Genomic DNA, 230,686 nt, shown 5'->3' with positions numbered 1-230,686 from the left:
TGCGTTGGCGGCCGCTGCTGTGGACGCTCCCCGCGGCGGGAACGTCCGCCGCGCGTCGTGTACTCGCGTCACGTGAAGCGCAGCCGGCCAGCAGGCCTTATGCGTTGTCGTTGCTCGGCCCTTCCGGCGGCCTCTCGGGCGCGTCCCACCCGCCGGGAGGCTCTTCGATTCCCAGCGCGGCGAGGAGATCGCGCGCGACCTCCGAAATGTCGTCGGGGACCTCGGGCCCCGGCTCCCAGGCCGACAGCAGCGCGCGCAGCCTCCGGGCGGGCGCGGCGAATCTCTGTTGATCGAGCTCCGTTCCGAAGGCGGACAGGAGCCGGTCCAGGTGCTCGACCATGTGCTCTCGCGACGGCCACGACGTCGCCTCGGCCCACGAGCGCGGCGAGCGCGCCGGCGATGTTCACGGCGCCCGCGACCGCCTGGGCCAGCTGGGCCGCCTTCCTCGATGCACCGCTGTAGCGCCACGGCGCGGCCGCGGCCTTCGCTGCGGGCGGCGGCTCCGCTTCGTCCGTGTCGCGGTCGATCGCCCGGACCTGGTAGCCGTCGTCGTTCTCCCAGCCGCACGGGGGCTCCCTTACGCCGAGGGAGAGCATGAATTGCCGTGCCGCCTCGTAGACCGCCTGCGGGATCTCCTCGCCTTCTCTCCAGTTGAGCGTCGCCACCCGGAGCTCGCACGCGCTCCTCCGGGTCGAGCTGAGCATAGGCTTCCTCGTCCAGCTGCTGCTCCTCCGGGCTGCCGCCTGCGCCGTCGTCGACAGGGCTGCTGCCGCCCGCGCCGTCGTCGACGGAGCTGCTGCCGCCCGCGCCTCCTTCGGGGGCGCTTTCCCCGTTGCTGGAGCTATGCCCATCCCCATCCCCCGGGCCCACCCGGATGACGCATCCGGGAACCACCGCATACCCGGCCAGCCCCACGAGCACGGCTGAGGCGGCGTCGGCGGCTGAGGCGTAAGCGCCCGGCCAAGGGCATCGTGACCGTCCGCGTGGCGTCGGTTACCTGTTCCCATCGCGACGAAGGAGGAAGCGATGGCGACGAGAATGGAGTGGGCCGAGCGGGTGGGTCGATGGGAGCGGAGCGGGCTGAGTGCCGAGAAGTTCGCGCGCCGCGAGGGCTACAAGCCCAAGCAGCTGTACTGGTGGCGCTGGAAGCTGCGGGCTGATGGGCCCGCGCAGCCGGCGCCGTCGTCGCTGGCGGAAACGCCGCGCTTCCTGCCGGTACACGTGGTGACCGACGCATCGCCGGTCGCGTCGGAGCCGATCGAGATCGCGCTGCCCAACGGGCGGGTGGTCCGCGTTCGGCCGGGCTTCGACCCGGCCACGCTCGAGCGCGTGCTGGCGCTCGCTGCCGAGGAGGTGCCGTGCTGACGCTGCCGCCGTCGGTGCGCGTGTACGTCGCGGCCGAGCCTACCGACCTGCGCAAGAGCTTTGATGGCCTGTCGGTACTGGTCGCTCAGTGCTTCGGAGCCGATCCGCTCTGCGGCCATCTGTTCGTGTTCAGGAATCGGCGAGGCGACCAGGTGCGAGTCTTATTCTGGGACCGCACTGGCTACGTGATTGTGGCGAAGAAACTCGCCCGCGGCCGATTCCACCTTGCCCGCGACCTGCCCAAGGGAGCGACCCACATCGAGGTCGAGGCGGCCGAGCTGTCGCTGATGCTCGAAGGCATCGACCTGTCGCAGGCCGTACGGCGCAAGCGCTGGAGGCCCGGCGTGAGAAATTTCGACGCGTCGAAGCAACGCTTGATGGATGCGCGCGGGATAGATATCCAACGCGCCACGTGAGCAGTCCCCCTCCGTCCCAAGCACAGCTCCCCGCCGATCTGGCCGATGTGCGACGCAAGCTCGAGCAGCTCGCGGCCGACGGGCAGGTCGCGGCGCTCATCGAGCTGGTACTCGGGCTTCTGCTCCAGCTGCGCGACAAGAACACCGCGCTGTCGGCGAGGCTCGCGAGCGCGCTGCGTGAGCTGTACGGCCGCAAGAGCCAGAAGGTCTCTACCGAGCAGCTGATGCTGCTGTTCGCCGAGCTCGGCGCCCAGACGCCGCAGGGGGGCGGTGACTGCGCGCCCTCGTCAGACCCTAGCGCGGAGGCTCCTGAGCAGCCGGGGCAGGGGCTGGTGCCGCAACCTCCTGAGCCGCCGAAGCCGCCGCGAGGACGGCGTGGGCGCGCGCCGCTTCCCGCACACCTGCCGCGCGAGACGCGCGTTGTGCCCGTCGCCGAAGCCGAGCGGAAGTGCCCGCAGTGCGGCGCGGACAAAAAGTGCATCGGTCACCGTACGAGCGAAGTTCTCGAGTTCGTCCCTGCACAGTTCCGGGTCATCGAGGAGCAGAGGGAGAAGCTCGCCTGTCCGCGCTGTCCCGAGCAGGGGGTGACGACGGCGGACAGCGAGAAGGTGATGGATCGGGGTCGCCCGGGGCCGGGGCTGCTCGCGAGCATCATCGTCGAGAAGTTCGAGGACGCGATGCCGCTGTATCGGCAAGCGCAGCAGTATGCCCGCTTCGGCGTGTCGCTGTCGCCGTCGACGCTGGGTGAGTGGTCGGCGTTCGCACTCGATGTGCTCGCCTCGGTGGCCAAGAGGATCCAGGAGCGCGTGCTGGGCGCATGCTACCTGCGCGCCGATGACACCGGGATGCGCGTGCTGGATCAGGATCATCCAGCGGGGGTGAAGCGAGGGCACATCTGGGCCTTTGTCGGGGCTGGGCTCGTCGCCTTCCTGTACGCACCGGACTGGAGGGCGAAGCATCCGGCTGCCCAGCTGCAGGGCTTCACCGGCTACCTGCAGGGCGATGGTTATGCAGGGTACGGCGCGATGTTGCGCGGAGACGACGGTGGCGAGGTGATCGTGCCCGAGGAGCGCCGGCTCGGCTGTGGAATGCACATCCGCGCGAAGTTCGAGAAGGCGGCGAAGGGCGGCGACGAGCGAGCCGCTGTGGCGCTTGCGTACTTCAAGGCCATCTACCGCATCGAAGCTGCCTGCAAAGCTGAGGCGCTGTCCGCGGAGGCACGCCTGACGCGCCGGCAGGCGCTGTCGCTCCCCGTGCTCGAGGAGCTCTATAAGTGGATTCACGATCTGCACCTGCGGCTCGTGCCAAGTACGCCGCTATACGTCGCGACGCTGTACGCCATCAACCAGGAGGCAGCGTGGCGGCGCTGCTTCACGGATGGGCGCTTCGAGATCGACAACGGTGAAGTCGAACGGCGAATAAGATGTGTGGCGCTCGGAAGGAAAAACTACTTGTTCGCGGGCTCGGACAAGGGAGCTGAACGCCTCGCCGTCGGCTACACCGTATTTGGCTCGTGCCGGATGCACGGAGTCAACCCGCTCGCCTGGGCGACGGAGGTGATCGGCAAGCTGCAGGCGGGCTGGCCGCGCGAACGGCTGGACGAGCTGCTGCCCGACGCGTGGGCGCGAGCGTCGCTCGCGGCTCCGGCCGCCGGCGACGCCGACGCGTCCTGAACGACGCGGACCTCAATCCTCGCCGCCGGGGGTCCGGGGGGAAAGCTTCTCGCCGGCCCTCTCGTGTCCGCCCGCGTCTGCCCGGACCATCGGTAGGCGCCGCCCCGCGCCCAGCATCGTCGACCCCGGTGAGAGCCGCAAGGGGCCGCGCCCATGGCGATGGCTGGGCGCTTACGCTGAGGCGGCCTCGGCGGCGGCGCGGGCGGATCGAGCATCGCGATCTTCGCCCATCCGGGCGAGCGGCTACCACGATCCGGTGACCTCGGCGTTCATCGGGGCGACCCGCCTCGTCCGCCGCGCGCGAGATCCCCGCCGCCTGCTTCGAGCGGCGCGCCGCCGAGGGCGACGCCTCGCTCGAGAACGGCAGCCCGTCATGCCGAGGCCGGCGCCACGCAAGGCGGCGCGAACCGGGCGCGCCGGGCGAAACCGGCGGCGCCGCGCGGCGCCGCGCGGCGTAGGAGGGGTAGGTGCGCTACCCTCGACAGGCCAGGTGGATGATGAATTGGCTCCGCGCGATTCGTCTTCTCTTCAGCGCTCTCGCTCGTCGCGTGCGCCGCCTTGATCGCGTGCTGGCGCGCGGATAACCCGGGGCAGACGAGCAAGGTGATCCTGGGGTCCAAGGAGGCTGTGACGATGTCGGACAGAAGCTATCGCAAACCGTCGGATGAGGAGCCAGCGTGGTGTAGACAATATTACACAGCCGAGCGAGCTCATGTGCGGGGCGTCAATCCAGGTCTCTTGATCGTGACCTTGGGCGTACCTGTATAATTCGCGTGGAGGGCGACCGCGAGGGCCGGGCGCTACGCGAATTTTTGAGCGTCATCGGGATCATTCGTGGGCATCAGATACTCGATTGGCATCGCTACACATTCCAGTCTGCCTGTGCTAGCGACTGTTCTGCCGATGCCTGGATTGAACCGGGTCGGTGTTAACAAACTTGAGAGGAAGGTAGCCATGATCATCAAAGAGACGATCCAAGGAATGCTGGACGGCTTGCCGGACCCCGTTCCGAACTTGCTTACCCATGACCAAGCGGCGCTCGTGCAGAGCTGCGTGATCTCGCTCAAGGAAGTGGCCCAGCAACGGCGCTGGAGAATGGTAATGAGACTGACGTCCGCGAACACGACCCTTGGCCATAAGACCATGCTGGAGTACCTCGAATCCGCCGATGACCTTCACTGCATGGCCTCCGCGGCACAGGATCTGCAGCTGTACAAGGACCAGCTCATGATCGGCTGATCACTCGCCGCGAGCCGCTCCTCCGTCGCCACACGAGGATGCTCAATCCGAGCAGCGTTGTGGCTTCGCACGGAAATTCGAGCTCGTCCCCGCTCGGCGAAACTGCTAATGTGCCGGCGGATGCGCGGGGAGCTGACGGCCAGAATGGACGAAGACGCTCCTGATTACGAGCTGTGTCAGACTCGGAATGTCGTTGGCCGATCTTTGACAGGCTTCAGGGTTCGTGTGGGGCGATCCCAAGGCATTCATCGAGGCTCACGGATCACCGTCGGAGCCATCCGACGTGCCTTCGAAACGATGCTCGCGGACTCGCGCGACAGTCTCGGCATGTCTTCCGGCCCCTTCCAATACGGTTGAATCCAGATGCGCTTCCGTTCGATAAGCCCCGGTCCGTGTACCTGATTGCGCCAGTGTCCACGCACCAATATATTGTATTCGAGGCAACGCCCCTATCGCCGCGCAAGTACGCTCCAATCGCACTTATCCATGCATCGAAGGATGCCGCGTTCACTTCACAGCCTGCGGGGCTGGCCCAACGTATGGCGTTCAGCTGCTGGAGGCAGAGCGAAGCCGAAGGCTGAGCGACAAGCCAGTCAGTTGAAACGCCTTGCTGGGCACCATCAGTCGCTCTGTGCTGTCAGTTCGATCTTGTTGCCGTCAGGATCGCGGAGCAGGGCTCGAGGCGGCCAGGCGTTGCTGTCGAACTTGGCGACGAAGTCACCGAGAGCGCGCGCGGCTCCAACGGCTCCATCGAGGTGGGGCACGACAAAGCCCAGTCGGATGGGCGTGCCCGGCGTCGTGTCCGCCGGGTAAAGCTCCAGAACCGTTTCGCCCAGTAGAGTGGAATAGTGAGGCGGTCCTGAACCGTGCTGCTCAGGGTTGAATGAGAGGCCAAGGGCTTCATAGAACTGCTTCGAAAGTTCGAGATTCGCGCACCGGAGAACGACCAGGGTCAGACCAAGCACCGGACGTTTCCTGGCAGCCACCGTTTGCCAGACGCGTTCGATGTCGAGATTCGCTCGAAATTCCGGGCATGCCCGATACTGGAGGTCCGGCTCCTCTCGCTTCTCAAGGAAGCCGAGAACAGTCAACCGATCGAGCAAGACGATCAACTCGTTCCCGAGCGGATTGTTGGACCAGTACACCCACTTGGCGTCGCGCATCGCCGACTGGTCGGGCATGAGCCCGACACTGCACGCAAGCACATGCATTGCGACGTCGACGTCGGTCCAATCTGAAAGGATGGCTGCCAGCGTCGTCCCGCTCATGTCTGCCCAACTATCAGTCGATTGGTCAACCGAAGCCGCCGGACCAGGTCTGTCTAGATCGTCGCCGTTTGTGACCTCCCCTCACGGAAAGTCTCACGGATCGGCGCTGCGCCGCAAGGCCCAGATGCTCTCCAGCGCCATAGGGCAGATCCGTCCGACACCGGCGACAACCGCCGTCTTTCCTGGGGGCCGGGGGCGCCTGGAAGGGGCGCGGCGGACGCGCTGCCGGAGGCGCCGTGCCGCGTCGCGCCTGAGTGACACGGCGCGGCCGCCTCATCGTGAGGTTGCCGGACACATCCCGGTCCGTTCACACGCTTGGACCGAAGGGGCCGTCGAGGGGGCTGCGGACGGCCAGGCCGCCGCGGTTCAGCACGTGGGTGGAGATCCTCGTCGTGCTCACGTCGCGGCGGCCGAAGAGCTCCTGGAGGCGGTTCTGACCTGGAGAGGAAGCAGAGCGCGCGCCCTCCCCTGTCTCACCACGCTGGCGAGCGCCCCTGATGTCGCATGACGTCCGCCGTAAGGCCTCTCGCCTTCGCGCGACATCGCGCCTCTCCGCTCGCCGCATGGGCCTTGGCCAGCGCCGTTCGTTCTGGCAGTCTCTGGTGGTCTCCTCGAGGCGGTGTCTTCACCGGCGACGCGCCCGCTCGCGCAGCAAGGGCGGCGACTCCCGTCAGGCTCCGCGGGCTCGCAGGAGGCGAGAGCTGGGGGGCATGCGAACGAACATCGTCATCGAGAGTGCGATACGCCGTACCGCCGTGCTGCTCGCGATCTCCGCGCTCGGCGCGTGCAGCGCCGAGACGCCGCCTTACGAGGGGCTGCCGCTGCGCGACGCGCTGAGCGCCGCGCCGGAGGTGCTCGCGGCCTTGCCCGAGGAGGCCCTCCACGACGTCGCGGTGCGGCTGGAGGAGGCGCACCGCGCGCAGGAAGAGGAGACGGCGATCCCCGGCGCCGAGATCGCGAGCGTCCCGGCGCTGGTCCGCAGCGCGGACGCGGCGCGGGAGGAGCTCGGGGAGGACGCGATCGTCCTCGGCGCGCTGGAGCCGTCCACGGAAGGGTTCGTGCTCCGCTCCCTCGCGGCGGAGCGCGGGTCCGAGGGGCCGCTCGCCCGGCCCGTCCTCGCGGGGCAGCCGGCGTCGCCGGAGACCGCGGGGCTCGAGGACGCGGCGCTCGACGGCCGGGCCGGCGAGATCGTGGCGGATCTCGCGCGGCGCGCGGGCGCGCGCGACCTCATCCGCGTCACCGGGCTGCCGGCGGGCGTGGTCGCCCAGGATCGCGCGGTGTACGTCAACGCCGCGTGGCTTGTCGCGCTGAGCGCCCTCTCGCCCTCGGACGCGCCCCCGCCCTCCGGCCCCCCGGGCGGCGCCGTCGCGCTGCCCGATCTCCCCCGGATCGAGCCGAAGTCGGTGCGCGCCAACCCGTATCACCTCCCCGGCTCGATCGCCGAATGCGCCGCCGGCGTGCGGGACGTGTGCACCTGCGCCGTGGCCGGGTCCTGCGAGCACGAGCGCACCGACCCGCAGTTCGCCGACGCGCAGGCGGAGTGCGCGTGGGTCAACGCCGACGCGCTGAACGCCGAGGCGCTCTGCGTGCTCGCGCTGATGAGCATCGAGGGGGTGAAGGAGTGCGTCCTCTCCGCGGGCAGCGGCGCATGCGCCGCGCTGCCGATCGCGGGCCGCGACGGCGCGCTCACCTTCGCCGCGGACGCGGGCTGCATGGCCGTGCTCGATCGCTGTCTCCAGTACGGCAAGCCGACCGCGTCGTCCGGGATCCCGACCAGCGCGCCGAGCGGCTCGACCGGCTCCAGCGACTGCGGCAGCTGCGGCGGCGGCTGCTCGGGCTGCAACGAGGACGTCGCCGGCTGCAACGAGAACTGCAGCGATTGCAACCAGAACTGCAGCGATTGCAACGAGAACTGCAGCGATTGCAACCAGGACTGCAGGAACGCCAAGGACGGGGATCCGTCGACGACCTGCCGCGTGAGCGCCGGCCGGCGCGACCTGGAAGGAGGTCGCCCGGGCGCGCCAGGGCCCCTGGGCCCTGCGTTCTGGCTGCTCGTGCCCGCGGGCTACATGCTGCTGCGCATCCGGAGGCGGGCGTGAGCGGGGCGGTGATGCTCTGGCTGGAGCGCCACGGCCTGCCGCCGTGGCTCTCGCCGACCTACGCGGTGATGGTCGCGGTCGCGGGGCTCCTCGGGTCGATGGCGTTCTTCTGGCTTGTGCGCCGGGACCGGGGCGACGTCGGGGTCGAGGGCCGCGCGCTCCTCGGCGGCTACGTCGCCGCGCTCCTCGGCGGCTACGTGTTCGAGGCGCTGCGCGCCGCGCCCGAGGCGCTCGCGCGGGGCTCGTGGGGCCCGGTGCTCCATGCCGGACGGGCCGCGTACGGAGGCCTCATCGCGGGCGTGCTCGTCGCCGGCGTGGTCCTGCTCCGCCGCGGCGCGCCCGTGCTCCCGTTCCTCGACCGGCTCGTGCCCGGGCTCGGGATCACCTACGCCTGCGTGCGCACGGGGTGCTTCCTCGCGGGGTGCGACTACGGCCGCGTCACGGCGGGCGCGCTGGGCGTCCGGTTTCCCGCCGGCAGCCCCGCGGCGGCGGACCACGCTGCGGCCGGCTGGGTGCCCCTGGGAGCGCCGAGCCTGCCCGTGCACGCCACGCAGCTCTACGAGGCGGCGCTCGGGGTGCTGGCGAGCGCGATCGCCGCCCTCTGGCTCGTCCGGGGGCACCGGGACGGCCGGGCGTTCGGGACCTGGCTCGCGCTCTACGCCGCCGGCCGGTTCTTCATCGAGCTCCTCCGCGGGGACGCCGGGCGCGGCGTGTACGGGGGGCTCAGCACCGGCCAGCTCGTCTCGCTGGCGCTCTTGCTGGGCCTCGCGGCGGCCGTCCTGCGCGCGCGCCGGGCCCGCGGCCCGCGCGGCGCTGTCGCCGCGGCCCCCGCGCTGATCGCGCTCGCGTCGCTGAGCCTCGCCGCGGGCGAGGCCGCGGCCCAGCCGGCGCCCCCCACGTCGCCCGCGGCAGCGAAGCCCACGGCCGCGAGCTCGGCACCGCCTGCCCCGACCCCACCGCCGGCACAGGCGCCCTACCCGTACCCGCCGCCACCGGCAGGCGGGTATCCGGCGCCCTACCCGTACCCGCCTCCCCCGCCAGGCGGGTATCCCGCGCCCTATCCGTACCCGCCGCCACCGGCAGGCGGATATCCGGCGCCCTATCCGTACCCGCCTCCCCCGCCAGGCGGGTATCCGGCGCCCTATCCGCATGCGCCGCCCCCGCCAGGTCGGTATCCGGCGCCCTACCCGTACCCGCCTCCCCCGCCAGGCGGGTATCCCGCGCCCTACCCGTACCCGCCGCCCCCGGCGGGCGGATATCCCGCGTCTCCCCCGCCCTCGCCTGCGGCCGCCACACAGCCGCCTGGGCGCTCGCCGGAGGCGCCCCCGGAGCCCGCCGCCGAGCAGCCCGCGACAGGCCACCAGGCGGAGGCCAACGCGCGCCGGATGGCGCTCTCGCTCGGGATCTCCGGCTACTTCGTCCCGGGTCGCTTCGCGGTCAAGGACGGGATGTCCGTGGATCTCGACGTCGTCGCGCGCCTCCCCTTGAGCGAGACGCGCCGCTTCGAGATCGGCGTCGAGCTCCGGAGCATCTCGACGACCGACGTCCACCAGATTGCGGTCGGCGTCCCGCTCCGGCTCGTGATGGGCGTCGGCTCGCATATCGAGATGTCGGTCGGGATCACGCCGGGCTATCACCGCATCTTCTTCGACTCACCCTACTTCGAGAGCGTCGGCGCCTTTGGCGGCCGCTTCGCGTGGGGGATACAGTTCCCGATCACGCCGCACCTGTTCGTCGGCCTCTCTCCGGTGAACTTCCTCTTGCTCGCGTCGGGCGACGTGGATGCGCTCGTGGCCTACGAGCCCGGGCTCTGGGTCGGCGCCGGACTGCTGTGATGGATGTCGCCGGCGCTTCCGGCAGCGGCTCGAGGTGAGCTGAGCACGCCCGCTGTCACGGCCGGGAGGCGCCTGCCTCCGGCTCGTCCTCGTCGCCGAACAGGAGCCCGACGCGGAGCTCCAGCGCCTCGAACGGCTCCGCGCGCACCGGCGCGCCCGCGCCGGCGCTCAGGGTGAACATGAAGGCGGGAAGGCGGGAAGAAAACCCTAATGATCTTCCTGACTTACCGACCTCATGAGATACCTCTCTGGGCACGTGACTGCACCCCCCAGGCTCGCCCCCCGTTACCCCGGCTCCACCGCGATCTCGTCGAACCGCTCCGCCACCGGATGCCGGCTCCCCGGTTCCCGCGCCGTCCCCGGCCGGATCAGCTGCACCGTGCGCACCCCTGCCGCCGCCGCCGCGTCGAGCTCGGCCACCACGTCGGACAGGAACAGCACCTCTCCCGGGCGCAGCCCGAGCGCCTCCGCGATCCGCTGGTAAGCGCCCGCCTCCCGCTTCGGCCCGGTCGTCGTGTCGAAGAACGCCGTGAAGAGGCCTGTCAGATCCCCCGAGGTCGTGTGCCGGAACAGGAGCTCCTGCGCCTCGACCGACCCGGAGCTGAACACGGCGAGCGTCACCCCGAGGTCCCGCCATCGCCGCAGCGCCGGCTCCACGTCCGCGTACACGTGGCTCCGGAGCCCCCCCGACTCGTAGGCGCGGCGCCAGATCTTCCCCTGCAGCGCCTTCAGCGTGGTCTCCTTGCGATCCTCGTCGATCCACGCGAGCAGCGCCGCCGCGAGCTCGCCGTCGCTCACCGCCTGCTCGCCCGCGCCCCGCTCGCGCGCCACCGCGCTCCGGGCGGCCTCGACCTCCGGGCTCCCGGCGTGGGCCGAGACGTACGCGGCCAGATCCCGGCGCGCCACCGGGAACAGCGTCTCGTGGACGAAGCGCACGTCGGTCGTGGTCCCCTCGATGTCGACGAGCACCGCGCGCGCAGGGATCGCCGCCACGCTCACGCGTCCAGCCGCGGGAAGCGCGACGCGATGTCCGACCCGGTGTGCTCGGCGACCCACCCCCTCGGGTCCGAGAACCACCGGATGCAGGTGAACGAGGGCGCCGGCCCCATGTCGAACCAGTGCCGCGTCCCGGCCGGAACGCTGATGAGATCGCCCTTCTCGACGAGGAACGAGAGCACGCGCTCCCCCTGGTGGATGCAGAACAGCCCTCGCCCCTCGACGAAGAAGCGCGCCTCGTCCTCGGAATGGATGTGCTCGTCCAGGAACTTCCGCCGGATCTCCGCGTGATCCGGGGTGCTCGGCGAGACCGAGATCACGTCCGCCGTCACGAACCCGCACGCCTCGGAGAGCTCCTTCACCGGGCCGGCGTACGCCTCGAGCACCTGCTCCGGCGCCGCCGAAGGCGGCAGCGGGCGCTCGGCGGCCCAGCGATCGAAGCGGATCTGCGACGCGGCGGCGACGCGGGCGATGTCCTCGAACGTCGTGTGCTCCTCGGCCCTCGTGGGATCGTTCTCCCGGTAAACCCGCAGCAGGCTCATGAGATCCTCCCTTCCAGAAGCGCACAGTCGAGCATGAACTCCAGCGCCTCGATATGCTGGATCGTGTCGGCGATGTCCGAGCCCCACGTGTAGAGCCCGTGGCCGGCGATGAGGTAGCCGTGCACCGGCGGGTGCGCCGACATGAACGCCTCGACGTCCTCGGCCAGCTTCTGGATGTCCTGCGTGTTGACGAAGACGGGGAGGAGCACCGCGCGGTCGTGCGTCGCCACCCCGGAGAGCGCCTTCGCCACCTCGTAGCCCGCGAGGGTCACGTACCCCTCGTGCGCGCACCGGCGCGAGAGCACCGTCGCGGCCCGCGAGTGGGTGTGCGCGACGGCGCCGATCGCGCTGGAGCGCCGGTAGAGCTGGCAGTGCAGCGCCGTCTCGGCCGACGGGCGGCCCGCGGACGGTCCGGTCAGGCGGCCTTCCGCGTTGACGACCACGATGTCCGACTGGCCGAGCGCGCCCTTGGGCCGCCCGGACGCCGTGATCGCGAAGGTGTCCTCGCTGAGCCGGGCGGAAAAATTGCCGCTCGTGGCCGGCGTCCAGCCGCGCTCGTAGCACCAGCGGGACAGCTCGATGAGCCCGGCGGCGACCGAGGAGAACGAGGCAAACGACATCCCGCGCACGCTCACCGCGCGACCATACCAAAGCGAGCGCTGTCAATCAACGCGCCCCCCGGTCGCGCGCGCCGCGGAGCAGGCCGGCCCAGAACCCGAGCCCGTGCGCGGCGTGCAACGTGGGGAAGATGGCGCAGAGCCAGGGGAAATCGCGGGGCGAGGCGCGCAGCGCGACCCGGAGCGACGCCGCCATCACGAGCGCGGCATACCCGAGCGACGCGAGCGCGAGCGCGGGGCGGACGGACGGCAGGAGCGCGGACGCGAGCGCGAGCAGCGCGAGGGCCGTCACGAGGAAGAACGGCAGCGTCGGCCGGAGCGACAGGAGCCTCCGGCGGCGGAGCAGCGTGCGGGCGCGCCCCTTGCCGTAGGCGAAATACTGCCGCGCGAGCGCCGGGAGGGACGACCGCGGATAGTAGTACGCGACGATCTCCCGGGACAGATAGACCGCGCCGCCGGCCTCGATGATGCGCTGGTTGAGCTCGGCGTCCTCGTTGGTGATCGCGGCCGGGTCGTAGAGGCCGGCGATCTCGAACGCCTCGCGCCGGAAGGCCCCGTTGAACACGGACTCGACGAATCCCTCGCGCGACGGGTCGCGGTAGGCCGAGCCGCCCACGCCGAGGGGGCTCGAGAGCGCAGCGCAGAGCGCCCGCTGAAAGCCGTTCCGGTGGCGCGGCCGCGCCGCGCCGCCCGCGTTGAGCGCGCCGGTCCTCCGGAGCGCGGCGACCGACGCGGCCACGTAGTCGCCGGCGTAGTCGGCGTGCGCGTCCATCCGGACGATCACGTCGCCTCGCGATCGGCGAATACCGAGGTTCATCGCCGCGGCCTGGATCCGGGCGGGGTTGTGGAGGAGCGTCACGCGCGGGTCCTCCGCCGCGACGCGGGCGACGATCTCGCGCGTCCTGTCGCTCGAGCCGCCGTCGACGACGAAGATCTCGAGAAGATCGGGTGGATAACGCTGCTTCAGGGCACAGCGGAGGACGTCCTCGATGTAGCGCTCCTCGTTGTAACAGGGAATGATGATGCTGCACCGCGGCCGCTCGGCGAGCGGGCGCAGCGAGAGGCGCCCGCAGAGGGGCGCGCCCGCCGACCGATCCATGAACTCCCCCGCATCTCTCTCGGGTCGAACCGACCCGCCGCTTTCCTGCGCGAGACGCGGATACAAGCGCGGGGCCAGGCGGTGTGGCGGGGTCGACCGGTGCAAACTGCACTGCGCGCGAGGGCCGGGATCGCGGGTGAGCAGGCCGCTGGGCTCGGGCTGCACACCGGCGGGCGAGGTCATGCCGAGCTGCCCCGCCGCCCGAAGAGCGAAGAGGCCCTGTTCGTCGCGCGCGGCGGGGACGGACGGATATCCGATCTCCACACCGGCGGGACCGCCGGCGCCGGAGGAGGACGATGAAACGCGCGGGCCGGCTCGACCTGAACCGTCAGCCTCTTTCGAGCCCGGAGGTGCTAGCTTGAAACGTCGTAGTTGAGATTCTGGCCGAGCCAGCGCTCGACCTCCGCGACGGTCATGCCCTTGCGCACGTGGTAGTCGACCACCTGGTCGCGGTCGATCTTTCCCAGGCTGAAGTACCGGGCCTGCGGGTGCGCGAAATACAGGCCGCTCACGCTGGAGCCGGGCCACATCGCGAACGACTCGGTGATCTGGATGCCGGTGTTCTTCTCGACGTCGAGCAGCCGCCAGAGCGTGCCCTTCTCGGTGTGATCCGGGCACGCAGGGTACCCCGCCGCGGGCCGGATGCCGCGGTATTTCTCCTCGATGAGCTCGCTCTTGGTCAGGTCCTCCTGCCGGCCATAGCCCCACTCGTCGCGCACCCGCTTGTGAAGGCACTCGGCGAACGCCTCGGCCAGGCGATCCGCGATCGCCTCGGCCATGATGGCGTTGTAGTCGTCGTAGCTCGCCCTGAACCGTTCGCACAGCGCCTTCAGGCCGATCCCGGAGGTCACCGCGAAGCCGGCGATGTGGTCCGGGAGGCCGGTCTCCCTGGGCGCGATGAAATCCACGAGCGACCGGTTCGGCTCGCCGTTCTCCTTCGCCGTCTGCTGGCGCAGGAAGTGGAGCCGATCGAGCACCGCCTTGCGCGTCCCGTCCGCGTACACCTCCACGTCGTCGCCCACGGCGCTCGCGGCGAAGAAGCCATACACGCCGCGCGCCGTCAGCAGCTTCTCCTCGATGATCCTGTCGAGCAGCGCGTTCGCCTCGGAGAAGAGCTGGCGCGCTTGCTCGCCGTATTTGGCGTGCTCCAGGATCCGCGGATAGACGCCCTTCAGCTCCCACGTGTGGAAGAACGGCGTCCAGTCGATGTACTCGCGCAAGGTGGCGAGCGGGAAGTCCTCGAGCACGCGCACGCCGGTGAACTCGGGCACCGGCAGGTCCTCGGCGCGCCACTCGATCCGCGTCCGGTTCGCGCGCGCGGCCTCGATGGGGACGAGCTTGTGCTTCGGCGCCCTGTGAATCTGCCGGAGCCTCTCGTACTCGGCGCGGTGCTGGGCGACGAACGCCGGCTTGCCCTCCTCGCTCAGGAGGCTCGTCGTGACGGGCACGGCGCGGCTCGCGTCGACCACATGCACGACCGGCTCGCTGTAATGCGGGGCCACCTTCACGGCGGTGTGCGCCTTGCTGGTCGTCGCCCCGCCGATCAAGAGCGGCAGCTTGAAGTTCTGCCGCTCCATCTCGCGGGCGACGTGGATCATCTCGTCGAGCGACGGCGTGATCAGCCCGCTCAGGCCGATCAGATCCGCCTTCTCCTGCCGGGCGCGCTCGAGGATCTTCTCGCACGGGACCATGACGCCCATGTCGATCACCTCGTAATTGTTACAAGCGAGCACGACGCCCACGATGTTCTTGCCGATGTCGTGGACATCGCCCTTCACCGTGGCGAGGACGATCTTTCCCTGCGCCTTCACGTCCTGTCCAGCGGCGGCCATCGCCGCCTTCTCCGCCTCCATGAACGGCGTGAGGTACGCGACGGCCTTCTTCATCACGCGCGCCGATTTCACCACCTGCGGCAGGAACATCTTGCCGGCGCCGAAGAGATCTCCGACGACGCCCATTCCATCCATCAGCGGGCCCTCGATCACGGAGAGCGGGCGGCCGAGCTTGGCGCGCGCGTCCTCGGTGTCGACATCGATGTACGTGTCGATGCCCTTGACCAGCGCGTACGACAGCCGCTCCTCGACGGTGCCTTTGCGCCACTCCTCTTCTTTCTTCTCGGTCGCGGCGGCGCCGGCGCTCCTGGCCTTCAGCGCTTCGCCGAAATCGACAAGCCGCTCCGTGGCGTCCGGGCGCCGGTTGAGCAGGACGTCCTCGACGAGCTCGCGGAGCTCCGGGTCGATCTCCTCGTACACCTCGAGCATGCCCGCGTTGACGATGCCCATGTCCATGCCGGCCTGGATGGCATGGTAGAGGAACGCCGAGTGCATGGCCTCGCGCACCCGGTTGTTGCCGCGAAAGCTGAACGAGATGTTCGACACGCCGCCGCTGACCTTGGCGTGCGGCAGGTTCCCCTTGATCCAGCGGGTGGCCTCGATGAAGTCGACGGCGTAGTTGTTGTGCTCCTCCATGCCGGTGGCGACCGTGAGGATGTTCGGATCGAAGATGATGTCCTCGGGCGGAAACCCCACCTCGTCGACGAGGATGTCATACGCGCGCTTGCAGATCCGGATCTTGTCCTCGTAGGTGGCGGCCTGCCCCTGCTCGTCGAAGGCCATGACCACGACGGCGGCGCCGTACTTGAGGACGGTCCTCGCGTTCTCGCGGAACTTCGCCTCACCCTCCTTGAGGGAGATGGAGTTCACGATGCCCTTGCCTTGCATGCACCTGAGGCCTGCCTCGATGACCTCCCATTTCGACGAGTCCACCATGAACGGGACCTTCGCCACCTCGGGCTCGCTGGCCAGGAGCAGCAAGAAGCGCGTCATCGCGGAGACGCCGTCGATCATGCCCTCGTCCATGCAGATATCGATGACGTTGGCGCCGTTCTCGACCTGCTGGCGCGCCACGCTCACCGCTTCTTCGAACTTCCCTTCCTTGATGAGCTTGGCGAACTTCGGCGACCCGGAGACGTTCGTGCGCTCGCCCAGGATCATGTAAACGCCGGGCTGCTGCGTGAACGGCTGCGAGCCGGACAGGCGCAGGGGGAGCGGCGGGCCGGACGAGGGCGCGCCGCCGGGCGGGGTGTCAGGGAGGACAGCCTCGGGGGTGAGGGCGCGCGGGGGCTTGCCGGCGAGCGCCTTGGCGATGGCCGCGATGTGCTCGGGCGTATTGCCGCAGCAGCCGCCGGCGATGTTGAGGAGGCCCGCCTCCGCGAAGCCGCTGATGTGGCGCGCCATGTCCGGCGGCTCCAGATCGAAGCCCGTGGGCGAGAGCGGGTTGGGCAGGCCGGCGTTCGGGTAGCAGGAGATCGCGGCGCTGGACTTCTCCGAGAGCTCGGACAGGAACGGATACATCAGGTCCGGGCCGAGCGAGCAGTTCAGCCCGACGGCGAGCGGGTTCACGTGCTTCACCGCGGTCCAGAACGCCTCGACCGTCTGCGCCGAGATCATCGTCTCTCCGCCGCGCCCGACCGCCGCCGAGATCATCACCGGCAAGGTCTTGCCGTCCTTGTCGAACACCTCGCGAATGGCGACGAGCGCGGCCTTCGCGTTGAGCGAGTCGAAGATGGTCTCGACGAGCAGCACGTCGGAGCCGCCGGCGATCAAGGCGCGGATCTGGTGGACGTACGCCGCTTTCACCTGATCGAACGTCATGACGCGGAAACCGGCGTCGTCGGCGTCCGGGGAGTTGGACAGGGAGACGGTGAGCGGGCCGATGGCGCCCGCGACGAACCGCTGCCGCCCGTCGGCGTTCGCCACGCGATCCGCCCATTCGCGGCACTGCCGCGCGGACTGTTCGTTGATCTCCCAGGCGAGGTCGTTGAGGAACGGGTCGTCGATGATCCCCTGATAGAAGGCGGGATCTTTCCGCCCGCCGTGCTCCCGCGGGTCGTCCACGAAGAACTCGCTCTGGGTGATGCTCGTCGCGCCGAAGGTGTTCGTCTCGATGATGTCGGCGCCGGCCTCGAGGAACCGCCGGTGGATATCGCAGATCATCTCCGGCTGCGTGAGCGTGAAGAGATCGCCGTTGTTCAGCAGGTCTTTCTTCGAATCCGCGAATCGCTTGCCCCGGATGTCCGCCTCCTTCATCCCGTAGGTGCGGATGGTCGTCCCCATCGCCCCGTCGATGATGGCGATGCGGCGCTGGAGGAGCTTCTGGAGTGGATGAAGGGGAGGCGTGGGGTTGTTGGACATCATGATCAGCCTCGCTTGGCGCTCTTGGAGGGACCCGGGGTCGGCTTGTCGGCGATGGCGAGCACGACCTGAAAATGTGGCTTCTTCGCCTCGCGGCAGGCGACGTCGGACACGACGACATCGAGCCTCGCGCGGGTGAGCATGGCGCGGAGGTCGGAGGGCGAGAAGCCGGGGTGGCGCTCGCCGTAGGGCGCGGTGACCTCCCGCTGCTGGTGCGCGTCGAGCGAGAGGATCACCAGCCGTCCGCCTGGGCGGAGCACGCGGGCGCACTCTTCGAGCGCCCGCGGCGGCTGCTCGGCGTAGGTCAGCGTGTGAAACACGAGGACCGAGTCGAAGGAGGCCTTTTGGAACGGCAGATCGTGGACATCGGCCACCTGGACGCGGACGTGGGGCTGGGTCGAGAACCGCTCCTTCGCGGCCTCGATCATCCGGCTGCTCGAGTCGATGCAGGTGAGCGAGCGGCAGTAAGGTGCGAGCGAGCCGGCCGCCGCGCCGTCGCCCGAGCCGACGTCGAGGACGTCGCCGAGGCGGAGCAACGCGGCGATGCCGACCGCGAGCGACTGCCACGTGCGGCCCGGGGAGTAGTGCCTCTCCATCTCGCCGGCGAAGGACTCCGGGAGGCCGCCGCGCCGCTCGGCGTCGAGCTCGAGGAGGCGCCGCTGGTCGCCTTCCAGGGTCGGGTCGGCCGATTTCGTGGCCTCATCGAGGAGGGCCTTCGCGGTCCCGGGCAGGGTATCGACCGCGAGCGCATAGAACGACTGCGGCCCCTGGCGCCTGTCGCGGACGAACCCTGCCTCGCGGAGCCGCCCGAGGTGCGTCGAGACGCGCGACTGCGCGATGCCCGTCACGCGAACCAGATCCGTCACCCGCAGCTCGCGCTCGCGGAGGAGCACGCACAGCCGTATCCGGCTCTCGTCCCCGAGAAGGTTCAGCGTCTCGATGTACTCGGAAAGACCCATGTATCCCTGTATCTAGATGCGCGAATGTGATAGAACCCCCGACTGTCGGAGTCAAGCGCGCCGGCACCCGAGGAGCACCGAACGCTGGCCGCCGAGCGGAGCCCGGGACACGGGCAGGACGATTCCGCGGGGCCACGGCTCCGTGGCACGAATTTTCTTGTATAACGCCATGGCGTCTGTTATAACGGACGAATGCATCCTTTCCTCGTCGCCATGCGGACGCTCGGTGCCCGCCCGGGGACCCCAGGCGCGTGCTGCCGAACGAGCACCTGTCGTTCTTGCTGTAGTTAGCCGCATGCGCCGCGGCGCGAGCTGCGGCGAGGAGAACAGCGAGGCCGCGTGGCGCGTCCACGCTGCCGTTCGTCGTGACGGCCGAGCCACGCGGCTCATCACCGTCAGAGTCCGCGCTTCTCGTGGCGCGCCCGGCTGAGCTTTTGCCAGTGCGCGAACCGAGGCGTCCCTTCGGGAGGACGGCGGAACCTCGCTTTCGACGACGTTCGACTCCGGCATGCGGCGCTTCCAGCACTCCCCAAGGAGACAGGTATGAAGCGGTTCTTCGAACGTCACCGATGGATTGGTTCGGCGCTCGCGAGCGGGCCCTGGTTGTTCGCCACGCTACTCGGCCCGATCGGCTGCGAGAGCGACGACGACTCGGGCAGCGGTGGCAGCAACGGTCAGACCGGCAGCTCGAGCGGCGGGTCGGGCGGTTCCACGAGCAGCACCGGCAACGCCACGGGCGGCGCCGGCGGCGGTGGCAGCTCCGGCGAAGCTGGCGCGGCGGGCGAAGGCACCGGCGGTGCAGCGGGCTCGGGCGGCGCTGCCGGGGCCGGAGGTGCTGCGGGCTCGGGCGGCGCGGGCGGGGCCGGAGGTGCTGCGGGCTCGGGCGGTGCGGGCGGGGGCGGTGCGGGCGGGGGCGCTACGGGCGGGGGCGGTGCGGGCGCCGAGTTGCCCAACATCGTCACGATCGTGGCCGACGATCTGGGCTTCTCGGACCTCGGCGCGTTCGGCGGCGAGATCAGCACCCCGAACCTCGATACACTCGCCGCCGAAGGCCGCATCCTCACCGGGCACCGCTCCGGATCGCTGTGCGCGCCGACCCGCGCGATGCTGGTCTCCGGCACCTATAGCCACTCCGTCGGGCTGGGCCGCATGGGCGGGGGTAGTGGACCGCAAGCAGGGCAGCCCGGCTACGAGGGCCACCTGACCAGCAACGCGCTGTCCGTGGCCGAGCTCCTGAACGACGCCGGTTACCATACATACATCGCCGGCAAGTGGCACCTCGGCGACGAGGAGGATCAGAGTCCGGCGGCGCGCGGCTTCGAGAAATCGTACGTCCTGCTCGGCGGCGTGGCCACGTTCTTCAACGAGTACGCCGACCCACCGACGACCGCGCAGACTCGGCTCTATCGCGAGGACGGTGTGTACACGCAGCCGCCGCGCGGCTCCTACGCGACCGAGCTCTACACGGACAAGCTCATCCAGTACATCGAGAGCAACCGCGCCGACGGCAAGCCGTTCTTCGCGTTCGCGACGTACACCACGCCGCACTGGCCGCTTCAGGCTCCGCCCGAGTACATCGACAGGTACCGCGGCCGCTACGACGCGGGCTACGACGCCATCCGCGAGCAGCGCCTCGAGCGGCTCAAGAGCCGCGGCGTCATCCCCGAATCGTTCACGCCGAACCCCCGCTTGCCGAGCGGCGGCAGCAACCCGAAGACCTGGGAAGAGCTGGCGCCGGAGGAGAGGATCTACGAAGCGCGGCGCATGGAGATCTACGCCGCCATGGTCGAGAACCTCGACGCCAACATCGGCAGGTTGATCCAGTACCTCAAGCGGGTCGGCGAGTACGAGAACACCTTCATCTTCTTCCAGTCCGACAACGGCGCGGAAGGCGGCAATCGCGAGGGCTTCGCCGCCAGCGACCCGAGCCGCTCCGGGCCGGTGGTGAACACGCTCGAGAACCTCGGTCGACCGGGTTCGTACATCGGCGTCGGGCCCCGCTGGGCCGAGGTGAGCGCCACGCCGTTCCGGCTGTGGAAGAGCTACACGACCGAAGGCGGCATCGCCGTTCCGGCCATCGCACGGCTACCGGGACAGCACCAGGCCAAGCCGCAGTTCGACGGGACCACGCACGTGATCGATTTTCTGCCGACCGTGCTCGAGCTGGCCGGTGTGCCCGATCCGGGGAGCACCTACAAGGACAGGGCGGTCGAGCCGATCAGCGGGCACTCGATCCTGCCGGCGCTCGAAGATCGGACGACCAGCGTGCGCGCGCCCGGTGAGAGGTTGATCTGGGAGCATGGCAATCACCGCTACGTGATCCGCGACAGCTGGAAGCTGCTGTGGCTCAGCGCGCCTCATGGCCCGACGCCGCGCGCCTGGGCGCTGTACGATCTGGCCACCGACCGCGGCGAGATCAACGACGTGTCCGCCGCTCATCCGGAGGTGGCGGCCGAGCTCGCCGCCGCATGGACGCAGTACGCGACCGACCGCGGAGTCATCCTCACCGAGTAACCGCGCACCCCGCCGCGCGCGAGACCCGGGCGTCTCTGCACGACCCGAGTCTCGCGGCGGTGCTTGCCTCCGCTCCGCTCATGGCCGATTCCCGACTCGTTCGTTGGTGGCCCCTCGCCGTCCTGACCCTGGCGCTCGCCGCGGTCGTGGTCTGGCGCGCGCCCACGAGCGCATCCTCCCTCACGCCAGCCGACGCCTCCACGGCGAGCGCTCCGGGGGCGAAACCCGGGGCGGCGCACGGCGACGCCGCGGAGGCCTCGTCGGGTACCGCAAAGCGGGTGAGCCCGGCGGAGGACTCGCCAGAGCGCGCAGCGGCCGGCTTCGTCGGCAGCGACCGCTGCGCGCCGTGCCACGCCGAAGAGCACGCCGCGTGGCAGGGCTCGCAGCACGCGCGGGCCATGCAGCACGCGAGCACCGCCACCGTGCTCGGGAACTTCGGGGGGGCGCGCCTGCGTTACGCTGGGCTGGTCCACCGCTTCGATCACCAGGACGGGAAATACTGGATCACCACGGACGGCCCCGATGGCCAGCTGCACCGCTACGAGGTGTTGTACACCTTCGGCGTCGAACCGCTCCAGCAGTACCTCGTTGCCGGCCCGGGCGGACGCTTGCAGGTGCTGCCGTTTGCGTGGGACTCGCGCCCTCAAGCACGCGGTGGGCAGCGCTGGTACCACCTGCACGAGCGCGACAGCGTTCGCGCCGGCGACGTGCTGCACTGGACCGCCGCCAGCCAGAACTGGAATCACATGTGCGCCGAGTGCCACTCGACGCACGTCACGAAAGGGTACGACGCGGCCGCGGATCACTTCACCACCACCTGGTCCGAGATCAGCGTCGGGTGCGAAGGCTGCCACGGCGGCGGCGCGCGCCACCTCGACTGGACCCAGGCTCGGACGCCGGACCCCTCGAAGGGCCTCGACGTGCGCTTCGACGAGCGTCAGGGCGCCACGTGGACACGGCTGCCCAGCGGCACCGCGCAGCGCGGCAAGAGCCCCTCGAGCGGCACCGAAAGTGCCACGTGCGCGTTCTGCCACAGCCGCCGGGAGACCCTCTCGCAGCCGCTCCGGCACGGCGCCCCGCTGCTCGACAGCGTCGCGCTCGAGCTGCTGACCGCGCCCTCCTACACGCCCGACGGCGTGATGAGCGACGAAGTCTTCACCTACGGCTCGTTCCAGCAGAGCAAGATGGCGCACGCCGGCGTGACGTGCAGCGATTGCCACGAGCCGCACGCCGGCCGTCTGCGCGCCGAGGGCAACGGCCTGTGCGCGTCCTGCCACGAGCCGGCGCGCTTCGATGTCCCCGAGCATCACCACCACGCCGCGAACGGCAGCGCCACGCCCAGCGGGCCCGCCGCTCCGCGCTGCGTCGATTGCCACATGCCGGCGCGCACGTACATGGGCGTCGACGTCCGTCACGATCACGGCTTCCGGGTGCCTCGGCCGGATCTCTCGGTCCGCCTCGGGATCCCGAACACATGCACCGACTGCCACGCGCAAAAGCCCGCGAGCTGGGCCGCCGACGCCGTACGAGCCTGGCTCGGCCGCCCCGCGCAGAGCTACCAGACAACCGCCGAGGTCTTCGCTCTCGCGCGTACCGCGCCCGGCGATCCGGCCGTCGCCGCCGAGCTCCAGCGGCTCGCGACCGACCGCGAAAACCCCGCCATCGCGCGCGCCACCGCGCTCGCCTCGCTGCGCGCCGCCCCGACGGCCGCGTCGTTCGCCGTTCTCCGCTCGGCGCTCGCCGATCCCGACCCGCTGCTACGGCGCGCTGCGCTCAGCGCATTGGAGAGCCACGACCCTCGTCGCACCGCGGCCGTCGCCGCGCCGCTCCTCGCCGATCCCGTGCGCGGTGTGCGCGTCGAAGCCGCGCGCGTGCTCGCGGGCGTCGACCTCGGCGCCTTGCCCGAGCGCGCCGCGCAGGATCTGGACGGAGCGTTGCGCGAGTACATCGCCACGCAAACCCTCCACGCCGATCGAGCCGAAGCCCAGAACAACCTGGGCCTCATCTTCACCCGCACGGGCAAGCCGCGCGACGCCGAGCAGGCCTACCTCGCCGCGCTTCGCATCGAGCCCGGCTACGTCCCCACCTACGTGAACCTCGCCGACCTCTATCGCGAGCTCGGTCGCGACGCGGACGGCGTCGCGCTGCTTCGGCGCGGCATCACCCGCCTCCCCGAGCAGGCCGAGATGCTCCATTCGCTGGGCCTCGCCCTGGTCCGGCAAGGCCACCAGGACCAGGCGCTCGAGCCGCTGAAACGGGCCGCCGAGCTCGCGCCCGAGCAGGCTCGCTTCCAGACCGTCTACCAAGCCGCGCTGACCGCCTTGCGGTCATCCACCCCGGCGGCTCACGCCCAGCCTCCTCGCGGGCGGCCATGAGCGCCTGGTCGCTCGCCTGCGCGGCGTGCGGCCGCTGCTGCCGCTCCGCGCCGCACTTCAGCGCCCGCGGCGCACGACCCGCGCGATCTTGCGCGACAGCACGTCCGGCGCCACCGGATACCGCGCCACGTCGGCGGCGCCCGCCGCGACGAGCGCGTTCATCCTGTCCGAGGAGAGCCCCGCCGCGCACACGACCGCGCGCACGCCGGGCGCCGCGCGGCCGAGCGCCTCGAGCAGCGCGCACGCGGCGTCCACGTCGGCGCCGGCGTCGATCACCGCCACGCCGAGCCCCGACGCGACAAGCGCGGCGGCGTCGGGCACCTCGGCCAGGTGGATGCCCTGCGCGTCGAGCCCGATCTCGCACGCCTCGCTCAGCCCCTGGCCCGCCGGCGCGAGCCGGAGCAGCGCGACGGCGTGCTCCGGGACCGGCGCGAGCCGCGCTGTCTCGCCGTCCGGCCAGGGCTGCGCGCGCTCGCCCCGCCCCCCGAGCGGCACGTCCGCCTTGCGCTCGGGCAGCCGCCGCGCCTCCGCCTCCCGCGACATCGCCTCATCGAGCCGCGCCCGCGCCGCCGCGGCGCTCGCCGGGCGCCGCTCCGGCAGCTTCGACAGGAGGTCCAGCCGGAGCCGCTCCAGGAGCGGCGGGACCGGCGGTGCCCCGGGCGGACGGATCAGCGGCGGCGGGATCGAGAACATGTGCATCGCCATGAGCTCCACCGCAGGGAGACCGCAGAACGGCGGCGTGCCTTGCAACAGTGACGTAAGAATACAGCCACACGCGTACAGATCGGAGCTCGGGCCCACGACGAGCGAGCGGCACTGCTCGGGGCTCATGTACTCCGGCGTGCCCGCGACCATGTCGCTCGAGGTGAGCGTCGGGCCGGCGTCGAGCGGATCGTCGAGGTGCGCCAGGCCGAAATCGACGACCTTGGCGACGAGCTCGCCGTCCTGCTCCGCGAGCAGCACGTTCTCCGGCTTGAGGTCGCGGTGCACGATGCCGGACGCGTGCGCGGCGCCCACGCCCTCGAGGATGCCCGCGAAGATGGCCGCCGCCTCGGCGAGGCCCAGCAGCTCGCGCGGCGCCCGGAGCCGCGCGGCGAGCGACTGCCCCTTGAGCAGCTCCATCACGAGGTAGATCAGCTCGTCGCCGTCGTCCTCGTCGCCGCCGAGGTCGAGCACCTTGACCACGTTCCGGTGCACGAGCCTGGAGGCGGCGCGCGCCTCGCGGAGGAACCGCCGCCGGCTCTCCGGGAGCATCGCGATGTGCGGGTGCATCGTCTTCACCGCGACCGGGACGCCGAGCAGGATGTGCTCCGCCTCGTAGACCTCCCCCATCCCGCCCGCGCCGAGCAGCCGCACGAGGTTGTACTTGCCGCCAAGGACCCGCCCGACGACCGCCCGCTGCGACGGGCCCGCTTCAGGTACGTCCGAGGGGAGCGTCTCCGCGCCCGCCAGGCGGCCGGTGGTCTGGTGAGGATCGGGCGCCGGCCGGGTGCCCAGCCCCCGCCCGCCCTTCAGCACGGTGCGGCCGGCGTCCCCATCCGGCGGCCGGCGCGCGCCGTCGTCGGCGCTCACGGCGAGGCCTCGCGGAAGCCCACCGCGATCTGCGCCGTCACGGGGCCCTCGCCCGCCTCGCGCCAGGGGCTCACCCGCACCGAGAGCGCCCCGAACAGCGCGCCGCCCGCCTCGGCGCCCGCCGACAGGCCGGCGAACCCGTCGTTCGCCGCGTCGTCCCGCTGGACGAGGTGCAGATCCAGCGCGCTGTGCAGCCGGAGCCACGGCGCGGCGTCGGCCGCCACGCCCGCCAGCAGAAAGCCCTGCGCCGCCGACGGGGTCAGCTCACCGCCGCCCGCCGCGCCGCCGTCGCCGCTCGCGGCGCGGAGGCGCGCGCCGAGGTCGACAACCCACGTCAGCCGGCCCGCGGCGCCGCCGAGCGCGATCCCGGGCTCGACGCGGACAGGCGGGCTCCCGTCAGCCAGGGGCACGCCGAGGCGGAGCGTGGGGCCGAGCTCGAGCTCCGAGCGCCCGAGGCGCAAGGCGCGGTAGCGCGCGCCGATCCAGCCGGCGCTGCCCACCCCCTCGCCGTCGCCGGCGGGGTTCGATCGCAGCGAGATATCGAACCCCAGCGGTCCGACGGCGCCGCTCGCGCGCACCTGCCCCGCAGCGACCCAGCCGTCCCCGGAGCGCACCGCGGCCGCGCCGACGGCGACCACGGCGGGCGGCGTGGGCCCGAGCCAGAGCACGTCCGCCGCCACGGACACCGGCAGGAGCGGGAGGTACGCGCCCAGCACGGGCGCGGCCGGGGGCGCCGGCGACGCCCGCAGCGGCGCTCGCGCCGGCCCCGGCGCGGCGGGCAGCTCGGCGTCGCTCGTGCCGAGCACACCGCCGCGGCCGTCCGCCACGTCGATCCGGACGCGCAGCGGCTCGCCAGGGCGCATCGCCTCCCGGGGCAGCGGGATCCGCGCGACAAGCGCGCCGCCGCGCTCGCCGCCGGTCAGCGCGGCGGAGCGCACCCCGCCCGGCAGGTGGGCGAAGATCCGCGGCGCCACCCGCTGCGCGACGTCGATCCCAGCGAACCCTTCGAGCTCCACCCGCGCCTCGAGCGCCTGCCCGTCCGCCGTCGCCACGCGCGCAGCCCGGACCGCCGCGCCCACCTTCGTGTACCGGACCGGGAGCGACGTCACCGCCGCGGGCGCGGCGCTGCCCCGCTCGCGCAGCCGGAGCTCGCGCGGGGCGCGCTGGAGGAGGTCGATGCGCTCGGGGATCGGGCCGAACGGCCCGCCGTCGAGCGAGAGCTCGAGCGCGGGGGTCGGCGTGAGCTCGAGGACCCCGTACGGGCTCGCGGTGATCTCCCGCGCCGCCGGGACGACGCCGCCCGAGACCCGCGCGGCGACGAGGTGGAACGTGCGCACCGCGCCCACCCCCAGGTACTCCTCCCGATCGATGACCCGGACCCGGAGGAAATAGGCGCCGGCCGGCATCTTCTCCGCGCGGAAGGACACGACGTCGGGCTTCACCTCCTCGCGGACGATGAGGTCGTTGAGCTCCGGGTCGCGCGCGACCTCGACGCGGTAGCCGGCCGCCCCGGGCGCGGGCTGCCACGACGCCGACAGGACGCCGAGCCCCCCCGGCGCGAGCGCGACAGGCGCGGCGTCCGCGGTCGCCCACGCCGGCGGCGGCGGCAGCGGGCGCGGGCGCGCGGGCGGCGACCGGTCCGCGAACCGGGTGCCATGATCCTTCGGGACCACGACGGAGCTGCCGCCCGAGCTGACGCCCGCCTTGCCGTCGAACACAGCGACCGTCGTGCGCTCCCCGCGCCGCTGCACCACGGTGTCCCGCGACGAGGCGCTCACCCGGCCGCCCCCGCCCGTGGCGACCTCGACCGACTGGCCGCGCAGCGCGGCGAGCGCGGCCTTCACCTCGCCGTCCGCGAGCTCGACGGCCGCCGGCGGCGTCTTCGATACCCGGGTTCGGCTCGCCGTACCGTAGATGACGACGAGCGTATTGGGCGCGAGCAGCACCCGAGTCCGATCCACGAACTCGATATCTGCCCGCCCCTCATCCAGCGTGTTGACGCTCGAGTTCGTGAGGAGCGGCATCCCCGGCGTCGCGGGCGACCAGCCTTCGCCCGCCGGGCGCGCGCGCACGTCCGGGTGCATCGACCGGATCTTCGCGTCGGGGATCGACGTCACCTCGGCGGGGAGGACGAGCGTGAGCCCCTCCGCGAGCGTCGTGCCCGGGCCGCACGCGACGCGGTTATATCGCTGGATCAGCCCAACGTGCCTGGACGAGCCGTAGAGGACATCTGCGATGTGATCGCACGTCTCTCCTCCCTGCACGCCCCATTGGATGACCGCCTCTGGATATCCGGGCGTCGGCTCTGCGGCGCTCGACGCGCCGACGTGGCCAACGTGGCTGGCGCAGCCGAGGAGCACCGCGACAGCGACGGACTGGCCATTTGACGGTGCCACGCCCGCGGCACGCTACCGGATCGAGATCGGCGTTGCAAGAGACCAGGCAATGGGATACGAGCTGACCGATGGCGTATTGGTCGGCGCGCGTCATCGCGCCCCTCCTGGCCTCCCCGCTCCTCGTCGCCGCCGCCTCGGTTTCCATGCCGGCCGCGGCGCAGGAGGCCACCGCGCTCGACAGGCTCGCTCCCGCGCCCGCGGGCGACGGGTTGTCCACCGTCCCTTCTGCCGGCGTATCCGGCGAGCTCCGGCCGGCGGTCGGACTGCTACTTTCCTATTCATATCAACCGCTCAGCCTGCGCGGGACGGCGCCTGCAGGCGCTGTGACGTGGGTGGACCGGCAGGCGATCCTCCACGCGCTCGCCAGCGTCGAGCTCCTGCGCCGGGTCAAGCTCGACCTCGACGTGCCGTTCGTGCTGGACCAGGGCGGCGCGTCCGGCGCGCTCGGGGACATCCGCGTCACGGCGCCCGCCGGCGGCGCCGCCGTCGCCGATCTCCAGGTCGGCGGCAGGGTGACGCTCCTGCCCCAGGAGGGGCTCCGGCCGGCGGCGGCGCTCGGGCTCTCCGTCTGGCTGCCGACCGGCGACGCGTCGGCGTTCGCCGGCGCGGGCGCCGTGCGCTACGCGCCGCGGGTGATCGTGGGGGCGGAGCACCCGGGCTTCCTCTGGGCGGCCTCGGCGGGGGGCCGGTTCCAGCCGGCCTCGGCGGACAGCCTGACGGGCAGCGAGGTCTTCTTCACCGCGGGCGCCGGCGTCCGCAAAGGCCCGCTGCAGCTCGGCTCGGAGCTCTCCGTGTGGGCCGCCGCCGGCGAGGCGTCGGCGCTCCGGGTCCCGGGCCGCGCGGGGGCGGAGCTCCTGCTCACCGCGCGCTGGTCGCTGGGCCCGCTCACGCTGGACGCGGGCGCCGGCCCCGGCTTCGGGCGGCTGCCCGGCACGCCGAAGGCGCGCTTCTTCGCGGCGCTCGGCATCGCCGCCGACGTCCTGCCGGCGGCGTCGGCCCCCGCCGCCTCTCGGGCCCCCGCGGCCGCGCCTGCGGGGGCGGGCGGCGGCCGGGGCGCCGCGCGGGCGCCGGCTCCGGTCGCCGATCTCGACGGGGACTCGGTCCCCGACGCGGAGGACGCGTGCCCCCGGGTCATCGGCGAAGCGCGCCCGCCGGCCGCGGCCGCCGGCGCGCGGACGGCGTTCCGGCGCGGCTGCCCGCCGGACCGGGACCGAGACGGGATCTACGACGTCGACGATCGCTGCCCGGACGTGCCGGGCGTGAGCAGCGCCGCCGCGGACGGCGCCCCCGCGAGCGCGGGGTCGCGGCCCACGTCGAAGCACGGCTGCCCCGCGGACACGGACGGCGACGGCATCCCCAACGCGACGGACGCCTGCCCCTACGAGCGCGGCAAGCCGAGCGAGGACCGCGCGACGCACGGCTGCCCGTTCGCTGTGCGCATCGAGGGCTCGCAGATCGTCATCCTCCAGCAGGTCCAGTTCCCGACCGGCAGGGCCGAGATCGAGCCGGAGAGCTTCGAGCTGCTCTCCGAGGTCGCGGCGGTCCTCGAGGAGCACCCCGAGATCGCCCGGGTCGCGGTCGACGGCCACACGGACAACCAGGGCAACGCTCAGGCGAACCTGAAGCTCTCGCAGCGCCGCGCGCTCGCCGTTGTCGCGTGGCTCACGGCGCACGGCATCGACGCCCGCCGCCTCGAGGCGCGCGGCTTCGGCGCGCGCCGGCCCATCGCCGACAACCGCGCCCCCGACGGCCGGGCCAGGAACCGCCGGGTGGAGTTCCAGATCCGCAAGCGCACGGACGAGGGCGCGGCCGGCTGGAAGGACGGCCCGCTTGAGTGACCTGACGCGCGACGCGGCCGGCGCGTGGCCCTCGCCGCCACCGGCCGCGGGGGACGATGGCCGCATCACCCGGCGGCGCGCCGAGGCCTCCGCGTGAGGGCGCTCTCGCTCAAGACGAAGGCGATCACGCTGTTCGCGGGGGTCGCGCTCGTCCCCGTGGCCGTCGCCGTGACGCTCCTCGCCGACGTGAACCGGCGCGCCGTGCGGACGTCCGAGGAGAGCTTGCAGGCGGCGGTCCTCTCCGAGGTGGCCTCGGCCTCGATCCAGCACGTCCGGGACGTCGAGAGCGACGCGGTCGCGGCGGCGGCCATCTTCGGCCATGCCGCGGGCGGCGCGATCCGGGACGAGGACGCTGTCGCGTCGGTGCGCGCCCTCGTCGCGACGCGCGCCCTGATCGACGCGGTGCGGCTGGAGGTGCCCGACGCGGGGATCAGCACCGTGATCCGCAAGGCGTCGTCCGGCGCGGACGTCCCCGCGGCGCCGGCTGCGCTGCGCCGGCTCGCGGACGAGCGCGGCGTCGGCTTCGGCGTGGTCGGGCCGGCCCGCGGCCTCCTCGTGGCCCGCGTGCGGTCCTCCGGCGGCGCGGGCGCAGACCCGGCCGGCGCGCCGCCGCCTCCCCCGAGCGGCCCTGCCGGCTACGTGGTCGCGGAGGTGGCGCTCGACGCGCTCGGCCGCGATCTTGCGGCGATCGCCGAGCGCCGCTTCGGCGGCCGCGAGGTGAGCCTGCTCATCGCGGGCCACGACCGCCGGGCGATCGCGGCGTTCGGGGTGCCGGGCGCCGCGCCGGGCAGCGACGTCTCGGCCTTGCCGCTCTGGGGCAAGCTCCCGCCGGGCGCGGTGTGGACCGACAAGATCAGCGTGCTCAGCCCGCACGACGAGGGGGGCCAGCGGATGATCGGCGCCATCGAGACGCTGCCCGACCTCGGCTGGGCGGTCGCGATCTGGCGTCCGGAGCCGGTGGCCTTTGCCGCGCTCGACGAGATGCGGCGCCGCGGCCTCGCGGTCGCCGCGGGGGCGCTCTTCCTCGCGCTCGTCCTCGCGGTCTTCACCGCCCGCCATGTCACGGGCCCGATCCTCCACCTCGTCGCGCAGGCGCGGCTCATCGGCGCCCGGCGCTGGCGCGAGATCGCGCTCGGCGAGGGGCTGCGCGGGCGGCGCGACGAGATCGGCGAGCTCGCGGCCTCGCTCGGCCGCATGGCCGAGGATCTCGAGCAGGGCGAGGCGGACATCGCCCGGGAGGCGAAGCTCCGCGGCGATCTCGGCCGGTTCATGGACAGGGCCGTCGTCGACGCGATCGTGCGGGGCGAGCACCCGCTCGCGCTCGGCGGCAAGCGCGCGGCCGTGTCGGTGCTCTTCGCCGACGTTGTCGGCTTCACGCCGCTCGCCGAGTCGCGCGACCCCGAGCGCATGGTCGCGCTCCTCAACGAGCTCTTCTCGATGCTCACCGAGATCGTGTTCCGGCACGGGGGCACGGTCGACAAGTTCATCGGCGACTGCGTCATGGCCGTCTGGGGCGCCCCGCTCGCGCAGGCGGATCACGCGCGCCGCGCGCTCGCGGCGGCGGAGGACATGATGCGCTTCCTCGAGACGGCGAACGAGGAGTGGCGCGAGAAATACGACATCGAGGTCCGCCTCGCCGTCGGCGTGAACTCCGGCGAGGCGATCGTCGGCAACATCGGCTCCGACAAGCGCATGGAGTACACGGTGATCGGCGACGTGGTGAACGTGGCCTCGCGGCTCGAGGCGATCGCGGCGCCGAACCAGGTGCTTGTCTCCGAGGCGACAAGGGCCCTCGCCGGCGACGCCTTCCCCCTGCGCGCGCTGGGCGAGCGCAACCTCACGGGGCGCCAGACGACGACGGCCGTCTATGCGCTCGATCCGGACTGAAGGACCGGGCTCGATCCCCCACGATCCGCCGATCGGCAGCTCGACCGTGAGCGTCGCGCCCTGCCCCGGCGCGCGGATCCGCGTCCTCGGGTCGACCCGGGAGAAGGAGCGCTGCGGCGCGGGCGATCAGTCGTTCACCGCGTGGATGATGCCGTCGAAGAACTCGGCGCAGCCGATGCTGTCGAGCATCCGGGCCCAGCCGATGTCGTCGAACGGCTGCGGCAGGCCGTGGTTGGTCAGGAGGACGCCGATGATCTCCAGATCCGGGTCGACCCACATGAACGTGCCGGCGCCGCCCGCCTTGCCGTAGGAGCGCGGCGACAGCCGCATGCCGCCGTTCGAGAAGCGCCTCGTCCAGAGCTCCCAGCCGAGGCCCTTCGGGGTGTAGAGTAGGTTGTTGATGGGCGAGGTGTCGGTCGCCGCCGCCGTCACCTGGGGCGTGTTGTTCTTCGTCATCTTGCGGACCAGATCGGGCCGCAGGACATCGGCGCCGCCGTAGGCGCCGCCGTTCAGGATCATCTGGCAGAACACGGCGATGTCCCTCGCCGTGGAGAAGACGCCGTCGCAGCCGGTGACGCCGCCCAGCGCGAAATCCTGCTCGTCCTGCACGTCGCCGCGGACGACACAGTCGCGGATGCTCGAGTACCCCGTGGCCGCGATGCGCTCGACGAGCGCCGGGGGCGGGCAGTACATCGTGTCGTTCATGCCGAGAGGACCCCAGATGCACCCGCCCGCGACGGTATCGAGATCTTCCCCCGCGGCGGCCTCGATCATGCAACCGAGGAGGCGGTACGTGAGATCGCTGTAAAGCACCGACGTACCCGTCGGGTACTCGAGCGGTGTCTCGGCCATGAGCGACCACACGGCCTCGGCGTTCGGCTCGTCGAGGAACTGATTGTCCATCGGCAGACCGGCCGAGTAACGGAGCATGTCATGGACGGTGACGGCCCCCTTTCCGTTGGCGGCGAACTCCGGCAGGTAGCTGGCCACCGGGTCGGTCAGCCGGATCACGCCCTCCTGCACGAGCGCGAGCGCCGACGCGGCCGTCGAGAGCACCTTGGTCATCGATTGCAGGTCGAAGATCGTGTCGAGCGTCACCGGCTCGTCGGCGCCGGCGACCTTGCTGCCGAAGGCCCGGTGACCCACGATGACTCCGCGCCGCGCGATCAGCGCCGTGGCGCCCGGGAACAGGGCGTCGTTGACCCGGCGCTGGATCCGGGCGAAGACGTCCTCCAGCCGTTCGGAGCTCATGCTCACGTCCTCGGGCCGCCCCGCGGTGAGGGTCGTGCAGGTGCTGCCTCTCCACGGGCTCGAGGCGAGCGCGGGCGCCGCGGCGGCCACCGCGGCGACCTGGGTCATCCCTTGCAAGAACTGCCTGCGGTTGAACGCTCGTCGTTGTTCGGTCATGGCGCTTCCCAACCTTGCTTTCATGAGAACGAATGATTCCACGGTGGCGCCCCGGCAGGGCCCGGAGCGTATTCAACGTGGGCGTCTGACGCGAGGAATCGCAACTTGCACGCCAGCGCTGTCTGCTTTCTCTCCTTCGAGCCCGATCGCCGACAAGATCGAAGTTCTCGCTGCCTCTTCAGCCCCGCGGCTGCGCGCGTCACCTCCAATTGAGTTGGCACGGCGGGAATCGAAGCGCAATCGATTGCGGGAAGACGCAAGCAGATGCGCGCTCCCCTCGACATCCAGGACGACCCCGGACGGGCGTGGACGAATGCACGGCACGTTTCCGACCGCGCTTCGAGGCGGGGTGCCCGGACACGGACACGGCATTCGAGCGTCGCTCCTCCGGCGCTGCCGCGCCGCTCGACGGCCCGTCCGGGAGGCTCGATCGACGCGGACGGCACCTCTCGCGGTGCGCCACACGACATCTGACGGCCAGCGCGAGAGGAGACCTCCGCGCGCGCTCGGTCGAGGGCAGCCCCGCGATCTACCCGCTACCCCGTCCGCCGCGCTCATCGCCGGTTCCGATTTGTCTCGTGTCAAACAGCCCTCGCAGGTCGACTGGATCGATTGGAGAGCAACATCACCGATTCGCTGCCATAGCAAGATATCGACGGTGCTGCCCTGTCGCGAAGCCGCCGCGCGCCGCGCTGCCCTCAACTCCCTTCGCCCCTCAGGACGGGCGGGCGGCCCACCCGCGCCGAGCCCCCGGCTCCGCGCGCCAGCGGTGCGCCCGGACCGAGCCGCACCAGCGACCGCCGGCGCTCCGCTGTCGCGTCTGCATGCCCCAGCATGCAACTGCATGCTCCAGCATGCAACTGCATGCTCCAGCATGCAACAGAGCTCCCGCGGAGATACGACCGCAGAGGATTCTTTCCGCATTGCAACCGGAGCGTCGCGTCCATGCTGAAGCGCGCCGGAGCGGATGGCGGTCATCCATTGCGGGTGCTCCTCGGCGCGCTCGATCGACGCGCTGCCCGCGGGACCTCCCCGAGCGATCTCGAGTTTTCCCCACGATCCCCGGCTCCGGCTGCCGCTCACAGCGGAGGTCGAGGCGACCGCTGAGCCCGCCCATCGCGCGACAATGGCAGAAGCGCGCTACGACGAGAGAGCCCACGCGGCTCCGCGTGCGATGTTGTATCTTGTCTCAATGTCACAGCCCCGGTGAGGCACCTTTGTCGCCCGGACAACGGAGCCATTGAACTCTTCCATGGTTGTGCTGTCCTGACCTCGGCTCTGACGTTGGCACCAACCGTGTATAAGCTCCAATGCGAGGGCCGACTGGCTCTTCCAGGGGGCGAGTGAGCTCCGGGACGGCATGAGCGAACATTGATTTGCAGCGCGCAGGGCGCTTCGCAGCAGCGCGCCGCGCGGGAGGGGCTTCGTCATCGGAGCCCGCTCGATACAACATGGCTGCACCGAAACCGGCGCGAGAGCGCCGGCTGACGACCCTAGGTCGAGATCGATCGAAGCGGATGCGCCCCCGACGGGGCCGCCCGAGCGCGCGATCGATCGATGGGACTCGTGACTGGCTCATGACGAACCGGTGTTCTGCGCTCGTCCAACGTTCAAAGCAAACCACGAACCTGTTACCCGAGGATAAGCAAACATGAAGTCGATCAAGTCTCGCGTTCTGTCCAGCGTTGGCGCTGCTCTCGTTGCTCTCAGCCTGTCGACCACCGCGCTGGCGTCGTGGTCCACCCCGGCTCCCGCCGACGTGCCGGACTACACGAGCGTGACCAGCGCCGTCGGTCTCATCACCGCCCAGATCACGGACATCATCGCGCTGGTCGGCGTGAACGCCGAGGACATCAAGGTCGTATATCTCGAGGACATCCTCTCGGGCGACGATCTCGTGGACGTGAACAACACGCTGAACAACCTGCTCGTGAAGCTTCAGCTCGTCAGCCTTCAGAACTCGCTGAACGGGATCGACATCCTCAACAACGTGAAGATCGGCGACATCCTCAGCGACAACGACGTCGACCTCAAGGATGTCGTCGCCGTCAAGGTCTTCGACGACGGCAAGGTCCTCGTCTTCAGCAAGTAGGACGACGGCATCGACGGCGCGGAGCGCCGGCATCACGAGATCGAAGCCCGGGAGGCCCGCTGCCTCCCGGGCTTTGCTCGGTCAAAGTGACCGACCACCAGGTCATCTTGACCGGCCAGCGCGGCGCTCCATCCCGCGCGGCCGCCGTGAAATCCGGCGATCGCCGCCTGGCCTCCGGGGTGCTCTCGGATGCGCCCGTGGTCCGCTCGCCCGCGGCAGCCCTCGAGGGGGGCTGCCCGGCCGAGGGGCCCGGGAGGCAACTGCGATGCATCATCGGATGGACGTGCTCTCACCCGAGTTCCGAGCGAATCCGTATCCCTGCTACGCCGAGCTGCGCCGCGCGGCGCCGGTCTGCCAGGTCGAGCCCGGCGGGATGTGGGCCGTGAGCCGGTACGAGGACGTGCTCTTCGTCCTCAAGAACCCTGAGCTCTTCTCGTCGCACGGCTTCAAGGCGGCGTGGCAGCCGCCCTGGTTGGGTTACAACCCGCTCGCCAGCTCGATGCTCGCCCTCGACCCGCCGGCGCACACGCGCCTGCGCGGGCTCATCCACCGGGCGTTCGGGGCGCGCACCGTGGCCCGGCTCGCGCCGCAGGTCCGCGCCGTCGCCGAGGAGCTCGCGGGCGGCCTCGCCGGAGAGCTCGACTTCATCGACGCGTTCGCGATGCCGCTGCCGGCCTTCGTCATCGGCGAGGTGCTCGGGCTCGACCACGGGCTCCGCGGGCACTTCAAGCGATGGGCCGACGACATCCTCTCGGTCACGCCCGGGCCGGAGCCCCCCGCCCACGCCGAGCGCATCCGGACGACGATCGCGGAGCTGACGGGGTATCTGAGGGACGTCGTCGCGGCGCGCCGCCGCGCCCCGGCGGACGACACCGTGAGCGACCTGATCCGCGCCGAGGCCGACGGACAGGCGCTGACGGACACCGAGATCGTCGACTTCCTCGTCCTCCTCTTGCTGGGCGGGCTGGAGACGACAACCCACCTGCTCGGCAATGCGCTCCTCTTCCTCGCCGATCACCCGGACATGATACGACGCCTGCGCGCCGCGCCGGACCTCGTCCCGCTCTTCCTCGAGGAGGTGCTCCGGTACGATGGTCCGAGCCAGTCCGTCCCCCGGCTGACCACCCGGGAGGTCGAGCTCGCCGGGGCGACCCTGCCGCCCGGGGCGCTGGTGCTCGCGCTCGTCGCCTCGGCCAACCGGGACGAGCGGCAGTACCCCGAGCCGGACCGGTTCGATCTGCACCGCGGCTCCCACGGCGGGCTCCAGTTCGGACACGGCATTCACTTCTGCATCGGCGCGGCGCTGGCGCGCATGGAGGCCCGCGCGGCGCTCGAAGCGCTTGTCGCGCGCTTCCCCCGGGTCGAGCGCGGCCCCGGCGAGATCGTCTACAATCGCACGCTCACCGTGCGCGGCCCGGTCGCCCTGCCGCTGCGGTTCATCGCCGGGCCGGCGTGAGGCGCGCGGACGAGGGTGACTGAGGCGCGCCACCCGCTCTCGACGGTCGCGGCAAGTCGCGGCAAGTCGCGGCAAGTCGCGGCAAGTCGCGGCAAGTCGCGGCAAGAAGCCTCTCGCGCCTGCTCATCTTGACAGAGGGCGCGCTCGCGCTATCCTCGGCACACCGGTCAGGAACAGGATCCGTCATTCCACCGACCGCCGAGTCATGACGGGCCGCGCAAGCGCCAGGCGACGATAGACTCAAGGATGTCTCCGAGCCTCCCTGGCCGGGGATGATGAGGTCGCGCCATGCGAAAGGCGGAAATCGACGCTCTGGTGCGCGCGCACCGGGGCCGTGCCCGTCCCGTCGCGTTCTTTCACGTGCTTCGCCAGCCGGCGCTCGATCCGGACGATCATGCCTTCTTGTCCGAGCACATCGAGGAGCTCGGGACATCCGATCTCCTGCGCTGGAGGGCGCGGTGCGAGAGCGGCTTCAGCGGGCCGGTGATCCAGCAGCTCGCCCGGCTCGCGATCCGGGATCCCGCGCATTTCCAGCACGAGGTGCTGGGCGTGCCGCGCCTCACGCTCGACGAGGAGGAGTGGATCGAGCTCTCGGATCTCGTGCGCGGCAAGGTCCCGGCGGGGATCTACGAGCGCGTGCTCGCGCGCTGCAAGCGCGAGCCTGTGCAGTGGGCCTCGGGGTTCGTCTTCTCGCCCAGGGTCTACCGGGGGCTGCCGCCGCTCCTCGACGGCGACGAGCTCGACGGCCTCGGCGCGGAGCGCCCCGCGCTGCGCGATCTGCCGGTCGCGAAGATCCTCGCAGCGCGGCGGGCGGGGGTGCTGTCGCTCGACGACGGCGCGCTGGCCGCCCTGGCGATGGAGCGCGCGCGCGGCTCGGACGAGGACTGGAGCGTCGATATCCCCCATTTCCCCGCGGTGCTGCGGGACGCGATCCTCGAGAAGGCGCGGCGGACGCCGCGGGGGGCAGAGCGGGCGAACCTGCTCGGCTGGCTGGAGGTGCACGGCGTGGCGAGGGCCGCGCTGATGGATATCGCGCTCGGGGCGATCCGGGCGGGGGGCGACGCGTATCCCCTGCTCCCGTGGCTCGCGCGCCAGCTGACGACGCGGGCCGCCTGGGACAAGCACGGTCTGGAGACGCTCTCTGCGCTGATGTCGAGGCGCGCCTTCTCGGAGATAGGCGAGCTCGTGACGTTCGCGTGGAGCGACGCCGGCCAGGGCGGCAAGGAGGTCTCGCGCGGCTTCCTGGAGGCGATCCAGGTCGCCTTCGCGCTGGTCCTCCTCGGGATGGCGCGGGAGGCGCTCGCGGCCGGCCGAAAGGCAGGCGCGACGGCGGCGCTCTCGGCGCTCGCGTGCCTCGACCCGCCGTCGCGCGTGAGCCGCGCGGTCCACGAGCTCCGGCGGGTCCCGGGCGCGAGCGAGGATCAGGATGTCGTCGAGCTCATCACGGTGAATGAGCGCCTCGTGAAGCACAGCGACGCACGCGACGCCTCGCTGGAGGGGTTCGTGGCCGCCCTCCACGCGATCGCCGACGCGTCCTGCTGAGCGCCGCCGGCGCCGCGCCGCTCGGGGCGGCGGCCGTGGCAACAGAGCGGCTCGCGGCCGGCGGCCCGTGACGTAGCGCGGAGGGCGGGCGCCTGGGCGCGGCGCGCCGGCGAGCCGCGCGCGCCGCGCTCGATGCGGCGATTCGTGAGGGGGAGCGGCCGCCGCTCTCCCTTCCAGCGCGGGGGCCGACCTCCGCCTCGCTTCCATCGCGAGGGCGGGCGGTCGCGCTCCTTTGCCATGCGGCGGCGGGCTGTGGCCTTCGCTTCCAGCGCGACGGCCGCCTGTCGCCTTCGCTTCCAATGCGGGGACCGGCCTTGCCTCCCCTCGAACGTCGACTCTGGAGGAGCACGCCGATGGCGTTCATCAACTATGCGAGCCGGGAGATCTACTGCAAGATCGTCTATTACGGGCCCGGGCTTTGTGGGAAGACGACGAACCTTCAATACGTGTACGACCGGACCGTGCCGAACGCCAAGGGGCGGCTCATCTCGCTCAAGACCGAGAGCGATCGCACGCTGTTCTTCGATTTTCTGCCGCTCGATCTCGGGGGCCTGTCGGGCTTCCGGACGCGCCTTCAGCTCTACACGGTGCCGGGCCAGATCTTCTACAGGGCGAGCAGGAAGCTGATCCTGAAGGGGCTGGATGGCGTCGTGTTCGTGGCGGACTCGCAGCGCGCCCGGCTCGACGCCAACCTCGAGTCGATGACCGACCTGTGGGACAACCTCGCCGAGGAGGGCCGCTCGCCCGGGCGGCTGCCGTTCGTGATCCAGTACAACAAGCGGGATCTCGACGGCATCGCCGATATCGCGGAGCTCCGCGGGCTCCTCAACCCGGGCGGAGCGCCCGAGTTCGAGGCCACGGCGGCGAGCGGCCGCGGGGTCTTCGACACCCTGAGGGCGATCGCGAAGCTCGCCCTCAAGGAGATGAATCGCGGGCGCCGCTGAGGCGCACCGGCAGGGACCGGCAGGAACCGGCAGGGAGACCGGCAGGGAGACCGGCAGGGAGACCGGCAGGGAGACCAGCACGCCGCGCGCCCTGCGGGAGCGCTCGGCCGCGATTTTCTCTTGACGATTTCCCAGGTAGCTGAAACCGTGATGCGCATTGTTGGGCGAGCCGTCAACAGCAGCGCTCAGCGGGCCCGTTGCCCCCCTGACCGAGCGCGTTCCTTCGAGCTTTGCGGGAGGCGCAGGCGGCCCTCGTCGACGCAACCGACCACTCCGTCAGGAGATCCTCCAGATGAAATCCGAACGCGCGCTCCAGCGCGCAAGCTCTGCCATCGTTCTCACGTCCATCGCCCTCTCCTCGACGGGGTGCTTCTCGCTGCTCACCGCCGCAGCCGCGTCCGACGACGCCAAGGCGCGGGAAGCGCAGGAAGCGCAGAAGGAGAAGAAGGAAGCTCCCCCGATCCCCGCGCCCGGCAAGATTCACGACGAGACGCTCGCGCAGCAGCTCGTGGACAAGATGACGTCCAAGGGGACCATCACGGCCGCCAAGGTGATCTTCTCCGACGACGAGTGGCGGATCGAGCGCAACGAGAACAGCGGTATCGTGACGGGCCGCGTGGCGAACGCCACCGTGATCTACAAGAAGAAAGACGGCAAGTGCACCCAGGACCCGTCGATGCTGCGCCAGGAGTTCGTCGGCAACGAGTTCGTCGGCCCCGGCGAGTGGGCCCTGATGATGACCGACAAGTACGAGATCCCCTGTGAGAAGGGCGGCCTGTAGCGAGGTGCTCGGACGAGCGTGGTCCGCGCTCCCGGCAGCGGCGCGGGCCGCGTGGTGAGCACCCCGCTCAACATCGATTGCACCTCGAGCTGCTCGGCCGCGTTCCCGACGCGCAGCGAGGTGTCCCTCCTGGCCTCGTCGACGGGCCACGACGTCGTGTTCACCGGCTGCGACAGCGTCCTCGGCGACGCCTGCTTCGTCACCGTGATGGGCGCGAAGACGGTGACGGTGAAGTTCGTGCCGAACAATTCGGACGGCTGCTACGACTCGTGCCTCGACCTCTGCCAGGAGGACGGCCAGCTCACGCCGAGTCAGTGCGCGCAGTCATGTAACGCCGAGTGCCTGTAGCCGCGGCTGGCTTCCTCGCCCGCTCGGCGGGCGCCCGGCCCCGTGCGTCGCGTCCGCCGTGCGGACGCGACGCTTCGCCTGGACTCTGCGTGGCGCGAGGCGCGAGGCGCGAGAGAGAAAGCCTGCACGCGCGCGGGAAATACAGTACACCCCCCGGATGGTAGAGACGTGCGGGATCTGCGGCGGCGACGGTCGGATCGCCAACTCGTTTGGAAACACGACCACGTGCCCGAGCTGCCACGGCTCCGGCCGTCGGTCCGACGAGGGAGGCCTCCGCGACGTCACCAAGACGAAGGCCTCGCACCACCGCCCGACGAACGTGGCCGCCGTCGTCGAGAAGCAGACGTGGCCCGCGACCTTCGAAGGCGGCCAGCTCGCGAACGAGGTGAAGGCCTGCGCGACCGTCTCCAACGACACGAAGGCGAAGCTGACGCGCGAGATCATCGAGCACGAGGGCAGCCACGGCAAGTGCACGCAAACCTTCATCAAGAAGATCCGCAAGCAGATCCGCCCGCCGACGCCCTGACCCCCGGCGCAGATCGCGGGTGCGGGTGCAGGTCGAGCCCCCGCTGACGTCAGGCGTCGCGCAGGCCGCCGGCAGCCAGGCGCGCCGGCGGCGCTCGCAGGGGCACCTACTGGACATTTGTCCACATGCTGTGGATTTCTTGTGGGTCGCCCGCGCCTCCATGTCGCCTCGGACCGTGGGCTGCCCGCTGCCCGGTCCGGCTCTCCGGGAAGAATCCACGGATCCGGAGCAGACCCGGCAGCGCCACGGATGTGGGTGGGCGAGCACGGCCGCTCGTTTGCGCGAGAGCTGCAAAGAGCGTCAAAAGTATGTCGGGAGTTCGCTGGTGACGTAGGTCTCGTGGACACCCGCTGTCATCGAGATGCTGCGGGTGGATCACGCATTCTCGTGCGCCGCAAAAACTCCGATTTACCGAGAAGCGCACAGCTTTTTTGAATTCTGGTGACTGGATCCGAGCTGCTCGAGCAACCTGGAGATTGTTCCTTGATCCTCGGTCGCCGGGACCTTCTGTCCAATGAACCGACGGCCCCGGAGAACGAGGACCTTTCGCGGATCGCCTCGTGCGCCGCGTGCTTTGAAAGGATTTTTCCATGCGAGCTTGCATATCGGCAGCAACGGCCACCGCCCTCGTGCTCCTCGGAGCGTGCGTCGTGGAAGACGCGTACGGGCCTGAAGGAGAGATCGAGCAACAAGAGGCCTGGGATCAGCCGCTGACGGGCGACGGGCTGACCGCAACGCTGACGTATGGATCGGACTGGGGGACCGGGTACTGCGCCGACGTCAAGATCCAGAACACGGGAACGACCGCGACGGCGACCTGGCAGGTCGCCACCCACATGAACGGGTCGTCCGTGGCGAACGCCTGGAACGCCGCCACGCGCATGAGCGGGTCGCAGCTGATCGCGACGCCCGCGGACCACAACGCGAGCCTGGCCCCGGGTGCATCGACGAGCTTCGGCTTCTGCGCCACGGCGAGCGGCCCCACGCAGCGCGCAGCGCTCGCGAGCGTGACGGCGGGCGGGTCCGGCAGCAGCGCCAGCAGCAGCAGCGCCAGCAGCAGCAGCAGCGCCAGCAGTGGCGCCGGCGGCAGCGGCGGCGCCAGCAGCAGCAGCGCCAGCAGTGGCGCCGGCGGCAGCGGCGGCGCCAGCAGCAGCAGCAGCGCCAGCAGCGGCGCCGGCGGCAGCGGCGGCAGCGGCGGCGGTGGCTCCGGCGGCGCCGCCCCGAGCGGCCACTACCAGATGGAGGACCTCGATCGCGGCGTGGTCGCCATCAAGGTGTCCAGCGGCGTCTACGTCGGGTGGAGGATGTTCGGTTACGAATACGACCCGACGACCCCGAGCGCGATATCGTACGACGTTTACCGGAACGGCACACGCATCGCGAACGTCACGAACAGCACCAATTACCTCGACACCGCCGGCGCCACCTCATCGACCTATGCCATCAAGGCCGTGGTGGGCGGCGCCGCGCAGGCAGCCTCGCCCGCCGTCGTCACCTGGGGCCAGAACTACCTCCGCATCCCGCTCGAGAAGCCCGCGAACGGAACGACGCCATCGAGGTGCGACAACGCGGGCGAGAGCTACTCGTACTCCGCGAACGACGCGAGCACTGGAGACGTCGACGGCGACGGACAGTACGAGATCCTCCTGAAGTGGGATCCCTCGAACGCCAAGGACAACTCCCAGGCCGGCTGCACCGGGCCCGTCTACCTCGACGCCTACAAGCTCGACGGGCGGCGGCTGTGGCGCATCGACCTCGGGAGGAACATCCGGGCTGGCGCCCACTACACGCAGTTCGTGGTGTACGACTTCGACGGCGACGGGAGCGCGGAGGTCGCGGTGAAGACCGCTCCAGGCACGCGCGACGGGACGGGCGCAACGCTGCGCCGAGGGCCCGCCGCCTCCGACGACGACGCGGCGGACTACAGGAACGCCGCGGGATACGTGCTCAGCGGCCCCGAGTACCTGACCGTGTTCGCCGGAAACAACGGCGCGGAGCTCGCGACCGTCGCCTTCGACGTCCCCCGCGGGACGGTCTCCTCGTGGGGAGACTCGTACGGCAACCGGGTCGACCGGTTCCTCGCGAGCGCCGCCTTCGTGAGCGACCTCGGGAGAGGACAGGACGCGAGCGGCAGGCCGGCGATCCTGATGGCCCGCGGCTACTACACGCGAGCCACGATCACCGCCTGGAGCTTCCGCGACGGGAGCCTCAGCCAGATCTGGAAGGCCGACAGCAACGCGAACACCGCCTACACGGGCCAAGGTGCCCACTCGATGGTGGTGGCCGACGTCGACGCCGACGGCGCGCAGGAGGTGATCTACGGGGCCTCCACGATCGACAGCAACGGCACCCGGAAGTGCTCGACCGCGCTCGGACACGGCGACGCGCTGCACGTCAGCGACTTCGTCCTCTCTCGTCCGGGGCTCGAGGTGTTCATGCCCCACGAGGACGGCAGCAAGCCGACCTTCGACCTCCACGACGCGAACTCCTGCGCGATCCTCAAGCAGGGGCCGGTCACGGGAGCCGACACGGGGCGCGGCGTGGCGGGCGACGTGCTCGCGAGCAACCCCGGCGCCGAGATGTGGACCAACTCCACGGGAGGGCTCCTGTCCGCCACGAGCGGGTCGAACGTCGGGAGCCAGCCTGCTTCGGCCAACTTCCTGATCTGGTGGGACGCGGACGAGCTGCGCGAGCTGCAGAACAACACGTCGATCACCAAGTACGGCGGAGGCTCGCTGCTCAGCTGCAGCCAGTGCGCCTCGAACAACGGCACGAAGTCGACGCCGGCGCTCACGGCCGACCTGCTCGGCGACTGGCGGGAAGAGATCGTGTGGCGCGAGTCGGACAGCTCGGCGCTGCGGCTGTACGCCACGACGAACGTGACGGCGCGGCGGATCTACACGCTGATGCACGACCCGCAATACCGCATGCAGATCACCTCGGAGCAGACCGCCTACAACCAGCCGCCTCACCCGAGCTTCCACATCGGCGGCGGCATGGCGGCGCCCCCCAGGCCCGATATCCACGTCCGGTGACGCGGACCGCGGCGGACGCACAGGACGCCGGGAGGTCAATCCCGGTACTGCGCGAGCAGCAGGCCGGCGTCCGCGGCGCCGTCGGCGACGAAGCCCGCCATGGCGCGGGCGCCGGTCTCGTTGAAATGGGTGCCGTCGACCGACCCGTCCGCCCGGACGAGGAAGAAGTCCTCGCCCGCCGCCACGCACCCGATCGAGTTCAGATGGGCGAGCGTCTTCTCGTTGAGATCGATGACCGGCACGTCCAGCTCGGCCCCGAGCTCCCGCATCGCCTGCGCATATGCACCGACGCCGTTGCCGAAATTGTGGCTGTCGCCGGTGCACGATCGCCGCGGGGGCGGGGTGACAAGCACCGGGTTGGCGGCCTGCGCCTGCGCGCCCGTGATGTACTGCGTGAGGTAAGATTTGAAGTCCGTCGCGGGGTCGAGGTAGTACGGAATCGTGGCGCCGTCGTGCTCGTACGTCGCGGTCTTGTTGCTGTCGTTGGTGCCGAACTGCACAAGCAAGTAGTCGCCGCTCTGGATGTCCTCGAGGAGCTCGGTCAGGCGGTCCTCGTCGATGAACCGGCGCGCGGTCCGGCCGCCGATGGCCCGGTTCTCGACGTGCACCCGCGCGTCGAAGAACTCTCCCAGCATCTGACCCCAGCCCGCCTGATGAATGGAGCTGTTCACGTACGTCTGAACGGTCGAGTCGCCGGCGATATACACCGAGATGTCCGGCAGCGCGGCGCTCCCGCCGCCGCCATCGGAGCCGCCTGAGGCGCTCGTGGATCCGCCGGCTGCGCCGCCGCCGCCGCCGTCGGCCGAGCCACCGTCGCCTGAGCCACCTCCGCCCGCGCCGCCCACCCCCGTGACGCCGGCGCCTGGTTCGCCGCCCGCGCTGCTGCTGCTGCTGCTGCTGCTGCTGCTCTGCGCGGAGGGCCGGTCATCGGTGTCTGCTGGGCCGCAGCCGCCGGACGCGAGGGCGGTGACGAGAGAGGGAAGCGCGAGGGTCAGGAAGATGGGGTGAATTCGCATGACGGGCTCCTGCTGAAAAATAACCTACGAACGAGCATGCATTGGGCGCGCCGTCAGAGCTCGATGCCGACGAGCACACCTGGCCGGAGCCGGTGACGCGCAAGGACGGTCTCGGTCCCCTGCTCGAGCGACAGCTCGTAGCGGACGCGCGCGGGGTCGAGCTCGACGAAGAGCTCCGTGAACAGCCGGAGATCCCGGCTCAGCGGCAGCTTGACCACCGAGCCGGCCACCAGCACGAGCGCGTTCGAGGCGCTCGCGTCCGAGGGGACGAACGCCGACGGCCCCGCGCTGCCCGGCCTCGGCGCCGCGTCCACATGATCGATGCCCGCGCCGAGCCGCACGCCGACCTCGAGCGGCGTCACGCCCGTGGCAAGGGAGTAAAGCCAGCAGGCGTCCGCCCGGAGCGCGATCGTGCGGAGATCGAGGCCGATGCGCGGCTCCTCGTAACGGCGCTCGAACTGGTACTGGAAGCGCGTGTCGAGGGCGAGCCGGTGCTTCCCCCAGCTCCCGCCGAGCGCCACGCGCACGCCGGGGCCGTGCGTCAGGCCGACCTCGGCCGAGTGGGTTGTCACGCCGTAGAAAGCCCCGAGCTCCAGCGCCCGCCGGCGCGCCGGCGCCGCCGCGGGGACCGGCGCGCCGGCGGGCACCTCAGGGGGCGTCGTCTGGCGGAGGATAAGCGCGCGCGCCTGCTCCCGATCGAGCGAAGCGCGCGCGTCCACGCGCAGCGACCGCAGCGACAGCTCCACGACCTGCGCCACGGACTCGCGGTCGAGCTCGTCGAAGCCGCCCGAGAGCTCGATCGAGCGCACCAGGAAGCGATCGGCCACGGGATCCGTGAAGTAGAGCGCGGCGCGGCGCGGGTCGCTCACGTCGATCCAGCACGAGAGGGCCACGCCGGAGGAGGCCCGCGTCGCGAAGAGCGCCGCCGGATCGAACCGCGGCGCGGTCCGGAAGCGGACCGTGAACGCGGAGCGCGCCTCGGATTCGAGCGCCGTCCGGATCGCGCCGAGGTTGTCCGCTGCGCCCGTGAGCACGATCTCCACCACCGGCGCTCCGGACACCGGTGCTCCGGACACCGGCGCTCCGGACACCGGCGCTCCGGGCGACCCGGACGGCGCCGCTGCCGTCCCGTCGCTCGCCAGGGCGCGCGCCGCGGAGAGCGCGATGGCCGCGGCGACCGCGAGCCTGACCGTCGCCCGCTTCGTGATCACCCTCCGAGCTCGGCGAGGCGGCGACGGGCGTGCTCGACGTACGGCGAGCCCGGGTGCTCCCGGAGCAGGCGCCGCCAGCTCTGGGCCTCCTCGGCGGGGCGGCCGAGCGCCCGCAAGGCGCGCCCGCGGCCGTAGAGCGCCTCGACCGCCAGCGGCCGCGAGCCGGCCACGCCGAGGTACCGGTCGAACTGCGCGAGCGCCGCGGCGGACGAGCCGGTGTTGAGGAGCAGGCTGCCCATCGACACGAGGGAGAGCGTGGCCTCGGGCGACGTCGCGAAGCGCTTCTGGAGCGAGCGATAGAGCTCGATGGCGCGCCGGGAGCTCCCGGCGCGCCGCGCGTCGTTGGCCTCCCGGAAGAGCTGCTCCGCCGTCGAGGCGGAGGAGGACGACGCTGCCGCGCTCGGCCCGCGCGAGGCGTCGCGCGGCCTCGGCGCAGGCGCCGCGCGCTCCGACAGCGCCGCTCCGGAGGGCGCCGGCGCGCTCGACGCCGCCGGCAGCGCCGCTCCGGAGGGCGCCGGCTCGCCGGCGGGCAGAACGGCCTGGGGGAGCGCGACCGCGCGCGGGCGGGACATCACCGCGCGCACCGAGGGCTCCAGCAGGCGGGCGATCGGCCCTGACGCCGTCTCCGGGTTCCGACGGACGAGCGCCGTGGCCGCGGCGGCCACGCCGCAGGCGAGGACGGCCGCCGCGGCGTAGAGCCAGACGCTGCGCCGCCATCCGGCCCCGCGCCGCCCCGCGAGACCGCCCTCGAGGTGCGCACCGTCGTCTCCGCGCCGGACATCGTTGTCGGGTCGCACGGCCGCGCTCGCGGGCCACACCGGCGCGCCGTCGCGCCCCGCGGCCGCGCTCGCGGGCCACACCGGCGCGCCGTCGCGCCGCAGGTCGATCGCCACCCCGCCGATCGCGGCGTTCGCGATCCGCGCGAGGAGCTCCGCGTCCCCGGGCTCCGCCGCGCCGGCGGCATCGAAATCCTGCGCGAGCTCCCAGGTGATCCGGCATGACTCGCAGGAGCCGAGGTGGGCGTCGAAGGCGAGCCGGTCGGGCTCGGTCGCGGCGCCGCGGCGCACCCGGATGAGGAGCTCGTTCCGGCAGTCCACGCTCATGATTCCCTCCCCCGGAAGAGCTCGGCCAGCTTCGCGTTGTTGGCGAACGCGCGCTTCAGCGCCTCCTTGCCGAGCCGGAGACGGCTCCAGACCGTGTTCGGAGAGACGCGGGCCAGCGCCGCGATCTCGTCGACCGTGTGGCCGAGCACGAAGTGAAGGGCGAGCGCCTCTGCCGTCGACTCCGGCATCCTGTCGAGCACCTCGAGCACCATCTCACGCCGCCGGTTGGAGACCGTCTCGGCGAACGGCGACGCGCCGCGCTCGTCCGGCGCGATCTCGATCGGCGCGTCCGGCTCGTCGAAGCGCGCGCGCATGCGGAGGCGCCGGCGCGCGCCGAGCGCGGTCATCACGGCGATGCGGTTCGCGAAATGGAGCACGGTACACTCCGCGCGGAAGGAGGGCAGCGCCTGGAGCAGCGCGAGCACGGCTTCCTGGGTTACATCCTCGACGTCAGGGTGATGAGGGCCGAGCACCTTCCTCACGCTCCGCAGCATGGCCCCGCCGAGCTCGGTGATGAGCGTGCGGATGGCCGCGGGGTCGCGCGCCGCCGCGGCCCGAGCGAGCCCGAGCAGGTCGTCCGCCCTCGGAGGTGCTCCCTCCGGCGGCGCGGGGAGATCGGTTGCGGGCTTTCGCACGTTGACGACGATGCACGAGGGCAGAAGTCTGGGTCAAGGCACACTTGGATGCGTTCTATGGACAGCGGCCTCGCCGCCCCGCGTCGACGACGCGAAACGCGCGAGATCGCATGTCAGGGCCCTCCGGAGCGCGGCCAACCGTCGCTGTCCCACACGAGCTCCGAGATCCGCAGCGTGGGGGCGCCGTTCGCCTGGGCATCGTAGGCGTGATAGATGTTGTAGGCCCGATCGTCGGCGAACAGGACGGCGTTGTGCCCGGGCCCTCGCCACCGGTTGCCGCCTTCCACGAGGAGGGTGCCGCCGCCGGACATCATCGCTCTGCCCTCCTTGTCCACGTACGGGCCGGTGATGCTCGTCGAACGCCCCACGGCCATCTTGTACGTGCTGTCGGTACCGCGGCAGCAGCTGTCGAACGAGACGAACAGGTAATAGAAGCCGCAGCGCCGGACGATGAACGGCGCCTCGATCGCCCCTCCGGCGTCGGGGCGCGAGGCGAGGGCGTGCAGCTCCGCGTCGGCCCGCTCCCCCGACGAGGTGAGCTTCACCATCTTGATGCCGGTCCAGAAGCTCCCGAACGAGAGCCACGGCGTCCCCGCCTCGTCGATCACGACGTTGGGGTCGATCGCGTTCCAGTCGTCTCGCCTCCCGTCGTTCGAACAAATGGTGGCGCCGCGGTCCGTCCAGGGCTCTCTGGCGTCGAGCGACGCCTTTGTCGCGTGCCCGATGCACGACTTGTTGCTGCCGAACGTGGAGGCGGAATAGTACAGATGATAGGTGTCCCCGAAGCGGGAGATATCGGGCGCCCACAGATCCTTCACGCCCTGCACCTTGGCTTCCAGCCAGGCGGGCTTCGTGTCGAACACCCGACCGGCATCCTCCCAGTCGATGAGGTTCGAGGAGATCTTCATGGGGATCCTGTCCCCCGTCTGGAACAGGTAGGTCCGGTCGCCCGCCTGGATGGCCACCGGGTCGTGGGTCCCGAGGTTCCCGGACAGGCGCAGCGCCTCGGGCGGGCTCGCCGGGTCGTGGAGCGCTTCTGCGCACCGGTCGCCGGCCCCGCCGGTCCCCCCCGCGCCGCCGGTCGCCCCCGCGCCCCCGGTCCCCCCCGCGCCCCCGGTCCCCCCCGCGCCGCCGGTCCCCCCCGCGCCGCCGGCCCCTCCCGCGCCCCCGCCGCCGATGCCGGCCGTCGCGCCGGCATCGCCTCCCGCGCCGCTGCTCGCCGCGGTGGTGGAAGCGGTCGTGGTGGTGGTGGTGGCGCCGGTGGTGCCGCTGTCCTGCCCCCCTGAGCCGGAGCCCGATCCCGGAGTCTCCGAGCCGCAATGGAGCGAGGCGGCGACGCTGATCAGGCCCCACGCGCGCGCAGACACCCGTCGTAACCGCATCCGGCGAAGCATGAAGCGCATCTGAAACTCCTGAAGCTCTCTTGGCGGAGCGTTCGTCGGTGTACTGCCCGTGGGGTCAGCGCACGCACCTCGCGTGCTCCCCCGGGACCAAGCGTCTCGCAGCAACACCGCACGCTCTACCAGAGCGCCGGTGAGGCTGGCTCCCTGTCCTGTCCTCGAACGTCATCGGGAGCCTGTCGTTCCTCGTTTCCCACGTGGATCGGAGCGCTCGCAATCAATCACGGATTGCGCGAATTTCTCGTGGCCGGCTCAGATCATTCTCTTGTAGCGGTAAATTTATGTGAGGAAAGGATATCACGGCTCCACGCGGTCGTGCGCCTGTGCCGTGGAGGGGTCGCCTGTGCGGGCGTCTCCTCCAGCGCCGCCCGCGTGCGCCGCGCTGGGCTCCGGGGCCATCTCCGCGATGCGCGGGGCCTGAGCCTGCGGGGTTACGGCGCGACGCGGTGGGCTTCGTAGATGTCGGCCACGCGGGTCCGTGTCGACGCGAAGAACAGGACGGAGCCGTCCGGTGAGAGGTGCGGATCGGTCTCGCGCTCCCCGGGGAGGTTCACCGGCTCCTCGAGCGGCGTTGCCTCCTCGAACGCCGCTTCGGCGCTCGCGCGTCGTGCCCAGAACAGGTCTCCCCCTCCCGCGCGGCTCGCTCGGAACAGGATCTGCTTGCCGTCGTCGAACAGGAACGGGCCGCCCTCGTCGCCTGGGCCGTCCAGCCCGGCGAGCGGGACGAGCGCGCTCCAGTCGTCCTCCGGGCGTTCGCGCGATGCGATCGCGAGGTACGTCTCCGCGTCCGCGGGCGTGACGCCGGCCACGACGTGGAGCCCTGGGGGATCGACGTGAGCGCCCATCACCGTGGCGCCCTCGACGGCGAGGGCGTCCACGTGCACCGGCGCTCCCCACGGGTCGTCCCGGCTGGCGCGCTCGGCGAGCCAGGTGCCCTGCGGCTCGCGCCTGCTGTAGAACCAGATCCGGAGCCCATCCCCGGAGACGCAGGGGGTATCCTCGATGCTCTCGGCCAGGTTGATGTTCTCCACGACGTGCGGCGCGTCCCAGGGCGAGCCCACCCCTGCCCGCCGCGACGTCCAGATGTCCCGGTTCCCGTCGCGATCGGACATGAAATAGATCTCGAGCAGATCGTCCGTGAGGGTCGGGTCCTCTTCCCTTTCGCTGCTGTTGATCTCCGTCACCGCCGTCGGCGCCTCGAACCTCGGCCGCTCCGGCGCGCCCGCGCCGCCCTGTCCGAGCACGCCGACGACGACGTGCTGGTCCTCGCACCCCGCCCCGCCGAGCGCGAGCCAGATGCTCCCTGCCCTCGCGATCCCCTGGAGCCAGCTCATCTCTCTCCGCCCACGAGCAGGACTCCGTTCTCCCACGCGCGCTCCCCCCGCTCGACAACGGAAGGCGCCCCCCTCGCGCCTCACCCGAGCCCCGCCTCGCTGGGCGGCCCAGCGGCCTTGTCGTCCGCCGTCAGAAGGGGCACATGGGGGAACCACAGCGCCACGACGAAGCCGATCAGGCCCATGGCCGCGATGATCCAGAACACCGTCGTGAGCCCCGACGTGAGCGCCTCCCCGAGGTGCTGCAGAATCAGCGGATCGAGCTCCTGCGCCCCCTCCGCCGTGAGCATCCTGCTCGCGGCGTCCGCGGGGATCGACGGGTCCGTCGCGAGCTGGGCCGTGAGCACGCCGCCCATGACGCCCACCGCCACCACGCCGCCGAGCAGCCGGGAGAACATCGTGCTCGCCGTGGCGATCCCGCGCTGATCCCACGCGACGCTGCTCTGCACCGCGATGAGCAGCGCGACGTTGGACAGCCCCATGCCCACGCCGAAGACGAGCGTCGTCGCGCGGAGCATCAGCGGCGTGTCGTGCGCCCCGCCGATCGCGAGCGCGAGCCCCGCCGCCGCCGTCACGCCGAGGCCGACCCGGATGAGCGGGCGGAACCCGACGCGGGGGATGAGCCGCCCGCCGATCGCGCTCGCGACCGGCCAGCCGATCAGCATCGGGGCGATGGCGCTCCCGGCGTCCGTGGGGGTGCCGCGGAGCACCCCCTGCACGAAGAGCGGCACGAACGTGATCGTGCCCATCATCGCCCCGCCCAGGATCGCGCCGGCCACGTTGGAGATGAGCATCACCGGGCGCCGGAAGAGCGGCAGCGGGAGCATCGGCTCCGGCGCCCGGCGCTCGACGGCGAGGAACGCGGCGAACAGCGCCACCGCCGCGATCGAGGCGAACACCGTCACCTCCCCGCCGAGCCTCCCCGTCGCGAGGAGCAGCGCGACAACGCCCGCGGACAGGAGCCCGGCGCCGAGGAAGTCGAGCTCGTGAGGCCGCCTGTCGATCCGCTCGTGGAACGCGCTCGCCACGAGCGCGATGGACGCGATGCCGAACGGGATGTTGATGTAGAAGACCCAGCGCCAGGAGAAGTAGTGCACGATGAGCCCGCCCACCATGGGACCGATGATGCCGAACAGCCCCCAAGCGGCCCCGAAGACGCCCTGGATGCGCGCGCGCTCGTTGAGATCGAAGATGTCGCCCGAGATGGTCATCGCCATCGGCTGCATGGCCCCGGCGCCGGCCCCCTGGAGGGCGCGGAAGGCGATGAGCTGCGGCATCGACTGCGCCGCGCCGCTCGCGATCGAGCCGATCAGGAACACGACGATGCCGAAGAGCATGACCGGCTTGCGGCCGTAGATGTCCGAGAGCTTGCCGCAGATCGGCACCAGCACCGACGAGGTGAGCAGGTAGGCGGTGGTGACCCATGCGTACTGGTGAATGCCGCCGAGATCGCCGATCACCGTGGGCATCGCGGTGGCCACCACCGTCGATTCGAGGGCGGCCATGGCGAGCGACAGGATCAGCCCGACGACGGTGAGGGCGCGGTGGGTCTTGCGTTCTGAAGCCATGCAGGTGGCGGAAGATGTGGTGTGGACGAGCCGGCGCGGCAAGCGTGACGCCGCGCGGCGCCGCTCGTCGGGGCGCAGGGCGCGGAGGGCGCGCGTCGATCCGCGCAGCGCCCGCCCGCCCGCCTACCTGCGCCCTTGCGCCTGCATCCCCAGCGCTCGCCGCATCGCGGCCGTGATCTTCTGGCGGACCTCCCCGTAGCCGGCCCACGGGTCCGCCGGGAGCGCAGCCAGGCGCTCGGGCAGGTTCCTGAGCGTGAATCGGTCCGAGCGCATCTCGGGACCGAGCTCCTCCCAGGAGAGCGGCGCAGACACCGGCGCCCCCGGCCGGGCGCGCGTCGAGTACGCGGCCACCGACGTCGCGCCCCGCGTGTTGCGCAGGTAGTCGATGAAGATCTTCCCCTTCCGCTGCGCCTTCGAGACCGCGATCGTGAACCCCTTCGGGTCGCGCCGCGCGATGTCCCCCGCCAGCGCCTTCGTGAACGCGAGGCACTCGTCCCACCCGCTCGACGGCGCGAGCGGCACCACGATGTGGAGCCCCTTCCCGCCCGTCGTCTTCACGAAGCTCAGGAGGCCGAGCTCGGCCAGGCGCTCTTTGAGCAGGAGGGCAGCCGCGATCACGCGCTCCCAGGCCACCGAGGGATCCGGGTCGAGATCGAACACCACCCGATCCGGCCTCTCCAGCCGCGATGTCGTCGAGTTCCACGTGTGGATCTCCAGGATCCCCATCTGCGCGAGCGACACAAGCGCTTCGGCCGAGTCCGCGACGAGGTACTCGCCCGTCTTCGTCTTCTCCTGGATCGTCACGCGCCGGAGCGCGGACGTCCCCCGCACCTGCGCGTGCTTCACGTAGACGCACTCGCTCTCCGCGCCCTCGAGGCAGCGCACAAGCGTGAGCGGCCTGTCCTTCACGAGCGGCACCATCCAGTCGGCGACCGACTCGTAATAGAGGGCAAGCTCGCGCTTCGTGATCCCCTGCGCCGGATACAGCACCCTGTCCGGGTGCGACAGGCGCACCCCGGCGACCGAGGCGCCCTCGCTCTCCTCCGCGTCCCGCGCCGGGCGCGCGCGCGCCCCGGCCTTCTTCCTCGGCGCCGCGCGCTCGCTCGCCCTCGGCGCCGCCGCCTTCCTCTTCTTCCCCTTCTCCCCTGCCGGCGCGCTGCCGCACGCCGCGCGGACCCAGCCCGGACCGCGGCCGGGCACATAGGGCGCGTCCCTCCGCTTGGACACGATCCCCTTCAGCGACAGCTGGCACCCTTTCTCGACGACCTCCTCCCACGACCCCTCGACGTGATCGCTGTAGCGCAGCGCGCCCCCGCTCCTGCTCGATGAGCGGAGCAGCCGCTGCAAGGCCTGCTTCCGCGCCGAGAGGGGGGACGCCATGAGATCGTGGCCCTCCAGGTACAGGAGATCGAAGACGAAGTAGACGATCTCGCCCTCCCGGGGAGCGGCCTTCGCGCTGGACGGCGGCGGGGCCGTGGTGCCGTCGCGCAGGAGCACCGCCACCTCGCCGTCGAGCAGCGCGCTCTTCAGCCCGAGCCCCGCGATCGCCGCGGCGATGGGCTCGAAGCGGCCCTTCGGCTCCTTCCCCTTCTCGTCCACGAGCCGCACGCGCCCGTCCTCTACCCAGGCCATGATCCGTCGGCCGTCGACCTGGATCTCGTGCAGCCACCCCTCGCCCTCCGGCACCCCCCTCGGCTTCCGCTTCGTCTTGCTCGCCGGGAGCCGCTCGGGCAGCTGCGGCCGCACCTTCTGCGGCATCGCCGCCTCGCGCGCCCCCTCCACCCGCCCCGCGACGCGCGCCCAGCCGCCCTCGCCCTCCGCCCCTCGCCCGCCTGCCGCCGCCTGCGCCGTCCTGTGTTCCTTCTCCGCCCGGTTCGAGCGCCACACCCGGTCCCTGGCGGCGGCGATCTCGTCGAGCTGCCTCCCGGTCGCCACGCTCTCGGGCCGGGCCTCCACGACGCTGTACTCCTTCGTGGCGCGGGCCTCCGCGTCGTTCTCCTTGATGAGCAGCCAGCGCCTCCCCTCGTCGTCGTCCCGCCCGCGGGTCCTCACGAGGGTGAAGCCGCCGCGGAGCTTCTCGCCCCGCAGGACGAACTTCAGCTTTCCGGCGTGATAGCCCCTGTGGGGGTCCTCGAGCGGCACCCACGTGCCGCGGTCCCACAGGAGCACTGTCCCGCCCCCGTACTGTCCTCTCGGGATGATGCCCTCGAAATCGCCGTACTCGAGCGGGTGATCCTCGGTGTGCATGGCGAGCCGCTTGACCTCGGGATCGAGGCTCGGCCCCTTCGGCACAGACCAGCTCTTGAGGACGCCCTCGAGCTCGAGCCGGAAGTCGTAATGCAGGTGCGAGGCGGCGTGCTTCTGGAGGATGAAGGTCCGCTCCTCGGCATCGGCGGGCGCGGCAGCGACCTCGTGTCCCCGCGGCTCGGGCGTGAGGGAGAAGTCACGTTTGCGCCAGTACTCGCGCAGTCCCATGCGCTAGGGTTAGCAGAGGGCTGCGCCTGCTGCAGCCGAGCCGCTGAGGACGCCCGGACCGGGTTCCCGCCCACGTCCTCGGGCCACGAATTCGCGCGGGTGACGGAGAAAATGAATCGCATGTCCGGAATGGAAGTCCCCTCGAAGGAGGGTAGGCTGATGGCGACCCTCGAGCGCCTGCTCGATCTCCCCGCGGCCGACCTCCGGCAATCGCTGAACCAGGCGAGTGAGCTCCTTTGCAGCGCGCTCGACGCCGACAAGATCGACGTCTTCCTCTTCGAGCCGAGCAGGAAGACGCTGCGCGCCCTGGGGACGAGCAACACGCCCCTGGGCCGGCTCCAGCAAGCGCTCGGCCTCGACGTCCAGGCCGTGGCCAACGGCGGCTCGATCGCCGGCGTCTTCACGACCGGCGAGCCCTACATCACCGGGCACGCGGACCGGGAGCCCGGCGAGGTCCCCGGTGTGATCCACGAGCTCGGGGTCCGGTCGCACATCGCGGTCCCGCTCGTCGTCGAGGGCGAGCGGCGGGGGGTCGTCTCCGCGCAGTCCCCGCGGCCGGAGTTCTTCACCGAGGGAGATCTCCGCTTCCTGGGCACGGTCTCGCGCTGGATCGGCGCGCTGACGCACCGGGCGGAGCTCGTCGAGCAGGTCACCACGGCTGCGGTCGCGCAGGGCCGGCGCCAGGCCGCCGAGGAGCTGATCACCGTGCTGGCGCACGACCTGCGGAACTACCTTGGGCCGCTCATGAGCCGCCTCGATCTGCTCCACGGGCGCGCGGAGCTCGACGCCCGGGACGACGATCTGCGCGACCTCGGCCGGGCGAGCGACTCGGTCGTTCGGCTCAGCCAGCTCATCTCGGACCTGCTGGACGTCGGACGCCTCGAGCAAGGGCTCTTCGAGATCGTGCCGGCGGCGGTGGATCTGGTCGCCCTGGCGCAGGAGATCGCCCGGACGCTCGGGTCCCCCGGCGTCGAGATCCGCGTCGAGGGCCCGCCGGAGCTCGTCGTCGTGGCGGACAAGGCGCGCGTCCGGCAGGCGCTCGACAACCTCGTCAGCAACGCGGTCAAGCACTCGCCCAGGGGGAAGTGGGTCCTCATCAAGCTCAGCAGCGACCTGCGCTCGGGAACGGAGCACGCCCACATCGACGTGATCGACCACGGCGCCGGCGTGCCGCCGGAGCTCCTCCCCAGGATCTTCGACCGCTTCGTCACCGGCGCGAAGGCGTCGGGGATCGGCCTCGGGCTCTACCTGGCCAGCAGGATCGCCGCCGCCCACGGCGCCACGTTGACCGTGAACTCCCCTCCGGGCGACGGCGCGACGTTCCGGCTAAGCTTGCCTGTGAGCGGACCCCCTGATCATGCGAGAGGTGCGTGACCGGGGTGTGAGCCAGACACCGCTCAGGCTGCCCAGCGCTGCGCGAGCTTCCGCGATCACCTTGCAACCCCGGGCGCGCTCCGCATACAGTCCAGCGACTAGCGAATGGCAGACGACGGGCTGGGGGAAACCGGGCGGCTCAGGGCAGAGATCGCGGCGCTGCAGGCGCGTATCCAGGAGCTGGAGGGCGCGCTGGCGGAGCGGTCCTGCGGCCCCGTGGCCGAGGGAGCAGCGCGGCGCGACGCGGCGAGCGCGGACGCTCACGCCGCGCTCGCCGCGCTCGCGTGGGTGCACACGCCGGAGCCAGCGCGGATCCACTGGCGCCCCGATGGCACGGTGACGCGCTGGAGCGATGGTGCCGAGCGCGTCTTCGGCTGGAGCGAGGCCGAGGCCGTCGGTCGCACGCTCCGGGACCTCGTGGCCGCGGATCCCGTGTCCCCCGACGCCGTGCGCGCGCTCCTGCTCGACTGGGCGGAGAACCGGTTCGCCTCGGTCACGCGCGAGGGCAGGACGAAAGACGGGCAGGCGCGCCTCTGCCGGTGGACCCACGGGGTGCTGCGCGACGACCACGGCGCCGCGCGTGAGATCGCGGCGATCGTCGAGGACGCCAGCGACGCGCCGTGGAGCGAGCACACGCTGCTCGGGCGGCTTCAGCTGCTCCTTCAGCTGGTGGACCACTCGCGCAACTCCATCTTCGTCAAGGACATCGACGGGCGCTATATCTTCGCCAACCGCGCTCACGCGGAGGTCTATCAGAGGCACATCGTCGATGTCATCGGCAAGAGGGAACACGAGTTGAGCCTCCTGGCCCCCGAGGCCGTCGATGAGCTCGTGGCGCGAGAGCACGAGGTGCTCGCCGGGCGGAAGGCGATGCAGTACGACGAGGTCCTGAGGTTCGGCGACACGAGCATTCACTTCTCGACGGTCAAATTCCCCATCCTCGACGGGCGAGGCGAGCCGATCGGCCTCGGCGGCATCGTCACGAACACCACGTCGCTGAGGCACGCGGAGGCCGACCGGGCCGCGCTTCAGGAGAAGATCATCGTCGCCCAGCAGGCCGCCCTCCGGGAGCTGTCCACCCCGCTCATCCCGATCGCCGACCGGGTGGTGGCGATGACGCTGGTAGGGACGATCGACACCGCGCGCGCAGCGCAGATCATGGAGACGCTGCTCGCCGGCATCAGCCATCACGGCGCCCACACGGCGATCCTGGACGTCACCGGCGTGCGCGAGGTCGACACGCACGTCGCGGACGCGCTGACGCGGACGGCGCACGCCGGCCAGCTGCTCGGCACCCGCGTGGTGCTCACCGGCGTTCGCCCGGAGGTGGCGCAGACGCTTGTCACGCTCGGCGTGGACCTGTCCGGCATCACCACGCTGGGCACTCTGCAAAGCGGCATCGCATACGCCCTCCGCCACACGGAGCGCTCGCGACAAGGTCGCTGAGTCCGTCAGGAAGAGCAGGAGCTCCTCCGGCGGCGTCGGCGCGGCAGGCCTGCGCCGCGACGCGTCGGTGTGGCTGGGGTCGATGACGCGAGCATGAGGCTCGAAGGCGCGGTCCTGCCGCGCCACCAGCTCCGTTCCCCACCAGCCGCGGACCTCGCGCTCGCCGACGATCGCCGCGCGCCAGTTTGTGATTGACGCCGGACATGTGAACGCTCACATTGGGCGCTGCGGATATTCTTGTGCCCTGCCCTGGATAGGCCGTCATGCGCACCGGGCCCTGCGCCCTCATGCGCGTTCACCTTGACGGTCGCGCCATGGCTCCAGACGAGGCGCACGCAGGGGGAAAAGGAGCAGCAGTTGGGCTCGGCTGGGATGACATCAGGGCGCACGCCAAGGCGGAACGCCTGGCAACCACCTGTCTGCCAGTTTCGCCATCGTCGGCCTGTAGTGCTAACCAGGTTTTCTCCTCTGCGGAAGGCTGTCTATCCCTCCTGATCTTGAATGAGCCGATCACGCGTCCTTCTGAGCTCCACTCCGATGGGCAGTTCGCTCCCGCGCCGCCGCGTGGAGGGCAGATTCGTGAAGTCGGCTCGACCCCCACTCCAAGGAGCCTCTATGAAATCAATCGGTCTCTTTCTCAATGTGAGCGCCATCAGTGTGCTCATCGTCGCATGTTCGAGCGATGACGGCGGATCTGGCACGGCCTCTGGCTCGACCTCGGGCGGAGCGTCGGCCGGCACTGGGAGCGCCTCGGGCGGAATGTCTTCGGGGGGTACCCAGACCACAGGCGGAGCTGGCTCGGGCGGAGCTGGCTCGGGCGGAGCTGGCTCGGGCGGAGCTGGTTCGGGGGGTGTGCCGAACGGAACCGGGGGCGGCACGACGAGCGGCTCGGGCAGCGGCGGTGATGGCACGGGTGGCTGGCCCGAAGGAGCCATTCCCATGGGGAACGCGCCTGTGCCGAGCGCGGGGTGCGGCAAGGCAACCACGTTGACGACCAAGGAGTATACGATCTCAAGTTCGGGCCAAAATCGCGTGTACTACGTCGATATGCCCAGCAACTACGACATGAACAAGCCCTACCGGCTGTTCTACACCTCACACTGGATCGGCAGCCGCTGGCAAGACGTCGAGGGGCAAGACTTCTACTTTCTCAAACCGCAGATGGAGGCCGACGGAGAGCAAGCCATCTTCGTGGCCCCCTCCTCGGACGGCGCAACGTGGCAAGAGAAGGACCACGCGCTGTTCGACGACATCATGGCGCTCATGAATGAAAGTGTCTGCTACGACACGACCCGCGTGTTCGCGACCGGCTTCAGCTTCGGAGGGATGATCACCTATTCGCTGTCGACGAACCATCAAGCGGAGATCCGCGCGGCCGTGGGCATCGCCCCGGCCAACTACAACATCTGGTTGCCTGAAAAGACACGTAAGCCCATTGCTTGGATGCACACGACGGGCATGAGCGACGGGACTTGCCCCTGGGTGAACAACGAGGGTCAAAAGAGGGGGGCCAAGTTCATTGCCCTCGAAAAAGCCGAAGACAACGGCTGCACGATCCCGAACGACATCCCGACCTCAAACGGCGCGTACAGCTGCTACGATTTCCAGGATTGCGATCCGGAACATCCGACGCGGGTGTGCACCTTCGGCGGCGGGCACACGAACATCGACGGCAATCCGAACTGGATTCCCATCGAGTCGTGGAACTTCTTCAAGCAGTTCTGACCGACGTCCTCGCCGCGGACGGGCCGCTCGCCCGCGCGTAGCGCCGCGCTCGGGGCGTCTCGCGCGCGATCTTCACCGAGCGGCTCGTTCGCGCCCGGGAGGCCGACGCGAGCTTGTCGTTCGCGGCGGACCGAGATATCGTGTCGTTCATGACCTCTCTTCAAGTCTGCCGCTCTGCAGCCACGTCTTGGTTCAATCTCACGACCCCCTTGTTGATGCTCGTTGCGCTGGGGTGCTCCTCGGAGAGCAACACGAGCGGGAACGCCGGAGGCAGCAGCGGAGGCACGAACACGAGCGGCGCCGGCGCGGGCGGCGCCGGCACGGGCGGCGCCGGCACGGGCGGCGCCGGCACGGGCGGCGCCGGCACGGGCGGTGCCGGTACGGGCGGCGCCGGCACGGGGGGAACCGGGGGCTCCGGCGGGACCGGCGGATCGGCGACGCCGGTGGATGCCGCAGCCATGGTCCCCGACATGGGCATCGGAGCCAACATCGGCAACACGCTGGAGAACACCACCGAGTGGGAGACGGGCTGGGGCCAGCCGCTGATCACGCAGGCGTTCATCAACGGCATGGCCAGCCATGGCATCAAGACGGTGCGCGTGCCCGTGGCCTGGGACACCTACGCCGTCAACGGCACGATCGACGCTGCAAAGATGGCCCGAGTCAAGGAGGTGGTGGGCTGGATCGAGACCGCCGGCATGTACTCGATCGTGAACATCCACTGGGACGGGGGCTGGATCTACAACGAGGAGAGCGCCGACAAGTACAAGCTCACCGACGACGTCGAGACCAGGTTCGCGTCCTACTGGACCCAGATCGCCACGGCCTTCAGCGGCGTCGGTCACAAGCTGATCTTCGAGGGGATGAACGAGGAGGGAAACTACTGGGTCAACGGCGTTCATGACGGGGGGACGCCGGACTACGCCGCCCTGAACGAGATGAACCAGCTCTTCGTCACCACCGTGCGCGAGCAGGGCGGCTACAACGCGAGCCGCGCCCTGCTCATCGCCGGCTTCGTGACGGACATCGACAGGACCTGTGTGAGCGATTTCAAGGTGCCGGCCGATCCGGCCGGCACGAAGAGCCTCTTCCTCTCGATCCACTACTACACGCCCTACACCTTCTGCGGCCTCGACACGGTGGAGACCTGGGGCTCTCCCAGGACGACGTGGGGCACGGATCCCGAGAAGGCGGAGCTGAAGAGCCTGTTCGACAAGCTCGGCGCGTTCAGCGCTCAGCGGAGCATCCCGGTCATCCTCGGCGAGTTCTCCGTCACGCCGGGCCAGAACTACCCCCGTGAGCCGGCGTCGCGGAGGCTGTGGATGCAGTCGGTGGTGGAGGCGGCGCAGTCTCACGGCATCGTTCCTGTGCTGTGGGACACGGGGTCGGAGATCAAGCGAACGGACGGCTCTTTCTCGACGGAGTGGCAGGCCGTCATGGACGCCGTCGACCGTTAGCACGACCTCGCGCTCGCCGACGATCGCCGCGCGCCAGTTTTTGATTGACGCCGCCCATGTGAACGCTCACACTTGGCGCTCCGGATATTCTTGCGCCTTGCCCTGGATAGGCCGTCATGCGCAGCGGGCCCTGCGTCCTCATGCGCGTTCACCTCGACGGTCGCGCCATGGCTCCAGACGAGGCGCACGCAGGGGGAAAAGAGCAGCAGTCGGGCTCGGCCTGGGATGACATCAGGGCGCGCTCCGAGTGCGGAGCGCCTGGCAACCACCTATCTGCCAATTTCGCCGCCGTCGGGCTGAAGCGAGCGTTTCGCGCTGGCGTGACGTGACCAGAGAGGCCTCGTGTACAACGAAAAGAAAGCCGTCAGGCGCTTCAATGTCTTCTGCTTGCTCTCGAGCGTCGCGCTGCTGGCGTGCAGCGAAGGTAGCGGCGACGCGGCACAGGCTGCCGGTACGGGCAGCTCGAGCGTGTCAGCCACCAGCGGGGCGTCGACCAGCGTAACCGCTGGGTCAGGCGGCGCTGCCAGTGGCAGTGGCGGCGCCGACATCAGCGACGGTGGAATGGGCGGGGCAGGCGCAGGCGCAGGCGCAGGCGCGGGCGGAGCAGGTGACGGCGGCGATGCAGCGGGCGGGGCCGGTGGTTCGCCGCTCCCGCCGATCACGGATTATTCTGCCGAGGGTCCGTTCGCGACGACTGTGGAGCGGGACTCGGGGCCCAGCGGAAACCACACGATCTTCAGGCCTGAACGCCTGGGTGAGGACGGTTTCTTGCACGCGCCGATCATCTTTGGGCCCGGGATCAATACGCAGGTGACCAGCTACACGGCTCTCCTGACGAACTTCGCTTCTCACGGCTTCGTGGTGGTTGGAGCCAATCTCCTCACGGGCGGCCCCAACGCCCCGAGCAATCGCGAGGCCATGCTGGAGGGGCTCGACTGGATCATCGAGCAAAACAGCGAGGCGGGCAGCGTCTACCAGGGCAAGATCGACGTGAAGCATGCCGTTTCCATGGGCTACTCGGTCGGCGGTACCGCCGCCGTGGAGCTCGGCGGTCATGAGGCCGTGGCCACCGTCGTCTCGATCCACGGCCACATCGCGACAGCGGCCCTGCACGGGCCCATGCTGCAGACCAGCGGAACGCAGGACACGATCGGGCTGCCAATGCAGCAAAAGACCTACGACATGTCCCAGACCCAGACGTTCCTGGCGACGGTGATGGGCGCGGATCACGGGTACATCACGCGCGACGTGGGAGGCGTCCAGCGGCCAGCGATCGTGGCCTGGCTCCGTTACTGGATCTACAACGACGCCGGTGGGAAGCACTATTTCTACGGCGATGATTGCGTGATGTGCACCTCACCCTGGGTGAATCCCCAGCGCAAGAGCTGGGAATGACCTCGCGTCACGTCGGATGTCAACCGAGGAGAGCACCCATGTCGTCCAGTGTTGGTCCTGTGGGCTACGATCGCATTCACCATCACTCGCGCTGGCTGCGACCGATCTGGGGCGGCTTGGGCCTCTGCGCCGCTCTCAGCCTGGGCTGTAGCGACAGCGGCCACGCTGGCGCATCAGCCGCCGGTGAAGCCTCCGCGAGCGGCTCCGGCGGTGGCACGGCTTCCGGTGGCACGAGCAGCGGCGATGCAGCCGGTGGCGGCGGAGCGACCGCGGGCGCGGGTGGAGCGGGCTCGGACGGAACGGGAACGGGCGGCGCGGGCGGCGCGGGCGGCGCAGGCGGCGCCGGCACAGCCGGGACCGGCGGCAGCGGAGGTGGAGACGGCAGTGACGTGATGAAGTCGGCCGGCTGCGGCAAGATGCGCACGCTTCAGAACGGCGCTGGCGCCGTGCTGAGCGGCGGGAAGAGCCGCACGTACGCCCTGCGCGTTCCCGACGATTACGATAACAGCCACCCGTACCGGCTCATTCTCTCCTTCCACGGGGCTACGGGCGACAGCAGCCAGGTTGCTCCCTCGTACTTCGGGCTCTGGTCGCTCTCCGAAGGGAGCACCATCTTCATCGCGCCCGACGCTGTAGGCGGGTTCTGGTCAGCCGACGACGATGTGATCTTCGTCGACGACATCCTCGAGCAGGTCACAGACGATCTCTGCATCGACACCTCGCGCATCGAGCTCGAAGGCTTCAGCCAGGGCGGCGCCATGGCGTGGACGCTGGCCTGCGCGCGTCCGAACGTCTACCGCGCCGCGGTGGTCCACTCCGGCGGCGGTGTCGCCCGGCCCGCGAGCTGTCAGCCGGTCGCCTTCATGTCTTCGCTCGGTCAGCAGGAGAGCGGCGGAGCCGGACAAACCTCCAACAGCGATTTCTTCGCCAAGCAAAATGGATGCACGGTGGAGACCTTGGCCAAGGCGCCCAGAGGTGGCCACGCCTGCTCAGACTACAAGGGCTGCTCGGCGGGTCACCCCACCCGCTGGTGTGATTACGACGGCGGTCATACTCCATCGCCGAACGACGCCGGGCAGAACATGTCGTGGATGCCCCAGGAAGTCTGGGCTTTCCTGAGCCAGTTCTAGAGCGGTTTTCACCGAATAGAATATTCTATCGAGATAGCGAAGCACATGGGCATCGCGCTCCGACTGCTCGTTCCCATGCCCGCGAGACAGAGCGATGCTGGCTTGCGTACCAGGTTGGCGCTGGTGTAGTATCTCTGCCCGATGGACCCATTCCAAAGTCACGTCCTCGGGCTCGCATCGCTCTCGTTAGCGCTGCTCGCTGCGCCGCCTGCGCGCGGGGCATCGCTACAGAAGGTCAACCAGAGCGAATGGGGGGTGGACGGCCTCCCCAGCTACGTCAACTCGTACATTTACGTGCCTGACACGCTGGCGACCAAGCCTCCCATCGTGGTCGCTCCCCATCATTGCCAGGGGACTGGCCCGGGGACGTTCAGCGAGATGTCGAGCCTGGTTTCTATAGCGAACACCAGCGGCTTCATCATGATCTTCCCGGAGGCCACCGGGCAGAACTGCTGGGACGCGGGATCGACGAGATCGCTCAAGCACGACGGTGGTGGCGACACGGAAGCCATCGTCCAGATGGTGAGACACACGCTCGCGAAGTACGACGGCGATGCGGGCCGCGTGTACTCGGTTGGCGGGTCATCGGGCGGCATCATGACCGAGGCGCTGCTCGGTGTGTACCCCGACGTGTTCATGGCCGGCGTGTCGCTGATGGGCGTCCCGTGTGGCTGCTGGGCCGAGGGCTACAACGACGTCACCGGGACGGGGAACAATGCCCAGTGGAGCGGGCCCTGCGGGGGCGGCAACGTCACGAAGACCGGGCAGCAGTGGGGAGACCTCGTTCGTTCGTACTATCCCGGTTACACCGGCCATCGCCCGCGCCTGCAGCATTGGCATGGCACCGCCGACACGATCCTCAGCTACAAGAACATGGCTGAAGACGTGAAAGAGTGGACGAACCTCCTGGGTTTGAACGAAACCCCGAATGAGACCGACGCTCCGAGGACCGGAACCACGCGCCAGTCCTGGAAGAGCTCTTGCGGCTACACGGTCTACGAGACCTTTTCGATGGACGGCGTCGGGCATGCTGTGCCGTTCGACGGCCCCGCCGTCGCCGCCTATTTCGGCCTCGACAAGGCCGGTGGTCAGGATCCAGAGACGGCGGCTTGTCCCGGTGCTCTTCCCGGTGGTGACGACACCGGTGGTGCGGGTGGCGCGGCCGGAACCGGTGGTGCCGGAGGCGCGGTCGGCGCCGGAGGCGCGGGTGGCGCGGCCGGAGCCGGAGGTGCGGGCGGGGTGATGGAAAGTGGCGCTGGCGGCAGCGTAGGCAGCGGCGGCGCGATGGGCACCGGGTCCGGGGGTGCGAACGGGCAAGGCGCCAGCTCGGGAACTGGCGGCTCGACGGGAGGAGAGAGCTCGAACTCCGGCTGCAGCTGCGCCCTGGGCAACGACGCGAGAGACTCTGGCGCCCAAGCGGGGCTCCTCCTCGCGGCGCTGGGATTGCTGCTCGGTCGCCCGAAGCGCCGCCCGCGCTGAGCGTCTGGAACGCCGCTGGAGGGTCCGGTCCAGCTCCTCGGCCGCTCAGGCCTCCAGCACTTCCCGGACCCGGGTCTCGAACTCCGTCCAGTGGGACCGCACTGACTCGACGAGGTGTTCGCGGTAGGGAACGAGATCGTTCCAGTATTCGCCTGTCGCGGGCTCGTAGCGGTACGCGGGCCACCAAGCGCTGGAGGCGAGCTTGTGCTTCTTGAGGACGCCGGCCTCTCCGAAGGCCGCACGAAGCTTCCTCGACAGCTCCTTGCCGCCGTCGATGTCGAAATCCACCCATACGCCTGTGAACGCGCAAGCAGGAGAGGTCGTGAAGTTCAAACGTCTCGACTTGTTCCACTCCAGGCCGATCCCGACCCTGGGGACGCGCTCGCCTTCGCGCGACACGAACCATCCTGGCAAGACAAGCAGGATCTTCGGCCAGTCTTCGTCTTCCTCCATGAATTTGTAAACCTCCACGTCTGGAGAGAGCTCGTAGGCAAGCTCGACGATCCCATCTGCGCACGAGCATAGAAACGCGTGCGCGATGTCGGCGGCGGACTCGCGGAGGGCGGCCAACTCCTCGATGAGCGCCTGATGCCGGAGGTAGAATACGGCACGCGGATCGTCGATGCGGTTCATTGGAACTCCCTCTCCAGGGTGGCGAGATAGTTGGAGGCGGCCTCGCGCCCATGCGCCGTCGCGTCCTTGCCCGGCGCCGAGGCGAGCGCGTCGCGGAGCATCGCCGCGATATCGGCGTAGCTCATCGGCTTGAACGCCTCCCGCGCGCCGCCCGTGGCCGTCACGGGCGCTCGTCCGGATGGCGACAGGAAGATGAACAGCGCACCTGGGTCTCGACAGAAACTCTCGTAAAGGCGATCGCATTGCTGGGGCTGTTCACGGGCATCGACCTTGTTCGCGATCACGAGGTAGAGCCCAGGCCCAGCGACGACGACATCGGCGCGGGCGTCGCCCCGGCTCACCTCGAGCGCGGGCCGGGCGCGGTCCAGCTCGGCCGGCGGATCGGCTGTGCAGCGGCGGAGCAACGCCTCGAGGAAGCCAGCGCCGAAGCCATGTCGACCCTGGGGATCGAGCAGCCATGCCAGCAGCGTGGCGTGATACAGCTCCTGCCGGCTCTGCCCGAGGATGCTCAGGAGGTCGTCCGGTCCGCCTATCCAGTGGCCATCTCTCAGGAGCGCCTCTCGCTCGGCGCGGATCTCGGCGAGCTTTGCATCCCACACGGCAACCTGCGCCACGTGGTTCTCCTGCTCCCTTGCCACGATGGCGCGCGATTCCGCGTCGAGGCCGGCGACCCGGGGCTCGTCTGCATCAGGCGCTGACACGAAGATTGTCATCTGCCTCGCTCCTCCTTCCTGTGCTCTCCACGAGCCGCGGACCGCCCAATGTACAGGTGGCCCTGGCGGGTGGCGGCCGGTCGGCCCGCGGTGCGATCAGGTTACGCCCGCGCAGGATCAGCAGTCAACGCCGAGCGCTTCGCGTAACGCCGCACGGACGCTGGAGCCAGAGCGAGGGGGGTCAACCCATGGCGGCTGCCGGCCTACCCCGACGGCTGTCACTTCGCCCGCGGGCTGCGCGGCGGCCTCCCGCGCGTCACCTCGGGCAGCGTGGCGCAGCGCAGCAGGACGCCGGGCTCGACGGCGGGCGCGTCGGCGAGCCGGACCAGGTTTCTCTGGCGGGACGGTCCCGCGGGGGCGAACCGTCGCGATCCGTCGCATCCCCGGGGATCTGGCGAGAGCGTGACGATGGATCGCACTCCCTCGGACAGCATGGGCCCAACACGGGCCCAGCGGTCAAGCCCTGGGCCTGGGGAGGACTGGCTTCCTCACGAGGCCGGTGCGTATCTAAGGTATGGACCCACGCGAGCTCGGGCTACGGGCCGAGCCCGCTCGGCGCGAGCGCCCCTCGGGCCCGGTTGAGCGCGAAGCCGAAGTTGCCGCGCGGCCGGAGCAGCTCTTGAGCCGGAGGGCGTTCCTTGGTAGGATGGGAGCGTGTGTTTTCGGCGGAGGTGAGCAGCGTTGCGATGACCAGCCTCCCCGCCGATCCCTTCACCTGGCGCCGCGTCGAACTGCTCCAGCGCATCCTCGACACCCTGCCCGATCCCCTTTTTGTCAAGGACCGGGCGCATCGCTGGGTCGCCGTCAACGAGGGGTATTGTAAGCTCGTCGGGTACCCGCCGGAGGAGCTCATCGGCAAGGACGACAGGGGGTTCTGGCCCGCCGAGCAGGTCGACGTCTTCTGGGAGCACGACGATCTCGTCGTGAACACGGGCGAGCCCGACGAGAACCAGGAGGTGGTCACCGGCGGCGACCGCGTCGAGCGGACGATGTGGACACGCAAGTACCCCATGCGCGACGACGCCGGGCAGGTGGTCGGGCTCTGCGGCATCATCACGGACATCACGAACATGAAGGGCAAGCTCGTCGCGGCCGAGCGGCTCGAGGCTGAAAATCGCGCGCAGCTCGGGATCATCGAGGCGCAGCGCACGCTGCTCGAAAAGCTCGCGGTGCCGGTCGTGCGCATCTGGCAGGGCGTCTTGCTCCTGCCGCTCGTCGGCGCGCTGAACCAGGAGCGGGCCGCGCAGGTCACCGAGAGCGTCCTCGCCGCGATAGGCGACGCTTCCGCGCGCTTCGTGATCATCGACGTGACGGGCGTCCCGCTCGTCGACACCATGGCCGCCGAGGCCCTGCTGCGCACCGTGCAAGCCGCGGCATTGCTCGGCTGCGAGAGCGTGCTCGTCGGCATGGGCCCCGCCGCGGCGCAGACCCTGGTCGGGCTCGACGTCGACCTCGGCCGCATCACGACGCGCGGCAGCCTCGAGCGCGGGCTCGAGTATGCGCTCGGCCGCCTGTCCTACCGGATCGTCGCAGCGAGAAAGGTGGCCACCTCCGGGGAGCGGTGACATTGCGGGATTTCCGGCGCACGGAGCTAGGCGGCGCCGCGGACCATGGCGGCGCTCTTCGCGCCGGCGCGAAGCCCGATGTCCTTCATGATGCGGGCCGCGAGGCCGGGCGCGATCCGCTGGAGCACGAGCAGGCTGCGGTTGGACGCGCCCGCGAGGAAGCTGCGCCTGTCCCGGCGGAGCGTCTCGACGAGCTGCTCGGCCACCCACTCGGGCGCGAAGACCTGCGGCCCCTCGAGTGGCCAGTCGTTGCCGGCGGCGGTGCTCGTGTGCGGCGGAGCAAACACGGTCACCCGGACGCCGCGCCCCTCGAGCTCGCCGCGCAGCGACTCGGAGAAGGCGACGACCGCCGCCTTCGCCGCGGAGTACGCGGCGGCGGCCGGCATCGGCACCCACGCCACCGTCGAGGCGATGTTCACGACGGTGCCCGAGCCCTGCGCCAGCATCGCCGGCAGGACAGCCCGCGTGACACGCTCCATCCCGAACACGTGGACGTCGAACATCGCGCGCGTGAACGCCCCGTCCGTCGACTCCCAGAGAGACATCTTGCCGCCGTTGCCAGCGTTGTTGATGACGACATCGATACGGCCGAACCGCTCCAGGATCGACGCCACCGCCGCCCCGACCGAGGCGTCGGACGTGACGTCCATCTCGACGGCCATCGCCCTCCCTCCCTCGCGGACGATGCTGTCGGCCTCCGCCGACAGCCTGGCCATCGACCGCGCGGCGAGGACCACGAGGGCGCCCTCGCGGGCGAGCGCCCTCGCGCCCGCGAGCCCGATGCCCAGGGAAGCGCCCGTCACGATGATCACTTTGTCTTTCGGTTCCATCTCTTCTGCCCTCCTCGTTCCGCCGACAGCTCGCAGCGGGCGCGCTCGATCCACCGGAGCTCCGCGTCGCACCACGCGATCCCGTGCTCGATGCTCAGGCGCCATATGTCTTGCTCGCGCGCCGATCGCGCGAGCGCGAAGATCCGCTCGTCCTCGAGCCTCTCCTCGTAATCGACCCTCGTCGCCTCGATCTCGCGGGCGTACCTCGCCAGGAGCTCGTCGAGCTTCTTCGGCGGCACCTGCGCCGCGAACACGAGCTTGAGCAGGAGCGGGTGCCGCAGCAGGAGCGGCTCGAGCGGCTCCTCGAGCCACGCCTTGAGCGCTGCCCGGCCGGGCTCCGTGAGAGCGTACACCTTCCGGTCCGGCTTGCCGTCCCCGGGCATCGTCGTGGCCTCGACGAGCCCCTCGCGCTCCAGCGCGTGCAGCTCCCGGTAAATCTGGCTCTGGGTCACGGACCAGAACGACCGCACCGACCCGTCGAACCGCTGTTTCAGCGTGTAGCCGCTCGTCGGCTCGAGCGAGAGGAAGCCCAGGATGGCGCCGCGGAGAGACATGACACCCGAATCATAAGACACACGTGGCATATATGCAATGTGATTTATCAGCGCGGGCGCCGCGCGACGCCGCGCGACCCCTCGACGCCGCGCGCCGTGGCGGCCGCCACGGGCTCGGCTACACCGCGCGGATGCTCCGCCGACTCCTCGCCTGGCTCGACCGCGCGCTCTCGCCCCGCGCGCCCGCGTCGTCACCCGACATCGACGTCGACACCGTCGCCGGCGTCGAGCCGCCGGAGGCCGAGCCGCCCGGAGCGCCCGGCGGCGACGACGTCGTGGTCATGCCGATCGAGGACGCGATCGACCTGCACACGTTCGCCCCGCGCGACGTCGCCTCGGTGGTCGAGGAGTACCTCCACGAGGCGCAGCGGCGCGGCTTCCGCGAGGTGCGGATCATCCACGGCCGCGGCAAGGGCGTGCAGCGCCGCGTCGTGCAGGGCGTCCTCTCGCGCCACCCCGCCGTCGACGGCTTCCGCGACGCCCCGGCCTCGCGCGGCGGGTGGGGCGCGACCGTCGTGTGGCTCAAGGCCGCGGGCGGCGACGTCCCGCCGTGAGGCGTCAGCAAGGCCACCTGGAACGACCGCGGGCTCCCGCGTAAGATGGCGCGCATGTCGCGTCCCCCCGCCACGCCCGACGACCCCGGCCCGACCAGCCTCGCGGCCGCCACCGAGCCCCGCATGAAGGCCGAGGTGGTGGCGGTGCCCCGCATCGAGCTGTGCGTCGAGCGCGAGGGGGGCAAGCCCGCGAGCCGGTCGATGGTGCTCGACGGCGACTTCATCCGCATCGGCTCCCACCAGAGCAACGATCTCGTCCTCGCCGACCGCGCCGTCTCGCGCTTCCACTGCATCCTCGAGCGCGTGAAGTCGACGTTCCGGCTGACGGACGTCGGCTCGCTCAACGGGACCACCATCGCCGGCGTCCGCGTGCGGGACGCCGACGCCCTCCTGCCGGAGTGCCGCATCGAGCTCGGCGAGTCGGTCGTGCGCATCCGCGACGCCGACGCCGTCGCCGAGACCGAGCTCGCGCGCGCCGTCAGCTTCGGCGCGCTCCAGGGCGTGTCGGTCCCCATGCGGCGCCTGTTCCACATCCTCGATCGCGTGGCGAAGAGCGCGCCCGACGTGCTCATCGAGGGCGAGAACGGCACGGGCAAGGAGGTCATCGCCACCGAGCTCGTCCAGCGCGGCGCCCGCGCCGACAAGCCGCTCGTCATCGTCGATTGCGGCGCCATCTCGCCGAGCCTCATCGAGAGCGAGCTGTTCGGCCACGTGCGCGGCTCGTTCACGGGCGCCTCGCGCGACCGCGCCGGCGCCTTCGAGGAGGCCGACGGCGGCACCGTCTTCCTCGACGAGATCGGCGAGCTGCCGCTGGAGATGCAGCCGAAGCTGCTCCGCGCCCTCGCCTCGCGCGAGGTGCGCAGGCTCGGCGAGAGCCGGGTGCGCAAGGTCGATATCCGGGTGATCGCCGCCACGAACCGGCGCCTCGAGCGCGAGGTGAACAGCGGTCGATTCCGCGAGGACCTCTATTACCGCCTCTCGGTGCTCACCGTGCGCGTCCCGCCGCTCCGGGAGCGCAAGGAGGACATCGGCCTCCTCGTCCACAGCTTCCTGAACGAGCTCGGCGCCGCCGACAAGGTGGGCCTCTTTTCGCCCGAGGTCATCGAGGAGATGAAGCGCTACGACTGGCCCGGCAACGTGCGGGAGCTGAGAAACTACGTCGAGCGCCGCGTCGTGCTCGGCGAGGGCGCCGCCATGGGGGCGACCGCGCCGTCCGAGCGCAGCTCCACGCCGCCGGGCTCCAGGTCGCCAGGCTCCGCGTCTCCGGACGCCGCGCGCGAGGCGCCGGCCGCGAACCTCGAGATGCCCTTCAAGGAGGCGAAGGAGGCCATCATCGACAGGTTCGAGCGGGACTACCTCGCCGCGCTGCTCGAGTGGTCGAACGGCAACGTGAGCCGCGCCGCGCGCAAGGCGGGGCTCGACCGGATGTACCTCCACCGCCTCCTCCAGCGCCACGGGCTCCGCCGCGCCGCCGCCCTCGACTGAGAAGTGTCGCGCCTCACCGATCGGGGCGAGCCCGCGGCCGCCCCCCGCGATAGGACAGGGCGCCGCCGCCCCGCCCATGTCACAGTCGCGGCGAAATGGCGCGATCCGTTCGTGTGCGCAACCTCGCAAAATCTCTGAATATTTCTGAAACAGAGCTGCTCGTCTGGCTCGCAGATCAAGCGCCTGCGGCCGACATCCGGCATCCGGCGGACTTCCTCCCCCCGGAGACGGTCGAGCGGGCACAACAGGCGCTCGCCCGGCCTCCGCCGCCGGCGCCTGCGCCGGAGCCGGTCGAGCGCCGCTGCGCCGAGTGCGCGAGGCTCCCCGCGAAGGCGGGGCTCCGCATGGTCGAGGCCGGCGCCGACGCAGTTTGCGACATGTGCGGCAGCTCTGCGAACAAGCGGGCGGCGCTCACGATGATCGGGGCGTTCCATGCGCGGGGGCTCCGGAGGTTGCTCGTGGTCGGCGGGGGGCCGGGCACGGCCGAGGACCTGCGGCAGCTGCTCGCCGGCGAGGTCGACATCCGCATCGTGGACGGCGAGGGCCACCGCAACGCGACGAAGGCCGACGCCGATCTCCGCTGGGCCGACGTTGTCGCGGTCTGGAGCTCGACGATCCTCTCGCACAAGGTGTCGAAGCTCTACACCGACCAGCGCGCCGCGTTCCGAGACAAGCTCGTCACCGTGCCGAGGCGCGGGGTGGCCGCGCTCTGCATGGCGGTGACCGAGAAGGTGGGTAGTGGTCCTGTCTGACCACGCTCCCGATCCCGTGCGACAAGGCGCGGGGCGCGAGCGCCGCGGCTCCCTCTATCCGGCCCCTGCCTCGCCGGTCCCGCCCTCGTCGGGCCAGCTGCTCTTGTGGTCGGCGCTCGACTCGGGGTCCAGCGGCTTGCTCCCGTCGAGCACGCCAGGGATCGCCTCGTTGGGCGATCCGCCCCCGCGCGGCGTATCGACGGGCTCCGGCGCCGCGTCGCCCTCGTCGACGTCCTGGCCGCGCGCCGCCTGCTCGCGCGCGCCCGAGGCGCCCTCGCCCTGCGGCGGCGCCGCCGGGCGCGCGGGCGCTCCGCCCTGCCCCGCTGCGCTCGGGTCGCCCACGGTCCCCTCCGAAATACCGCCGTAGCCGGGCGGGCTCGCGGCGGGACTTTCGGGACTTCGTCCTTGCATCGGGCGCTCGTCTTGAGCCATGGCGTGTCTCCTTCGATGACGAGGTGGAGCAATGGACATGCCACTTCGAGGCGGAGACGGGCGTGGCGTCGCTCGACCGGCTATCACCCCGGGCGGCTGTGGAGCCGCACGCGACGGCGGGTGCGCCGCGCGTGGGGCACCCAGCCGCGGAAGTGCCAGCGCGCGGACATGGCGAGCCCGCGGATCCACTCGTCGGCGCCGTAGGCCACCCAGACGCCGACGAGCCCCCAGCCGAGGTAGACGCCGAGCAGCCAGGACAGCCCGACGGCCACGGCGAACATCGAGAAGACGCCGAACGCGACCGGGAAGCGCGCGTCGCCGGCGGCGCGGAGGCCGTTGATGACGACAAGGTTGATCGTGCGGCCCGGCTCGACAAGGAGGGTGAGCCAGAGCAGCTTGGAGCCGGTGGCGATCACCTCCGGATCGCGCGTGAACAGGCCGAGCAGGTGGGGGCCGATCAGCGCGATCGCGAGCACCAGGGCCACGCACACGCAGAACCCGACCGCCAGGCCGCCGCGCACCTGGCGATCGGCGCCGTGCAGCTCGCCGGCGCCGATGTGGTGCCCGACCACGATCTCGGTCCCGAAGCCGAGCGCCAGGCCGAACAGGAGCAGGAAGTGCACGATCTGCATCGTGTACGTATGCGTGGTGAGCGCCGTCTGCCCCATGTCGGCGACCATGGCGAGGATGATCATGAAGCTGATGCGATAGACCACGTTCTCGCCCGCCCCCGGGAGGCCGATGTGCAGCATCTCGCGGAGGCGATCGGGGCGGATGCGCCAGAAGTCCTCGAAGGTCGCGCGGATCCGGAGGCGCGCGATCCACAGCTGCCGGTGCATCCAGAAGGAGCAAGCGCGCGCGATCACCGCGGCGAGCGCGAGGCCGTTCATGCCGAGCCCCGGCCACCCGGCGACACCGAACATGAGCGGCAGGCTGAGCGAAAGCTGGATGACGTACATGACGACGATGAGGCGCAGCGTGTCGCGGGTGTACGTGTGCGCGCGCAGCACCGAGCCCATCGAGAAATTCACCGCGTCGAACGCCAGCATCACGCCGACCGCGATCAGATAAGGCTGCGCGATCGGGAACAGGGAGGGCGGCAGGCGCATCAGCTCGAGCAGGGGTCGCGCGCCGATCGCGATGACGGCGCAGCTGAAGACCCCGAGCCACAGGTTGGCCGCGAGCGACGCCCGCGCGACCTGCTCGGCGCCGGCGCGGTCGCGCGCGCCGAGGTACTGAGTGACCACCACGCTCGCGCCGACGCTGACGAAGCGAAAGGTGATCATGAAGGTCAACATGATCTGGTTGGACAGCCCGTACGCCGCCGCGGCCTCATCCGAGAGGCGGCTGACCAGCCACACGCCGAACACCCCGACGAGCATGTGCAGCAGGTGCTCGCTGAAGATGGGCCAGGTGATCTCGAGCAGGCGGGGGCGAGGAAGAGAAGGAACCGGAAGGACTGATTGCAAAGCGCCGCATCCTACTCTGCCGGGGTGCATCTCGCCATGGCGGAACACGGCCGGATGGGCGCCGGCCCCGGCGCAGACCGCCGCGCCGGCAACGAGGACGCGGCGCGGTCATCGGGTCGTCGCGCCGCAGCCGCGTGGCGCTGTGGTCCACGGGACGGCGGCTGGGGCCGCTGTCGCCCCTCTCCTCACGATCCGCTCGGGTCGGGTCGCAGCGGCTGAGCGGCGGTCGAGGCGCCGGACGGCTCGGCGCCGCGCTCTCGCGGCGACGTGAGGAGAGACGAGATCGAGGCGAGACGGCAAAACGTCTCCGCGCTCGCCTCCTTGCAGGGTTGTCCCTTCCCGGCTCCCCCTCGCCTCGATTACCCTCGGAATGGGCAGAGCGGGGCACCCTCGCGCCTCCGCGCCCGGAGGTGTCGAATGGTGAAATTGCATAGCAGCGCCGGATGGCTCCTGGCCGCGGCGGCCATGGCGCCGGCCACGATTGCCGGGTGCTCGTGCGGCGATCCCGTCGGGACGAGCGCGAGCACGTCCGGCGGCGGCGGCGGCGGCGGCGGCGCCGACCAGGGCGCAGGGGGCGGCTTCGGGGGGACCCCATTCCTGGCGGGGAGCGGCGGCTCCGCCGTCGGGAGCGGCGGGTGCGAGGGGCTCGAATGCCAGCAGGTCGCCTGTCCGGCCGGCGGCAAGACCACCGTGAGCGGCATCGTGTACGAGCCCGCGGGCAAACTCCCGCTGTACAACGTGATCGTTTATGTCCCGAACAGGGAGCTCGATCCGATCACCGACGGGGCGAGCTGCGATCAGTGCAACGTGACGCTCTCGGGAGATCCGATCGCGACCGCGCTGACGGACACGAAGGGGCGGTTCGTGCTGGAGGACGTGCCGGTCGGCGAAAACATCCCGCTGGTCGTCCAGCTCGGCAAATGGCGACGCCAGCTCACGCTGCCGAGGGTCGAGGCGTGCGTCGACAACCCGACCGTGGACAGGGAGGTCCGGTTGCCGCGCAGCAAGTCGGAGGGCCACCTCCCGAAGATCGCGCTGACGACCGGCGGCATGGACGTGCTGGAGTGCCTCCTCTACAAGATGGGTATCGATGCATCGGAGTTCACGCCGGAGACGGGCGACGGGCGGGTGAACCTGTTCGTCGGGCGCGCCATCGAGGGCGACAGCGCGACGAGCCGGTACCGCGACGGGCTGAACGACGGCGCGGCCTTCTCCCCTGCGCGGGAGTTCTGGCGCTCGCTCGACAACCTGCAGCGGTACGACATGGTGATCCTGTCGTGCGAAGGGTCGGCGTTCGTGGCCGACAAGCCGGAGACGGCGCGGCGGGCGATGTTCGACTACGCCTCCGCCGGAGGTCGGGTGTTCGCGTCGCACTGGCACAACACCTGGCTGCGGCTCGGGCCGGAGCGGTTCCCGGACACGGCAGAATGGGACGAGGAGAGCGACCCCGACGACGGGCTCCCCGTGCTGGTGGACACCACATTCCCGAAGGGCATGGCGCTCCGGGACTGGCTCGTCACCGTGGAGGCGTCGGCCGTGCCCGGACAGATCGAGATCAACGATCCGCAGCACTGGGTCAGCTCGGTGAACGAGGAGATCGCGACGCGGTGGCTCTACAACGACGCCGACCCGGAGTTCGACGCGCGCGCGGGGGTGAAGTACTTCACGTTCAACACGCCGATCGGCTCCCCGGAAGAACAGCAGTGCGGCCGGTTCGTGTACACGGACATCCACGTGGCGGCGAGCGACATCGCCGGGGCGCCGTTCCCGAGCGGGTGCGAGGACCGCGACGGGGAGATCCATGGGCTGACGGCCCAGGAGAAGGCGCTGCTCTTCATGCTGTTCGACCTGTCGGCCTGCATCACGCCGGACGACGAGCCGCCGCCCGTGCCCGTACCGAGGTGACGGCTCTCTTGACGCCCTGCGCATGGATGGGCGGTTGACCAGGGTGGTCGTCCGACCACCGAGGGGGGCGCCGTAGCCTGCGTGGATCCACGCGGGGAAGACAGCTCGCGCAGGCCACAGACGAGGGGCGGCAGCGACCGGGCCGCGGATCCAGCGGACTGGCATGCATCTTGCGGAAATTTCAATTGCTTGCACACCGCAGCTCAGGCACATCGGCGCCCGTGAAGGCCTCGCCTCACGCGCTCGCGGGTGGCTTACGGTGGCCCGCCCTCGAGGGTTGCGCGCGGCAGCATTGTGCCTTGGATCACATCATCAGACTAAGTCTTTACTATTTACTTTTATCGCGCAGAGGGCTTGCCATGGCGCTGGACTGCCCTTTTAATGCCGCGCCATACGGTGACTTCCCTTGGAGGACATGATGAAGAGCGTTTCGCTTCGCGGTGTGCTTGGCAGGTCGAAGTGGTCATTCGGTCTTGCAGCGGTTGCGTTGCAAGCAGCCGTGCTGGTCGGCTGCGGTGACGCGTCGACAAACGACGGCGCGGGCGGCGCGGGCGGCGCCGGCGGCGGTGACGCGACGACGGGAACCTCGGGGACCTCGGCGACCTCCGGGACGACCTCGGGGACCTCGGCGACCTCCGGGACCTCGGCGACCTCGGCGACCTCCGGGACCTCGGCGAGCTCGACCACGACGGGGACCGGGGTGACCTCGTCGACGACGAGCACGGGCTCCGGGGTGGTGCCCACGGACGGAACGCCGGTCGAGCGTCACGGCCAGCTCAAGGTGAAGGACGGCAACATCGTCGGTGAGCACGGCGTCCCGGTCCAGCTCAAAGGCATGAGCCTGTTCTGGAGCCAGTGGAGCAACTACTACAACGCGAGCGTCGTCAACTCGGTCGCAGACAACTGGAACGCGACCGTCATCCGCGCGGCGATGGGCATCGAGGGGCGAGAGGGCTACCTCGCGAACATGGGACCCGAGAAGGCGAAGGCGAAGGTCATCGCCGATGCGGCCATCGCGAAGGGCGTCTACGTGATCCTCGACTGGCACGATCACAACGCGCAAGACCACCTGGAGCAGGCGAGGAGCTACTTCCGCGAGGTGGCGCAGACCTACAAGAACGTGCCCAACGTGATCTTCGAGGTCTTCAACGAGCCGCTCAACACGAACAACTGGGGCACCGTGAAGGCGTACGCCGAGACGGTGATCGCCGACATCCGCGGCCAGGGCGCCAACAACCTCATCATCGTCGGCTCGCCGAACTGGTCGCAGGACGCGGACATCGCCGCGGACAACCCCATCAACGACCCGAACGTGGCGTACACCCTTCACTTCTACGCCACGACGCACAGGGAAGCGCTGCGGGAAAAGGCTCAGCGCGCGATCGACAAGGGGCTGGCGCTGTTCGTGACCGAGTGGGGGACCTGCGCCGCCGACGGCAACGGCGCGCTCGATTTCGCGCAGGCGGGGACCTGGCTCGACTTCCTGGACAAGCACAACATCGGCTGGGCCAACTGGTCGCTGGGCGACAAGGACGAGGCGTGCTCCGCGCTCAAGCCCAGCGCCAACACCATGGGCAACTGGACCGACAACGACCTCACCGAGTCGGGCAAGTGGGTGAAGGCGAAGATCGCCGAGTGATCCGCGCGCGGTCCCCGGGCGCTCGCCCTCGACAGCGAGACGCAGGCGCCCGAGGACGGCTCCGCTTCTCCGGTGAGCCCGCAGCCGCGCCTGCCGAGCGCGAGCTCGCCGCGCCGATCACCCGCGCTCTCGTTTGCTCTCCACGGACAGGGGCTGCCCGGCACAGAAGGGGCACTGGTCGCCCGAGCTCCAGTCGTCGTCCTCGAGGCCGAGCGCCCGGAGCTGCTCGAGCTCCCACGCGCGCGCCTCGGGCGAAAGCGAGGCGGAACAGGTGGACTTGTGATCTCTCGGGCGACTCGACATGGACGGTCCCGTTCGGTTGTGCTCCGGAGAGCGATTCCTGGATTTATCGCGCGCCGCCGTGCGACGCCCGCGAAATCGGCCGAGCCACGACGAGTCTGTCCATCGTTGAGGCGAGCGGGAAAGATCTCTGGAGGACGGTCGATCGGCGAACATCGGCGAACCGACAGCTCGGCCCGGAAGCCCGGAGCTGCACTGTCGCCGGTCCGGGCTCAGCCCCACGGGCGCCCCCCGTGGAGGGAGCCGGCGCCCTTCAGCGAGGCGCCCCCGCGCGCAGCCGCTCCGCCACCTCGCGGCGTCGCAGCTTGCCGCTCGTCGTCTTGGGCAGCTCGCCCGGCGGGAGCAGGACGACCTGGTCGATGGTGACGCCGTTCGCCCGCAGCGCCTCGCGCACGCGCTCGGTGAGGCCGGCGTGCTCGGCGACCTCGACGCGCGTCTCGGCGACCACATAGACCGCCTCGGTCTGGCGCTCCTCGAGGAAAATCCCCACCGCGACCACGCACCCGGCCCGGATGCCGTCGACCCGGGACGCGATCTCCTCGATCACGGCGGGGATCATCGTGTGCCCGCCCTTGATGATCACCTCCTTCTTCCGGCCGGTGACGAACAGCGTTCCGCGATCGACGAACCCGAGATCGCCCGTGCGCAGCCAACCGCCCACGAGCGCCTCGGCCGTCGCCTCGGGGTCGTTGAAATACCCCTCCATCACGGTCTCCGAGCGCACCTCGATCTCCCCCACCGTGCGCTCCGGGACGGGGCTCTGCCCGGCGTCCACGATCCGGAGCTCGGTGCGCGGGATCGGCCTGCCGAGGCCGACGAGCTCCAGCGACAGAGGTCCCGGCGCGGCCTCCTCGACCCGGCCCTCGCGCTCGAGCAGGCCGCGATCCACCGTGAGGAAGCGCGGCGCGCCGAGCAGCTCGGGGAAGGTCACGGCGACCGTCGCCTCGGCCAGCCCGTAGACAGGGAAGAACGCCTCGAGGCGGAAGCCGCAGGGCGCGAACGCGTCGGCGAAGCGGCGGAGCAAGGCGGGGGAGATCGGCTCGGCGCCGACCATCGCGCACCGCCACGCGCCGAGGTCGAGCCCCGCCTCGACGGCGCGACGGGCGAGCCCGATGCAGATGGAATAGGCGCTCGGCGGCCCCAGCGAGATGGCGCCCCGGAGGCTCGACATCTCCGAGAGCCACGAGAACGGCCGCGTCCGGAACTCGAGCGGCGAGAGCATGTGCACGGGAAAGTCGTTGAAGAGCGGGAAGAGCAGCCCGCCGACCAGCCCCATGTCGTGGTGGAGCGGCAGCCACGAGACGCCCCCCGCCCCCTCGCCGCGCATCGGGAGGCGCTGGCTCATCGCGTCGAGGTGCAGCATGAGCCGCTCGTGCGGGATGACCACGCCGCGCGGGTGCCCGGTGCTGCCGCTCGTGAGCTGGATGAGCGCCGGGCCGGGCGCGCGCTCCGGATCCGGCAGCGAGGCGGCGAGCGGCGCGTCGAGCAGCGGCTCGGCGGCGAGCTGCAGGAGGTCGTCCGCGCCGCCCTCGCCCTGCGCGAAGCCGAGCAGCGCGGACGAGACAACGAGCGCGCGGGCGCCGACGCGGGCGGCCGTCCGCCGGAGCTCGCCGAGGAACGCCGCGACGTCGGTGAGCCGGTAAGGCACCCCGACCTGGATCGGCACCGCGCCGAGCACCCAGACGCCGAAGAGGCACGGCACCGCCACCTCGACGTCCGTCACGAGCAGGAGCACGCGGTCGCCCGGGCGAACCCCCGCGGCGAGCAGGCCCGAGGCCGCCGCGCACGCGCGGCGCCAGTACTCCGCCCACGACCAGCCGACGAACTCGCCCTGCTGCTTGTGATAGAAGCCGAACCGTTCCGGCGTCGCCTCGGCCCGCGCCCTGAGCAGGCCGGCGACCGTCCGCGCAGCGAGCGCGCGGCTCACGGCGCGCGCCCCGGCTCGGGAGAGGGCGCGACGCCGAGGCGCTCGCGGCCGCCGGCCTTCGTCGCCACGATCATGTACTCGAGCGCGGTGCGCCGCGCGAACGAGAGCCGGCCCACGGTCATGTACGTCTGGAGCAGCCGCGAGAAGCCGGGCGCGCGCGCGTCGATCCGGGCGCGGTTCGAGCGCACGTTGTCGATCCAGCGGGCGACCGTGTGCACGTACGAGCTCGTGAGATCCTCGACGCGCCGGACATCGAGGCCGGCCTGCTCGATCATCCCGAGCTCCTCGGCGAGCGAGATCAGGCGGCAATAGCCGAGCGCCTGGACGAAGATGTACTGCGTGGCAGCGCTCTCCCGGTCGCCGCGGGCGCGCGCCGGGAAATAGCAGTCGGAGATGAGCAGCCTGCCGCCCGGGCGCAGCGCGGCGGCGATCTTCTTGTGGATCCGCTCGCGGTTGTGCATGTGCACGATGCTGCCCACGAAGAGCACGGCGTCGAGCGACTCGGGCTCGAGGTCGACGTCCTCGATATGGGCGAGGTCGATGCGGACCCGCGCGGCGACGCCCGCCCGGTCGGCGCGGCCGAGCGCCTCCTGCCGCTGCTTGTCGCTCAGCGTGACGCCCTGGAAGCTCCCGCCGGTGTGCTCGGCAAGATAGATGAGGTTCGAGCCCCAGCCGCACCCCACGTCGAGGACGCGCTCGCCGGGGTGGATGTCGAGCTCGCGGCGGACCCAGTCGTACTTCCGCTCCTGCGCCGTCTCGAGGCTCTCCCCGGGATCGAGGAAGATGCCCGTCGCATAGGCCAGGCGGCTGTCGAGGACCATGGAGAAGATCTCCGGGTCGTTCTGGTAATGGGCGGCGACCTCCCGCCGCTCGTGCTCCCGCTGCTCCTCGGGCGTCCGGGAGGCGGCCTCGCGCTCGGCGCGCGTGCGCGGCGCGATCACGGCGCCCCTCCCCGGCCGCCCCGCGCCGCGAGCTGCGCCTCGACGAAGGCGATCACGTCACCGACCGTGCTGATCTGCGCCTGTTCGGGCGCCGCGAAATCGGGCGCCACGATCTGGAATCGCTCCTCCAATGCGACGTTGACCTCGATGAGCGCCAGCGAATCCACGCCGAGGCCGTTCTCGAGAGACAGGTCGGGAGTCACGGCATCGACGCTCATCCCACATCGCTCTGCAATGATGGTGCGGACCTCGCGGGCGATCTCCGGATCTCCCCCGCCCGCCACCTGCGGCTGCTTCTGTAGCGCCGCCTCGCTCTTCTTCATCGCGCTCTCCAGTTCAGGTTTCGGCGCGCGCGACCTTCAGCGCGCCGGCGCGAGAGGTACTCCATGCCAGCGCCGGTCACGGCCGTAATGGGCAGTACCATGACTGTCATTCGCCGTCCATGCAGGACGAGCTCGCTCGCCCGCAGGCCCGGCGCGAGCGGCTCAATCGCCGAAATCGCCGTCGATCCCGCCGCCGTCATCGAGCCCGCCGCCGTCATCGCCCCACGGTTCGCCGCCTTCCGGCCCGTCGCCCTCGTCGCCGGCACCCGGGTCGTCGCCGCCGCGCTCGGCGTTGTTCAAGAGGCCAGGATCCGCGGCGGCCTCCTGCGCCGTGCCGAGCGGCGTGCCCGCCGGGCTCACGAAGAGCACGTGGGGAGGCGACATCATGTGCATAAACGAGGAGATGAGCATCACGTCCAGCATCATGCCGAGCGGGCTGGGAGGGTAGTAGGCCACGAACGGGTCGTAGGCGGGGTGCGTGGGGTTGGCCGGTTGCCCTCCGGCAGCCGCGCCGTCGCCCTGGGGCGCGTGCACGACGCGCGCCTCGGCGTGCCGCTGCTCGACGCGCGCCTCCGGAATCGACGCCTTCAAGGCGCCCTCGAGCCGCCCGACGAAGGACTCGAACTGCATCCGCGCCGTCTCGAACAGCGCCGGATCCTTCGCGAGGGGCTCGACGCGGCGGCGATAGTCCTCCGCGGACTCGCCGGCGCGCGGCTCGAGATCCCGCACGCGCCCGCCGACGGACACGATCCCCGCCGGCTCGTCCTCGGCGTGCTCGGTGCGGGCGCGCGTCTCGATGACGAGGTGCAGCCCCGCCTCCTCGTGCTCGGCGGCGAATTTGAGCTCGCTGAAGCCGCGCCCGAACACGGCGGAGTGCTCGGACAGCGCAAGCACGAGATCGGGGAGATCGTCCGGCTTCCCGTCGGTGTCCTGGAAGATGACGGTATCGTCGATGACCAGCGAGAGGGCGTTGCCGATCCCGAGCTGGACGAGCGCCCGCCGCACCTGGTCGATCACGGCGGTGGCCTCCAGCTCGACGCGCATGCGATCCGTGTCGAGGTCCACCCTGGCGCCGAAGCCGCGCTTCAGCTTCTCCCACAGGGTGGGGTCGCGCTGGATGAGGCTGCCCTTGAGCGAAACGTGGATCTGTCCGATGAGCCGCATGCGCGCTACTTAGCACCGGAGCACCGCCGGAGGGCCGCCGACGCAGCAGGCGGCGGCGATAACGCGCCGGCCGGCCGCGCTTTGCAGAGGCGGCCCGAGGCGGCGCAGGGGCGAGGACGTCCCTGGGTCAGCTGGCCAGACCCCCGACGGGCCGGCCTAGCCGAACGTGAAGCGCTGCGCGACGCGCTTGTACGCCTGCTCGACGACGCGGCGGGCGTGGTGAATGGCATTGGACTGGGGGAACTGCAGCGAGGGAGGCTCGCTGTCGTCCGCGCTGGGCGCCTCGGGCGCCGCGTCCGCGAGCCGGCGCGCGAGGGCGCCCACGGTGTCGACCTCGAAATCCTTCGAGTTCTCCTCGAGGAAGCGGCAGAGCCCGCGGAGCCGCTCCATGTTGAGCCGGTTCAGGTAGCCGCGGCGCGCCTCCGCCGAGTCGAGGAAGTAGAACTCGAACGAGTGGGTCACAAGCGTGACCTCCTTGACCCCGAGCGCGCGGTAGCGGAGGAGACAGTGCTTGATCTCGTCGAGCGTCACCGCCGTGATCTGAAGGTGCCTGAAGCGCTTCGTCGGCTCGATGAAGTTCGTGACCGGCAGCTCGTACACCCCCCGCTCGGGCGTCTCGAAGAGGCCGAGCCGCGCGCCGGGATACTGCATCTTGCAGTTCTTGTTGAAGTAACAGGGGTTGTAGTTGCTGCTCAGCACGAGCCCCGCCAGCTTCATCGCGCGCCAGGTGTCGTTGCTCGCGCCGAAGTTGCCGGCGCGGTAGCCGAGCAGCTCGCTCGCCGGGATGCCCGCGCGCACGAGCAGGTCGCGCCCCTCGAGCAGCAGCCGCGCCTGCTCCTCGACCGGATAGTCGGCGATGTCGTCCGAGACGCGGGCCTCGCCCCGGGTGTGCCAGTCGGCGCGCCGCTGCACGGGGTGCACGTGCAGCTGCACGTCATGGCCCCGGCTGTGCAGCGCCTGGCACACGTTCTTGAGCCCGTCCATCCCGAAGCTGTACGAGCCGATCGCCTCGACGAAGAACGTCCCGCGCTGACCGCACGCCTCGAGCTCGCGCATGATGAGCTCGATGCCGAGCGGCTCGCGCTGGTTGACGAAGCGGCCCCAGATGCGGAGGTCGTAGCCCATCGCGGGAGATTTGCTGTCGCCCGTGATGCGCTCTTCGGCGCACTCCACGTCCACGGTAATGTATACCCGCGTCCTCCCGTCAGCCATCGCCTGCTCCTCCCTCACCACGCTTCTGAAGCACCATCGTGATCGTCGGGGCCACGAAGCCCACGTGCATCCCGAGCGGGCCGAGCAGCCGGTTCGCCGCGGAGAAGGCCCTGAGCCGCGGCCCGGACATGCCCATCTTGGCCTTCAGGTCGACGATCAACCGGCCCCGATCCTGCTGCGAGATATCCGCATAATCGCCGAACCCGCGCCGGAGCTGCCAGGGAAATACGCTGTAGAGCGACTTGCCCGGGAACAGCGGGTGCAGCGGGCGAGGCACGTAGTTCATCAGGACGCGGCGGCTGTGGAGCTCGACCGGCCAGAGGCGGTTGCTCGTGCCCAGGATGACGATGAACCCCCACGGCCCGACCACCCGGTCGATCTCGCGCTGGACGACGGGCAGGAGCCCGGGCGGGACGTACTCGAGCACGCTGTTGCAGGAGACGAGCTCGAACTCCCCGTTCGCGAACGGAAGCGAGGTCGTGTCGGGGACGTGAAGGACGCGCACCCTGTCCGACACGCCGTGGCGCTCGGCGTTCAGCTGGGTCAGCTCGACGTACATGGGGTCGACATCGATCGCCGTCACGTCCGCGCCCAGGGTCGCGAGGACGATCGCGGTCGCGCCCATGTGGCAGCCGAACTCGAGCACCTTCTTGCCGCGGACCGAGGTGAAGAGATCGTCGTAGGCGTGGCGGCTGTGCCGCCACTCCCAGTCGACATACCCCCCGACGAAGGTGTCGTCCGGATCCCAGCCGTGGCGCTGGACGCACTCGCGGAAGCGGCGGTCGGCGTCTGCGTCCCGGACAGCTGGCGGCGAGATGACGTTCGGGCTGGGATCGCTCATCGGGGAAGGATCAAGCGTCGGGCGTTGCCCCGGACCGCATGGGCGCCCTGTAGATGGCGACCAGGTAGGGGGAAAACCAGGGGTTCGTCTCGCCCGGGACCACCCGGCGCGCGAGCGCCTGGAGCGGCGGCACGAGCTTCCAGATGACACGCCGCGCAAGGAGCGGCGCCTCGTCGTCCAGCCAGAAATCGAAGTGGCCGCCTGTGTAACGGGCCTGGACGATCTCGGCGCCGTTGCGGCGGGCAGCGGCCTCGAGGAACGGCAGGTTCATGATGCGGGTGTTGTGGCCGTTCAGGTTCTTGCGATCGAACAGCCAGTGGAGCGCCCTCTGCCCGCCGGCAAAGTTCGGCATGGCCACGACCACGGTGCCGCCCGGCTTCACCATCTCGAAGTGCCGATCCACGACCGACCCCGCGTCATCGAAGTGCTCGATGAACCCGAAGGAAGCCACGATATCGAACTTTTCCTCGGGCTTCCAGGAGAAGAAGTCCCCCTTCTCGATCTTGCCGACCTTGACGCCGCGCTTCGTGAGCTCGTCTGCGACGACGGCCGGGTCGCAGGCGTAGTCGAGGCCGTGGGCCGTGAACCCGAGGCGCCCGCAGAAATCGGCGAGGATGCGGCCCGGCGCACACCCGATCTCGAGGAACGACAAACCTTCTCCGCGCGGCAGGAAGGGAGCGATGTCGTCGTAGAGCTCGCAGCCGCCGCCCATGTCCTCGGCCCCGGCGTAGCCCTTCCAATGGTTCTCCCAGTAATCCTGTGACGTGAGCTTCAACGTCGCCTCCTCGTTGCCATGACGGAAGGGACGGCTCCACGCCGAGCCTCCTCGGAGGACCGCATTGGACCCGCCGCGGTGCGGAGGATCCAATGCGACCCGTGTGCCATCCAGCTGCGCGAATCCTAGAAGACCGGGAGGCCCGCGCGCAAGCCGGCCTTCCGCCTTCTTCCCGCGCCGCCGTCCATCGGGCTACCCGGGCCGGCTGGGTGGCCAGCCGGGCCGCGCGGTCGCGTGCCCCTCGACGCTCCGCCCCGCGGGCCGCGCTCGCGCCGCCGGCGCTAGGAGGCAGCCCCCTTCTGCAGGCGCTCGCGGAGCAGGACCTCGAGCGCGGCGAGCGCCTTCGCGAAGCCGTCGATGCCCTCGCTGAGCTTGTCGTTCGCCATCCGGTCGGCGCTGTGCATCGCGCGGAACGTCGCCTCATCCATCGTGATCTTCTCGATGTGCTGGGCGCGCGCCGCGTCCGGGTCGAGCTTCCTCGGCAGCTCGCCGCGCGCGGAGGCGAGCTCGGCGAGCAGCTTGGGCGAGATCGTCAGGAGATCGCAGCCGGCGAGCTCCTTGATCTCGTCGAGGTTGCGGAAGCTCGCGCCCATCACCTCGGTCTTGTAGCCGTGCTTCTTGTAGTAGTTGTAGATCTTCGTGACCGAGACGACCCCGGGGTCCTCGGCGGGCGCGTAGCTCGCGCGGCCCGTGTCCTTCAGGTACCAGTCGAGGATGCGCCCGACGAACGGCGAGATGAGCGTCACGCCCGCCTCGGCGCACGCGATCGCCTGGTGCAGCCCGAAGAGCAGCGTGAGGTTGCAGTGGATGCCCTCCTTCTCGAGGACCTCCGCCGCGCGGATGCCCTCCCACGTCGAGGCGATCTTGATGAGGACGCGCTCGCGCGAGACGCCGGCCTCCTCGTAGAGGCGCACGATGCGCCGGCCCTTCTCGAGGGTCGCCTGGGTGTCGTACGAGAGGCGCGCGTCGACCTCGGTCGAGACGCGGCCGGGGATGATCTTCAGGATGCGCAAGCCGAAATCGACGGCGAGCCGGTCGAAGGCGAGGCTCACGGCGTCGCCCGGCTCCTTGCCCTGGCCCGCCTCCTTCTGTGCCCAGGCGAGCGCGCCGCTCACGATGTCGGCGTACTCGGACATCTGGGCGGCCGCGGTGATGAGCGACGGGTTCGTCGTCGCGTCTTGCGGGCGGAACTTCTCGATCGAGTTGATGTCGCCGGTGTCGGCGACGACGACGGTGTACGCCTTGAGGCGCTCCAGCAGGTTCTGGTCCATGGCGCCATTGTACGAGCAGCCAGGCAGGACGCTTCAACGCTTTCGTGGCCTTCGTGCGGGGGCCCTGCCCTGCCGCTGGATGCACGGCCGGCGGTGGCTTATGGACAGCGCCCCGTGGAGCCGCCCCCCAACGCCGTCGTGCAGCCGCCCCCCAACGCCGTCGCGCAGGGCGTCCTGTCCGCGTATGACGATCGCCTGGCCGTCCTGCGCGCCGAGGCCGGCGCGCTCGAGCGCCGGTCGAGGACGTTCTCGCTGCTGCGCGGGGTCTCGTTCGTGGCCGCGGCCGTGGCCGGGGGGTACGCGCTCTTCGGCGACGTGCCGCGGTGGGTCGCGTACGCCGCCGGGGCGGTGACCGCGGTGTTCCTCGGGCTGCTCGTGGCGCACGCGCGCCTCGTCACCCGGATGACGGAGCTCGAGCAGCGCATCGGCCTCTACGTGCGCGGCAAGCGGCGCGTCGCCGGCGATTTCGCCGATTTCCCCGAGCGGGGCGACCGCTTCGGCGCGGCGGACCACGATTACGCGGGCGATCTCGACGTGTTCGGGCAGGCGTCGCTGTTCCAGCTGCTCGACGTGGCCCAGACCGGCGAGGGCGAGGCCACGCTCGCGGCCTGGCTCACGGAGCCCTCTCCCGCGGCCGGCGTGGCGGCGCGGCAGGAGGCGGTGCGCGAGCTCGCCGGCCTCGGCGCGTTCCGGGAGGATCTCGCCGTGGTGGGCCTCCAGGCGGGGGCGCGCGGTCGCGAGGCCGGGCCGCTGATTGCGTGGGCCGAGGCGCCCCCGTCGCTGCTCGGCGCCGAGGCGCGCGCCGGCGGCCTGCCGACGAGCGCGCTCCTGACCGCGGCGAAGGTGCTCGTGCCGCTGACGCTCGCGCTGCTCGCGGCGCCGCAGCTCATCCCGGCGGAAGAGCTCGGGCTGCTCCGCCACGCCTGGGTCCTGCCGTTCGCGGCCCAGCTCCTCGTGCTGCTCCTCTTGCGGCCCGCGATCGAGCCGATCCTCACCGCGGCGTCGTCGCGCGAGGCGCCGTTCGCGCGGTACCGGCCGCTCCTCGCGCGCATCGAGCAGCAGGCGTTCTCGTCGGCGCTCCTGAGCGAGCTCAAGGCGGAGCTCGCCGGCCCCTCGGGGGCGCTCGCCTCGCGCGAGATGACCGCGCTCGAGACGCGGGTGGGCTACTCGGACCTGCGTCACAGCGGGCTCATCCATCTCGTCGCCGACATCTTCCTGCTCTGGGACGTGTGGTGCGCGCTCGCCCTGGAGCGGTGGAAGCTGCGCGCGGGCCGGCACGTCAAGGCGTGGATGCGGACGCTCGGACAGGTCGAGGCGCTCGCGAGCCTCGCGACGTTCGCGCACGAGAACCCCGACTACGCCTACCCCGAGGTGAAGGACGGCGAGCCGCGCTTCACGGCGACGGGGCTCGGCCACCCGCTCCTGCCGCGCGACCGCCGGGTGACGAACGACGTCTCGCTCGAGGGCGCGGGCGCCGCGCTGCTCGTGACGGGCTCGAACATGTCGGGCAAGAGCACGCTGCTGCGCGCGGTCGGGGTGAACGCCGTGCTCGCCCTCGCGGGCGCGCCGGTCTGCGCGTCGTCGCTGTCGCTGTGGCCGGTCCGCGTCCGGACGAGCATGCGGATCAAGGACTCGCTCGAGCAAGGCGTCTCGCACTTCTACGCCGAGCTGACCCGCCTGAAGCGCGTCGTCGACGGCGTGAACGGCGGCGAGCCGGTGCTGTTCCTGCTCGACGAGATCCTCCACGGAACGAACGCGCGCGAGCGCCAGATCGGCGCCAGGGCGGTCGTGAGGCACATCGTGGAGCGGGGGGCCATCGGCGCGGTGTCGTCCCACGACATGGGGATCTCCGTGCTGGAGCAGGAGACCGCGGGCCGCGTGCGCAACATGCACTTCGAGGAGCTCGTGGTCGATGACCGGATGACCTTCGACTACAAGCTGAAGCCCGGCGTCGTGACGAGCGCGAACGCGCTGCGGCTCATGAAGATCGTGGGGATCGATCTCGACTTCTCGGAGGGCGAGCGCGCGCCGACGACGGCCGCCGCGCCGGCGACGGCCGCCGCGCCGGAGATGGCGGCGGCGCGGGAATAAGCGCGGCGCGCGGCCGCGTTGGGGGCGCCATGCTCTTTCCGCCTTCCTCCTGCCTCGCGCGGCGCGTCGTCGCGGCCGCGCGTCCCCTCCTCGGCTGCGCTCTCCCGGCGCTCCTCGCGGCGGCGAGCGCCTGCGCCACGGCGCCGCCTCCGCCAGCGCCACCTCCGCCGCCACCGCCGGGCAGCGAAGCGACGCCGCCGCCCGCCGCCCCGGGGCAGGGCGCGCCGGCGGCCGCGCCGGAGGCGGACGCAGCCGCCGCGGCGCCCGCGGCGAGGACCGAGGTCGACGAGGGCGGGGCGGCGCTCCTCCGCGCGGAGGGCGTGGACGGCGCGTTCGTCCTCTTCGACGCCGCGCGGGGCGTCACCCGCGTCGTGAACCCGGATCGCGCGGCGGCGCGGTACGTCCCCGCCTCGACCTTCAAGATCCCGAACACGCTCATCGGCCTGGAGACCGGGGTCATCCCGGATGAGCGCTTCTCGCTGCGGTGGGACGGCGTGAAGCGCAGCATCCCCGACTGGAACCGCGATCACGATCTCGCGTCGGCGATGAAGCACTCGGTCGTCTGGTTCTACCAGGAGGTCGCGCGCCGGATCGGGCCCGAGCGCATGCAGGCGCACCTCGACGCGTTCGGCTACGGCAACCGCGACATCTCGGGCGGCATCGACAGGTTCTGGCTGACCGGAGGGCTCCGCATCTCGCCGCACGAGCAGATCGACTTCCTGCGGCGGCTCCACGCCGGCTCGTTGCCCTGCTCGGCGAGGAGCCTGGACATCGTGAAGCGGCTCATCGTGCTGGAGCAGACGCCGACGTACACGCTGCGCGGCAAGACGGGGATGGAGGTCGACGAGCGATCGAGCACCGGCTGGCTTGTCGGTTACGTCGAGCGCGGGGCGGACACCTACGTCTACGCGACCGTGCTCCTCGGCAAGGGCAGCGACAGCAAGCGGATCATGCCGCTACGTCGCAGCCTGACCCGTGCCCTGCTCAAGCGGCACGGCGCGCTCCCCGAGGACGCCTGACGCGGGCGGCGCGCCAGAGGCCGCTGGCCCGGGCGCGCCCGCTGGCCTCGCGAGCACCTCCCGCGCGAACGCGGCGACCCGCTCGGCGAAGCGGCGCGGGTCGTCGACGTGCGGGCAGTGGCCGACGCCTTCGGGCTCCTCGATCTCCGCGTGCGGCGGGAGGTGCCGCCGGTAGTACTCGAGGTTGCCGCCCGGCATGAGGCGGTCCGAGCGGCCCCAGATCAGCAGGATCGGCATCGACAGGGACCGCAGCTGCTCGGGCGTGAACGCGTGGTCGCACCGGGTCGAGCTCGTGAAGGAGACGATGGTCTCGCGCGAGAACATCCGCACGACGTCGCCGGCGACCAGCGGCGTGAACCACGGCACGCGGTGGTAGAGGCGCGCGAAGAACGCGTGCGCGTCGGCCCGCGACCGCAGCTTGAACGTGCCGAGCAGCTGCGCGAGCTCGTCCTGCTCCATGCAGGCGCCGGCCGGCGACGCGAGCACCAGCGCGCGCACGCGGTCCGGGGAGCTCAGGGCGTAGCTCACCGCGACCGCGCCGCCGAGGGAGTTGCCGACGACGAGGGCCGGCTCGTCGAGCTCGCGGTCGAGCAGCTCGTTCATGGCGGTGGTGAGGCACTCCGGCGTGAACGCCGACGCGGGCGTCGCGCTCCACCCGTGCCCCGGCGCCTCCGCGGCGATGACGCGGCGGGCGCGCCGCCGCAGGCGCTGGAGCACCGGCGCGTACGGGAGCGCCGAGGAGCCGATGCCGTGGAGCAGGACCACGGTCGGGAGCGGGCCCGTGCCCGGAGCATCGTAGAGGTGCAGCCGGCAGACCGACGTGTCGACCCAGCGGCTCTGCACCCCGGATCGGTTCAGCGCCCTCTTGGCGAGTCGCTCGGCGAGCGGGAGGATGCCCATACGCCGGGAATAGCAGATCGGGAGGGTTCCCGCGCGGACGGAGGCGCGGGCGGGCGCGCGAGGCGGAGCCGCCCGCTCGCCGGCGGACGGCGGACAGCGCGCGGCTAGGCCGAGGGCGCGCCCGATTTCCGTTGAGCTCCATGGAGATCCGCGCAACATCTCCGCCGTGCGATCGCTGCTCCTCGCCGCCGCCCTCTCCCTTGTCGCGTGCTCGCGCCCCGAGCCGCCGACGCTCAGGCCCGAGGTCGCTGCGGTGACCGCCGTCACCGCCCAGGGCATCGATCTCCGGGTCCAGATCCAGGCGTACAACCCGAACAGCATCGATCTCACGACGCGCTCGATGAAGGCGACCGTGCTGCTCGACGGCAAGATCGACGTCGGCACGGTCACCGTGCCCACGCCGCTCAAGCTGGCCGCGAAGAAGTGGACGCGGATCGAGGCGCCGCTCTCGGTGAAGTGGCAGGATTTCACCAGCATCGCCACGCTGGCGGCGCAGGGCCGGGGTGTGCCGTATCAGGTGAACGGCACCGTCGCGATCGGCGGGGAGACGCTCAACGTGGACTTACCGTTCCGCCTCGCGGGGACGATCACGCAGGAGCAGCTCGTCACGGTGATCGGGAATTCGCTGCCGGGCCTGCCCCTCCCCGGACTGCGCTGAGGAGGGAGCCCGTCGGCGCGTACGCGGACCTCACGTGAGCGGTCCGAAGCGCTTCTCGTAGGCCACGAGCTTGTCCGCGAGCGCCTGCGCCCGCTCCTCCGCCGCGCGGGCTTGCTCCTCCGCCGCGCGGGCTTGCTCCTCCGCCGCGCGGGCTTGCTCCTCCGCCGCGCGGGCTTGCTCCTCCGCCGTGGGGAGCACACGCCCCTCGGGGCCGAGCCACCGGAGCCATCTCGCTTTGCTTCCCAGGTACAGGCCGTCCCGCACCCCGAGGCGCAGCCCGAGCTGCTGACTGACCAGCTCGCCGTCCGCGCTCGAGACCATGGTCCGGTAGCTGCGAGAGCTGATGTCGAGCGCGTACCCCTCGAGCGCGTTCTTCATCGGATCGAACAGGAAGTACTCCGGCACGCGCAGCAACTTCGCATAGACGCGCATCTTCTCGCCGCGGTCGACCGACTCCGTGCTCTCGGACAGGAGCTCGATCACCACGTCCGGTGTCCTGCCGTTCTCTTGCCACACGACCCAGGACTTCCTGTCCCGGCGCATCGTGTCGAGCACCACGAAGACGTCCGGCCCGCGGAAGTCGTTCTTCAGGGTCTGGAGCTCGCTGAAGTAGATCGCCATGTTGCCGCTGACGTAGACGTCGTCGCGATCCCTCCAGAAGAGGTCCAGCGACTCGATCAGCAGCAGCATCTGCTTGCGGTGGCGATCGCTCTCCATGGGCTCACCGTCGTCATGGGGGAGCTCGTCCTCTCCGGGCGGCGGGATCGGGACGAGCGAGGTCTCGCTGGCGTACGGCATGGGCTTCCTCGGCGCGATCCTACCAGCTTCCCAGGGGGCCGCTGCCGCGAAGGCCGACGGCGCCCTCGCGCGCGGACTCGCCGCCATCGGCCGCGCTCGGCTCGCGCCGGCCAGGACGCCGTCCTGCGGACGCCCGGCGCGGGCTGTTGTCTCGAGCCCGCAAAGCTTGCAGAATCGGCGCGGAGGAGGCGTCCGTGCCCGTCGACGAGGCCATCGATCCACAGTGCTCGCCGCGCGCTCGCGGTCGCTCGATGAGCCCGTGCTCGCCGCCGGGTAGCGCAGCCCCATGTCCGGCGGCCTGATCTTCCACGACGGCGGCGGCGGGTCCGTCGCGCGCTGCGGGCGCTGCGGCGCCGAGGCGGCGGGGCCGTGCGCGCGCTGCCACGCGCCCGTGTGCGGCGACTGCTGCGTGCTCACCGAGGGCGGCGCGCGCGTCTGGGCGATCTGCCTCGCGTGCGAGGATCGCGGCGGTCGCTCGCTCCGCCGGGGCTGGGCGACGGTCCTCGGGTGGATCGCGCTGCCGATCGCGGCGCTCGCGCTGCTCGTCGGCTTGCTCGAGTGGCTGCGCAGGTGATGGAGAGAGCGGAGGCGTCATGTTCAGCGTGAAGCAGATCGAAGGTGCGATCCCCACCGTGGAGCTCGCCGACAGCGGCGCCTCGAGCCGCGCCGTGCTCGCGCCGTCGCGCGGTGGGATCCTGGCGGAGCTGACCCTCGGCGGGCGCGAGCTGCTCTACCTCGATCGCGCCACCTTCGAGGATCGCAGCGCCAACGTGCGCGGCGGCAACCCCGTGCTCTTCCCTTCCCCGGGCAAGCTCGCCGGCGACGCCTGGTCGTCCTCCGGCGCGCACGGCCAGATGCGGCAGCACGGCTTCGCCCGCACCCTGCCCTGGTCGCTCGACGACCACGGGACCGCCGCGCCCGGCGGCGCCTACGCCCGGCTCGCGCTGCGCTCCAGCGAGGCGACGCGCGCGCAATACCCCTGGGATTTCCGCGCCGAGCTCACTTACACGCTGCGCGGCACGGCGCTCCGGATCGATGTCCGCGTGACCAACGAGAGCGACGAGGGCGCGCCGCCGATGCCCTTCGGGGTCGGGTTCCACCCCTACTTCGCCGTCTCCCAGGCCGACAAGCCCGGGGCCTCGATCGAGACGCGGGCGACGCGCGCGTTCGACAACACAACGAAGCAGGAAGCGCCCTTCTCCGGCCTCGACCTGACCCGGCCCGAGGTCGATCTCCACCTGCTCGACCACGGCTCGACCGAGAGCGCGCTGTCGATCGAGGGCCCCCCGGCCGCGCGCATCGCGGTCCGCGGATCGCCCGAGTTCACCCACTGGGTCGTGTGGACCCTGCAAGGCAAGGACTTCGTCTGCCTCGAACCCTGGACCTGCCCCGGCGACGCCCTCAACACCGGAGAGCGCCTGATCCACCTGCCGTCGCGGCAGACGCAGGCGCTGTGGATCGAGCTCTCCACCTGAGGCGCCCGCGGCCGCGCCTCCTCCGCAACCCCTCCTCGCGACGTTCGTGAAGGGCCGGCGGCCCGAGCGGCGTCCGCTCCGCTGGGCTCGGTGGCTTCGCGGTTGACGGCGGGACGGAAACGTCATGGAATTCGGGCATGACTTCAGCAGCTCACCTTACCGCACATCGTACCCTTCTTGCTCGCTGCCGAGCGCTGCTCGGGCGGCGGTCGCGCTTCCTGCTTTCCGCCTTGCCTGCCGCCGCGCTGGCCGTGACCGTCACGACGGGCGCCTCGGCGGCGCCGGTCTGGACCGGAGACTTCGAGACGGGCGACCTGTCCCAGTGGACAACGTCGCTGAACGGCGAGCGCATCTCGGTGGTGACGTCGCCTGTCCTGCAGGGCACGCGGGCCGGGCAGATCCAGCTCACCAACGACGCCGTGTGGCCCAACAACGGCATCAAGCGCGTCGAGCTGAACCACAAGCCCGCGGCCGGGCGCACGGCCGAGGGCGACGATACGTATTTCGCCTGGAGCTTCTATCTCCCCGAGGCGCTCGCGGCGGACCCGCCGACGCAGATCGGGTACTGGGAGTCGGACCAGACCTACAATCAGGTGATGTCGTTCGAGGTCGTGGGACAGAAGATCAGCTTCGCCACCCGCAAGCCCGCGAACAAGGTGCACTGGGAGGCGGCTTCCGCGGTCACGCCCGGCGTGTGGCACCGCATCGCGATGCACATCAAGTGGTCGACGAACGCGAGCCAGGGCTCCGTCGACGTGTGGTTCGACGGCGAGCAGGTCGTCACCGGGGGCCAGGCGCAGACCCTCGCCGACGGCAACGCGCACTTCACGCAGATCGGCCTGCTGCGCAACCCGGCCGAGTTCACGGACAGCCCCATCATCGTCCTCGATGACGCCGTGGAGGGGGACACCCTCGAGGACGTCCGCCCCGCGCTGCCCTCCTCGGGAGAAGGCGGCGCCGGGGGCGCGGGCGGCGGGGGGACGGGCGGGAACGAGAGCGCGGGCGGCGCGGGCGGCGCGGGCGGCGCGACGAGCAGCAGCGGCGCAGGCGCGGGCGGCGGCGCCGCGAGCGGCTCCGTCACGTCGACCTCCGCGGGCGCGACCTCCGGTGCCGGCGCCACCGGCACCGGCGCGGGGACCGGCGGCTCGGACGAGGGCGCGGACGAGGAGGGCGACGACGGTGGCTGCAGCTGCCGCGCTGCCGGCTCGCCGGCGGCCCCCGCGCCGCTGGCCGTCGCCGGGCTCGTCGTCGCGCTCGCGTTCGCGCGGCGGCGCGACCGGCGCTGAGCCGGCGCGAGCGGCGCCGCGCGGGCCACGAGCTCGGCCGCGCCTCACAAAATTGATTTTAGAATCAATTTTATTTATTCACACATTGACATTGTTGACCCACGGACGATACTAACCTCGTCCCGTGGCAAGATTTGTCGTTCGATGCCCGAGCTGCGACGGCGAGCTGCGCGCGACGCGGCTCGGCTGCCAGGCCTGTGGAACCAACCTGGACGGTCAGTTCGAGATCCCGGCGCTGCTCCAGCTGTCGCCGGACGATCTCGCCTTCGTGACCGCCTTCGTGCGCTCGTCGGGGAGCCTGAAGGCGATGTCTCAGCTCCTTCAGATCAGCTACCCGACGGTGCGCAACCGGCTCGACGAGATCATCGGCAAGCTGGGAGCGCTGGAGCAGGGCGTTCAGAAGCGCCGGCACGAGATCCTGGATGCGCTCGAGAACGGGCGGCTCTCCGCGAAGGAGGCGGAGGAGGCGCTGAGAAAGGTGGGACTATGATGATGACCACGCCCGACGAGCGGGTGCGCGCGCTCGTACGCGACAACGTGATCAAGCCTGCGGAGGGCGAACGGCTGCTGGCGACGATGGCCCCGCGGCCTCCCCGGAGCGGATGGCGGCTCGCGCTGGATCCGTTCGAGCGCTTCGGCGGAGAAGCCGCGGCCGTGGCAGGGCTCGCGGTCGCCGCGCTGAGCGTCGCCGTCACGCGGCTCGGCGTTCGCTTCGACGGCTTCCTCGATCTGCACACGGCGCCTCAGGTCATCCCGTACACGACGGCGCTCCTGGAGCAGGTCGTCGTGTGGCCCCTGCCCGCCCTGCTCTTCTGGGCGTACGCGCGGCTCCTGCGGTGCCGCGTGCGGATCGTCGATTTCCTCGGCGTGATCGGGCTCTCGCGCGCGCCGCTCGCGCTCGCGGCGATCGCGCTCGGCCTGCTCGCCCCGGAGCCGCCGGCGGGCGCGCCCAGGCTCACGCCCGAGCTGGCCGTGTCCGCCGTCCTGGCCACGCTGTGCCTCGTGTGGTTCCTGGCGCTCCTGACCCAGGGCTTCAAGAACGCCTCCGGGCTGCGGGGCGCTCGGCTGATTGCAGGGCTCATCGGCCTCGTGCTCGTCTCGGAGATCGTCTCGAAGGTCGCGCTCGCGCACCTCGGCTGACTCCATCCATCTCGTGGCGCGCCGCCCGGTTCACGCGGCGCGCGCCCAGCGATGCTCGCTCGGCCGCGAGGGCGCACCGGTGCGCCCGGGCGGCGCGGCTCTCCCCCTTGCTTCTCGGAGGATCGTCATGTCACTGCGCTCGAATCTCCCGGTCCCGGCGCGCTGCGCCGTGTTCGTTCTCTCGTGTGCGGCCGCGCTCGCGGGGTCGCCCTTCGGCGCAGGCTGCGGAGCCGGAGAGGGCGAGTCGTCTCCCGGCGGAGACGGCGCGCTCCCGGGCGCGACAGACCCGGCGCCGAACGAGCCAAACGAGCCGAACGAGCCGAACGAGCCAAACGAGCCAGACGAGCCGGCGTGTCCGGAGGCGACCAGCGTCGACCTCCTGGTGGAGAATGCGCGCGGCACGCTGTCGGGCACGCTCGAGGTGCCGGCCGGGTGCGGGCCTTCCCCCTCGGTGGTGATCCTCCCTGGCTCCGGGCCGACGGATCGGGACGGCAACCAGGCCGCCGGGGGCGTCCTTTCGGACACGTACAAGCTCCTCGCGGAAGGCCTCCGGGACAGGGGCATCGCGTCGATCCGCTACGACAAGGCCGGGATCGGCGGGAGCGTCTCCGCCGCGCCCCGCACCGAGCAGGAGATGCGCTTCGAGATGGGCGCCGACGACGCGGGCCTGTGGGTGAAAGCGCTCCGCGACGACGGGCGGTTCGCGACGGTCACGGTCGTGGGGCACAGCGAGGGCTCGTTGCTCGGAATGCTCGTCGCCCAGGCGGCCGAGATCGACGGCTACGTCTCGATCGCCGGCGCGGGCCGGCCCATCGGCGATGTGTTGCGCGCTCAGCTCGCCGGCCTGCCGGACGAGGATCGCGACAAGGCGTACGCGATCCTCGACCGGCTCGAGGAGGGCGAGCTCGTGGAGGATGTCCCGCAAACGGAGCTGTTCCTGAGCCTGTTTCGCCCGAGCGTGCAGCCGTACATCATCTCCTGGATGAAGCTCGACCCCGCGGTGGAGCTCAAGGCCGTGACCGCGCCGGTCCTCCTGCTGCAAGGGACGACCGATATCCAGGTCCAGGTGCAGGACGCCGAGCGGCTCGCCGGCGCGCGGCCGGACGCGGAGCTCGTCCTCATCGAGGGGATGAGCCACACGCTCAAGGAAGCGACGCTCTCGAACGCGTCGCAGAACGCGGCGTACACCGATCCGAGCCTGCCCGTCGTCCCGCGCGTGCTCGATGAGCTCGAAGCGTTCCTGCCGGCGGAGTGACGCGGCGGGCCCGATCGAGCCGCCTGGATCGATCTCGGCGACGTACCTCGCGTTCGGCGAGTCGCACCGCCGCGAGAGGCCGCGCGCATCCTGCCCCTCGCGTGTCTAGCGCGCGGTCCCGCCGCGCTACGGTGGCAATTCCTCGAACTGAGGGAGGGCATCGGTGATCTGGTGCCAATCCGCCTTCGAGCCGGTGTAGATGTGATGATCGGGCCGCCGCGTCGGTGCGCCGGAGAGCGTGCCGAGCTGCACGTGGGCGAACGTATTCCCACGGATCGTGTCGTACATGGGCGAGAAACATTGCTTGCAGAGGCAGCGAGCTCCCTCCTCGGACTCGTCGACCTTCAAGAAATGCTCGCGCCCCGCCGTGATGCGGACCTTGTCGATCTCGATCCCGCCGATGGCGGCGCAGGCGGCGCCGGTACGCCGCCGGCACCTCGAGCAATGGCAATAGAAGGCGTAGCCGAACGCATCGTCGACCTCGAAGCGCACGAGGCCGCAATAACAGCTGCCCATCAACATGGCCCCTCGACCTCCCTCGACCGCCGCTCCAGGAGGCGCCGCTCCGGCTCCTGCGTCGTGAGCTCGAGCGCGCGCCGGTCCGTCGTCGAGATCTTGCCGGCCCGAACCTTGACCAGCACGGCGCTGTCGAGGGACTGGAGCGCCTCCGCGGCCACCAGACGACCGCTGGCGGCCAGCTCCTCGTCGTACGCGATCGAGCGAGCATCCAGCGTGCGCTTCTCCTCGTCGCTCAACGAGCTCAGCGCTTCAGGCGTGAAATGTACGAGGCAGACGTACTTCATATGACCTCCGGTTCTGGACTGTGGCTGTCTTTGTGGAACGTGGGTGGTCCAGCCCTTGGTTGCCCGGCGCGCCCTCGGATCGACACCGATCGTGCGAGCGCTGATCTTTTTTGTACCACGGGCCGCCGCTCCTGAGCACGGCGCCCGCGGCCGGCGGCCTCTGCGGGTCGATCCCGACCTCGCCGTCCACGCGTCCACAGCAGCCCGCACCGCGGCCGCCTTCGCGCCGGACGGCTCCCGCGTCCGTGCTGCTCGATCCGCGGCTCGAGCTCGACTTGGCGGCCTCTGCGGAGCCCAGCGTGGCAGGCAGCGGGTGAGCGGCCCGGCGCGCGGCTTGCAATTGCAAAGGAGCGCGCATGAGATAATTCGATATCACTGCGTGTTTGAGCCCATCACGCGCGGTGATTTCATGTGCGAGATACGCGCGGACGACTACAATGCCGTCGCGCGGCCGGGATAACCCGGCGAGCACAGCCGTGATCAAGAGATCACCGGCAGGGAATGACGAACTTACACCAAGAAGCGGCGGAGCTCGTGGGCGTCTTTTGATTCACTTATCCATCTTGAGCAGAACCCCGCGAATCCGCCGAGCTGACATGGAGAACCTTAATGCGCACCAATCGCTTACTTGGCTACATCTCTGCTTCGTTGGCATGCAGCCTGCTCGCCTGCAGCGCTGGACCTCGCAACGATGAGAATAGCGATTCTTTGAGCTCCGGACTGGTGAGCCCGGACGGCACGATGACGGCGGAGATCACGGTGCCGTCGGACTGGGGAAACGGGTACTGCGCGAGCGTGACGATAAGGAACACGGGCAGCAGCGGGACGACCGCCTGGGGCCTGGTCATCGGGCTCAACGGCTCCACGTTGAACCACGCGTGGAACGCGCGCATCACCGAGTCGAACGGGCAGATGAACGCCGTCAATGAGGGCTACAACGGAACGCTGGCGGTGGGCGCCTCGACGATGTGGGGGTTCTGCGCGAGCGGCACCGGGAGGCCCACGATCGTATCGGTCGACGGCAGCGGAGGCCCGGACGCCAGCACGAGCACGTCGGCGAGCAGCAGCGCTGGGTCGGGCGGCGCCACGGGGACCGGCGGCAGCGGTGGCGAGGGCGGCGGGAGCACCACCGTGGGCACCGGCGGCGAGGGTGGCGGCACCACGGCGGGCGCAGGCGGCGAGGGCGGCGGCACCACCACCGCGGGCACCGGGGGAGAAGGCGGCGGCACCACCACCGCGGGCACCGGAGGCGAAGGCGGCGGCACCACCACCGCGGGCGCAGGCGGCGAGGGCGGCGGCACCACCACCGCGGGCGCAGGCGGCGAGGGCGGCGGCACCACCGCCACCACCACCACCGGCACCGGCGCAGGCGGCGCGCCTCCGCTCGATCCAAACTGCGGCCCGGACTCCGCGACCTTCGCCGATGTGGCGCCGATCCTGGAGAGGAGCTGCTCGAACCAGTTCTGTCACGGGAGCCCCACGTCGCCGTCCGCCGGGCTCGACCTCCGCACGATGGTGGCGGTCGGCTCGCTCGTCGATCAGGACGCCGCCTCCTGCTCCCGCGAGCAGGCGCTGGTCGTGCCGTTCATGCCGAGCAGCAGCTATCTCATGAACAAGCTGAAGGATGTCGGCCTGTGCGACCCTGACGAGAGCAAGATGCCCCCGGGCTCGTCGCTGCCCGACGCCGAGATCAAGACGATCAACGACTGGATCTGCGCGGGCGCTCCCACCGACTGAGCTCTGCTCAGCCCAGGACAGCCCGCAGCGCACCCCATCGGTCGCGAGCGCAGCCGCGCGCGCCTGCTCGACTGGCGCGCACGCCGCCCGGAAACAACGGAAAGACGAGGCGTCGCGTGCTCCTCGGCTGACGCGGATTAACCTGGGCGCGAATTCATGCGCGCCCTCGTCCTGAAAGCCACGAAGAGCCCGCTCGTGCTGGAAGATCGGCCCGCCCCGCGGCCAGGGCCCGGTGAGGTGCTGCTCCGCGTGCGCGCCTGCGCCGTGTGCCGCACCGATCTGCACGTGGTCGACGGCGAGCTGCCGGAGGCCAGGCTGCCGCTCGTGCCAGGGCACCAGATCGTCGGCGAGGTCATCGAGGAGGTGCCCTCGCCCGGCGAAGCGCCGCGGTTCGCGCCGGGCGCGCGCGTGGGCGTGCCCTGGCTCGGGTGGACCTGCGGCGCGTGCGCGCATTGCCGCGCAGGGCGGGAAAACCTCTGCGATCGGGCGCGCTTCACCGGATACCAGATCGACGGCGGCTATGCGGAGCTCGCTGTCGCGAACGCGCGCTTCTGCTTCCCTGTCCCCACGGGCCTCCAGGACCTCGCGGCCGCGCCGCTGCTCTGCGCCGGGCTCATCGGCTACAGGACGCTGCGCATGGCGGCAGACGCGGAGCGGATCGGGATCTACGGGTTCGGCGCCGCCGCCCACCTTGTGGCGCAGGTGGCCCGCTTCGAGGGGCGGCGCATCTTCGGCTTCGTCCGGCCGGGCGACGACGCGGCGCGAGCGTTCGCGCTGGCGATGGGGGCCGAATGGGCGGGCTCTTCCGCCGACGCGCCGCCCGAGGAGCTCGACGCGGCGCTGATCTTCGCCCCGGCCGGCGAGCTCGTGCCGGCCGCGCTGCGCGCCGTGCGCAAGGGCGGCACCGTGGTGTGCGGCGGAATCCACATGAGCGATATCCCCTCCTTCCCCTATTCGATCCTGTGGGGCGAGCGGGTGCTGCGCTCGGTGGCGAACCTGACACGCAAGGACGGCGAGGAGTTCCTCGCGCTCGCGCCGAGAGTCCCGCTGCGGACGGAGGTGAACGTCTACCCGCTGGAGGCGGCCAACGAAGCGCTCGACGATCTGCGGAACGGCCGCTTTTCCGGGGCAGCGGTGCTCGTGCCGTCGTGAATGCGGAGGAGCCGGCGGGCGGGGACCGCCCCGCGCCGCGCTTCGCATCGTCGTACGACGAGATCTTTCACGTAAACTGTCGAGCTCTTCGCGCAGCCCAGCAACTCTTCCCTGGCCGGATTTCTGGCGGGCGGAGCTACGGGACCTGCGTCGCCCGGGCGATGATCTCCTTGACCACCAGCAGCATCTGGTTCGTCTCGGCGTGCTGCGCCCCCTCGGCGAAGTACGCCTGGAGCCTCTCCGAGCCCGCCCGGATCCGGTCGCTCTCCTCGCGAACCACGACGCGGAAGACCGGCCGCTCGACGGTGCCCGTGAGGTCGACGCTCCCGTCGGTGGGCAGCGCGTCGCTCCGGTAGATCGCGATCCGCTCGTCCCCGAACAGCTCACGGAGGCCCGCGAGCTGCTCGGCGCTGAGCTCTCCGCGGAGCGACGTCTGCCCCGCGTGGCCCTCGAATGTGCCGCTCAGCTCGATCCAGAGGACGGTCTCCTCGCCTGCGCCGCGGTACATTTCGAGCTGAGCCCAGGGCGCCGGCGGGATATCGGAGCCCGGATGACCAGCGCACCCGGCGACGCACAGCGCGCCCCACAGGAGGCCGGCGAGCGCCGCCCTCCTAGCACGTGATGATCTTGCTACCATTGCTCGTGATGTTGAAGCAGGGGTCGACGTCGAGCATCGTGTTCAGGATCCGGTTCGCCTCGTCGCGCGCGAAGGCCTTCATCGTCGACGAGCTGTGCTGCGCGTCGGCCTCGAAAGCATACCACCAGAGCCAGAGGACCTGGTAGCCGGCCGCGCCTCTTCCGCTGGGCGACCCGATCCCCGAGCACCCGTCCATGTACTTCTCGTCGCACGACGCGCTCTTCGCGGGACACGCGTTGCTGCCATCGTTGCCGCTGTGACCGCACCAGTCCGCGTGCCGCGCCTCGTGGACCAGCGTCCCGGCGCGCTCCACGACGTTCTCGTCGTAGAAGAACGGGATGTAGAGAGTCGTGTAGTTGTCGATGATCGGCCCCCAGGTCGTGGACGCTCGCTTCGACCCGTCCCCGCACCGCGCGTCCAGCTCGTCGAACTCGCGAATCGTGTAGTTGCCGGCCCATCGCAGGAAGTTGCCGCTGAAATCGTTCGTCTTGATCGCCTCGTTCGGCGACGCGTAGTTGACGAGCTGGATCGCCTGGAATGTGCGCGCCAGCGGCCTCCTCCGGTCGCACGCGGCCTCCCAGCCGAAGCCGTTATCCCAGTCCCCCTTGTCGAAGTCGTACGCATCCCAGTAGAAGTCGATCCACGGCTGCGTGCACCAGAAGCCCTGCATCACCCCGGGGTCGGTCGACCTGACCGTGTCGCAGGTGTCGGCGCGGGCCTCGGAGGCGAGACCAAGGAGCAAGCAAGACGCAAGAATGGCGCTGATCGTGTTTCTCATGGTCAATCCCCTCATCGAGCGGTGGACGGCGTGTCGGTCCGAGGCGTCACCTTGAATTTCCGATCCCCGGGCTTGTCCGGCTGCGCCGGTCGACCGAGGTTCGGGTTGTAATCTTTTGCATCGGCGAGGTCCTCGGCGAGCGCCCTCCGCGCATCGACAAGCTTGATCCCGCCGACGTCGATCCCGAGCGCGTAGAGGCTCGCCGCCGCCGGGGTGCGCAGGAGGTCGCCGGCGGAGTGAATGGCCTTCAGCTCGTCCGCGGCGTGGAGGCGCTCGAGCCCGACGATCGCACGCAGGCGAACGCGGTATTCATCCGCGAAGAGGTGCTCGTCCTTGCCGGGCTCGGGGAGCGGGCTCGTGGCGATGGCGTTCAGCGGGTCGATGCCGTCGCGGAAGCCGAGCAGGCCGAGGAGATGAGCCGCCCGCCAGCGCATCTCGCCAGGCCTCGCCGGCACCGTGGGGTCCGGCGAAGCGGACACCGACCACTCTTTATAGACGCCCACGACCACCGGGACGACCGCCGGGCCCACGGCCACGAGCTCCCGGAGCGACGCGTCGAACTCGGCGTCATTGTCGAACTCCCCCATCAGCGCGAGCTGCTTGTTCACCATCGCCAGGATGCAGTCCTTGCCGCATTCGATGGCTTGCGAATCGACCGCCGTGTCCTCCGGCGCGTCCCTCTCGGCGGGCGCGGCGCAGCCCGCGGACAGGGCGACGCAGAGGAGTATCATCGAATTTTTTATGGAGACCGACGACATGCTTCACCTCGGATTGTGTTCGTGCGAGGGCGACCCTCGCCCCCTCGACCGCACGCTCGGCCGCAGCGCCTCGGCGCCGTCAGCTCTGCGCGCTGGTTTCACGCGCGTGAGATGAGGATGCTGGGCAGGCGCTCTTCCCATCCCTCGACTCGAGATGGGAATCGTTCGACAGCGCCAGCGCGCTCCTCCGTCTCTCAATCCCTCAGTAGCAATCCTCGATCCACGCGCTCCGAGCACGGCGGGGCGGCCGGGCGAGGCGTCGCCGGCGGCCGCGATCGCCACGGAATGACCTGAAGCTCGCGGCGATCGCCCGCGGAGCGAGCGCCGGATCGAGCACGCCCAGACGTCGGCTGGAATGCCAGAGACGCCGGGTCGGAGGCCGTGGCCTGGAGGTCGCGGCCACCAGGTGGAGGCTCACCCCACCAGAGGACCGGGGGAGGCAGCGCGCGAGGGGAAGGCCGGGGGGGCTCGTGAGGCGCCGACGGCGCCGGAGAAGGACGTCCGCCGCGGCGACTACACCCGCGCCGTCTCCTCGAGCTCCTTCCCGCGCGTCTCCGGCAGGAGCCACAGGATGAGCGCCAGCGCGATCACCGGGAAGATCGCCGTCGCGGACACCGCCTGCCCCCAGCCCATCTGCTCCGCGGCGACGCCCACGCCGATGGGAGAGAGGATGTAACCGATCCGGCCGAGCAGGTTGTTGGACCAGGCGAGCGCGTCGGCCCGGAGGTGCGTCGGAAAGAGCTCGGAGTTGTACGCGTTCAGCACGGGCAGCACGCCGCTCGCGCCGAAGATGGCGAAGACCAGCGCGACCGTGAGCCCGGCGCGCGAGCCCAGCGAGTAGGCGCCGAGCACGCCGGCCGCCGCCAGCACATAGATGATCACCGCGCCCGCGCGGCGGCCCATCACGTCGAGCAGCTTGCCCGAGGCGAAGATGAGCGGCATCGAGACCACCGCGGCGAACGTGATGCTGGCGCCCACCTCGGCGTCGCTGAAGCCGCGCTCCCGGATCGCGAACGTCTTCCAGAACGTCACCGCGTTCTGCGTGCAAACGTACGTCAGCCCCCAGATGAGGGCGAGCTGCAGCATCCGCCCGCGGTGCGGTGAGCGCCAGATGCGCATGAACGGCTGCGCGCCCTCCCCCTCCCGCGCGGCCGCCGCCTGCTCGAACCGCGCCGTCTCCCGCAGGCCGCGCCGGGCCACCGCCATGACGAGGAGCGGGATCCCGCCGACGAAATAGACGCTGCGCCAGCCGTACGAGGTCGAGAGGAGCAGCGGCACGACCCCGGCGCACACGATGGATCCCAGGCTCGAGAAGGCCTGGATGACGCCGATCACCATGCCGCGCCGGTCGCTCGGGTACTCCTCGGCGGCGTACACCATGCTGACCGCCCACTCGCCGATGAGGAAGATGCGCGCGAGGAGCTGGAGGACGGCAAAGACATAGACGTTCGGCGCAAACCCCGTGAGCACGGAGAAGAGCGTGTAGCCCAGGATCGTGATCGTGAGCACCCGCCGCCGGCCCCACTGGTCCGCCTTGCGCACGAGCAGATACGCGATCATCGTCCCCGAGTTGATGACCCCGATGAGGAGCCCCTCGTGGCGGGCCGCGAGGCCCATCTCGGCGCCGATGTTCGGCAAGATCTGCGTGAGCGCCAGGTAGTCGTAGCCCTCGAAGAACGAGGCCACGCTGAGGAACCAGAACAGCCTCCGCTGGTACGGCGTGAACGGCGTCTTCGGCTGCGGGGCTGCGGTCGTCATATCACCTGTTCCCTCCGAGCGGGCGCTCGTAGACGCGATAACGCCGGTAGATGGCGCACCCGGCCGACTCCACGATATGCCGCATCGGGGCGTTGTCCTCGTGGATCAACGAGGCCTCGAGCCGCTCGTACCCGGCCGCCCGCAGGCCGTCCACCACGCGCTGCACGAGGAGCGCGTGGAGGCCCGTCGACCGGAACGCAGGCACGACGCCGATCAGCTTGAAGCTGGCCGTCCGGACGCGGCGGAGCGCCCAGGCGACGCGCGCCCACCCGAGCGGCAGGAGCCGCCCGCGCGCCGCCGCGAACGCCTCGTTCAGCTCGGGGAGGCACACGGCGAACGCCGCGGGCTCGCCGCGCACCGTCGCGATCTGCACGAGGCGCGGGCCCGCCAGCAGCACGAACGCGCGACCCAGGCTCACGAGCTCGGCGCGCGACATCGGGACGACCTCCGGCACGCCGCGGTACGCTTCGGTGAAGACGGCGTGGGCGATCTCCATGTCGCGCGAGATGCGGTGAACCGCCGCGCTGCGCACCTCGAGGCCAGGGAGGCTCACCGACGCGGCCTTCCGGCGCAGGGCCTCGGGGAGCTCCCGGGGGCGGCCCGCGGCGTCGACGAGCGGGGTGTCGTAGGCGAGCATGTCATAGCGCTTCGAGAACCCCTCGGCCTCGACGAGCTCGCGGTAATACGGCGGATGATGGCCCGCGAGCATCGGCGGCCGGGAGCCATACCCCTCGACGAGGAGCCCGATGTCCTCCACCCGCGTCACGTTGCGCGGGCCCCGCAGCGAGGTCGCGCCGAGCGCCCGCGCGCGCTCGCTCACCGCGTCGAAGAGCGCCCGCGCCGCCTCGGGATCGCGCTCGCACTCGAAGAAGCCGAAGAACGCCGTGCGCTCGCCGCCGTGGCGGTCGTGGCGCCCGTCGACGAGGAGCGAGAGCGTCCCGACCGTCTCGCGCCCGCGCCGCGCGCGGAACAGACGGAGGCTCGCCTCGCGGAAGAAGGGGTTTCTCGGGTCGAGCCGCCGCAAGACGAGCGGGCGGAGGGGCGGCACGTAGCCCGGATCGGCCGCGTGGAGGCGCAGCGGCAGGTCGAGGATCTCGGTGAGATCCGCGCGGCTCCTCGCCTCCTCGATGGTGATCGACATCGAGGCGCTCAGTACCCCGCGAGCCGCTTGAACCGGAAATACAGCGGCGTGGGGCTGTTCTCGTGCTTCTCCTTGAGCGGGCCGCACATGAGCGGCAGGTACATCACGCGCCGCTGGCTCGCGTCGCCCGTGGCCGTGGCCTGCGCGACCCGGTGCCAGATGCGGCCGTCGTGGATCGTGAGGTCGCCCGCCTCGGCCTCGAGCGCGTACTCGTCCGGGTCGGGCCGGTGGTCGAGGAAATACGCCTTGCGGGTGAGCATCTCGAAGAGGCCCTGGCCATGCGACGACGGGATCAGCCGCACGCCGCCCTTCGAGACGGGCGAGTCGTCGAGATAGAAGCCGACGTTCAGGTAGCGGCGCGGCTTCTCGAGATAGAACACGTCACGCAGGCTGTCCGTGTGCCAGCCGAGGCGCTGGTACGTCGACCCCTCCTCGTGACGATAATGGTTGATGACGAGCCCGTCGCGCTCCCGCTCGGCGATCCGGTAGCCGGGCCCGGCGACGTCGAGGATCGCGCCGAACCGCGGGTCGCGCAGGAACGCGCGGAGGCGCTCGCCGAAGAGCGACGCGAACACCATGCGCTGGATGGTGCGCGACCCGTCCTTCCGGGTGCCAAGAATGAGCGGGACGCCGTTGATGTGCGTCCTCCCCTCCGCCATGAGCCGGCGATCGATGGCCTCCACCTCCTCGACGAGCGAGCGCACCGTGTCGCGGCCGGCGAAGCCCCGGAAGCGGATGAACCCGTGGGTGTCGAGGAAATCCCGCTGCTCGGCCGTGAACGCGCCGCCCAGCGTGAAGTCCGGCAGCCGGATACGGCGGTTGGCCGGAGGCAGGTCGGCGGCGGGCTGCGGGGCGTGCACAGAAGCGTTTCCTTCCGGGGTCACTGGCCCGGCTCCACTAGCGCAGCCGGGCCGCGGCGGGAACAGCCGCCGCCGGGAGCCCCCGCCGGCGCGGGATCTGCACCTCGGCGCACGGTTTGCAACCTCGGACGCGGTTTCGGCGCCGCGCTCCCGGCACACGGCCCTCGTGCCGAGTCCGCACGGCGCCCGCCGCGCCGCCCGGCGGTCGATCCTCGCCCTGCCGGCGCTCGGTGGCACCTGCCTTGCAATCCGGCGGCGCGACCGATGACCCATCAGGCGGAGCCCGTGACCGAAGGGCAACAGCAAGGCGAGCCACCGGAGCCCCAGGTCCGCGAGAGAGCGCGCCGCACGCGCGCCTTCACCTGGGCCTTGCCGCTCGCGCTCTGCGTCGCGCTCGGCGCGGCGACCGGGCTCGGCGGCTACACGTTCATCTACGCAAAGGGCGCCTCGTACCTGCAGAACGACCCGGCGGCGTGCGCCAACTGCCATATCATGAACGAGCAGTTCGCCGGGTGGCAGCGCTCGAGCCACCGCGCCGTGGCAGTCTGCAACGATTGTCACGCGCCCCACACGTTCCTGGGCAAGTATGCCACGAAGGCGTCGAACGGGTTCTGGCACTCCTTCGGCTTCACCACGGGTCGCTTCCCGGACCCGATCCGGATCAAGCCCAGCAATCTGCGCATCACGGAGGAGGCCTGTCGCGGGTGTCACGGAGACATCGTGCACGCGATCGACAGCGAGCACCGCGGCGCGCCCCGGCTCTCGTGCGTGCGCTGCCATGAATCGGTGGGCCACCTGCACTGAGGTGCGCCCGCCGCGCGAGGGATGGAGACGATGACGGAGCCGAAGGACGAAGGATCCACGACAAAGCGCCCGCCGCAGCCGGCGCTCCGGCGCTACCTGCCGCTCATCACGATCGGCGCGGCGGTCGCGACCGCCGGGCTCGCGGCGCTGCTCGTGAACATCTTCGAGCACAAGCAGGAGGCGAAGAGCCCATTCTATCGCGTCGTCGAGCTTGACGACACGATGGACGACCCGGCGATCTGGGGGAAGAACTTCCCCATCCAGTACGACGGCTACCGGCGCACGGTCGACCAGAAGCGCACGCGCTTCGGCGGGAGCGAGGCCGTGCCGCGCACGCCGACAGAGGCCGATCCGCGCAGCGTGGTCGCGCAGTCGAAGCTCGAGGAGGACGGGCGGCTGAAGACGATGTGGGCCGGTTACGCCTTCTCGCGCGACTTCCGCGAGGAGCGCGGCCACGCCTACATGCTCGAGGACCAGGTGTACACCGAGCGGCAGGCCGCGACGAAGCAGCCGGGCACCTGCATCCATTGCCACGCGTCCGTGTACGTGCCGTACAAGAAGCTCGGCGGCGGCGACCTCATGCGCGGGTGGGAGGCGATGAACCAGATGCCGTTCCCCGAGGCGCGCAAGCTCGTGACGCACCCGGTCTCGTGCATCGATTGCCACGATCCGGAGTCGATGCAGCTCAGGGTGACGCGGCCCGGGTTCCTCGAGGGCATCCGCGCGCTCAAGGCGTCGATGGGCGAGAAGGACTACGACGTCAACACGATGGCCACGCGCCAGGAGATGCGCTCATACGTCTGCGGCCAGTGCCACGTGGAGTATCACTTCAAGGGCCCGGAGAAGCGCCTCGTCTACCCGTGGGCGAAGGGCATCAAGGTCGACGAGATCTATGCCTATTACGAGGAGACGGGCTTCTCGGACTGGACGCACGCCGAGTCGGGCGCGAAGGTGCTGAAGGCGCAGCACCCCGAGTTCGAGATGTGGAATCAGGGCGTCCACGCCCGCTCCGGCGTGGCCTGCGCGGACTGCCACATGCCGTACCAGCGGGTGGGGGCGGCGAAGGTGACCGATCACCACATCCAGAGCCCGCTCCTCAACATCAACCGCGCGTGCCAGACGTGCCACAAGTGGCCCGAGGACGAGCTCCGGCAGCGCGTGGAGACGATCCAGGAGCGCCACTTCGAGACGCGCAACCGGGCGATGGACGCCGTGACCGCGCTGATCGGCGATATCCGCCGCGCGAAGGAGGCGGGCATGGCGGACGAGGCGCTCGCGGACGCGCGCGCGGCGCAGCGGAAGTGCCAGTTCTTCGTCGACTTCGCCGAGGCCGAGAACTCGTCCGGCTTCCACGCGCCCCAGGAGGCGATGCGCATCCTCGCGTCCGCCATCGACACCTGCCGCCGCGGCCAGCTCGCGCTGCGCGACGGCGCCCCGCCCGGAGCGGCCGGGGCGATCGCGGCGCCGGCGGGCGCTGCGGCGGACGCGGGATCGGCGACGCCGAGCGACCCCGCTGCGGCGGACGCCGGGGGTCGCTGAGCCCTCGTCCCACGAGACACGAGCTCTCGCGGGTGCGCTCGCGCGCGGAATGCGGAATGGAGAGAGGACGAAGAGAGCCTCCCCGCCGAGCGGGCTCTTCCCAAGACATCCTCCGGGCCGGCGAGCTGGGCCTTGATTCCGTAGCTCCAGCGGAGCACTTGTGTCCCTCCATGCATCTGAAGCGGCTCGATTCAAATGACCGTCTCGTCACGAGATAGTGCTTGGATCCTTCAGTTCAGATCCGTACGGTGGCGGCGGAAGGGGAAGACATGATGGCGACATGCCGCAATCGTTCGAGCGCCGCCGCTCGATGTGCCGTCTTTGCGCTGCTCTCGACGTCGTGCGCGTCCGGAGACGCGGGCGCGCCGGCTGCTGAAGTGATCCACGTCTCGCACGTGGGCAAGGATACGGTGAGCACGTTCCTCAACCGGCTCGCGACCGAGGCTGGCCAGGTCGTCGTGACCCGCGCCGCCGTCGACGACGCCTGGCAGAGCGTCGCGCTGAAGGAAGAGCACGATTCGTCTCTGCACGTCGTCGAAGGGCCGCTGCCCGCCGCGGCGCTCCCGGGAGAACGCGCGCGCGTCGGCGGGCTCGCCGTCGTCGCCATCCCCACAGGCCGCGAGCCCCACGACTGGCTCGGCTCGCACCGATACCACGCAGAGCCGATCGCGGAGACCGAAGTGGTCCTGCCGCCCACGCGCCGCCGGCAGGCAGCCCCCGCCCCGGCCGGGGGGCGCGCGGCGTTCGCTGGCGACGCCGCCGACATCCACATCGACGCCGAGTTCCTCGAGGCGCGCCTCAAGGAGCTCTCCGGCGCCGCGCCCGTGACCCTCGGCGGCCGCTCGGTCGTCCTCCGCGAGCGCGGCTCCGAGAGCGGGCGCTCCATGGCCCGAACCTGGCTGCGCCAGCAGTACGAGGCGCTGGGGTTCACCGTGCAAGAGCACCGCTATCGAAGCGGCTGGAGCCAGGGGGTCAACGTGACGGCGGACAAGCCCGGCGCCGATCCTTCACGCGTCCTCATCCTCTCGGCCCACTACGACTCGGTCAACAACGCCGGCGCCGACGACGACGGCTCCGGCGTCGTGTCGTCGCTCGCCATCGCCCACGCGCTGAAGGACGCGCGCCTGAGCATCGGGCTCCGCGTCGTCGCCTTCGATCAGGAAGAGAACGGCCTCCTCGGCTCGAAGGCCTATGCGCGCATGCTCGACCAGAACGGGCAGCTGGAGCAGGTCGTCGGCGTCCTGGATCTCGAGATGACCGGATACGACTCCAACGACGATGGGCACTATCACGTCATCCATTGCAACGAGAACACGTCGTCCGAGCTGGCCGCCCAGGTCGAGGCGGCCGCGACGCGCGGCGGGCTCGGCCTGACCCGGACGGACGCCTGCACCAACCGCAGCGATCACGCGGCGTTCTGGCGCTACGGAGCGCCGGCCGTGGCCGTGTCACAGGACTTCTTCGGCGACGACGGGAACCCCTGCTACCACAAGCGCTGCGACACGGTCGATCAGCTCAACTGGGACTACATGCGGCGGCTGACCCAGGCCGTCGGCCTCGTCGCGGCCGATCTGCTGATCGAGTAGCATGAGACCGCCGCGCAGCGAGGCTCATCCCCGATGGGCCCGTGACGCGCGAGCGCCCCACGGCAGGCAAAATAAACAGAGCGCCCGCTCGACGGCAGGGGGGGGATAGCCATCACGGGCGCTCTGCTCTGTCCACATTAGCAGGATGCGGGCCAGGGTGTTCCTGGCGCATTTCGCGGGATCGTCCCCATGGGAACCGCTCGCTGTCTTTCAATCCTGAGATCGGTGCTTGCAAACGTGGCAGGTCGGCAGCTCCCCGGTGAGGGCGTTGCCAGCGCTAGGGGGCAGGTGCCGCGGCGGCGGCGCCCGGCCGGCTCGCGTACAGCGCGAGGTGCTCGTAGGCGATGGTCGCGGCGGCCAGCGCCGTGATGCCCGCGGTGTCGTAGGCCGGCGCGACCTCGACGACGTCCGCGCCGACGACATCCACGCCCGCTATCCCACGCAGGATCTCGATGGCGGTCGCGGTGCTGAGACCGCCGCAAACGGGGGTGCCCGTGCCCGGCGCAAAGCAGGGATCCAGGCAGTCCACGTCGAACGTCACATAGACCCTGCGCCCCTGGACCACCTCCAGGATGCGCTGGGCCACGGCCGCGGCGCCGTTCCGGTGGACCCAGGGCGCGTCGAGGATCTGGAATCCATGCGGTTCCGGATTGTAGGTGCGGATCCCGATCTGCACCGAATGGGCCGGATCGACGATGCCTTCCCGGGCGGCGTGGAAGAACATCGTGCCGTGATCGATCCTCTCCGCGTCGTCACCGACGCTCCACGTATCCGAGTGGGCGTCGAAGTGGATCAGCGAGAGCGTGCCGTGCTGCTTGTGCAGCGCCCTCAGCACGGGCAGCGTGACGAAGTGGTCGCCGCCGATCGACAGCGGCGCGGCCCCGCCGCGGAGGATCCCCGCGATGTGCGCCTCGATCGCGGCAGGGACCTCCATCGGCCTGCCGAAATCCCACTGGCAGTCGCCGTAATCGACGATCGCCAGCCGATCGAGCGGGCTGACCTTGCAGCCGTACGGGGGGCCCCAGGCGAGCATGGCGGACGCCTCCCGCACGGCGCGCGGGCCGAAGCGCGCGCCGGAGCGCTGTGTGGTCGCCGTGTCGAGCGGCAGCCCCGTCACCGCGACGTCCACCCCCGCCAGATCGCGCGAGTACTTCCGGCGCAGGAACGACAGCGCGCCCGCATAGAACGGCTCGTACGCGACGCCGGTGAGGCCCTCGGTCGTGAACGCATGATCGCCGCGCGCGCTATCCTCCATCTCGACTTGCTCCCATCCCCCGGATGAACCGACGCCGAGAGATACCATGCTCCACGCGGCGGGATCCGGGAACCTCGCCGGCGCCGGCCGGCAGCGGCGCGGCGCGGCGCGCCCGGACCTGCCCTCTCCGCCTGCTCGTCTTCATGTCCGCGTCAACCGGTGGATCGCGGCGGCGAGCGACTGGAAGATGGCGATGCCGTGCAGCTCGATCCCGAGGCTGACCATGCGCTGCGCCATCGCGGGCCCCACGCCGACGAGGCTCACGCGGGCTCCGAGCAGCCGCGTCGCCTGCGCCGTCTGCACCAGGGCCGCCGCGGTCGCCTCGTCGACGAGCGGCACGCCGGTCACGTCGAGCAGCACCCACCGGGCCCCCTCGCGCGCGACGCCCGAGAGCACGGCCTCCAGGATCTGCTGCGCCCTCGCCCCGTCGATCGCGCCGATCAGCGAGATGAGCAGCACCCCGGGCAAGAGCGGGATGACCGGGCAGCCGAGCTCCCGCACCGTGCTCGCGAGCGCGCGCTCGCGCTCGTAGGCGGCGGCCAGCATGTCGCGCTCCGCCTGCAGCGCGGTCTCCATGTCATGACGCTCGAAGGCCGCGACGAGGAGCGACACCCACATGGTCAGCGGCCGGAGGTTGTCGGCGAAGCTCTCGGTGTGCAGCCCGCCGAGCACCAGCATCCCCCAGTCGCGCTGCGCGCTCACGATCGGGACCATCACGAGGTAGCCGCTCGGCTCGTCCGGCAAGGCGGCATCGAACAGATCGAGCGGCGGAAAGGCGTTTGACGGGCACCGGCGGCCCACGAGCGCGGCCACGTCCGGATCGGTGGTATGCACGCTGTCGATGACGAGCTCGGGCCCACCCGGGCCCGGATCGCGCGCCCAGACCGCGACGCACCCGAAGCGCACGCTCGTGTGCCGCAGCCACCCGAGGCGATCGTCGCTCCAGCTCCGCCTGGACGCGAGCAGGCCGCTCATGTCCATGTTGGCGCGGACCAGCCGCTCGAGGCTCCTCACCCCGCGCCGCTCCCACGCCGCGAGCGCCCGCTGCTGCGCGAGGCGCACGCGGTCGAGGAACGCCTCCGTCCGGCGCGCCGCGTCCGGCCCCGGCGCGCTCGCGAGCTGCTGCGCGGCGGTCAGATGGATCTGCTCCACGACGTCGAGGAGCACCTCGATCCGGCTGTCGCTGTGCGCGACAGCGACGCCGAAGGCGCGCTCGAGCGCCCCCACCTCCGGCAGCTCCGCCCCGGCGAGCACGGCGCCGAGGTGTCGCGCGATGAGCTCGGCCCCGGGCCAGACAAGGGGCGCCTCTCCGGGCCGCGAGAGCGACGGCCCCTCGACAAGTCGGCTCATCCGGCGGGCCAGGTCGCGCTGCCAGTCGCCCCGCTCCCCCCCGAGCTCCGGCGAGGACGGCCGGGCCTCCCATGCAGGGCTGCCGCACGAGCGCCGCCGCACGAGCTCGGCGGGGACGCGCGTCACGAGCTGCTCGGGAGCGCGGCCGGCGATGGCATCCGCGAGCCGCTCGACGGCCGTCCTCCCGAGCAGCTCCGGGCTCTGCCGCATCGTCGTGAGCGGAGGATCGCAGTACTGGGCGGCGCAGATGTCGTCGAACCCCACCACGGCGATGTCCTCGGGCACGCGGTAGCCGCGCGCCCGGATCGCCTTGACGGCGCCGATCGCCATCTCGTCGTTGCCCGCCACGATCGCGTCGCAGAACCTGCCGTCGCGCTCGAGGAACGCCCCGAGGCGCCGCTCGGTGTACCTGTTCGTGCAGTCGTCGAAGCTGGAGAGCAGGTTGAGGCCGGCGTCGAGCCCGCGCGCGCGGAGCGCCTCATCGAACGCCGCGCCCCGCTCGATGAAGTCGCCGGAGGACGACTTGCCGATGTAGGCGATCCGGCGGTGGCCGAGGCCGACGAGGTGATCGATCATGCCGTGGATCGAGTCGTGGTTCTCGGCCCGCACGACCGGACAGCGCGCGTCGAGCGCAGGCGCGCAGAAGATCACGGCCGGCGCCCCGCCGGCCAGGAGCTCCTCCAGGCCGTCGATTGTGTACATCGTGATCCAGCCGGCGATCTGGCGGAGGCCCACCCCGCGCTCGACGATGGACCGGGGCGACCCCTGGCTCAGGAGGAGCTGATAGCCGCGCTCGCGCGCGGCGCGGTGCATGCCAGCGAGCGCCATGGCATCGAAGGAGTTGTCCAGGAAGACCGAGGCGACCCCGATGACCTTCGAGGTGCGCTGACCGACATGCCTCGTGCTCATCCGCTTCGTGCCCTCCCCCCCATCACGCCGGCGAGCCTACCACCCCCATCGACGACACGTCCGGGAACATCCGTCAGCCAGAGCGCCCCGTCAGGTGGCTTATCGCCGCGGCCAGCGACGGGAAGATGGATATGCCCTTCAGCTCGATCCCGAGGGCGATCATGCGCTGCGCCATCGCGGGTCCCACGCCGACGAGGCACACGCGCGCTCCGAGCAGCCGCGTCGCCTGCGCCGTCTGCACCAGCGACCCCGCGGTCGCCGCGTCGACGAGCGGCACCCCGGTCACGTCGAGCACCACCCACCGGGCCCCCTCGCGCGAAACGCCCGCGAGCACCGCCTCCAGGATCTGCTGCGCCCTCGACGCGTCGATCGCGCCTATCAGCGAGATCAGGAGCACCCCGGGCAGGAGCGGGATGACTGGACAGCCGAGCTCCCGCACCGTGCTCGACAGGGCGCGCTCCCGCTCGTAGGCGGCGACCAGCGTGTCGCGCTCCGCCTGCAGCGCGGTCTCCAGCTCGTAACGCTCGAACGCCGCCGTGAGCAGCAGGGTCCACATGCTCACCGGCTGGAGGTTGTCCGCGAAGCTCTCGGTGTTCAGCCCGCCGAGCACCAGCGTCCCCCAGTCGCGCCGCCCGTTCACGATCGGGATCAGCACGAGGTAGCCGTTCGGCTCGTCCGGCGAGGCGGCCTCGAACAGCTCGGGCGGCGGGAAGACGCCGGCCGGAACCCGCTGCCCCGCGAGCGCCTGATGGCCCGGCCCGACGGCGCGCAGGCTGTCGATGACGAGCTCGGGCCCGCCCGGGCCAGGATGCGCCGCCGGGAGCGCCAGGCACGCCACGCGCATCGAGGTATGTCGCAGCCACCCCAGGCGATCCTCGAGCCATGCCTGCTTCGACGCGAGGAGCATGCTCGTCTCCATGTTGACGCGGACCAGCCGCTCGAGGCTCTGCACGCTGCGGCGCTCCCACGCCGCGAGCGCCCGCTGCTGGGCGAGGCGCGCCCGATCGAGGAAGGTCGCCACCCGGAGCGCGGCGTCCGGCCCCGGAGCCAGGGCGAGCTGCCGCGCGGCGGCCCGCTCGATCCGCTTCACGACCGCGAGGAGGACCTCGATCCTGTCGCTGTACGCGACCGCGGCGCCGAACGCGCGCTCGAGCGCCGTCACGTCCGGCGGCTCCGCCCCGGTCAGCGCCGCGTCGAGGCTCCGCACGACCCCCTCGACCTCCGGCCAGACGAGGGGGGCCTCTTCGAGCGGCGACGGCATCCCCCCCGCGAGCACGTCGTTCAGCTGCCGGCAGAGGTCTCGCCGCCAGTCGCCGGTGGGCCCGACCGGCTCCGCGTGCAGCGCGGCCTCCCACGCAGCGCCGCCGCCGCACGAGCGCCGCAGCACGAGCTCGGCGGGGATGCGGGTCACGAGCCGATCCGGAGCACGGCCCTCGAGCAGATCGGCGAGCCGCTGCACGGCCATGCTCCCGAGGAGCTCGGGGTTCTGCCGCATCGTGGTCAGCGGCGGATCGCAGTGCTGCGCGGCGGTGATATCGTCGAAACCCACCACCGCGATGTCCTCGGGCACGCGGTAGCCGTGCGCCTGGATCGCGGTGATGGCGCCTATCGCCATCTCGTCGTTTCCCGCCACAAGCGCGGTGCAGAACTTGCCGTCGCGCTCGAGGACCCCCCGCAAGCGCTGCTCGGTGTAGAAGATTGTGCACTCGTGGAAGTCGGAGAGCAGGTTGAGATCGGTGTCGAGCCCGCGCGCGCGGAGCGCCTCATCGAACGCCGCGCCCCGCTCGATGAAGTCGTCGGATGACGACTTGCCGATGTAGGCGATCCGGCGGTGGCCGAGGCCGACGAGGTGATCGACCATCCGGTGGATCGAATCGTGGTTCTCGGCCCGCACGACAGGACAGCGCGAGCCGAGCGCAGGCGCGCAGAAGATCACTGCCGGCCTTCCGTCGGAGATCAGCTCCTCCAGGCCGTCAATGGTGTACATCGCGATCCACCCGGCCACCCGGTCGAGGCCCACCCCGCGCTCGATCACGGCTCGGGGCGGCCCGTACATCAGGAGGAGCTCGTAGCCGCGCTCGCGCGCGGCGCGGTGCATGCCAGCGAATGCCACGGCGTTGAAGGAGTTGTCGATGAAGACCGCCGCGACCCCGATCACATTCCGTGTGTGCTGGTCGACATGCCTCTTGCTCATCCCGGTCGTGTCCTCCCCCGTATCCCACGGGCGAGCCTATCACCGACCTTGACGAAGCAACTGGAGAACTTCGGCGCCAGGCACGGACCGCTCGATCCGGCGCGATGCCCCCCGGTGCGCGCATGTAATTCATCCTGCACGGCCACGCCAGCACGGTCGATTTCACCGAGGCTCCGGCGCGACGCCGGGGGCGCGCGCCGACCGTGGCGCGTTGGCTTGTGGGGAGCCCCACGCAGAGCGCGAGGCCGGCGGAGGGGCTCATCAGTGCGCGGCGATCTCGCCGGGCAGGGCGCGCCGGCCGTCCGCGCGAGCGCCTCCGTCAAGGCGGCTGAGCGCGGGTGGGGTCGGGCGCCTCAGCGAAGGCCGGCGACAGGGAGATCCGGGGCGATGCAGCCGCACCCGCACTCGCCGGAGAAGAGCGTCTCCGGCCGCGAGCAGGCGAAGTCGAGGAGCATGCACTCCATCGGATCTTTGGAGACATAGCGCACGTCCGGATCGCCCGGGTCCGGGCAAGCCTCCGGCTCGGGGCTGATGCAGCCGCACCCGCACTCGTTGTAGAAGAGCGTCTGTTCCTCCGCGCAGTAGAAGTCGATGAGGTGGCACTCCTCGATATCGTGCGACACGTAGCGGACGCTCGGATCGCTCGCGTCCGGGCAAGCGGCCGGCTCGGGGGCGATGCAGCCGCACCCGCACTCATTGTAGAAGAGCGTCTCCGACGGCGAGCAATCGAATTCGACGGCGGCGCACTCTCTTGGATCGTGAGAGACGTAGCGGACGCCCGGGTCGCTCGGATCCGGGCAGGCCGGCGCAGGGCCGATACAGCCGCACCCGCACTCGACGGAGAACGGCTTCTGCTCTGGCCCACAGGCGAAATCAACGCCGGGGCACTCCGGCTCGCGAGACACGTAATGAACGTCGGGATCCTGCGGATCCGGGCAGCTCCCGCCGCCGCCCGGCGAGGGGCCGCACCCGAGCTGTCCGACGATCGAAGAGGCCGCAAGGAACAACAAGGCATAAACTCGCATGTTCGTCTCCATTTCTTTCTTCGAGAGAGTTGATCCGTGAAGATGCACCTCCCCCTCGGGGCCCACCTCGGGCCCCCGGGGAGGAGCAGAGAGCTCGGGCCGGTTCAGGGAGCGTCGCGGGCAAAGAGCGTCACCGCCCGCCGCGAGACCTCCGGAGAAGAGACCTCGACAAGCAGCACCTCCTCGCGCGCGACGTCCTCGACCGGCTGAAACCCGACGCGGACCTCGGCGGCCTCCCCGGCCTCGAGGATCACGGGCGCCGTCGCTCCCTCCAGGAGGAACCCGGGCGCCGGCGCGCGCAGCGCGATCGCGTCGATCCCGAGCGGCGCGGCGCAGGTGTGCACGAGCCGGAGGGTGCGGCTCACCGCCGCGCCGACGGCGGCCGCGGGCAAGGCGAGCTCCGGCTCGACCTGGAAGCAGTCGGCGAGCCGGCGGGGCGCGCGCTCGAGGACGCCGCTCTCGACGACGAGATCCGCCGGCTCGGAGCGGGCCGCGCCGCGCCGCGCCTGGACGCGCAGCTCGTCCCCTCGGACGGCGTCGATCTGAAGCGCGAAGCTCCCGTCGTCCGCGACCGGCGCGACCACCGGCGGCCCGGCGCCGTCGAGGTTCACCGCCCAGACGAGCTCGGCGTCCTTCACGCTCCCGGGCCCGCCGGCGAGATCCAGGCGCAGCGGCGCGCCGTCGCACCCGTCGCAGAGCGCGCCGACGAGGTCCCCGGCGAGCGCCGGCGCGGAGGGCGGCTCCGGGATGGGGTTCACCCCGCACCCGGCGACACAGGCAACGAGAAGAGCCGCGAGACAGCGCATCAGGCCTCCATCCGGTCGAACGCGGCTCATCGGCTCAACATCCTGTGCAGCGTCCTGTTCAACGGCCGTGCCAGCGCGACCGCGCCGTGAATCGCGGGAATCCTGGCCCTTGATTGTACCATTCTGTACCATCCTGTACCGATGGTACATGACCGCCTTGCGCCAGGTGCCGTGGTCGACGGCCGCTACGACGTCGTGCGCGCGCTCGGGCGAGGCGGGCTCGGCTCGGTGGTCGAGGCGCGCGATCGGCTCTTCGATCGCGACGTCGCGCTGAAGTCGCTGCGCTTCGACTCCGCGGGCGCGGCCGAGGCGTTCCGGCGGGAGTTCTCGCTGCTCTCGGCCTGCGCGCACCCGCGCCTCCCGCGCGCGTACGACTTCGCCCGGACGACGTGCGGCGGCGCGCCGCTCACGTACACAACGGCGGAGCTCATCCGGGGCCGGACGCTGGACGAGCACGCCCGGGGACGGGCCTTCGGCGCGGCCCTGCCCGTCCTGCTCGACGCGCTCGACGCGCTCGGATGGCTTCACGGCGCGGGCATCGTCCACGGCGACTTCAAGCCCGAGAACGTCCTCGTGCGGGACGACGGCGCGGGCGTGCTCATCGACCTCAGCGCGGCCCGGCGGATGCGCGCCGAGGCGGGGGACCTCTCGGGCACGGCGCGGTACTTCGCGCCCGAGCTCCTCCGGGGGGCCCCGCCGAGCGCGCGCTCGGATCTCTTCGCGGTGGGGCGGACGCTCGAGGCCCTGTTCCCGCTCCTCTCCGGGACGCCGCCCGCCGCCCTGCGCCGCCTCGCCGGGCGGCTCACCGCGGAGGAGCCGGCCAGCCGGCCCTCCGGCGTCGAGGAGGTCCTGGAGGCCCTCTCCGCCGGCGGCGTGCCGCGGCGCGCGCCCGCCGTCGTGAGCGAGCCGGGCGAGATCGTGGGCCGGGAGCGCGAGGTCGAGGCGTTCGGCGCGGCGCTCGCGACGCTGCTCCGCGACGAGCGCGGGCCGCGCGCCGTGGTGATCACGGGCGAGGAGGGCGCCGGCAAGTCGCGGCTGTTCCGCGAGCTGAAGTGGCGCGCGCAGCTCAGCGTGCCCGTCTTCGAGGGCGCGCCCCGCGGCGAGGATCCGCTCCGCGCGCTGCTGCTCCGCGCGCTCGGCCGCGCCTCGCTCCCGGCCGGCGTCGACGCGCTGCTCAACGCCCGCGGCGAGCTCGCGGGGGCCGGGCGGGAGCGAGGCGTTCCACAGGGTGGAATAATTACGTCCACATTAAACAGATTCAACAAGCCGAACGCGCCGCCCTTGGCGCCGCACCGGCCGTTCGTGCTCGCCATCGACGACGCCGATCGCCTGGGCGCGCCCGACCGGGCGCTGCTCGAGGCGCTCGTGCGGTCGGCCGAGCCGACCGACGCCCTCCTCTGGCTCGTCGCCTCCGCCGAGCGGCTCGACATGGGCGGCGGCGCGGTCGTCGAGCTCCCGCTCGGCCCGCTCGGCGAGGCGGCGGTCCGGGTGTGGACGGCGCCCCTGGCCACGGCGGCGCGCGTGTCGGATCTCCTGCGGGTGAGCGGCGGCCGCCCGCGCGCGCTCAAGGAGATCTGCGCCGCCCTGGGGCAGCACAGCCTGAGCGAGGCGGAGCTCGATCGGTGCGTGACCACGACGGGCACGCCCGAGCTCTGGCGCCGGCGCGTCGACGCCCTCGCCCCCGAGGAGGCGCGCGCCCTCGCGGCCCTCGCGGTCGCCGACCCGCTCGGGCCCGAGGCCGCGGCCGCGCTCGGCGTGGGGCGCGCGGCGCTCGACGCGCTCGAGGCCGCGGGGCTCGCGCGGCTCGACGGCGAGGGGTTCCGCCTCGGCCAGCCCGGGCAGGCGCGGGCGCTGCTGCCCTGGCTCGACGCGGGCGCCGTGCGCGAGGTCGCGCGGGCGATGGCGGGCCACCTCGCCGGCGAAGGCGAGGCGGCGCTCGCCCCGGCGCTCCGCAGCCAGCGCGCCGCGGACCGGGCGAGGGCGCTCGTCCTGGCCGGCGATCACGAGGCGGCGCGGCGGGCGCTCGCCGCGTCCGAGCCGGTGTTCGAGTGGGCGCCGCGCGCCTGGGTGCGCGCGGCGGACGCCGCCTGCGAGGTCCTGCCGGCGCCGCGGACGCTCGTGGCCGCCGCGTCCGCGATCGAGGCGGCCGGCGACCCGAGGCGCGCGCTCTCGCTGCTCGCGCGGGCGAGGCGCGCGCGGCCGGCGGCCGACGTCGGCGCCGAGCTCTCGTACCGGGCGGCGCGCTGCTACGAGAAGCTCGGCAAGGTCGAGCGGGCGCTCGGGCAGCTCGGGCGCGCGCGGGCGCTCTCACCCGGGCCGCCGGGCGGGCGGCTCGCGAGCCTGTCGGCGCGCTGCCTGCTGCGCCTCGGCCGCTACGACGAGGCCCGGCGCGAGGCGCGCGAGGCGCTCGCGGCGGGCGACGCGCTCGCGGCGGGCGACGCGCTCGCGGCGGGCGAGACCGACGGCGCCCTCGCGGCGGGCCTCGCCGACGCCTCGTCCGCCGCCGAGCTCGCCGAGACGCTGGGCCTCGCGCTCGGGTACCTGGGCGACCAGGAGGGCGCGCTCCGGAGCCTCGCGCGCGCCGTCGCGCTGCGGCCCGCGTCGGACTCGCCCCGCGCCCGCGCCCGCACGCTCAGCTACCACGCGCTCCACGCCTACCGCGCCGGGGACGCCGCCCTCGCGGCGCGCGGGTTCCAGGAGGCGCTCGACCTGGCCGAGGCGGAGGGCCTCGGCGACCTGCTCGCGACCGCCGCGCTGAACCTGGGGACGGCGCGGCACCAGCTCGGCGACTGGGGCGCGGCGCTGCGCTGCTACGAGCGCGGGCTGCGGGCGGCGATCGCCTTCGCCAAGGAGCGGACCGAGGCGACCCTGCGCTTCAACCTCGCCAAGATCCACGCGGACGTCGGCCTCCTCGAGCGGGCCGAGCTCGGCGTGGCGCGCCTGCGCGCGCCGCGCGCGCCCGAGAGCGCGAAGGTCCCCGAGGAGATCGCCGTGGCGGCGCTCGGGCTCGCCGCCGAGATCGCCGCCGCGCGCGGCGCGCTCGGCGAGGCGGCGCGGCTGCTCGATCAGGCCCGCGCCGGTCACGCGGCGCGCGGATCGAAGCGCGAGGCGTGCGAGGCGACGATCCACGCCGCCGAGGTCGCGCTCGCGGCGCAGGACAGGGCCGCGGCGGGCGACCGGCTGGCCGAGGCCGCGACGCTGCTCCGGGAGACCGACGCGGCGGACCTCGCGCTGCGCCACGCGACGGCGGGCGCGGAGCTCGCGCTGGCCCTCGGCGACACGGACGCGGCCCTGAAGGAGGTGCAGCGGGGCGCGGGCCTCGTGGCGCGGGTAGCGCAGCTCGAGCTCCACGCGAAGCACGAGGAGGTGTCCGCCGACGTGCTCCGCCGCAGGTCGGCGGCGGCGCTGGCCGAGCGGCACCGCACGGCCGCGATCGAGTGCTGGGAGCGCATCGGGAGCACGCTCCCGGCGGAGCTCGCCGAGGCCTTCTGGCGGCACCCCCGGCGGGCCGCGCTCCGCGGCGGGCCCGCGCAGGTGGCGAGCGCAGGCAGCGCCCGCATGGAGCTCGTGCTGAAGCTCCTCGAGGTCAACCGGCGCCTGAGCTCGACGCTCGACGCGGAGGAGGTGCTCCGCCTCGCCATGGACGCGGCCATCGAGCTGACCGGCGCCGAGCGGGGGTTCGTGATCCTCGCGTCGCCTTCGCGCTCTTCCTCGACGGAGGACCCAGGGAAGACCAGGCTCGAGGTCGCCGTCGCGCGGAACCTCGACCGCGAGCGCGTCGGCAAGAGCCAGCTCAAGTTCAGCCACGGGATCGCCAAGCGGGTGGTCGAGCGCGGGGAGGCCGTGCTCACGGTCGACGCGCTGGCCGACGAGCGGTTCCACGGCAACGCGTCGGTGCACGCCCTGCGGCTCCGGTCGATCGTGTGCGTGCCGATCCGCGCGCACGGCGCGGTGCTCGGCGCCGTCTACCTCGACAACCGGTTCCAGCGCGGCAAGTTCGCGGAGGGCGACGCGGATCTGCTCGGCGCCTTCGCGGACCAGATCGCTGTCGCGCTGCACAACGGCAGGCTGATGGCCGAGCTCAGGGACCGCACCCGGGCCCTGGAGGAGGAGCAGCGCCGGGTCGCGGAGCTCATGCGCTCGCAGGCCGACGAGATCGAGCGGCTCTCGCACGAGCTCGAGCGGACCCGCGCGGACGCGCGCCGCGACTTCCCGGAGATCGCGGGGAGGAGCGCCCCGATGCGCGCCGTGCTCGCGCTCTGCGAGCGCGTGGCGGAGAGCGACGTGACGGTGACGGTGACGGGCGAGAGCGGCACGGGCAAGGAGCTCGTCGCGCGCGCCATCCACGCGGGCGGGCCCCGGCGGGAGGGGCCGTTCGTGGCGGTGAGCTGCGCCGCGCTGCCCGAGGCGCTGCTCGAGTCGGAGCTCTTCGGCCACGTGAAGGGCGCCTTCACCGGCGCCGTCCGGGATCACGGCGGCCTGTTCCCGTCGGCGCGGGGCGGCACGCTGTTCCTCGACGAGCTCGGGGAGATGCCGGTCGGCGTGCAGGCGAAGCTGCTCCGCGCGCTCCAGGAGCGCTCGATCCGCCCGGTGGGGTCGGACCGGAGCGTCTCCGTCGCCGACGTGCGGGTCGTCTGCGCGACGAACCGGGATCTGCGGGAGGAGGTCGCCCGGGGGCGCTTTCGCGAGGATCTCTACTACCGGGTCAGCGTCATCGAGATCCGCTTGCCGCCGCTCCGCGAGCGGCCGGACGACATCCCGGCGATCGCGCAGGCGATCGTCGAGAAGCTCGCGGCGCGCCAGGGCCGCCCGGCCTTCCGGCTGTCGCGGGGCGCGCTCCGGCGGCTCATGGCGTACGGCTGGCCCGGCAACGTGAGGCAGCTCGAGAACGTCCTCTCGCGCGCGTGCGTGCTCGCGCCGGGCCCCGAGATCGGCCCGGCCGACCTCCAGCTGCCGGCGGCGGCGGCGCCCGCGCCGCGATCCCGGTCGCGCGCGGACTACCGGGGCGCCGAGGCGGAGCGGATCCGCGCCGCGCTCGATCTCGCCCGCTGGAACGTGTGCGAGGTGTCGCGGAGCCTCGGGATCCCGAGGATGACCCTCTACCGGAAGCTCGCGCGCTACGGGCTGCTGCGGAAGGCGTGAGCGTCAGCCGTGCCGCGGGACGGCGCCGCGGGCTCAGCTCACGGGCACGCGGTCTCGTCGCTCGCGGTGCCGCACTCGAGCGGGCCGGACGCAATGGCCTCGAACTGGTTGTTCGTGCACCACGCCGCCGTGTCGCACTCTCCGCTGCCCTTGATCGCTGTCCCCTCGCTGTGCCGGAACACGCTGTTCGTGATCCGGGCCGTCGGCGGCACCCAGAGCAAGGTCGGCTCGTTCGAGCCCGAGCAGCCCTGACCGTTGCCGCCATACTCGATGATGGCGTGATCGAGGATCGGCGTGAGCTCGCTCGCGCTGCTGTAGATCAGGCATCCCCAGTCCCCGGCCTGCGGCTCCGGATGAGCGGACGTGATCACCACGGGCTCTTCCTCCGTGCCGGCGAGGTTCAGCGTGGCGGAGAACGCCTCGATGCTGCCGCCGGTGAGCTCGATCCGCGTCCCCGCCTCGATGGTGACCTCGCTGTCCGGGTTGATCTGGAGGCCCCCCGTGCGGAACGGCACGGCCTGCTTGCGCCAGGTGCCGTCCGCCTCCAGGGAGAACGTGCTGTCGATCTCGATGAAGTCGTCCGCGTCAGAGAACGTGTTCGGCGCCCCGAGACTCAGCACCTGCCGGAGCGCCACGTTGATCGACGCCTTGCCGTTGCCGGAGAACGTGTTCTGCTCGAACGCGCGCACGCCGGCGTCAGGCCCGATGAGGATGCCGTGATGCTGGCTGTCCTCGACCGTGACCTGCGCGATCCTGCGCACCGGCGCCATGACCACGAGGGCCGCCTCGGGGTTCGCTCCCGTCGCCGCGCAGGGCTGACCGCCGTGCGCGAACGTCGCGTATTCGAGCTCGGAAGCCGCTGCCCCGGCGCCCAGGTAGACGCACTGCCAGTCGCCCGGCGCGGGCGAGTCCGCTTCCGACTTGAAGACGATCGGGTCGTCCTCGGTGCCCCTGGCGACCAGGGTCGAGCCGCTCTCGTTGCCCAGCGACAGGTACCCCGACGGCCCGACCAGGACCGTCGTTCCGGGGGCAATGGTCAGCGTTGCGCCCCCCACCGTGGTGCGATCGAGGCGCACGCACCCGGGGCCGACGGCCGTGTCCGCGTCGATGCTCTCGGGCAGGAGCTCACACTCGCCGCCACCGCCACCGCCGCCGACACCGGTCGTGGTGCCCGTCGCGGACGTGCCGCCAGCCCCCGCCGACATCGTGTCCTCACCGGGTGAGCCGCAGGCGACCAGCGCAGCGGCGACAGAGGAAGAAATCAGAACCAGAAGGCGTGTTCGCATCGGTCAACTCCAGGTTGCTCTCTCTTGTGGCGAGGAGAGGATGAGTGGATGGTTAGCTCGAAGGGTACGGCAAGTAGAACTCTCGACTCTGTCGCCTCCGCCGGTCCTCGGGCCGGAAAGCGCGGGCGTGCAGCGCTTCATGGGCGCACGTTAGCACACGAGCTCGACCGCCATGCCACCGCCCTCCCTGCAGGCCTGTCATCGGCGGCGGCGCCCTCGACCTTGGCGACGGTGCTAATCCCAGGCGCGCACCACCATGAGCCCGAGGCTCGACCGCTTCCCGGCGGCGACGATCCGGCCGTCGCGCTGGACGGCGACGGTGTAGAGGTAATTGGCGTCCGGATGGTCGTCCAGCACGAGGGCGCCCGAGGCGCCGAACCCGGCGTCCGTCGTGCCGTCCGGCAGGAGCCGGAGGATCTTGGCGGTCAGGCCCGAGGCCGACGTACCCCCCGAGGCCGCGCCGAGGATCTTGCCGTCTGCCTGGAGGGCGACGCCATGGCCTCGCATGTACTGGGTCTCTCCCGTGCTCGCGGTCACCATGCCGCTCGCGCCAAACGTGGAGTCCGCCGAGCCATCCGCGTTGAAGCGCCCGAACGCGTACAGGTTCACGCCGTCGAGCGCGTACCCCACGATAACCGGCTTGCCGTCCCTCCCGAGGGCGAGATCGCTGTCGGTGTACGGCGTGGCGCTGAGGTAGGCGACGCCGCCGGTCCCGAAGCCCGGATCGAAGCTCCCGTCGCGATCGAGCCGCGCCGCGAGGAGGCTCGGGCCGGCGGTCCTCTCCCGCCCTCCGGCCACGATGTGGTCGCCCTCGCCGAGGGCGACCGCGTGCAGCGGACGCTCCTCCATGGAGACGACGCCGAGGCCGCCGAAGCTCGGGTCGAGGTCACCCGTGGAAGAGAACCTCACGACGATACCGCTGTTGCCGGGGCCGACGCCGACAGCGATGATCGCGCCGGTGCCCTGGACGGCGACGTCGAAGCCCCGGGAGCTGCTGATCGATTGAGGCCCGAGCGCCGCGACCCCGCTCGCCCCGAAGGCCTGATCGATCCCGCCGCTCGCGTTGAACCGGACGACCGAGAGCTGGTCGTTGCGCGTCCCCACCGCGAGGATGCGCCCGTCCGGCTGCAGGGCCAGCGACGCGACCGTCCCCTCCCGGCCGACGACGAGGCCCCCGGCGCCGAACTCGGGATCGAGCGCGCCGCTCGGCAGGAAACGCGCGAGCCCCCAGGTGTCTCCGTCGATGCCGGCGACGAGGATCTTGTCGTCCTCCTGGACGACGACGGCGCGCGCCTCGTGGGGCGTGCCGCTTGTGGCGATCCCGTCGCCGTCGAACGACTGATCGAGCGTCCCCGGCGGGTCGGCGACGAGCAGCGAGACAGGCAGCAGGCGGTCCTCCTGACCGGACGCGCTGGCCCGGAGCGACGGCGCGGCGCCGCCCACGAGCGCGAGCGGCTCCGCGGCCAGCGTGAGCACGCCGGTGGTCCCGTCGCCCGGGACCACGACCGGGCTCGCCGTGACCCCGCTCGGCAGAGCCGACAGCGAGAGCTCGACGTCGCCCGCGAAGCCGCTCGAGCGCGTGACCGTGACCGTGAGCTCCGCCGAGCCGCCGCGCACAACGCGCGCCGCCGCCGGGTCGAGCGCGATCGAGAAGCCCGCCTGGGGCGTCCCGCCGCCGCTGCCGTGCGCGGGCCCGCCGCCGCCGCCGCCCTCGCCCGACGCGGCGCCGCCGTCACCGCCGGCGCCGTGGCCGCCGGCGCCGCCGGCGCCGTCGAGCGAGACCTCGTGAATGCCGAGGATTCCCTGGCAGCCAAGCGCAAGGCAGGCTGCGGCCGCCCCCACGAGGCAGGCCGCGCGCGCGAGCCGGGCTCGCCGGGTCAGCGCGCTCCTCTGCGCGACCGGCGTGAGCAGGAGGATCATGGCGGCAGGCTATCACGGCGCATGTACTGTACATCCGTTCATTCCTCTGCTAGCCGACAGGCATGCGCTCCCGCAAGGCCGCCGCCGTCGTCGTCGAAGAGCTACCGCCCGACGAGGACCCCGTCGACGCGATCCCCCCCGACGACACCGCGGCGCACGAGGCGTTCTCCGCCGCAGGAGAGCCGCTCTCGCTCGATCGGATCTGCATCGACTGCGGCAGCGGCGGCGGCGCGCACGACAGCTGCGCTCACCGCGAGCGCGCCCGCTTCCACGCGCCGCCGCGCGCCGCGCTCGAGCTCGTCGCGCGCCTGCGCCGGGCCGCCGCCGAGCACCGGGCCGCCGCCCGCGCCCTCCGCGCCCTGGTCACCGCCGAGCACGCGCGCGGCCGCGCCGAGCTGGAGCGGGCCGAGCCGGAGCCGGTCGAGCCCTCGGTGCCCGAGGCGGCGCCGGAGCCGGACGAGCCCCTGCCGGCGCTCTGCCCGCGCTGCTCCGAGCGGACCGAGGCAGCGCCGGCCGAGCCGGACGCCGGGACGCCGCCGCGCCGGCCGAAGCGCAAGGGGCGGGTGCCCCTCGAGCAGCAGGCATTCCCGTTCACGGGCGACCCCGAGCAACGCTCGCCGCACGGCGCGTGACGCTCGCCGCACGGCGCGTGACGCTCGCCGCACGGCGCGTGACGCTCGCCGCACGGCGCGTGACGCTCGCCGCACGGCGCGTGACGCTCGCCGCACGGCGCGTGACGCTCGCCGCACGGCGCGTGAGCCCCGGCCGCGCCTCCGCCGTACCTCCCGCCGTAACCGCCGCCGAGCGGCATGACGCACGCGTGCGTTCCGTGCTAAGTGTACCTGTTTATGACGGCGGCGCGGCGGAATGCCGGTGCTGGGGACAACCGAGGGTTCTGCCACCATGTCGCTCGATAGAGCCATCGGCCTCATGTGCCACGACATCTGGGGCACGTATTTCTGCGAGGTGCTCGGCGGTATCCAGTCGGCCGCAGGGCGCTCCGGATATCGCGTGATCGCCGTCAAGTCGTCGCCGCGAGACGTTCACAGGCTGAAGCTCGCGCGGGCCCCGATCGACGGGTGGATCGCCCTGATCGATCCGACGGACATCGAGCTCTTCCTCGACGATGGCCGGCCGGTCGTGACCCTCAGCGCGCGCTCCAGGGACGGGCGCTGCCCGTACGTCCTGCCCGACAACCACGGCGGCGCCCTGGCGGCCGTGCGTCACCTGATCGAGCACGGGCACAGGCGGATCGTCTTCGCGGGCAACATGGCGCACGAGGATATCCGGCAGCGCTTCCAGGCCTACCGGGACGCGCTCGACGAGCGCGGGATTCCGTTCGATCCCGCCCTCGTCTTCGAGCTCCCGAACAACGAGCGGGTGAGCGGGCGGTTCGCCGCGCAACGCCTCGTCGGATCGGGCGTGCCCTGCACCGCGATGTTCATGGCCACCGACCAGGGGGCGCTCGGGGCCATCGACGCGCTCTCCGAGGCGGGCGTCCGCGTCCCCGAGGACCTCGCCCTCGTCGGGTTCGACGACATCGAGGCGGCCAGGTACGCCTCGCCGCCGCTGACCACGGTCCGCCAGCGGTTCGACTGGATCGGCAGGACGGCCGCCCAGCTGCTCCTCGATCTCCTCGCTGGACGGGATGTCCCGAGCGCGGGGCACATCGCGCCGACGCTCCTTGTCGTGCGCCGCTCGTGCGGCTGCTCGCCCGCCCCGGAGCAGCGCGAGGCGCCCGCGTCGGCCGAGGGCGCCGCGGACCCGGCCGACACGCTCGCTCGGGAGCTGGTCGATCTCGCCACCTTCTCGTCGGCGCTCGACCGGAGCGCGCCGCCGGCGGATACCTGGCCTGGCGTGACGGACGTGGTCCTCGGGCTCGAGGCGGCCGCCCAGGGGAGGCCTGGCCCCCCTCCGGCGGCGCTGGAGCGGGCATGGCGGGAGGCCGCGGAGCAGATGCCCCATATCGACCTGCTCCTGGCGATGATCGACCGGCTGGAGCAAGCGGGCCAGGCGATGCTCCGCGGCGCCGGGGACGCCGCCGCGAAGCGGCGCGTCACGGGGTACATCAGGAGGGCTCGCCACGACATGATGGAAGGCCGGGTGGCGATCGAGGCGACCCGCGCCGATTACCTGAACAGCCTCCTCGACATCAACCTCGTTGTCCGGGAGACGCTCCTGGAGCACGCCGACAACGGCGGGAGCAAGCTGAGCTGGCTCTCCGCCGTGCAGATGAGCTGGGGCTGCCTCGCCGTGTGGGAAGAGCCCGGGGACGCCGGTCCGAGGCTGCGGATCGTCGAGAGCTCCTGCCCCGGCATGCCGATCGCCTCGCCGGCGGCGGACACGCGCATTGCTGCGGCGGAGTTCCCGCGCGGCGACTGGCTACCTGCCGCCGTCCAGGTCGACGGCGACCACGTCATCCGGCTCATCCCGCTCCGCAGCCAGGGCGAGGATCGCGGCGTCCTGGCCATCTGCGCTCCGGTGAGCAGCCCGCTCGGGCTGGATCACCGGGACATGGACATGTGGGTGGCGATGCTCACCGCGACATTCGAGCGCGCGTCGCTGATCGAGTCGCTGATCGAGCAGGAGAAGCAGACGCGCGCCGCCTACGAGCGCGAGCGCGCCCTCGCCGACGCCGTGCGCCGGCTCGGGTGCCCGGTCATCCCGCTCGACAAGGGGGTGCTGCTCGTGCCGCTCGTCGGGGCCATCGATCTGGAGCGCGCGAGCCACGTGCTCGAGGTGGTGCTCGCGGAGCTCAGCCGCCAGGAAGCCGAGGTGTTGCTGATGGATATCACCGGCGTGCCCTTCGCCGACATGCAGGTCGCAGCGTCGCTGAGAAAGACGACCCGCGCCGCCCTCCTGCTCGGCGCCGAGGTCATCGTCGTGGGGATGCGGCCGCAGGTCGCGCAGGAGTTCACCCAGCTCGGCATCGACCTCGAGGGGATGACGCTTTATCCGACCGTCGCCAGCGCGCTCTCGGCGCTGCGCCGCAGGCGACAGCCGATCACCGGACCCCGGGCGCCCCGTGCCTGAGCCGCCGCCCGGCAGCGCCCGGCGCTCCCCGGAGCGGCCGCCTGCGCGGCGGACCGGCGCTGACCTCGCCGTGCGTGGGTCCACATTGTCGTTGACCTGATCGCGCCGGGTAGAGGAGGCTGCGCCCCGGAGGAGCAAGCCATGTCGAACCTTGTACGTCTGTCCGCCGCGACAGCGCTCGCGGCCGTCGCGATGCACGTCGGCGTGCTCGTCACAAGCACCAGCGGGTGCGCAGGCGAGGAGTGCGACGAGGATCCTATCGAGTGCAGCATCACCGATGAGTGCGTTTCCTGGGTCGTCCGGTGCGACAGTGGGTTTGAAGCGCGCGCTGGGCAGTGTACCGCCGATGGCTGTTGCCGACGTGGCATCGACGTGTGCTTGGCAGTGTGCGACTCGGTCGATCAGAAAGTCGCGAGCTGCTCGCACGTCCGATGAGCTCACCCCGCGGTCGGGATCCGAACGGCCGGCGCGCGCTCGGCTCCTCTACGACGCGTCCACGTCTGGCTCCGCCGCCCCTGCCCCGCGAGCCGGCGCGCCGCGCTCGCCTTCGCCGGGTGCGCGGCGCGGCGCGCGCGGCTTGCTCCGACTGACGCCCACCCGCCGCACGAACGAGAGGAACTGCCCGAGCGTGGGCGAGGCGTCGTCGGCGCGCCACGCGACGAGGAGGACCGTCGACGGCGCGCCCACGATCGGCCGCAGCGCGAGCCCGCCGCGTCGGATATTTTTGATGGATTCCGGCAGGATAGAGACGCCGAAGCCCGCCGCCACGAGGCTCAGGATGTCGAGGTGCAGCGCCTCCTGCACGATGCGCGGAGAGAAGCCCGCCTCGCGGCAGAGCCCCATCACCAGGTCGAAGAAGGCCGACCCGCGCTGGCGCGGGAACACGACGAACGGCTCGTGCGACAGGAGCTCGAGCGGGATGCGCTTGCGCCCCGCGAGCGGGTGATCCGCCGGCAGGGCGACCAGGAGCGGCTCGCGCCGGACGCACTCGGAGGCGAGCCGGGCGTCGTTGAGCGGCGCCCTCACGAACCCGACGTCGATGCGCCCGTCCTTGAGCGCGTCGATCTGCTCCTGCGGCGGCATCTCGCGCAGCGCGAGCTCCACCGACGGGAAGTCCGCGCGAAAGGCGCGGACCAGCTCGGTGATGCCGCTGTAGGCGAGCGATGACAGGTACCCGACCACGAGGCGCCCGGTCTCGCCGACGCTCGCGCGCCTGGCCTCGTGCACCGCGAGCTCGAGCGCGTCGAAGACCCGCCGGACGTGGGCGAGGAAGACCGCGCCCGCCGGCGTCAGCTCGACCCGCCGCCGCGAGCGATCGAAGAGCGAGAACCCGAGCTCGGCCTCGAGATCCTGGATCTGCCGGCTCAGCGGGGGCTGGGCGATGCCGAGCCGCTGCGCCGCGCGGCCGAAATGCCGCTCCTCGGCGACGGCCGTGAAGTACCGGAGGTGGCGCAGATCCATACCTTGAAGGTATCGTGTGATACGAAATAATAGATTGGACGAACGTCAGGGGCACCCTAAATGCGAGGCCTGCCCTCCGGGCGCCGCCCCGGCCGGGGCGCTCCGGCGGGGGACGGGAAATGGCCCATGTGGCTCGTCCGGATCGCGCTGCAACGCACGTACACGTTCATCGTGATGTCGATGCTCATCGTCATCCTGGGCGTGTTCACCATCACCCGGATGCCGACGGACATCTTCCCCGACATCGACATCCCGGTCCTGTCCGTCATTTTCAACTACGGCGGCCTCCCCCCCGAGGAGATGGAGAAGCGCATCGTCAACAACTACGAGCGCTTCCTGACGACCACGGTCAACGACATCGACCACATCGAGAGCCAGTCGCTCACCGGCATCGCGATCATCAAGATCTTCCTCCAGCCGGGCGCCAGCATCGAGGCCGCGACCGCGCAGGTCACGGCGGTCTCGCAGACCGCCATCCGCATGATGCCGCCCGGCATCAGCCCGCCGCTCATCATCCGTTACAGCGCCTCCAGCGTGCCCATCCTCCAGGCCGCGCTCGAGAGCGATTCGCTGAGCGAGCAGCAGCTCTTCGATTACGCGGTCAACTTCATCCGCGCCGACATCGCCACGATCCGGGGCACGCAGATCCCCTGGCCCTACGGCGGCAAGCAGCGCCAGATCATGGTCGACATCGACCCGCAGCGCCTCTTCGCCTGGGGGCTGTCGCCGCGCGACGTGAACGCCGCGCTCGGGCTGCAGAACGTCATCCTGCCCTCCGGCACGGCGAAGATGGGGGAGAACGAGTACCCCGTCCTCATGAACAGCAGCCCCGAGGCCTTCGAGGACCTCGGCAAGCTGCCGCTCAGGACCGTCAACGGGACGACCGTGTACCTCCGCGACGTCGCGAGCGTCCGCGACGGGAACGCGCCGCAGACGAACATGGTGCACGTGGAGGGCAAGCGCAGCGTGCTCCTGAGCATCCTCAAGAACGGGAGCGCGAGCACGCTCGACGTCACCTCGCGCATCCACGCGATGCTGCCGGCCACGCTGGAGAAGCTCCCGAAGGAGCTCAAGGTCTCGCTGCTCTTCGATCAGTCGGTATTCGTGCGCGCGGCGGTCGACGGGGTCGTGCACGAGGCGCTCATCGCCGCGGGGCTCACCGCGCTCATGATCCTGCTGTTCCTCGGGAGCTGGCGCAGCACGCTCATCGTCATCCTCAGCATCCCGCTCTCGATCCTCGTCTCGATCATCGCCCTCAACGCCCTGGGCCACACGCTCAACGTGATGACGCTCGGCGGGATGGCGCTCGCGGTCGGCATCCTCGTCGACGACGCGACCGTGTCCATCGAGAACATCCACCGCCACCTGGGGCAGCGGAAGCCGTTCATCCGGGCCATCGTCGACGGGGCGCAGGAGATCGCCCTCCCGGCGCTCGTCTCGACGCTCTGCATCTGCATCGTCTTCGTGCCGGTGGTCTTCATCACTGGCGCCGCGAAGTCGCTCTTCGTGCCGATGGCCATGGCGGTCGTCTTCGCCATGCTCATGTCGTACTTCCTGTCGCGGACGCTCGTCCCGACCCTCGTGCGCCTGCTGCTCGAGCGCGAGGCGGCGGAGCACGCCCATGGCCCGGAGGGGACGGCGAACGCCGATCCCCGACCCACGTCAAAGACGGCGAACGCCGATCCCCGACCCACGTCAAAGACGGCGAACGCCGATCCCCGACCCACGTCGAGACCGAAGAGCCTCTTCGGGCGCGCCTTCGCCGCGTTCAACCGCGCCTTCGACCGGCTGCGGGGGGCGTACGGCGGGTGGCTCGCGTGGGCGCTCGCGCACCGCGCCGGGTTCGTCGGGGCGTTCCTTGTGTTCGTCGCCGCCTCGATCGCGCTGATCCCGCTCCTCGGCCGCGACTTCTTCCCGACCGTCGACGCCGGGCTCATCAAGCTCCACGTGCGCGGCGCGCCGGGCACCCGCCTCGAGGAGAGCGAGCGGCGCTTCGCCCAGATCCAGGAGACCATCCGCGAGGTGATCCCGCCGGGCGAGATCCGCACGATGCTCGACAACCTCGGGATCCCGGCGAGCGGCATCAACCTGTCGCTGAGCGAGGGCGCGCAGATCTCGTCGGCCGACGGGCAGATCTTCATCGCGCTCGAGGAGCACCACAAGCCGACCGCCGATTACGTCCGGAAGCTCCGCGCGAAGCTCAACGCGACGTACCCCGAGTCGACGTTCTTCTTCCTCGCCCCCGACATCTCGACGCAGGTGCTGAACTTCGGCCTCGCGGCGCCGCTCAACGTCCAGGTCGTGGGCCCGATCGGCAAGGAGGACGAGACCTACGCGGTCGCGCTGCGGATCGCCGACCGCATGCAGAAGATCCCCGGCGCGGTCGACGTCCACATGGCGCAGGTGCCGGCGAGGCCGCAGCTCCGCATCGACGTCGACCGCACGATGGCCGACCAGATGGGGCTCACCCAGCGCGACGTGGCGAGCGACGTCCTTGTCTCGCTCTCGTCGAGCGGGCAGACGTCGCCGACCTACTGGCTCGACAAGCGCGGCGTGCAGTACCTCGTCGCCGTGCAGACGCCCCAGTACGCGCTCAGGTCCATCGACGACGTGAACGCGACGCCGCTGTCGACCGGCGACGGCCGCCCCCAGCTCCTGTCGAACGTCGCGTCGCTGTCGCGCACGACAGGGCCGGCGAACATCACCCACTACAACGTCGCGAGGACGTTCGACGTCCAGGCGAACGTCGACGGCACCGACCTCGGCTCGGTCGCGGGCGCGGTCGCGCGCGTCGTCGACGAGCTCAGGCCCGAGATGCCGCGCGGGACCAAGGTGACCCTCAAGGGGCAGGCGGAGAGCATGGACTCCTCGTTCACCGGGCTCGGCTACGGGCTCCTCTTCGCGGTCGTGCTCGTTTACCTGCTGATGGTCGTGAACTTCCAGTCGTGGCTCGACCCGCTCATCATCCTGATGGCGCTCCCGGGCGCGGTGGCGGGCATCGCGTGGATGCTCTTCGTGACGCACACGACGCTGAGCGTGCCCGCGCTCATGGGGTCGATCATGTGCGTCGGCGTCGCCACGGCCAACAGCATCCTCGTCGTGACGTTCGCGAACGAGCAGCGCAAGCTGGGCCGCGACGCGGGCACCGCGGCGCTCGCCGCGGGCATGACGCGCCTGCGGCCGGTGCTCATGACCGCGCTCGCGATGATCTTCGGCATGCTGCCCATGTCGCTCGGCCTCGGCGAGGGCGGCGAGCAGAACGCCCCGCTGGGCCGCGCGGTCATCGGCGGCCTGCTCGTCGCGACGCTGAGCACGCTCTTCTTCGTGCCGGTGATGTACAGCCTCCTCCGGAACAAGGCCCCGGCCCGAGACCTGCTCGCAGAGGACCTATGAGCCCCCCCGACCCCGCTCTTGCCCCCGCTCCGCCCCCGGGCCTTCCCGCCGACGATCTCGGCTTCGATCTGCCGCCGCCCGCCGCGATGACGCGGACGCGCGGCGTCGCCCTCGGCGTGGGCCTCGTCGTCGTGCTCGGGGCCGCGTTCGCCGCGGCCTACCTGCCCCGCCGGAGCGCCCGCGCGGCGCTCGAGGAGGGCGTGCGGGCCACCGAGGGCGCCGCCCCGCGCGTCGTGGTCGTCGCGCCGCAGCCTGTGTCGAGCGACCGGGCGCTCGCCCTGCCGGGGAGCATCCAGCCCCTCGAGGAGACGGTCGTCTACCCGCGCGTGAGCGGCTACGTGCGGAGGTGGACCGTGGACCTCGGCGACAGGGTCGAGGAGGGGCAGGTCCTCGCCGAGATCGACACGCCCGAGCTCGATCAGGAGCTCGCGCAGGCCCGCGCGCAGCTCGTTCAGGCGAGCGCCGGCCTCGTGCAGGCGCAGGCGAGCCGCGACCTGTCGCGGTCGAGCATGAAGCGCTACGAGCAGCTCGTCCCCGCGGGCGTCGCGCCGCAGGAGGAGCTCGAGGAGCGGCAGGGGCAGGCGCACGTCGCCGAGGCGGGCGTCACCGTGGCGCAGGCGGCGATCACCGCGCAGAAGGCGAGCATCCAGCGCCTCCTGGATCTCAAGAAGTTCGCGAAGATCGCCGCGCCGTTCGCGGGGACGGTCACCTCGCGGACGATCGAGCGCGGGGCGCTGGTCACGGCGGGCAACGGGACGCCGCTCTTCCGGATCTCCGCGACCGATCCGGTGCGCGTCTTCGTGGGCGTCCCGCAGGACGTGGCGCCCAGCGTGCGGGTCGACGCGCCCGCGAAGGTGACGGTGCGCGAGTTCGCGGCGCAGCCGTTCCAGGGCACGATCGCGCGCACGGCCGGCGCGCTCGACGCGGCGACGCGGACGATGAACACGGAGGTGCGGGTGCCGAACCCTGACGGGCGGCTCCTCGCGGGCATGTACGCCGAGGTCGCGCTGACCTTGTCCACGCCGCACCGCGTGCTCGAGATCCCGGCGACGGCGCTCTACAACGACGCCAAGGGGCTCCGCGTGGCCGTCGTGGAGGCCGGGGGCAAGATCCGCTTCGTGCCCATCACCGTCGGGCGCGACACGGGCGCGACGATCCACGTGTCGACCGGGCTCGACGGGAGCGAGCGCATCGTGAAGCTCGCGAGCGCGGAGCTGACCGACGGAATGGCGGTCGAGGTCGTGCCGTGACGCCCCGGGAGGGCCTCGCCGGGGCTTGCGCCGTCACTGGACCTGCGTTGCCGCGAACGGGTTGAGCTCGTTCGTGAACAGGTCCTCGGCCTTGATCTGGCCCGCTTTCAGCTCGCCGTCCTTCACCAGCCAGTCGATCCAGACCTGGTATTCCTTCGCCGACAGGAGCCCGCCTTTGCCGGCGACACCCATGCTTGTCCAGTACTTGACAAGCGACGCGTCCTCGTTGCGGCCCCGCCGCGCGATGATGCGCTCCAGGCGGGCCACCACCTCCTCGCGCGGGGTGGTCCGGGCCCACTCGATGGCGCGCGCCGCCGCCTCGACGAGCTTGCGGGCGCTGTTCGGGCTCTCCCTTAGGAAGCGCCTTGTCAGCACGTAGCTGCCGGCGGTGAACTCCCCGAACAGCTCGTGATCCGAGAACAGCGCCCGGAGGCCGCCGCGCTCGAGCGCCTTGTCGCGCAGGATGTCGCCGAGGACCGAGACGTCGACCTGCCCCTGCCGGAGCGCCTGCTCCGCGCTCACGGGCGGCAGCACCACCAGCGTGATCTGCGCGATCTCGTCGCTCGTCAGGCCGTGACGCGACAGGTACTCCTTCAGCATGAGCTCGTGGTGCGCGCCCAGCGTGTTCATGGCGACCTTCTTGCCGAGCAGATCCCGCGGCCCCCGGATGGCGCTGTCCTCGGCCACGTAGAAGCCGCTCCACCGCTTCGCGTCGACCCCGTAGCCGCCCACCACCGCCCGGAGCGGCGCGCCGGCGGCGATCAGCTTGATCACGGCGCCGTTGAAGGCCTGCCCGAAATCTGTGTCTCCGGTGACCACCGTCTGGATGTCCTGCGGCCCGCTGATCGTGTTGCCGACATAGCTCAGCTGGATCGGGGCGAGGTACCCGAGGTCCTCCGCCAGCTCGGGCAGCGTGACCACGCCGGAGAACCCCTGATAGCGCAGCTCGAGCACCTCGTGGTCGCCGGCGCCCCCGTCGCCCTTGCCCCGGCCGCCGCCGGGCTCGACCTTCGAGCAGGCGGCGAGCGCGAGCGCGAGCGCGGCGCAGAGCGCCGCCGCGAACGCGCGACGGGTGGCGGAGAGCGGAGCTGGGCTGTCGAGTTCACTCATGATGCAGGGCCTCTGTGCGCCGTGCGTCGGCGCTTGGTCTGGCTCATCTCTCTTCTGCCGGGGCCCCCTCGACGGCGCGGCGACGCGCGCCTCTACTCGGCGGCCGCGGGCTCGGGGGACGCGGGGTGCACCGCCGCCACCGCGCTCGACGTCCTGCGCGCCAGGGCGAGGAGCAGGCCGAAGAGCACGGTCAGGAGCAGGAACATGGACTGGAGCCCCAGGCTCTTGCCCACGAGGCCGCCCACGGTGCTGCCGAACAGGCCTCCTGACGGCCCCACCAGGGCGTGCAGGCCGGCCACCTTCCCCCGCCCCACCCGCGCGCCGATCCGGGCGATGCGGGTGAGGTTCGCGATCTGCAAGAGGCCGAGGCCGAGGCCGAGGAGCAGGCCGCCGGACCGGAGCAGGGCCAGATCGCGCGAGAGGCCGAGCAGCAAGAGCGCGCTCGGGACGAGGACGAAGCTGGCGAGATAGACGCGCTCGTGCCCCAGCCGGCCCACCAGGCCGCCCAGCGCGAACAGCGCGAAGATGTAGGTCACGCCCTGCCAGGCGAGCAGCCCCGAGGCGTCGGCCGCCGTCAGCTGAGCGACGGCGATGCCGATCGGGATGATGAAGAACATGAAGAACGAATTGACCGACTGGGCCGCGAACTCGATCATGCACACGCTGCGCAGCTCGATGTCCTGCGCGAGCAGGGCGAGGTCGGACCGGACGCCGGAGAGCCGGAGCGCTCGAGGGGAGGTGGACCGCGCCGCATAACGACCGAAGACGATCGGCGACATGAAGACCGTGACAAGGAAACACGCCCCGATGAGCCAGTAGGTGCCCCGGAAACCCAGCGCCTTCGTGAGGGTGGCCGCGAGCATGGGGCCGAGCAGGAACATGCCGATCATATGGGTGCCGCGGTACCAGCCGGCCTTGCCCTCACCCACCGTATCGAGCTGCTGCATGAACACGGTGCTCAGCGAGACGAAGCGCAGCGGCATGAAGAAGCTGATCGCCGTCGTGCAGGCCAGCAGGAACACCGGAGACGGGACCGCCGGCAAGGCCATGTAGAGGGTCCCGGCCACGAGGCTCCCCAGCACGAACAGCCGCGCCGGCCCGAGGTGCTCCACGAGGAGCCCGATCGGGATGCTCATGAGCAGCACCCCGATGCTCTGCGACCCGGCGATGAGGCCGAGCAGCGCCTCGTTCGCCTCGAGCTCCAGCGCGTAGAGCGTCGTGGTCACCTTGGCCACGCCGACGCTGATGCCCATGACCGAGGACAGCGCCGCGAACACCAGAAGAAAGCGGTTCTTGTCGATGAAGGAGCGCAGCTTGACCTCGGGGCACGGCTCGAAGCCGTCCTGTTGATCCGCGCCGGCGATCAGCAGCCGTCGCCGCGTGCCAGCGCCAGCGCCGGCGCCAGCGACGATCAGCAACGCCCGTGCCGCGCCGCCGCGCGCCGCATTTCGAGGCCCCTCGCGCTCGCGCTGCTGCCCTGGCAGCACGCGGTGGTGATCCGCTGCTCCGGCGCGAGCAGGACCCCGCCGCGCCGCCCACGACGACGCGGCCCCGCCAGCGGCGAGAAATTCCAACAATGCGATAATTTCACGCATCAGACTCTGCGCTGCTGGACTGCTGCGGCGGAGATCTCCAATGCGAGCTTCCCCGGTCCACTGGCCGTCTCGCCGACCAGCCCGCGCGCGCAGAGGAGCAGGTTTTGCACGGGGTCTGGCCGCGCTTTGTTGTTGCCCCCGCCGTTTGCAGGGTGGTACTGGTTCTACGCATGAAATTGCCTGCGATCCATGTACTGATTGCGTCGTTCGCGCTCTGTTCCACGGCTGCGTGCTCGTGGAAGCCGTACGGCGACGTGCGCGTCGTGAGGAGGGCAAAGGCCGGCGGCGAGCTCGCGATCCTCGGCGATCGCGAGGTGGCGATGCAGAAGGCCAACAGCACGATGGCCACGACCTGCGGGGGCCCGGACCGGTACGAGATCGTCGAAGAAGGCGAGACCGTCGTCGGAGAAGAGTCCGTGTCCGAATCCAGCGAGCGCCGCGAGAAGGACTTCTTCGGGCCGAAGAAGCGGAAGCAGGAGAACACGAGCACGGTACAGACGACCGAGTGGCGCGTGAAGTACGAGTGCAAGGAGGGCGAGCCGGCAGCCGAGAAGGCGGCGCCCGCGGACGATGCCGCGCCCTCGGACGACGCGCCGGAGGCCAGCGAGGGCAAGACCGAGGGGCGCCGCGTTCACGAGGTGATCATCCGGTTCTGATGCGCGTCTCCGAGGGCGGCGCCCGCGCTCGAAGATCGCAGCGGCGAGCGCCTGCTCAGGTACGATCTGGGAGCTCGCGGCGCGGCGCGGCGGCCTGAACGGCGCGTCGCTGCGCCCGGCGTGAAGGGCCGGTGGGCGCCGAGGCCGGCGGCGCGCCTCGCCGCGGCCGCTCGCCGTCGCTCGAGGGAGAGCGCCCAGGCAGGATCGTGTACGCTCGCGGGCATGCCCATCACGCGACTCACGAAGGCCGATTCGAAGTTTCGCCTCGATGACATCTCGACCGATCCGCCGCGCGACGCGACAAAGCAGGAGGCGGCCGAGCGGCTCCAGGAGCTCGGCAAGGAGCTGCTCGAGCTCCAGGAGCTCATGTGGGGCGCGAGGACACACAGCGTCCTCATCGTCCTTCAGGGCCGCGACGCGGCCGGCAAGGACGGCGCGATCAAGAACGTCGTCGGCGCGCTGAACCCGCGCGGCGTCAGCGTGAGCTCCTTCGGCGTGCCGACCAAGGAGGAGCGGGAGCACGACTTTCTCTGGCGGATTCACCGGCACGCGCCGCGCGCAGGGGAGTTCGCCATCTTCAACCGCTCTCACTACGAGGACGTGCTCGTCGTGCGCGTGCACGACCTGGCGCCGAAGTCGCTGTGGGGCGAGCGCTACGACCATATCAACGACTTCGAGGAGCTGCTCGCCGAGCACGGGACCCTCGTGATCAAGTTCTTCCTGCACATCAGCAAGAAGGAGCAGGAGAAGCGGCTCCTGGAGCGCGAGGAGAGCCCCTCGACGGCCTGGAAGCTCAACGTGAACGACTGGAAGGAGCGGGAGCACTGGGACGAGTACACCGAGGCCTACGAGGACGTCTTCCGGCGCTGCGCCTCGCGGCACGCGCCCTGGTGCATCGTCCCGGCGGACGCCAAGTGGTACCGCAACCTCGTCGTCGCCGAGGCCGTGGCCGAGACGATGCGGGAATACCGCGACGACTGGCTGAAGACGCTCGAGCGGAACGGGAAGGCGGGCCGCGAGGAGCTCGAGGAGTACCGTCGATCGAAGGGCGTGCGGCACAAGGGGTGAGCCTGTCTCCCCGGCGCCTCGGCGGCTCAGCCCCTCCTCGCAGGAGCACAGCGATGGCTTTCACTCGCCCGTGCGCCGCGCGCGGCCGCGGCGGCGCTCACCTGGCGAGCGCCTCGAACCAGGCGCGCAGAGGCCGTGTCCCGCGCGCGGGCGCGACCGAGTCGGACGTCATGACGGCCGCCACGAACTCCAGCAGATCCGACATCCGCGGATGGATGCCCTCGAGCAGCACGCTCGTGGACCGGAACACCCCCGCGGGGATGTGCACGATATACCCCTTCTTCCCGACGGCGTCGAAGGCCAGCCGCATCACCTCGTCGCGGGTCATGACGTCGGGACCGCCCACGGGCACCACGTCAGGGCCCCCGGCGAGCACCTCGGCGAGGGCCTCCGCGACGTCCACCGGGTGAACCGGGTTGGTCCTCGCCAGGCCGTCGCCGGGCACCGTGCCCACGCCGGCGCGGGCCATCGCGACAAGGTCGTTCAGCGCGGAGAAGATGCCGGTCGGGCGCACGAACGAGAACGAGAGACCCGAGGCGCGAATGCGCTCCTCCACCTGGAGATGGGCGGCGAGATAGCGGGTGTGGGCATAGCCGGGGCCCGGGTGCGCGGAGAGGTAAACAAAGCGCTTCACCCCCGCCCGCTTCGCCGCCTCGAGCAGGCTCGTGTTCGCCACGACATCGACGTCATGGTAGCTCCTGCGCTCGCGCAGCGTCATCGACACATTCGCGCCGAGACACGAGATGACCGTATCGATGCCCTCGAGCGCGGCGCTCACGGCCCCGGGCCCCGCAGCGTCGGCGACGACGACCTCCGAGGCGAGGCCGCGGAGGCGCGCCGCGTTACCCGGAGAGCGAGAGAGCGTGCGCACGAACTGCTCCCGCGCGCGGAGCAAGCGCAAGAGCTCGGTGCCGACCACGCCCGTGGCGCCGGCGAGGAGGATCCGCTGCACAGTCATCGGGGCACCCGTTCCTTTCGAGCGCGGCGCCCGGGCGCGCTCCGTCGCTCCCGGGCCAGCCGCGCAGCGACACAAGCCTTTCCAGCATGTCGGCGTCGACGTCAAGGATCACGCGATCTGCCGGCGGACAGACAGGTCTCACGGCGGCTCCGGCGGACGCGCCGCGCAGACACAACGTGTCAATCGACAGCGGGCTCAGATCATCCGCCGGACCATCCTGGTGTGCGGGATCCCGGCCTCGTCGAAGATCGGCCCCTCCTCGGCGAAGCCGAGCTTGCGATAGAACGGCGCGGCGACGACCTGGGCGTTCAGGACCAGAACGGGCGCGCCCTGCGCGGCGCCGATGCGGATCGCCTCCTCGAGCAGCCGCCGCCCGAGGCCTGTGCCGCGAAGGTCCTTCCGGACGGCGACGCGGCCCACCTTGAGCCCGCCCTCGTACGGCACGATCCGCATCGTCGCGACCACCTCGTCGCCGTCCAGGACGACGAAGTGCTGCGCGCCTTCGTCGAGCTCGTCGACCTCGATGTCCTCGGGCACGGCCTGCTCGACGACGAAGACCTCGTACCGCAGGCGGAGCGCGCCGGCGTAGAGCGGCGAGTCGCTGCGGATCGGGAGGATCTTGCGGGCCATCGCGCGCTCGGCCATGCCCGATTCGTGCGCTGTCACGGGCGCCGCGTCCACCGGATTCAGCGCGCCCTGGAGCTGCTCTGCCCGGACGAGCTAGCCTGATCCCACCGTGAAGATCATGACCTTCAACATCCTCTCCGGCGGCGAGGATCGCTTCGAGGCGATCCTCGCGATCGTCGCCGCCGCGCGCCCGGACCTGCTCGTCCTCCAGGAGTGCGTCGGCTGGGAGGACGGCGCCCGGCTCCGGGCCGTCGCCGAGGCGATCGGCGCGCCCGCGGGCGAGCGGCACGCCGTCCTGGGGAGCGCCAATCCGCGGCCGAGCGGCCGGCGAAACCACGTCGGCGTGGTCAGCCGGGCGCCGCTCGTGAAGGCGCGCGTGCACGCGCCCGAGGCGCTGGCCCACTGCCTCGTCGAGGTCGAGCTCTCGCTCGGCGGCGAGCCGCTCTTCGTGCTCGGCACCCACCTCAACGCCGGCAGCGAGGACCGCCGGGTCAGCGAGGCCCGCTGGCTGCTCTCGCTCGTGCCTCCCGCCCGGCTCGCCGCGGGCCTCTGGGCGCTCGCCGGCGACCTCAACGCGCTCTCGCGGCGCGACCCCTACCCCGCGGACCTCGACGCGCGCCTCGCGGCCGCCGGCATCGAGAAGTACGGGAGCCCGCCGCGATTCGACACGATGGACACCCTCGAGGCGTCCGGCTGGTCCGACGCCCTGCTCCTCCGGCCGCGCTCCGGGCGCTGGGCCACCGCGCTGCGCGGGCGCGCCGGCGCGCAGGTCGAGACGCGGACCGACTACGTGCTGCTCTCACCGCCGCTCGCCGGGCGGCTCGCGCTGGCCGACATCGTCGACGTCGGCGCCGCGTCCGACCACCACGCGGTCGTCGCCGAGATCGCCTGACGCGGCCCGGCGCTCGCGCGGCGCGCTTCGCGATCGAGCGCGCGCTGCCTTTCCGCTACGCTCGCCGCGCGACCTCTCGCAGGCGCAGGAGAAGAGACCGTGGTGGAGCAGCCGATCATGGACCGTGCGCCCGAAGACGAGACGCTGGATCGGCGCGACCGCCTGCTCGCCGCGCTGCTCCACGGACCGGACGCCTTCGTGCTCCTCCGCTGCGACGCGGCCGTGGCGGAGCTCGTCGGCGGGGCGGCTCCCCTCCGGATCGTGCTGATCACGGCGGCCGACGACGGCTCGGCCGAGCTGATCCACGCCCGGATCGCGCCCCTGGTGAAGCTGGCGCGCCCCGGCGGGCCGCCCGCGCACTTCGTCGTGGTGGGCGGCGGCGCCGCCGCCGGCCGGGCCGCGCTCACCAAGGCGGCGCCGCTCGTGCAGGCCGTGCGGATGGGCTTCCACCACCTCGACGCGACGGGCGCGCTGACGCGCGTGAAGGGGCAGGCCCTGCCGGCCCTCGAGGACGCCCACAGGCGCCTCGGCGAGGTGGGCCCGCTCGGCCCCGACGGCATCGACAAGGCGCTCGCGCAGGGGCATGCGCTGGCGCAGCAGGAGCGCGCGATCGTGGACCGGCTGACGGGCAGCCGCCGCGTCACGGCGACGCTCGTGGTCGCGTGCGCCGTGCTCCTCGCCGTGAGCTACGCCTTCGGCTCCGGCACCCACGAGGCGGCGCTCTGGCGCATGGGCGCGAACAGCGGCGAGGCGGTGCGCCGCGGCGAGCTCTACCGGCTCCTCGCTTCGGCCTTCCTGCACGCCGACGCGGTGCACCTGTTCGTCAACATGCTGGCGCTCTGGTCGTTCGGCCCGATGCTCGAGGCGCTCCTCGGCCCGCGGCGCTTTCTCCTGCTCTACGGGGCGTCGGCGCTGGGCGGGTCGCTCGCGAGCGCGATGCTCGTGGACCGATGGAGCGTCGGCGCGTCGGGCGCGATCTGGGGCCTCATGATGGCGGGCATCGGCATCGCGCTCCGGCCGCACGGGCTCCTGCCCCCCGCGATGATCGCGCAGATGCGCAGCCGCGCGTGGTGGCCGCTGGGGCTGAACCTCATCTACAGCCTGCAGCCCGGCATCGATCTGCTCGCGCACCTCGGCGGCGGCGTCGTCGGCTTCGCGCTCGTCGTCACCGTCCTGCTCCGGGGCCTCACGCCGGTGGAGCAGCGCGAGCGCGCGGCGGACGCGGAGCCAAGGCCGCGCCCCCTGCTCGCGGTGGCGGCGGCCCTCACGGCCGCGGCGATGGTGGTGTCCGTGGCCGTCGCGCTCGCCGCCGGCCGCCCCTGGGAGCTCCGCGCGCCGCCGGCGATGACGCGCACCGCGGTCGCGGACACGGGCGTCGCGCTGGACCTGCCGGAGTCGCTCGCGAGGGCCGCGTCCGTGGAGGATCTGAACGGCGTCCGCTTCCACACGTACGGGCGGCTGCCCGAGACGCCGATGATGTTCCAGCTCGCCGTCTTCCCGCTCGGGGGCGAGGTGCCGCCCGATCGGGTGGACGAGCTCCTCGAGCAGGAGCGCAAGCAGCTCGACGAGCACCGGCCGGCGAACAGCACAACGAAGGGCCCGGCGACGCGCGTCGACCTGGGCGGTCGCCCCGCGGTGAGCCTCAGGAGCGAGCTCAAGAACGGGCTGCAGAGGGTGAGCTACATCCTCGTGCTCGGGGACCGCGAGGTGGTCCTCCAGGCCTATTCGACGAAGGATCGACCGGCGTCCTGGAGCGGGATCGAGGACAAGGTGGCAGCGACGATCGGACTGCGATGAGATGCGGCAGGACGCGGCGCGCGGCGCCCGCGGCGCGCGTTGTGAGCGAACAACCTGGCGGAGGCCTCCCTCTGTGGATCACACGAACTCTCTGATGCAGCCGATCGGTCACCCCCTCCCCGGCTGGACGCCGCGGCCATTGCCGCCGCGCGCGCCCCTGATCGGGCGGGCCTGCCGGCTCGAGCCGCTCGACCCCGACCGGCACGCCGCGGATCTCCATGCGGCCAACCTGGCGGATGCGGAGGGGCGAAGCTGGACTTACCTGCCCTATGGGCCGTTCGCGACCCTGAACGACTACCGCGCCTGGATGGAGGCCACGTGCCTGGGCGATGATCCCCTGTTCCACGCGATCATCGACGCGGCGACGGGGCGGGCGGTGGGCGTCGCGAGCTACCTGCGGATCGACCCCCGAAATGGCGTCATCGAGGTCGGGCACCTCCACTACGCGCCGCTCCTCCAGAGGACGCCGGCCGCGACGGAGGCGATGTACCTGATGATGCGGCGGGCGTTCGATGAGCTCGGTTACCGGCGCTACGAGTGGAAGTGCGACGCGCTCAACGCCGGCTCGCGGGCGGCGGCGGCGAGGCTCGGGTTCCGCTTCGAGGGCGTGTTCCGGCAGGCCACCGTGGTCAAGGGGCGCAACCGCGACACAGCGTGGCACGCGATCCTCGACAGGGAGTGGCCGGCGGCGAAGGCGGCGTTCGAGCGCTGGCTCGACCCCGCGAACTTCGACGGCTCGGGCCGCCAGCGCCAGCGCCTCTCGGCGCTCATGGGCTCCCCGGTCCCCGGCTAGCCAAGGATCCAGCGCGCAACGGCGGCAGGGACATGGCGGCGCTGCGCGCCCATCTCCACGACGACCCGCTCGTGCTCTGGGGTTGGGACCCTGGCTTTGGCCGCGAACCCGTGGCGACACCCCACGCCGAGTTCATCGCTGCGTGGGAGACCTGGGCCCGCGCCGGCGCGCCGTGCCCGGGTGGGTGATCGCCCAGCGATCAGTGACCGGATCGCGAGCGCCTACCGGCGCCGACGCCGAAGAAGGAGCGCAGCAGGGAGCAGCCAGAGCGCGGCGGCGAGTCCGCCGTTCCCGGTGCTCGCGCCCGTCCGGCAAGCGCACGAGCCGCCTGGGTCGGCGCCGGCCGCGCCGTTCCCATCGGAGGATCCGGCGCTGCCGCCGCTGCCCGAGCCAGCGGAGCCGGTCGTTCCGCCGGTGCCTCCGGTGACCGAGCCGCCGCTGCCCGAGGTCGTGCCCCCGGCGCCGGCGCTGCCCGAGGTCGTGCCCCCGGCGCTGCCATCGCTGCCGCCCGTTCCCTGGCCCGAGCCGCCGTCCCCGCCTCCGCCGCCTCCGCCGTCCCCGCCATCCGGCATGGTGGGTCCGGTAAACCGCCACCAGTTGAACTTGAAGAGGTCGCCGTTGCCACCGACGAACTTCAGGAACAAGTCGTGTTTCCCGCTGCCCCCGCTGACCGCACAGGTCTTTGTGGTCCAGGACGACGCGCCCGAGACGTCACACGTCCCGAGCAGCGTGCCTGTCTCACTGTCGAGGTGGAGCTCGATCTTCGCGTTGCTGGCTGCGGACGATACCCGAGCCTCGAAGGAGGTCACGCCGTCCAGGAACTCGACGTCCTTCACCTTGATGTAGTCGCCATTGCCGATGGACGTGACATTCATGCCGGCGCCGGTGTCGGTGCACACCTCGGTCTTGAGCCCCGACGAGAAGGCGATGGTCTCGGCCTCGACTTGACTGAACGGATTCAGCGTGTCGACGGCGGGCGGTCCCTTCGTGGACATCGTGATCCTGGGAATGCTGCCGTCGGCCCCGTACGTGAACTCCTCCACGGCGACCGAGCGCTTGAAGTCACCGCCGCCCGGCAATGTGTTGTTGTGATAGAAGAAATACGAGTGTCCCTTGTAGTCGACGATGCCGGCGTGATTTGTGTAGGTTGGGCCAGCGCCCATGATGTCGCCGCGGACGGTCCAGGGCCCGGTCGGGCTGTTGCTGGTCGCGTAGCTGATCTTCTCGGTCCCGGCGATGGCGGCGTAGACGAGGTAGTACAGCGACCCTCGCTTGTAGAACCACGGCCCCTCGGTGAAGCCACTCAACGGCACCTCGGTGATGCTCCCCGAGGTGCTGATCATGTCCGAGTTCAGCTTCACGTGCCGGAGGGTGCCATTCCCCCAGTACATGTGGGCCTGTCCATCGTCGTCGATGAACACCGTCGGGTCGATGTTGCCGGATCCGGGCGCGGCGGCTAGCTCCTTTCCCAGCGGGTCCATGAACGGGCCTGCCACATTGTTCGATACGCCCACGCCGATCCTCGCGCCGGTGGCGTTGTTCAGCGGCACGTAGAGATAGTACTTGTCGTTCCTGGCGATCCCCTGCGGCGCCCACGCATCGCCGGTTCCCCAGACGAAGTTTTTGTAGCTCGCGGGCGAGCCGTGGTCCGTCCAGTTGACCATGTCCGTGGTGGAGTACAACCTCCAGTCGTTCATGGTGTAGAAGTTCTTCACCGACACGTCCTCGTCGTGGGACGTGTAGAGGTACAACCTGCCTTCGTGCACCATGGGAGCGGGGTCGGCCGTGTAGAAGGTCTGCACGATCGGGTTGTCCGCCCGAGCGGGGGACGGAATCGCGGCGACGATGGCCAGCGCCATCGCCGGCAGGGTCATTCTTCTTGCTCGGTACCACGTTGTGTTCAAGCGCACGTTGAATCCTCTCGCGAGCGAAAATGCTGGCGCCCCGCACCCCTTGGTGCGGACTCGACGGAGGCGCCATCAGATGAGCGGATAGCCCGTGCAAAGGCACGCAGAACGACCCACCCAGGGCAAAGCACAAGTATATCCCCCTCGAAATGTGAACGATCACATTTCTTGTGTCAAACCCAATCGACCGGCCCGAGCGGGATCCTCGATCCCGGAGAGAGGACAACGCTGGCGGGCTCCTCCGGAGCGCCGCGCCGCGGTGGGTGCGGGCGCCAGACCGCGGTGATCGCAGGCCCGATGCGCTCGATGCCGACCTGCGCACGGACGGCTGGCGCTCGATGCCGCAGGCGGCCGGCGCCCTGGGTACGCCTCTTGTGCGCGGCGACTCGAGCGCGCGCTCCGGCCAAGAGCTCGCCCCATCATCGGCCGATCTGGATTTACGTCGTTAATGTGAACGTTCACATTTACGACGTGCGATGGGGTGGTTGAGCTGAGATCGCCCGCGCGCAGTCGCTGCATGCCGATGAGCAGTCACCGGTCGGACTGCTGATCCAAAGCCTTGGGCCCTTCGGTCCGAGATTGTGAGCGGACCGGGTTGTGTCCGGCAACGTCCCGGTGAGGCAGCCGCGCCGTGTCACCCAGGCACGACGCGGCGCGACACCTCCGGCTGCGCGTCCGCCGCCGCCCCCGCGCGGCCGCCCTCCGCGCCGGCGACGAACGCCTGGCCGGAGTCGCCGCGGCGCCCTACGTTGACCGCCATGAAGACGCTCCGTGTCGATGTCTGGTCCGACATCGCGTGCCCGTGGTGCTACGTCGGCAAGCGCCGGCTCGAGGCCGCGCTCGCCAGGTTCCCGCGCCGGGATGCGGTCGAGGTCGTCTGGCGCGCGTTCGAGCTGGACCCCGCGGCGAAGCGCGTCCAGAGCGCGGAGGTCTCCTATGCCGAGCGGCTCGCGAGGAAGTACGGCGCGTCCGTCGCCAAGGCCGAGGGCATGATCCGGCAGATGACCGAGGTGGCCGCGGCGGACGGGCTCGAGTTCCACTTCGAGAAGGTCCGCCCCGGCAACACCTTCGACGCGCACCGCGTGCTGCACCTCGCGGCCGAGCGCGGCGTACAGGACGCGGTGAAGGAGCGCCTGCTCCGGGCGTACATGACCGAGGGCGAGCCGATCGGCGAGCCGGAGGTGCTCGCGCGCCTCGCCGGCGAGGCGGGGCTCGACCCGGACGAGGTCCGCGCGGCGCTCGCGGGCGACGCCTTCGCGCGCGAGGTGCGGGCCGACGAGGCCGAGGCGCGCGCCCTCGGCGTCACGGGCGTCCCCTTCTTCGCGGTCGGCGGGCGGTACGGCGTCTCCGGCGCGCAGCCGGCCGAGGCCCTCCTCGGCGTGCTCCAGCGGGCGTGGGACGAGGCGGCCGACGCGCCCGACGAGCCCGACCAGGCGCTCGCCGAGGGGGCGGCCTGCGGCCCGGACGGGTGCGCGTGAGCCGCCGGGCGTGATAGAGCTGCCGGCCGATGTCGATTCAATGGTATCCCGGCCACATGACCAAGGCTCGGCGCATGATCGCCGAGTCGATGCCGTCGCAGGACATCGTCATCGAGGTGCTCGACGCCCGCATGCCGCTGGCCAGCGAGAACCCTGTCGTGGCCGAGCTGCGCGGCCGGAAGCCGTGCATCAAGGTGCTGAACAAGAGCGATCTGGCGGACCCGGCCGTGACCCGGGCGTGGCTCCGCCACCTCGAGGAGGAGCCCCCGGCGCTCCTCGGTGAGCCCTCGCGTGAAGGCTCGCGTGAGGCGCCGCCCGGCGGCAAGGTGCTCGCGATCGCGATCTCCGCGACCCAGTCGGCCGAGGCGCGGCGCCGGATCCCGGAGCTCTGCAAGCGCCTCGTGCCCCCCAAGAACGGCCCGGGCAAGGTGGTCCGGGCCATGATCGTGGGGATCCCCAACGTCGGCAAGTCGACCCTCATCAACACGCTCATGGAGCGCAAGGTGGCCAAGGTCGGCGACGAGCCCGCGGTCACGAAGAGCCAGCAGCTCGTCACCTTGAAGAGCGGCATGGCCATCTCCGACAACCCGGGGATCCTCTGGCCGAAGATCGACGACGACGCGGCCTCGTTCCGCCTGGCCGTGGGCGGGGCCATCCCCGACACGGCCATCGATTACCAGAGCGTCGCCCTCTTCGCGGCGGGGTACTTCCTGCGGCGCTATCCCGAGCTCCTCGTCGCCCGCTACAAGCTGAAGGAGCTGCCGGAGACGGCCGCCGCGCTGATCGAGGAGATCGGCCGCCGCCGCGGCTGCCTGCGCGCAGGCGGGTCGGTGGACCTGCACAAGGCGTCGGACATCCTTGTCCACGACTTCCGCGCCGGGCGCCTCGGGCGCATCAGCCTGGAAGAGCCGCAGGGGCTGGAGTCGCCCTCGGGGATCGAAGAGAGCGCCTGAGCGGCGGCGCGGCGCGCTCGACGGTCGAGGGCGCGCCGGCCGCGGCTACGCCGCCCTCCCCGTCGCGGCCTGCTTCGCCTGGACGATCGCGCGGGCGAACCAGAGGTACTCGTCCAGGAACCGCTCGGTCGACTTCACGACCTGCTCGCCCTTGAGCTGGAGCGACTCGTCGAACGCATTCTGGACCTCCGAGACGAGCAGCTTCGTGGGCAGCGGGAAGGCCCCGAGGCTCAGGATCACGTGCTGCAGCTGCGTCGACGCGTTGATGCCCCCCAGCTTCCCCGCGGAGACCGCGACCACGCCGATCGGCTTTCTGCCGAACTCCTCCCAGAAATGGTCGATCGCGTTCTTCAGCACGCCCGAGAAGCTCCCGTGGTACTCCGGCGTCACGAACACGAGCGCGTCCGCCGCGTGCAGGCGCGCGCTCAGGGCCTGGACCCTCGCCTGGACCTGCGCGTTCCGGCCAGCGCGCGCCTCCAGGATCGGCAGCGGGTCATCGGCCAGGTCGATCAGATCCGTCGCGACGCCCCGCTCCTGCAGCTTCTTCTCCAGGTGATGCGCGACCTTGTGCGACTGCCTTCCGACCCGCGTGCTGCCAAGCAAAATACCTATTTTCATGAGGGCTCCCTCCAGCCAGGAACGAACATGCCATCAAGGTAAGCTTGGGTGTCCATCCCGTCAGCTCGCGCTCCAACCTGTTGGACAGTGTCCAATCTGCCGTCTCGCCGTCTCGCCGTCTCGCCGTCTCGCCGTCTCGCCGTCTCGCCGTCTCGCCGTCTCGCCGCCTCGCCGTCAAGACGCGCGCGCGCCCTCGCGGTCGGCCGGCGCCGCCCGGGCCCCGCGCGGCGCGGGCGACGTCGAGCTGCCGCGCATGCTAGGCTCGCCGGTCGACGTGATCGCCTAGAATCTTCGACCGGCGACGGCCGGCGCCGCTACCCTGCGGGCCGCGACGGCCGCCAGGCGGCGCCGCCGCGACGCCCCTCACCCATCCACTCGACGAGGACCTCACTCCATGGCCGGAAGCAGCCTGCTCGCCCTGATCGACGACATCGCCACCGTGCTGGACGACGTGGCCGTGCTGACCAAGGTGGCCGCCAAGAAGACCGCCGGTGTGCTGGGCGACGACCTCGCGCTGAACGCGCAGCAGGTGACCGGCGTCACTCCCGAACGCGAGCTGCCGGTCGTGCTGGCCGTGGCCAAGGGCTCGATGATCAACAAGGCCATCCTGGTGCCGGCGGCGCTGGCGATCAGCGCCTTCGTGCCCGTGGCCATCACCCCCCTGCTGATGATCGGCGGCGCCTTCCTCTGTTACGAGGGGTTCGAGAAGGTCGCGCACAAGGTGCTGCACAGCAAGCACGAGGACGAGGCCCACCACGCCGAGCGGGTGCACGCGCTCACCGACCCGAAGATCGACCTCGTGGAGTTCGAGAAGGACAAGATCAAGGGCGCGGTGCGCACCGACTTCATCCTGTCGGCCGAGATCATCGCGATCACGCTGGGCACCGTGGCGGCGTCACCGTTCGGCACGCAGGTCGCCGTGCTGACCGGCATCGCCCTGCTCATGACGGTCGGCGTCTACGGCCTGGTCGCCGGCATCGTCAAGCTCGACGACGCCGGCCTCCACCTGAGCCGCCAGGGCGATCCGCTCCAGCAGTCGCTGGGCCGCGGCATCCTGAAGGCGGCGCCCTGGCTGATGAAGGGCCTGTCGGTCGCCGGCACGGCGGCGATGTTCCTTGTCGGCGGCGGCATCTTGACGCACGGGGTGCCGTGGCTCCATCACCGCATCGAGGACATGACCCACGGCGCCGGCCCCGTGCTCGGCGCTGTGGTGCCGTCGCTGGCGAACGCCGTGGTCGGCGTCGCGGCCGGCGCGGTGGTGCTGGGCGTCGTGACCGCGGTGAAGCGGGCGCTCGGCCGCGACAAGCACGCCCCCTGAGGCCGAACATGACCCGCGAGCTCGCCTCGCTCCTCCTCGTCGCAGCGCCCGCCCTCGGCTGCACCACGCCCGCGCCACGGCCGGCGGACGCCGCCCCCGGAGCGGCCGCCTCCCGGCCGCCGTCGCGCCCGGACGCCGCGCTCGACGAGCCCGCGCGCCTCGAGAGCCGGTCCCGCCCGGGGGCGCGCGCCGTGCCGCTCGAGGAGCTCTTCCGGTCGGTCTCGCTCGAGGGGGCGTGGGCCTCCCCCGACGGGGAGAGCGTCGTGTACAGCGGCAACGCGAGCGGCCGCTACAACCTCTGGATCGCCGACGCGGAGAGCGGCGCGGCTCGCCCGCTCACGAGGAGCGAGCAGCGCCAGACGAAGCCCGCCTTCTCCCCGGATGGCGCCTGGATCGCGTTTCAATCGGACACGGACGGCGACGAGCAATGGGACCTGTTCGTCGTCCGGCCCGACGGCACCGAGCTCACCCACCTCACGGCGACCCCCGACGTCGCCGAGTCCGGCGCGCGCTTCTCCCCGGACGGCAAGACGATCGCCTGCATGGTGCGGCCCAGGACGTCGCCGTCGTCCGAGATCGCGCTCCTCGACGTCGCCACCCGGCGCCTCCGTCCGGTCACGACCGGCACGCGTCCCGGGCTCAGCAACATCGCCCCGGTGTTCTCGCGCGACGGGGAGCGCCTCGCGTACACCGAGTCCGACGGCGCGCGGAAGAACAGCAATGTCTACGTCGTCGACCTCGCCACCGGGGCGCGCACGCTGGTCACGCCGCACGAGGGAGAGCGCTTTTACCTCGCCGTCGACTTCTCCCCCGACGGCGCGAAGCTGCTCCTCGGCTCGAACGCAAGGAACGGGCGCGACGGCGTCGCCGTCCTCGATCTCGCGACGAACGCGCTCGACTGGCTCGTGAGCGATGAATGGTCGAACCAACCGGGCGCGTTCTCGCCGGACGGGCGCTTCGTCACGTTCTCTCACAACGCCGATGGCAACGCGGAGCTCGCGATCGTCGATCGGAGCACCGGGGCCGTCCGCACGCTGCCCACCGGGAAGGGGTCCAACGAGGTCCTCCCCGCGCCCAGCGCGTTCTCGCCCGACGGGTCCCGGCTCTTCTTCTTCCACGAAGGCCCTGACAGCCCCCGCGGGGTGTGGGTCCACGCGTTCGCGACGGGGGCGTCCCGCCAGGTGACGCGCGCGCTCTCGGAGCGCATCGACCCTGCGGATCTCGTGCACCCGGAGCTCGTGCATTACCGGAGCTCGGACGGTCGATTCACGATCTCAGCGTTCGTCTATGTGCCCTACGACCTGCCGCGCGACGGGCGCAGCGCCGCGATCACCTACGTGCACGGGGGCCCGACGTCGCAGTTCGTCAACAAGTGGAACCCCGGGATCCAGCACCTCGTCCACCAGGGATACGTGGTGATCGCGCCGAATTTCCGCGGCTCGACGGGCCATGGCGACGAGCTCGCGTTCGCGAACCGGTTCGACTGGGGCGGCGGCGACCTCGACGACGTGCGCGACGCCGCGGCGTGGGTGGCGCGCACCGGGTTCGTCGATCCGAAGCGCCTCGTGATCATGGGCGCGAGCTACGGCGGCTACATGGCCCTGATGGCGGTCGCCAAGCAGCCGGAGACGTGGGCCGCCGCCGTCTCCATCGTCCCCTTCGTGAACCTCTTCACCGAGTTCGCGACCGAGGACCCGGAGCTGCGCGAGTACGACCGGTTCATGATGGGCGATCCCGAGGAGAACCGCGCGCTCTGGCTCGACCGGTCGCCGATCCACTTCGTCGATCGCGTCCGCGCGCCGGTCCTGCTCCTCGCCGGGGGCAAGGACCCGAGCGATCCGCCCACCGAGGCCATCCAGATGGCGGAGGCGATCCGGAAGCGCGGCGGCGTCGCGGAGCTCACGATCTACCCGGACGAGGGGCACATCTTCTCGAAGACCGAGACGCGGATCGACGCCCAGCGGCGCATTGCTGGGTTCCTGCAAACTCACGTGCAAACGCACGTGCAAGAGGGCGCACCGCCGCGGTGATCAGCCCTGTCCCGGCCGCACCAGGGCCGCGAGCAGCCTGTCGAGGGCCGCGGCCGGGTCGGCGCCGAGGCCGACGTGGACGCGCGAGGGCTGGACGATGGTGCTGGCCGGCGACACAACCCAGCCGAAGCGCTCGGCCTGGGGGAGCCCGGCGACGTGCCCGCACGCCGGATCGCCGGCGCAGACGCGGCGGATGAAGTCGAGGTGGCCGCGCACCGCCTCGAGGTCGAGAGCGGGCCAGAGGGCGAGCAGGCGCCGCTCGTCGGGCTCGAGGCGCGCGTCGAGGAAGCCCCGGGCGCGGCAGAAGAGGACCACCCCGACGTTGACGCGCTCGCCGCGCTCCACGCGCGGGACCACGCGCAGCACGGCGTAATCGAAGGGGTCGGCCCCCGCGCGGGCAGGCGGAGGGCTAGCGCCGGGCTCGAGCATCGAGCGCCTCCTCGACGAAGCCCCGAGGAGATGCGAGGCGGCGGGTCAGGTAGGCGGCATACGCCGCGCGCCGCGCCGCCGCGACCGGCGCGGCCTGCGGCCCGGGCTCGTCGACCGGGTCGGACGAGAACGCCGAGCGCCGCTCTCCGGCGAGCCGGACCGGGGGCGCCTGCTCGACCAGCCACGCGTCCGGGATCGCGGCGACGATCTCCGCGATGCGCTCGGGCGTGAGCCGGGCGCTCAGCGCGGCGTCGGCCGCGGCGAGGTCGCCGGCGAACGGCAAGAGGACGTGGTTGCCGATGAGCGGGAAGCGGTCGGGGGCGTCGGCGAGCGGGTCGGTCGCGTCGGTCCAGGCGTGGTGGACGTAGAGCGCCGCGCCGTGGTCGATCAGCCAGAGGCGGCGGTGCCACAGGAGCAGGTTGGGGTTCTTGGGCGTCCGGTCCACGTTGCTCACGAAGGCGTCGAACCAGACGACGGCCGCCGCAAGCCCAGGGTCGAGCGCCGGGCCGGCGAGCGGATGGAAGGCGAGCGACCCGGGCAGGTAGTCGAGGGCGAGGTTCAGGCCGGCGCTCACCGCGAGCAGGTCCGAGAGCTCGGGGTCCGGCTCGGCGCGCCCGAACGCGGGGTCGAGCTCCATGAGCACGATCTCGGGCACCGGCAGCCCGAGCGCGCGCCCGATCTCCCCCGCGACGAGCTCCGCGATGAGCGCCTTCGGCCCCTGGCCGGCGCCGCGGAACTTCAGCACATAGAGGCCGTCGTCGTCGGCCTCGACGAGGGCCGGCAGCGACCCGCCCTCACGGAGCGGGGTGACGTAGCGGGTCGTGCGGACGGTTCGGATCATGCGGGACCTTGGCGACATGGCGGACTGCGCCCCCCGGGTCAGGCGGCGGTAGTTGACGACATCTCGGCGCTCGACGCCAGCGCGTCGCCGCCGCGCGCTGGTCCGGCGGCTCGCGAGGCGACGCCGCGGCCAGCACCGACAGCAGGCGCGCATTTACGTGAATACGTGAAACGGGGAGGCTGGGTCGAGCTGGGTCGCACCGGAAAGCGCGCCCTCGATGCTCGATGAGGCCGGCCGGGCGCTCGCTCCGCGCAGCTGCGCGAGAGCGAGCGCCGCAAGCCGTCCTGGCTCACTCGCCGAGGTGATCCAGCCTCGAGCCAGGCACGGTCTGGTAGTCACCGAGCAGCAATCCCTGCAGCTCGGTCGTGAACTCGAACGGACCGACCACATGAATGACCTCGCCGCTCGCGCCACCGGCGCCGCCCTCGCCGCTCGTGCCGCCGGCGCCGCCTTCGCCCGTCGCGCCACCGGCGCCGCCTTCGCCCGTCGCGCCACCGGCGCCGCCCTCACCGCTCGTGCCGCCGCCGGCGCCGCCCTCGCCGCTCATGCCGCCGGCGCCGCCCTCGCCGCTCATGCCGCCGGCGCCGCCCTCGCCGCTCATGCCGCCGGCGCCGCCCTCGCCGCTCGTGCCACCGGCGCCGCCCTCGCCGCTCGTGCCACCGGCGCCGCCCTCGCCGCCAGCGCCCGTCGCGCCACCGGCGCCGCCCTCGCCGCCAGCGCCGCTCGTGCCGCCGGACCTCGTGACGGTGATGGAGTCGACGTAGACCACGGTCGGGTTGGCCCAGGGCCCCGCGCTACCTGCATCGACCTTGAGGCCGATGCGCCTCACCTGGTCCTTTTCGAAGTTCACGTCCTCCGCAGCGGCCGCAGCGGCGGCATCGACGTCAATGGTGAGCTCCGTCCACTCGCCCAGGCTGCTGAGGTCCGTCCACGCCCAGGGGACGCCCGCCCAGCCCTGTACATCTCCGTTCTGTACGAACGTCTGCACCCCACCGCCGGTGGCGGCGTGGGCCTTCAAACGGAACGTGACGGTGGCGCCGGTCAGGTCGACGAGCGCCGGGAAGTCGAACTGGAACAGCGTCCCTGTGGTGGCCGCGGTGAGCGGCACGGCCAGCCGGGCGCAACCCGAGCAGCTCTCGTCCGGACCAGGACCGATGTCCGGAGCGCCGCCCCCGCCGCCTTCGTTCGTGCCGCCCTCGCCGCCCACGCCCTCGCCGCCTTGGCCGCCCTCGCCACCGGCGCCGCCTTGGCCGCCCTCGCCACCTTGGCCGCCCTCGCCGCCCTCGCCGCCGGTCCCCGTGCTGGTCGAGCTCCCGGAGCCGCTCGGCGAGCCCGTCGACGTGCTGGAGGAGGTGCCCCCGCCGCTGCCGCCGTCACCGTCGTCGCCGCAACCCGTCAACGCGAACGCGCCGGTCACCAATCCACATAGCGCCAAAGAAAGTACTGATCTCATCGCATCCTCTCCATGTGTCCCACGCGCGGTCGCGCGGCTGAGATCGCCGTTCGCCGTACCTGCTCTTGCCGTACCCGAGCTCTCTCCGAACCCGCCGCGCGGGCGCGACGTTATCCCGAAGCCGGAATTTTCTCAACGGCGCAGGTGGACTTTTCCGACATGCAGCGCTCGGCGCGCCGGCCGATCATCGATCGTCGGCCTCGCCGCCTGCGCGGGGCGTGCCCGAGGTGCTCTCGGATCACGCCTGGAGACCCGGCCGTCCGGCGAGACGACACGGCGCTGATGGCCGTGGAGCTCGACGGCGCCCGCTTCTTGAAGCAGGGCAAGCAACGGCGTGCTCGTCATCTGGCTCGCAGGCGACGAACACCGCCTCGGTGCAGGCGCGCCTCTCAAGCGGCGCCGGCGAGCAACCGCTCGATCTCGTGCATCGTCTCGACATCATCGCCGACCATCGCCTTCATCGACTGGATCCGGCGGCACACGATCGCGGCGATCTTCTCTTCAACGGTGTCGTCGGCATACGCCCAGTAGACCTGCGCAAAGCGTCCATCGCGGTGACAGCGGCCCTCGATCTGCGCCATCTGGATCGCCGACCACCGCAGATCGTGGATCACCTCCGAGCGCGGCACCTCGTTGTGCTCGCCCTGATGGAGCGAGATCCCCTCTTCCACGGTGAAGAGCACAACGAGCGGCTCGCCGCGCTGGAAGCGGAGGCGCTCGGCCTCCTTCTCGCCGGCCGGCAGCGCGCCGTGGATCAGCGCGCACGGGACGCGCTCCCGGGCGAGCGCGGCCTGCACGGCCTCGAGCGTCTCCATGAAGGCGACGGAGACCGCGACCTGATGCCCGTTGTCGAGCAGCTCACGCACGAGCTCCACGGTGCCTGGCACGCGGATGAGCGAGCTCTTCTGTCGCAGGCGCAGCGTCGCGGCGAGCGCCGACCTCGGGTTCGCGCCCTTCGGCACGAGCTCCATCTCCCGGCGGAACGCGGTCCAGGCCTGCGCGTAGAGCTCCCGCGCGGAGGCATCGAGCTCGAGGGGGGTGAGGATGCGGTTGATCTCGGGCCAGCCGGCGACGTCCTCCGGGCGACGCCGCATCCCTACCGCGGGACGGCCGTCGAACAGGAGGGCACGCACCTTCTCGCAGTCCGCCGGATCGCCACGCCAGTCCCACCTGCCGAAGGCGCCGCGCGCGACCCCGAGCCCCTGGCCGGCGCACCACTGCTCGAAGTCCTTCAGATCCGCGGAGCGACTCCCGGTCGCGCTCGCCAGGAGCGGCGCGAGATACGACAGCTCCAGCGGGTTCTGCCCCGCGGTGGCGGAGAGCCACAGCACGAACCGCGCGCGTGCGTTGAGCTTGACCGCGAGCTTGGAGCGCGCCGCCGCCGGGTTCTTGCAGCGGTGGCTCTCGTCCCAGATCACCACGTCGAACTCCGCGGCGCTGCCGGCGCGCGCCAGTCCCTTCTTCGATCGGATCCTTCGCCGCGCCTCCGGGGTCACCTCGAAGAGCTTGCCGAGCCGATCATAGTTGATGATCACGACCTGTTTGCCTGCGTCGCCCATGGCCTGGACGGTGCGGCGCCAGTGCGCGACGACGGCGAGCGGGCAGACGATCAGCACCGTTGTGACGTCCGGCATCCCGAGGACCGCTGCCCAGGCGGTGATCGTCTTGCCGAGGCCGACGTCGTCGGCGAGGAGGAACCCGGCGCGCCTCGCGGCTTTCGCGGCGGCGATGGCCCGCACGCCGTCCAGCTGGTGCGGGCGGGGGACGATCGCCCCGGCGGGGGCGGCCGGCGCGGGCGCGGGGTCGTCGTTGAGCGCGTGCTCGATGCGTCGCTCCCACGAGTACGGCGCGGCGCGGAGCGGCGCGAGGGCCGGCGGGAGCGTCTCTGCGCGAACGACGAACACGCCGTGCGCCGCGTCCCAGCGCGCGCCGCTCGCGGACGCGACCGCGCGCATCGCGAACGGGACGTCGAGCACATGGGCTCGCTCCGCCGCCGCGCGCGGAGCAGGGGCCGCTGGAGCGGCCGCGCTGGAGGCTCTACGCGGGGCCGAGACCGTTCGCTTGGCGCGCATCGTCGTCATGACGGCCCTGATACCAGCGCGGCCGCGCGCCCGCGCAGGAATCGGCGTGAAGGCGCAGGCGCACGCGGGCCGATCGGGTCGTGGAGCGGCGGGCCGAGGTGTATCCGTACGAGGATCTTGGCCGCGTGCAAGCAGAAGAGGATCGACGGCTGGTGGACGCCCGTCGCCGAGCCGGCGCCGATGGCGAACGGTGGCTTGGCATGTTGCGGCGCCTGCGTGAACAGTTCCCCGACAACGAGGTCGACAATTTCTCAGTCCATCTCGCGACGGGAGGCCACGACGCCTGTTATTCCGGCTCTCTCTATCTTCCGGGGGATACGAGCGCATGCCGCCGGAGATCGGCAACGTGGTCGTGCCGGGCGTGGCGACCCATCTACGACGTCTGGCAGAGGCCAGGCTATACGATTGCTTTTTTCAGACGCATGGTAAGCCGGTGATGCTCTCAACCTCGGCGTTCACCGGCACTCCGAGCGATCTGGCAGAGCATGAAGCGCATGCGGACCGGGCTCGAACCGTCCAGAGCGCGTCTCGCGCGCTTCCGTGGTGAGGAGCAGCGGGCGCCGCGGGCTGGCGCGCGATCAGTCGGCGATGTGAAGCAGCGTCGAGCCTGCCACTGGCATATAATCGCCGATCACCATGGGCTCCACGCCGGTCGTGAACTCGAACGGGCCCACCACATGAACCACATCTTCCCCGGGGCCGCCGCCGCCGCCCTCGCCGCCAGCGCCGCCTTCGCCTCCGCCGGCCCCAGCCGCGCCGCCTTCGCCACCCGAGCCGCTGGTGCCGCCCGCGCCACCCGCGCCGCCGGCCCCAGCCGCGCCGCCTTCACCGCTCGTGCCGCCCGCGCCGCCGGCCCCAGCCGCGCCGCCTTCGCCGCCCGCGCCGCCTTCGCCGCTCGTGCCGCCCGCGCCGCCTTCGCCACCCACGCCGCTGGTGCCGCCTTCGCCGCCCGCACCGCCGCCGCCCTCGCCGCCCGCACCGCCGCCGCCCGCGCCGCCTTCGCCGCCCTCACCGCCCTCACCGCCCTCGCCGCGCTCGCCACTCGGGCCCCCGGCGCCGCGCGCACCGCTCATGCTCGCGGGCCTCGTGACCGTGATGGAATCGACGTAGATGACGGTCGGGTTGGTCCAGGGCCCCGTGTCGCCCGCCGTGACCTGAAGCCCGAGCAACGCCACCATGGTTCCGTTGAAGAAGGGAGACGCCGAGGCCGCGGCATCGACATCGATCGTGAGGTCCATCCACTCTCCCAGGCCGGCGACCGGATTCCATGTATAGCCGATGTTCGCCCAGAACAGGTCAGCCCCGTTTTGCACGAACGGCTGCAGGCCACCCCTCGTGCCGGCGTGGGCCCTCACGCGGAACGTGACGAGGGAGCCGGTCAAGTCGACCGGCTCGTCGAACCCGACGAAGAACTGCGTCGCTTGCCCTGCGCTCGTGAGCGGCACGGAGAGCCGCGCGCAACCGGAGCACTGCTCGTTCGGTTCGACGGTCCCGCCGCCGCCTTCGCCCGAGCCGCCGCCGTCAGATCCCGTGCCGGTCGAGCTGCCGGTCCCGCCCGCCAAGCTCGACGTGCTGGAACTGGAGGGACTCCCGCCTGCGCCGCCGCTGCCCGAGCCGTCATCACCGCAACCCGTCATGGCGAACGCGCCGACCAGCAATCCGGTTACCGCCAGAGAATGAACGGTTCTCATCGCAGCCCCTCTTTCATCGATCCCATGGGAACGCGCGGCCGAAGCCGCTGCTCGCCGTGGCGGCTACCACCACACCCGAGCTCCTCCGCGCCAGCCCTGCCCCCTCGACATTATCTGGTGCCAAGAAACTTCTCAACCGCAAGGACGGTTAAATACGTTGGTAGGAGCACAATGCGCTTCGCGATCGTCGACGCTGGCTACGCTGGGAGGGCGGCAGCCACATCAGACCACCTGCGGAGTCGAGCCCGGAGCGCAGCGCGCCAGTGGGCCCGGCGGCCGAGCGATGAGGGCTGCTCGACCGTGGCGCGATGACGCCGAGACGACGGCGGCGCCGTTCACGGGGCCCGTCGAGGCGCGGGGCTCAGCGCCCGCCCGAGGCCGGCGCCGCGGTGGGGTGGAGTAGCATCAGGGCGATCGCCGCGACATAGAACGAGAGGCCCGCCAGCAGGAACGCGATGGCGACGCGGTAGATCGTGGTCTTGCGATCCCGGTAGGCGAGGGAGACGAGGAGCCAGCTGCGCATGTCGTTGCCCGGTTGCTGCGTGAGCCAGCGGATGTGCTGCACACCCCAGACGATCAGCGTCGCGGCGAGCAGGACGGTCGCCACGCCGGCGATGATCAGCCCCTGCGCGGCGCGGCTCGTGCCGGCGATGAGGCGGCCCGAGAAGCCGGTCGTGGTGATGACGATGCCGCACAGGCCGATGAGCACCTGGGCGCGGTTGTGGAGGACGGCGAACTGCCCCTCCAGGATCCTGTGCGCGACCTCCCAGGACTCGGCCCCGACGAGCTTGATGAACCGGTCCACCTCTTCCTCTCGCGCAACGCTCTTCATGACCGACGCCGTAGCACTCCGCGCGTCGCACAGGCGAGGAACAGGCAGAACGCCGCGAGGGTGAGCGCCGCCATGAGCGCGCCGGCGACCCACAGCACGGGGCGGTGCCCGTAGCGATCGACGCCCATTCCCACGATGGGCGCGAGCAGCACGAAGGCGAGGCGGAACAGGAAGCTGCGGAGCGAGACGCAGCTCGCGCGATCGCTGTCGGGCGCGAGCCGCTGCTCTGCGTGGTGGAGCAGCGGCATGTGGAGGCCGCGCATGAACGTGAGCAGGAAGTAGAACGCGAACCCGAGCGCGTGATGGGAGAGCGCGAGGCCGAGGTAGCCGGCCGCCACGAGGGCGACGCACACGAGCAGCGTCCCCGTCATGCCGAGGCGGCGGCCGGCGCCCTCGCTCAGCATCGCGCCGATGGCGGTGGTGAAGCTGGCGACGGCCCACATGGGGCCTATCCACGTGACCTTGGCGCCGGCCTCGGTGGCGTACAGGGCCATGAGCCAGGTGGGCAGATACGACGCGAGCGCGAACACGACGCCGAGCAGCAGCACCGCGCGGAAGTCGGCGCGCTCGAACAGCGCGTCGCGCACGATCGCGCGCATTCGGCCGAGGTGGTCCTCGACCTTCGGCTGCGCGCGCTGGGTCTCGCCGAACCGGAGGGCGATCCCGAGGGCGAGCACCCAGACCGCGACCTCGATCACGAACGGCAGGCGAGACCAGCGCGCGTACAGGAAGCCCGCGATGAGGGCGCCGCTCCCCGCGGCGATCTGCGCGATCGAGCGCATGCGGCCGTACCAGCGGGCGAACTCGTGCTCCCTGCCCTGCTCGCGGAGCGAGTCGTAGAGCAGCGCCGAGTCCGCCCCCGAGACGAGCGAGAACCCGACGCCGAGCACGAGCTCGGCGAGCAGCACCGACCAGAGCGCGTGCGCGAGCGCGTAGAGCAGCCAGCCGAGCAAGATGCTGCAGGAGCCGAGCACGAGCGCGCGGCGATGGCCGAGGCGGTCGGCGATGTAGCCGGAGGGGAACTCGAAGAGCGCGATGCTCAGGCTGAACGAGGCCTGCACGCTCATCATCGTGGCCACGCTCATGCCGATGTCCTGGGTCCAGAACAGCGGAAAGATGGCCGCCGGGAACATCAACGAATGCACGCCGTAGTAGGCGCAGATGAGCCAGGGGTTCCGCTGGACGGGCGACATGACAGGAGGGCGCGAGCTTACGCCGTCGAGGGCGCCGCGTCCTCGATCGGCGGGGCCCCGCGCCGCGCGACGAACAGCCTCTCCTCGGGCCTACCGTGATCGCGAGACGAGGGAAGCACCGGGGGTGACGCGGGGATGGCGCGGAGATCCAGATCCGCTCCGGCGTCGCGGGCGTCCCTTACGCCGCGCCGCCGTATTTCACGTCGTACTTCAGGAGATGCGCGCCGTTCGCGTACGGCTTCGAGCCAGCGAGCGCCAGCTCGACCTTCCTTGTGCTGCCGCCAAAGAGCCTGATCCCGTGGCCGAAGAGGATGGGATTCACCTTGAGGACAAGCCGGTCGATGAGCCCGCGATCCAGGAGAAAGCCGGCGAAGGCGCCGCCGCCGCACAGATAGATGTCCGGGCCGTCAACCGCCTTCAGCCCCTCGACGACCGCGACCTCGTCGCGAGCGACGACCCGGACCTCCGCATTCTCGTCGAAGCGCAGCGTCTTCGAGAAGATGTGGTGATCCATGTGCGGGTACGCTCGCTTCCCCGGGACGAGCCCGAAGGGATAGCCCCATTCGTACGTCTTTCTCCCCATCAAGACGGTGCCGTAGCCCTTCAGGCGCTCGGCGTACTCGGCGGCGTGCTCGCCCTCCATCAGGAAGCCGTCGACCGAGCCGTCCTCGTGCGACACGAAACCGTCGAGCGTCACCGCGACGTCGTAAATGATCTTTCTCACTCGAATCCTCTCGTTCTCGAAACCAGCCTCGCTCCCGCTAGAACTCGGTCCCGATCATGTACCGGAGCTGCCCTGTCTTCAGCGAGATCACGTAGACCGCCGTCCAGCTGGCGAAGAAGACGTCGTTCGCCGAGACCGCGATCCCGGCCGAGACCTGCGACTTCTTGTGGACCTGCACGTCCCACAGCCGCTTGCCGGCGGCGGCGTCGAAGCAGGCGAGGCGCGTCCCCTGGCTGTGATCGTTCATGTCGTAAGGGATGACAAGGAGCCCGCCCGCGTAGGCCGCCTCCTCGGTCCCCGACGCCTTCGTGGTGAGCGGATCGACACCGGGCACCACGTCCTTCCAGAGGACCTTCTTCGCGTCGACCGCGGCCACCATCTTGACCTGGCTGCCCTTGCTGCGGCGGCCGAGCAGGAACCGCGGCCCGGGCCCGCTCGGGACGAGCGCGCTGTGCGCCGACATCCCCTCGACGTCGTGCAGCCGGGGCAGCCCGAGCTCGTCGAAATCGGACCAGCTGACGAGCCGATAGCCGGGCGCCTCGCCCGCGTTCGAGCTCGGGACCGGCTTGCAGGCCGCGTCCTTCGCGAGCTCGCGCCGCTTTCCGCTCGCCGGCTCCAGCCCGTGCTTCGCGTCGTCGACCGTCTCGACGACGATCACGCCATTGCCCTGGCACACCCGCTTCGCCTTCTCGCCGAGCGACACCGACCACGACGGCGTCCCGGTGCGCAGATCGTAGGCTTGCGCCTTGCCCAGCCCGTCGATCGAGATCACCCGATCGAGGACGACCGCGCGCCGCGCCTCGTGGCTGGTCGCGTCCTTGGTGAGGACCGCCGTCTTCCACACCTGCTTCCCATCGCGCCCGTCGTAGGCCGCGATCCACGCCTCCCCGCCGGGGACGCTGCTCTTGCCGATCACGTCCGGCGCGCCGTCGCCGTTGACGTCGGCGAGCATCGGCCGGTCGCCGAAGTGCGTCCTGGGCCCGACGCCGAGCAGAGGCCGCGCCCCGGCGCCGGACGCCCCCGGCGTGCGCATCGCGACGTAGCCGGCGACCGCGCCGGCCACGACCATGGAGAAGACGACCCCCGTCACGGTGAACGCCGCGACGTTGCCGGACGGCGGGGCGATCCGGACGACGTGCATGCCCTGCGGGATCGGCGCGGTGGTCGGCTTCCTGCCGCGATCGATCAGCGACCGCGCGCCGCAGTACTGGCAGGTGGCGGCGTCCATCCCCGGCTGAACCGGCAGCGGGGCGCCGCATCGCGGGCATCGGGTGTCGACGATCCTTGCCATCGTTCGACTCTACACGAGCTCCGTCCTCTATTTCTTCTCTGGCGCGATCCCGCGCCCGCCGGGGACCGCGCCGCGCGGGTCCGCGGGCGCACGATCCAGGAGGGCCGCGCGGGTGAGCCCCTTCCCGCCGAAGCGCTCGGCCACCTCCGCCACGACGCCCTCCAGCCGGCGGCGGCGCTCGGAGGCGACAGGGAACAGGCTCAGGGTCGGGCCGCCGGTCTGGCGCGTCAGGTCGCCCGCGGCGATGCCGACGAGCCGCACCGGTCGCGAGAGGTCGAACCGCGAGAGCAGCCCCCGCGCGCACGCGTAGATCGAGTCGGTGTCCCCGACCGGCTCGGACAGCCGGGTCTGGCGCGTCCGCAGCGTGAAGTCCGAATACTTGAGCTTCACCGCCACCGCGCGGCAGGACAGGCCCGCCTTGAGCAGGCGCCGCGCCACGCGGCCCGACAGCTCGAGCAGCCAGCGCTCGATCGCCTCCCTGCCCAGGAGGTCCTCCTCGACCGTCTCCTCCGCGCCGATCGACTCCGCCGCGCGGCCCGGGACGACCGCGCGCTCGTCGACGCCGGCCGCGAGGAGCCGGACGTGCTCGCCCCACGCCGGGCCGAGGAGCTCGTGGAGGCGCGGCGCCGGGCAGCGCGCGAGGTCGCCGACGGTCGCGAGCCCCGCCGCGCGGAGGCGCTCGGCCGCGCGCGGGCCCACGCCCCACATGCGCTCGAGCGGCAGCGGCGCGAGGAAGGCGGCGATGTCCTCGGGGACCACGACGAGGCCGTCGGGCTTCTGCAGATCGCTCGCGATCTTCGCGGCGAACTTGCACGACGCGACCCCGGCCGAGGCCGTGAGCCCGAGCTCGTCGCGGATGGCGCGCTTGATCTGCGCCGCGATCGCCGCGCCCTCGCCGAAGAGCGCGCGGCTCGCGGTCACGTCGAGGAACGCCTCGTCGAGCGACAGCCCCTCGACGAGCGGCGTGAAGCGGCGGAAGATCCCGAAGATCTGCGCGCTCACCTCGGCGTAGCGGGCGTGCCGCACGGGCACGACGACCGCCTGCGGGCAGCGGCGGATCGCCTCGGCCATCGGCATCGCCGAGCGGGCGCCGGAGGGGCGCGCCTCGTACGAGGCGGCCGCGACGACGCCGCGCCGCGAGGCGCCGCCGACAAGGACCGGGCGGCCCCGCAGCGACGGGTCGTCGAGCTGCTCGACCGACGCGAAGAACGCGTCCATGTCGATGTGGAGGATCTGGCGCATCGCGGGGGGGCGATCGCACCCCGGGAGCGCGCCGGGATCAACCGCCCCGACGGCCAGGGTCACGAGGGCAGGTCCCGCGGTGCAGCCGTCGGCGCGCCGGTGGTACCATCGCCTCGGTCCTCGTGGAGCTCCGACCCGACGCCGTCATCGCGGACAAGCTGCACCTGCTGAGGCCTCTCGGGCAGGGCGGGATGGGGGTCGTGTGGGCGGCGCGGCACCTCGCCCTCGACACCGACGTCGCGGTGAAGTTCATCCGTCCCGAGCGGGTTGCGGAGAGCCCTGCTCTCGTCGCGCGTTTCCACCGGGAGGCGAGGGCCACGGCGCGGATCGCGCACCCGCACGTCGTGCAGGTCATGGATTACGGGGCCGTCGACGGCGCCGTGCCGTACCTCGTGATGGAGCTCCTGCGCGGGTTCTCGCTCGCCGAGCTCCTCGAGCGCGGCGGCCGCCTCAGCTTCGCCACCGCGAGGTCGCTCGCGCGGCAGGTGGGGAGCGCGCTCGAGTGCGCCCACGAGCGCGGCATCGTGCACCGCGACATCAAGCCCCACAACGTCTTCATCACGGACGGGGGCAAAGGAGTTCCGCTCTTCGTCAAGGTGCTCGACTTCGGCGTCGCGAAGATGGCGGGCGACGCGGCGGTGCCGGCGGCGAACCCCGCGCTCACCGAGACCGGGATGGTGATCGGATCGGCTCCCTACATGAGCCCCGAGCAGCTCGAGGGGAGCAAGGACGTCGATCTCCGCTCGGATCTCTGGTCGCTCGGCGTCGTCCTCTACGAGACGTTGACCGGCGCGCAGCCCTTCCAGGGCAGCTCGTTCGTCGCCGTGGGCGCGGCGGTCCTGAAGGGGAAGTTCCGCCCCGCCACCGAGCAGAGGCCGGACCTGCCGGCGTCGATCGACGACTGGTTCGCCAAGGCGCTCTCCGTCGATCCGAGCTGCCGATTCGAGTCGGCGCGCGAGATGGTCGAGGCCTTCCCGGACCTGGAGGCCCGGATCGTGGAGCTCGTGGAGATCGACGCGCCCGCTGGCCGCCATCATCCTGCCGCGTTCGCCACGACCGTGGCCGCGCCGGTCGATCTTCGGGGCGCGCCCCACGGCGCGGGCGAGCTCGCGAGAGAGCCTGTGACCTCGGGCGCGCTCGCAACCTCAGGCGCGCTCGCGACCTCAGGCGCGCTCGCGGGCGCCCCTGGGACGGCAGGCTCTGTCCCTGACGCCGCGGCCGGCCACACCGTGCTCCACCCGCTCGCCGCGCAGCGGCCCGCGGCGCGGGGCCCCTCGGGCGCGCGCGCCACGGGCCTCCGGCGCGGCGTGCCGCTCGCCGCCGCCGCGTGCGCGGCGGGCGCGGGGGTGTACCTCTTCCTGCACGCGCCATCGGCCGGATCGGGCGGCTGCCCGGGCGGCATGGTGCTCATCGAAGACGCCGAGTTCCAGATGGGCTCCGACGCGGACGCGGAGACGCCCAGCGACGAGACACCGCGGCACGGCGTGACCGTGAGGCCGTTTTGCCTCGACGTCACCGAGGTCACGGTGAAGGCCTACTCGGACTGCGAGGCCTGCGAGCGCCCGCGCCAAACCGTCGAGTCGGAGGGGCTCACGCCCAACGGCCGCTCCTTCTGGAGCCAGTTCTGCAACGGCCCCGAGGCGCTGGACCACCCCATCAACTGCGTCGATTGGCACCAGGCGAAGGCGTACTGTGCCGCCTCCGGCAAGCGGCTGCCCACCGAGGCGGAGTGGGAGCTCGCGGCGCGCGGCAAGGACGCGTGGACCTACCCCTGGGGCCACGCGCCTCCCGCGGGCGAACGCCTCAACGCCTGCGGGCCGGAGTGCAGCCGCATGCTGACGGAGCGGCTCGAAAAGGTGGGAAAGGGGCCGTGGCCTCGCATGTACAACGACGGCGACGCGGCCCCGGCGACTGCCCCCGTCGGACGATCGCCGGCAGGGAGATCGCCCGCCGGCGCCCTGGACCTGGCCGGCAACGTCTGGGAGTGGACCGAGAGTCATTATTGCCCCTACGACAGGGACGATTGCGACGACTCCCGCCGCGTGCTCCGCGGCGGCGGGTGGGACACGGTCGAGAGCCAGTACGTACGCTCCGCCCACCGCCGCCCGAGCGCTCCCACGGCGCGCGGCTGGAGCATCGGCTTCCGCTGCGCCAGGGACCCGTAGGCGCGATCACTCCCCTTGCTGTGTGCGCTTGCGGAACCGCAGCAGCCTGCCGCGCGAGACGCCGAGCCGCTCCGCGGCCGACGTCACGTTGCCCCCGGCGGCCGCGAGGGCGGACGCGACGCGCTCCTGCGTGAGCGCGGTCTTCTGGTCGTCCGGCGCCTCCCCCAGCGCCTCCTCGAGCGCCCACAGCCGCAGCCCGGGCTCGTGATCGAGGCGGCGCACCGCCGCGAGGGCCGCGTCGAGCCCGCGCACGTTGCTGGGCCAGGGATCGAGCAGCAGCCGCTCCATGGCCTCGACCTCGACCGCCTCCACCGGGAGCGCGACGCCCGCGCGCCGCGCGAGCTCGCACGCCACGCTGAAGAGGTCCTCGCGCCGCTCGCGGAGCGCCGGCACGTGGATGCGCGCCATCGCGAGCCGCGCGAACAGGTCGCGCCGGAACGCCCCGCGCGCCACCATTTCCTCGAGGTCCCGGTGGGTCGCGGCGACGACAAGCACGTTCACGTGGACCGGCCGCTGCGCCCCGACCGGCAGCACCTCGCGGTTCTCCAGGAGCCGCAGGAGCTTCGCCTGGAGATCGAGGTCGAGCTCGCCGATCTCGTCGAGGAACAGCGTCCCGCCGTCGTGGGCCACGACGATCCCGGGCGCGGCGCTGCGCGCGTCCGAGAACGCGCCCGCCACGTGACCGAACATCTGCGACTCGAAGACGCCGCGGGCGACGCCGGCCACGTTCACCGCCGCGAACGGCGCCGCGCACCCGAGCGCCGCCGCTGCGGCGCGCGCGACGAGCTCCTTGCCCACGCCGGTCTCCCCCTCGATGAGCACGTTGCCGGGGCGGCTCCGCGGCAGGCCCGCGAGGGGCTGCGCGACGGCGCGCAGGCCGTACGGGCCGACGAGCCCGCCCACGGGCGGCGCCGGCTCGAGGGTGCCGTGGAGCTCCTCGCGGAAGACGAAGAGGATGCGCCCGAGCCTCAGCACCGCGCCGTCATCGAGCGGCGTGAGGTCGCGCGGCGCGAGCCTCGATCCGTTCACCCACGTGCCGTTGCGCGACCCGACGTCCGCGACGCGCAGCGCGCCGCCGGCGCGATCGATCCGCAGGTGCCTGCCTGACACCTCGGTGTCGGCGAGGCCGCGCTCGGCGAGCCAGGCGCGGCCGATGACGGACCCGGAGTCGGGCAGCGAGAACGCCATGGGCCGCGGGAAAGCGCACACGAGCGCCGGCCGCCGCCGCCCGGCCTCGGGCCGCACCGGGCTCCGGTGCTCGCTGGTGCTCGGGACGTCCTTGGCCATTCTCCTCGCAGGGTGCCATGCACGCCCGGAGCGTGGAAGCGCCGCGCCGGGGGGGCGGCGGTGCGGTCGTTCGCCCGGAGAGGAGCGCGGCTTCAGCGCCTCAGAGACGCCGCCCATCGAGCCCGCAGATCGGGTCGCCCGGGTTCGTGCACTCGGGCTGCGGGGGCCGGACCTGCGGCTGCGGGCCCGGCGCCGCGGGCCGGGCGAGCGCCTCCCGCAGGCGGGCGAGCGCGCTCTCATAGGCGCGGAGCGCGCCCTCGTCGGCGCCCGCGGCCCTCGCGCGCGCCGCGGCGACCCGGGCCGCCGCCGTGGCCTCGGTCCGCCGCCCCTCGGCGGCCCAGGCGGCGAGATCCGCGTGGCGCCGATCGAGCGCCGCGATCCTCTCGAGCGCGTCGAGCCGCGCCTCCAGCGCGTCGAGCGCGTCCCCGAACGCCCGCAGCCGGTCGTGGTCCAGCGCCCGCGGATCGACGGCATTCCGCGCCGCCTCGGCGGTCGCGCGCGCCTCCTCGGCGTCGTGCGCGAGGGGCCGGCCGCGCAGCGCCGCGTGGCGCCGGTCGAGGGTCGCGAGCTCGGCCGCCCTCGCGCTCGCGCGCTCCTCTGCCAGCGCCGCCTGTGCGTCGCGGAGCCGCCGCGCTTCCTGCTCCAGGCTCGCCACGTGCTGCGCGCCCCCGTACGCGGCCGCTGCGCCGCCGCACAGCACGACGCCGAGCGCTGCGGCGAGGGCGTGCAACAGGCTGCGGCGTCGGCCCTCGGCGCGCGCGCGGACGACGGCCAGCTCGTGCGCGCGCGCCGCGTTGTCGGCCTCGAGGCGCGCCTTCGCCTCGGCCTCGATGCGCGCGACCTCGAGCGCCGCCCGCGCCCGCGCTCCGGCGCGCGCCTCCGCTTCGGCCTGCTCCTGCTCGCGCCGCGCCCGCGCCTCTGCCTCGGCGGCGGCCCGCGCCGCCTCCGCTGCGCGCCGGCGCGCCTCCGCCTCGCGCTGCTCGCGGGCCTCCTGCTCGCGCGCCCTCGCGCGCTGGAGGTGCTCCTCCCGCACGCGCGCCTCCTCGAGCTCCGCGAGCTCGGCGAGCGAGAATGTGACGGACGTATCGGAGGTATTTCGGGGCATCATCGACATCGGGCTCCTCTCCGAGCGCCGCCTGATGCACCCCGTGTGCCGGCGAGATCTGACGTGAATTCGTGCACTTAGGGCCGCGATTCAGCCCGGATGCCCGATCGCGATCGCGCCCCGCGCTGCCCGGTGCGATCGCGATCGCGCGACCGAGCCCGCGCGCGCGTCGAACTCCTCGCTTACGATGGGGTGATGCGGCGCCCTCATGGTCCTCTTCTCGTCTTCGTTCTGCTGGCCTCCTTGGCGGAGGGTTGCAGCGGCGCCGAGCCCCCGCCGCCCGAGCCCGTCTGCGCCGCCGGCGAGACGCTGCCGTGCTACGGGGGCCCGGCCGGGACCGCGGGCGTCGGGATCTGCCGCGCCGGGACCAGGGCGTGCCTCGCCGACGGGTCGGGCTTTGAAGAGACCTGCGCGGGCGAGATCCAGCCCGAGCTCGAAAGCTGCAGCACGCCCGAGGACGACGATTGCAACGGCCTGGCCAACGACGGGTGCGCCTGCGAGCCGGGCCAGGTGACGGAGTGTTATACCGGGCCGGCGGGCACGCTGGGCGCTGGCGTCTGCAAGGCGGGCAGCGCGGCGTGCTTGCCCTCGGGCCAGTCCTTCGGCGATTGCGTGGGCGAAGTCACCCCGGCGCCCCAGGACGATTGCGCAACGGTCGAGGACGAGAATTGCGACGGCGAGGTCAACGAGCCCGCCTCGGGGTGTGTCTGCGCGCCGTCCACCAAGGAGGCCTGCTACAGCGGCCCGACCGGCACCCAGGGCGTCGGCGCGTGCAAAGCTGGCGAGCGCGCGTGCCTTCCCTCGGGGACCGGCTTCGGCCCTTGTGCGGGCGAGGTCGTGCCCGCGGCCGAGGATTGCACCACGCCCGAGGACGAGGACTGCGACGGCGAGGTCAACGAGGCGTCGTCGGCGTGCTCGTGCGTGCCGGGCGCGACCGAGGCCTGCTACGGCGGCCCGCCGGGCACCGCGGGCGTCGGCATCTGCAAAGAGGGCGTCCGGACCTGCCTTCCGGCGGGCGACGGCTGGGGGCCCTGCGCCGGCGAGCAGCTTCCGATGCCCGAGAATGCCGCGTCGCTCCCCGACGAGAGCTGCTCCTCCGATGCTGGCGAGACGCTCTGGAAGCTGGCTCTCCCGCGGAGCGGGCTGAAGCTCGCGGTCGACGGGGGCGGCAGCGCCGTGGTCCTCATGAACCGCCAGCAGGCCGCCGTCGCCGGCTACGAACCGGTCAATCCCGCGTCGTACCCGCAGATCCTCGTGGCGCGCTTCGGGCCGGACGGCTCCTTTCTGTGGGGTAAAGAGGCCTACGGCAACGAGATCCCCTTCACCACGTCGTTCTCCTATCAGCTCGTCGCGGGCGCGAACGGGCACATCGCCCTCACGGTCCCCGTCTTCGAGACGTCAGCCGTCGCGTTCGGCCAGAGCCCGATCCACACCGCGGGGCGCGAGACGTTCCGCGTCATCTATTCGATCGACCCGAGCGGCGCGCTGCTCTACGCGGTGGACGCGCCCAGGCTCCACGCCTTCGAGGACAAGAACGCTCCGCACGCGATCGCCGCCGGCGTCGACGGGAGCGTCTTCTACGCGAACGGCTTCTATTCGAACGCGCACGTCATCAAGTACGACCCTTCCGGGGCCGTCGCCTGGGATAGAGCGAACACCGGGACCCCGTCATCGGTCGCCCTCGCGGCCGTGCCCGACGGCGGCGTCGTGCTCGCGATCACCGAGGCATGGGAGGTCGATCTAGGGTGCGGTCCGGTGCCTCCGCTGTCGGCCGGCAACCTGGATCTCGTGCTGGCCCGCTACGACGCCGCGGGGAATTGCCAGTGGTCGACGCGGCCGGGCCCCGAGTACGAAGCCTACGCCCTGTCGGTCGAGGGAGGCTTCATCGGGGTCGTGACGATCGACGGCTTTCTTCGGGTGTCCCTCGCCGACGGCTCGACCCTCGTCGAGGACGCGGCGCCCACGGGGTTCACCTATACGGACCGGACGTCGGCGCCCATCGGCGGAGACGCGATCTTCGCCATGTTCGGGAGCGCGGGGACCACTGATTTCGGCCTCGGGCCGCAGCCTCCCTACGGGGGACGCGCCACGGGTCAGTTCTACGTGATGCGCGAGGTCGGCGCGACGCGCTGGGCGAGGTCGCCCGGGCCGACGTTCAGCCTCTTGCGCGTCGGGGCCCGCGCCGGAGGGTTCGTCTATGCGACGATCATCGCGACCCAGCAGCTCGACCTCGACGGCGTGCTCGAGTCGATCGACGGGACGAGCTACTTTCTGGTGCGCATGGCGTACTGAGATCCGGGCCGCTCGGAAGCTGTCCCGCTGGACATGGGATTGTCCTGGCGCGCAGGTCGATCACGAAATCGCGCTTGCTGAACCCACGCGGCCGCCCACGCGCTCGGGGTGAACGAGCTTCGTTCGAGGAGCAAGCCACGACGGGGTCAGTCAGGGAACCAGAGCAGCTTCTCGGAGGAGGGTTTGTAACAGCTGTCCCTCGCTGTCTCCTCGTCGTCCGAGCAGCTGGACGACGAGAGGCAGTCCGCGATGGCGTGCAGCGCGCCTGCGTTGTACGTGGTCGTGAGCACCACCCGCTGAGCCGTCTCCAGCCTGTCGACGGCCGTCTTGCAGTCGGCCGCCGACACCTCCTCGCAGCGGTCCGCCCGCTGGCACCGCGCCGCGATCACCTCCTCGCTGCCCGGCCCGTCCGCGCCCATCTCGACCGTGACCTCGTCGTTGCAATCGCCGACGAGCTGGCTGTTGTCCGGCACCTCTTCACCAGCCGCCTCGTGCCGCGCCGTGAAGCACTTGGTCATCCCGCGCAGGTAGGCCGCCGATGCGGTCGGGTATGCGCCTTTGCACGCCCCGAGGTGCTCCCATGCATCGCCCGAGCCGCTCAGCTTGGCGAGAGCCTGGCACCACGCTGCCTGGGCGGTCGTGACATCGGAGCCATCGGGGTAGCTGGCCCCGCCGCCCCCGCAGGCGGCGACCAGCAGCGCAGCGATCCCGCGGGCGGCGATCGCGGGGAGGGTCGGAGGTCGGAAGGCGCTCATGCCCGGCTGTTTGCCAGGAATGCGCGCGGACCGTCAAGGTTTGTGATCTGACACGCCTGAGGGAGTTGTATTATATCACCGAGCGTAGCTCCCTATCGGACCTGCCTCGGCGGTCGGGCCTGGGTTGGGCCCACGCCCTCGCGGGGCGTTCCCCGCGTCAGCGCACCGGCGGCTTCAGGTCGTCCGGCAACCTCCCGGCGGGCGGCCGTGGCAGCTCGGGGAAGCGCTCGAGCGGCGATGTCGGTGACGCCGCGTCCGGCCCGGCGTCGGTCTGGCCACCGGCGTCGGTCTGACCACCGGCGTCGGGCTGGGGGCCGGCGCCGGAGGTACCGCTGTCCCCGGCGTCGTTTGCCGGATCGCGCGGGGGCGGGCGCGTGTCGTCGGAGCAGGCGCAGAGCGCGCAGGCGGCGATCAGGAGGAGCCACGGTCGCATGGTCTGGCTCCTCCGCTCAGTACTTGACCCAGATCTCGGTGCCTGGATGGATCATCGTCAGCACCTCGGTATCCGGCTCCGTCATGATCAGGCTCTGGGTGTTCGGGTTGGGGCTGTACGCCGCCTTCCCCGCCCAGACGATGAGCGCGTCCTGGAAGACCGAGAGGTCGTGGACATGCTCGTTCACCGTGTACTTGTTCCATCCGGGCGAGCGCGGCGGCAGCACCGCCAGCGACGGCGCCGGGCTCGCGGCCGCCGGGGTGCCCGCGTCTGCGTCGTGGCTGCCGTGCTCGCCGGAGGTGTCCACCCATTCGGTGGTCGTCTCGGTGCCGTCCGCGGTGCGGCAGGTCTGGAGGGTGGGGAAGTACAGCGTCTTGAACGGCGCGTCCGGGACCTTGAACCGCATGGCCAGCTTGTAATAGTTGGTGTCCGCCGGGAGCACATCGGCGTCGGGCTTGGTCCAGACGACGGCCGTGACATTGCCCTCGGTGTCCTTCTCCAGGGCGGCCTTGCCGAGCGTGCTATCCAGCGGTCGCACCGACGTCACCCCCGCCGGGATCTGGACCTTCACCCGGTAGGTATCCGCGCCGTCGCAGCCGTGGCCGACACCGAAGGTGGCCTCATGGGTGGCGCCGGCGAACGCGGGGCCCGACACCGAAATGTGCGCCTGTGCCGCGGCCACGGTGAACAACGAGCCTGCAACAATCAGGCAGCTCTGCAACGCCCTCTTCATCTCAAGACCTCCACCAGGAAAAGCTCCAGCACTCTAGTGGGGCCGCCATCCGTTGGAAATGCGACCTGTTGTCGCAGCGCTCGACGACCGGCCTGCTGCTGGCTGCCCCTCCGGCATCGGAGACGGTCTCCGCGAGGCCGCTGGCTGCCCCTCCGGCATCGGAGACGGTCTCCGCGAGGCCGCTGGGCAGCCCATGCGCACGATCACGACGTCCGTCGCCTGCCGTCGGGATTCTGCCGGCGCCCTTGAGGGCGTCGCGCTCAGCCGCCGTCGAGGGGTCCCGGGATCACCGGCCCCGGCGCGAGCAGCCGGCTCCCCTCCATCAACCACACCGTCATCTCGCTCGTCCCGGCCCGCTGCCAGACCACGTCCGCCAACCCGTCGAGGTTGACGTCGCCGGCGGTGCGCGCCTCCCAGCCCTCACCGAGCGGCCCCGGGATCGCCGGACCCGGCGCGAGCAGCTGGCTGCCTTCCATCAGCCACACCGCCATCAGGTTCTGCTCGTCGTTGTTCCAGAGCACGTCCGCCATGCCGTCGCCGTTGAAGTCGGCGCCCCAGACGACGTCCCAGCCGTCGCCGAGCGGCCCCGGGATCAGCGGACCCGGCGCGAGCAGGCCGGTGCCTTCCATCAGCCACACCGCCATCAGGTTCTGCTCGACATGATGCCAGACCGCATCCGTCATGCCGTCGGCGTTGAAGTCCCCCACGGCGCCGACGTCCCAGCCATCGCCGAGCGGCCCCGAAATGAGCGGCCCCGGCGCGAGCGGGCGGGTGCCGTCCGTCAGCCACACCGTCATCACGCTCCGTTCCCCATGGCTCCAGAGCACGTCCGGAAGGTTGTCGGCGTTGAAGTCCCTCCCCCTGGCGATCCAGCCGCTGCCGCCCGGCCCCGGGAGGATCGGCCCCGGCACGAGCAGCTGGCTTCCGTCCATCGACCAGATCGCCATCACCCCCTGTTCCTCATGGCTCCAGAGCACGTCCGCCATGCCGTCGGCGTTGAAATCGCCCGCCCTGGCGCGCCAGGGGCCGCCGAGCGGCCCCGGGATGAACGGCCCCGGCGCAAGCAGCCGATTTCCCTCCATCCACCACACGGCGATGAGGTTCTGCTCCGTGTTGCTCCAGAGCACGTCCGCCATGCCGTCGGCGTTGAAGTCGCTCGCCTGGGCGACCTCCCACCCGTACTCGTCGACCCGCTGCCCCGCGACGCCGATGGATGGCCCCGGAAGCCCGGCAGGCAGCGCCTCGCGCCGCGTCTCGACGCCTTGCGCGCAGGCGATGGGGGTGAGGAGCGCACAGGCCGCGCTCGCGGCCCTCACGACAGCAGCAGGCTTTCTCATGCTCGCCTCGTTCGCGCCTCGCGCCGGTGCGCGCGTCGATGGATGGGGGGCTCCGGCCGCGACGATCCGGCCCCGTGAGCGCGCCGATCACGGGCGCGGGGGTAGCGGCAAAGGCCGGACCATCGAATTCCCGTCATGCGGCGGATCTCGGCGCAGCGCCCACATGCGAGCCAAACCGGGCATTCCCCGCTTCTTGCATGGCGGGTCGTCGCCCAGGCCTGCTGTGCTCATCGAGCGGTTCGCTCACCAGAAACCCGGACGCATGCCGCGCTTCATGTGCTGGCACATGAGCCCCGAGCTCCGATCTCTCGGAGGAGCGGCCTCGCAGGGCGCCGAAGCGCCACGCGAGACGCGCGTTCCGCCGGAGCTCGCCAAGCCTGGGCAGCTCGAACATTGCGGTTATTACGGCACCTCGAGGTTCAACGATGTTTGCACCCGACGTAAAGATCACACTCGGCATGGCGATGACGCTCGTTGTTCCATCCCTCGGCTGCGCGGGCCCGCGGGAGGCGCCTGGGCCCGCGGATAGCGGCGGCGTGCGCGCCGAGACCGGCGAGGTGCGCCTGCCCCTATGTCACGGTCAGTTCATCGCGAACGTGACCGTGCTCCCCGAGACGTATCACTGGGAGGATGCCGCCCACGTGCTCACCGTCGCGGAGGGGTTCGGCCCGCGGACGCTCGATATCAGCGTGGCGTCGAGCGTCCAGCCCACCGTGAGCATCACCGGGACCCTCACGGGCACCTTCCCGCCCGCGAGCGCCCAGCCCGTGACGGGCACGACGGGCATCCCGGGACTACCGCCTATCAACGAGCTCCCTGGCGTACCCGGCACACCGTTCGCACCCTTCACGCCGTTCCCGCCCGGCACGCCGTTCCCGCCCGTCGTGACGGGCACGCCGGGCACCCGCGCTCCCGCGGACTGCCAGCCTCCGTGGAACAGGCCTGGCGACTGCATGCCTCCGAACGGACAGCCCTCGTGGAGCATGCCGGGCAACGGCGCGCCCTCGAATGGACAGCCCCCGTGGAGCATGCCGGGCAACGGCGCCCCCTCGAACGGACAGCCCTCGTGGAGCATGCCGGGCAGCGGCGCGCCCTCGAACGGACAGCCCCCGTGGAGCATGCCGGGCAACGGCGCGCGCCCGAGCAGCCCTTCGCTGGGCATGCCCGGCAGCTGCACGCCGACGATCTCGGACATCTCCAGTGCCGTTGGATTCAGCGTGAGCAAGACCATCACGCTTCAGGCCGGCTCGATCTACTTCGTCCCGGCGGCTGCGTATGCGCGCGTCTCGGCGTACCCCGTCTTCCAGAAGATCACCTGGGACATCGTCAGCAACGGCGGCTGGAACTGGGGAGCCGGCCCGGCAGGGGGCATCGTCGTCGGCTCCGGCGTCGTGCTCAAGCCGGTGGGTGTCTATTTTGCAACGTACCGCGCCTATGACCTTGCCGCGATGGGCGGGGGAGTGCTCAACCCGGGCCCGATCCTGGGTCCTCCCACGGACGGCGCGGGCGGCGCAGGCGGCGCAGGCGGCGATCCTGGCAGCGGCGGCGCAGGCGGCGATCCTGGCGCGGGCGGCACGGGAGCCACCGGCGGTGCTGGGGCCACCGGCGGCGCAGGCGGAGCAGGCGGTTCGGGGGGCGGCCCGTGAGCCTGCGCCTCGCGGGCCGGCCAGCGTCGTGGCTGCCGCCGGCCCGCGAGGCGCCCTGATCAAGGGGTGACCAGCTCGACCGGAGGAACGGACTCGCACACCGTATGGCCCAGGACGCTGACGTCCGAGCCACGAACGGCGATGCCCACGCAGCGGGCATGGGCGTAACGGCCGGGTCCCACGCTTCGCCCGATCGTGACCTTGTATCGAAAGACGTGACCGCGCCCGTGGATCGGCATGGCCTCCTCGATCCGTATCACATCCATGTGGTATCGCCAGCTCACGAACTCGACGATACGCTGCAGACGATCGACCCCGAAGAGCGGCGCATCGCCGAACAGGATCCCCTCGGGATCGAGCAGGTAATCGTGCTGCGCATTGTTGTCCCAGTACTCACGCCCGGCGACGATGTACTGAATCGCGAACCGCGCCGGCTCCGCGTGGTCGGCAGGATAGACGATCCCGGAGAACACCCACCGCTCGGGGGAGCCCCACGGCGGCGCGGAATCGTACCTGGCCGGAGCCACGCGCCACGCGCCGCCGGCGTCCCGGTAATGGATGAGCACCTGCTTCTCGGGGGCGATGTTGTCGACGAGCACCACGCCGGAGACCTCCGACACCGGAGGGTCACCGCCGCGCCTGCGCGTCGCATGTTCAAGGCGAACCACGTCACTCGTGCGGCTCATTGCGCTCCCCCTCCCTCCGCGCAGCACTCGCCGGGCCGGCTGGAGGTGGGCACCGCTGGCACACGCCTGCAGCGCATATTCTGCGGAGCAGCCAGAATTCAACGCAAAGGCGCAAAGGCGCAAAACGACGGAGGAAAAATGAACGAGAATGATCTTGCGTCGGACTTGCGCCGACTTCATAGGAGAGTGCCTTGAACGCCTGACGCGGATAAGAGAGCTTCTTCATGGCGGATCGCCAGGCCTCGGCCGCACCTCGCTCGTCCTGGCCCGAGGCACGGGTTCCCACTCGGGCTCGACCTCGGCGGCGCGGAGCTTCTTTCGCAGCGCGAGCATCTCCTGCTCCTCCGCGTCCGAGCGACCGGGGTCGTTCGCGAGCAGACCGTAACGCTGCGCGGCCTCGCCGAGGTCGGTCGGGTAGAGGCGATCGATCCCGAAGAACTCCTCGTACAGCTCGCTGCCGGTCATGAGCGCAGGCGACTCGCCGGTCTTCCGGGCGATCACGTCGCCGTCCCGGTTGCGGCCGAGCCGGACGATCTCGTCCTTCGCGAAGCCGGGGAGGACCAGCGGCGAGTGGGTGGTCACCACGAACTGCATCCGCGGGAAGACCTTCTTCAGCTTCGGCACCAGCTCGGCCTGCCAGCTCGGATGAAGGTGGAGGTCGATCTCGTCGATGAGCACGAGACCGCTCATCTCCGAGGGGTCCACGAGGGCGCCGGACATCGACGTATCGGCCAGGATCTGACCGATGAGGTCCGCGATCCAGGAGATCAGCCCCTGGTAGCCGTGGGACAGCCACGTCGCGGGCAGCTTGAACGTGGAGGATCCGGATCGCAGCTCGAAGCGGTGCGCTTCCACGAGGTCGGCGGCGCTCTTCACCCCGCCGCGGCCCCGGAGCTCCAGCCCGCGCACGCGCGGGAGGAGGCGGGAGCGCCGAAAGAGGGCGTCGGACAGCATCTCGGCGTACCGGCCCGGATCGATGCCGATGTCCTGGAGGATGTCGGCGAACCCGGTGCCGAGGATGGGGGCGCCGTCGAACAGGGAGTCGAGCCGGCTCAACGTCGGATCGTCCGGGCGCGCGGCGCCGTGCGGCTTGGGCAGGCGCCGGTTGACGCCGTACCCCGCCACGAACCACCACGGCGCACCGACGGCGCGGGCTTCGCGCAGGGGGCCCGGGTCGGCGCTGCGCGCCGGATCGAGGTGTTCCTGGGGATGCGCTGACGGTTCCCCGTAGTCGGACGAGCCCACGAAGACCTTCCAGCCCGGCTCCAGGAACAGCTGGCTCCGCAGGAACTTCGGCGGCTGGTCCGGCTTGCCGCCCCAGCGCGGATACGAGCGCGAGCGCCCTTCGGGCAGGGGGCCGAAGGCGAAGCTGGCCGCGATGTCGAGGGGCTCGTCCGGGTGCCGCCGGTCCGGCAGCGACGGGATGTCGGCGAGCTGGTTGGCCCGGTCGGGGCCGCTGGCCGCGAGGGCGATGGCCTGCAGGACGGAGGTCTTGCAGAGGCCGTTCTCGCCGACGATGGCGGTCCACATCCGCGGCTCGCCGGAGGCGGTGGTGAACGACAGCCGCAGATCGCGGAGCAGCTTGAGGTTCCGGATGTGGATCTCGCGGAGGTACACGGCGGCATCCTAGCGCACCGCGCGCGCGGGTGTTGCGCGCGGTGCGCCCGGCTGAAGGGCGCAAGCCTACGCCAGGACCTCCGCCACGAGCGCCTCGGCGAGCTTGGCCGCCTTCTCGTCGCGGGCGCGAAGCTTGGCTTCGAGGTCCTGGGGTAGGCTTGCGCCGGTCGCGGGCGGCAACCCCGCGCGCGGACTTACGGCGCGAAGCGCATCGTCTCGGCGGAGAAGCCGTCGCTGCCTCGGTTCGCCTTTTCGAGCGTCTCGTCGAATACATCCGCTGCGCGACCCGGGCCCCCTGGGCCGATCTCGAACGTGACGCGATCCAGGGTGAGCTGCTCGTCGTCGGCATAGGCGATGCCGATCGAGGGCCCGCCGGAGCCCCCGCCGCCGTAGCCGCCCTTGCCGCCCCAGCCGCCGTAGCCTCCTCGGCAGGCGTATTCGCTGAGCGTGTCTGCCCGCGACCCCGACGGGCCTCCTTGCGGGCCAGCCCCACCGTCTTGGCCTTCGCCCCCCCGGCCTCCGGCGCCGCCCCAGCCCGTGACCACGCTCGTTTCCCGCAGGGTCACCTTGCTCCCCGGATGCGCGAAGATCGCGATGTTCGAGCCGCCCCCGCCGCCGCCGTAGCCGCCCTGGCCGCCGCAGCCGCCGCCGCCGCCCGAGCCGCCCGACGCGCCGCCCAGCGCCGCGTTGCCGCAGGCGCTCCGGCCGCCCCGCGCGCCGCCGCCCCCGCCGCCCCCCTGGCCGGGCGCTCCCGCGCCGCCTTGCTCGCCAGGCACGCCCTCCCACCCGGCCGCGGTGAGGCGTCCACCCTGGCCACCGGCGCCTGGCGCGCCCGGCGCGCCGCGCTCCCCATCGAGGCCGTCCTTGCACCTGGCGCCGTCCTTCGCGCCTACGCCACCCGCGCCCGCGTTGCCGGGGTTCGGGATCGGCAGCGGCTTCCCGTCGTCGCCATCGCCGCCGCGGTCCGGAGTCCCATCGCCCCCTTTGCCGCCCGTCGAGACCAGGTCGCCACACACGCTCCTCACGGCGGGTGCGCCGGCCACGGTGGCTGCCGAGCAGGCGTCCTTCCCGATCGCGCCGGTCTCCCCGTGCGGCGCCTGCGGATTCATGAGGCCCCAGTCCACGCCGTCCACGCCTCTCTGGGCATGGCCCGTCTCGATCTTGCTCCGAAGCACCTCCACGACCGCACCCGGCTCTAGCCTCATCGCGACGACATCGAGGCTCGCGTCCGGTGGGACCTCGGCGAGCAGGTGCACCTCCACGATCGTGGATACGCCGTCGCCGACCACCTCGCCGTCGCCCTGCGCTGCGACCACGGTGATCAGAGCGTCGCGGCGCCTTGCGCCTCCGATGGTTGCCAGCAAGCCGCCCAGATTGTCCGTCGTGTGCCTCCACTGCCCCCAGCACTGGAAACCGCCCCACAGATCGATGCCGGAGGGCAACCTGAAGCCCGCGAGGAAAGGCTCGCTGCAGGCGAAGATCCGCCCCCGTGCGCGCGGCGCGAGCTCGGCCGCACGGGCGAGCGTCCTCACCGGTCTCTCCATCGTGCCGGGATTGCTGTCGTCCCCTTGCGTCGTGCTCGCGAACACCCCGCAGCCGGCCTGCACGCGCAGCGCGGCGAGGCCCTCGAGACACGCCTCCTCCGAGGGCTCGGCCGCGGGCTCGGCGTCGCAGGTGCCCCCCTCCGCGCACGGCGGGGTGGTGGACGGCTCCGTTCCGCACCCCAGGGCGGCCGGAGAGGACAGCAGAAGGACCCATGCAGCGGTTGTGATCTTCATGATCCTCTCTCCCTGGTCATCCCCTTGTGGAATCCGTCATCGGGGCGGCACAACCAGCTCGGGGAAATCCCAGAGGGGCGCGGTCCGGCCGCGCTCTCCATTGGCTATCGTATCGTTCGGATCGCCTGCGCCGCCGAGCCCACCAGCGCCGGCTTCTCCCCAGGCCCAGGTCGCGCTCTGCGTGAGGTGGACGCTGCTGTCGACGCGCGCGACGGCCATGGAGACGCCTCCGAGCCCTCCGCCACCATGGCCGCCTTTGCCTCCGTCGCCGCCGTTACCCCCTGCGCATGCAGAGTAAACCGTACCGTCGATTCGTCCGTCGGCGCCGCCTGCCCGGCCCCGGCCCCCCGCTTGCCCCGTCCCTGCGTTGCCGCCGCGACCGCCGTCGCCGGTGATGATGGCCGTCTTGTCCACCAGGACGTGTGCATGCAACGCGATGATCCCGAAGCTGCCGCCTCCGTAGCCGCCCCCCCGGCCGCCACGCCCTCCGCAGCCTCCGCTTCCGCCCGAGCCGCCGGACGGTCCGCTTTGCGGATCCACGGGCCGGCAGTGGCCGTTCGAGCCGACGCCGCCCCCACCGCCGCCTCCCAGGCCGATCCCCCCGTTCTGGCCGTTCTGTCCCGAGAAGCCCTGCCAGCCGTGGGCGCTGATGCTTCCGTACTTGAGCCGCTCATCGGGCAACCCCGCCCCGCCTCCAACCCCGTTCGCGCCGGACTCCCCATTGCCGCCCGACTTGCCGGCCGTGCAGCTCATCGCCCCGCCGTTTCCCCCTTCGCCTCTCTCCATCGAGTCGGATACCGGTGCCGGCGCGCCCTCCATGCCGTCGCCGCCCGCAGCGACGTCGCCCTCGCCGCCCGCGCCGCCGATGGACATCGTGCCGTCCTCGCACAGCGTCACCACCCGCGGCGCGCCCTCGGTCCAGTCCGCCACGCACCCGTGCGCGCCTGGATTGCCACCCACCCCGTCCGGCGCCCGCCACGGCTGGTCCCGGGGAGCGCCATCGTCCCCGTCCGCCCCATCTGCGCCGTTCCCCGCCAGGAGCTCGCTCGACACCACGTCCACCGCGGCGCCCTCGCGCACGATCATCGCGATCGACGACCCGCTGGGCCGGGTCGCGTCCGCCGCCACGAGCCGCACGCCGAACACCACCGACGTCATGCTCGCTTCGCGCGCCTCCACGGTGAGCGGCACCCGCTCCGGCTCCGGCGCGATCTCGGTGAAGCGGTCCTTGCCGCCCCAGGTCCACGCCGCCGTAGAGCAGTCCCGGCCGCCCCAGATCGCGACGCCCGACGGCAGCGTGACCGCCTCCTCGAAATCCTCCGCGCAGGCGTACACCCGCCGCGTCCCCCCGGGCTCCGACGCCTTCTCCACCGCGCGCCGCAGCGTCCTGACGGGCGCCTCCCTCGTCCCGTCGCTCGCGTCGTCCCCGCGCCGCGCGACGAACACCCCGCACTCGTCCTTCGCCGCGCTCGTCGCGGGATCGCCGTCGCACGGCGACCCCGGCAGCGACGGCGGCGTCTCGCCGGGGAGCGGATGGCACGAGAACGTCGTCGCGCAGTCCTCGGCATAACACCCGGCGCCCCCCGCGGCGCTCCCGCAGCCGAGCGCGATCACCGCGAGCGAACGCAGCCAGCCTCGACCCCCGCGCATCCTCCCCATGAGCCCCCCTTCGCGCCTCACCACACGCCCTGAAGGACGAGCCCGGCCTGCGTTCCCGTCGGGCTCGGCACCACGTGCACGCCGCCGCGGACCGGTGTCTCGTCGAGGAGCCACCCCTCCGCGAGGAACGACGCCGCCGTCGCGATCCCGAACACCGCCCCCGTCGCCAGCGCCACCTTGCCGAGCGTGGCGAACAGATCCCGCTCCGCCACGTCGTCGCGGATCTCCGCGCAGGCCGAGGGCGCGTTCGGCCACCAGCACGTCGACGAGGTCCAGCCTCGCCCGCGGAACACGACGTCGCGCTCGGCGAGGTTGTCGTGGACCACATCGGCCCGCATGAGGAACACCGCGCCCGCCCCCAGCGCGGCCGTCGCCAGCGCCGCGCCCCCGATCCGCAGCTCCGTCACGGGGACCGTCGGCCGCGCCGCCGGATCCGCCGCCCGCACCGGGCCGCCGCCGGTCGCCTGCGGCGCGCCGCGCTCCGGCGCGCGCAGCAGCTTCAGCGTCAGCGAGAGCCGCCCGCCGGCCTGCCCCTCCAGCGAGCTCACCGCGTCGGTGTGGCCATCCAGCCGCGCCCGCACGGTGTGATGCCCCGGCTCCAGGAACAGCTCGTAGGTCGGTGCCGGGCGACCCGGCGCCTTTCCATCGACAAGGACCTCGGCGTCCGGTGGATTCACACCCAGGTAGAACGTCACCACCCGGCGCTCGGCCTTCTTCAATCCCTCTTCGGCCCGCTCCGCCAGCCCGCCGCGGAGCGCGTCACGGTGCCTCAAGCTCTGCGCCAGGTGGTCGGCCGCATCTCGATACCTGCCCAGCGCGAGCTCGCACAGCCCGAGCTCCGCGGCGATCTCGGCGCGCTCCGCGTCGGTCGTCCACGCGGCGTCGGCCGCCTTCAGCGAAAGCTCGTACGCCGCCGCGGCCTCGACCCACCGCCCCGCATCGCGCGCCTGCCGAGCACGGCGCAGCGAGCTCGCCAGGGTCGATGTTTCGCGCGGACCCGAGATGGCATGGGGCGGCTCGCCTGCGCTCGCCACGCCCTCCACCGCCGCGACGACTCCCATGAAGACGCACGGCAAGAAGGAGCAGAGCGCGTGACGCACGCCACCCTGAATACTCTTTCGCGCGGGCCCATGTCAACGCGCCGTTTCCCGGAACCGCCGGGAATTCTCGTTCATGACCGCGTTCAGGACGGCCAGAATCGTCACCGGTTCGATGAACGAAAGAGAATTGGAGCATCGATAAAGGAATGTCTTTGCGTCTTGGTTCCACCAGGGGGCTCACGAGGGCGGAATGAGGAAGACGGCCATGGCGTCGCTGGCCAACGGATCAGCTCCCCCGGCGGGCAGCGCTGCGACCCGAGAGGAGGAACCCTCGCCGGACCGCTGCTCCCCCTCTTCGCGATCGCGTACGGCGGCGCCGTCTGTCCCACCTTCTTCCGGGGGCTCGGTCGATTGTTGAACCTTCGGACGGGGCCCGGATCGTCTGCTGGATCGTGGACCGAGCAACGCCGACCTGCCCTCTACCCGCCCGCGTGAGATCGCTCGTCAGCTACGTCGGGGTGCCCTCGCGGGACCTCGACGATGTCATGCAGGACGCGATGGTGCGTCTCTGGGAGCGGCGAGAGCAGGTCCGATCGGCCAGGAATCCGAGCGCCTTTTGCGACAGTGTCGTCCTGAACACGGCTCGAGATCACCGCCGGGGAGCGCACAGACGCGAGGAGGCGCTCACGGGCTTTGACGAGACGGCGCTCCGCGATGAGCGTCCAAGCCCCGAGGATCACGCCATCGCTCGCCAGGAGGCGGCGCTGGTGCGGCAGCTCATCGAGCAGATCGGCGACCCGGGCCGCGGGGTCTTCATCTCGTGCGAGCTCCTGGAGCGGCCGATCGCCGACGTCGCCCGAGAGCAGGAGATCCCGCTGGAGACCGCGCGAAGTCGCCTGCGCCGGGCCTGGGAGGAGTTCGAAGAGGCGGCGGCCCGCTGGGAAGCGAGGCAACGAGACCGCGGCGCTCGCCGGCTGCGCGCCGTGCTGTTCCCGCCCTGGCTCCTGGAGCGGCGCTCTGGGCAGCGAGGTGGTCCCGCGCGCTGGATGGCACGAGGCTTCGCCATCGCCTGTGCGGCGGTGCTCGGCACGCTGGCCACGGGCCCGACGGAGCCCGTCGAGCCTCTCCGCGCCTCCCTGGCCACCCTGGTCTCCAGGAGGACGACCGGGCCGGCGACCGCGCAGGCCGCCCGGAACCCCGCCGTGTCGGCGCGCGTGGGCGATGCGCTGGACGGGGCGGCGGCGGCCTCTCCGGCGCTGGACGCGGCGATGACGGCCCCTGCCGCCCCCGCCACGCCGGCAGGCCGGCCGGCGGCACCGCGCCCGGCGATCAGCTCCCGCGAGCGAGATCTGATCGCCCGCGCACGGACGGCCGTGGAGGCCGGTGATGTCGTGTCGCTCGTCGAGGCGCGACGCCTGCTGGAGGAGCACGGACGGAGATTCCCGCGCGGCCGGCTGGCGGGTGAACGCGAAGCGCTGCTGAACCAGCTCAGGTGATGACCGAGCATTAGGCCATCGCTGAGCACGAGGTGGCCTTCGTGGCGAAGGCGGCGCTGGACCACCGTGGTTCGTGGTCGCCGCCGTAGGAGGTTGAGCGCCTCCTGAGCGGTCGTCCCGCGCCGAGCGACGCCCGCTCAGGAGCGATCGTATCCGCGCGGACGAGGACTCGCGCGGAACATTCACGTTTCACTTGGAGGCGAGCCATGGAGCTCCTGGCATTGCCCCCGCGCGGGGCGATCATTCATTGCGTCGGAACACGCGTCCTCGCCGAGGAGTCGTCCCCTGCGGCGCGACACGAATGGACGGCGGGTCCGAGCGCGTCCGGCGCGCCGTGCGTCGCGGCGCGGACGACGGCTCGGCCGGGATCTCGGCAGAGCGCGGTGAAGCCTGCGGCAGACAGCGACCGGGAGCACGCGTTCCACTCTCTATTTCAGGCGGAGACGATCCGGCGTGTTCATCGATGGCTCGGGAAGCTCCGCGTACCCGCGCGCGATCGGCGCGACCTGAGCCAGGATGTCTTCCTGGCGGCCGTCGTGAGCTTTGGCAACTATGATCCCTCGCGTGGCTCGGTCGCGCGGTGGCTGAACGGCCTCGCGGTGAACCTGGCTTCGCATTACCACGCGAAGGCATCTCGGCGGAACGAGGCCATCACGGATCCCGCGGAGCTGTGCAAGGCCGGCGGCGGCGCGACGGCCATCGAGCTCCTGCTCGCAGCGGAGCGGCGGCGCCTGCTGAGATCAGTCGTCCTGGAGTTGCCGTTCGAGCTGCGCTCGGTGCTGTTCCAGCACGACCTCTACGAGATCTCCATGAGAGACATCGCCGCGATGAGAGAGATACCCCTCAGCACGGTGTACAAATGGCGCGCCAGAGCGCTCCATGGCGCGCAGGAAGCGCTCGCGAGGCGCGTCGCTGCGGAGGAGGAGCCCAGGAGGAGCCCCACGCTCGCCCCCGCGGGGGGAGGCCGCTGAAGCCTGCCTCGCCGGCGGGCTGCTGAGCGGTCCCGCTGAACCGGGAACGGTTGCCGGCAGGCAGCTGGGCAGCCCCGCGGAACCGGGACCGGTTGCCGGCAGGCAGCTGGGCAGCCCCGCCGAACCGGGACCGGTTGCCGGCAGGCAGCTGGGCAGCCCCGCCGAACCGGGACCGGTTGCCGGCAGGCAGCTGGGCAGCCCCGCCGAACCGGGACCGGTTGCCGGCAGGCAGCTGAGCAGCCCCGCGGAACCGGGATCGGTTGCCGGCAGGCAGCTGGGCAGCCTCGCGGAACCGGGACCGGTTGCCGGAAGGCAGCTGGGCAGCCTCGCGGAACCGGGACCGGTTGCCGGCAGGCAGCTGAGCAACCTCGCGGAACCGGGCTGCCCGCTCCTCTACCTTCCAGGCCCGCCCCGCAGGATGCCAGGCGCGTGCGAGGGCGACAGGGCGGCTCCTCTCTATCGATCGACGCGTGCAGGCACGCCAGCCATGCGCAAGATTCCGACGTAACATTCCGACGCTTATAGAGGGGGCATGCATCTGGAAAATCATCGACAGATGAGTTGACAGTAAGACGCAGGTGATTATCCCTCCCCGGAACGTCCGGCGCGCGCCGGGCGCTCCTATCATGTTCAGCGCGGGGGGGAGGGAGCATGATGCTCATGTTCTTCTGCCGCTCCGCGACGGAGATCAACGAGAGGTAATCCCCTCATGGCCAGACCGTTCCAGAACAAGAAGAAGCCGGCTCCCAAGAAGCCCGGGGCCACGCCCCAGGCGGCGGCGGCGTTCGACAAGACCCTCGCCGAGATCGAGGCGCTGAGCCCGGATCGGCTCATCGCCATCAATCTCGACATTCCGCGCATGGTCTCCCAGGTGCTTGGCGTGCTGCCTGGCCTCGTCGTGCTCCGCTCGGACATCGCCGAGCGACTGCAAAAGCACGATGTCGCGCTGCTCGACCGGCTCGAGACGTACGCGCTCGCCGCGTGGGACGCGCACCTCGTGTGGCTGTCCAGCGGAGGCGCCGAGAACGCGCTGAAGCCGCTCGTCGAAGAGGCGGTGCCGCTCCGCGAGAACCTGCTGAGCGACGCCGAGGCGCTCGCCCGCCGCGGCCTGCTCGACGCGGAGGCGGTCGCCGAGATCCGCGCAGGACAAGGGCACATCGACACGGCAAACGACCTCGTCGCGCTCTCGGCGCTGTTCAGCGGAAGCTGGTCGGAGATCGCCGGCAAGACGGCGGCGACCGAGAAGGAGGTCAACCGCGCCGGGGAGATCGGGCCGCTGCTCCTCGCCGCCCTCGGCGTGAGGGAGCACGGTAAGGGGCCCGGACCGACCGAGGCCGCCGACAAGAGGGCGCGTGCGTTCGCGCTGCTCGTGCACGCCTACGATCAGACCCGCCGCGCCGTCGCCTACCTCCGCTGGAACGAGGGGGATGCCGACACGATCGCGCCGTCGCTGTACAAGGGCCGCGGCGGTCGCTCGGCGTCGTCGAGCGACACCGCCGGGGCGCCGCAGGACGCCGCCCCGGCCGGCCCGGCGGCGCCAGCATCGCCCGGCGCCGCGCCGCCCGTGTTGCCGCCGCCCGACACGGCGGCGCCGGCGGCGTCCGGTGCTGCACCGCCCGGCGCGGCGGTGTCCGGCGCAGCGCCCAACGGCGCGCCCCTCATCGCTTAGTACCGCGTCGCCCGAGGACGAATCCGCGGTGGTGAACCGTGGAGGTCTGGTGCTATCCGCGGGATTCTCGGGGGCGAGACGACGGATCGCAGCTCCTTGGAAGGCGTGGGCCCAACGCGAGTCTAGCCGGAGAACCGGTGAGGCTCCAGCGGGCTCGCATCGCGCTGGTGTCGGTGGTCACGCGGTCTCCTCCTCGGCTCAGGTCGAAGGTTCACCCCCGCTCGTGATCGGCCGCGGTGCGGCGCCGATCTGCGCGCGCGCGTGGGTGATGGCCTCCAGGAGCTTCTTTTCGAGGAGCGCGCGCGGGGGCAGCTCCGTCAGGTAGCTCGCCACGCGGATCGAGCCCTCGCTGAGCTGGAGCAGCTCGATCTGCTCCTCGTTCTTGTCGGCGCAGAGGATGAGGCCGAGCGGCGGGTTCTCGTGGGGCTGGCGCTCGTGCTTGTCGAGCCAGCGCAGGTAGAGCTCCATCTGCCCCTTGTCGCGGGCGTCGAAGCGGCCGAGCTTGAGCTCGACGGCCACGAGCGCCCGCAAGGAGCGGTGGAAGAAGAGCAGGTCGAGGTAGTAATCCTCGGCGCCGATGCTCATCCGCTTCTGCCGCGCGATGAAGCTGAAGCCCTGTCCGAGCTCCAGGAGGAAGCCCTCCAGCTCCCGCAGGATGGCGGCCTCCAGCTCGCGCTCGCCGAAAGAGGCGGGCAGGCCGAGGAAGTCGAGGACGTACGGGTCGCGGAAGATGAGGTCGGGCGTCATCCGGCCGCTCTCACCGAGCGCGGACAGGGCTTCTTGCACGACGGCCTCCGGGCGCTTCGCGATGGCGGTTCGCTCGAAGAGCATGCCGGCGATCTTCTCCTGAAGGGTCCGGGTGCTCCAGCCTTCGAGACGGCAGAGCTCGACGTAGAAGCGGCGCTGGAGGGGGTCGTGGAGGGCGATGATCTCCCGGAGATGGGTCCAGCTCAACTGTGCACGCAGCGCGTGCACAATCTCCGGGTCGGGGAGGACCTCGGCGAAGCGCAGCATGTGGTGGAGGTTGCGCTTGCTGAAGCCGCGGCCGTACTCGGCCGAGAGGGAGGCGGCCACGTCGGCGACGACCTGCTCGCCATACGCAGCCCGGCCCTCGCCGACGACGTGCTCGCGAAGGCGGCGGCCCACCTGCCAGTAGAGCCAGACGAGCTCGCTGTTGATGGACCGGGCTGCGGCGGCGCGGCTCTGGTCGATGAGGCGGCGCAGCTCGTCGACGAGGGCGGCAGGAATGGGGGCGAGCGGGGCGGTCATTCGGGCTCGTCCTCGTCGAGGTCGTCGTCGGTGGCGTCGTCGAGATCGGCGGGGGCGGGTTCGTCGGGGTCGGAGGTGGGGAGGCGGGCGGCGGCGGCGCGGACGTCGAGCTGGCCGGTGACGACGTCGGCGATAAGGCGAGTGCAGTATTCCCGGATGAGTGTGATTTCGCGCTCGGCCTGCGTAATAGCAAGCTCCAAGGGAGCTGCTTCGCGCTCAATGTGTTCGGCAATGCTCAACTGCTCTACCAGTGGACACCGAAGCAGAGGTATCGCGGCCACCTGTCCTAACCGAAGATGGCCCACGGTGCTGCCGTTGCAGGCATGCTCGATGTGCCTCCGAACCACAGGGCCATAGATGCTGTGCACGAGAAATCGTGCGTCCAGAACGCCCGGCCGAGGCCGGAAGTACATCATTCGTTGTCCCATGCACAAATTGGGAACGTCTGGAACCAGGCAAGCCTCCCCAGCAGGCGCCTCGCGAGTAAAGAACACGTCGCCAATCATCAGGCGGTGCGCGTCGGCGAGGGCGAGCAGTTCGTTGCGGGAGAGGAGGTGGAGGACCTGGCGCGGCGTCGGCATATGCGCGGCGCAAGACGGTAGGTCGGGGTGGCGAGGGATCGCAACCGAAAGATCGCAGCCGGTCCTCCCGCGGCGCAGCGCCCGCGGCTCCGCGCGCTCAGCGCCCGCGCATCAGCGGGTGGTGGCCTAATTTGCTTTGCCCCGGAATGATTCACATGAAGGCGGGAAGATCATTGAGCTTTTCTTCCCGCCTTCCCGCCTTCATGTTCAACTTAGGCCACCACCCATCAGCGCGCCGTCCGCCCGATCTCCTCCGCCGCCCGCGCCCGCTCCTCCGCCGCCCGCGCCAGCGGCCCCGTCAGGAGCGCCTGCGCCTCGCGGAAGCGCGCGGCCACGTCGGCCCAGTAGCTCGGGTCCGCGCCCTGCGGGGCGGCGAGCTGCTTGATCAGCGCCGCGTCGTACGCCGCGATGCCCGCGTACGGCGAGGCCGGCTTCGCGCGGGCCACCCAGTCGAGCGCCGCGAGATCGCCCAGGCCGAGCCCGGTGAGCGGCGCCCGCCGCATCATGAGCGCCGCGTCCTCGGGGCCGTTGCGCAGGCCGAGGGCGAGCGCGAGCAGCGTCGTCGCCTCGGGCGGGCGCGGGGTGCCCTCGGGCCACGCCGCGAGCAGCGCCGTCGCCTGGTCGAAATCCACGGCGCGCCAGTACAGCCGGCCGAGCTCGATCCGCGCCCGCGCATAGAGCAGCCGCGCGTCGGGCGAGAGCTCGGCGGAGCGCAGCGCCGCGCGGTGCTGCAGCGGGACGCCCCGGCCAAGGAAGATGCCGAGGAGCTCCGGCCGCGCCGCCATCTCGGACGGGATCAGGCGGCCCGCGTAGTACGTCGGCAGCCTGGCCGCGAGCCGCTCGACGCCCGGCGAGGGCGCGACCTCCGGGGGCGGCGGCAGCTCCAGCGCGTCGAGCGCGTCGACGGGCCGGCCGCCGTAGAGGCGAGAGAGCATCGCGCGCGCGCCCTCGACGCGGGCGTCGCGGAGCACGCCGACCGACGAGAGCTCGCGCAGGCCGACGAGCGCGGCGTCGCGGCCGCGGCTCTTCCAGGGCTCCAGCAGCTGGTCGAGCTCGGCGTAGTAGACGTTGCTGAGCTCCGCGTCCTTCCGCATGGCGTCGGGCAGCGGCGCCGACCGGACCGCCTCGACGAGCCGCATGTCGGCCCGCCCGGACTCCACGGCGACGATGCCCTTCGCGTAGAACGGCAGCTCGACCCCGAGCCGCCCGAGATCCTCGATCGCCCGGGCCTGGTCCGTCACCCACGTGATGAGCGGCCCCTTGGTGAACGCGAGCACGCGCTGGACATCGTAGGGCGGACGCAGCGCGGGCGGCTCGGTCGCGGTGCGCGCGAGCCGGGCAGAGAGCGTGAGGCCGAGCAGCACCTGGTAGAGGTCGCCCTTGAGCGCGGCCGGCGGCGCCTCGAGGTACGGCACGGCGAGGGCGTCGCCGCACGCGACGGGCGCGAGCTCGGCCCGGAGCGCGCGCGCGAGGCCCGCCTCCAGGCCCGCGCACGCCTCGACCCCCGCGAGCCGCGCGTCGCGCTTCGCGGCGTCCTCCTCGGCGAGCGCGGCGTCGAGCGCGTCGAGCGCGCCCCGGGCATCGCCGCAGGGCTGCGCGGGCGCGACCGGGGCGCGCCGCGCGAACGGCTCGCAGACGCGCGGCGGGGCGGGCACCCCGGCCGGCGCCGGGGGGACCAGCGCGGCCTTCGGGTCGAACGGCGTCGGCTTGAGGAGCGGCAGCCACTCGTCCTTGAGCGTGCCGTGGACGGCGAAGGCCTCGCTCTCGGGGAGCGGAGGCGGCGGCGGGGTCGCCGCGCGGTCGCCGCCCGGCGGGACGGGCGCGTGCGCCGCGGGCGGAGGAGCCGCGGCGCAGGCCGCGAGGGAGAGCCCCATCGCGGCGGTGAGGGCGGTGAAGATCGAGCGGGGGATCGAGCGCATCACGTCTCCTTGGACACGGGCGATCCGCAAAGGTTTCGCCGAAGGCCGGCGGCGGCATCGGGACCCGAGCGGTGCGCGCTCGTGGATACCACGGAGGCAGGCGCGGGGTCGCGAGGGGATGGCGTGTGAGACGCGCCGGATCGCGCGGCGGGGCGGCCCCGCCCCCGGCATCCCCGCCAAGCACGCTGGTGGCCGGAACCACCGGAATCGCGCCTGCAGCGAGACATGCCACATCGCGACCCTCAGGCCCACGCTCCGACAGGAAAGTTTTATCTCCGCAACCTGTTCGGCGACCCCCGGACGACGTTCGGCGCGCCGGAGCACTGCACCGGTCCGCTCACGAACCTCACGTAGGCGTTTCCCGCGATGCCTGGCCAGCGCGACAAGCGGTTTTCGTGCTTCTGGCCGCGGAGGGGAAAGGTCGTGCTAGACACTGGCCCCATGGTACGGAAACACACAACCACTCTCGTTCGCGCAGGCAGCATGCTCTCGGCGATGGCGTTCGCGCTGGCCCTCGGCGCGCCCGCGTGCGGCTCCGACCCGCCGCAGACGCCCGGCGGGACGCCCGGCGCCTCCTCGTCCTCCTCCGGCGGCGGCGGCCCCTCCGGCGACGGCGGCGGCCCCAGCACACCCGATCCCGATCCGAGCGACGCCATGTTCGATCCCGACCACGTGATCGAGGTCGGAATCACCATGGCGCCCGAGGACTGGGAGACGCTCCGCCGCCAGTCCCGCGAGTTCTCGAAGCTGTTCGGCGAGGACTGCATGGACGGCCCCAAGGAGAGCCCCTACACGCAGTTCCCCGCGACCGTCACCGTCGACGGCACCACGCTCGAGATGTCCGCCGTCCGCAAGAAGGGCTTCCTCGGCTCCGCCAGCCTGTCAAAGCCGTCGCTCAAGGTGAGCTTCGACGAATACGTGGACGGGCGCGAGCACGCCGGCCTCGAAGGGCTGACCCTCAACAACGCCCGCCAGGATCCCTCGCTGATCAAGACGTGCCTCGCGTTCAAGGTCTTCGGCGACGCAGGCCTGCCCGCCTCGCGCTGCAACTTCGCCCACGTGACCGTCAACGGGGAGGACCTCGGCATCTACGCGCACGTGGAGCCGGTCGGGAAGCCCCTTCTCGAGCGCCATTTCCCGGACGCGAGCGGCGACCTCTACGAGGGCCAGATCAGCGACTTCCGCGACGGCTGGACCGCCACGTACGAAAAGAAGACCAACAAGGACGACTCCGACCGAAGTGAGCTCGACGCCGTCGCGGCCGCGCTCCTGGCCAGCGACGCCGAGCTCGACGCGACGCTCGGCGCGGTCCTCGAACTCGGGACCTTCCGGAGGTACTGGGCCACCGAGTCGCTGATCGCCGCGTGGGACGGCTACGCGGGCAACACGAACAACCACCACGTGTATTTCGACCCGGCGTCCGGAAAGATGTCCTTCTTGCCGTGGGGCCCCGATATGTCGTTCGACCCGGCCGACCCGGTCGGCCCGTCAGGGCGGCCGCAGTCGGTCTCGGCGAGGGGGGCGATCGCGAACCGGCTCTACCAGACGCCGGAGCTCCGCGCTGCCTATGCCGAGGCCATGAAGGACCTCCTCGAGACGGTCTGGAAGGAGGACGCGCTGCTCCTCGAGATCGACCGGATGGAGAAGCTCCTTTCGCCGTATGTCCGCGCAGATGCGGAGGCCGTGAAGACGGCGACCGACGCGATACGGGGCTTCGTGAGCGGGCGCCGCGCCACGATCACCGCCGAGATCGCGCCCACGCCTCCCGCGTGGATGTTTCCGACCGCCGCCACGGCGTGCATGACGACGGTGGGGACCATGACGGGCACGTTCTCGACGACGTGGGGGTCGCTCGCCCAGATGGACACCTTCGCCGCGGGGACGGGGACGTTCGACACCGCGATCCCCGCGGATAACCCGCAATCGGCCGGGACCGTGGGCGCCTCGGCGGGCCATGAGGCCTCCCAGTCTGGGTTCGATTTCGCCATGAACGGGCGCGCCCAGGTTTCGGTCGTCGGGAGCTTCCCCGACGGGACGGTGCGCGCCCTCGTGTTTTATGTGGAGCCGGAGGTCTTCACCGACGGGGGGGAGGGCCCGTACGACTGGCAATCGGTCTTCGCGCTCGCGCTTGATTACACGGAGTCGGAGCCCGTGTTCACGGGCTTCCTCGGCGACGGCAAGATCCACTTCGACAAGGCCTCGATGGAGCCCGGAGCGCCGGTGACGGGCTCGTTCGAGGCGACCCTCCTCGGAGGCGCTATTTTTTGATTCGTTCGTCGGGCGCGCTCCGACAGCAGAGGCGCTCTCACGAGCGCCGTAGCCCCGGAAGGAGAACGGCCCGTCACAGCATGCGACACTGTGGATGGACGGAGCGTACAAGCTGGTCGGCGTCACCGTGGATCTGAGCGATGGCGCTCCCCATCGGGCACTTGACCCCGTAACCTGTGCCATGGACGTTGCCGATGCCAGGGACGACATTGAGGTTGCTGTCGCTCAGCTTCCACTCGTCGATCGTCTGGCACAGCAGCTCGATCCGGTAAACCAGGGAGTCGACCCAGATATTGATCCCGACCAGGACCTGGCTCGCAGGGCAGAGCACGGTGCCCGGCGAGCCGCCGTCGCCACCGGCGGTCACGGTCTGGAAGGCGGTGCCCAGGGTGCCGTCGCCGGCGAGCGGCGCGCACATCAGGCCAATACGGTCAATCGAGCCACCGCTCCGGCCGTGGATGCCGACAGCCACGTTACCGCTCCCACAGGGGATCTCGTAAGAGATGTCGACGGCCGCGCCGCCGGCGCCGCCAGCGCCGCCGGTGCCGCCGGTGCCGCCAGCGCCATCCGTGCCGCCGGCGCCGCCGGCGCCGCCCGTGCCGCCGGCGCCGCCCATGCCGCCGGCGCCGCCCGTGCCGCCGCTGCCCGCGTCGCCGCCGGCCGTACCACCGCCGCTGCCGGCTGCGCCGCCGCCCGTCGTGCCGGCGGCGCCCGAGAAGTCGAGCTCGTCGACCCCCGAGATCGCGTTGCATGCCGCGCTCCCGCACACGAGGGCGAGCGCCGCGGCCATCACCGTCGCGAGAGGCGCTGTCGTCCGGATTGCTGCGTGCTCGTTCATCAGAAGCTCCCGTGTCGGGTGATCTGGCCGGGCCCGAGGCTCGCCCTCGTCAGTACCACTCTCCGCCGAGCCCCAGCGTGAAGGTGAAGGTCGTGCCCTCCGGCATGAACACCGGGTGGAGCTCGGCAGCGAGGGCGAACCCGCTGCGCCGCGGTCCATCGCCGGACAGGCCGCCGAGGAGGAGGGCGCCCCGCGCGTGCGCGCCGAAGTACCAGTCCGAGGTGCTGGCGCAGCCGGCGCCCGACTCGAGGCCAGCGAGCGTCGCGTCGCAGCTCGCGACGGCCACGTAGTCCATGGACGGTCCTGCGCCGAAGTCGAGGACATGAAACACGGTGAAGCTCGCAAGGAGCGAGTTGTAATCGATGAACCCCGCGTCGAACCCCGCGCTGTTTTCGGTGCTCTCGGGGGTGAGCGTCAGCATGGGCGTGTTCTGGTAGTAGATCCCGAACTGGTGGTTGATCTGGATGCCGACCCGGCCCGTCCACGCGAAGACGCCGCCGGTGCCCGTCGGCGCCTTGATGATCCCGCCGCCCAGGGTGCTGCCATACCGGAGCCGGACGCCGTCCCGCTCCTTGTCCTCGGGCTCCTTGTCCTCGGGCTCCTTGTCCTTCTCCTCGGGCTCGGCCGGTGAAGGCGCCGGCTCCACGGCCACCGGGGTCGCAACCGGGGGCGGCGCAGCGCTCGGCCGCGCCGGCGGCTGGCTCCGCGGTGGACGCGGCGGCGCAGGCGCGACGGGGCGAGGCGGCGCGGGCGCCACCGGAGGCGGGGGCGCGGGCGCAACCGGCGGCGCGGGCGCAACCGGCGGCGCGGGCGCATACGGCGGCGCGGGCGCATACGGCGGCAGCGCAGGCGCAACGGGCGGCGGCGGCAGCGCGGGCGCAACGGGCGGCGGCGGCAGCGCGGGCGCAACGGGCGGCGGCAGCGCGGGCGCAACGGGCGGCGGCGGCGGCGCGGGCGGCGGCGCGGGTGCGGGCGGCACCGGCGTCGGGGATGGCGGCGGGATCGGCGGCGGCGCGGGTGCAGGCGGCGGCGCGGGCGCGGGGGGCGGCGGCGGCGGCGTCGGCGCCGGGGACGGCGGCGGCGTCGGCGTCGGCGGCGGCGCTGGCTGCGCGGAGGCAGACGGAAGCGGCTCCGGAGCAGGCGGCGGGAGAGGAGAGCCGTCCTGGGTCAGGGCCGTCGCCGAGGTCGCAAACGGAACGGTGAACGCCGCAAGCGCGGCAAGCCAGCGAAGGGGTGTCATCCGCTTTTTCTCAACGCGCTCCTCGCGGCCGTCAAGCGCGCGAAAGTGTGAGCTGTCGGCCGTGGTGCGCAGCAGCAGAAGATGATCCGCCCGCAAGCCGCGAAACGCCAGCCCACCGGTGATCCCCGAGGAGCCCCGCATCCCCACCCCTCCACTTTCTTTCACGGAACGAGGTGGCTGCGGTCACCAGACCCCTCGAGCCATGCGTCGAGACCCCAAAGCCCTTCTCTGCGGCATCAGCCCCCTGCTCGGGATCCTCCTGTCCGTCGCCTGCGTGGGGGAAAATTTCCACCAGGATGCGATCGCGGACGGCGGTGGTGGAAATGTCCAAGGGACGACCAGTGCGGGCGATGGGGGCTCGGGCCTCATGGCCCCAGGCGGCACCGGCGGCGAGGCAGGGCATGGCGCCGGCACGGCAGACGGCGGCAGCGGCGGCAGCGGCGACAGCGGCAGCGGCAGCGGCAGCGGCGGCGACGGCGACGGCGACGGCGGCAGCGCCCCCGCGGGGCGCCCGTGCAAGCGCGGCATCGCATACGGCCACCACTCGGTCGCCGACCTCTCGGCCCTCTCGGCCAGCGTCGGCTGGTGGTACAACTGGGCGGACATCCCCGACGAGGAGCTCCGGGGAGGCGACTACGTCAAGCTGGGCGTCGAGTTCGCCCCGATGGTCTGGGGCGGCCGCTTCGACGCCGACAAGGTCAAGGCGGCCATCCCGGGCGGGGCGAAGTACCTGCTCGCGTTCAACGAGCCGAACTTCTTCGCTCAAGCCAACCTCTCCGCCGCGGAGGCCGCCGCGCTGTGGCCGCAGATCGAGGAGATCGCCGACGAGAAGGGGCTCCAGCTCGTCTCGCCGGCCGTGAACTTCTGCGGCGGCGGCTGCCACGAGACCGATCCATTCGCCTACCTCGACGCCTTCTTCGCCGCCTGCGAAGGCTGCCGCGTCGATTTCATCGCGGCGCATTGGTATGCTTGCGACAGGCCGGCGCTCGAGTGGTACCTCGGCGAGCTCAGGCGCTACAGGCGCCCGATCTGGCTGACCGAGTTCTCGTGCGGAGACGGCGCGGATCGGTCGCCCGAAGCGCAGGCAGCCTACATGCGAGAAGCGGTGCCCCTCCTCGAATCGGACCCCGACGTCTTCCGCTACGCCTGGTTCTCCGGGCGCACCGAGGCGATCCCCAACGTGGACCTGCTCGGCGCGAGCGGAGAGCTCACCGCGCTCGGCGAGCTCTACGTCTCGCTGCCCCACGCGGAGAGGTGCAGCCCGTGACCGCCCGCGCGGCGGTCGCTCCGTCGACGCTCCCACCCGCCGGCGCGGTCGCCGCCCTCCCCGCGACCGGCCTCCAGGAGGCGCCGCGCGACTTCGCCGAGGTCTACGAGGAGATCTTTCCCTTCGTCTGGCGAACCGTGCGCCGCCTCGGCGTGGACGCCTCCGCGCACGAGGACGTGTGCCAGGAGGTGTTCGTCGTCGTGCACCGGCGGCTCCCGGAGTTCCAGGGCCGCTCGTCGCTGAAGACGTGGGTCTTCGGGATCGTGGTCAACGTCGTGCAGGCGTACCGGAGGTCGCTGCGCCGCAAGAGCCCGGCCCACCGCGGGACGGGAGAGACCGTGGATCCGGAGCTGCTCGAAGGGCCGAGCAACCTCAGCCCCTACGAGGCCATGACAAGGGCAGAGGCCGCGCGCGTGGCGCACGACCTCCTGGCGTCACTCGACGAGGAGAAGCGCGTGGTGCTCCTCCTCGCCGAGCTGGAAGAGATGTCGGTGACGGAGATCGCGCAGGGTATCGGGGTGAACATCAACACCGTGTATGCGCGGCTGAGGGCCGCTCGACAGGCATTTTCCGACGCGGTGCAACGCCACCACGCCAGGATCCGAGGAGGCCGCAATGGATGAGCTGGGGGCTGGCGAGCGGGCGTTCCTGGACGCCCTTCATGACGCGGACGAGCCGACCGACGACGATCGGCGGCGGATGCGCGCAGCCGTGTGGGCGAGGCTCGGCCTGGCCGGGACGGCGGCCACCGCCGTGGCCGTGAGCGCCAACAGCGCCGCGGGCGCCGGCTCCGCGAGCGCCGCGGCGGCTGCGCAGACGGTCGGCTCCGCCGCCGCGAGCATGGCCGCGAACGCGAGCACGGCGGTCGCGAAAGGGACGGCCTTCACGCTGCTCGGCGCCCCGCTGAAGATCGGGCTCGCGACGCTGGTCGTGAGCCTCGCGACCGGCGCAGCGCTCTACGTCCCGACGTCAGGCGGGGCGCCCGAGGCGCCGCGCGCGCTGGAAGCGGCGAGGATCGCAGACCCGATGCCCCGAACGCCGCACGCCGCCGCCCCCTCCGGCGCGTCGAGCGACGAGGCGCCTCCTCCGGCCGAGGCCAGCGCCCCCGCCGAGGCCAGCGCCACGCCCGCGGCGGCCAGCACGACGCGCGCGCCGGCACCGCGCCCGCCCCCGCCGGCGGCGGCCGCCGCCGCCGCGAGGCCGGGCTCCGACGGGCTCGATGCGGAGATCGCGCTGCTGCGCGACGCGCAGCAGGCGCTGCAGGCGGGCCAGTTCGCGCAAGCGCTCTCGAAGCTGAACGAGCACGCCAGCCGGTACCCGAAAGGCGTGCTCTCGACCGAGCGCGAGGCCTCGCGCGCGATCGCGCTCTGCCGCTCCGGCCGCGCGGCGTCCGGCAGGGCGATCGCGGCGAGGCTGCTCGCGAAGAGCCCGGGCTCGCCGCTCGCGACGCGCGTGCGCGCCGCGTGCGGGCAGGAGGAGTAGAGTGCGCGGGTGCACGTCTCAAGGTGGGCCCGGGCCCCGTCGGCCCTGCAGGCGCTGTTCGTCGCGGCGGGGCTCCTGCCCGCGCGCGCGCTCGCGGCGCCCGCCGAGCCCCGCGCCATCGACCTCCGCTGGGAAGCGCCGGACGGGTGCCCGCCGATCGACGAGGTCCGGAGCGAGATCGCCCGGCTCCTGGGAGCGTCGGAGCAGCGCCAGCCGATCGAGGTCGGGATCGCCGTCGCCCGCGAAGGCGGCGCGCGCCTCCGGCTCGATCTGCGCATCCACGCGCCGTCGCCCGGCGAGCGCGTGATCCGCGGCGACGACTGCGCGTCCATGTCGCGGGCGGCGGCGCTGATCGTCGCGATGTCGATCGATCCCGACGCGGTCGCGCGGAACGCCGCCGCGCCCCCCGCCGCGCAGCCCGCGCCCGCCCAGGCGGTCGCCGCCCCCGTCGCCGGCGCGCCGCGTCCGCCGCCTCCCGCGCCGCGCCGCCCGCCTCCCGCGGCGGCGCGGCCTCCGGCGGCAGCCGAGCGCGACCTGGAGGGGGCGCTCTGGTTGAGCGCGCAGATCGAGCAGGCGCTCGTGCCGGCGATCGGCGTCGGGCTCGCCGCGGGCGGTGGGATCCGCAGCGGCTGGTTCCGCGCCGACGGGGCGGCCGGCGTGGTGCCGTCGAGCTCGAGCCGCATCGCCGGGAGGGCTGCCGGCGCCGAGTTCCGGCTCTGGTTCGTCGAGGTCGACGCGTGCGCGCGCGCCCTCGTTCGCCCCATCGGCGTGTACGCCTGCGCGCTCGGCCGCCAGCACTGGCTCCTCGCCCGGGGGCGCGAGGTCGACGAGGCCTTCACCCGCACGGCGCCGATCCTCGCGGCCGGGCTCGGGACGCTGCTCGAGTGGCGCATCGCCGATCCCCTGAAGGTGGAGGGAGCGCTGCACGCCGTCGTCCCGCTGCAGCGGCCCCGCTTCGTCGTCGAGAACCTCGAGGGGACCGTCTATCGCCCTCCGGCCGCAGGTCTCAGCGCCCGCCTCGGCCTCGCGCTGGCCTTCTGAGCCTCAGGGCCGATCCGGGCCGGCATTCCACGCGGCCTCGACCGCGCAGCCGGCCAGCGCCTCGCCGTAGATGCGCAGCTCGTCGTAGCGCCCACCGAAGTACGGGTCCGCATCGAACTGGGACCGCCCGAGCCAGTTGTTCACGTCCTGGATCGCCGAGAGCGCAAAGCCGACAGGCTCGCTGCCGAGGAGCGCGCCATCCAGGTAGAGGGCCAGGGTCGCCGCCGCGCCGTCGAAGACGACGGCGACCTGATGGACCTCGCCGTCATCGAGCGTCGGCTCGGCGTGGATCGCCACCTCGCCCACGACGCCGCTGTCGCTCGCGAGCGCGGAGACACCCCGCACCTCGAAGCCCGTCGAGGGGGTGATCACCAGGTAGGACGTTCCCACCCCCCCCTCGCCTTCGACGGGATCTTCGCCTCCGCTGGCGACGCCGAAATCGATGATGCGCAGGTAGGCGCCTCCGCCGTCGCGGGCGACCCAGACCATGACGGTGACATCGCGCAATCCCGCCAGGAGCCCCGCGGGCAAATCGACGTAATCGTCCACGCCATCGAGGGTGAGCCCCCCTCCGCCGTCGAGGATCGCGCCGCCGAGGATCGCGCCGTCAGCACCTCCGATGAGATCGTCGACGACATCTCCCACACCGTCGAATGTGTACCGATGTGTCGGTGACGGCAACACATCACAGGAGATCGTGCCATCACCCCCTCCACCGCCGCTGCCCGCCTCACCGCCGCTGCCCGCCTCACCGCCGCTGCCCGCCTCACCGCCGCTGCCCGCCTCACCGCCGCTGCCCGCCTCACCGCCGCTGACGCTCGCCGCTGACGCCGGATTCATGCGGCCCACCGCTATCTCCACGTCCGCCCCGCACCCGGACAGCCCGAGGAGCAACACCATCACCGTAGTTTTCTGCGCACAGGGCACGGCCTGATCTTAGCGCGGCCGCGTCGTCGATTTGATCACGAAATCGGCGCGCTCCGGTCACCAGGGGATAACTGCCGAATCCACACGTGGGAGACGACGATGACGTTCAGACTTGACCGAGTGTTCGCGAGTCCGTGGCTCGCCGCCGGGGGATGTCTCCTGGGCATCTCGTGCACTGGCATCCTCGGAAGCGAGGACGATGGAAGCCAGGACGATCCGGAGCAAGACGCCTCCGTCGCGCCAGACGGGATGCCCCTGCACCACATGACAGCGTCGGAGTACAACAACACCGTCGCCCACCTCCTGGGAACGCGCCTGAGGCCCGCAGATGGCTTCCCCGCCTTCGGCGCGAAGGGCTTCGACGCGAACGTCAGCGCGCTCTCGAACCTCTCGCAGGTCCTGGTCCAGGGGTATTACGACGCCGCCAAGGTGCTCGCCGCGGACGCCTTCTCGAACGAGGCGCAGCGCGCCGAGATCCTCGTGTGCGACCCGGCGGAGGGCGCGGGCGACGGGTGCGCGCGCGAGATCATCGAGCGCTTCGGGCTGCGCGCCTTCCGCCGCCCGCTCGAGGCGGCGGAGGTCGACCGGTACGCGGCGCAGTACACCGACGCGCGGACCACCCTCGAGATGTCTCCCGTCGAGGCGGTGCAGCACGTCGTCCGGACCCTGCTGACGTCGCCGAATTTCCTCCTGAGGATCGAGGAGGGACCCGACTCCGAGAGATCCCCGGGCGCCCTCAACGGCCACGAGATCGCGTCGCGCCTCTCGTACCTGCTCTGGAGCTCGCTGCCGGACGAGGCGCTCTTCGACGCGGCGGAGGGCGATCAGCTGGCCACCGAGGACGAGCTCAGGCAGCAGGTGGACCGCATGCTGGCCGACCCGAAGAGCGCCGCCTTCTTCCAGAACTTCTTCGGGCAGTGGCTCGGCACGCGCACGCTCCCCAGCCACAACGCCGACGCGACCCGGTTCCCGATCTGGAACGACGAGGTGAAGGGCGCGATGCTCGACCAGGTCAACGCCTACTTCGCGAGCTTCACGACCGGCGAGCAGCCTTGGTCCGAGTTCCTCACGGCGCCCCACCCGGAGAGCCGGCTGCTCGAGCCGCTCTACGCGAACGACCCCGCGGGCGAGCGCGAGGGGTTCCTCACGCTCCCAGCGTTCCTGACGCTGTCGTCCCGCGCGGACCGGACCTCTCCCACGTCCCGCGCGAAGACGATCCTGGAGCAGCTCTTCTGCGTGCCCATGCTGCCGCCCGCCAACGTGGACATCCCGGAGCTCGGCGCCGCGGGCGGAGACGAGGGCCCCATCGAGAACGTGCGCCAGGAGCTCGAGAAGCACCGCGCGTCGCCCGACTGCGCGAGCTGCCACGACGTGCTCGACCCGATCGGGCTGAGCCTGGAGCACTTCGACCCGATCGGCGCCTACCGGACCGCGTACCCGAACGGCGACCCGGTCGACGCGACGGGGGTCTACGAGGGCGCGGTGTTCGAGGACATCTCCGGCCTCGTGCCGGTGCTCGTGGAGTCCGGCAGGTCGGGGAGGTGCCCCACCGAGCAGCTCTTCAGCTACGCCCTGCGCCGGCGCCCGAGCGGCGGGGACAGGACCAGGCTCAAGGAGATCGCCGAGCGCTGGGGCGGCGGGACGGTCGCGGATCTGGTGAAGCAGGTGGTGACCAGCGAGGCGTTCCGCCTTCGAGCGAAGAAGGCGCCGTGAGGCCGCGCGGATCGATTCTGCACAAGACGAGGCACGAAGGAGCGATGCGCACATGAAACGCTTGATGACACGCAGAAACTTGTTGCGCGGCGCGGGCGTCTGCCTGGCGCTGCCGTGGCTCGAGAGCCTCGCGCCGCGCGGGGCGAGCGCCGGGGAGCCCGGCACCCCGAAGCGCTTCCTGCTCTGCACCTTCCCGAACGGGGCGCCCCATCACTGGTGGGAGACGGCCCCCGCGTTCGGAAAGACGCTGAAGGGCGCCGACTTCAAGCTGCCGAGGGTGCTCGAGCACTTCGCGCCGGTGAAGTCGAAGATGCTCATGATAAGCCGCCTTGGCAACTACACGTGGAGCACGGAGCAGCACCCCTACATCGAGCCTTCCCACTCGCGCCTCAACGCGGCGCTCTCGACCTGCGTGGACGCCGATCAGCTGGGGAGGGACGCGCGCCAGGACCTCGGCGAGTGGGTGGGCAACGGCGTCTCGGTCGACCAGCTCATCGTCCAGAAGGCAGGCCCGGAGCAGGCGACCCGCATCCCGTCGCTGCAGACGGGGCTCGGGGTCAAGCCCGGCTTCTTCGACCAGCGCAGCTACGCCTACAACCAGGCCGTCTCCTGGAAGAGCCCGCGCGAGCCGCTGAAGCGCTCGGTCAACCCGAAAGCGGTGTTCGACGCGCTCGTCGGCGCGGGCGCGGCGCAAGGGGGGTCCGTGCCAGGGCAGAGCGACGAGCAGACCCGGATCGAGGCGGAGCGCCGCGCGGCGACCGAGAAGAGCGTCATCGACGGCGTGCTCGCCGACGCGAACTCGCTCATCAACCGGGTCGGCTCCGGGGATCGCAAGATCGTCCAGCAATACCTGGACTCGCTGCGCGAGATCGAGAAGAACGCGACCCGCGTGCAGTCGACGATGACCCCGCCGGCGGGCCTGGGCTGCAGCCCGATCGACAAGCCCGGCGCGGTCCCCGAGCCGCCGGGCCAGGCGGAGGGGCTCAACGAGAACGACAGCACGGAAGCCGGCGAGTACAAGCACGACGATCACGCGAACGTCATGATCGACCTCATCGTCATGGCCATTCAATGCGACGTGACGCGCGTGGTCAGCCACATGCTCGACGACGCGCGCTCCGAGTTCGAGTATCGGTGCATCCCCGAGGACGTCCGCGCCCAGGTGGGACTCGCGTACAGGAGAGAGAGCAGCCTGCACTTCCACTCCTCCCAGCACGGCCCCGGCAACATGGACCGCGCGACCCAGGACGGCCAGTACAAGATCGTCCAGCAGAGCAACCTCGACTACGCGGCGATCAACTGCTGGCTCGGCCAGAAGACCGCGCAGCTCGCGCAGCGGCTCGACGCGCTCCGCGAGGGCGACGGCACGGTGCTCGATCACTCCGTCATGGTGTACATGAGCGAGATGCGCTCGCACGATCACGACGGGTACGACCTGCCCATCGTGCTCCTCGGCGGCGACGGCGTCTTCCTGAACGACGCGCACGTCGCCTACGACGCCCTCGGCAACGATCGCCAGCTCCGCGATCTGTGGTTCACCATCATGAACCAGTACTACGGCCTGGGCATCTCGTCGTTCGGCGAAGATCGCCGCGGCGAGCCGAACGCGTTGCTCGAGGAGATCTTGCGGTAGCCGGGTGACTCACGGTCTCGATGGATGGGCTCACGTCGGAGGTCGAGCGTGATGATCGAACGCCGCTCACGTCGATTTGTGTCTGGGGGTCTCCACCTCGTGCTCGGGCTGCTCGCGACCGGCGCAGCAGGGCTCGGGTGCACGGGCGACCTGTCGCCGGCGGGGGATACGCCGCCGGGGGATACGCCGCCGGGGGATACGCCGGGCGGCGGGGGCGGGCAACCCGGCGCGCCCTGCGAGGAGGCGAGCGACGGGCCGGCGCTGCCGCAGGCGTTCGCGCTCAACTGCGGCGGATGCCATACCGCCCACGGCAAGCCGACCGGCGGGTTTCCCGATCTGTTCGCCTTCGGCGGCTCCCTGGAGGAGTTCACGGCGCAGGTGCGCACAGGCAAGGGCCGCATGCCGCCCTTCGACGAGCAGAAGATCGACACGGCCGATATCGAGTCCATCCACGCCTACTTCTCGTCGGGAGCGCCGCCCGCCGCGACCTGCGACGGCGGCGAGGTCACTCCCGGCGAATGCTCCGGCGTGAGCGGCGACATCTCCCCCCTGTTCCCCGCGGCCGCGGGCGGCAAGGCGATCACCACGACGGCCGCGGACGGGACCATCACGCTCGCGGCGGCAGGGCGCGTGCGCGGACGCCACGAGAAAGAGGGGGAGTTCAGCCCGTTCCAGCCGCTCTATTTCGAGAACCGCAGCTACAGGTTCATCGTCGAGGACGCGATCCCGGCGGGCGGCAGCACGGTCAAGTTCACCTGGCTCCCGAACGCGAACGCGTCGAATACCCAGACCATCAATTTTCGTTGCTGGTACTCGGGCGAAGGCAACGTGTTCGACTCGAACAACGGGATGGACCGCATCACGAGCACCCACTGGGAGTTCGTCGTGGACCGCAACGCCAGGGAAGGCAGGGAGATCCGCGAGGGCGATCTGCTCGAGTTCGAGTTCGGGGTGTTCCTGGATCCCGAGACGGTCGAGGGGAGGACCAGCTATTACAGCGACACGTTCCGCTACCGCGTCGGCAGCGGCGAGCTGACGCCGTTCGACGAGCCGAACGAGGCTGCCCTGTCGGGCGGAGACGGGACGATCCCGTACATCTACGAGGAGCCCCACCTCTATTACGAGCAGATGGCGCTGAACATCCAGGAGAGCTCGATCCAGCCCTTTCTCGAGGGGCGCCGCCTGTTCCATACGGATTTCGTCACCGGCGAGCACAGCGAGGGCGGCAATCCCATCTTCGACGAGCACGCTGGCAAGGCGGGGCCGCTCTCGAACCAGGCCACGTGCGCGGGCTGTCACATCCACAACGGTCGCGGCGCCCCGCCCGAGCCCGGCGAGGCGATGGCGACCGCCGTGGTGAAGCTGTTCGGCGCCGGGGCGAGCGCGGACGGCAAGCCGGCGACAGATCCGAGCTACGGCCGGCAGCTGCAGGACAAGGCGCAGGGCGGGAGCCCCGGCGAGGGCGCGGCCACCGTGGCCTACACCGAGGCGCCCGGGCAGTTCCCCGATGGCACGCCGTATGTCCTGCGCCGGCCCGCGTTCCGCTTCAGCGGGCTCTCCGCGGGGCAGATCACGAGCTACTCGGTCCGCGTCGCCCGACCCGTCGTGGGCATGGGCCTCCTCGAGGCGATCGCAGAGGAAGCGGTGCTCGAGCGCGCGGACGGGATGGACTGCAACCAGGACGGCATCTCGGGCCGTCCGAACCTGATCCCGGATCCGGTCTCGGGGGTGTTGCGGCTAGGGCGCTTCGGCTGGAAGGCGGGCAAGGTGAGCGTGCCCCATCAGGTCGCCGACGCGCTTGTCGCGGACATGGGCGTGACGACGAGCCTGTTCCCGGTCGAGGAGTGCGGCGCGCAGCAGGCCGGCTGCCAGGCCAGCACGAGCAGGACCCCGGAGCTCTCCGACGAGGATCTCGAGAGGATGGCGGCCTACATGCGCGCGCTCGGCGTGCCGCCGCGCCGCGACACGGCGGACCCGGCGGTCCAGCGCGGCGAGGTGCTGTTCAGCCAGGCAGGGTGCGCGAGCTGCCATGTCCCCTCGATGAAGACGGGCAGCCATCACCCGTTCGTCGAGCTGCGCGATCAGATCATCCATCCGTACAGCGATCTGCTCCTGCACGACCTGGGAGAGGAGCTCGCCGACACGTCGACGAGCGATCACCTGGCAGGGCCGCGCGAGTGGCGCACGCCGCCGCTGTGGGGCATCGGGCTGCTCGAGGCCGTGAACGGCCACACCCAGCTCCTGCACGACGGCCGGGCGCGGGATCTCGTCGAGGCGATCCTGTGGCACGGCGGCGAGGCCGAGGCCCCGAAGCAGCGCTTCATGGCGCTCCCCAGGGAAGACCGCGACGCAGTCGTCGCCTTCCTGCGCTCGCTCTGAGCGCCCGCCTCCCCGCCTTCCCGGCGGCTCGCCCCGCACGGCGCTCCGGGTGCGGACGGGGCGCGCCTCGCTCAGAGCCCCGAGCGGCGCGCCATCCGCTTCGTGAACCAGCGCATGGGGCCGGGCGCCACGCGGGCAGCGAGGCTCGCCGTCTTCACGAAGAGGCTCGTCTCCAGGACGTCCCGGCCCGCCTCGACGGCGCGCACGATCCCCTCGGCGACCGCCTCGGGGCTCTGCGGCTTGTGGCCCGGCGGGCGGTAGCCGACGTTGTCGTCGGTCACCACGGCGTTCGCGTGGAACGGGGTCGCGACCGGGCCGGGGCGCACAACGAGCACGCGCACGCCGCGCGACGCGAGCTCCGCGCGGAGCGACATCGCGAGCGCCTCCAGCGCGAACTTCGACGAGGCGTACGCGCCCATCCGCGGCGCGGCGACGATCCCCGCGATCGACGAGACCATGACGATCGTGCCCTTCGCGGCCGAGAGGGGCTCGATCGCGAGCTGCGCGAGGCGCACGGGCGCGACGACGTTGAGCCGGTAGATCGCCTCGAGCTCGGCGGGGTCGATCTCCAGCGAGGGCGCGTAGTAGCCGCGCCCGGCGTTGTTCACCAGCACGTCCAGCCGGCCGTACGCGCCGAGCGCCCGCTCGCAGAGCGCCTTGCGGTCCTCCTCGACGGTCACGTCGCCGGCCACGGCGAGGGCGTCGCCGCCCGCCGCGCGCACCTCGGCGGCGACTTGCTCGAGCGCCTCGTGCCCGCGCGCGCTCAGCACAACGCTCGCCCCGCGCTTCGCCCAGGAGAACGCGAGCGACCGACCGATTCCGCTGGATGCACCGGTGATGACGACGACAAGGGCCATGTCGGCGAGTGTATACGCCCTGCGGATGGCGCGGTGAAACTTGCTGCCGCCGGCCGCGCGCCCCCCTAGGCTACGCAGCTTGCTTGGCGGCCTGCCACAGCGGCGCACGCCGCCCTGATCGCGCCGCTCATCGGCCCTCCCGACCAGGGTGTACATGAAGAAATTTGTCAAAGCGCTCTGGATGGGATCATGGCTTCTGGCGGCCGCCGCCTGCGGCGACGACGGGCCGACCGAGCCGCCCTCGGGCGCGGGAGGAGGCGGCAGCACGGGAGAGGGCGGGAGCGGAGCAGGAGACAGCGGTAGCGGCGGAGCCGGAGGCGTCCGGTGCGCTGGCTCGGACCTCGTGTGCCCCGAACGATCGCGGTGCCAGATCGACACGGAGGGCAAGCCGTCGGGCTGCGCCGCCGCGTGCGAGGAGGCGCGCGCCTGCGGCGACACCGCGTGCTGCAGCCCCGGCGCCGCGTGCGTGGACGGCGCCTGCGCGGCGGCGGACCTCGTGCTCGAGCCCGCGCAGCGCGGAGCGCCCGTCACGTTCGCCTCGATCAGCGTGGGCGAGGACGCGTGCGAGCTGATGCAGGGCTGCGTCGGCGCGAGCGGCCGGCGGGCGCTCCTGCGCTTCAACGTCTCGCTCAGGAACGCCGGCGACGTGCCGCTCGACCTCGGCGTGCCCTCGGAGAGCGCCGTGTTCGAGCCGAATTTTTGCGAGGACAGCTACGTCGTCCCGCGCTTCTTCCGCGCGCGCCTCAAGCAGGGCGAGGCGGCGGTCGCCGAGGCCGAGCTCGACGCGCGCTGCGTCGCGATGCGGGGCGGCAAGTACAGCTGCGGTGCGCAGGGCCTCGGCCCCGGAGACCACGTCGAGCAGCCCGGCACCGTCGCGTGCAACGCCCTCGACGTGACCGGCGTGGCGGCCGGGCTCTACGAGCTCGAGATCACCGTCAACCCGAACCGGACCCTCGCGGAGGCGAGCTTCGACAACAACACCCTCGTCCTGCCCGTCGACTACCCCGCCTGCGACGGCGCGATGTGCGGCGGCGCGTGCTGTCCGCACGGCCACGCGTGCACGGCCGGCGTCTGCATGGTGCCCGACCTGCGCCCGGACAGGGAGCGCATCGTCGACACGGTCGAGTTCGCGTACCAGACGTTCCCCGCGGACGCGTGCGAGATCATGGAAGGGTGCGTCGGCGGCCCCGGCAGGCGGCACCTCCTCCACTTCGAGGGGCGCATCGAGAACGCAGGGCCCGGCCCCCTCGACCCGGGCCCCGAGTTCGACAACCCGCTCTTCGAGTACGCGCAATGCCACGGGCACTTCCATTTCAGGGAGTTCGCCGATTACCGGCTGCTCGACGCGGGCGGCGAGGTCGTCTCGCAGGGCCACAAGCAGGCGTTCTGCCTGACGGACGTGGAGCCTCTCGATTTCGAGTCCCCGGCGACGCCGGGCTTGCCGACCTCGGGGGGCACGGGGTGCAACTTCCTGAGCGCGGGGTGGGCCGACATCTACAGCGTCGGCACGCCGTGCCAGTGGGTCGACGTGACGGACGTGCCCGAGGGGGAGTACATCCTCCGCGTCGCCGTCAACCCGACCGGCGCGATCGCCGAGCAGTCGATCGAGAACAACGTGGTCGAGGTGCCCGTCCACGTCCCGGCGTTCACGACCTGCGCCCCCGAGCCGGAGATCTGCGGGGACCTCGTGGACCAGGACTGCGACGGGATCCCCGACAACGGATGCGGGGGCAGCACGTGCAGCTCCCCGTTGCCCGAGGTGTGCGGCAACGGGCTCGACGAGGACTGCAACGGGGTCCCGGACGACGGGTGCGCGCCGATCCCGGGCGCCGACAGCTGCGAGACGCCGGGGGAGCTCTCGGACTCGGCGAATTACACGGCGGAGATCACCGCGGAGAACACGTCGGACGTGGCGCTCTCGTGCGGCGGCGAGGGCGGCGAGGTGTTCTTCCGGTTCACGCTGCCGTCCGAGCAGGTCGTGTACCTCGGGACCCTCGAATCGGAGCTCGACACGGTGCTCGCGGTGCTCGAGGGCGACGGGTGCGGCGGCGCCCCCGTCGGCTGCGCGGCCCGCAGCTGCGGCGCCATCGCGCCGGGCGCGCACTACGCGGCCAGGCTCCCGGCCGGGACCTACACGGTGGTGGTCAAGGCCGTGAGGCCCGGGGATCGCGGCTTGGTGCGCCTCCGGTTCCAGCGCCCGTCGTGCCTCGGCGAGGGGGCCGGGGTCGTCGCGGGCAGCGGCCTCATCAGCGGCGACACCACCGGGGTGCCGATCCCTCCCGCGGCCGTGTGCGGCCCGCGCAGCCCCGAGCAGTCGTTCTATGTCCCCGTGTGCCCGGGGGTCCCCCTCCTTGTGTCCTCGTGCGGCCTGACGGACTTCCCGATGACGCTGAAGACCGCGGACGATGCCTGCGACCCGGTCAACGTCCAGTGCTCCAGCGCGCTCAACGCGTGCGCGGGCGCGCCCGAGGGCGCAAACGCCTCGATCTTCGGGATGCGATCGCGAGGGGGCCTCGGATCCATCACCGTGAGCGGACGCACGCCGGTGGATTTCGGTCCGTACCAGCTCTTCGTCACGCCATTGCGCTGAGAGAGCGCGCCGCCGGGCGTCCCCCCCCGGCGGCGGCGCTCCGCCCTTTCCACGAGCGAAGTTTGCGCTCGACCTCGGGCGATCTGCGGTAGAACCGCGCCATGCGAGCCAACCATCCGTCCGAACGGAGGCGCCTCCGGGCGCTCTCGTCCCTGTCGAGCGCGCTCGTCGCCGCGCTCGGCCTGACGTTGCCCGCCTACGCGGCGCCCCCGGCCGCGGCGCCCCCGGCCGCGGCGCCCCCGGCCGCGTCAGCGCCGGCCACGACCAGCGTGAGCGTCATGATCCCGGTCGAGAAGTTCACGCTCCAGAACGGGCTCGAGGTGATCCTGCACGAGGATCGCCGCACGCCCGTCGTGGCCGTCAACGTCTGGTACCACGTCGGCTCCAAGGACGAGCCGAGAGGCAAGAACGGCTTCGCGCACCTCTTCGAGCACATCATGTTCCAGGGCTCGAAGCATGTCGGCGAGGACATGTTCTTCAAGTACCTGGAGCGGGCCGGCGCGAGCGAACGCAACGGGACCACCAACACCGACCGCACGAACTACTTCGAGACCGTCCCGGCCAACGAGCTCGCGCTCGCGCTCTGGCTGGAGAGCGACCGGATGGGGTGGCTGCTCGACCACGCCAACGAGGAGACGTTCGCGAGCCAGCGCAACGTCGTGAAGAACGAGCGCCGCCAGAACTACGAGAACGCGCCCTACGGCCTCGTGCCGCAGTTCCTCCGCGCGGCCCAGTTCCCGGAGCGCCACCCCTACCACCTGCTGACCATCGGCACGCCCGAGGACCTCGACGCCGCGCGGATGCAGGACGTCCAGGCCTTCTTCCGGACGTTCTACGTGCCGAACAACGCGACCCTCGTCGTGGCGGGCGACATCGCGCGGGACAGCGCGAAGGAGCTCATCCAGAAGTACTTCGGCCCCATCGCGAAGGGCGCCCCGCCGCCCGTCGTGTCGAAGCCCGACCCCGGCGACCTCGCGACCGAGAAGCGCCTCGAGATCGAGGCGGACGTGGAGCTGCCCCGCGTGACGATCAGCTGGGTGACGCCGCCGGGCTTCGCGCCCGGCGACGCGGAGCTCGACCTCGTCGCCAACGTCCTTGCCTCGGGCAAGACGAGCCGGCTCTACAAGAAGCTCGTCTACGATCTCCAGATCGCGCAGGACGTGTTCGCGGGCCAGCAGTCGAGCCAGCTCGCCAGCACCTTCCAGATCACGGCCACGCTGAAGAAGGGCAAGTCGCCCGAGCAGGCGCTGAAGCTGATCGACGCCGAGCTCGAGAAGCTGCGCAAGGCGCCGCCGACGCAGGACGAGCACGAGCGGGCCCGGGCGAAGCTGCTCTCGGATCTGATCTTCAGCATGGAGCAGGTGACCGCCCGCGCGAACGCCATCAACAACTACAACCAGCTCGCCGGCGATCCGGGGTACTTCCCGAAGGACGTGGCCAGGTACGAGGGGGTCACGGCCGCCGACCTGCAGAAGGCGACCGCGGATCTCCTGCCCCGGGGCAGGCGCGTGATCGCCCTCGTCACGCCGAAGCCGGGCGCCCCGAAGGCCGGGCGCCTCGTGAAGCAGACCGAGGCCGCGGCGCCGGCCGGCGCGAAGCCCGCGGCCGCGGCGCCCGCGGCACCGGCAGCACCGGCGGCCGCCAGGCCCGCGGTCGCGCCGGCCATCAAGAAGCCTGCGGGCGACAAGCCCGCCGTCGACAAGCCCGCGGCCGGCACGGCCGCGCCGAAGGGGGGTTGAGCCATGCGCATGAAACGAATTCTCTCCGTCTCGCTCGCCGCCGCGGCGCTCGCCGCCTGCGCCTCGAACCCGCCGGCGCCGCCCGCCGCGACCGGCAAGGCGCCGTCCGCGCCGCCCCCCGCCGCGGCGCAGCCGCCCGCGCCGGCGGACGCTTTCCGGAAATCGTCGCCGCCCCCCGGGCCGGAGGTGGTCTTCGTGCCGCCGCGGATCGAGGAGGCGAAGCTCGCGAACGGGATCCGCGTCCTCGTCGTGGAGCGGCATGAGCTGCCGATCGTCGCGGTGGACGTGACCACCGTCCGCGGCGCCGACCAGGCCGATCCGGGCGTCGGCGCGTTCGCGGGCGCGATGCTCACGCAGGGCACCAGGACCCGCACCGCGCTCCAGTTCAGCGACGCGCTCGGCAAGCTCGGCGCGAACTCCTCGTCCGGGGTCAACTTCGACGGCGGCGGCGTGCAGGGCCAGAGCCTGACGCCGCGGTTCGGCGAGCTGCTCACGCTGCTCGGCGACGCGTACATGAACCCGGCGTTCGCGCCGGCCGAGATCGAGCGCGAGCGGTCGCGCCGCATCACCCAGCTCGCCGAGATGAACGACCGGCCCGCGTCGCTCCTCTCCATCACCCAGGGCCTGGTCCTCTACCCCGAGGGCCACCCGTACAGCACGCCGCTGCTCGGCACCGAGGCGGCGCTGAAGAAGATCACGGCGGGCGTCCTCGCGAAGTTCCACGCCGCGCAGTTCCGGCCGGAGCTGACGACCGTCGCCATCGCCGGGAACATCACCAAGGCCGACGCGGTGAAGGAGGTGGAGCGGGTCTTCGGCGCCTGGAAGGGCCCGAACGGCGCGCCGCCCGTCCCGGCGAAGGCGGAGCTCCCCGCCGAGCCGCCGGCGGTCGCGGCGGGCGCGCCGCGCATCGTGCTCGTCGACCGGCCCGGGCTCACGCAGTCGACCGTGACGGTGACGCTGCCGGGCGTGTCGCGCGCGACGAAGGACTACGACGCGCTGCTCGTGATGAACACCCTCCTCGGCGGGCAGTTCTCGAGCCGGCTCAACCTGAACCTGCGCGAGAAGCACGGCTACACCTACGGCGCGCGCTCCGGCTTCGACATGCGCCACGGGGCGGGCCCGTTCTCCGCGGGCGGCGCCATCGTGCGGGAGAACACCGGCCCCGCCGTGAAGGAGATCCTCGCCGAGCTCGAGCGGATGCGGAGGGAGCCGGTCACGATCGAGGAGCTCGCGGACGCCAAGGCGAACCTCATCCGCCAGCTGCCGGCCCGCTTCGAGACGGCGGACGCGACCGCGTCGACGGTCGCGAGCCTCGCGGTCTACGATCTGCCGCTCGACGAGTTCGGGACGCGGCCGGCGAGGATCCAGCGGATCACGCCCGCGGACGTGCAGCGGGTCGCGCAGAAGTACCTCGTGCCCGAGCAGCTCCGGGTCGTCCTGGTGGGCGACGCCGGCGCCCTCGGAGAGCAGCTCCCGGCGTTGCAGCTCGGTGAGGTCACCGTCCAGAAGGCGCCGGGCGTGAAGGCCGGACAGCCGGCGGCCGGCAAGCCCGCGGCGCCCCAGGCCGGCAAGCCCGCCGCGCCCGCGGCGCCCCAGGCCGGCAAGCCCGCCGCGCCCGCGGCTCCCCCTGCAGCGAAGAAGCCGTGAGAATCGCGGTGCCGCTCGCCTGCGTGGGCGCGCTGGCGTGGAGCACGCCAGCCGCCGCGCAGGTGGGCCCGGCGGCGCCGGACTGGGCGTTCGGGACGCCGGCCGGCGAGGTGGCCGTCGCCGCCGCCTGCACCGCCTCGCTCGCGACGTACCTGCTCCCCCAGCGCCGCTCGGCGTGGGGCGCCGCCTCCAGCGTCGAGCGCGACGAGACCCTCGGCCTCGCCAGCGACATCACCGGCGCCGCGGTGGGCACGCTGCTCGTCCTCGGCAGCGGGTACGCCCTCGAGGGCGGCTACCTCGCGGGCGCCGGCGTCCCCCACCCCTTCTCGCGGGCGCTCAGGACGTCGCTCATCGAGGTCGAGGCGGCGGCGCTGGCGACCGGCCTCTCGAGCATGATCAAGCGCCTGTCGGGCCGGTGCCGGCCGCGCTCGTGGCGGACGGATCGATGCGGGGACACCGACCTCGATTTCGACGCCTTCCCGTCGGGTCACACGACCCCTGTCGCGGCCATCGCGGGCGCGCGCCTCAACCTCGCGCTGCGCACGACAGGCGACGCCGCGCCGCGCCTCGGCGCGCTCGCCATCGCCGAGGCGGCCACCGTGGTGACGATGGCGCTGCGGATCGGCTCGGGCGCGCACTCGTGGCAGGACGTCGGCGCCGGCATGATCCTGGGCCACGTGACGGGCTTCGCGATCGCGGCCATCCACCCGATGGCGCCGAGCGAGGCGCTGTATGCCGCAGGCGCGCTGCCCGGTCCGACGCCGGAGCCCGCCACGGTCACCTGGTCGTGGACGTTCTGATCTCGTCGATGAGGCGCGGGGCGCGGGCGCGCTGGCAGGCCGCGATCCATGCTCGCGCCATGCCCCTCTTCGAGAAGCGCACGCGCATCGCCGCGCCGCCCGAGCGCGTCTTCGCCTTCCACGAGGAGCCCGACGCCCTGGAGCGGCTCACGCCCCCCTGGGAGCGGGCGCGCGTCCTGGAGAAGACCGGCGGCATCCTGGTCGGCGCGCGCGTGGTCCTGGAAGCGCGCATCGGCCCCGTCCCGGTGCGCTGGGTCGCGGAGCACACGCAGTACGAGCAGGGCCGGATGTTCCAGGACACGCAGCGCAGCGGGCCCTTCAAGCGCTGGATCCACACCCACCGCATGGAGCCCGACGGCTCGGGCGGCTGCACGCTGACCGATCGCGTGGAGTACGAGCTCCCGCTCGGACTCATTGGCCGGCTTGGCGGAGCTCGCTTCGTCCGGCGCAAGCTGGAGCGGATGTTCGACTACCGCCACGAGGTGACGCGGCGGGCCTGTGAGGCCCCGCCGCAGTAGCCCGCTCGCTCAAATCGCCGGCGTCGCGGCCATCGCACGGCGCGCCCCCTCACCGCAGCCATCGCGCCGCGCGCGGGTGCCGCAGCCCCTGCCCTCCGCGTCAGCGGCGCGGATCGCCCTCGGGCCGCCCACCCGGGTGCGCCGGATCGAACTGCGCTGGTCGATCTTCGTGCGGCCCATCCGCCGTGTATCCCCGCTGCGAGGCGCCCTGCTGGCGAGCGATCTCCTCGATATCGCTCGGTCCCTGCGTCGTCGGGTCGTCGTTCAGGTGCCGCGTCGGCGCTCCCGGCTCCTGCTGCTCGCCGCCCACCTGCTGCTCAGCCTGGTTGCTCGGTCCTGCATGCTCTTTCTTGGGTTTCATGGTGTCCCTCTGGAGCCCGATCGCCGAGTGTAAAGCCCCAGGTTGCGAAGGCAGGCGCCGCTCCAAGATCTTCGAAGATCTTCGCGGTGCCGCGGCGTGCGCCGACGTCAAGGAGGAGGAGCATGGCTATCTACCCTTGCGGCCGCTGCGGCTCGCTCAACCGGGTTGCTGTGAGGCAGGCGCAACGGGGAAGGATTGATTGATTCCGCGCCGCTCGATGCGCCCATTTCGGTTTCTGCGTGACCCCGACGCGCTGCAGGGATGTGGGCCTGGGCGACGAGCGGAACTTGGCCGGTCACCATCCTCTCGGCGTAGTCAGGCGTCGTGCCGAGCACACCGCACGAGGTCCTGATCGTCGCATTGCGAGAGCAGCCGGGGTTGCTCGGCGCGCTCGTCTCCAAGCTCACCGGCGTGCGCGTTGCGACGGGCCCAGCAGCGTGCGATCCTTTCCGTGCTCAGCGAGAAGATGCTGGAGCTCCTCAGGGAGGCCTCGATGAACCCCGACAAGATCCCGGAAACACCCGCTGCCAGGAAGCTGCGTCTCTTCCTCGAAGCGCAGGGGCGGAAGAAGGGCCGGGCCGAGGGCCGGGCCGAGGGCGAGGCCAAGGGCCGGCAAGAGGCGCTGCTGACGCTGCTGCGGGCGCGCGGGCTCTCGCCCTCGCAGGACGACGAAGCGCGTATCCGGGCCTGCACCGACGCGGCGAAGCTCGACCGGTGGATCGCGCAGGCCGCCACGGCCACGACGGTGCGCGAGGCCCTCGGGACGAAGACCCGGGCCGCGAGGGCTCGCCCCCGCACGCCGGCTCGCCCCCGGCCGACCCCCGCGTCGCGCTCCTGACCCGCGCCGGCCTCCGCCGCTGCGGCGAGGCCGGTGCGGCTCATCGCGGCGACGATGCGGACAGGTTCGCCGTGGCCGCGAACGCGATCCCGCTCTGCAGATCGCGGCGGGTCACGATGCCGGCGAGGTCGATGTCGAGGCCGACGATGGCCTGGGACACCTCGGGCCGGATGCCGGTCAGGACGACCTGCGCCCCGAGCAACCGGACCGCCCGCGCCACTTGCAACAGGGCGTTCGCCGAGCCCGTGTCGATGTGCGGCACGCCCGTGACGTCGATGATCGCCACCCGCGCTTGCCGCTCGACCACCTTGCCCAGCAGGTTCTCCATCATCTGCTGCGCCCGCCCCGCGTCCAGCACGCCCACCAGCGGCAGCACGAGGACGCCCTGGCTGATGGGCACGATGGGCGCCGACAGCTCCATGAGCGTCTTCGCCTGCATCCGGAGCGTATCCTCGAGCTGCTTTCGCTTCGTGATCACCTCCGTGAACAGCATGATCCCGCCGATCTCGCCGGTCGAGGTGTGCCACGGGAAGATCTTCCACATTCCCCATTCGACGTGCCCGTCAGCCCGCGGGAAGGGCTCCTCATCATTCCCTTCCGAGGCCCCTGCGAGGCAGCGCTGATGGATCGCCTTCCAGTGCTCGGGGACGTCGGGAAAGACCTCGTAATGGCACCGGCCGATGATCTCTTGATCACCCAGGCCGAACTCCGCCAGGTAGCGGTGACTGGCCATGACGTAGCGCATCTCCCGATCGAACATGGCAAACGCGGCCGGTGTGTAGGCGACAAAGAGGCGCACATGCTCCTCGCTCCGGCGGAGCGCCTCCCGGAGGTGATCCCGCTCCGCCTCGACCTGCTCCAGCTCCCGGATACGCTGCCTCAGGCGCTCGTGCTCCTCAGCGACATCCTTGTAATCTGTATCACGGCTCATCCAGTCCCTCGGTTCTGTCCGGGACTGTATATCAAAGAAGCAGGGCCCGTGGCGATCGAAGCAGCGCAGCGCGTGCGCCGCCGGCGGGGGCGTTCGCCGCTTGCCGCGCCTCGCGCGCGACGACCCTTCAGCGCACTCTTGGTCGCAACCTGCGTAGCGATGTTCCTTCACCCCAGGTTTCCGTGATTCACCTCGATCGCCCACATCGGCGCTGGTTGTGGAAAGCACGACCGAGCTAGACAAAGGCGCGCACCTTCGCCGGAACGTGCTCGGTGCCGGGATGGGCCGCGAGCACGCCCTTGGATGGCCACACGATCCAGGGGAACACGATGGTCTCGCCTGCCTCGGCCTTCACTGCGCCCTTGAAGTCGGTGATCTTGCCGTCTGGGACGTCGTCGCCCCAGCACTCGACGATGCGCGTCGCACCCTACTTCTTGAAGAGCTGGCCGGCTTTCACGCAGAGCTCGCGATAGGCTGCCTTCTTGCCCATGGGTACCGGAGCAACGAAGCCGTCGATGTAGCTCATGGGCGCAATGGCCGGCCGCGCAAGACGTCCTGTGCTTCCCGGCGCACCTCGCGCAGGAGGGCGGCGGCGACGGTGCCGGGGTGTGTGCGCTCCGGCGCGGCGCCGAACGCGGCGAGGACCTCCGCGAGCGGGCGGGGCTCCTCGTCCGCGGGAGGCGGCCCGCCGAGGCGGGCTCCCCCGAAGAAGAAGCCCGCGGCGTAGAAGGCGAGGGCGATGGCGCGCGCGACGCGTGACCGCGCGCGCTCGTCGTCGCCCGCGAGCCTTCCGAGGTACGCCTCGAGCAGGGCCTCGCGCTGCTCGGGCCGCGGGTACGCGAAGATGCCGAGCTGCGCGAGATCGACGAACGGGTCGCCCGCGCCTGCGGTGGTCCAGTCGACGAGGTACACGCGGTCGGCCGTCACGAGCACGTTGTTCGGGTTGAGGTCGCGGTGACACGGGGCCGCGTGCGCGTGGGGCGCGCTCACCCGCTCGAGCTCGTCGACGGTGCGGACGAGCTCCGCCGGGAGGCCCACGCCTGCGAGCGCGGCGCACTGCGCGTCGAGGGAGCGCAGGAAGTCCATGCGCGACGGGCTGCGCGGGAACGGGGGACCGTCGTGGAGCCGCCGCAACGTCGTCGCGACCCGCTCGAGCAGCGTCGGGTCGCCCGTCGGGCGGAGCGGCGTCCCCGCGATACGGTCCATGATCGTCACGCCTGTCCGCGCGTCCGCGTGGTGCAGGCGCGGGGCGACGCCGCGCTCGGACGCGACGCGCATGCACGCGATCTCGCGGGCGACCCGCTCCGGGTCGCTCGGATCGAGCGGGAAGCGCTTCGCGACGTACGGCGCGCCGTCGACGACGAACGCGAGCAGCGCGGCGCCGGAGAACCCGCCCGAGAGCGGGGTCACATCCTCGACCGGGCGCCCGGGGAACGCGGCCGCGAGCGTGGCGGTGAGGTCCGGGTGCATCTCCGGGGCGCTCATGCCGTCCCCCGCGTCGAGGCGAGCCGCTTCGCGTAGAGACGGCTCCGCGCGGCGAGGTCGGCGGGCTGTGCCCAGTCCCATCCGATCGCCTGCCAGTCCGGGTCGTCGGGGTCGAGCCCGAGCGACGCGACGAACGCGCGATCGGCGACGAAGAAGTGGTGCTTGTACGTGAGAAGATAGCTGCGCGGCGCCTCGGGGAGCGCCTCGACGTGGGCGCGCGCCTCGACGTGGGTCGCGAACCAGTGGTGCAGCACGCCGCCATGCCCTCCGTAGAGCAATGTCCCGAGCTCCGGCGCGCCGGGCTCTCCGGCGAGGGCGAGGCGGGCGCGCTCCCAGCTCGAGAAGCCGCACTCGCGTGCGACCACAGCGAGGCAGTGCTTCCGGCGCAACCCGGGAACGGCCGCGGCGAGCGCGGCCTCGTCGGCGCGCCCGAGCTCGGGCAGCGCGCGCAGGCGCGCCAGCGCCCCGGCGTCGTTCGATGCGAGCCGCTTGTGCAGCAGCTCGGCGCGGATCTTCAGCTCCCGAACGGGATCCATCATGGACGTCTCCTCTCGAATCGGCCGCTACCCGCTCCCTCGGCCCGAGGATGTCGACGTGGTCATGACGGTGCGAGGTGACCCGCGTTCGTCGCGTGCAGGGTGAAAGGCTTCTTTCCGGCGGGGAGGGCGCCCCTGCGCACCCAGGTAAGCAAGCTAGCGCTCCGCGTCGGGGCGCGCCAGGGGGAAGGCGCGGGGGCTCACGCTCGCACCACCGAGCCGCGCGTGCGCATGCGGTGACGGCGCTCCGAGGGCGGTACGACCGCCTCTCCGGCGCCGAGATCGGTGCTCCGAAGGCGGTTCGACCGCTCATCCAAGACCCCGATCGGTGCTCCGGAGGCGGTTCAATTGCCCCGCCGGGGCCGAGATCGGTGCCCAGGGGGCGGTTCAACCGCCCCTCCGGCGCCGAGATCGGTGCTCCGGAGGCGGTTCAACCGCCCCTCCAGGCCCCAGTCGACGGTCCGGAGGCGGCTCTACCGCCCTCCACCACCGTCATCGCAGGCGCGCGCGCGGCTCGGTGCGACCGCAAGCCGTTGCGCGCAAGCGCTTGCGCAGCAGCGCAAGGTGCGTCGCGTCCCGCGCCCCCCTCGGCGCGCGTACGTCTCGGCGATGGCGAGCTGTTCCAGCCTCATCCGCTGCCGGACATCGACAGCCGACCTCGTCGCGCTGGCATGGCTGTTGATTCCTCCTGAGGCATCGTCTGAGGGCGATCGCGATACCACCCGTCCGCTGTGGTTCATCACGGCACCGACGGGTGCCCGCTCACCTTGCGAGGGAGAAGCTGATGCCGAGATCCAAGCCGAGCACGAAGAAATCTGTACCCGCCAGGCCTGGCGCGCCGAGCGAGGCGGCCAAGGCGTTCGCGCTCGTCGAGCCAGAGCTCGACGACGTCGGCGAGGTGGTGCCAATCAACGTCGATATTCCCCGCGCCGTCTCCGTGGCCATCGGGGCCGTCCCGCACCTTCAGGCGCTGCGCCCGCGGTTCGTGGAGGAGCTCCCCAGGCACCCTCTGAGCCAGCTCGACAAGCTCCAGACGTACGCGCTCGCCGCCTGGTATGCGCACCTGCTCGCGCTGCCGGCCTCGGTCGGGCAGGACGCGCTCAAGCGGCTCGTCGACGAGGCGGCGCCGCTGCGCGAGGACCTGCTCGTCGCGGCGGAGGCGCTGGCGCACAAGGGGATCGTCGACGCGCCGCGGGTGGCCGAGATCCGCAGAGGTCAGGGGCACCTCGACACCGCCAACGACCTCGTCGCGCTCGCGGCGCTCTTCAGCGAGGTCTGGGACGCCGTGAAGAACAGGACCACGGTCGAGTGGAGAGACGTGGAGCGCGCCTCCCAGCTCGGGCCGGAGCTGCTCGTCGCGCTCGGGGCCCGCCAGCACCCGGGCCTGCCGGCGCCGAAGGCAGGCGACGCGGCCGAGCGGCGCGCGCGGGCGTTCACGCTGCTCGTGAACGCCTACGATGCATGCCGACGCGCGGTGTCGTACCTGCGCTGGAAGGAGGGCGACGCCGACGCGATCGCGCCGTCGCTGTTCGCGCGGGGCGGCGGGCGCAAGCCGGGGGCGGGGAAGAACAACGCGGGGGGTGGCGACGACGACGGCGCGAGCACGGAGCCGGGCGCGCCGGGCGGCGAGCCTCTCCTGGAGCCCACCGTGGAGTAGCTGTTCTCGCGCCGCCACCCTGGACTCCACCCCATCCTCCCTCCACCCGCGCGCGGCGCGCATCGCCCTGGCTGAACAACGCCTGTTCGACGGATCGAGACCAGGCCCGAGCAGCGACATGGCGCCGCGCCTCCCCCATGGACGGCCGCGAGATCGCCTGGGCGATCACGCGGCCGCACGCGTGACATCGCGAGGCGGAGGCCGTGCGCCGTTGTGGCTCGCCCATGAGAGCGGCCATGAGCGCCGTCTCATCGGGGCGTTCGATCTTGCTGTCCGACGTATCATCCCGTAGGCTACTCCGGCTCACCCGCCGAACCGGAGTTGTCTCTACTATGGCCGTGCTGCCTGCTCCAGGAACGCGCGTCGCGGACCGGTTTGAGATCGAGACGGTTGCAGGGGAAGGCGGCATGGGTGTGGTGTTCCGCGCGCGGGACTCTCTCACGGGCCAGCGCGTCGCGCTCAAGCTCCTCCACGCGAGCGTCGCCGACCCGCAGACCGCACGGCGGTTCGCGCGCGAGGCCGCGCTGCTCGCCGACCTGCGCGCCCCGGGCATCGTCGCTTATGTGACCTACGGCCTCGCGGAGGACAATCGGCCTTTCCTCGCCATGGAGTGGCTCGAAGGCGAGGATCTATCACAGCGCCTCGCGCGGCAGCCGCTGACCAGCGCCGAGAGCGTCGCGCTGATCCGCGGGGCCGCGCACGCCCTCTCGGCCGCGCATCGAACAGGCGTCGTGCACCGCGACATCAAGCCTTCCAACATCTTCCTTCGCGACGGCAGGATAGACGATGTCGTCCTCCTCGATTTCGGCATCGCTCATCACGCGGCGTTCTCGCGTCGTATCACCGGCACCGGCGTGATCCTTGGTACACCCGGGTACATGGCGCCCGAGCAGGCCGCCGCGCATCACGAGCTCACGCCCGCCGCCGACATCTTCGCGCTCGGATGCGTTCTTTACGAGTGCCTGGCCGGTCAGCCGCCGTTCACAGCGCCGCACCTCGTGGCTGTCCTGGCCAAGATCCTGTACGCCGAGCCCACGATGGTTCAGGGCACATGGGACGCGGTCGCTCCGGCGCTGCTCGGGCTCCTCCGCAGCATGCTGGCAAAGGCCCCTGCGGAGCGGCCCGGGGACGCCGCGGCGCTCGCCGCGGCGCTCGACGCCCTGCCCCTGGGCGACCTCGGGGGCACGACGCTCGCGGCGCCCCCCGCCGCAGGGAGGCGCGCGCTCGCGGAGCAGCAGCTCGTCAGCGTCATGCTGGCGTCCGTCCTGAGGCCGTGCCCCGGCGGGTCACCGGGCGCCCTCGACATGCCGACGGCGCCCGGGTTCGAGCTCAAGGCGATGCGCGCGGGCCTCGCCGCACGCGGCGCGGACCTCAAGGCCCTCGCGGACGGCTCGCTCGTGGCGACGCTCCTCCCGCGCCGCGGGGTCGCCACCGATCAGGCGGTATCGGCGGCGCGCTGCGCGCTGATGGTCAAGGAGCTCTGGCCGGAGGCCTCGGTCGCCGTCTCGACGGGCCGCGGCGTCGTGAGCGGACAGCTCCCGATGGGCGAAGCGATGGACCGCGCGGGACAGCTCCTCTCCGAGCTCCGGCCGGAGCGCGCAGGGTTTCGCGCGCAGATCGTGCTCGACGAGGTCACGGCGGGCCTCCTCGGCGCGCGCTTCCGGACGAGCCAGGCGGACGCCGGGGCGGTCCTGCTCCATGGCGAGCAGCTCCACGTGGACGAGTCTCACCCGCTCCTTGGCAAGCCCACCCCCTGTGTCGGGAGGGAGCAAGAGCTCGCCACGCTGGAGCTCGCGCTCGCCGCGTGCGTGGACGGGCCGTCCGCGCGCGCCGTGCTGGTGACCGGGGAGGCGGGGCTCGGCAAATCGCGGCTGCGTCATGAGTTCGTGCGCCGCGTGGCCCGGCGAGAGGACGAGGTCCTCATCCTGATCGGGCGCGGGGACCCGATGGGCGTGGGCTCTCCGCACGGGTTGCTCAGCCAGGCCGTCCAGACGCTCTGCGGGTTCGTCCGCGGGGAAGACACCGGTACGCGCAGGGACAAGCTCCGCCGCCGCGTCGCACGCCACCTGGCTCCGGCCGACGCGCAGGAGGTCGTCGAGTTCATGGGGGAGCTGTGCGACGTCGAGTCCACCGACGAGCCGAGCGCCCGCCTGCTCGCCGCCCGGGGCGACCCGAGGCTCATGAAGGACCGGATGAGCCAGGCGGTCCTGACCTTCTTCGAGGCGGAGTGCGCGGCGCATCCGGTGCTCCTCGTGCTCGAGGACCTGCACTGGGGAGACGCCCTCACCGTCGAGCTCGTGGGCGAGCTGCTCCGCGGCTTGAGCGAGCGGCCGTGCGTGGTGCTCGCGCTGGCTCGACCCGAGGTCAAGGAGCGGTTCCCCGAGCTGTGGGGCGGCCATGCGCAGGAGATCCCGCTCCGTGAGCTCAGCAGGAAGGCCAGCAGACAGCTCGTCCGGCTGGTGCTCGGGCGCGAGGTCGAGGAGCCCGTGCTGGCCAGCATCGTCGAGCAGGCAGCTGGCAACGCTCTTTACCTGGAGGAGCTGATCCGGGCGACGGCCGAAGGCAAGCGGGGCGTCCTGCCGGACACGGTGCTGGCCATGCTGCAGGCGCGCATCCTGCACCTCACGCCCGTCACGCGCCAGGCCGTCCTCGCGGCCAGCGTGTTCGGCCGGACGTTCTGGGCGCGGGGGATCCGGGCCCTCATCTCCGACGTCTCGAGCGAGGAAGATCTCGACCGCTCGCTGGATGATCTCGTGCAGCTGGAGGTGATCGAGCGACAGCACCACAGCCGTTTCCCCTCCGAGGTCGAGTATCGATTCCGTCACGTGCTCGTGCGTGACGCAGCCTATGGCCTGCTGCTCGCGCACGATGTTCCGCTCATTCATCAGCGGGCGGGCGCGTACCTGGAAGAGATGGGCGAGCCGGATCCGCTCGTGCTCGCCGAGCACTATCATCTCGGGGGGCAGGCCGACTCCGCCGTTCGCTTCTACATCCGGGCGGCGGAGCGGCTCTTCGAGCGCCACGACCTGCAGGGCGGGCTGCGCTGCGTCGCGCAGGGCGTCGCCTGCGGCGCGATCGGCCAGGCGTTGAGCATCCTGCGCGCGCTCCAGGCGTCCGCCGCCTTCTGGATGGATGACGTCGTCGGAGCGTGCACCATCGGCATGCCCATCCTGTCGCAGTTGCCGGCAGGCAGCTATCAAGCGTGCAAGCTGATAGCGAGCCTCACCCTGGCCAGCGCTCAGCTCGGAAAGCTGGACGACGTGATGGAGCTCAGCCGGCTGATGCTGGAGACGACCCCTGAGCCGGGCGCGACGACGGCCTACGTCGAGGCGGCCGGGTTCCTGAGCGCGATGGCGACATGGATCGGATGGCGCGCGGAGGCGGCGCTGTTCCTCGAGAGAATGAGGGCGGCCGGCGCCGAGGAGGCCCCGGTCACGCGAGGGTGGTTGTGCACCGTGCACGGCGCCTACACGTTCTTCTTCGGCCTCGGGCTCTGGCAGGTACAGCGGGTGACCCAGGAGGGCATAGCGGCGTTCCGTCAGGCCGGCGATCACCGCAACTCGGTCGCGGCGCTCGTGATCGCGGCGCTCGCCCAGGCGGAGCTGGGCGAGCGCGCCGGCGCCGAGACGACGCTGCGGGAGTGCTGCCGCATCACGGAGCAGGTCGGGCAGCTCTTCCCGATGGCGTTCGCCAAGATTCACCTGATCCATGTGCTCGCTGACAGCGCGTGCGCGTCCCATCGACAGGAGGCGCGCGCCCTGGCGCTGGCGTGGGTGACGTCGGCCAACCCGAACCAGCTGCACCTCGGCGTGGCCCACAACGTGATCGCGCGGGTCGAGGCGAGGGACGACGACCTGGAGCAGGCCGAGGCGCACGCGCAGAGAGCGTGCGAACTGCTCGCGGTCTTCCGCCCTTACCGGCTCTTCGCGCTCACGACCCTGAGCGCGGTGCTGCTCGCGCGGGGGCGCGCGGCGGACGCGCAGCGAGCCGCGGCGCTCGGCGTGCAGATCCTGGAGGAGATCGGCGGCGCCTGCGAGGTCGAGCTGCGCCTCTTGCTCGCGGAGTCCTGCTATGCATCCGGCGAGGGGGCGCGGGGAGACGAGGAGCTCGGGAAGTGCGTGTCTCGACTCCGCGCCTGCGCCGCGGAGATCCTCGAGGACGGCGCGCGCGAGCGCTACCTCCGCGAGGTGCCTGCGAATATGCGGGCCATCGCGCTCGCCAGGTCGCGGCTCGGCGACGCCGGCGACGAAGGCGATCTTCACGAACCGCCCTGGATGCGCTCGGCCCGTGATCGCGATCGGGGCGCTGGCTGAACAACGCCGGCTCGCCGGCTCGCGACCCAGGCGTCAGGGTGCCCTCACCGCGCCGCTCCCCCCTCCCCTCCCGTCGCCTCCTCGCCCGGCGCCTCGCCGTCCTTCCGGCGCTCCCGGCAGCGGCCCAGCACGTTCTGGATCATCGGCAGCGGCAGCGCGAGATCCAGCGAGAAGCGGCCGTTGCGCGGGCTCACGCTCGCCAGATCCAGCAGCTCGGCGAGCTGCTCCTCGCCGTCCGCCTGCGCCTTCAGCCGGCCCAGCGAGAGCGCGGTCCCGAGCGTCTTGCCGAGATCGTCCACGTCGGCCGCCATGGGCCCCGTCACCTCGGCCACGATCGCGACGTCCTCCGACGCGTCGACGTGCAGCTCCACCTGGCTCACCGCGCCGCGCAAACGCTCGGCGATGTCCGGCGCGCTCCCCTCGAGGAGCTCCGCCACATCGTCGGCCGAGAGCACCCCGTACGCATCCCCGTAGCTCGCCCACTCCGGGATCACCGGCGGCGCAGGCGCCACCTTGTCCTCGAGCCGGTCGATCGCGGCCTCGATCGCCTGCGCGTCCTTGCCGACGAACAGGAGGCCGTCACCCCAGCGGCCGAGCACAGGCGAGCGACCCTCCTCCTCGAACAGCACCCCTCTCGCGCCGTACGCGCGGCGGCCCCCCCGCAGCGAGTCCAGGCGCGCCGACGGGAACTCGCCCGAAACCACCACGAGGGCCCCCGACGACGCCGCGATCCGGTCGATGTCCTCGAGCACGTCGATCCCGAGCTCGTCCTCGAGCTCCTCGAAACTATCCATGTCGAGGTTGGCGAGCATGCAGTCGAGCCAGAGCTTGCCCGCCGGCGACTCCTTGAGGGCGCTCGCCTCGAAGACGACCACCGATGTGGCCTTGTCCGTCGGCAGCGCCGTCAGCAGGGGGTCGCGCCTGAGCTTTTGCTCCTGGCTCGGATCCGCCGCCCGCGGCAGCGGCAGCGTGCGGCGGCGCTGGCTGCGCTCGACCTCGGGGCCGCGCGGGTGGCGCGGGAACTCCACGCGCGGCTTCTTCGCGGACGTGGCCTTGTCGTCGCCACGCGCCATGAGCCACGCGGCGAGGCCAAGGAGGACGACCGCAGCGAGGAGCCAGGCTCGATGACGCATGGTGCTCAAAAATCCTTCTGCTCGAATCGCCAGATGCCGAAGGCGACGGCGGCGAGGCCGAAGACGGCGATCCCGGCGAGCTGACTCGCGAGGTCGAGCGCCTCGACGGGCGCCGAGGCGGCGAGATCGGCGGAGGTGTCGGCCAGCGTGGAGACGCGCGGCAGGAGCGAGGTGACGGCGCGGAAGAGCGCGCGGGGGGCGCCGGGCTCGAAGAAGGTCGCGAGGCGCTCGCGGTAGCCGGCGACGATGCCCGCGAGGAAGAGGGCGCCGCCCGTCGCGGCGGAGAGCGCGGCGCTGCGCGCGAACACGGAGGCCGCGAGCATGCCGCCGTAGAGGGCGGCGAAGGTGACGCTCGCGAGCAGGGCGGCGAGGACCGGGCGCAAGGTCCAGACGCCTGTCTTCACGGCGAGCAGGAGCGTGAGGCCGCCCGCGCCGTAGAGCGCGCCGGCCATGGCGAGGCCGAGCACGCCGAGGAAGGTGCCGGCGAGCAGCTCCCAGCGCTGGACGGGGAGCGCGAGGAGATGCTCGATGCGGCCGGGCGCGAGCAGGCTCGGGGCGAAGTCGGCGCAGGCGAGGACGCCGAAGCCGAGGCCGCCGTAGAAGATGACATACGCCGCCGCCCGGAAGATGGGCCGGAGGGCGACGTCGACCGAGCGGATGTCGGTGGGGACGACCTGGCCGAAGAGGCGCGTGGCGGCGAGGGCGCCGTCGACGACGTCCATGCGCAGGGTGAAACCGGCGACGCCGAGCAGGAGGGTGATGCCGGCGCCGAGGGCGAGGAACCACCTGCGCGAGGCCGCCTCGCGGATGAGGTCGAGCGCGACGGCGAGGACGGTCGTCACGGCGAAGCTCCGGCGGAGCGGGCGGGAGCGCGCGCGGGGCCGGCGCCGCCGCCGGGGCCGTCGCCGCCGCCGGGGCCGTCGCTCGGTCCGTCGCCGGGCCCACCCCCGCCCGCGGCGGCGGCCTCGGGCCCGTCCCGCGCGCCGAGGGCCTCGGCGAGGACGTCCTCGAGGTCGCGCATGTCCCGGGCGAGCTCGACGAGCAGGGCGCCCCGGGCGCGGGCGCGGTCGAGCAGGGCGTTGAGGTCCTCGGGGCTCGCGGCGTCGCAGGTGAAGGCGCCCTCGGCGTCGCGGGCGACGAAGCCGAGCGGGAGGAGCGCGGTCGGATCGCAGCCGGGCGCGAAGCGGACGCGGAAGCGCGTGGCGCTGCCGCAGAGGGCCTCCAGGGCGCCTTCGCGGATGAGGCGGCCGCCGGCGAGGATGCCGATGCGGTCGCAGACGCGCTCGGTCTCGGAGAGCAGGTGCGAGTTGAGGAAGAGGGTGACGCCGCGGGCGCGCTCCTCGGTGAGGAGGCGGCGGATCTCGGCGCGGCCGAGGGGGTCGATGCCGTCGGTGGGCTCATCGAGGACGAGGAGGTCGGGCGCGCCGAGGAGCGCCGCGGCGAGGCCGAGGCGCTGCTTCATGCCCTTCGAGAAGCCGCCGATACGGCGCTGGGCGCTGTCGACGAGCCCGACGCGGGCGAGGTCCCGAAGGAGCGCGGCCTCGGTCATCGAGAGGCGCTTGAGCCGGGCGACGCTGGCGAGAAAGGCGACCGGCGTCCAGGCGTGCGGGAGGTGAAGGCGCTCGGGGAGATAGCCGATGCGGGCGCGGACGGCGCGGTCCTCGGGGGCGCCGCCGAGGACGCGGACGACGCCGGAGGTGGGACGGACGACGCCGAGGAGGGTCTTGATGAAGGTGGTCTTGCCGGCGCCGTTGGGGCCGAGCAGGCCGAACGCGGCGCCGCGGGGGACGGCGAGATCGAGGCCGGCCAGGGCCTGTTGGCCCTCCCGCCGGAAGAGACCCGCGTAGGTCTTGCGGAGCGCGGCGGCTTCGATGGCGAGCACGGCGAGAGCATAGCCCAGGTGGGAATCCGGGGATCGGGCGAGATGTCGGAGCCTCCACTCACGGCCTGCAATCCCCCGCCCCGCGCTCGCGCGGCCTGGGCTCACACCCGGTATCGAGCGCCCGGCATCAACGCATGTGCGAGCCCGCCCATGGCGGTTGCGAGCCGACCTTCAAGGCGCTCCGCAGGAGATGCACGAGCGGCGTTCGCCGTGGAGACTCCGCAGGCAGCGCGGCGCATTGCACCCTACTGGCAATCTTCCAACCAGCGCCGGCAATTTCTCGCTCGTGCGGGGCCTGATTGCCCCGGATTACCACGATCATCGGACGCTGCCGCCCTGGATCGTGTAGGGTGCGAGTGTGGTGGATCTCGACGCGATCTCGGACCGAACCTACGTCGCAGCGGGAGCAGACTTCGCCTTCGTGATCACTCGGCGGGGACAGCTCGTCACCCGACGAGCGCCGTGCGACATGTCCAAGGAGGGCCGCAGCCGGATCGTCGAGGCTGCGCTGAGCCTCGGAGACCGGGGCCGGCTCGGGCATGTGGAGCTGTCGCGCGAGGACCTGGTGCCGTACGGCGGCGCGGCGCCCGTCGACCTGTACTTCGGCGTGGCCGCGGAGGTGATCCTCTGCGTGGTCATGCCCACGTGGGCGGAGCGGGAGGGCGTGCTGCCCGCGATCGAGCGCGGCCTGCGCGCCATCGACGAGGGCACCCCGGCGGAGCCGCAGCCGGTCCGCAAGGGGCACCGGCGCACCCGCTCGCGCCCGCGCGGGGAGGCGGCGCCCTCCTCGGCCTCGCGCCCGCGCATCGAGGCGGCGCCTCCCTCGGCGCGCCGCCCGGTCGCCGAGGTCCGCGAGCCGCCGCCGTCCCCCTGCGCGGTCGCGGCCTCCTGCGAGCGGCCGCCGTCGCCTTCCAGGCGCGCCGCGCCGCCGTCGCCTTCCAAGCGCGCCACGCCGTCGCCGCCGCCGGCCGGCAGGCGCAGCGCCGTCGCGGGCCTGGCCCTCCTCGCCAACGGCGGGCCGCCCCGCTCGCTGGCGCGCCCGGTGATGCTCCGCGACGCGCCCCCGCCGCCCGCGGCCTCACCCCAGCCCTCCGCGTCGCTGCCGGACATCGGCGTCCAGCCGTCGCTGCCCGAGATCCGGCTGGGCATGGCGTCGGTGGGCCACGAGACCCTGGCGGCGATCGAGGCCGAGCTGCGGCAGCCGGCGCGCGCCGGCTCGATGCCCGAGGCGCTGCGCTTCGAGCTGGTGAGCATCAGCCGCGAGAGCCTGCTGGAGATCGCGGCCGAGGAGGGGCGCCAGGCGACCGCGGGGCCGCGGCCCTCCATGCCGCTGGTGCGCCCGGAGCGCCTCACCCGCCCCTGGGTCGAGGCGCCCGACGACGCGAGGCGCATGGCCGAGGCCGAGAAGCGCGCCCGCAAGACCGCGCCCCCGGAGCTGGACGTCGAGCTCGTCGAGCGCGAGACCGAGGTCCTCGACGCGGCGCTCGCGGCGCTGCGCACGCGCTCGGGCTGAGCCACGGCTTCGTCGTCAGCATCGTCAGGGGAAATCGAGCGGTGCTAGAGTGAAGCGGAGCTTGAAGGACGCCGCGAGCCAGAGCGTCCAGGAGCGCGACGCACGCCGGCGACAGGCGTCCCGCCGGAGCGGTTGACCGCCGCCCGGCGCCGATCGCCGCCCCGCTAGAGCCAGCGGCTACCCCAACGTGGATCGGGTCGCAGCGGCGCTCCCGCGCGCGGAGAACACTCCTCCTGCGGGAGCTACGATGGGCGAATCGGCTCCGCAAGCCAGCGAATCAGCGCCTCGCCGTCAAGATCGAGCAAGGCATCCTCGACCTCGCCCGGACCGAGCGCGCGGGCTCGCTCGACGATAGAGCGCTCTTCTTCGGCCGTCGGTCGTCGCCCGATCCGCCGCGCGAAGAGCCGACCGAGCAGCTCCGCGATCGCCTTCTGCTCGCCGCGCTCCTCTCCTCGTCGCTCGCCGCGCTCCTCTCCCCGTCGCTCGCCGCGCTCCTCTCCCCGTCGCTCGCCGCGCTCCTCTCCCCGTCGCTCGCCGCGCTCCTCTCCCCGTCGCTCGGCCTCGATGATCATCTCTCCGATGATCGGCGTGCGCCGGAGCAGCCCCTCTTCCTTGTCCTCCACCATGACGATGAGCTCCTTCAGCAGATTATGCCCCCAGGGATCGATGGTCGCCATCACCAGGAGCGCCGTGTACAGCTCGGCCCGCTCCTCGGCGGTCTTCGCCCCCGCATGGATCTCCCTGACGATGTCCCGCAGCGCCGCCGCGGTCGCGTTACGCGCGAGCGGGGTGAACACCAGCCAGAGCACGCTGCCCCGCGACCGGAGCTCGGAGACCGTACGCTGGTAAACGGCGTCGACCCGGAAGCGCGCGCCGCTGAACGGCCGCCCCGGCCAGGCGATGCGGCGCTTGCCCGTCGCCGGCAGCCGCCGCCTGCGGCCCGACAGGACCACGGCGACGCTCTCGATCGGCGGCACCGGCTCACCGGGGGCTTCGAGGCGGAGCGCGGCGAAGAGGAAGCCGAGGTATTCGAACACGCGATCCGGGACGTCGTCGCGGAGCGTGAAGCAGAACTCGACGTGCAGCACCCGCGGCTCGCCGCCGACCCGCAGGCGCAAAGCCTTATCGAGACGGCGCTCGATGTGGGTGACCTGGCTGTCGACCCAGCCGAGGACCTCGATGGTGGGCCCCTCGGGGACGAGGGCGCGCACCAGGTCCTCGGGGCGCCTTCGGGCGAGGTGGCGCAAGGTGATGTCGGCGTCTCCCATGCGCGGCGCTCATGGCAGATCGCGTACCAGGGGTTCAGGAGGCAAAGGTCGAGGGATTCCGGGGTGACGCGTGCCGTCGGGCAGGTGGCGGCGCCATGGCGGGTGGCAGCCTCGTGAACCGCGTGGGGCGCCACGAGAAGCCCCGGCGGCGGCTCTCGTCCCCGATGCGGTGGCCGTCCCCCACGTCCAGCAGGCCCCGGTCGTACCGCTCGATCTCGGGATATCGCTTCGGCACGCCCACTCCGTGAAGTGGTTTGATCGGACAGGCGGGAGCCGAGGACCGCCCCCCACCAAGAGGCAACCGGCGGTGAGGGCTCATGGTAGGCTGCAGGACATGGGCGCGGTGACCCTCGACGGCAGCCAAGCGGACCTCGATCGGATCGCGGATCGGGTCTTGAACGGCGCCACGGCGGTCGAAACGCTGAGCCCCGTGGAGCGGCAGATGGGCTGGAACCTCCTGGACCGCTCGGGGTTCACCCGGTCCGCCGCGCTGCGCTCGGGCATCGGGCTGACGGTCACGAAGCTCCGGTGGGAGCGCCCGTGGTCGATGGCCTTCGACCATGGGGCCTCGCGGCTCAAGTTCATCGTGACGCGGGGACCTGGGCCTTGGCTCACGACAAGCGACGGGGAACGCCATCACCTCGAGGGGGGCTCGTTCCACGTCAGCCAGATCAGGCGACCGGTGCGCCTGCAGTTCGATTTCGATGAGCGCGGGGTCGACAGGGATCACGAGCAACTCTCGCTCGAGATCGATCGCCTGCGGCTGAGCGAGCTGCTCGGTACGCAGGTCTTGCCCGTCGCGGTGGAGCGCGTGCTGTCCAGCCCACGCGCCTATCCCACCGATGCCCAGCCCGTCGTGCCGGCATTGTTCCAGCTGATCGACGAGATCGTCCACTGTGATGCCCGGGGCCCCTCGCGCCAGCTGTACCTCGAAGCGAAGGGGCTCGAGCTGCTGGCCGTGATGGTGGACCGCCTCGAGGAGGGCGAGCGCGCGGCGTCGCCGGTGCTCTCGGCGCACGACATGGACCGCCTGGAGCGAGCCCGACAGATCGTGCTCGCCCGCATGGACGACCCGCCGCGGCTGCCCGACCTGGCCCGCCTGGCGGGGCTGAACGAAGCCAAGCTCAAGGCCGGGTTCCGCACGCTCTTCGGAGACACCGTCTACGGTTACCTCCGCGACCGGCGTCTGGACGAGGCCCATCGCCTCCTGCGGCAGCGCCGGTACAGCGTGAGCGAGGTGGCCGCGCGGGTGGGCTACGTCAATCCGAGCAAGTTCGCGGCCGCGTTTCGCGAGCGGTTCGGCGTCCCGCCGTCGCACGTGACGTAGCGCTGCTCGACAGAGGTCTCGAGCCTCCGTCGCGCCGGAGCTGTCGTCGCTGCCGGCGCGCTGTCGCATCGAAGCCGCCGGCTCGGAGCTGAGATGCTCCGTCCTGGAGCGGCAGCATGCGGAAACGGGCGCCATCATGGGGAGAATCGGCGCACCGGCATGGCGCACGGCCGGCTCGGCCGCGGCGCATCCGTGCGCCCGGCGGCGCCCCCGACCGAAAGGCTCTCCGATGAAAGCAGTCG

180 protein-coding genes and 2 pseudogenes (1 of these 182 running past the window's edge) are annotated in these 230,686 nt (G+C 71.6%); 84 read left to right on the top strand and 98 right to left on the bottom strand.

All coding sequences use genetic code 11. The annotated features are described in order from the left end of the window. Positions 1-97 precede the first annotated feature (97 nt). Positions 98-340 (bottom strand): hypothetical protein, encoded by a 243-nt coding sequence (locus tag WME75_RS08145; RefSeq protein ID WP_437488111.1) that lies wholly within the window; start codon positions 338-340, stop codon positions 98-100. A gap of 686 nt (positions 341-1,026) precedes the next feature. On the opposite strand from WME75_RS08145, the gene tnpA reads away from it, so the two are divergent. The 4 genes from tnpA (at position 1,027) to WME75_RS08125 (ending at position 4,693) form a co-directional block, all read left to right on the top strand. Next, entirely contained in the window at positions 1,027-1,365 is a 339-nt protein-coding gene (gene tnpA, locus WME75_RS08140; RefSeq protein ID WP_437476348.1) for an IS66 family insertion sequence element accessory protein TnpA, read from the top strand. Further along, positions 1,359-1,781 (top strand): IS66 family insertion sequence element accessory protein TnpB, encoded by a 423-nt coding sequence (tnpB, locus tag WME75_RS08135; RefSeq protein ID WP_437476351.1) that lies wholly within the window; start codon positions 1,359-1,361, stop codon positions 1,779-1,781. Before tnpA ends, tnpB begins: the two co-directional genes overlap by 7 nt. Further along, positions 1,778-3,454 carry an IS66 family transposase gene (tnpC, locus tag WME75_RS08130; protein ID WP_437488108.1) on the top strand — a complete coding sequence of 559 codons (1,677 nt, stop codon included), beginning with the start codon at positions 1,778-1,780 and terminating at the stop codon, positions 3,452-3,454. Before tnpB ends, tnpC begins: the two co-directional genes overlap by 4 nt. A 954-nt stretch (positions 3,455-4,408) precedes the next feature. After that, entirely contained in the window at positions 4,409-4,693 is a 285-nt protein-coding gene (locus WME75_RS08125) for a hypothetical protein (RefSeq protein ID WP_437488105.1), read from the top strand. Positions 4,694-5,313: 620 nt separating this feature from the next. Here the strand turns inward: WME75_RS08125 and WME75_RS08120 are convergent. Together WME75_RS08120 and WME75_RS08115 are read right to left on the bottom strand one after the other, a co-directional pair. After that, the gene (locus WME75_RS08120; RefSeq protein ID WP_437488102.1) at positions 5,314-5,961 is read right to left on the bottom strand and encodes a VOC family protein; all 648 of its coding nucleotides are present in this window, start codon (positions 5,959-5,961) and stop codon (positions 5,314-5,316) included. 307 nt (positions 5,962-6,268) lie between these two features. Further along, positions 6,269-6,388: pseudogene (locus tag WME75_RS08115) on the bottom strand (tyrosine-type recombinase/integrase); the annotation flags it as partial. Positions 6,389-6,671: 283 nt separating this feature from the next. On the opposite strand from WME75_RS08115, the gene WME75_RS08110 reads away from it, so the two are divergent. Both WME75_RS08110 and WME75_RS08105 read left to right on the top strand, forming a co-directional pair. Continuing rightward, positions 6,672-8,060 carry a hypothetical protein gene (locus tag WME75_RS08110; RefSeq protein WP_437488099.1) on the top strand — a complete coding sequence of 463 codons (1,389 nt, stop codon included), beginning with the start codon at positions 6,672-6,674 and terminating at the stop codon, positions 8,058-8,060. Continuing rightward, positions 8,057-9,895: a prolipoprotein diacylglyceryl transferase gene (locus WME75_RS08105; protein WP_437488097.1), complete on the top strand. Its 1,839-nt coding sequence runs from the start codon at positions 8,057-8,059 to the stop codon at positions 9,893-9,895. The genes WME75_RS08110 and WME75_RS08105 overlap by 4 nt, the downstream gene beginning before the upstream one ends. A gap of 55 nt (positions 9,896-9,950) precedes the next feature. On the opposite strand, the gene WME75_RS08100 is transcribed toward WME75_RS08105, so the two are convergent. The 7 genes from WME75_RS08100 to WME75_RS08070 all read right to left on the bottom strand — a co-directional run bounded on the left by WME75_RS08100 (position 9,951) and on the right by WME75_RS08070 (position 18,301). Beyond that, complete coding sequence (locus WME75_RS08100) at positions 9,951-10,076, bottom strand: hypothetical protein (RefSeq protein WP_437488095.1); 126 nt, start codon at positions 10,074-10,076, stop codon at positions 9,951-9,953. A 104-nt stretch (positions 10,077-10,180) separates the two neighbouring features. Beyond that, positions 10,181-10,888: an acireductone synthase gene (mtnC, locus tag WME75_RS08095; protein ID WP_437494768.1), complete on the bottom strand. Its 708-nt coding sequence runs from the start codon at positions 10,886-10,888 to the stop codon at positions 10,181-10,183. A 2-nt stretch (positions 10,889-10,890) separates the two neighbouring features. Then, positions 10,891-11,433, bottom strand: a complete 543-nt coding sequence (locus WME75_RS08090) for a 1,2-dihydroxy-3-keto-5-methylthiopentene dioxygenase (protein WP_437488092.1) — start codon at positions 11,431-11,433, stop codon at positions 10,891-10,893. After that, the gene (locus tag WME75_RS08085; protein ID WP_437488089.1) at positions 11,430-12,068 is read right to left on the bottom strand and encodes a methylthioribulose 1-phosphate dehydratase; all 639 of its coding nucleotides are present in this window, start codon (positions 12,066-12,068) and stop codon (positions 11,430-11,432) included. The genes WME75_RS08090 and WME75_RS08085 overlap by 4 nt, the downstream gene beginning before the upstream one ends. Before the next feature lie 31 nt (positions 12,069-12,099). Then, entirely contained in the window at positions 12,100-13,149 is a 1,050-nt protein-coding gene (locus WME75_RS08080) for a glycosyltransferase family 2 protein (RefSeq protein WP_437488087.1), read from the bottom strand. A gap of 353 nt (positions 13,150-13,502) precedes the next feature. Further along, the gene (gene metH / locus WME75_RS08075) at positions 13,503-17,345 is read right to left on the bottom strand and encodes a methionine synthase (RefSeq protein WP_437488084.1); all 3,843 of its coding nucleotides are present in this window, start codon (positions 17,343-17,345) and stop codon (positions 13,503-13,505) included. A gap of 2 nt (positions 17,346-17,347) precedes the next feature. After that, entirely contained in the window at positions 17,348-18,301 is a 954-nt protein-coding gene (locus WME75_RS08070; protein ID WP_437488081.1) for an ArsR/SmtB family transcription factor, read from the bottom strand. 543 nt (positions 18,302-18,844) lie between these two features. Between WME75_RS08070 and WME75_RS08065 the strand changes: the two genes are divergently transcribed. Together WME75_RS08065 and WME75_RS08060 are read left to right on the top strand one after the other, a co-directional pair. Continuing rightward, positions 18,845-20,815: an arylsulfatase gene (locus WME75_RS08065; RefSeq protein ID WP_437488078.1), complete on the top strand. Its 1,971-nt coding sequence runs from the start codon at positions 18,845-18,847 to the stop codon at positions 20,813-20,815. Positions 20,816-20,895: 80 nt separating this feature from the next. After that, positions 20,896-23,190 (top strand): multiheme c-type cytochrome, encoded by a 2,295-nt coding sequence (locus WME75_RS08060; protein WP_437488075.1) that lies wholly within the window; start codon positions 20,896-20,898, stop codon positions 23,188-23,190. 57 nt (positions 23,191-23,247) lie between these two features. Here WME75_RS08060 and WME75_RS08055 read toward each other — a convergent pair whose 3' ends face one another. Further along, the gene (locus WME75_RS08055) at positions 23,248-24,762 is read right to left on the bottom strand and encodes a serine/threonine-protein kinase (protein ID WP_437488072.1); all 1,515 of its coding nucleotides are present in this window, start codon (positions 24,760-24,762) and stop codon (positions 23,248-23,250) included. After that, complete coding sequence (locus WME75_RS08050) at positions 24,759-27,158, bottom strand: FecR domain-containing protein (protein WP_437488069.1); 2,400 nt, start codon at positions 27,156-27,158, stop codon at positions 24,759-24,761. The genes WME75_RS08055 and WME75_RS08050 overlap by 4 nt, the downstream gene beginning before the upstream one ends. A 323-nt stretch (positions 27,159-27,481) precedes the next feature. On the opposite strand from WME75_RS08050, the gene WME75_RS08045 reads away from it, so the two are divergent. Both WME75_RS08045 and WME75_RS08040 read left to right on the top strand, forming a co-directional pair. Next, the gene (locus WME75_RS08045) at positions 27,482-28,996 is read left to right on the top strand and encodes an OmpA family protein (RefSeq protein ID WP_437488066.1); all 1,515 of its coding nucleotides are present in this window, start codon (positions 27,482-27,484) and stop codon (positions 28,994-28,996) included. A gap of 93 nt (positions 28,997-29,089) precedes the next feature. Continuing rightward, positions 29,090-30,883, top strand: coding sequence for an adenylate/guanylate cyclase domain-containing protein (locus WME75_RS08040; RefSeq protein ID WP_437488063.1), 1,794 nt, complete (start codon positions 29,090-29,092; stop codon positions 30,881-30,883). Positions 30,884-31,009: 126 nt separating this feature from the next. Here the strand turns inward: WME75_RS08040 and WME75_RS08035 are convergent, their stop codons facing one another. Continuing rightward, positions 31,010-32,290, bottom strand: a complete 1,281-nt coding sequence (locus WME75_RS08035) for a serine hydrolase domain-containing protein (protein ID WP_437488061.1) — start codon at positions 32,288-32,290, stop codon at positions 31,010-31,012. 1,651 nt (positions 32,291-33,941) lie between these two features. Here WME75_RS08035 and WME75_RS08030 point away from each other — a divergent pair. The 8 genes from WME75_RS08030 to WME75_RS07995 all read left to right on the top strand — a co-directional run bounded on the left by WME75_RS08030 (position 33,942) and on the right by WME75_RS07995 (position 43,014). Then, a complete protein-coding gene (locus tag WME75_RS08030) occupies positions 33,942-34,382 on the top strand; it encodes a hypothetical protein (RefSeq protein WP_437488058.1) in 441 nt (146 codons plus the stop codon). 265 nt (positions 34,383-34,647) lie between these two features. Then, positions 34,648-35,838, top strand: a complete 1,191-nt coding sequence (locus WME75_RS08025; protein WP_437488055.1) for a cytochrome P450 — start codon at positions 34,648-34,650, stop codon at positions 35,836-35,838. A 288-nt stretch (positions 35,839-36,126) separates the two neighbouring features. Beyond that, positions 36,127-37,380 (top strand): hypothetical protein, encoded by a 1,254-nt coding sequence (locus WME75_RS08020; RefSeq protein WP_437488053.1) that lies wholly within the window; start codon positions 36,127-36,129, stop codon positions 37,378-37,380. A gap of 353 nt (positions 37,381-37,733) precedes the next feature. Beyond that, positions 37,734-38,324, top strand: a complete 591-nt coding sequence (locus WME75_RS08015; RefSeq protein WP_437488050.1) for a GTP-binding protein — start codon at positions 37,734-37,736, stop codon at positions 38,322-38,324. Between the two features lie 292 nt (positions 38,325-38,616). Continuing rightward, entirely contained in the window at positions 38,617-39,105 is a 489-nt protein-coding gene (locus WME75_RS08010) for a hypothetical protein (RefSeq protein WP_437488047.1), read from the top strand. 18 nt (positions 39,106-39,123) lie between these two features. Beyond that, on the top strand, positions 39,124-39,453 hold the full coding sequence (locus WME75_RS08005) for a hypothetical protein (protein ID WP_437488044.1): 330 nt from the start codon (positions 39,124-39,126) through the stop codon (positions 39,451-39,453). 157 nt (positions 39,454-39,610) lie between these two features. Next, positions 39,611-39,979: a molecular chaperone DnaJ gene (locus WME75_RS08000; RefSeq protein WP_437488041.1), complete on the top strand. Its 369-nt coding sequence runs from the start codon at positions 39,611-39,613 to the stop codon at positions 39,977-39,979. A gap of 590 nt (positions 39,980-40,569) precedes the next feature. Then, a complete protein-coding gene (locus WME75_RS07995) occupies positions 40,570-43,014 on the top strand; it encodes a cellulose binding domain-containing protein (RefSeq protein WP_437488038.1) in 2,445 nt (814 codons plus the stop codon). 35 nt (positions 43,015-43,049) lie between these two features. On the opposite strand, the gene WME75_RS07990 is transcribed toward WME75_RS07995, so the two are convergent. The 8 genes from WME75_RS07990 to ligD all read right to left on the bottom strand — a co-directional run bounded on the left by WME75_RS07990 (position 43,050) and on the right by ligD (position 53,756). Next, on the bottom strand, positions 43,050-44,030 hold the full coding sequence (locus WME75_RS07990) for a rhamnogalacturonan acetylesterase (RefSeq protein WP_437488035.1): 981 nt from the start codon (positions 44,028-44,030) through the stop codon (positions 43,050-43,052). A gap of 53 nt (positions 44,031-44,083) precedes the next feature. Beyond that, on the bottom strand, positions 44,084-45,241 hold the full coding sequence (locus WME75_RS07985) for a hypothetical protein (RefSeq protein WP_437488032.1): 1,158 nt from the start codon (positions 45,239-45,241) through the stop codon (positions 44,084-44,086). After that, positions 45,238-46,344 carry a tetratricopeptide repeat protein gene (locus WME75_RS07980; protein WP_437488029.1) on the bottom strand — a complete coding sequence of 369 codons (1,107 nt, stop codon included), beginning with the start codon at positions 46,342-46,344 and terminating at the stop codon, positions 45,238-45,240. The genes WME75_RS07985 and WME75_RS07980 overlap by 4 nt, the downstream gene beginning before the upstream one ends. Further along, entirely contained in the window at positions 46,341-46,979 is a 639-nt protein-coding gene (locus WME75_RS07975) for an RNA polymerase sigma factor (protein ID WP_437488026.1), read from the bottom strand. The genes WME75_RS07980 and WME75_RS07975 overlap by 4 nt, the downstream gene beginning before the upstream one ends. A gap of 113 nt (positions 46,980-47,092) precedes the next feature. Beyond that, positions 47,093-48,382, bottom strand: a complete 1,290-nt coding sequence (locus WME75_RS07970) for an arabinan endo-1,5-alpha-L-arabinosidase (RefSeq protein WP_437488023.1) — start codon at positions 48,380-48,382, stop codon at positions 47,093-47,095. Between the two features lie 428 nt (positions 48,383-48,810). Continuing rightward, positions 48,811-49,713 carry a hypothetical protein gene (locus WME75_RS07965; RefSeq protein WP_437488020.1) on the bottom strand — a complete coding sequence of 301 codons (903 nt, stop codon included), beginning with the start codon at positions 49,711-49,713 and terminating at the stop codon, positions 48,811-48,813. A gap of 80 nt (positions 49,714-49,793) precedes the next feature. Continuing rightward, positions 49,794-51,281 carry an MDR family MFS transporter gene (locus WME75_RS07960; protein WP_437488018.1) on the bottom strand — a complete coding sequence of 496 codons (1,488 nt, stop codon included), beginning with the start codon at positions 51,279-51,281 and terminating at the stop codon, positions 49,794-49,796. 123 nt (positions 51,282-51,404) lie between these two features. Then, the gene (ligD, locus tag WME75_RS07955; RefSeq protein ID WP_437488015.1) at positions 51,405-53,756 is read right to left on the bottom strand and encodes a non-homologous end-joining DNA ligase; all 2,352 of its coding nucleotides are present in this window, start codon (positions 53,754-53,756) and stop codon (positions 51,405-51,407) included. Positions 53,757-53,915: 159 nt separating this feature from the next. Here ligD and WME75_RS07950 point away from each other — a divergent pair, with 159 nt between their 5' ends. The 7 genes from WME75_RS07950 (at position 53,916) to WME75_RS07920 (ending at position 63,762) form a co-directional block, all read left to right on the top strand. Continuing rightward, complete coding sequence (locus tag WME75_RS07950; protein ID WP_437488012.1) at positions 53,916-55,130, top strand: ATP-binding protein; 1,215 nt, start codon at positions 53,916-53,918, stop codon at positions 55,128-55,130. A gap of 105 nt (positions 55,131-55,235) precedes the next feature. Beyond that, positions 55,236-56,576 carry a PAS domain-containing protein gene (locus WME75_RS07945; protein ID WP_437488009.1) on the top strand — a complete coding sequence of 447 codons (1,341 nt, stop codon included), beginning with the start codon at positions 55,236-55,238 and terminating at the stop codon, positions 56,574-56,576. A 615-nt stretch (positions 56,577-57,191) separates the two neighbouring features. Continuing rightward, the gene (locus tag WME75_RS07940) at positions 57,192-58,301 is read left to right on the top strand and encodes an alpha/beta hydrolase family esterase (RefSeq protein WP_437488006.1); all 1,110 of its coding nucleotides are present in this window, start codon (positions 57,192-57,194) and stop codon (positions 58,299-58,301) included. Positions 58,302-58,516: 215 nt separating this feature from the next. Next, positions 58,517-59,758 carry a glycoside hydrolase family 5 protein gene (locus WME75_RS07935; protein WP_437488003.1) on the top strand — a complete coding sequence of 414 codons (1,242 nt, stop codon included), beginning with the start codon at positions 58,517-58,519 and terminating at the stop codon, positions 59,756-59,758. A 342-nt stretch (positions 59,759-60,100) separates the two neighbouring features. Continuing rightward, on the top strand, positions 60,101-61,153 hold the full coding sequence (locus WME75_RS07930) for a poly(ethylene terephthalate) hydrolase family protein (RefSeq protein ID WP_437488000.1): 1,053 nt from the start codon (positions 60,101-60,103) through the stop codon (positions 61,151-61,153). Between the two features lie 392 nt (positions 61,154-61,545). After that, a complete protein-coding gene (locus tag WME75_RS07925) occupies positions 61,546-62,283 on the top strand; it encodes an alpha/beta hydrolase family esterase (protein ID WP_437487997.1) in 738 nt (245 codons plus the stop codon). Positions 62,284-62,424: 141 nt separating this feature from the next. Further along, positions 62,425-63,762 carry an extracellular catalytic domain type 1 short-chain-length polyhydroxyalkanoate depolymerase gene (locus tag WME75_RS07920; RefSeq protein ID WP_437487994.1) on the top strand — a complete coding sequence of 446 codons (1,338 nt, stop codon included), beginning with the start codon at positions 62,425-62,427 and terminating at the stop codon, positions 63,760-63,762. Between the two features lie 45 nt (positions 63,763-63,807). Here WME75_RS07920 and WME75_RS07915 read toward each other — a convergent pair whose 3' ends face one another. Together WME75_RS07915 and WME75_RS07910 are read right to left on the bottom strand one after the other, a co-directional pair. After that, a complete protein-coding gene (locus WME75_RS07915) occupies positions 63,808-64,395 on the bottom strand; it encodes a hypothetical protein (protein WP_437487991.1) in 588 nt (195 codons plus the stop codon). Next, a complete protein-coding gene (locus tag WME75_RS07910; RefSeq protein WP_437487989.1) occupies positions 64,392-65,108 on the bottom strand; it encodes a PD-(D/E)XK nuclease family protein in 717 nt (238 codons plus the stop codon). Before WME75_RS07910 ends, WME75_RS07915 begins: the two co-directional genes overlap by 4 nt. Positions 65,109-65,794: 686 nt before the next feature. On the opposite strand from WME75_RS07910, the gene WME75_RS07905 reads away from it, so the two are divergent. Further along, complete coding sequence (locus WME75_RS07905; RefSeq protein ID WP_437487987.1) at positions 65,795-66,673, top strand: PAS domain-containing protein; 879 nt, start codon at positions 65,795-65,797, stop codon at positions 66,671-66,673. A 26-nt stretch (positions 66,674-66,699) separates the two neighbouring features. Here WME75_RS07905 and WME75_RS07900 read toward each other — a convergent pair whose 3' ends face one another. Both WME75_RS07900 and WME75_RS07895 read right to left on the bottom strand, forming a co-directional pair. After that, positions 66,700-67,503 carry an SDR family NAD(P)-dependent oxidoreductase gene (locus WME75_RS07900; RefSeq protein WP_437487984.1) on the bottom strand — a complete coding sequence of 268 codons (804 nt, stop codon included), beginning with the start codon at positions 67,501-67,503 and terminating at the stop codon, positions 66,700-66,702. After that, complete coding sequence (locus WME75_RS07895) at positions 67,482-68,057, bottom strand: helix-turn-helix transcriptional regulator (protein WP_437487982.1); 576 nt, start codon at positions 68,055-68,057, stop codon at positions 67,482-67,484. Before WME75_RS07895 ends, WME75_RS07900 begins: the two co-directional genes overlap by 22 nt. Positions 68,058-68,188: 131 nt before the next feature. Between WME75_RS07895 and WME75_RS07890 the strand changes: the two genes are divergently transcribed. The 3 genes from WME75_RS07890 to WME75_RS07880 all read left to right on the top strand — a co-directional run bounded on the left by WME75_RS07890 (position 68,189) and on the right by WME75_RS07880 (position 70,848). Continuing rightward, entirely contained in the window at positions 68,189-68,611 is a 423-nt protein-coding gene (locus WME75_RS07890; RefSeq protein ID WP_437487979.1) for a Smr/MutS family protein, read from the top strand. 54 nt (positions 68,612-68,665) lie between these two features. Beyond that, positions 68,666-70,096: a sigma 54-interacting transcriptional regulator gene (locus tag WME75_RS07885; protein WP_437487977.1), complete on the top strand. Its 1,431-nt coding sequence runs from the start codon at positions 68,666-68,668 to the stop codon at positions 70,094-70,096. A 113-nt stretch (positions 70,097-70,209) separates the two neighbouring features. Next, positions 70,210-70,848: a hypothetical protein gene (locus WME75_RS07880; protein ID WP_437487974.1), complete on the top strand. Its 639-nt coding sequence runs from the start codon at positions 70,210-70,212 to the stop codon at positions 70,846-70,848. Between the two features lie 54 nt (positions 70,849-70,902). Here WME75_RS07880 and WME75_RS07875 read toward each other — a convergent pair whose 3' ends face one another. Beyond that, entirely contained in the window at positions 70,903-71,259 is a 357-nt protein-coding gene (locus WME75_RS07875) for a hypothetical protein (RefSeq protein ID WP_437487972.1), read from the bottom strand. 104 nt (positions 71,260-71,363) lie between these two features. Then, positions 71,364-72,749 carry an MATE family efflux transporter gene (locus tag WME75_RS07870; protein ID WP_437487969.1) on the bottom strand — a complete coding sequence of 462 codons (1,386 nt, stop codon included), beginning with the start codon at positions 72,747-72,749 and terminating at the stop codon, positions 71,364-71,366. A 417-nt stretch (positions 72,750-73,166) separates the two neighbouring features. Between WME75_RS07870 and WME75_RS07865 the strand changes: the two genes are divergently transcribed. Then, complete coding sequence (locus tag WME75_RS07865) at positions 73,167-74,654, top strand: carboxypeptidase regulatory-like domain-containing protein (RefSeq protein WP_437487966.1); 1,488 nt, start codon at positions 73,167-73,169, stop codon at positions 74,652-74,654. Positions 74,655-75,153: 499 nt separating this feature from the next. Further along, entirely contained in the window at positions 75,154-76,293 is a 1,140-nt protein-coding gene (locus WME75_RS07860; RefSeq protein WP_437487964.1) for a glycoside hydrolase family 5 protein, read from the top strand. Positions 76,294-76,410: 117 nt separating this feature from the next. Here the strand turns inward: WME75_RS07860 and WME75_RS07855 are convergent, their stop codons facing one another. From WME75_RS07855 to WME75_RS07815, 9 genes are all read right to left on the bottom strand, one after another. After that, positions 76,411-76,596, bottom strand: coding sequence for a hypothetical protein (locus tag WME75_RS07855; RefSeq protein WP_437487961.1), 186 nt, complete (start codon positions 76,594-76,596; stop codon positions 76,411-76,413). A gap of 250 nt (positions 76,597-76,846) precedes the next feature. Then, positions 76,847-78,520, bottom strand: a complete 1,674-nt coding sequence (locus WME75_RS07850) for an AMP-binding protein (RefSeq protein WP_437487959.1) — start codon at positions 78,518-78,520, stop codon at positions 76,847-76,849. Next, the gene (locus tag WME75_RS07845) at positions 78,517-79,461 is read right to left on the bottom strand and encodes an SAM-dependent methyltransferase (protein ID WP_437487957.1); all 945 of its coding nucleotides are present in this window, start codon (positions 79,459-79,461) and stop codon (positions 78,517-78,519) included. The genes WME75_RS07850 and WME75_RS07845 overlap by 4 nt, the downstream gene beginning before the upstream one ends. Beyond that, positions 79,458-79,784: an acyl carrier protein gene (locus WME75_RS07840; protein ID WP_437487954.1), complete on the bottom strand. Its 327-nt coding sequence runs from the start codon at positions 79,782-79,784 to the stop codon at positions 79,458-79,460. Before WME75_RS07840 ends, WME75_RS07845 begins: the two co-directional genes overlap by 4 nt. A 162-nt stretch (positions 79,785-79,946) precedes the next feature. Further along, the gene (locus WME75_RS07835; RefSeq protein WP_437487951.1) at positions 79,947-80,948 is read right to left on the bottom strand and encodes a hypothetical protein; all 1,002 of its coding nucleotides are present in this window, start codon (positions 80,946-80,948) and stop codon (positions 79,947-79,949) included. A 156-nt stretch (positions 80,949-81,104) separates the two neighbouring features. Beyond that, positions 81,105-82,160, bottom strand: a complete 1,056-nt coding sequence (locus WME75_RS07830) for a polysaccharide deacetylase family protein (protein ID WP_437487948.1) — start codon at positions 82,158-82,160, stop codon at positions 81,105-81,107. Next, positions 82,153-83,001 carry a class I SAM-dependent methyltransferase gene (locus tag WME75_RS07825; RefSeq protein WP_437487945.1) on the bottom strand — a complete coding sequence of 283 codons (849 nt, stop codon included), beginning with the start codon at positions 82,999-83,001 and terminating at the stop codon, positions 82,153-82,155. The genes WME75_RS07830 and WME75_RS07825 overlap by 8 nt, the downstream gene beginning before the upstream one ends. Positions 83,002-83,011: 10 nt before the next feature. After that, positions 83,012-83,776, bottom strand: a complete 765-nt coding sequence (locus WME75_RS07820; RefSeq protein ID WP_437487943.1) for a class I SAM-dependent methyltransferase — start codon at positions 83,774-83,776, stop codon at positions 83,012-83,014. A 281-nt stretch (positions 83,777-84,057) separates the two neighbouring features. Next, positions 84,058-85,047, bottom strand: a complete 990-nt coding sequence (locus WME75_RS07815) for a transaldolase (RefSeq protein WP_437487940.1) — start codon at positions 85,045-85,047, stop codon at positions 84,058-84,060. 114 nt (positions 85,048-85,161) lie between these two features. Between WME75_RS07815 and WME75_RS07810 the strand changes: the two genes are divergently transcribed. Both WME75_RS07810 and WME75_RS07805 read left to right on the top strand, forming a co-directional pair. Further along, positions 85,162-87,138 carry a MutS-related protein gene (locus tag WME75_RS07810; protein ID WP_437487937.1) on the top strand — a complete coding sequence of 659 codons (1,977 nt, stop codon included), beginning with the start codon at positions 85,162-85,164 and terminating at the stop codon, positions 87,136-87,138. A 29-nt stretch (positions 87,139-87,167) separates the two neighbouring features. Beyond that, entirely contained in the window at positions 87,168-88,157 is a 990-nt protein-coding gene (locus WME75_RS07805) for a penicillin-binding transpeptidase domain-containing protein (protein WP_437487934.1), read from the top strand. On the opposite strand, the gene WME75_RS07800 is transcribed toward WME75_RS07805, so the two are convergent. Further along, positions 88,095-89,057 (bottom strand): alpha/beta fold hydrolase, encoded by a 963-nt coding sequence (locus WME75_RS07800; protein WP_437487931.1) that lies wholly within the window; start codon positions 89,055-89,057, stop codon positions 88,095-88,097. The two genes, WME75_RS07805 and WME75_RS07800, sit on opposite strands and share 63 nt — an antisense overlap. A gap of 166 nt (positions 89,058-89,223) precedes the next feature. Here WME75_RS07800 and WME75_RS07795 point away from each other — a divergent pair, with 166 nt between their 5' ends. Further along, the gene (locus WME75_RS07795; protein WP_437487928.1) at positions 89,224-89,715 is read left to right on the top strand and encodes an LEA type 2 family protein; all 492 of its coding nucleotides are present in this window, start codon (positions 89,224-89,226) and stop codon (positions 89,713-89,715) included. A gap of 30 nt (positions 89,716-89,745) precedes the next feature. Here the strand turns inward: WME75_RS07795 and WME75_RS07790 are convergent, their stop codons facing one another. After that, entirely contained in the window at positions 89,746-90,513 is a 768-nt protein-coding gene (locus tag WME75_RS07790) for a Uma2 family endonuclease (protein WP_437487926.1), read from the bottom strand. A gap of 286 nt (positions 90,514-90,799) precedes the next feature. Here WME75_RS07790 and WME75_RS07785 point away from each other — a divergent pair, with 286 nt between their 5' ends. From WME75_RS07785 to WME75_RS07760, 6 genes are all read left to right on the top strand, one after another. Continuing rightward, positions 90,800-91,087, top strand: a complete 288-nt coding sequence (locus WME75_RS07785; RefSeq protein WP_437487923.1) for a hypothetical protein — start codon at positions 90,800-90,802, stop codon at positions 91,085-91,087. A gap of 19 nt (positions 91,088-91,106) precedes the next feature. Continuing rightward, positions 91,107-91,988 (top strand): galactose mutarotase, encoded by an 882-nt coding sequence (locus tag WME75_RS07780; protein WP_437487920.1) that lies wholly within the window; start codon positions 91,107-91,109, stop codon positions 91,986-91,988. Positions 91,989-92,218: 230 nt separating this feature from the next. Beyond that, complete coding sequence (locus tag WME75_RS07775) at positions 92,219-93,274, top strand: polysaccharide lyase (RefSeq protein WP_437487917.1); 1,056 nt, start codon at positions 92,219-92,221, stop codon at positions 93,272-93,274. 124 nt (positions 93,275-93,398) lie between these two features. Further along, entirely contained in the window at positions 93,399-93,764 is a 366-nt protein-coding gene (locus WME75_RS07770; RefSeq protein WP_437487914.1) for a DUF2089 domain-containing protein, read from the top strand. Next, complete coding sequence (locus tag WME75_RS07765; protein ID WP_437487912.1) at positions 93,761-94,414, top strand: YIP1 family protein; 654 nt, start codon at positions 93,761-93,763, stop codon at positions 94,412-94,414. Before WME75_RS07770 ends, WME75_RS07765 begins: the two co-directional genes overlap by 4 nt. Positions 94,415-94,541: 127 nt before the next feature. Beyond that, the gene (locus WME75_RS07760) at positions 94,542-95,669 is read left to right on the top strand and encodes an alpha/beta hydrolase (protein WP_437487909.1); all 1,128 of its coding nucleotides are present in this window, start codon (positions 94,542-94,544) and stop codon (positions 95,667-95,669) included. A gap of 126 nt (positions 95,670-95,795) precedes the next feature. On the opposite strand, the gene WME75_RS07755 is transcribed toward WME75_RS07760, so the two are convergent. Next, a complete protein-coding gene (locus WME75_RS07755) occupies positions 95,796-96,191 on the bottom strand; it encodes a GFA family protein (RefSeq protein WP_437487906.1) in 396 nt (131 codons plus the stop codon). Continuing rightward, positions 96,185-96,472 (bottom strand): YciI family protein, encoded by a 288-nt coding sequence (locus WME75_RS07750; protein ID WP_437487904.1) that lies wholly within the window; start codon positions 96,470-96,472, stop codon positions 96,185-96,187. Before WME75_RS07750 ends, WME75_RS07755 begins: the two co-directional genes overlap by 7 nt. A 708-nt stretch (positions 96,473-97,180) precedes the next feature. Between WME75_RS07750 and WME75_RS07745 the strand changes: the two genes are divergently transcribed. Together WME75_RS07745 and WME75_RS07740 are read left to right on the top strand one after the other, a co-directional pair. Then, complete coding sequence (locus tag WME75_RS07745) at positions 97,181-98,209, top strand: cellulose binding domain-containing protein (protein WP_437487901.1); 1,029 nt, start codon at positions 97,181-97,183, stop codon at positions 98,207-98,209. 156 nt (positions 98,210-98,365) lie between these two features. Next, positions 98,366-99,361 (top strand): zinc-dependent alcohol dehydrogenase family protein, encoded by a 996-nt coding sequence (locus WME75_RS07740; protein ID WP_437487899.1) that lies wholly within the window; start codon positions 98,366-98,368, stop codon positions 99,359-99,361. Positions 99,362-99,497: 136 nt separating this feature from the next. Here the strand turns inward: WME75_RS07740 and WME75_RS07735 are convergent, their stop codons facing one another. From WME75_RS07735 to WME75_RS07710, 6 genes are all read right to left on the bottom strand, one after another. Then, complete coding sequence (locus WME75_RS07735) at positions 99,498-99,869, bottom strand: hypothetical protein (protein WP_437487896.1); 372 nt, start codon at positions 99,867-99,869, stop codon at positions 99,498-99,500. A gap of 103 nt (positions 99,870-99,972) precedes the next feature. Next, positions 99,973-100,776 (bottom strand): hypothetical protein, encoded by an 804-nt coding sequence (locus WME75_RS07730; RefSeq protein WP_437487893.1) that lies wholly within the window; start codon positions 100,774-100,776, stop codon positions 99,973-99,975. Between the two features lie 11 nt (positions 100,777-100,787). Then, positions 100,788-101,507 carry a hypothetical protein gene (locus tag WME75_RS07725; RefSeq protein WP_437487891.1) on the bottom strand — a complete coding sequence of 240 codons (720 nt, stop codon included), beginning with the start codon at positions 101,505-101,507 and terminating at the stop codon, positions 100,788-100,790. A 540-nt stretch (positions 101,508-102,047) separates the two neighbouring features. Next, positions 102,048-103,292 (bottom strand): MFS transporter, encoded by a 1,245-nt coding sequence (locus WME75_RS07720; protein WP_437487888.1) that lies wholly within the window; start codon positions 103,290-103,292, stop codon positions 102,048-102,050. 1 nt (position 103,293) lies between these two features. Then, a complete protein-coding gene (locus WME75_RS07715) occupies positions 103,294-104,433 on the bottom strand; it encodes a hypothetical protein (protein ID WP_437487885.1) in 1,140 nt (379 codons plus the stop codon). An 8-nt stretch (positions 104,434-104,441) separates the two neighbouring features. After that, a complete protein-coding gene (locus tag WME75_RS07710; RefSeq protein WP_437487882.1) occupies positions 104,442-105,293 on the bottom strand; it encodes a phytanoyl-CoA dioxygenase family protein in 852 nt (283 codons plus the stop codon). A gap of 285 nt (positions 105,294-105,578) precedes the next feature. Between WME75_RS07710 and nrfH the strand changes: the two genes are divergently transcribed. From nrfH to WME75_RS07695, 3 genes are all read left to right on the top strand, one after another. Continuing rightward, complete coding sequence (gene nrfH, locus WME75_RS07705; RefSeq protein WP_437487879.1) at positions 105,579-106,097, top strand: cytochrome c nitrite reductase small subunit; 519 nt, start codon at positions 105,579-105,581, stop codon at positions 106,095-106,097. A 30-nt stretch (positions 106,098-106,127) separates the two neighbouring features. Further along, positions 106,128-107,636, top strand: a complete 1,509-nt coding sequence (locus WME75_RS07700) for an ammonia-forming cytochrome c nitrite reductase subunit c552 (RefSeq protein ID WP_437487877.1) — start codon at positions 106,128-106,130, stop codon at positions 107,634-107,636. A 269-nt stretch (positions 107,637-107,905) separates the two neighbouring features. Beyond that, on the top strand, positions 107,906-109,222 hold the full coding sequence (locus tag WME75_RS07695; RefSeq protein WP_437487874.1) for a M28 family metallopeptidase: 1,317 nt from the start codon (positions 107,906-107,908) through the stop codon (positions 109,220-109,222). Between the two features lie 277 nt (positions 109,223-109,499). Here WME75_RS07695 and speB read toward each other — a convergent pair whose 3' ends face one another. The 5 genes from speB to WME75_RS07670 all read right to left on the bottom strand — a co-directional run bounded on the left by speB (position 109,500) and on the right by WME75_RS07670 (position 116,761). Then, entirely contained in the window at positions 109,500-110,477 is a 978-nt protein-coding gene (gene speB, locus WME75_RS07690) for an agmatinase (protein WP_437487871.1), read from the bottom strand. 141 nt (positions 110,478-110,618) lie between these two features. Further along, entirely contained in the window at positions 110,619-112,736 is a 2,118-nt protein-coding gene (locus tag WME75_RS07685; protein WP_437487868.1) for a substrate-binding domain-containing protein, read from the bottom strand. A gap of 73 nt (positions 112,737-112,809) precedes the next feature. Next, positions 112,810-114,930, bottom strand: coding sequence for a substrate-binding domain-containing protein (locus tag WME75_RS07680; protein WP_437487865.1), 2,121 nt, complete (start codon positions 114,928-114,930; stop codon positions 112,810-112,812). A gap of 353 nt (positions 114,931-115,283) precedes the next feature. Then, positions 115,284-115,955 (bottom strand): hypothetical protein, encoded by a 672-nt coding sequence (locus WME75_RS07675; RefSeq protein ID WP_437487862.1) that lies wholly within the window; start codon positions 115,953-115,955, stop codon positions 115,284-115,286. Between the two features lie 104 nt (positions 115,956-116,059). Beyond that, positions 116,060-116,761 (bottom strand): hypothetical protein, encoded by a 702-nt coding sequence (locus tag WME75_RS07670; protein WP_437487859.1) that lies wholly within the window; start codon positions 116,759-116,761, stop codon positions 116,060-116,062. 141 nt (positions 116,762-116,902) lie between these two features. Here WME75_RS07670 and WME75_RS07665 point away from each other — a divergent pair, with 141 nt between their 5' ends. Then, complete coding sequence (locus WME75_RS07665) at positions 116,903-121,903, top strand: sigma 54-interacting transcriptional regulator (protein ID WP_437487856.1); 5,001 nt, start codon at positions 116,903-116,905, stop codon at positions 121,901-121,903. Positions 121,904-121,941: 38 nt separating this feature from the next. Here WME75_RS07665 and WME75_RS07660 read toward each other — a convergent pair whose 3' ends face one another. Continuing rightward, the gene (locus WME75_RS07660) at positions 121,942-123,108 is read right to left on the bottom strand and encodes a hypothetical protein (RefSeq protein WP_437487854.1); all 1,167 of its coding nucleotides are present in this window, start codon (positions 123,106-123,108) and stop codon (positions 121,942-121,944) included. 315 nt (positions 123,109-123,423) lie between these two features. Continuing rightward, entirely contained in the window at positions 123,424-125,109 is a 1,686-nt protein-coding gene (locus WME75_RS07655) for a hypothetical protein (RefSeq protein WP_437487851.1), read from the bottom strand. 62 nt (positions 125,110-125,171) lie between these two features. Here WME75_RS07655 and WME75_RS07650 point away from each other — a divergent pair, with 62 nt between their 5' ends. Together WME75_RS07650 and WME75_RS07645 are read left to right on the top strand one after the other, a co-directional pair. Then, a complete protein-coding gene (locus tag WME75_RS07650; RefSeq protein ID WP_437487848.1) occupies positions 125,172-125,741 on the top strand; it encodes a hypothetical protein in 570 nt (189 codons plus the stop codon). A gap of 271 nt (positions 125,742-126,012) precedes the next feature. Continuing rightward, on the top strand, positions 126,013-128,142 hold the full coding sequence (locus WME75_RS07645) for a substrate-binding domain-containing protein (RefSeq protein ID WP_437487846.1): 2,130 nt from the start codon (positions 126,013-126,015) through the stop codon (positions 128,140-128,142). Between the two features lie 483 nt (positions 128,143-128,625). Here WME75_RS07645 and WME75_RS07640 read toward each other — a convergent pair whose 3' ends face one another. Next, entirely contained in the window at positions 128,626-129,603 is a 978-nt protein-coding gene (locus tag WME75_RS07640) for a LysR substrate-binding domain-containing protein (RefSeq protein WP_437487843.1), read from the bottom strand. 126 nt (positions 129,604-129,729) lie between these two features. Between WME75_RS07640 and WME75_RS07635 the strand changes: the two genes are divergently transcribed. Continuing rightward, positions 129,730-132,996, top strand: coding sequence for an efflux RND transporter permease subunit (locus WME75_RS07635; RefSeq protein WP_437487840.1), 3,267 nt, complete (start codon positions 129,730-129,732; stop codon positions 132,994-132,996). Further along, positions 132,993-134,246, top strand: a complete 1,254-nt coding sequence (locus tag WME75_RS07630) for an efflux RND transporter periplasmic adaptor subunit (RefSeq protein WP_437487837.1) — start codon at positions 132,993-132,995, stop codon at positions 134,244-134,246. Before WME75_RS07635 ends, WME75_RS07630 begins: the two co-directional genes overlap by 4 nt. 33 nt (positions 134,247-134,279) lie before the next feature. On the opposite strand, the gene WME75_RS07625 is transcribed toward WME75_RS07630, so the two are convergent. Both WME75_RS07625 and WME75_RS07620 read right to left on the bottom strand, forming a co-directional pair. After that, positions 134,280-135,356, bottom strand: a complete 1,077-nt coding sequence (locus tag WME75_RS07625) for an ABC transporter substrate-binding protein (protein WP_437487834.1) — start codon at positions 135,354-135,356, stop codon at positions 134,280-134,282. 92 nt (positions 135,357-135,448) lie between these two features. Next, on the bottom strand, positions 135,449-136,774 hold the full coding sequence (locus WME75_RS07620; RefSeq protein WP_437487831.1) for an MFS transporter: 1,326 nt from the start codon (positions 136,772-136,774) through the stop codon (positions 135,449-135,451). 347 nt (positions 136,775-137,121) lie between these two features. Between WME75_RS07620 and WME75_RS07615 the strand changes: the two genes are divergently transcribed. Both WME75_RS07615 and WME75_RS07610 read left to right on the top strand, forming a co-directional pair. Then, positions 137,122-137,607 carry a hypothetical protein gene (locus tag WME75_RS07615; protein ID WP_437487829.1) on the top strand — a complete coding sequence of 162 codons (486 nt, stop codon included), beginning with the start codon at positions 137,122-137,124 and terminating at the stop codon, positions 137,605-137,607. 222 nt (positions 137,608-137,829) lie between these two features. Then, positions 137,830-138,675 (top strand): PPK2 family polyphosphate kinase, encoded by an 846-nt coding sequence (locus WME75_RS07610; protein WP_437487826.1) that lies wholly within the window; start codon positions 137,830-137,832, stop codon positions 138,673-138,675. Positions 138,676-138,772: 97 nt separating this feature from the next. On the opposite strand, the gene WME75_RS07605 is transcribed toward WME75_RS07610, so the two are convergent. Both WME75_RS07605 and WME75_RS07600 read right to left on the bottom strand, forming a co-directional pair. Beyond that, on the bottom strand, positions 138,773-139,633 hold the full coding sequence (locus WME75_RS07605) for an SDR family oxidoreductase (protein WP_437487823.1): 861 nt from the start codon (positions 139,631-139,633) through the stop codon (positions 138,773-138,775). A 195-nt stretch (positions 139,634-139,828) separates the two neighbouring features. Continuing rightward, positions 139,829-140,299 carry a GNAT family N-acetyltransferase gene (locus tag WME75_RS07600; RefSeq protein WP_437487820.1) on the bottom strand — a complete coding sequence of 157 codons (471 nt, stop codon included), beginning with the start codon at positions 140,297-140,299 and terminating at the stop codon, positions 139,829-139,831. Between the two features lie 79 nt (positions 140,300-140,378). On the opposite strand from WME75_RS07600, the gene WME75_RS07595 reads away from it, so the two are divergent. From WME75_RS07595 to WME75_RS07585, 3 genes are all read left to right on the top strand, one after another. Further along, entirely contained in the window at positions 140,379-141,152 is a 774-nt protein-coding gene (locus tag WME75_RS07595; RefSeq protein ID WP_437494766.1) for an endonuclease/exonuclease/phosphatase family protein, read from the top strand. 117 nt (positions 141,153-141,269) lie between these two features. Then, a complete protein-coding gene (locus tag WME75_RS07590) occupies positions 141,270-142,949 on the top strand; it encodes a rhomboid family intramembrane serine protease (protein ID WP_437487817.1) in 1,680 nt (559 codons plus the stop codon). A gap of 94 nt (positions 142,950-143,043) precedes the next feature. Next, entirely contained in the window at positions 143,044-143,742 is a 699-nt protein-coding gene (locus WME75_RS07585) for a GNAT family N-acetyltransferase (RefSeq protein ID WP_437487814.1), read from the top strand. 221 nt (positions 143,743-143,963) lie between these two features. On the opposite strand, the gene WME75_RS07580 is transcribed toward WME75_RS07585, so the two are convergent. Continuing rightward, positions 143,964-145,616, bottom strand: coding sequence for a glycoside hydrolase family 43 protein (locus WME75_RS07580; protein ID WP_437487811.1), 1,653 nt, complete (start codon positions 145,614-145,616; stop codon positions 143,964-143,966). Positions 145,617-146,283: 667 nt separating this feature from the next. Next, the gene (locus WME75_RS07575; protein ID WP_437487808.1) at positions 146,284-146,409 is read right to left on the bottom strand and encodes a hypothetical protein; all 126 of its coding nucleotides are present in this window, start codon (positions 146,407-146,409) and stop codon (positions 146,284-146,286) included. Here WME75_RS07575 and WME75_RS07570 point away from each other — a divergent pair. Beyond that, positions 146,408-147,127 carry a DsbA family oxidoreductase gene (locus WME75_RS07570; RefSeq protein WP_437487805.1) on the top strand — a complete coding sequence of 240 codons (720 nt, stop codon included), beginning with the start codon at positions 146,408-146,410 and terminating at the stop codon, positions 147,125-147,127. The genes WME75_RS07575 and WME75_RS07570 overlap by 2 nt on opposite strands. 29 nt (positions 147,128-147,156) lie before the next feature. Beyond that, entirely contained in the window at positions 147,157-148,080 is a 924-nt protein-coding gene (locus WME75_RS07565; protein WP_437487802.1) for a YlqF/YawG family GTPase, read from the top strand. Between the two features lie 45 nt (positions 148,081-148,125). On the opposite strand, the gene WME75_RS07560 is transcribed toward WME75_RS07565, so the two are convergent. Then, positions 148,126-148,698, bottom strand: a complete 573-nt coding sequence (locus WME75_RS07560; protein WP_437487799.1) for an NADPH-dependent FMN reductase — start codon at positions 148,696-148,698, stop codon at positions 148,126-148,128. A 394-nt stretch (positions 148,699-149,092) separates the two neighbouring features. On the opposite strand from WME75_RS07560, the gene WME75_RS07555 reads away from it, so the two are divergent. Together WME75_RS07555 and WME75_RS07550 are read left to right on the top strand one after the other, a co-directional pair. Then, on the top strand, positions 149,093-150,016 hold the full coding sequence (locus WME75_RS07555) for a DUF808 domain-containing protein (RefSeq protein ID WP_437487797.1): 924 nt from the start codon (positions 149,093-149,095) through the stop codon (positions 150,014-150,016). Between the two features lie 8 nt (positions 150,017-150,024). Beyond that, positions 150,025-152,046, top strand: coding sequence for a S9 family peptidase (locus WME75_RS07550; protein WP_437487794.1), 2,022 nt, complete (start codon positions 150,025-150,027; stop codon positions 152,044-152,046). On the opposite strand, the gene WME75_RS07545 is transcribed toward WME75_RS07550, so the two are convergent. The 10 genes from WME75_RS07545 to WME75_RS07500 all read right to left on the bottom strand — a co-directional run bounded on the left by WME75_RS07545 (position 152,047) and on the right by WME75_RS07500 (position 163,823). Further along, positions 152,047-152,475, bottom strand: coding sequence for a DUF3037 domain-containing protein (locus tag WME75_RS07545; protein WP_437487791.1), 429 nt, complete (start codon positions 152,473-152,475; stop codon positions 152,047-152,049). Further along, positions 152,456-153,316: a HipA family kinase gene (locus WME75_RS07540; protein WP_437487788.1), complete on the bottom strand. Its 861-nt coding sequence runs from the start codon at positions 153,314-153,316 to the stop codon at positions 152,456-152,458. Before WME75_RS07540 ends, WME75_RS07545 begins: the two co-directional genes overlap by 20 nt. Before the next feature lie 289 nt (positions 153,317-153,605). Next, positions 153,606-154,733, bottom strand: coding sequence for a hypothetical protein (locus WME75_RS07535; RefSeq protein ID WP_437487785.1), 1,128 nt, complete (start codon positions 154,731-154,733; stop codon positions 153,606-153,608). A gap of 425 nt (positions 154,734-155,158) precedes the next feature. Next, on the bottom strand, positions 155,159-156,850 hold the full coding sequence (locus WME75_RS07530) for an SNF2-related protein (RefSeq protein ID WP_437487782.1): 1,692 nt from the start codon (positions 156,848-156,850) through the stop codon (positions 155,159-155,161). A 578-nt stretch (positions 156,851-157,428) separates the two neighbouring features. Next, complete coding sequence (locus tag WME75_RS07525; protein WP_437487779.1) at positions 157,429-158,541, bottom strand: hypothetical protein; 1,113 nt, start codon at positions 158,539-158,541, stop codon at positions 157,429-157,431. Between the two features lie 361 nt (positions 158,542-158,902). Next, entirely contained in the window at positions 158,903-159,373 is a 471-nt protein-coding gene (locus WME75_RS07520) for a hypothetical protein (RefSeq protein WP_437487776.1), read from the bottom strand. Then, a complete protein-coding gene (locus tag WME75_RS07515; protein ID WP_437487773.1) occupies positions 159,370-160,566 on the bottom strand; it encodes an MFS transporter in 1,197 nt (398 codons plus the stop codon). Before WME75_RS07515 ends, WME75_RS07520 begins: the two co-directional genes overlap by 4 nt. Positions 160,567-160,744: 178 nt before the next feature. After that, the gene (locus WME75_RS07510) at positions 160,745-161,290 is read right to left on the bottom strand and encodes a dihydrofolate reductase family protein (RefSeq protein ID WP_437487770.1); all 546 of its coding nucleotides are present in this window, start codon (positions 161,288-161,290) and stop codon (positions 160,745-160,747) included. Between the two features lie 37 nt (positions 161,291-161,327). Further along, positions 161,328-162,581, bottom strand: coding sequence for an outer membrane protein assembly factor BamB family protein (locus WME75_RS07505; RefSeq protein WP_437487768.1), 1,254 nt, complete (start codon positions 162,579-162,581; stop codon positions 161,328-161,330). Between the two features lie 27 nt (positions 162,582-162,608). Beyond that, positions 162,609-163,823 carry a DNA polymerase IV gene (locus WME75_RS07500; protein ID WP_437494765.1) on the bottom strand — a complete coding sequence of 405 codons (1,215 nt, stop codon included), beginning with the start codon at positions 163,821-163,823 and terminating at the stop codon, positions 162,609-162,611. A 122-nt stretch (positions 163,824-163,945) separates the two neighbouring features. Between WME75_RS07500 and WME75_RS07495 the strand changes: the two genes are divergently transcribed. Next, positions 163,946-165,988: a bifunctional serine/threonine-protein kinase/formylglycine-generating enzyme family protein gene (locus tag WME75_RS07495; RefSeq protein ID WP_437487765.1), complete on the top strand. Its 2,043-nt coding sequence runs from the start codon at positions 163,946-163,948 to the stop codon at positions 165,986-165,988. Positions 165,989-165,994: 6 nt separating this feature from the next. Here WME75_RS07495 and WME75_RS07490 read toward each other — a convergent pair whose 3' ends face one another. Then, entirely contained in the window at positions 165,995-167,275 is a 1,281-nt protein-coding gene (locus tag WME75_RS07490; RefSeq protein ID WP_437487762.1) for a sigma 54-interacting transcriptional regulator, read from the bottom strand. A 100-nt stretch (positions 167,276-167,375) separates the two neighbouring features. Beyond that, a complete protein-coding gene (locus WME75_RS07485; protein ID WP_437487759.1) occupies positions 167,376-168,383 on the bottom strand; it encodes a hypothetical protein in 1,008 nt (335 codons plus the stop codon). A gap of 240 nt (positions 168,384-168,623) precedes the next feature. Between WME75_RS07485 and WME75_RS07480 the strand changes: the two genes are divergently transcribed. Then, a complete protein-coding gene (locus WME75_RS07480) occupies positions 168,624-170,672 on the top strand; it encodes a hypothetical protein (protein ID WP_437487756.1) in 2,049 nt (682 codons plus the stop codon). 146 nt (positions 170,673-170,818) lie between these two features. Here the strand turns inward: WME75_RS07480 and WME75_RS07475 are convergent, their stop codons facing one another. From WME75_RS07475 to WME75_RS07460, 4 genes are all read right to left on the bottom strand, one after another. Next, positions 170,819-171,427, bottom strand: a complete 609-nt coding sequence (locus tag WME75_RS07475) for a hypothetical protein (protein WP_437487753.1) — start codon at positions 171,425-171,427, stop codon at positions 170,819-170,821. 157 nt (positions 171,428-171,584) lie between these two features. Further along, complete coding sequence (locus tag WME75_RS07470; protein WP_437487750.1) at positions 171,585-171,860, bottom strand: hypothetical protein; 276 nt, start codon at positions 171,858-171,860, stop codon at positions 171,585-171,587. A gap of 16 nt (positions 171,861-171,876) precedes the next feature. Beyond that, complete coding sequence (locus tag WME75_RS07465; protein ID WP_437487748.1) at positions 171,877-172,593, bottom strand: DUF1775 domain-containing protein; 717 nt, start codon at positions 172,591-172,593, stop codon at positions 171,877-171,879. A 260-nt stretch (positions 172,594-172,853) separates the two neighbouring features. Continuing rightward, complete coding sequence (locus WME75_RS07460) at positions 172,854-173,930, bottom strand: FG-GAP repeat domain-containing protein (protein WP_437487746.1); 1,077 nt, start codon at positions 173,928-173,930, stop codon at positions 172,854-172,856. Positions 173,931-174,355: 425 nt separating this feature from the next. Between WME75_RS07460 and WME75_RS07455 the strand changes: the two genes are divergently transcribed. Continuing rightward, positions 174,356-175,576 (top strand): hypothetical protein, encoded by a 1,221-nt coding sequence (locus WME75_RS07455; protein WP_437487744.1) that lies wholly within the window; start codon positions 174,356-174,358, stop codon positions 175,574-175,576. Positions 175,577-175,635: 59 nt separating this feature from the next. On the opposite strand, the gene WME75_RS07450 is transcribed toward WME75_RS07455, so the two are convergent. From WME75_RS07450 to WME75_RS07430, 5 genes are all read right to left on the bottom strand, one after another. Continuing rightward, positions 175,636-176,262 (bottom strand): hypothetical protein, encoded by a 627-nt coding sequence (locus WME75_RS07450; RefSeq protein ID WP_437487741.1) that lies wholly within the window; start codon positions 176,260-176,262, stop codon positions 175,636-175,638. A 222-nt stretch (positions 176,263-176,484) separates the two neighbouring features. After that, positions 176,485-177,879 carry an AAA family ATPase gene (locus WME75_RS07445; protein WP_437487738.1) on the bottom strand — a complete coding sequence of 465 codons (1,395 nt, stop codon included), beginning with the start codon at positions 177,877-177,879 and terminating at the stop codon, positions 176,485-176,487. 194 nt (positions 177,880-178,073) lie between these two features. Further along, positions 178,074-179,657, bottom strand: a complete 1,584-nt coding sequence (locus WME75_RS07440) for a hypothetical protein (protein ID WP_437487735.1) — start codon at positions 179,655-179,657, stop codon at positions 178,074-178,076. 36 nt (positions 179,658-179,693) lie between these two features. Beyond that, positions 179,694-181,316 (bottom strand): hypothetical protein, encoded by a 1,623-nt coding sequence (locus tag WME75_RS07435; RefSeq protein WP_437487733.1) that lies wholly within the window; start codon positions 181,314-181,316, stop codon positions 179,694-179,696. 17 nt (positions 181,317-181,333) lie between these two features. Next, positions 181,334-182,416, bottom strand: coding sequence for a hypothetical protein (locus tag WME75_RS07430; RefSeq protein WP_437487731.1), 1,083 nt, complete (start codon positions 182,414-182,416; stop codon positions 181,334-181,336). A 431-nt stretch (positions 182,417-182,847) separates the two neighbouring features. On the opposite strand from WME75_RS07430, the gene WME75_RS07425 reads away from it, so the two are divergent. From WME75_RS07425 to WME75_RS07415, 3 genes are all read left to right on the top strand, one after another. After that, a complete protein-coding gene (locus WME75_RS07425; RefSeq protein WP_437487728.1) occupies positions 182,848-183,852 on the top strand; it encodes an RNA polymerase sigma factor in 1,005 nt (334 codons plus the stop codon). 383 nt (positions 183,853-184,235) lie between these two features. Continuing rightward, positions 184,236-184,823, top strand: coding sequence for an RNA polymerase sigma factor (locus WME75_RS07420; RefSeq protein WP_437487725.1), 588 nt, complete (start codon positions 184,236-184,238; stop codon positions 184,821-184,823). A 709-nt stretch (positions 184,824-185,532) separates the two neighbouring features. Next, positions 185,533-186,492 (top strand): hypothetical protein, encoded by a 960-nt coding sequence (locus tag WME75_RS07415; protein ID WP_437487723.1) that lies wholly within the window; start codon positions 185,533-185,535, stop codon positions 186,490-186,492. Positions 186,493-186,690: 198 nt separating this feature from the next. Here WME75_RS07415 and WME75_RS07410 read toward each other — a convergent pair whose 3' ends face one another. The 3 genes from WME75_RS07410 to WME75_RS07400 all read right to left on the bottom strand — a co-directional run bounded on the left by WME75_RS07410 (position 186,691) and on the right by WME75_RS07400 (position 190,261). Further along, positions 186,691-187,761 carry a PDDEXK nuclease domain-containing protein gene (locus WME75_RS07410; RefSeq protein ID WP_437487720.1) on the bottom strand — a complete coding sequence of 357 codons (1,071 nt, stop codon included), beginning with the start codon at positions 187,759-187,761 and terminating at the stop codon, positions 186,691-186,693. Next, the gene (locus WME75_RS07405) at positions 187,758-188,342 is read right to left on the bottom strand and encodes a hypothetical protein (protein ID WP_437487718.1); all 585 of its coding nucleotides are present in this window, start codon (positions 188,340-188,342) and stop codon (positions 187,758-187,760) included. The genes WME75_RS07410 and WME75_RS07405 overlap by 4 nt, the downstream gene beginning before the upstream one ends. A gap of 227 nt (positions 188,343-188,569) precedes the next feature. Further along, on the bottom strand, positions 188,570-190,261 hold the full coding sequence (locus WME75_RS07400) for a hypothetical protein (protein ID WP_437487716.1): 1,692 nt from the start codon (positions 190,259-190,261) through the stop codon (positions 188,570-188,572). Between the two features lie 441 nt (positions 190,262-190,702). Between WME75_RS07400 and WME75_RS07395 the strand changes: the two genes are divergently transcribed. Beyond that, positions 190,703-192,529 (top strand): CotH kinase family protein, encoded by a 1,827-nt coding sequence (locus tag WME75_RS07395; RefSeq protein WP_437487713.1) that lies wholly within the window; start codon positions 190,703-190,705, stop codon positions 192,527-192,529. A 73-nt stretch (positions 192,530-192,602) separates the two neighbouring features. On the opposite strand, the gene WME75_RS07390 is transcribed toward WME75_RS07395, so the two are convergent. Together WME75_RS07390 and WME75_RS07385 are read right to left on the bottom strand one after the other, a co-directional pair. After that, positions 192,603-193,367, bottom strand: a complete 765-nt coding sequence (locus WME75_RS07390) for a hypothetical protein (RefSeq protein ID WP_437487711.1) — start codon at positions 193,365-193,367, stop codon at positions 192,603-192,605. Positions 193,368-193,416: 49 nt separating this feature from the next. Next, entirely contained in the window at positions 193,417-194,607 is a 1,191-nt protein-coding gene (locus WME75_RS07385) for a hypothetical protein (RefSeq protein WP_437487708.1), read from the bottom strand. 202 nt (positions 194,608-194,809) lie between these two features. Between WME75_RS07385 and WME75_RS07380 the strand changes: the two genes are divergently transcribed. From WME75_RS07380 to WME75_RS07365, 4 genes are read left to right on the top strand one after another with little or no spacing between them, the layout of a single operon-like run. Next, on the top strand, positions 194,810-195,874 hold the full coding sequence (locus tag WME75_RS07380) for a glycoside hydrolase family protein (protein WP_437487705.1): 1,065 nt from the start codon (positions 194,810-194,812) through the stop codon (positions 195,872-195,874). Then, positions 195,871-196,497, top strand: coding sequence for an RNA polymerase sigma factor (locus WME75_RS07375; protein WP_437487702.1), 627 nt, complete (start codon positions 195,871-195,873; stop codon positions 196,495-196,497). The genes WME75_RS07380 and WME75_RS07375 overlap by 4 nt, the downstream gene beginning before the upstream one ends. Beyond that, the gene (locus WME75_RS07370; RefSeq protein ID WP_437487699.1) at positions 196,490-197,356 is read left to right on the top strand and encodes a hypothetical protein; all 867 of its coding nucleotides are present in this window, start codon (positions 196,490-196,492) and stop codon (positions 197,354-197,356) included. Before WME75_RS07375 ends, WME75_RS07370 begins: the two co-directional genes overlap by 8 nt. Before the next feature lie 9 nt (positions 197,357-197,365). Further along, positions 197,366-198,397 carry a hypothetical protein gene (locus tag WME75_RS07365; RefSeq protein ID WP_437487696.1) on the top strand — a complete coding sequence of 344 codons (1,032 nt, stop codon included), beginning with the start codon at positions 197,366-197,368 and terminating at the stop codon, positions 198,395-198,397. Between the two features lie 3 nt (positions 198,398-198,400). Here WME75_RS07365 and WME75_RS07360 read toward each other — a convergent pair whose 3' ends face one another. Next, positions 198,401-199,324, bottom strand: coding sequence for a LamG domain-containing protein (locus tag WME75_RS07360; protein ID WP_437487693.1), 924 nt, complete (start codon positions 199,322-199,324; stop codon positions 198,401-198,403). Between the two features lie 99 nt (positions 199,325-199,423). Between WME75_RS07360 and WME75_RS07355 the strand changes: the two genes are divergently transcribed. The 3 genes from WME75_RS07355 to WME75_RS07345 all read left to right on the top strand — a co-directional run bounded on the left by WME75_RS07355 (position 199,424) and on the right by WME75_RS07345 (position 205,049). Beyond that, positions 199,424-201,037: a DUF1592 domain-containing protein gene (locus WME75_RS07355; RefSeq protein WP_437487690.1), complete on the top strand. Its 1,614-nt coding sequence runs from the start codon at positions 199,424-199,426 to the stop codon at positions 201,035-201,037. A gap of 64 nt (positions 201,038-201,101) precedes the next feature. Further along, the gene (locus tag WME75_RS07350; protein WP_437487688.1) at positions 201,102-202,670 is read left to right on the top strand and encodes a DUF1552 domain-containing protein; all 1,569 of its coding nucleotides are present in this window, start codon (positions 201,102-201,104) and stop codon (positions 202,668-202,670) included. A 51-nt stretch (positions 202,671-202,721) separates the two neighbouring features. Continuing rightward, complete coding sequence (locus WME75_RS07345; RefSeq protein ID WP_437487685.1) at positions 202,722-205,049, top strand: di-heme oxidoredictase family protein; 2,328 nt, start codon at positions 202,722-202,724, stop codon at positions 205,047-205,049. 71 nt (positions 205,050-205,120) lie between these two features. On the opposite strand, the gene WME75_RS07340 is transcribed toward WME75_RS07345, so the two are convergent. Beyond that, complete coding sequence (locus tag WME75_RS07340; protein WP_437487682.1) at positions 205,121-205,906, bottom strand: SDR family NAD(P)-dependent oxidoreductase; 786 nt, start codon at positions 205,904-205,906, stop codon at positions 205,121-205,123. Between the two features lie 181 nt (positions 205,907-206,087). Here WME75_RS07340 and WME75_RS07335 point away from each other — a divergent pair, with 181 nt between their 5' ends. The 5 genes from WME75_RS07335 (at position 206,088) to WME75_RS07315 (ending at position 213,200) form a co-directional block, all read left to right on the top strand. After that, positions 206,088-208,496: a lysyl oxidase family protein gene (locus tag WME75_RS07335; protein WP_437487679.1), complete on the top strand. Its 2,409-nt coding sequence runs from the start codon at positions 206,088-206,090 to the stop codon at positions 208,494-208,496. A gap of 101 nt (positions 208,497-208,597) precedes the next feature. Next, entirely contained in the window at positions 208,598-210,235 is a 1,638-nt protein-coding gene (locus tag WME75_RS07330) for a M16 family metallopeptidase (protein WP_437487676.1), read from the top strand. 9 nt (positions 210,236-210,244) lie between these two features. Beyond that, positions 210,245-211,882 carry a M16 family metallopeptidase gene (locus WME75_RS07325; protein WP_437487673.1) on the top strand — a complete coding sequence of 546 codons (1,638 nt, stop codon included), beginning with the start codon at positions 210,245-210,247 and terminating at the stop codon, positions 211,880-211,882. Beyond that, positions 211,879-212,682 carry a phosphatase PAP2 family protein gene (locus WME75_RS07320; protein WP_437487671.1) on the top strand — a complete coding sequence of 268 codons (804 nt, stop codon included), beginning with the start codon at positions 211,879-211,881 and terminating at the stop codon, positions 212,680-212,682. Before WME75_RS07325 ends, WME75_RS07320 begins: the two co-directional genes overlap by 4 nt. A gap of 59 nt (positions 212,683-212,741) precedes the next feature. Then, positions 212,742-213,200: an SRPBCC family protein gene (locus tag WME75_RS07315; protein WP_437487668.1), complete on the top strand. Its 459-nt coding sequence runs from the start codon at positions 212,742-212,744 to the stop codon at positions 213,198-213,200. Positions 213,201-213,300: 100 nt separating this feature from the next. Here the strand turns inward: WME75_RS07315 and WME75_RS07310 are convergent, their stop codons facing one another. After that, positions 213,301-213,561 carry a hypothetical protein gene (locus WME75_RS07310; RefSeq protein WP_437487665.1) on the bottom strand — a complete coding sequence of 87 codons (261 nt, stop codon included), beginning with the start codon at positions 213,559-213,561 and terminating at the stop codon, positions 213,301-213,303. A 451-nt stretch (positions 213,562-214,012) separates the two neighbouring features. Here WME75_RS07310 and WME75_RS07305 point away from each other — a divergent pair, with 451 nt between their 5' ends. Further along, complete coding sequence (locus WME75_RS07305; RefSeq protein ID WP_437487662.1) at positions 214,013-214,399, top strand: hypothetical protein; 387 nt, start codon at positions 214,013-214,015, stop codon at positions 214,397-214,399. 40 nt (positions 214,400-214,439) lie between these two features. On the opposite strand, the gene WME75_RS07300 is transcribed toward WME75_RS07305, so the two are convergent. From WME75_RS07300 to WME75_RS07285, 4 genes and pseudogenes are all read right to left on the bottom strand, one after another. Beyond that, entirely contained in the window at positions 214,440-215,330 is an 891-nt protein-coding gene (locus WME75_RS07300) for an STAS domain-containing protein (protein ID WP_437487659.1), read from the bottom strand. Positions 215,331-215,622: 292 nt separating this feature from the next. After that, positions 215,623-215,856 (bottom strand): annotated as a pseudogene (locus WME75_RS07295) (DUF1428 domain-containing protein); the annotation flags it as partial. After that, a complete protein-coding gene (locus tag WME75_RS07290) occupies positions 215,853-216,815 on the bottom strand; it encodes a phosphotransferase (protein ID WP_437487656.1) in 963 nt (320 codons plus the stop codon). The gene WME75_RS07290 and the pseudogene WME75_RS07295, both read right to left, overlap by 4 nt. Continuing rightward, the gene (locus WME75_RS07285) at positions 216,812-217,354 is read right to left on the bottom strand and encodes a hypothetical protein (protein WP_437487653.1); all 543 of its coding nucleotides are present in this window, start codon (positions 217,352-217,354) and stop codon (positions 216,812-216,814) included. Before WME75_RS07285 ends, WME75_RS07290 begins: the two co-directional genes overlap by 4 nt. 781 nt (positions 217,355-218,135) lie before the next feature. Between WME75_RS07285 and WME75_RS07280 the strand changes: the two genes are divergently transcribed. Together WME75_RS07280 and WME75_RS07275 are read left to right on the top strand one after the other, a co-directional pair. Continuing rightward, on the top strand, positions 218,136-219,008 hold the full coding sequence (locus WME75_RS07280) for a hypothetical protein (RefSeq protein ID WP_437487650.1): 873 nt from the start codon (positions 218,136-218,138) through the stop codon (positions 219,006-219,008). 224 nt (positions 219,009-219,232) lie between these two features. Continuing rightward, positions 219,233-223,321, top strand: a complete 4,089-nt coding sequence (locus WME75_RS07275; protein ID WP_437487647.1) for a protein kinase domain-containing protein — start codon at positions 219,233-219,235, stop codon at positions 223,319-223,321. Between the two features lie 44 nt (positions 223,322-223,365). Here the strand turns inward: WME75_RS07275 and WME75_RS07270 are convergent, their stop codons facing one another. Genes WME75_RS07270 through WME75_RS07260 form a run of 3 tightly spaced genes read right to left on the bottom strand, consistent with a single transcriptional unit; the run spans position 223,366 to position 226,336 of the window. Further along, positions 223,366-224,454, bottom strand: a complete 1,089-nt coding sequence (locus WME75_RS07270; protein ID WP_437487645.1) for a hypothetical protein — start codon at positions 224,452-224,454, stop codon at positions 223,366-223,368. Positions 224,455-224,459: 5 nt separating this feature from the next. Continuing rightward, a complete protein-coding gene (locus WME75_RS07265) occupies positions 224,460-225,296 on the bottom strand; it encodes an ABC transporter permease subunit (protein ID WP_437487642.1) in 837 nt (278 codons plus the stop codon). After that, positions 225,293-226,336, bottom strand: a complete 1,044-nt coding sequence (locus WME75_RS07260; RefSeq protein ID WP_437487640.1) for an ABC transporter ATP-binding protein — start codon at positions 226,334-226,336, stop codon at positions 225,293-225,295. The genes WME75_RS07265 and WME75_RS07260 overlap by 4 nt, the downstream gene beginning before the upstream one ends. 358 nt (positions 226,337-226,694) lie before the next feature. Here WME75_RS07260 and WME75_RS07255 point away from each other — a divergent pair, with 358 nt between their 5' ends. Beyond that, positions 226,695-227,849: a hypothetical protein gene (locus tag WME75_RS07255; protein WP_437487637.1), complete on the top strand. Its 1,155-nt coding sequence runs from the start codon at positions 226,695-226,697 to the stop codon at positions 227,847-227,849. 242 nt (positions 227,850-228,091) lie between these two features. Here WME75_RS07255 and WME75_RS07250 read toward each other — a convergent pair whose 3' ends face one another. Further along, complete coding sequence (locus WME75_RS07250; RefSeq protein WP_437487634.1) at positions 228,092-229,117, bottom strand: hypothetical protein; 1,026 nt, start codon at positions 229,115-229,117, stop codon at positions 228,092-228,094. A 334-nt stretch (positions 229,118-229,451) separates the two neighbouring features. On the opposite strand from WME75_RS07250, the gene WME75_RS07245 reads away from it, so the two are divergent. Together WME75_RS07245 and WME75_RS07240 are read left to right on the top strand one after the other, a co-directional pair. Next, positions 229,452-230,444, top strand: a complete 993-nt coding sequence (locus WME75_RS07245; RefSeq protein ID WP_437487631.1) for a helix-turn-helix transcriptional regulator — start codon at positions 229,452-229,454, stop codon at positions 230,442-230,444. A 229-nt stretch (positions 230,445-230,673) separates the two neighbouring features. Then, positions 230,674-230,686, top strand: the 5' end (the start) of a protein-coding gene (locus tag WME75_RS07240) for an NAD(P)-dependent alcohol dehydrogenase (protein WP_437487628.1). The gene runs 1,010 nt beyond the window's last position; the window shows 13 of its 1,023 coding nt (coding positions 1-13); the start codon lies at positions 230,674-230,676; the stop codon falls past the right edge of the window.

Origin of the sequence: Sorangium sp. So ce1014 (assembly GCF_051521505.1) — a bacterium.
Lineage (GTDB): Bacteria > Myxococcota_A > Polyangia > Polyangiales > Polyangiaceae > Sorangium.
Note: the sequence above shows the minus strand (reverse complement) of the source record. Positions and strands in the feature narration are given on the sequence as shown.

Excerpts from the sequence above, each read along its gene's own strand:
- WME75_RS08145 (WP_437488111.1), bottom strand. The coding sequence starts at position 340 with ATGGTCGAGCACCTGGACCGGCTCCTGTCCGCCTTCGGAACGGAGCTC.
- tnpA (WP_437476348.1), top strand. The coding sequence starts at position 1,027 with ATGGCGACGAGAATGGAGTGGGCCGAGCGGGTGGGTCGATGGGAGCGG.
- WME75_RS08125 (WP_437488105.1), top strand. The coding sequence starts at position 4,409 with ATGATCATCAAAGAGACGATCCAAGGAATGCTGGACGGCTTGCCGGAC.
- WME75_RS08120 (WP_437488102.1), bottom strand. The coding sequence starts at position 5,961 with ATGAGCGGGACGACGCTGGCAGCCATCCTTTCAGATTGGACCGACGTC.
- WME75_RS08110 (WP_437488099.1), top strand. The coding sequence starts at position 6,672 with ATGCGAACGAACATCGTCATCGAGAGTGCGATACGCCGTACCGCCGTG.
- WME75_RS08100 (WP_437488095.1), bottom strand. The coding sequence starts at position 10,076 with ATGTTCACCCTGAGCGCCGGCGCGGGCGCGCCGGTGCGCGCGGAGCCG.
- WME75_RS08090 (WP_437488092.1), bottom strand. The coding sequence starts at position 11,433 with ATGAGCCTGCTGCGGGTTTACCGGGAGAACGATCCCACGAGGGCCGAG.
- WME75_RS08080 (WP_437488087.1), bottom strand. The coding sequence starts at position 13,149 with ATGGATCGGTCGGCGGGCGCGCCCCTCTGCGGGCGCCTCTCGCTGCGC.
- metH (WP_437488084.1), bottom strand. The coding sequence starts at position 17,345 with ATGATGTCCAACAACCCCACGCCTCCCCTTCATCCACTCCAGAAGCTC.
- WME75_RS08070 (WP_437488081.1), bottom strand. The coding sequence starts at position 18,301 with ATGGGTCTTTCCGAGTACATCGAGACGCTGAACCTTCTCGGGGACGAG.
- WME75_RS08065 (WP_437488078.1), top strand. The coding sequence starts at position 18,845 with ATGAAGCGGTTCTTCGAACGTCACCGATGGATTGGTTCGGCGCTCGCG.
- WME75_RS08060 (WP_437488075.1), top strand. The coding sequence starts at position 20,896 with ATGGCCGATTCCCGACTCGTTCGTTGGTGGCCCCTCGCCGTCCTGACC.
- WME75_RS08035 (WP_437488061.1), bottom strand. The coding sequence starts at position 32,290 with ATGACCGAACAACGACGAGCGTTCAACCGCAGGCAGTTCTTGCAAGGG.
- WME75_RS08030 (WP_437488058.1), top strand. The coding sequence starts at position 33,942 with ATGAAGTCGATCAAGTCTCGCGTTCTGTCCAGCGTTGGCGCTGCTCTC.
- WME75_RS08025 (WP_437488055.1), top strand. The coding sequence starts at position 34,648 with ATGCATCATCGGATGGACGTGCTCTCACCCGAGTTCCGAGCGAATCCG.
- WME75_RS08020 (WP_437488053.1), top strand. The coding sequence starts at position 36,127 with ATGCGAAAGGCGGAAATCGACGCTCTGGTGCGCGCGCACCGGGGCCGT.
- WME75_RS08015 (WP_437488050.1), top strand. The coding sequence starts at position 37,734 with ATGGCGTTCATCAACTATGCGAGCCGGGAGATCTACTGCAAGATCGTC.
- WME75_RS08010 (WP_437488047.1), top strand. The coding sequence starts at position 38,617 with ATGAAATCCGAACGCGCGCTCCAGCGCGCAAGCTCTGCCATCGTTCTC.
- WME75_RS08000 (WP_437488041.1), top strand. The coding sequence starts at position 39,611 with ATGGTAGAGACGTGCGGGATCTGCGGCGGCGACGGTCGGATCGCCAAC.
- WME75_RS07995 (WP_437488038.1), top strand. The coding sequence starts at position 40,570 with ATGCGAGCTTGCATATCGGCAGCAACGGCCACCGCCCTCGTGCTCCTC.
- WME75_RS07990 (WP_437488035.1), bottom strand. The coding sequence starts at position 44,030 with ATGCGAATTCACCCCATCTTCCTGACCCTCGCGCTTCCCTCTCTCGTC.
- WME75_RS07980 (WP_437488029.1), bottom strand. The coding sequence starts at position 46,344 with ATGAGCGTGGACTGCCGGAACGAGCTCCTCATCCGGGTGCGCCGCGGC.
- WME75_RS07970 (WP_437488023.1), bottom strand. The coding sequence starts at position 48,382 with ATGCGCTTCATGCTTCGCCGGATGCGGTTACGACGGGTGTCTGCGCGC.
- WME75_RS07965 (WP_437488020.1), bottom strand. The coding sequence starts at position 49,713 with ATGAGCTGGCTCCAGGGGATCGCGAGGGCAGGGAGCATCTGGCTCGCG.
- WME75_RS07960 (WP_437488018.1), bottom strand. The coding sequence starts at position 51,281 with ATGGCTTCAGAACGCAAGACCCACCGCGCCCTCACCGTCGTCGGGCTG.
- ligD (WP_437488015.1), bottom strand. The coding sequence starts at position 53,756 with ATGGGACTGCGCGAGTACTGGCGCAAACGTGACTTCTCCCTCACGCCC.
- WME75_RS07950 (WP_437488012.1), top strand. The coding sequence starts at position 53,916 with ATGGCGACCCTCGAGCGCCTGCTCGATCTCCCCGCGGCCGACCTCCGG.
- WME75_RS07945 (WP_437488009.1), top strand. The coding sequence starts at position 55,236 with ATGGCAGACGACGGGCTGGGGGAAACCGGGCGGCTCAGGGCAGAGATC.
- WME75_RS07940 (WP_437488006.1), top strand. The coding sequence starts at position 57,192 with ATGAAATCAATCGGTCTCTTTCTCAATGTGAGCGCCATCAGTGTGCTC.
- WME75_RS07935 (WP_437488003.1), top strand. The coding sequence starts at position 58,517 with ATGCTCGTTGCGCTGGGGTGCTCCTCGGAGAGCAACACGAGCGGGAAC.
- WME75_RS07925 (WP_437487997.1), top strand. The coding sequence starts at position 61,546 with ATGAAGTCGGCCGGCTGCGGCAAGATGCGCACGCTTCAGAACGGCGCT.
- WME75_RS07920 (WP_437487994.1), top strand. The coding sequence starts at position 62,425 with ATGGACCCATTCCAAAGTCACGTCCTCGGGCTCGCATCGCTCTCGTTA.
- WME75_RS07915 (WP_437487991.1), bottom strand. The coding sequence starts at position 64,395 with ATGAACCGCATCGACGATCCGCGTGCCGTATTCTACCTCCGGCATCAG.
- WME75_RS07910 (WP_437487989.1), bottom strand. The coding sequence starts at position 65,108 with ATGACAATCTTCGTGTCAGCGCCTGATGCAGACGAGCCCCGGGTCGCC.
- WME75_RS07905 (WP_437487987.1), top strand. The coding sequence starts at position 65,795 with ATGACCAGCCTCCCCGCCGATCCCTTCACCTGGCGCCGCGTCGAACTG.
- WME75_RS07900 (WP_437487984.1), bottom strand. The coding sequence starts at position 67,503 with ATGGAACCGAAAGACAAAGTGATCATCGTGACGGGCGCTTCCCTGGGC.
- WME75_RS07895 (WP_437487982.1), bottom strand. The coding sequence starts at position 68,057 with ATGTCTCTCCGCGGCGCCATCCTGGGCTTCCTCTCGCTCGAGCCGACG.
- WME75_RS07890 (WP_437487979.1), top strand. The coding sequence starts at position 68,189 with ATGCTCCGCCGACTCCTCGCCTGGCTCGACCGCGCGCTCTCGCCCCGC.
- WME75_RS07885 (WP_437487977.1), top strand. The coding sequence starts at position 68,666 with ATGTCGCGTCCCCCCGCCACGCCCGACGACCCCGGCCCGACCAGCCTC.
- WME75_RS07875 (WP_437487972.1), bottom strand. The coding sequence starts at position 71,259 with ATGCAAGGACGAAGTCCCGAAAGTCCCGCCGCGAGCCCGCCCGGCTAC.
- WME75_RS07865 (WP_437487966.1), top strand. The coding sequence starts at position 73,167 with ATGGTGAAATTGCATAGCAGCGCCGGATGGCTCCTGGCCGCGGCGGCC.
- WME75_RS07855 (WP_437487961.1), bottom strand. The coding sequence starts at position 76,596 with ATGTCGAGTCGCCCGAGAGATCACAAGTCCACCTGTTCCGCCTCGCTT.
- WME75_RS07840 (WP_437487954.1), bottom strand. The coding sequence starts at position 79,784 with ATGAAGAAGAGCGAGGCGGCGCTACAGAAGCAGCCGCAGGTGGCGGGC.
- WME75_RS07835 (WP_437487951.1), bottom strand. The coding sequence starts at position 80,948 with ATGCGGCTCATCGGACAGATCCACGTTTCGCTCAAGGGCAGCCTCATC.
- WME75_RS07830 (WP_437487948.1), bottom strand. The coding sequence starts at position 82,160 with ATGGCTGACGGGAGGACGCGGGTATACATTACCGTGGACGTGGAGTGC.
- WME75_RS07825 (WP_437487945.1), bottom strand. The coding sequence starts at position 83,001 with ATGAGCGATCCCAGCCCGAACGTCATCTCGCCGCCAGCTGTCCGGGAC.
- WME75_RS07815 (WP_437487940.1), bottom strand. The coding sequence starts at position 85,047 with ATGGACCAGAACCTGCTGGAGCGCCTCAAGGCGTACACCGTCGTCGTC.
- WME75_RS07805 (WP_437487934.1), top strand. The coding sequence starts at position 87,168 with ATGCTCTTTCCGCCTTCCTCCTGCCTCGCGCGGCGCGTCGTCGCGGCC.
- WME75_RS07800 (WP_437487931.1), bottom strand. The coding sequence starts at position 89,057 with ATGGGCATCCTCCCGCTCGCCGAGCGACTCGCCAAGAGGGCGCTGAAC.
- WME75_RS07790 (WP_437487926.1), bottom strand. The coding sequence starts at position 90,513 with ATGCCGTACGCCAGCGAGACCTCGCTCGTCCCGATCCCGCCGCCCGGA.
- WME75_RS07785 (WP_437487923.1), top strand. The coding sequence starts at position 90,800 with ATGTCCGGCGGCCTGATCTTCCACGACGGCGGCGGCGGGTCCGTCGCG.
- WME75_RS07780 (WP_437487920.1), top strand. The coding sequence starts at position 91,107 with ATGTTCAGCGTGAAGCAGATCGAAGGTGCGATCCCCACCGTGGAGCTC.
- WME75_RS07765 (WP_437487912.1), top strand. The coding sequence starts at position 93,761 with ATGATGATGACCACGCCCGACGAGCGGGTGCGCGCGCTCGTACGCGAC.
- WME75_RS07760 (WP_437487909.1), top strand. The coding sequence starts at position 94,542 with ATGTCACTGCGCTCGAATCTCCCGGTCCCGGCGCGCTGCGCCGTGTTC.
- WME75_RS07755 (WP_437487906.1), bottom strand. The coding sequence starts at position 96,191 with ATGTTGATGGGCAGCTGTTATTGCGGCCTCGTGCGCTTCGAGGTCGAC.
- WME75_RS07750 (WP_437487904.1), bottom strand. The coding sequence starts at position 96,472 with ATGAAGTACGTCTGCCTCGTACATTTCACGCCTGAAGCGCTGAGCTCG.
- WME75_RS07740 (WP_437487899.1), top strand. The coding sequence starts at position 98,366 with ATGCGCGCCCTCGTCCTGAAAGCCACGAAGAGCCCGCTCGTGCTGGAA.
- WME75_RS07735 (WP_437487896.1), bottom strand. The coding sequence starts at position 99,869 with ATGTACCGCGGCGCAGGCGAGGAGACCGTCCTCTGGATCGAGCTGAGC.
- WME75_RS07730 (WP_437487893.1), bottom strand. The coding sequence starts at position 100,776 with ATGAGAAACACGATCAGCGCCATTCTTGCGTCTTGCTTGCTCCTTGGT.
- WME75_RS07725 (WP_437487891.1), bottom strand. The coding sequence starts at position 101,507 with ATGATACTCCTCTGCGTCGCCCTGTCCGCGGGCTGCGCCGCGCCCGCC.
- WME75_RS07720 (WP_437487888.1), bottom strand. The coding sequence starts at position 103,292 with ATGACGACCGCAGCCCCGCAGCCGAAGACGCCGTTCACGCCGTACCAG.
- WME75_RS07715 (WP_437487885.1), bottom strand. The coding sequence starts at position 104,433 with ATGTCGATCACCATCGAGGAGGCGAGGAGCCGCGCGGATCTCACCGAG.
- WME75_RS07700 (WP_437487877.1), top strand. The coding sequence starts at position 106,128 with ATGACGGAGCCGAAGGACGAAGGATCCACGACAAAGCGCCCGCCGCAG.
- WME75_RS07695 (WP_437487874.1), top strand. The coding sequence starts at position 107,906 with ATGATGGCGACATGCCGCAATCGTTCGAGCGCCGCCGCTCGATGTGCC.
- speB (WP_437487871.1), bottom strand. The coding sequence starts at position 110,477 with ATGGAGGATAGCGCGCGCGGCGATCATGCGTTCACGACCGAGGGCCTC.
- WME75_RS07685 (WP_437487868.1), bottom strand. The coding sequence starts at position 112,736 with ATGAGCACGAGGCATGTCGGTCAGCGCACCTCGAAGGTCATCGGGGTC.
- WME75_RS07680 (WP_437487865.1), bottom strand. The coding sequence starts at position 114,930 with ATGAGCAAGAGGCATGTCGACCAGCACACACGGAATGTGATCGGGGTC.
- WME75_RS07675 (WP_437487862.1), bottom strand. The coding sequence starts at position 115,955 with ATGCGAGTTTATGCCTTGTTGTTCCTTGCGGCCTCTTCGATCGTCGGA.
- WME75_RS07670 (WP_437487859.1), bottom strand. The coding sequence starts at position 116,761 with ATGCGCTGTCTCGCGGCTCTTCTCGTTGCCTGTGTCGCCGGGTGCGGG.
- WME75_RS07665 (WP_437487856.1), top strand. The coding sequence starts at position 116,903 with ATGGTACATGACCGCCTTGCGCCAGGTGCCGTGGTCGACGGCCGCTAC.
- WME75_RS07660 (WP_437487854.1), bottom strand. The coding sequence starts at position 123,108 with ATGTCGGCGGGGGCTGGCGGCACGTCCGCGACGGGCACCACGACCGGT.
- WME75_RS07655 (WP_437487851.1), bottom strand. The coding sequence starts at position 125,109 with ATGATCCTCCTGCTCACGCCGGTCGCGCAGAGGAGCGCGCTGACCCGG.
- WME75_RS07650 (WP_437487848.1), top strand. The coding sequence starts at position 125,172 with ATGCGCTCCCGCAAGGCCGCCGCCGTCGTCGTCGAAGAGCTACCGCCC.
- WME75_RS07645 (WP_437487846.1), top strand. The coding sequence starts at position 126,013 with ATGTCGCTCGATAGAGCCATCGGCCTCATGTGCCACGACATCTGGGGC.
- WME75_RS07640 (WP_437487843.1), bottom strand. The coding sequence starts at position 129,603 with ATGGATCTGCGCCACCTCCGGTACTTCACGGCCGTCGCCGAGGAGCGG.
- WME75_RS07635 (WP_437487840.1), top strand. The coding sequence starts at position 129,730 with ATGTGGCTCGTCCGGATCGCGCTGCAACGCACGTACACGTTCATCGTG.
- WME75_RS07630 (WP_437487837.1), top strand. The coding sequence starts at position 132,993 with ATGAGCCCCCCCGACCCCGCTCTTGCCCCCGCTCCGCCCCCGGGCCTT.
- WME75_RS07625 (WP_437487834.1), bottom strand. The coding sequence starts at position 135,356 with ATGAGTGAACTCGACAGCCCAGCTCCGCTCTCCGCCACCCGTCGCGCG.
- WME75_RS07615 (WP_437487829.1), top strand. The coding sequence starts at position 137,122 with ATGAAATTGCCTGCGATCCATGTACTGATTGCGTCGTTCGCGCTCTGT.
- WME75_RS07610 (WP_437487826.1), top strand. The coding sequence starts at position 137,830 with ATGCCCATCACGCGACTCACGAAGGCCGATTCGAAGTTTCGCCTCGAT.
- WME75_RS07605 (WP_437487823.1), bottom strand. The coding sequence starts at position 139,633 with ATGACTGTGCAGCGGATCCTCCTCGCCGGCGCCACGGGCGTGGTCGGC.
- WME75_RS07595 (WP_437494766.1), top strand. The coding sequence starts at position 140,379 with ATGACCTTCAACATCCTCTCCGGCGGCGAGGATCGCTTCGAGGCGATC.
- WME75_RS07590 (WP_437487817.1), top strand. The coding sequence starts at position 141,270 with ATGGACCGTGCGCCCGAAGACGAGACGCTGGATCGGCGCGACCGCCTG.
- WME75_RS07585 (WP_437487814.1), top strand. The coding sequence starts at position 143,044 with ATGCAGCCGATCGGTCACCCCCTCCCCGGCTGGACGCCGCGGCCATTG.
- WME75_RS07580 (WP_437487811.1), bottom strand. The coding sequence starts at position 145,616 with ATGACCCTGCCGGCGATGGCGCTGGCCATCGTCGCCGCGATTCCGTCC.
- WME75_RS07570 (WP_437487805.1), top strand. The coding sequence starts at position 146,408 with ATGAAGACGCTCCGTGTCGATGTCTGGTCCGACATCGCGTGCCCGTGG.
- WME75_RS07575 (WP_437487808.1), bottom strand. The coding sequence starts at position 146,409 with ATGGCGGTCAACGTAGGGCGCCGCGGCGACTCCGGCCAGGCGTTCGTC.
- WME75_RS07565 (WP_437487802.1), top strand. The coding sequence starts at position 147,157 with ATGTCGATTCAATGGTATCCCGGCCACATGACCAAGGCTCGGCGCATG.
- WME75_RS07560 (WP_437487799.1), bottom strand. The coding sequence starts at position 148,698 with ATGAAAATAGGTATTTTGCTTGGCAGCACGCGGGTCGGAAGGCAGTCG.
- WME75_RS07555 (WP_437487797.1), top strand. The coding sequence starts at position 149,093 with ATGGCCGGAAGCAGCCTGCTCGCCCTGATCGACGACATCGCCACCGTG.
- WME75_RS07550 (WP_437487794.1), top strand. The coding sequence starts at position 150,025 with ATGACCCGCGAGCTCGCCTCGCTCCTCCTCGTCGCAGCGCCCGCCCTC.
- WME75_RS07545 (WP_437487791.1), bottom strand. The coding sequence starts at position 152,475 with ATGCTCGAGCCCGGCGCTAGCCCTCCGCCTGCCCGCGCGGGGGCCGAC.
- WME75_RS07540 (WP_437487788.1), bottom strand. The coding sequence starts at position 153,316 with ATGATCCGAACCGTCCGCACGACCCGCTACGTCACCCCGCTCCGTGAG.
- WME75_RS07530 (WP_437487782.1), bottom strand. The coding sequence starts at position 156,850 with ATGACGACGATGCGCGCCAAGCGAACGGTCTCGGCCCCGCGTAGAGCC.
- WME75_RS07525 (WP_437487779.1), bottom strand. The coding sequence starts at position 158,541 with ATGAGAACCGTTCATTCTCTGGCGGTAACCGGATTGCTGGTCGGCGCG.
- WME75_RS07520 (WP_437487776.1), bottom strand. The coding sequence starts at position 159,373 with ATGAAGAGCGTTGCGCGAGAGGAAGAGGTGGACCGGTTCATCAAGCTC.
- WME75_RS07515 (WP_437487773.1), bottom strand. The coding sequence starts at position 160,566 with ATGTCGCCCGTCCAGCGGAACCCCTGGCTCATCTGCGCCTACTACGGC.
- WME75_RS07505 (WP_437487768.1), bottom strand. The coding sequence starts at position 162,581 with ATGGCAAGGATCGTCGACACCCGATGCCCGCGATGCGGCGCCCCGCTG.
- WME75_RS07500 (WP_437494765.1), bottom strand. The coding sequence starts at position 163,823 with ATGCGCCAGATCCTCCACATCGACATGGACGCGTTCTTCGCGTCGGTC.
- WME75_RS07490 (WP_437487762.1), bottom strand. The coding sequence starts at position 167,275 with ATGGCCAAGGACGTCCCGAGCACCAGCGAGCACCGGAGCCCGGTGCGG.
- WME75_RS07485 (WP_437487759.1), bottom strand. The coding sequence starts at position 168,383 with ATGATGCCCCGAAATACCTCCGATACGTCCGTCACATTCTCGCTCGCC.
- WME75_RS07475 (WP_437487753.1), bottom strand. The coding sequence starts at position 171,427 with ATGAGCGCCTTCCGACCTCCGACCCTCCCCGCGATCGCCGCCCGCGGG.
- WME75_RS07470 (WP_437487750.1), bottom strand. The coding sequence starts at position 171,860 with ATGCGACCGTGGCTCCTCCTGATCGCCGCCTGCGCGCTCTGCGCCTGC.
- WME75_RS07465 (WP_437487748.1), bottom strand. The coding sequence starts at position 172,593 with ATGAAGAGGGCGTTGCAGAGCTGCCTGATTGTTGCAGGCTCGTTGTTC.
- WME75_RS07460 (WP_437487746.1), bottom strand. The coding sequence starts at position 173,930 with ATGAGAAAGCCTGCTGCTGTCGTGAGGGCCGCGAGCGCGGCCTGTGCG.
- WME75_RS07455 (WP_437487744.1), top strand. The coding sequence starts at position 174,356 with ATGTTTGCACCCGACGTAAAGATCACACTCGGCATGGCGATGACGCTC.
- WME75_RS07450 (WP_437487741.1), bottom strand. The coding sequence starts at position 176,262 with ATGAGCCGCACGAGTGACGTGGTTCGCCTTGAACATGCGACGCGCAGG.
- WME75_RS07440 (WP_437487735.1), bottom strand. The coding sequence starts at position 179,657 with ATGAAGATCACAACCGCTGCATGGGTCCTTCTGCTGTCCTCTCCGGCC.
- WME75_RS07435 (WP_437487733.1), bottom strand. The coding sequence starts at position 181,316 with ATGGGGAGGATGCGCGGGGGTCGAGGCTGGCTGCGTTCGCTCGCGGTG.
- WME75_RS07415 (WP_437487723.1), top strand. The coding sequence starts at position 185,533 with ATGGCCAGACCGTTCCAGAACAAGAAGAAGCCGGCTCCCAAGAAGCCC.
- WME75_RS07410 (WP_437487720.1), bottom strand. The coding sequence starts at position 187,761 with ATGACCGCCCCGCTCGCCCCCATTCCTGCCGCCCTCGTCGACGAGCTG.
- WME75_RS07405 (WP_437487718.1), bottom strand. The coding sequence starts at position 188,342 with ATGCCGACGCCGCGCCAGGTCCTCCACCTCCTCTCCCGCAACGAACTG.
- WME75_RS07400 (WP_437487716.1), bottom strand. The coding sequence starts at position 190,261 with ATGCGCTCGATCCCCCGCTCGATCTTCACCGCCCTCACCGCCGCGATG.
- WME75_RS07395 (WP_437487713.1), top strand. The coding sequence starts at position 190,703 with ATGGTACGGAAACACACAACCACTCTCGTTCGCGCAGGCAGCATGCTC.
- WME75_RS07390 (WP_437487711.1), bottom strand. The coding sequence starts at position 193,367 with ATGAACGAGCACGCAGCAATCCGGACGACAGCGCCTCTCGCGACGGTG.
- WME75_RS07385 (WP_437487708.1), bottom strand. The coding sequence starts at position 194,607 with ATGACACCCCTTCGCTGGCTTGCCGCGCTTGCGGCGTTCACCGTTCCG.
- WME75_RS07380 (WP_437487705.1), top strand. The coding sequence starts at position 194,810 with ATGCGTCGAGACCCCAAAGCCCTTCTCTGCGGCATCAGCCCCCTGCTC.
- WME75_RS07370 (WP_437487699.1), top strand. The coding sequence starts at position 196,490 with ATGGATGAGCTGGGGGCTGGCGAGCGGGCGTTCCTGGACGCCCTTCAT.
- WME75_RS07355 (WP_437487690.1), top strand. The coding sequence starts at position 199,424 with ATGACGTTCAGACTTGACCGAGTGTTCGCGAGTCCGTGGCTCGCCGCC.
- WME75_RS07350 (WP_437487688.1), top strand. The coding sequence starts at position 201,102 with ATGACACGCAGAAACTTGTTGCGCGGCGCGGGCGTCTGCCTGGCGCTG.
- WME75_RS07345 (WP_437487685.1), top strand. The coding sequence starts at position 202,722 with ATGATCGAACGCCGCTCACGTCGATTTGTGTCTGGGGGTCTCCACCTC.
- WME75_RS07340 (WP_437487682.1), bottom strand. The coding sequence starts at position 205,906 with ATGGCCCTTGTCGTCGTCATCACCGGTGCATCCAGCGGAATCGGTCGG.
- WME75_RS07335 (WP_437487679.1), top strand. The coding sequence starts at position 206,088 with ATGGGATCATGGCTTCTGGCGGCCGCCGCCTGCGGCGACGACGGGCCG.
- WME75_RS07330 (WP_437487676.1), top strand. The coding sequence starts at position 208,598 with ATGCGAGCCAACCATCCGTCCGAACGGAGGCGCCTCCGGGCGCTCTCG.
- WME75_RS07325 (WP_437487673.1), top strand. The coding sequence starts at position 210,245 with ATGAAACGAATTCTCTCCGTCTCGCTCGCCGCCGCGGCGCTCGCCGCC.
- WME75_RS07315 (WP_437487668.1), top strand. The coding sequence starts at position 212,742 with ATGCCCCTCTTCGAGAAGCGCACGCGCATCGCCGCGCCGCCCGAGCGC.
- WME75_RS07310 (WP_437487665.1), bottom strand. The coding sequence starts at position 213,561 with ATGAAACCCAAGAAAGAGCATGCAGGACCGAGCAACCAGGCTGAGCAG.
- WME75_RS07300 (WP_437487659.1), bottom strand. The coding sequence starts at position 215,330 with ATGAGCCGTGATACAGATTACAAGGATGTCGCTGAGGAGCACGAGCGC.
- WME75_RS07290 (WP_437487656.1), bottom strand. The coding sequence starts at position 216,815 with ATGAGCGCCCCGGAGATGCACCCGGACCTCACCGCCACGCTCGCGGCC.
- WME75_RS07285 (WP_437487653.1), bottom strand. The coding sequence starts at position 217,354 with ATGATGGATCCCGTTCGGGAGCTGAAGATCCGCGCCGAGCTGCTGCAC.
- WME75_RS07280 (WP_437487650.1), top strand. The coding sequence starts at position 218,136 with ATGCCGAGATCCAAGCCGAGCACGAAGAAATCTGTACCCGCCAGGCCT.
- WME75_RS07275 (WP_437487647.1), top strand. The coding sequence starts at position 219,233 with ATGAGAGCGGCCATGAGCGCCGTCTCATCGGGGCGTTCGATCTTGCTG.
- WME75_RS07270 (WP_437487645.1), bottom strand. The coding sequence starts at position 224,454 with ATGCGTCATCGAGCCTGGCTCCTCGCTGCGGTCGTCCTCCTTGGCCTC.
- WME75_RS07250 (WP_437487634.1), bottom strand. The coding sequence starts at position 229,117 with ATGGGAGACGCCGACATCACCTTGCGCCACCTCGCCCGAAGGCGCCCC.
- WME75_RS07245 (WP_437487631.1), top strand. The coding sequence starts at position 229,452 with ATGGGCGCGGTGACCCTCGACGGCAGCCAAGCGGACCTCGATCGGATC.